The 223,874-nt window shown below is 65.4% G+C and carries 216 protein-coding genes and 3 tRNA genes (2 of these 219 running past the window's edge); 155 read left to right on the top strand and 64 right to left on the bottom strand.

Annotation, left to right across the window (positions count from 1 at the left end; translation table 11 throughout):
* Both ACLD0W_RS12810 and ACLD0W_RS12805 read right to left on the bottom strand, forming a co-directional pair.
* Positions 1-2,132, bottom strand: the 5' portion of a protein-coding gene (locus ACLD0W_RS12810; RefSeq protein WP_410307870.1) for a DNA methyltransferase. It extends 448 nt beyond the left edge of the window; 2,132 of the gene's 2,580 nt are visible here — the first part of the coding sequence; its start codon is at positions 2,130-2,132; the stop codon falls past the left edge of the window.
* Positions 2,129-3,937: a DNA cytosine methyltransferase gene (locus ACLD0W_RS12805; protein ID WP_410307869.1), complete on the bottom strand. Its 1,809-nt coding sequence runs from the start codon at positions 3,935-3,937 to the stop codon at positions 2,129-2,131. Before ACLD0W_RS12805 ends, ACLD0W_RS12810 begins: the two co-directional genes overlap by 4 nt.
* A 74-nt stretch (positions 3,938-4,011) precedes the next feature.
* On the opposite strand from ACLD0W_RS12805, the gene ACLD0W_RS12800 reads away from it, so the two are divergent.
* Complete coding sequence (locus ACLD0W_RS12800) at positions 4,012-4,695, top strand: hypothetical protein (RefSeq protein WP_410307868.1); 684 nt, start codon at positions 4,012-4,014, stop codon at positions 4,693-4,695.
* Positions 4,696-4,697: 2 nt separating this feature from the next.
* Here the strand turns inward: ACLD0W_RS12800 and ACLD0W_RS12795 are convergent, their stop codons facing one another.
* From ACLD0W_RS12795 to ACLD0W_RS12765, 7 genes are all read right to left on the bottom strand, one after another.
* The gene (locus tag ACLD0W_RS12795) at positions 4,698-5,624 is read right to left on the bottom strand and encodes a recombination-associated protein RdgC (protein ID WP_410307867.1); all 927 of its coding nucleotides are present in this window, start codon (positions 5,622-5,624) and stop codon (positions 4,698-4,700) included.
* Between the two features lie 9 nt (positions 5,625-5,633).
* Complete coding sequence (locus ACLD0W_RS12790) at positions 5,634-5,978, bottom strand: hypothetical protein (protein ID WP_410307866.1); 345 nt, start codon at positions 5,976-5,978, stop codon at positions 5,634-5,636.
* A gap of 61 nt (positions 5,979-6,039) precedes the next feature.
* Positions 6,040-6,195, bottom strand: coding sequence for a hypothetical protein (locus ACLD0W_RS12785; RefSeq protein ID WP_410307865.1), 156 nt, complete (start codon positions 6,193-6,195; stop codon positions 6,040-6,042).
* A 16-nt stretch (positions 6,196-6,211) separates the two neighbouring features.
* The gene (locus ACLD0W_RS12780) at positions 6,212-6,400 is read right to left on the bottom strand and encodes a hypothetical protein (RefSeq protein ID WP_410307864.1); all 189 of its coding nucleotides are present in this window, start codon (positions 6,398-6,400) and stop codon (positions 6,212-6,214) included.
* On the bottom strand, positions 6,397-6,696 hold the full coding sequence (locus ACLD0W_RS12775) for a hypothetical protein (RefSeq protein WP_410307863.1): 300 nt from the start codon (positions 6,694-6,696) through the stop codon (positions 6,397-6,399). The genes ACLD0W_RS12780 and ACLD0W_RS12775 overlap by 4 nt, the downstream gene beginning before the upstream one ends.
* A complete protein-coding gene (locus ACLD0W_RS12770; protein ID WP_410307862.1) occupies positions 6,693-6,959 on the bottom strand; it encodes a hypothetical protein in 267 nt (88 codons plus the stop codon). Before ACLD0W_RS12770 ends, ACLD0W_RS12775 begins: the two co-directional genes overlap by 4 nt.
* The gene (locus ACLD0W_RS12765; protein WP_410307861.1) at positions 6,956-7,339 is read right to left on the bottom strand and encodes a hypothetical protein; all 384 of its coding nucleotides are present in this window, start codon (positions 7,337-7,339) and stop codon (positions 6,956-6,958) included. Before ACLD0W_RS12765 ends, ACLD0W_RS12770 begins: the two co-directional genes overlap by 4 nt.
* A gap of 172 nt (positions 7,340-7,511) precedes the next feature.
* Between ACLD0W_RS12765 and ACLD0W_RS12760 the strand changes: the two genes are divergently transcribed.
* Positions 7,512-7,748, top strand: a complete 237-nt coding sequence (locus ACLD0W_RS12760; RefSeq protein WP_410307860.1) for a hypothetical protein — start codon at positions 7,512-7,514, stop codon at positions 7,746-7,748.
* Positions 7,749-7,904: 156 nt separating this feature from the next.
* Here ACLD0W_RS12760 and ACLD0W_RS12755 read toward each other — a convergent pair whose 3' ends face one another.
* The 3 genes from ACLD0W_RS12755 to ACLD0W_RS12745 form a co-directional block, all read right to left on the bottom strand.
* Positions 7,905-8,312, bottom strand: a complete 408-nt coding sequence (locus ACLD0W_RS12755; protein WP_410307859.1) for a hypothetical protein — start codon at positions 8,310-8,312, stop codon at positions 7,905-7,907.
* Complete coding sequence (locus ACLD0W_RS12750; RefSeq protein WP_410307858.1) at positions 8,299-9,192, bottom strand: DUF6731 family protein; 894 nt, start codon at positions 9,190-9,192, stop codon at positions 8,299-8,301. Before ACLD0W_RS12750 ends, ACLD0W_RS12755 begins: the two co-directional genes overlap by 14 nt.
* A gap of 100 nt (positions 9,193-9,292) precedes the next feature.
* Positions 9,293-10,027, bottom strand: a complete 735-nt coding sequence (locus tag ACLD0W_RS12745) for a LexA family transcriptional regulator (protein ID WP_410307857.1) — start codon at positions 10,025-10,027, stop codon at positions 9,293-9,295.
* Positions 10,028-10,137: 110 nt separating this feature from the next.
* On the opposite strand from ACLD0W_RS12745, the gene ACLD0W_RS12740 reads away from it, so the two are divergent.
* The gene (locus ACLD0W_RS12740; RefSeq protein ID WP_410307856.1) at positions 10,138-10,338 is read left to right on the top strand and encodes a hypothetical protein; all 201 of its coding nucleotides are present in this window, start codon (positions 10,138-10,140) and stop codon (positions 10,336-10,338) included.
* Positions 10,339-10,397: 59 nt separating this feature from the next.
* On the top strand, positions 10,398-10,964 hold the full coding sequence (locus ACLD0W_RS12735; RefSeq protein WP_410307855.1) for a hypothetical protein: 567 nt from the start codon (positions 10,398-10,400) through the stop codon (positions 10,962-10,964).
* 183 nt (positions 10,965-11,147) lie between these two features.
* On the opposite strand, the gene ACLD0W_RS12730 is transcribed toward ACLD0W_RS12735, so the two are convergent.
* Positions 11,148-11,633 carry a hypothetical protein gene (locus ACLD0W_RS12730; protein WP_410307854.1) on the bottom strand — a complete coding sequence of 162 codons (486 nt, stop codon included), beginning with the start codon at positions 11,631-11,633 and terminating at the stop codon, positions 11,148-11,150.
* A gap of 118 nt (positions 11,634-11,751) precedes the next feature.
* Between ACLD0W_RS12730 and ACLD0W_RS12725 the strand changes: the two genes are divergently transcribed.
* From ACLD0W_RS12725 to ACLD0W_RS12565, 33 genes are all read left to right on the top strand, one after another.
* Complete coding sequence (locus ACLD0W_RS12725; protein WP_410307853.1) at positions 11,752-12,534, top strand: DnaT-like ssDNA-binding domain-containing protein; 783 nt, start codon at positions 11,752-11,754, stop codon at positions 12,532-12,534.
* Entirely contained in the window at positions 12,422-13,096 is a 675-nt protein-coding gene (locus tag ACLD0W_RS12720; RefSeq protein WP_410307852.1) for a replication protein P, read from the top strand. Before ACLD0W_RS12725 ends, ACLD0W_RS12720 begins: the two co-directional genes overlap by 113 nt.
* Positions 13,096-13,890 (top strand): phosphoadenosine phosphosulfate reductase family protein, encoded by a 795-nt coding sequence (locus ACLD0W_RS12715; RefSeq protein WP_410307851.1) that lies wholly within the window; start codon positions 13,096-13,098, stop codon positions 13,888-13,890. The genes ACLD0W_RS12720 and ACLD0W_RS12715 overlap by 1 nt, the downstream gene beginning before the upstream one ends.
* Positions 13,880-14,089 carry a hypothetical protein gene (locus tag ACLD0W_RS12710; protein ID WP_410307850.1) on the top strand — a complete coding sequence of 70 codons (210 nt, stop codon included), beginning with the start codon at positions 13,880-13,882 and terminating at the stop codon, positions 14,087-14,089. The genes ACLD0W_RS12715 and ACLD0W_RS12710 overlap by 11 nt, the downstream gene beginning before the upstream one ends.
* Complete coding sequence (locus tag ACLD0W_RS12705; RefSeq protein ID WP_410307849.1) at positions 14,086-14,502, top strand: DUF1364 domain-containing protein; 417 nt, start codon at positions 14,086-14,088, stop codon at positions 14,500-14,502. The genes ACLD0W_RS12710 and ACLD0W_RS12705 overlap by 4 nt, the downstream gene beginning before the upstream one ends.
* Positions 14,492-14,878, top strand: coding sequence for a VRR-NUC domain-containing protein (locus ACLD0W_RS12700; RefSeq protein WP_410307848.1), 387 nt, complete (start codon positions 14,492-14,494; stop codon positions 14,876-14,878). The genes ACLD0W_RS12705 and ACLD0W_RS12700 overlap by 11 nt, the downstream gene beginning before the upstream one ends.
* Positions 14,853-15,080 carry a hypothetical protein gene (locus tag ACLD0W_RS12695; protein WP_410307847.1) on the top strand — a complete coding sequence of 76 codons (228 nt, stop codon included), beginning with the start codon at positions 14,853-14,855 and terminating at the stop codon, positions 15,078-15,080. The genes ACLD0W_RS12700 and ACLD0W_RS12695 overlap by 26 nt, the downstream gene beginning before the upstream one ends.
* Entirely contained in the window at positions 15,067-15,270 is a 204-nt protein-coding gene (locus ACLD0W_RS12690) for a hypothetical protein (RefSeq protein ID WP_410307846.1), read from the top strand. The genes ACLD0W_RS12695 and ACLD0W_RS12690 overlap by 14 nt, the downstream gene beginning before the upstream one ends.
* Positions 15,267-15,467, top strand: a complete 201-nt coding sequence (locus ACLD0W_RS12685; RefSeq protein WP_410307845.1) for a hypothetical protein — start codon at positions 15,267-15,269, stop codon at positions 15,465-15,467. The genes ACLD0W_RS12690 and ACLD0W_RS12685 overlap by 4 nt, the downstream gene beginning before the upstream one ends.
* 4 nt (positions 15,468-15,471) lie before the next feature.
* A complete protein-coding gene (locus ACLD0W_RS12680) occupies positions 15,472-16,029 on the top strand; it encodes a hypothetical protein (RefSeq protein WP_410307844.1) in 558 nt (185 codons plus the stop codon).
* 200 nt (positions 16,030-16,229) lie between these two features.
* On the top strand, positions 16,230-16,460 hold the full coding sequence (locus ACLD0W_RS12675; protein WP_410307843.1) for a holin: 231 nt from the start codon (positions 16,230-16,232) through the stop codon (positions 16,458-16,460).
* A complete protein-coding gene (locus ACLD0W_RS12670; protein WP_410307842.1) occupies positions 16,450-16,965 on the top strand; it encodes a lysozyme in 516 nt (171 codons plus the stop codon). Before ACLD0W_RS12675 ends, ACLD0W_RS12670 begins: the two co-directional genes overlap by 11 nt.
* Positions 16,965-17,453, top strand: a complete 489-nt coding sequence (locus ACLD0W_RS12665; protein ID WP_410307841.1) for a lysis protein — start codon at positions 16,965-16,967, stop codon at positions 17,451-17,453. Before ACLD0W_RS12670 ends, ACLD0W_RS12665 begins: the two co-directional genes overlap by 1 nt.
* A gap of 91 nt (positions 17,454-17,544) precedes the next feature.
* A complete protein-coding gene (locus ACLD0W_RS12660) occupies positions 17,545-17,835 on the top strand; it encodes a hypothetical protein (RefSeq protein ID WP_410307840.1) in 291 nt (96 codons plus the stop codon).
* A complete protein-coding gene (locus ACLD0W_RS12655; protein ID WP_410307839.1) occupies positions 17,835-18,215 on the top strand; it encodes an HNH endonuclease in 381 nt (126 codons plus the stop codon). Before ACLD0W_RS12660 ends, ACLD0W_RS12655 begins: the two co-directional genes overlap by 1 nt.
* 125 nt (positions 18,216-18,340) lie before the next feature.
* On the top strand, positions 18,341-18,757 hold the full coding sequence (locus ACLD0W_RS12650) for a hypothetical protein (RefSeq protein ID WP_410307838.1): 417 nt from the start codon (positions 18,341-18,343) through the stop codon (positions 18,755-18,757).
* Positions 18,750-20,486 (top strand): terminase large subunit, encoded by a 1,737-nt coding sequence (locus ACLD0W_RS12645; protein WP_410307837.1) that lies wholly within the window; start codon positions 18,750-18,752, stop codon positions 20,484-20,486. Before ACLD0W_RS12650 ends, ACLD0W_RS12645 begins: the two co-directional genes overlap by 8 nt.
* Complete coding sequence (locus tag ACLD0W_RS12640) at positions 20,480-20,656, top strand: hypothetical protein (RefSeq protein WP_410307836.1); 177 nt, start codon at positions 20,480-20,482, stop codon at positions 20,654-20,656. Before ACLD0W_RS12645 ends, ACLD0W_RS12640 begins: the two co-directional genes overlap by 7 nt.
* Positions 20,656-21,927 carry a phage portal protein gene (locus ACLD0W_RS12635; RefSeq protein ID WP_410307835.1) on the top strand — a complete coding sequence of 424 codons (1,272 nt, stop codon included), beginning with the start codon at positions 20,656-20,658 and terminating at the stop codon, positions 21,925-21,927. The genes ACLD0W_RS12640 and ACLD0W_RS12635 overlap by 1 nt, the downstream gene beginning before the upstream one ends.
* A complete protein-coding gene (locus ACLD0W_RS12630; protein ID WP_410307834.1) occupies positions 21,912-22,832 on the top strand; it encodes a S49 family peptidase in 921 nt (306 codons plus the stop codon). The genes ACLD0W_RS12635 and ACLD0W_RS12630 overlap by 16 nt, the downstream gene beginning before the upstream one ends.
* Positions 22,833-22,906: 74 nt before the next feature.
* Positions 22,907-24,202 carry a phage major capsid protein gene (locus ACLD0W_RS12625; RefSeq protein ID WP_410307833.1) on the top strand — a complete coding sequence of 432 codons (1,296 nt, stop codon included), beginning with the start codon at positions 22,907-22,909 and terminating at the stop codon, positions 24,200-24,202.
* A 51-nt stretch (positions 24,203-24,253) separates the two neighbouring features.
* The gene (locus ACLD0W_RS12620; protein ID WP_410307832.1) at positions 24,254-24,454 is read left to right on the top strand and encodes a hypothetical protein; all 201 of its coding nucleotides are present in this window, start codon (positions 24,254-24,256) and stop codon (positions 24,452-24,454) included.
* Positions 24,455-24,493: 39 nt separating this feature from the next.
* Entirely contained in the window at positions 24,494-25,027 is a 534-nt protein-coding gene (locus tag ACLD0W_RS12615; RefSeq protein ID WP_410307831.1) for a head-tail connector protein, read from the top strand.
* 30 nt (positions 25,028-25,057) lie between these two features.
* Positions 25,058-25,237 carry a hypothetical protein gene (locus ACLD0W_RS12610; RefSeq protein WP_410307830.1) on the top strand — a complete coding sequence of 60 codons (180 nt, stop codon included), beginning with the start codon at positions 25,058-25,060 and terminating at the stop codon, positions 25,235-25,237.
* Positions 25,238-25,576, top strand: coding sequence for a phage head closure protein (locus tag ACLD0W_RS12605; protein WP_410307829.1), 339 nt, complete (start codon positions 25,238-25,240; stop codon positions 25,574-25,576). It begins immediately after the preceding gene.
* Positions 25,569-26,072 (top strand): HK97-gp10 family putative phage morphogenesis protein, encoded by a 504-nt coding sequence (locus ACLD0W_RS12600; protein WP_410307828.1) that lies wholly within the window; start codon positions 25,569-25,571, stop codon positions 26,070-26,072. The genes ACLD0W_RS12605 and ACLD0W_RS12600 overlap by 8 nt, the downstream gene beginning before the upstream one ends.
* On the top strand, positions 26,069-26,515 hold the full coding sequence (locus ACLD0W_RS12595) for a DUF3168 domain-containing protein (RefSeq protein ID WP_410307827.1): 447 nt from the start codon (positions 26,069-26,071) through the stop codon (positions 26,513-26,515). The genes ACLD0W_RS12600 and ACLD0W_RS12595 overlap by 4 nt, the downstream gene beginning before the upstream one ends.
* Before the next feature lie 12 nt (positions 26,516-26,527).
* Complete coding sequence (locus ACLD0W_RS12590) at positions 26,528-26,950, top strand: phage tail tube protein (protein ID WP_410307826.1); 423 nt, start codon at positions 26,528-26,530, stop codon at positions 26,948-26,950.
* A gap of 11 nt (positions 26,951-26,961) precedes the next feature.
* On the top strand, positions 26,962-27,336 hold the full coding sequence (locus ACLD0W_RS12585; RefSeq protein WP_410307825.1) for a hypothetical protein: 375 nt from the start codon (positions 26,962-26,964) through the stop codon (positions 27,334-27,336).
* Positions 27,337-27,386: 50 nt separating this feature from the next.
* Positions 27,387-27,566 (top strand): hypothetical protein, encoded by a 180-nt coding sequence (locus ACLD0W_RS12580; protein ID WP_410307824.1) that lies wholly within the window; start codon positions 27,387-27,389, stop codon positions 27,564-27,566.
* Positions 27,553-29,838 (top strand): phage tail tape measure protein, encoded by a 2,286-nt coding sequence (locus ACLD0W_RS12575; RefSeq protein ID WP_410307823.1) that lies wholly within the window; start codon positions 27,553-27,555, stop codon positions 29,836-29,838. Before ACLD0W_RS12580 ends, ACLD0W_RS12575 begins: the two co-directional genes overlap by 14 nt.
* Positions 29,838-30,191 (top strand): hypothetical protein, encoded by a 354-nt coding sequence (locus ACLD0W_RS12570; RefSeq protein WP_410307822.1) that lies wholly within the window; start codon positions 29,838-29,840, stop codon positions 30,189-30,191. Before ACLD0W_RS12575 ends, ACLD0W_RS12570 begins: the two co-directional genes overlap by 1 nt.
* A gap of 19 nt (positions 30,192-30,210) precedes the next feature.
* Positions 30,211-30,585 (top strand): hypothetical protein, encoded by a 375-nt coding sequence (locus tag ACLD0W_RS12565; RefSeq protein WP_410307821.1) that lies wholly within the window; start codon positions 30,211-30,213, stop codon positions 30,583-30,585.
* A 21-nt stretch (positions 30,586-30,606) separates the two neighbouring features.
* Here ACLD0W_RS12565 and ACLD0W_RS12560 read toward each other — a convergent pair whose 3' ends face one another.
* A complete protein-coding gene (locus ACLD0W_RS12560; protein WP_410307820.1) occupies positions 30,607-31,047 on the bottom strand; it encodes an HIRAN domain-containing protein in 441 nt (146 codons plus the stop codon).
* 118 nt (positions 31,048-31,165) lie between these two features.
* On the opposite strand from ACLD0W_RS12560, the gene ACLD0W_RS12555 reads away from it, so the two are divergent.
* The 6 genes from ACLD0W_RS12555 to ACLD0W_RS12530 are packed head-to-tail and all read left to right on the top strand — an operon-like array spanning position 31,166 to position 39,483.
* Entirely contained in the window at positions 31,166-31,651 is a 486-nt protein-coding gene (locus ACLD0W_RS12555; protein ID WP_410307819.1) for a DUF1833 family protein, read from the top strand.
* Positions 31,648-32,061, top strand: a complete 414-nt coding sequence (locus tag ACLD0W_RS12550) for a C40 family peptidase (protein WP_410307818.1) — start codon at positions 31,648-31,650, stop codon at positions 32,059-32,061. Before ACLD0W_RS12555 ends, ACLD0W_RS12550 begins: the two co-directional genes overlap by 4 nt.
* A complete protein-coding gene (locus ACLD0W_RS12545) occupies positions 32,051-36,703 on the top strand; it encodes a host specificity factor TipJ family phage tail protein (RefSeq protein ID WP_410307817.1) in 4,653 nt (1,550 codons plus the stop codon). Before ACLD0W_RS12550 ends, ACLD0W_RS12545 begins: the two co-directional genes overlap by 11 nt.
* Positions 36,704-36,707: 4 nt before the next feature.
* Positions 36,708-37,343 carry a hypothetical protein gene (locus ACLD0W_RS12540; protein ID WP_410307816.1) on the top strand — a complete coding sequence of 212 codons (636 nt, stop codon included), beginning with the start codon at positions 36,708-36,710 and terminating at the stop codon, positions 37,341-37,343.
* On the top strand, positions 37,343-39,133 hold the full coding sequence (locus ACLD0W_RS12535) for a hypothetical protein (RefSeq protein WP_410307815.1): 1,791 nt from the start codon (positions 37,343-37,345) through the stop codon (positions 39,131-39,133). Before ACLD0W_RS12540 ends, ACLD0W_RS12535 begins: the two co-directional genes overlap by 1 nt.
* Entirely contained in the window at positions 39,130-39,483 is a 354-nt protein-coding gene (locus ACLD0W_RS12530) for a hypothetical protein (RefSeq protein WP_410307814.1), read from the top strand. The genes ACLD0W_RS12535 and ACLD0W_RS12530 overlap by 4 nt, the downstream gene beginning before the upstream one ends.
* An 11-nt stretch (positions 39,484-39,494) precedes the next feature.
* On the opposite strand, the gene ACLD0W_RS12525 is transcribed toward ACLD0W_RS12530, so the two are convergent.
* The 4 genes from ACLD0W_RS12525 to ACLD0W_RS12510 form a co-directional block, all read right to left on the bottom strand.
* Positions 39,495-39,788: a hypothetical protein gene (locus ACLD0W_RS12525; RefSeq protein WP_410307813.1), complete on the bottom strand. Its 294-nt coding sequence runs from the start codon at positions 39,786-39,788 to the stop codon at positions 39,495-39,497.
* A gap of 15 nt (positions 39,789-39,803) precedes the next feature.
* Positions 39,804-40,046 carry a hypothetical protein gene (locus tag ACLD0W_RS12520; RefSeq protein ID WP_410307812.1) on the bottom strand — a complete coding sequence of 81 codons (243 nt, stop codon included), beginning with the start codon at positions 40,044-40,046 and terminating at the stop codon, positions 39,804-39,806.
* A gap of 250 nt (positions 40,047-40,296) precedes the next feature.
* Entirely contained in the window at positions 40,297-40,860 is a 564-nt protein-coding gene (locus ACLD0W_RS12515; RefSeq protein WP_410307811.1) for an SOS response-associated peptidase, read from the bottom strand.
* A gap of 49 nt (positions 40,861-40,909) precedes the next feature.
* Positions 40,910-41,560 (bottom strand): SOS response-associated peptidase, encoded by a 651-nt coding sequence (locus tag ACLD0W_RS12510; RefSeq protein WP_410307810.1) that lies wholly within the window; start codon positions 41,558-41,560, stop codon positions 40,910-40,912.
* A gap of 573 nt (positions 41,561-42,133) precedes the next feature.
* On the opposite strand from ACLD0W_RS12510, the gene ACLD0W_RS12505 reads away from it, so the two are divergent.
* From ACLD0W_RS12505 to ACLD0W_RS12495, 3 genes are all read left to right on the top strand, one after another.
* Positions 42,134-43,138, top strand: coding sequence for a DUF5924 family protein (locus tag ACLD0W_RS12505; protein ID WP_410307809.1), 1,005 nt, complete (start codon positions 42,134-42,136; stop codon positions 43,136-43,138).
* Positions 43,139-43,269: 131 nt separating this feature from the next.
* Positions 43,270-44,085 (top strand): cytochrome c oxidase assembly protein, encoded by an 816-nt coding sequence (locus ACLD0W_RS12500; RefSeq protein ID WP_410308059.1) that lies wholly within the window; start codon positions 43,270-43,272, stop codon positions 44,083-44,085.
* A gap of 1 nt (position 44,086) precedes the next feature.
* Positions 44,087-44,680 (top strand): SCO family protein, encoded by a 594-nt coding sequence (locus ACLD0W_RS12495; protein ID WP_410307808.1) that lies wholly within the window; start codon positions 44,087-44,089, stop codon positions 44,678-44,680.
* A gap of 179 nt (positions 44,681-44,859) precedes the next feature.
* Here ACLD0W_RS12495 and metE read toward each other — a convergent pair whose 3' ends face one another.
* The gene (metE, locus tag ACLD0W_RS12490) at positions 44,860-47,145 is read right to left on the bottom strand and encodes a 5-methyltetrahydropteroyltriglutamate--homocysteine S-methyltransferase (protein WP_410307807.1); all 2,286 of its coding nucleotides are present in this window, start codon (positions 47,143-47,145) and stop codon (positions 44,860-44,862) included.
* A gap of 110 nt (positions 47,146-47,255) precedes the next feature.
* Here metE and ACLD0W_RS12485 point away from each other — a divergent pair, with 110 nt between their 5' ends.
* Positions 47,256-48,173, top strand: a complete 918-nt coding sequence (locus ACLD0W_RS12485; RefSeq protein ID WP_410308058.1) for a LysR substrate-binding domain-containing protein — start codon at positions 47,256-47,258, stop codon at positions 48,171-48,173.
* A 9-nt stretch (positions 48,174-48,182) separates the two neighbouring features.
* Here ACLD0W_RS12485 and ACLD0W_RS12480 read toward each other — a convergent pair whose 3' ends face one another.
* The 3 genes from ACLD0W_RS12480 to ACLD0W_RS12470 are packed head-to-tail and all read right to left on the bottom strand — an operon-like array spanning position 48,183 to position 49,488.
* Positions 48,183-48,362, bottom strand: coding sequence for a hypothetical protein (locus ACLD0W_RS12480; RefSeq protein ID WP_410307806.1), 180 nt, complete (start codon positions 48,360-48,362; stop codon positions 48,183-48,185).
* A 34-nt stretch (positions 48,363-48,396) separates the two neighbouring features.
* Positions 48,397-48,879 carry a CYTH domain-containing protein gene (locus ACLD0W_RS12475; protein WP_410307805.1) on the bottom strand — a complete coding sequence of 161 codons (483 nt, stop codon included), beginning with the start codon at positions 48,877-48,879 and terminating at the stop codon, positions 48,397-48,399.
* A 24-nt stretch (positions 48,880-48,903) separates the two neighbouring features.
* A complete protein-coding gene (locus tag ACLD0W_RS12470; RefSeq protein ID WP_410307804.1) occupies positions 48,904-49,488 on the bottom strand; it encodes a lipocalin family protein in 585 nt (194 codons plus the stop codon).
* A 262-nt stretch (positions 49,489-49,750) separates the two neighbouring features.
* On the opposite strand from ACLD0W_RS12470, the gene ccmA reads away from it, so the two are divergent.
* The 8 genes from ccmA to ACLD0W_RS12430 all read left to right on the top strand — a co-directional run bounded on the left by ccmA (position 49,751) and on the right by ACLD0W_RS12430 (position 55,902).
* The gene (ccmA, locus tag ACLD0W_RS12465; RefSeq protein ID WP_410308057.1) at positions 49,751-50,299 is read left to right on the top strand and encodes a cytochrome c biogenesis heme-transporting ATPase CcmA; all 549 of its coding nucleotides are present in this window, start codon (positions 49,751-49,753) and stop codon (positions 50,297-50,299) included.
* A complete protein-coding gene (ccmB, locus tag ACLD0W_RS12460; RefSeq protein ID WP_410307803.1) occupies positions 50,296-50,967 on the top strand; it encodes a heme exporter protein CcmB in 672 nt (223 codons plus the stop codon). Before ccmA ends, ccmB begins: the two co-directional genes overlap by 4 nt.
* A gap of 78 nt (positions 50,968-51,045) precedes the next feature.
* On the top strand, positions 51,046-51,795 hold the full coding sequence (gene ccmC, locus ACLD0W_RS12455) for a heme ABC transporter permease CcmC (protein ID WP_410307802.1): 750 nt from the start codon (positions 51,046-51,048) through the stop codon (positions 51,793-51,795).
* Between the two features lie 10 nt (positions 51,796-51,805).
* On the top strand, positions 51,806-52,021 hold the full coding sequence (gene ccmD, locus ACLD0W_RS12450) for a heme exporter protein CcmD (RefSeq protein ID WP_204429403.1): 216 nt from the start codon (positions 51,806-51,808) through the stop codon (positions 52,019-52,021).
* The gene (gene ccmE, locus ACLD0W_RS12445; protein ID WP_410307801.1) at positions 52,005-52,541 is read left to right on the top strand and encodes a cytochrome c maturation protein CcmE; all 537 of its coding nucleotides are present in this window, start codon (positions 52,005-52,007) and stop codon (positions 52,539-52,541) included. Before ccmD ends, ccmE begins: the two co-directional genes overlap by 17 nt.
* 111 nt (positions 52,542-52,652) lie before the next feature.
* Complete coding sequence (locus ACLD0W_RS12440; RefSeq protein WP_410307800.1) at positions 52,653-54,146, top strand: RimK family protein; 1,494 nt, start codon at positions 52,653-52,655, stop codon at positions 54,144-54,146.
* A gap of 23 nt (positions 54,147-54,169) precedes the next feature.
* Entirely contained in the window at positions 54,170-55,396 is a 1,227-nt protein-coding gene (locus ACLD0W_RS12435; protein WP_410307799.1) for a DUF2157 domain-containing protein, read from the top strand.
* Complete coding sequence (locus tag ACLD0W_RS12430; RefSeq protein ID WP_410307798.1) at positions 55,393-55,902, top strand: GDYXXLXY domain-containing protein; 510 nt, start codon at positions 55,393-55,395, stop codon at positions 55,900-55,902. Before ACLD0W_RS12435 ends, ACLD0W_RS12430 begins: the two co-directional genes overlap by 4 nt.
* A gap of 6 nt (positions 55,903-55,908) precedes the next feature.
* Here the strand turns inward: ACLD0W_RS12430 and ACLD0W_RS12425 are convergent, their stop codons facing one another.
* A complete protein-coding gene (locus ACLD0W_RS12425) occupies positions 55,909-56,562 on the bottom strand; it encodes a glutathione S-transferase family protein (protein ID WP_410307797.1) in 654 nt (217 codons plus the stop codon).
* 192 nt (positions 56,563-56,754) lie between these two features.
* On the opposite strand from ACLD0W_RS12425, the gene ACLD0W_RS12420 reads away from it, so the two are divergent.
* From ACLD0W_RS12420 to ACLD0W_RS12385, 8 genes are all read left to right on the top strand, one after another.
* Positions 56,755-56,830, top strand: a tRNA-Glu gene (locus tag ACLD0W_RS12420).
* 22 nt (positions 56,831-56,852) lie between these two features.
* A tRNA-Gly gene (locus ACLD0W_RS12415) sits at positions 56,853-56,928 on the top strand.
* Between the two features lie 473 nt (positions 56,929-57,401).
* Positions 57,402-57,935, top strand: a complete 534-nt coding sequence (locus ACLD0W_RS12410) for a TRAP transporter small permease subunit (RefSeq protein ID WP_410307796.1) — start codon at positions 57,402-57,404, stop codon at positions 57,933-57,935.
* Entirely contained in the window at positions 57,928-59,301 is a 1,374-nt protein-coding gene (locus ACLD0W_RS12405; protein WP_410307795.1) for a TRAP transporter large permease subunit, read from the top strand. Before ACLD0W_RS12410 ends, ACLD0W_RS12405 begins: the two co-directional genes overlap by 8 nt.
* Positions 59,302-59,381: 80 nt before the next feature.
* Entirely contained in the window at positions 59,382-60,464 is a 1,083-nt protein-coding gene (locus ACLD0W_RS12400; RefSeq protein ID WP_410307794.1) for a TRAP transporter substrate-binding protein, read from the top strand.
* 88 nt (positions 60,465-60,552) lie between these two features.
* On the top strand, positions 60,553-62,901 hold the full coding sequence (locus tag ACLD0W_RS12395; RefSeq protein ID WP_410307793.1) for a xanthine dehydrogenase family protein molybdopterin-binding subunit: 2,349 nt from the start codon (positions 60,553-60,555) through the stop codon (positions 62,899-62,901).
* Positions 62,898-63,728, top strand: a complete 831-nt coding sequence (locus ACLD0W_RS12390) for an FAD binding domain-containing protein (protein ID WP_410307792.1) — start codon at positions 62,898-62,900, stop codon at positions 63,726-63,728. Before ACLD0W_RS12395 ends, ACLD0W_RS12390 begins: the two co-directional genes overlap by 4 nt.
* Positions 63,725-64,888, top strand: a complete 1,164-nt coding sequence (locus ACLD0W_RS12385) for a 2Fe-2S iron-sulfur cluster-binding protein (protein WP_410307791.1) — start codon at positions 63,725-63,727, stop codon at positions 64,886-64,888. Before ACLD0W_RS12390 ends, ACLD0W_RS12385 begins: the two co-directional genes overlap by 4 nt.
* 17 nt (positions 64,889-64,905) lie before the next feature.
* Here the strand turns inward: ACLD0W_RS12385 and ACLD0W_RS12380 are convergent, their stop codons facing one another.
* Entirely contained in the window at positions 64,906-67,752 is a 2,847-nt protein-coding gene (locus ACLD0W_RS12380; protein WP_410307790.1) for an autotransporter domain-containing protein, read from the bottom strand.
* A gap of 77 nt (positions 67,753-67,829) precedes the next feature.
* Positions 67,830-68,210 carry a nucleoside diphosphate kinase regulator gene (gene rnk, locus ACLD0W_RS12375; RefSeq protein ID WP_410307789.1) on the bottom strand — a complete coding sequence of 127 codons (381 nt, stop codon included), beginning with the start codon at positions 68,208-68,210 and terminating at the stop codon, positions 67,830-67,832.
* A gap of 320 nt (positions 68,211-68,530) precedes the next feature.
* Between rnk and ACLD0W_RS12370 the strand changes: the two genes are divergently transcribed.
* The 4 genes from ACLD0W_RS12370 to queF all read left to right on the top strand — a co-directional run bounded on the left by ACLD0W_RS12370 (position 68,531) and on the right by queF (position 71,846).
* Positions 68,531-69,205, top strand: coding sequence for a histidine phosphatase family protein (locus ACLD0W_RS12370; protein ID WP_410307788.1), 675 nt, complete (start codon positions 68,531-68,533; stop codon positions 69,203-69,205).
* A 63-nt stretch (positions 69,206-69,268) separates the two neighbouring features.
* A complete protein-coding gene (locus ACLD0W_RS12365) occupies positions 69,269-70,216 on the top strand; it encodes an ABC transporter ATP-binding protein (protein ID WP_410307787.1) in 948 nt (315 codons plus the stop codon).
* A complete protein-coding gene (locus ACLD0W_RS12360) occupies positions 70,213-70,986 on the top strand; it encodes an ABC transporter permease (RefSeq protein WP_410307786.1) in 774 nt (257 codons plus the stop codon). The genes ACLD0W_RS12365 and ACLD0W_RS12360 overlap by 4 nt, the downstream gene beginning before the upstream one ends.
* Positions 70,987-71,006: 20 nt before the next feature.
* Positions 71,007-71,846 (top strand): NADPH-dependent 7-cyano-7-deazaguanine reductase QueF, encoded by an 840-nt coding sequence (queF, locus tag ACLD0W_RS12355; RefSeq protein WP_410307785.1) that lies wholly within the window; start codon positions 71,007-71,009, stop codon positions 71,844-71,846.
* 39 nt (positions 71,847-71,885) lie between these two features.
* Here queF and ACLD0W_RS12350 read toward each other — a convergent pair whose 3' ends face one another.
* Together ACLD0W_RS12350 and ACLD0W_RS12345 are read right to left on the bottom strand one after the other, a co-directional pair.
* Complete coding sequence (locus ACLD0W_RS12350; protein ID WP_410307784.1) at positions 71,886-73,364, bottom strand: AbgT family transporter; 1,479 nt, start codon at positions 73,362-73,364, stop codon at positions 71,886-71,888.
* A gap of 16 nt (positions 73,365-73,380) precedes the next feature.
* Positions 73,381-74,919, bottom strand: a complete 1,539-nt coding sequence (locus ACLD0W_RS12345; RefSeq protein ID WP_410307783.1) for an adenylate/guanylate cyclase domain-containing protein — start codon at positions 74,917-74,919, stop codon at positions 73,381-73,383.
* 153 nt (positions 74,920-75,072) lie between these two features.
* Here ACLD0W_RS12345 and ACLD0W_RS12340 point away from each other — a divergent pair, with 153 nt between their 5' ends.
* The 3 genes from ACLD0W_RS12340 to ACLD0W_RS12330 all read left to right on the top strand — a co-directional run bounded on the left by ACLD0W_RS12340 (position 75,073) and on the right by ACLD0W_RS12330 (position 76,320).
* Entirely contained in the window at positions 75,073-75,636 is a 564-nt protein-coding gene (locus ACLD0W_RS12340; protein ID WP_410307782.1) for a nitroreductase, read from the top strand.
* Positions 75,629-76,099: a YiiD C-terminal domain-containing protein gene (locus tag ACLD0W_RS12335; RefSeq protein WP_410307781.1), complete on the top strand. Its 471-nt coding sequence runs from the start codon at positions 75,629-75,631 to the stop codon at positions 76,097-76,099. Before ACLD0W_RS12340 ends, ACLD0W_RS12335 begins: the two co-directional genes overlap by 8 nt.
* A 133-nt stretch (positions 76,100-76,232) precedes the next feature.
* Positions 76,233-76,320, top strand: a tRNA-Ser gene (locus ACLD0W_RS12330).
* A gap of 95 nt (positions 76,321-76,415) precedes the next feature.
* Here ACLD0W_RS12330 and ACLD0W_RS12325 read toward each other — a convergent pair.
* The 6 genes from ACLD0W_RS12325 to ACLD0W_RS12300 form a co-directional block, all read right to left on the bottom strand.
* Entirely contained in the window at positions 76,416-76,766 is a 351-nt protein-coding gene (locus ACLD0W_RS12325; RefSeq protein ID WP_410307780.1) for a helix-turn-helix domain-containing protein, read from the bottom strand.
* Positions 76,744-77,010 carry a type II toxin-antitoxin system RelE family toxin gene (locus tag ACLD0W_RS12320; protein ID WP_410307779.1) on the bottom strand — a complete coding sequence of 89 codons (267 nt, stop codon included), beginning with the start codon at positions 77,008-77,010 and terminating at the stop codon, positions 76,744-76,746. Before ACLD0W_RS12320 ends, ACLD0W_RS12325 begins: the two co-directional genes overlap by 23 nt.
* A 153-nt stretch (positions 77,011-77,163) precedes the next feature.
* Positions 77,164-79,554, bottom strand: a complete 2,391-nt coding sequence (locus tag ACLD0W_RS12315) for a TonB-dependent receptor domain-containing protein (protein WP_410307778.1) — start codon at positions 79,552-79,554, stop codon at positions 77,164-77,166.
* Positions 79,555-79,656: 102 nt separating this feature from the next.
* The gene (locus ACLD0W_RS12310) at positions 79,657-80,592 is read right to left on the bottom strand and encodes a FecR family protein (RefSeq protein ID WP_410307777.1); all 936 of its coding nucleotides are present in this window, start codon (positions 80,590-80,592) and stop codon (positions 79,657-79,659) included.
* Between the two features lie 21 nt (positions 80,593-80,613).
* Positions 80,614-81,123: an RNA polymerase sigma factor gene (locus ACLD0W_RS12305; protein ID WP_410307776.1), complete on the bottom strand. Its 510-nt coding sequence runs from the start codon at positions 81,121-81,123 to the stop codon at positions 80,614-80,616.
* A 32-nt stretch (positions 81,124-81,155) separates the two neighbouring features.
* Complete coding sequence (locus tag ACLD0W_RS12300) at positions 81,156-82,136, bottom strand: formate/nitrite transporter family protein (RefSeq protein ID WP_410307775.1); 981 nt, start codon at positions 82,134-82,136, stop codon at positions 81,156-81,158.
* 241 nt (positions 82,137-82,377) lie between these two features.
* Between ACLD0W_RS12300 and ACLD0W_RS12295 the strand changes: the two genes are divergently transcribed.
* A complete protein-coding gene (locus tag ACLD0W_RS12295) occupies positions 82,378-83,349 on the top strand; it encodes an OmpA family protein (RefSeq protein ID WP_410307774.1) in 972 nt (323 codons plus the stop codon).
* A gap of 25 nt (positions 83,350-83,374) precedes the next feature.
* Here ACLD0W_RS12295 and ACLD0W_RS12290 read toward each other — a convergent pair whose 3' ends face one another.
* From ACLD0W_RS12290 to ACLD0W_RS12280, 3 genes are all read right to left on the bottom strand, one after another.
* Complete coding sequence (locus tag ACLD0W_RS12290; RefSeq protein WP_410307773.1) at positions 83,375-84,349, bottom strand: alpha/beta fold hydrolase; 975 nt, start codon at positions 84,347-84,349, stop codon at positions 83,375-83,377.
* Between the two features lie 18 nt (positions 84,350-84,367).
* On the bottom strand, positions 84,368-85,999 hold the full coding sequence (locus ACLD0W_RS12285; protein ID WP_410307772.1) for a long-chain fatty acid--CoA ligase: 1,632 nt from the start codon (positions 85,997-85,999) through the stop codon (positions 84,368-84,370).
* Between the two features lie 508 nt (positions 86,000-86,507).
* Positions 86,508-86,813 carry a hypothetical protein gene (locus ACLD0W_RS12280; RefSeq protein WP_410307771.1) on the bottom strand — a complete coding sequence of 102 codons (306 nt, stop codon included), beginning with the start codon at positions 86,811-86,813 and terminating at the stop codon, positions 86,508-86,510.
* On the opposite strand from ACLD0W_RS12280, the gene ACLD0W_RS12275 reads away from it, so the two are divergent.
* The 14 genes from ACLD0W_RS12275 (at position 86,812) to ACLD0W_RS12210 (ending at position 102,269) form a co-directional block, all read left to right on the top strand.
* Positions 86,812-88,032, top strand: coding sequence for a branched-chain amino acid ABC transporter substrate-binding protein (locus tag ACLD0W_RS12275; RefSeq protein WP_410307770.1), 1,221 nt, complete (start codon positions 86,812-86,814; stop codon positions 88,030-88,032). The two genes, ACLD0W_RS12280 and ACLD0W_RS12275, sit on opposite strands and share 2 nt — an antisense overlap.
* A gap of 72 nt (positions 88,033-88,104) precedes the next feature.
* Positions 88,105-89,046, top strand: a complete 942-nt coding sequence (locus ACLD0W_RS12270) for a branched-chain amino acid ABC transporter permease (RefSeq protein ID WP_204429456.1) — start codon at positions 88,105-88,107, stop codon at positions 89,044-89,046.
* On the top strand, positions 89,043-90,317 hold the full coding sequence (locus tag ACLD0W_RS12265) for a branched-chain amino acid ABC transporter permease (protein ID WP_410307769.1): 1,275 nt from the start codon (positions 89,043-89,045) through the stop codon (positions 90,315-90,317). The genes ACLD0W_RS12270 and ACLD0W_RS12265 overlap by 4 nt, the downstream gene beginning before the upstream one ends.
* Entirely contained in the window at positions 90,314-91,060 is a 747-nt protein-coding gene (locus ACLD0W_RS12260) for an ABC transporter ATP-binding protein (RefSeq protein WP_410307768.1), read from the top strand. The genes ACLD0W_RS12265 and ACLD0W_RS12260 overlap by 4 nt, the downstream gene beginning before the upstream one ends.
* The gene (locus ACLD0W_RS12255) at positions 91,060-91,755 is read left to right on the top strand and encodes an ABC transporter ATP-binding protein (RefSeq protein ID WP_410307767.1); all 696 of its coding nucleotides are present in this window, start codon (positions 91,060-91,062) and stop codon (positions 91,753-91,755) included. The genes ACLD0W_RS12260 and ACLD0W_RS12255 overlap by 1 nt, the downstream gene beginning before the upstream one ends.
* A gap of 159 nt (positions 91,756-91,914) precedes the next feature.
* The gene (locus ACLD0W_RS12250) at positions 91,915-93,138 is read left to right on the top strand and encodes a branched-chain amino acid ABC transporter substrate-binding protein (protein WP_410307766.1); all 1,224 of its coding nucleotides are present in this window, start codon (positions 91,915-91,917) and stop codon (positions 93,136-93,138) included.
* Positions 93,139-93,429: 291 nt separating this feature from the next.
* Positions 93,430-94,656 (top strand): branched-chain amino acid ABC transporter substrate-binding protein, encoded by a 1,227-nt coding sequence (locus tag ACLD0W_RS12245; RefSeq protein WP_410307765.1) that lies wholly within the window; start codon positions 93,430-93,432, stop codon positions 94,654-94,656.
* A 67-nt stretch (positions 94,657-94,723) separates the two neighbouring features.
* Positions 94,724-95,665: a branched-chain amino acid ABC transporter permease gene (locus ACLD0W_RS12240; RefSeq protein ID WP_410307764.1), complete on the top strand. Its 942-nt coding sequence runs from the start codon at positions 94,724-94,726 to the stop codon at positions 95,663-95,665.
* On the top strand, positions 95,662-96,903 hold the full coding sequence (locus ACLD0W_RS12235; protein ID WP_410307763.1) for a branched-chain amino acid ABC transporter permease: 1,242 nt from the start codon (positions 95,662-95,664) through the stop codon (positions 96,901-96,903). Before ACLD0W_RS12240 ends, ACLD0W_RS12235 begins: the two co-directional genes overlap by 4 nt.
* Entirely contained in the window at positions 96,900-97,649 is a 750-nt protein-coding gene (locus ACLD0W_RS12230) for an ABC transporter ATP-binding protein (protein ID WP_410307762.1), read from the top strand. The genes ACLD0W_RS12235 and ACLD0W_RS12230 overlap by 4 nt, the downstream gene beginning before the upstream one ends.
* On the top strand, positions 97,649-98,344 hold the full coding sequence (locus ACLD0W_RS12225; RefSeq protein WP_410307761.1) for an ABC transporter ATP-binding protein: 696 nt from the start codon (positions 97,649-97,651) through the stop codon (positions 98,342-98,344). Before ACLD0W_RS12230 ends, ACLD0W_RS12225 begins: the two co-directional genes overlap by 1 nt.
* Entirely contained in the window at positions 98,341-99,939 is a 1,599-nt protein-coding gene (locus ACLD0W_RS12220) for a carboxylesterase/lipase family protein (protein WP_410307760.1), read from the top strand. The genes ACLD0W_RS12225 and ACLD0W_RS12220 overlap by 4 nt, the downstream gene beginning before the upstream one ends.
* Positions 99,936-101,501, top strand: a complete 1,566-nt coding sequence (locus tag ACLD0W_RS12215) for an AMP-binding protein (RefSeq protein WP_410307759.1) — start codon at positions 99,936-99,938, stop codon at positions 101,499-101,501. The genes ACLD0W_RS12220 and ACLD0W_RS12215 overlap by 4 nt, the downstream gene beginning before the upstream one ends.
* Before the next feature lie 39 nt (positions 101,502-101,540).
* Positions 101,541-102,269, top strand: a complete 729-nt coding sequence (locus tag ACLD0W_RS12210; RefSeq protein WP_410307758.1) for a TetR/AcrR family transcriptional regulator — start codon at positions 101,541-101,543, stop codon at positions 102,267-102,269.
* Positions 102,270-102,439: 170 nt separating this feature from the next.
* On the opposite strand, the gene ACLD0W_RS12205 is transcribed toward ACLD0W_RS12210, so the two are convergent.
* The 5 genes from ACLD0W_RS12205 to ACLD0W_RS12185 all read right to left on the bottom strand — a co-directional run bounded on the left by ACLD0W_RS12205 (position 102,440) and on the right by ACLD0W_RS12185 (position 107,452).
* Positions 102,440-103,642, bottom strand: coding sequence for an acetyl-CoA C-acyltransferase (locus ACLD0W_RS12205; RefSeq protein ID WP_410307757.1), 1,203 nt, complete (start codon positions 103,640-103,642; stop codon positions 102,440-102,442).
* Between the two features lie 20 nt (positions 103,643-103,662).
* Entirely contained in the window at positions 103,663-104,583 is a 921-nt protein-coding gene (locus tag ACLD0W_RS12200) for an SDR family oxidoreductase (protein ID WP_410307756.1), read from the bottom strand.
* Between the two features lie 96 nt (positions 104,584-104,679).
* The gene (locus ACLD0W_RS12195) at positions 104,680-105,147 is read right to left on the bottom strand and encodes a MaoC family dehydratase (RefSeq protein ID WP_204429476.1); all 468 of its coding nucleotides are present in this window, start codon (positions 105,145-105,147) and stop codon (positions 104,680-104,682) included.
* A 24-nt stretch (positions 105,148-105,171) separates the two neighbouring features.
* Complete coding sequence (locus tag ACLD0W_RS12190; RefSeq protein WP_410307755.1) at positions 105,172-106,257, bottom strand: acyl-CoA dehydrogenase family protein; 1,086 nt, start codon at positions 106,255-106,257, stop codon at positions 105,172-105,174.
* A gap of 10 nt (positions 106,258-106,267) precedes the next feature.
* The gene (locus ACLD0W_RS12185) at positions 106,268-107,452 is read right to left on the bottom strand and encodes an acyl-CoA dehydrogenase family protein (RefSeq protein ID WP_410307754.1); all 1,185 of its coding nucleotides are present in this window, start codon (positions 107,450-107,452) and stop codon (positions 106,268-106,270) included.
* 260 nt (positions 107,453-107,712) lie between these two features.
* On the opposite strand from ACLD0W_RS12185, the gene ACLD0W_RS12180 reads away from it, so the two are divergent.
* Positions 107,713-108,339 carry a TetR/AcrR family transcriptional regulator gene (locus tag ACLD0W_RS12180; protein ID WP_410307753.1) on the top strand — a complete coding sequence of 209 codons (627 nt, stop codon included), beginning with the start codon at positions 107,713-107,715 and terminating at the stop codon, positions 108,337-108,339.
* A 30-nt stretch (positions 108,340-108,369) separates the two neighbouring features.
* Here the strand turns inward: ACLD0W_RS12180 and ACLD0W_RS12175 are convergent, their stop codons facing one another.
* Positions 108,370-109,149: an enoyl-CoA hydratase/isomerase family protein gene (locus ACLD0W_RS12175; RefSeq protein WP_410307752.1), complete on the bottom strand. Its 780-nt coding sequence runs from the start codon at positions 109,147-109,149 to the stop codon at positions 108,370-108,372.
* Between the two features lie 173 nt (positions 109,150-109,322).
* Between ACLD0W_RS12175 and ACLD0W_RS12170 the strand changes: the two genes are divergently transcribed.
* The 7 genes from ACLD0W_RS12170 to ACLD0W_RS12140 all read left to right on the top strand — a co-directional run bounded on the left by ACLD0W_RS12170 (position 109,323) and on the right by ACLD0W_RS12140 (position 115,812).
* Positions 109,323-110,000: a histidine phosphatase family protein gene (locus ACLD0W_RS12170; protein WP_410307751.1), complete on the top strand. Its 678-nt coding sequence runs from the start codon at positions 109,323-109,325 to the stop codon at positions 109,998-110,000.
* Positions 110,001-110,049: 49 nt separating this feature from the next.
* Positions 110,050-111,258 carry an acyl-CoA dehydrogenase family protein gene (locus ACLD0W_RS12165; protein ID WP_410307750.1) on the top strand — a complete coding sequence of 403 codons (1,209 nt, stop codon included), beginning with the start codon at positions 110,050-110,052 and terminating at the stop codon, positions 111,256-111,258.
* Between the two features lie 121 nt (positions 111,259-111,379).
* Positions 111,380-112,411, top strand: a complete 1,032-nt coding sequence (locus tag ACLD0W_RS12160; RefSeq protein WP_410307749.1) for a phosphotransferase — start codon at positions 111,380-111,382, stop codon at positions 112,409-112,411.
* A gap of 19 nt (positions 112,412-112,430) precedes the next feature.
* The gene (locus ACLD0W_RS12155; protein ID WP_410307748.1) at positions 112,431-113,198 is read left to right on the top strand and encodes an SDR family oxidoreductase; all 768 of its coding nucleotides are present in this window, start codon (positions 112,431-112,433) and stop codon (positions 113,196-113,198) included.
* Between the two features lie 22 nt (positions 113,199-113,220).
* Entirely contained in the window at positions 113,221-114,000 is a 780-nt protein-coding gene (locus tag ACLD0W_RS12150; RefSeq protein ID WP_410307747.1) for an SDR family NAD(P)-dependent oxidoreductase, read from the top strand.
* Between the two features lie 66 nt (positions 114,001-114,066).
* Positions 114,067-114,867, top strand: a complete 801-nt coding sequence (locus tag ACLD0W_RS12145; protein WP_410307746.1) for an SDR family NAD(P)-dependent oxidoreductase — start codon at positions 114,067-114,069, stop codon at positions 114,865-114,867.
* 24 nt (positions 114,868-114,891) lie between these two features.
* Entirely contained in the window at positions 114,892-115,812 is a 921-nt protein-coding gene (locus ACLD0W_RS12140; RefSeq protein WP_410307745.1) for an SMP-30/gluconolactonase/LRE family protein, read from the top strand.
* Positions 115,813-115,847: 35 nt separating this feature from the next.
* Here the strand turns inward: ACLD0W_RS12140 and ACLD0W_RS12135 are convergent, their stop codons facing one another.
* The gene (locus ACLD0W_RS12135; RefSeq protein WP_410307744.1) at positions 115,848-116,696 is read right to left on the bottom strand and encodes a crotonase/enoyl-CoA hydratase family protein; all 849 of its coding nucleotides are present in this window, start codon (positions 116,694-116,696) and stop codon (positions 115,848-115,850) included.
* Positions 116,697-116,708: 12 nt separating this feature from the next.
* Positions 116,709-118,136: an aldehyde dehydrogenase family protein gene (locus ACLD0W_RS12130; RefSeq protein ID WP_410307743.1), complete on the bottom strand. Its 1,428-nt coding sequence runs from the start codon at positions 118,134-118,136 to the stop codon at positions 116,709-116,711.
* Positions 118,137-118,302: 166 nt separating this feature from the next.
* Between ACLD0W_RS12130 and ACLD0W_RS12125 the strand changes: the two genes are divergently transcribed.
* The 4 genes from ACLD0W_RS12125 to ACLD0W_RS12110 all read left to right on the top strand — a co-directional run bounded on the left by ACLD0W_RS12125 (position 118,303) and on the right by ACLD0W_RS12110 (position 121,109).
* Positions 118,303-119,091 (top strand): SDR family NAD(P)-dependent oxidoreductase, encoded by a 789-nt coding sequence (locus ACLD0W_RS12125; protein ID WP_410307742.1) that lies wholly within the window; start codon positions 118,303-118,305, stop codon positions 119,089-119,091.
* Between the two features lie 175 nt (positions 119,092-119,266).
* Positions 119,267-120,073, top strand: coding sequence for an IclR family transcriptional regulator (locus tag ACLD0W_RS12120; protein WP_410307741.1), 807 nt, complete (start codon positions 119,267-119,269; stop codon positions 120,071-120,073).
* A 35-nt stretch (positions 120,074-120,108) separates the two neighbouring features.
* Positions 120,109-120,579: a PaaI family thioesterase gene (locus ACLD0W_RS12115; RefSeq protein ID WP_410307740.1), complete on the top strand. Its 471-nt coding sequence runs from the start codon at positions 120,109-120,111 to the stop codon at positions 120,577-120,579.
* Between the two features lie 101 nt (positions 120,580-120,680).
* The gene (locus tag ACLD0W_RS12110) at positions 120,681-121,109 is read left to right on the top strand and encodes a host attachment protein (protein ID WP_410307739.1); all 429 of its coding nucleotides are present in this window, start codon (positions 120,681-120,683) and stop codon (positions 121,107-121,109) included.
* Between the two features lie 3 nt (positions 121,110-121,112).
* Here the strand turns inward: ACLD0W_RS12110 and ACLD0W_RS12105 are convergent, their stop codons facing one another.
* From ACLD0W_RS12105 to ACLD0W_RS12090, 4 genes are all read right to left on the bottom strand, one after another.
* Entirely contained in the window at positions 121,113-123,206 is a 2,094-nt protein-coding gene (locus ACLD0W_RS12105; RefSeq protein WP_410307738.1) for a TonB-dependent receptor family protein, read from the bottom strand.
* A 78-nt stretch (positions 123,207-123,284) separates the two neighbouring features.
* Complete coding sequence (locus tag ACLD0W_RS12100; RefSeq protein ID WP_410307737.1) at positions 123,285-123,845, bottom strand: acyloxyacyl hydrolase; 561 nt, start codon at positions 123,843-123,845, stop codon at positions 123,285-123,287.
* Positions 123,846-124,075: 230 nt separating this feature from the next.
* Positions 124,076-127,225, bottom strand: a complete 3,150-nt coding sequence (locus ACLD0W_RS12095) for an efflux RND transporter permease subunit (protein ID WP_410307736.1) — start codon at positions 127,223-127,225, stop codon at positions 124,076-124,078.
* A 27-nt stretch (positions 127,226-127,252) separates the two neighbouring features.
* Positions 127,253-128,515 (bottom strand): efflux RND transporter periplasmic adaptor subunit, encoded by a 1,263-nt coding sequence (locus ACLD0W_RS12090; RefSeq protein ID WP_410307735.1) that lies wholly within the window; start codon positions 128,513-128,515, stop codon positions 127,253-127,255.
* Positions 128,516-128,701: 186 nt separating this feature from the next.
* On the opposite strand from ACLD0W_RS12090, the gene ACLD0W_RS12085 reads away from it, so the two are divergent.
* The 17 genes from ACLD0W_RS12085 (at position 128,702) to ACLD0W_RS12005 (ending at position 148,363) form a co-directional block, all read left to right on the top strand.
* Positions 128,702-129,355: a TetR family transcriptional regulator gene (locus ACLD0W_RS12085; RefSeq protein ID WP_410307734.1), complete on the top strand. Its 654-nt coding sequence runs from the start codon at positions 128,702-128,704 to the stop codon at positions 129,353-129,355.
* A gap of 138 nt (positions 129,356-129,493) precedes the next feature.
* Positions 129,494-130,696, top strand: coding sequence for an acyl-CoA dehydrogenase family protein (locus ACLD0W_RS12080; protein ID WP_410307733.1), 1,203 nt, complete (start codon positions 129,494-129,496; stop codon positions 130,694-130,696).
* 17 nt (positions 130,697-130,713) lie between these two features.
* Entirely contained in the window at positions 130,714-131,478 is a 765-nt protein-coding gene (locus tag ACLD0W_RS12075; protein WP_410307732.1) for an SDR family NAD(P)-dependent oxidoreductase, read from the top strand.
* The gene (locus ACLD0W_RS12070; protein WP_410307731.1) at positions 131,479-132,549 is read left to right on the top strand and encodes a phosphotransferase family protein; all 1,071 of its coding nucleotides are present in this window, start codon (positions 131,479-131,481) and stop codon (positions 132,547-132,549) included.
* A gap of 23 nt (positions 132,550-132,572) precedes the next feature.
* On the top strand, positions 132,573-133,373 hold the full coding sequence (gene surE / locus ACLD0W_RS12065) for a 5'/3'-nucleotidase SurE (RefSeq protein WP_410307730.1): 801 nt from the start codon (positions 132,573-132,575) through the stop codon (positions 133,371-133,373).
* A gap of 257 nt (positions 133,374-133,630) precedes the next feature.
* Positions 133,631-135,307, top strand: a complete 1,677-nt coding sequence (locus ACLD0W_RS12060) for a long-chain fatty acid--CoA ligase (RefSeq protein WP_410307729.1) — start codon at positions 133,631-133,633, stop codon at positions 135,305-135,307.
* A gap of 202 nt (positions 135,308-135,509) precedes the next feature.
* Positions 135,510-136,367 (top strand): branched-chain amino acid ABC transporter permease, encoded by an 858-nt coding sequence (locus ACLD0W_RS12055; RefSeq protein WP_410308056.1) that lies wholly within the window; start codon positions 135,510-135,512, stop codon positions 136,365-136,367.
* The gene (locus tag ACLD0W_RS12050; RefSeq protein WP_410307728.1) at positions 136,367-137,395 is read left to right on the top strand and encodes a branched-chain amino acid ABC transporter permease; all 1,029 of its coding nucleotides are present in this window, start codon (positions 136,367-136,369) and stop codon (positions 137,393-137,395) included. Before ACLD0W_RS12055 ends, ACLD0W_RS12050 begins: the two co-directional genes overlap by 1 nt.
* Entirely contained in the window at positions 137,388-138,170 is a 783-nt protein-coding gene (locus tag ACLD0W_RS12045) for an ABC transporter ATP-binding protein (protein ID WP_410307727.1), read from the top strand. The genes ACLD0W_RS12050 and ACLD0W_RS12045 overlap by 8 nt, the downstream gene beginning before the upstream one ends.
* Positions 138,157-138,864, top strand: coding sequence for an ABC transporter ATP-binding protein (locus ACLD0W_RS12040; RefSeq protein WP_410307726.1), 708 nt, complete (start codon positions 138,157-138,159; stop codon positions 138,862-138,864). The genes ACLD0W_RS12045 and ACLD0W_RS12040 overlap by 14 nt, the downstream gene beginning before the upstream one ends.
* 72 nt (positions 138,865-138,936) lie before the next feature.
* Positions 138,937-140,100: an ABC transporter substrate-binding protein gene (locus ACLD0W_RS12035; protein WP_410307725.1), complete on the top strand. Its 1,164-nt coding sequence runs from the start codon at positions 138,937-138,939 to the stop codon at positions 140,098-140,100.
* Positions 140,101-140,333: 233 nt separating this feature from the next.
* Positions 140,334-142,418, top strand: coding sequence for a 3-hydroxyacyl-CoA dehydrogenase NAD-binding domain-containing protein (locus tag ACLD0W_RS12030; RefSeq protein ID WP_410307724.1), 2,085 nt, complete (start codon positions 140,334-140,336; stop codon positions 142,416-142,418).
* Positions 142,419-142,440: 22 nt separating this feature from the next.
* Positions 142,441-143,640 (top strand): acyl-CoA dehydrogenase family protein, encoded by a 1,200-nt coding sequence (locus ACLD0W_RS12025; protein ID WP_410307723.1) that lies wholly within the window; start codon positions 142,441-142,443, stop codon positions 143,638-143,640.
* Positions 143,641-143,652: 12 nt separating this feature from the next.
* A complete protein-coding gene (locus ACLD0W_RS12020) occupies positions 143,653-144,804 on the top strand; it encodes an acyl-CoA dehydrogenase family protein (RefSeq protein ID WP_410307722.1) in 1,152 nt (383 codons plus the stop codon).
* 148 nt (positions 144,805-144,952) lie between these two features.
* A complete protein-coding gene (locus ACLD0W_RS12015; RefSeq protein WP_410307721.1) occupies positions 144,953-145,984 on the top strand; it encodes an NADP-dependent oxidoreductase in 1,032 nt (343 codons plus the stop codon).
* Positions 145,985-145,994: 10 nt separating this feature from the next.
* Positions 145,995-147,443 (top strand): MDR family MFS transporter, encoded by a 1,449-nt coding sequence (locus tag ACLD0W_RS12010; protein WP_410307720.1) that lies wholly within the window; start codon positions 145,995-145,997, stop codon positions 147,441-147,443.
* Positions 147,443-148,363 (top strand): ketopantoate reductase family protein, encoded by a 921-nt coding sequence (locus ACLD0W_RS12005; RefSeq protein WP_410307719.1) that lies wholly within the window; start codon positions 147,443-147,445, stop codon positions 148,361-148,363. The genes ACLD0W_RS12010 and ACLD0W_RS12005 overlap by 1 nt, the downstream gene beginning before the upstream one ends.
* Positions 148,364-148,422: 59 nt before the next feature.
* Here the strand turns inward: ACLD0W_RS12005 and ACLD0W_RS12000 are convergent, their stop codons facing one another.
* The gene (locus ACLD0W_RS12000) at positions 148,423-149,178 is read right to left on the bottom strand and encodes a class II aldolase/adducin family protein (protein ID WP_410307718.1); all 756 of its coding nucleotides are present in this window, start codon (positions 149,176-149,178) and stop codon (positions 148,423-148,425) included.
* A gap of 86 nt (positions 149,179-149,264) precedes the next feature.
* Positions 149,265-150,230, bottom strand: a complete 966-nt coding sequence (locus ACLD0W_RS11995; RefSeq protein ID WP_410307717.1) for a zinc-binding dehydrogenase — start codon at positions 150,228-150,230, stop codon at positions 149,265-149,267.
* A gap of 76 nt (positions 150,231-150,306) precedes the next feature.
* On the opposite strand from ACLD0W_RS11995, the gene ACLD0W_RS11990 reads away from it, so the two are divergent.
* Positions 150,307-151,332 carry an MBL fold metallo-hydrolase gene (locus tag ACLD0W_RS11990; protein ID WP_410307716.1) on the top strand — a complete coding sequence of 342 codons (1,026 nt, stop codon included), beginning with the start codon at positions 150,307-150,309 and terminating at the stop codon, positions 151,330-151,332.
* A 140-nt stretch (positions 151,333-151,472) separates the two neighbouring features.
* Here the strand turns inward: ACLD0W_RS11990 and ACLD0W_RS11985 are convergent, their stop codons facing one another.
* A complete protein-coding gene (locus ACLD0W_RS11985) occupies positions 151,473-152,624 on the bottom strand; it encodes an acyl-CoA dehydrogenase family protein (RefSeq protein WP_410307715.1) in 1,152 nt (383 codons plus the stop codon).
* A 203-nt stretch (positions 152,625-152,827) separates the two neighbouring features.
* On the opposite strand from ACLD0W_RS11985, the gene ACLD0W_RS11980 reads away from it, so the two are divergent.
* On the top strand, positions 152,828-154,033 hold the full coding sequence (locus ACLD0W_RS11980) for a 3-oxoadipyl-CoA thiolase (RefSeq protein ID WP_410307714.1): 1,206 nt from the start codon (positions 152,828-152,830) through the stop codon (positions 154,031-154,033).
* Here ACLD0W_RS11980 and ACLD0W_RS11975 read toward each other — a convergent pair.
* Positions 154,030-154,440: a GntR family transcriptional regulator gene (locus tag ACLD0W_RS11975; RefSeq protein ID WP_410307713.1), complete on the bottom strand. Its 411-nt coding sequence runs from the start codon at positions 154,438-154,440 to the stop codon at positions 154,030-154,032. The genes ACLD0W_RS11980 and ACLD0W_RS11975 overlap by 4 nt on opposite strands.
* The gene (locus ACLD0W_RS11970) at positions 154,427-154,585 is read right to left on the bottom strand and encodes a hypothetical protein (RefSeq protein ID WP_410307712.1); all 159 of its coding nucleotides are present in this window, start codon (positions 154,583-154,585) and stop codon (positions 154,427-154,429) included. Before ACLD0W_RS11970 ends, ACLD0W_RS11975 begins: the two co-directional genes overlap by 14 nt.
* A gap of 124 nt (positions 154,586-154,709) precedes the next feature.
* Between ACLD0W_RS11970 and ACLD0W_RS11965 the strand changes: the two genes are divergently transcribed.
* The 18 genes from ACLD0W_RS11965 (at position 154,710) to ACLD0W_RS11880 (ending at position 186,790) form a co-directional block, all read left to right on the top strand.
* The gene (locus tag ACLD0W_RS11965) at positions 154,710-155,495 is read left to right on the top strand and encodes an AraC family transcriptional regulator (protein ID WP_410307711.1); all 786 of its coding nucleotides are present in this window, start codon (positions 154,710-154,712) and stop codon (positions 155,493-155,495) included.
* A gap of 83 nt (positions 155,496-155,578) precedes the next feature.
* On the top strand, positions 155,579-156,034 hold the full coding sequence (locus ACLD0W_RS11960; RefSeq protein ID WP_410307710.1) for a MarR family winged helix-turn-helix transcriptional regulator: 456 nt from the start codon (positions 155,579-155,581) through the stop codon (positions 156,032-156,034).
* Between the two features lie 119 nt (positions 156,035-156,153).
* A complete protein-coding gene (locus ACLD0W_RS11955) occupies positions 156,154-156,582 on the top strand; it encodes an organic hydroperoxide resistance protein (protein ID WP_410307709.1) in 429 nt (142 codons plus the stop codon).
* A gap of 122 nt (positions 156,583-156,704) precedes the next feature.
* Complete coding sequence (gene cysZ / locus ACLD0W_RS11950; protein ID WP_410307708.1) at positions 156,705-157,481, top strand: sulfate transporter CysZ; 777 nt, start codon at positions 156,705-156,707, stop codon at positions 157,479-157,481.
* Between the two features lie 545 nt (positions 157,482-158,026).
* The gene (locus ACLD0W_RS11945) at positions 158,027-159,589 is read left to right on the top strand and encodes a ShlB/FhaC/HecB family hemolysin secretion/activation protein (RefSeq protein WP_410307707.1); all 1,563 of its coding nucleotides are present in this window, start codon (positions 158,027-158,029) and stop codon (positions 159,587-159,589) included.
* Positions 159,590-159,617: 28 nt separating this feature from the next.
* Positions 159,618-171,485, top strand: a complete 11,868-nt coding sequence (locus tag ACLD0W_RS11940) for a filamentous hemagglutinin N-terminal domain-containing protein (RefSeq protein ID WP_410307706.1) — start codon at positions 159,618-159,620, stop codon at positions 171,483-171,485.
* Positions 171,486-171,986: 501 nt separating this feature from the next.
* Complete coding sequence (locus ACLD0W_RS11935; RefSeq protein ID WP_410307705.1) at positions 171,987-172,484, top strand: Lrp/AsnC family transcriptional regulator; 498 nt, start codon at positions 171,987-171,989, stop codon at positions 172,482-172,484.
* A gap of 51 nt (positions 172,485-172,535) precedes the next feature.
* Positions 172,536-173,288 carry an enoyl-CoA hydratase/isomerase family protein gene (locus ACLD0W_RS11930; RefSeq protein WP_410307704.1) on the top strand — a complete coding sequence of 251 codons (753 nt, stop codon included), beginning with the start codon at positions 172,536-172,538 and terminating at the stop codon, positions 173,286-173,288.
* A 28-nt stretch (positions 173,289-173,316) separates the two neighbouring features.
* Positions 173,317-174,057: a creatininase family protein gene (locus ACLD0W_RS11925; protein WP_410307703.1), complete on the top strand. Its 741-nt coding sequence runs from the start codon at positions 173,317-173,319 to the stop codon at positions 174,055-174,057.
* Positions 174,058-174,291: 234 nt separating this feature from the next.
* Positions 174,292-175,413 carry an LLM class flavin-dependent oxidoreductase gene (locus tag ACLD0W_RS11920; protein ID WP_410307702.1) on the top strand — a complete coding sequence of 374 codons (1,122 nt, stop codon included), beginning with the start codon at positions 174,292-174,294 and terminating at the stop codon, positions 175,411-175,413.
* A 46-nt stretch (positions 175,414-175,459) separates the two neighbouring features.
* A complete protein-coding gene (locus ACLD0W_RS11915; RefSeq protein ID WP_410307701.1) occupies positions 175,460-176,248 on the top strand; it encodes an enoyl-CoA hydratase/isomerase family protein in 789 nt (262 codons plus the stop codon).
* A gap of 1 nt (position 176,249) precedes the next feature.
* A complete protein-coding gene (locus ACLD0W_RS11910) occupies positions 176,250-178,097 on the top strand; it encodes an AMP-dependent synthetase/ligase (protein ID WP_410307700.1) in 1,848 nt (615 codons plus the stop codon).
* 47 nt (positions 178,098-178,144) lie between these two features.
* Positions 178,145-179,257: a 3,4-dihydroxy-2-butanone-4-phosphate synthase gene (gene ribB / locus ACLD0W_RS11905; RefSeq protein ID WP_410307699.1), complete on the top strand. Its 1,113-nt coding sequence runs from the start codon at positions 178,145-178,147 to the stop codon at positions 179,255-179,257.
* 214 nt (positions 179,258-179,471) lie between these two features.
* On the top strand, positions 179,472-179,993 hold the full coding sequence (locus ACLD0W_RS11900) for a flavin reductase family protein (RefSeq protein WP_410307698.1): 522 nt from the start codon (positions 179,472-179,474) through the stop codon (positions 179,991-179,993).
* A gap of 180 nt (positions 179,994-180,173) precedes the next feature.
* Positions 180,174-181,487, top strand: a complete 1,314-nt coding sequence (locus ACLD0W_RS11895; RefSeq protein WP_410307697.1) for a spinster family MFS transporter — start codon at positions 180,174-180,176, stop codon at positions 181,485-181,487.
* Between the two features lie 249 nt (positions 181,488-181,736).
* A complete protein-coding gene (gene mdeB, locus ACLD0W_RS11890; RefSeq protein WP_410307696.1) occupies positions 181,737-184,436 on the top strand; it encodes an alpha-ketoglutarate dehydrogenase in 2,700 nt (899 codons plus the stop codon).
* The gene (aceF, locus tag ACLD0W_RS11885; RefSeq protein WP_410307695.1) at positions 184,387-185,766 is read left to right on the top strand and encodes a dihydrolipoyllysine-residue acetyltransferase; all 1,380 of its coding nucleotides are present in this window, start codon (positions 184,387-184,389) and stop codon (positions 185,764-185,766) included. The genes mdeB and aceF overlap by 50 nt, the downstream gene beginning before the upstream one ends.
* Positions 185,767-185,911: 145 nt before the next feature.
* Entirely contained in the window at positions 185,912-186,790 is an 879-nt protein-coding gene (locus ACLD0W_RS11880) for an AraC family transcriptional regulator (RefSeq protein WP_410307694.1), read from the top strand.
* Positions 186,791-186,801: 11 nt separating this feature from the next.
* Here the strand turns inward: ACLD0W_RS11880 and dbpA are convergent, their stop codons facing one another.
* Positions 186,802-188,181, bottom strand: a complete 1,380-nt coding sequence (gene dbpA, locus ACLD0W_RS11875; protein ID WP_410307693.1) for an ATP-dependent RNA helicase DbpA — start codon at positions 188,179-188,181, stop codon at positions 186,802-186,804.
* Positions 188,182-188,366: 185 nt separating this feature from the next.
* Here dbpA and ACLD0W_RS11870 point away from each other — a divergent pair, with 185 nt between their 5' ends.
* The 9 genes from ACLD0W_RS11870 (at position 188,367) to ACLD0W_RS11830 (ending at position 202,112) form a co-directional block, all read left to right on the top strand.
* The gene (locus ACLD0W_RS11870) at positions 188,367-188,798 is read left to right on the top strand and encodes a hypothetical protein (protein WP_410307692.1); all 432 of its coding nucleotides are present in this window, start codon (positions 188,367-188,369) and stop codon (positions 188,796-188,798) included.
* A gap of 203 nt (positions 188,799-189,001) precedes the next feature.
* A complete protein-coding gene (locus ACLD0W_RS11865; RefSeq protein WP_410307691.1) occupies positions 189,002-191,767 on the top strand; it encodes an RHS repeat-associated core domain-containing protein in 2,766 nt (921 codons plus the stop codon).
* An 8-nt stretch (positions 191,768-191,775) separates the two neighbouring features.
* Positions 191,776-192,102, top strand: a complete 327-nt coding sequence (locus ACLD0W_RS11860) for a hypothetical protein (protein WP_410307690.1) — start codon at positions 191,776-191,778, stop codon at positions 192,100-192,102.
* 1,558 nt (positions 192,103-193,660) lie between these two features.
* Entirely contained in the window at positions 193,661-197,155 is a 3,495-nt protein-coding gene (smc, locus tag ACLD0W_RS11855; RefSeq protein WP_410307689.1) for a chromosome segregation protein SMC, read from the top strand.
* A 67-nt stretch (positions 197,156-197,222) separates the two neighbouring features.
* A complete protein-coding gene (zipA, locus tag ACLD0W_RS11850) occupies positions 197,223-198,257 on the top strand; it encodes a cell division protein ZipA (protein WP_410307688.1) in 1,035 nt (344 codons plus the stop codon).
* A 125-nt stretch (positions 198,258-198,382) separates the two neighbouring features.
* Positions 198,383-200,710, top strand: a complete 2,328-nt coding sequence (gene ligA / locus ACLD0W_RS11845; protein WP_410307687.1) for an NAD-dependent DNA ligase LigA — start codon at positions 198,383-198,385, stop codon at positions 200,708-200,710.
* A gap of 69 nt (positions 200,711-200,779) precedes the next feature.
* Complete coding sequence (locus ACLD0W_RS11840) at positions 200,780-201,358, top strand: hypothetical protein (protein WP_410307686.1); 579 nt, start codon at positions 200,780-200,782, stop codon at positions 201,356-201,358.
* Positions 201,359-201,433: 75 nt separating this feature from the next.
* The gene (locus ACLD0W_RS11835) at positions 201,434-201,859 is read left to right on the top strand and encodes a hypothetical protein (protein WP_204430597.1); all 426 of its coding nucleotides are present in this window, start codon (positions 201,434-201,436) and stop codon (positions 201,857-201,859) included.
* A gap of 25 nt (positions 201,860-201,884) precedes the next feature.
* On the top strand, positions 201,885-202,112 hold the full coding sequence (locus ACLD0W_RS11830; RefSeq protein ID WP_410307685.1) for a YheU family protein: 228 nt from the start codon (positions 201,885-201,887) through the stop codon (positions 202,110-202,112).
* Here the strand turns inward: ACLD0W_RS11830 and ACLD0W_RS11825 are convergent.
* Together ACLD0W_RS11825 and mnmC are read right to left on the bottom strand one after the other, a co-directional pair.
* Positions 202,109-202,507, bottom strand: a complete 399-nt coding sequence (locus tag ACLD0W_RS11825) for an MAPEG family protein (RefSeq protein WP_410307684.1) — start codon at positions 202,505-202,507, stop codon at positions 202,109-202,111. The two genes, ACLD0W_RS11830 and ACLD0W_RS11825, sit on opposite strands and share 4 nt — an antisense overlap.
* 17 nt (positions 202,508-202,524) lie before the next feature.
* Positions 202,525-204,423 (bottom strand): bifunctional tRNA (5-methylaminomethyl-2-thiouridine)(34)-methyltransferase MnmD/FAD-dependent 5-carboxymethylaminomethyl-2-thiouridine(34) oxidoreductase MnmC, encoded by a 1,899-nt coding sequence (gene mnmC / locus ACLD0W_RS11820; protein ID WP_410307683.1) that lies wholly within the window; start codon positions 204,421-204,423, stop codon positions 202,525-202,527.
* Positions 204,424-204,502: 79 nt separating this feature from the next.
* Between mnmC and ACLD0W_RS11815 the strand changes: the two genes are divergently transcribed.
* Positions 204,503-205,381: an AEC family transporter gene (locus ACLD0W_RS11815; RefSeq protein ID WP_410307682.1), complete on the top strand. Its 879-nt coding sequence runs from the start codon at positions 204,503-204,505 to the stop codon at positions 205,379-205,381.
* Here ACLD0W_RS11815 and ACLD0W_RS11810 read toward each other — a convergent pair.
* Positions 205,288-206,001, bottom strand: a complete 714-nt coding sequence (locus tag ACLD0W_RS11810; RefSeq protein WP_410307681.1) for a hypothetical protein — start codon at positions 205,999-206,001, stop codon at positions 205,288-205,290. The genes ACLD0W_RS11815 and ACLD0W_RS11810 overlap by 94 nt on opposite strands.
* Before the next feature lie 114 nt (positions 206,002-206,115).
* Between ACLD0W_RS11810 and ACLD0W_RS11805 the strand changes: the two genes are divergently transcribed.
* Complete coding sequence (locus ACLD0W_RS11805) at positions 206,116-208,653, top strand: ATP-binding protein (RefSeq protein WP_410307680.1); 2,538 nt, start codon at positions 206,116-206,118, stop codon at positions 208,651-208,653.
* On the opposite strand, the gene ACLD0W_RS11800 is transcribed toward ACLD0W_RS11805, so the two are convergent.
* Positions 208,650-209,921: an NADH:flavin oxidoreductase/NADH oxidase family protein gene (locus tag ACLD0W_RS11800; protein WP_410307679.1), complete on the bottom strand. Its 1,272-nt coding sequence runs from the start codon at positions 209,919-209,921 to the stop codon at positions 208,650-208,652. The two genes, ACLD0W_RS11805 and ACLD0W_RS11800, sit on opposite strands and share 4 nt — an antisense overlap.
* A 153-nt stretch (positions 209,922-210,074) precedes the next feature.
* On the opposite strand from ACLD0W_RS11800, the gene cmoB reads away from it, so the two are divergent.
* Entirely contained in the window at positions 210,075-211,040 is a 966-nt protein-coding gene (gene cmoB / locus ACLD0W_RS11795) for a tRNA 5-methoxyuridine(34)/uridine 5-oxyacetic acid(34) synthase CmoB (RefSeq protein WP_410307678.1), read from the top strand.
* Positions 211,041-211,044: 4 nt separating this feature from the next.
* Here the strand turns inward: cmoB and ACLD0W_RS11790 are convergent, their stop codons facing one another.
* Entirely contained in the window at positions 211,045-211,827 is a 783-nt protein-coding gene (locus ACLD0W_RS11790) for a diguanylate cyclase domain-containing protein (RefSeq protein ID WP_410307677.1), read from the bottom strand.
* Positions 211,828-211,999: 172 nt separating this feature from the next.
* Here ACLD0W_RS11790 and ACLD0W_RS11785 point away from each other — a divergent pair, with 172 nt between their 5' ends.
* Complete coding sequence (locus tag ACLD0W_RS11785; protein WP_410307676.1) at positions 212,000-212,305, top strand: hypothetical protein; 306 nt, start codon at positions 212,000-212,002, stop codon at positions 212,303-212,305.
* Positions 212,306-212,310: 5 nt separating this feature from the next.
* Here the strand turns inward: ACLD0W_RS11785 and ACLD0W_RS11780 are convergent, their stop codons facing one another.
* Positions 212,311-213,060, bottom strand: coding sequence for an SCP2 sterol-binding domain-containing protein (locus ACLD0W_RS11780; protein ID WP_410307675.1), 750 nt, complete (start codon positions 213,058-213,060; stop codon positions 212,311-212,313).
* Between the two features lie 263 nt (positions 213,061-213,323).
* On the opposite strand from ACLD0W_RS11780, the gene ACLD0W_RS11775 reads away from it, so the two are divergent.
* From ACLD0W_RS11775 to ACLD0W_RS11765, 3 genes are all read left to right on the top strand, one after another.
* The gene (locus ACLD0W_RS11775; protein WP_410307674.1) at positions 213,324-214,544 is read left to right on the top strand and encodes a DUF445 domain-containing protein; all 1,221 of its coding nucleotides are present in this window, start codon (positions 213,324-213,326) and stop codon (positions 214,542-214,544) included.
* 2 nt (positions 214,545-214,546) lie between these two features.
* Entirely contained in the window at positions 214,547-214,837 is a 291-nt protein-coding gene (locus tag ACLD0W_RS11770; RefSeq protein WP_410307673.1) for a hypothetical protein, read from the top strand.
* 114 nt (positions 214,838-214,951) lie between these two features.
* Entirely contained in the window at positions 214,952-215,431 is a 480-nt protein-coding gene (locus tag ACLD0W_RS11765; protein ID WP_410307672.1) for a phasin family protein, read from the top strand.
* Between the two features lie 619 nt (positions 215,432-216,050).
* On the opposite strand, the gene bcp is transcribed toward ACLD0W_RS11765, so the two are convergent.
* Entirely contained in the window at positions 216,051-216,515 is a 465-nt protein-coding gene (bcp, locus tag ACLD0W_RS11760) for a thioredoxin-dependent thiol peroxidase (RefSeq protein ID WP_410307671.1), read from the bottom strand.
* Positions 216,516-216,655: 140 nt separating this feature from the next.
* Between bcp and dapA the strand changes: the two genes are divergently transcribed.
* The 5 genes from dapA (at position 216,656) to ACLD0W_RS11735 (ending at position 220,979) form a co-directional block, all read left to right on the top strand.
* Positions 216,656-217,537 (top strand): 4-hydroxy-tetrahydrodipicolinate synthase, encoded by an 882-nt coding sequence (dapA, locus tag ACLD0W_RS11755; RefSeq protein ID WP_410307670.1) that lies wholly within the window; start codon positions 216,656-216,658, stop codon positions 217,535-217,537.
* Positions 217,537-218,157, top strand: a complete 621-nt coding sequence (gene bamC / locus ACLD0W_RS11750) for an outer membrane protein assembly factor BamC (RefSeq protein WP_410307669.1) — start codon at positions 217,537-217,539, stop codon at positions 218,155-218,157. Before dapA ends, bamC begins: the two co-directional genes overlap by 1 nt.
* 26 nt (positions 218,158-218,183) lie before the next feature.
* A complete protein-coding gene (locus ACLD0W_RS11745) occupies positions 218,184-218,957 on the top strand; it encodes an MBL fold metallo-hydrolase (RefSeq protein WP_410307668.1) in 774 nt (257 codons plus the stop codon).
* A 28-nt stretch (positions 218,958-218,985) separates the two neighbouring features.
* Positions 218,986-219,702: a phosphoribosylaminoimidazolesuccinocarboxamide synthase gene (gene purC / locus ACLD0W_RS11740; RefSeq protein WP_204430668.1), complete on the top strand. Its 717-nt coding sequence runs from the start codon at positions 218,986-218,988 to the stop codon at positions 219,700-219,702.
* Positions 219,703-219,791: 89 nt separating this feature from the next.
* Positions 219,792-220,979 carry a 3-phosphoglycerate dehydrogenase family protein gene (locus ACLD0W_RS11735; RefSeq protein ID WP_410307667.1) on the top strand — a complete coding sequence of 396 codons (1,188 nt, stop codon included), beginning with the start codon at positions 219,792-219,794 and terminating at the stop codon, positions 220,977-220,979.
* 336 nt (positions 220,980-221,315) lie between these two features.
* Here ACLD0W_RS11735 and ACLD0W_RS11730 read toward each other — a convergent pair whose 3' ends face one another.
* The 3 genes in view from ACLD0W_RS11730 to ACLD0W_RS11720 are tightly spaced (at most 3 nt apart) and all read right to left on the bottom strand, a layout consistent with a single transcriptional unit that may run on beyond the window.
* Entirely contained in the window at positions 221,316-221,468 is a 153-nt protein-coding gene (locus ACLD0W_RS11730) for a DUF2474 domain-containing protein (RefSeq protein WP_410307666.1), read from the bottom strand.
* Positions 221,468-222,478 (bottom strand): cytochrome d ubiquinol oxidase subunit II, encoded by a 1,011-nt coding sequence (gene cydB / locus ACLD0W_RS11725; protein ID WP_410307665.1) that lies wholly within the window; start codon positions 222,476-222,478, stop codon positions 221,468-221,470. The genes ACLD0W_RS11730 and cydB overlap by 1 nt, the downstream gene beginning before the upstream one ends.
* A 3-nt stretch (positions 222,479-222,481) precedes the next feature.
* On the bottom strand, positions 222,482-223,874 hold the 3' portion of the coding sequence (locus ACLD0W_RS11720) for a cytochrome ubiquinol oxidase subunit I (RefSeq protein ID WP_410307664.1). Its footprint extends 35 nt past the window's final position; only the last 1,393 of its 1,428 coding nucleotides appear in the window; its start codon lies off the right edge, out of view; its stop codon occupies positions 222,482-222,484.

Here is a 223,874-nt window from a genome sequence, read left to right as displayed (position 1 = left end):
GTGAACACCCGGGAGAGCACGTCCGGCGGCAGCTGGGCCATTTCCTCGGCGGTCAGCAGCCGGTTGCCGCTGGAGCGCCACAGCGCGTGCGCGTCCACCTGCCACCGGGCCCGGGTGTAATCGGCTTTGTCCTTGACCACCGGCGTATCGGCGTAGCCGCGGGACCGATCGCTCTGCGGCTTGCGCACCAGAATCACGTATTCCGGGCTGCCCACGCCCATCTTGGTGCCGTCCTTGCACTGCTCGGTCCAGCCCAGGCGATAGGTCTGGTTGTTCTCCCGCACCACGTCGGTGACGACGGTGATCATGCCCATGTAGTCGAAGCCGTGGCGCAGGTAGTGGAAGATGGCCTCAGCATGGAAAGGGCTGACGGTCGGGGCGCCGGCACCGGTGACGCTGCCGAACAGGATCCGGTCTTTCACGTGGATGCAGGCCAGCCGGCCGGGCTTGAGCACCCGGAGCAATTCCGGCGTCAGATAGTTCATCTGCGCCCAGAAGTGGTCATTGCCGTCGGTGTGGCCGAAGTCGTTGTAGCTGGCGGTGTACTCGTAGTGGTTGCTGAACGGGATGCTGGTCACAATCAGGTCCACGCTGTCGGTGACCATGCGGCCGCATTCCGCGACGCAGTCGTTATTGGCCACCAGCCAGCCTTCGCCGCGCGCCTCGATCCGCTCCACGCCGATGGACCGGGCCAGGGTCTGGCCCATCTCGGCGTGGTTGAGGCCGTACTTCCGGATGATGTCGGTCATTTTCTTCACCGTGGCGTCGTGATCGCGCCATTTCCGCTCCAGCGTGCGCAGCACCTCGCGTTCGGTGTCGGCGTAGACCAGATGGATATGGCACTCACGGGTTTGCAGGAATCGGACGATCCGGTGGATCGCCTGGATGAAGTCGTTGAACTTGAATCCGATGCCGGCGAAGACGGCCCGGGCGCAGTGGCGCTGGAAATTGCACCCGCTGCCGGCGATCACCGGCTTGGCGGCGAGGTGCTGGATACGGCCGTTGGAGAAATCAACGATGGCCTGCTCGCGCTCCTCCAGATCCTGGGAGCCGTACACCGCCACCGCGCCGGGGATGGCCTTGTCGATGGCGTGGCGCTCGGCTTCTTGGTCGTGCCAGATCAGCCAGTGTTCGTCTGGCTCAGCAGCGACGATGCTGGCGGTCTCTCGGATCCGTGCGTCCAGGCTTTTCCGTTTCTCCCGGGCGGCACTCTGCAGGTCCATGGCGGCATCGCTGAACATGCCGACCTGGCCATCGCGGTCCACGGTCGGCCGCCACTCGGTGGCCACCTCGTGGTAGTGGATGTGCACCTTCGGCAGGTCGTACCCATCGTCAGGGAAGCCCAGATCGGACGGGCGCTGCAGGAAGAGTCCCCAGCTGGAGACCCAGAGCCAGAATTCATCCTCCTTGTGCGGGTGGAGGGTCAGGTTGTTGGCCTTGGACGGGTCGCGCTTGAACCAGCGGGTGAGCGCCTGCCCGGTGTCCATGATCCCAAGATAGCCGGCGTAATGGATCAGCTCCTTGTGCCGGTTGGGGGAGGGGGTGGCCGTGGCCACGAACCGGTAGGCGACCTGCTGGAACAGGTCCAGGAAGACCTGGTAGGTCTTGCTGCCGAAGCTGCGCAGCACGCTGGCCTCGTCCAGGCTGGTGGCGGTGAAGTCGGCGGGGTCGATCTTGCCGTCCCGCACGGTCTCGTAGTTGGTAATGTACAGCCCGGTTTCGTCGGCCTCATCGACACTGCGAATGAAGCGGATGCTCGGCGCCCGGGTCGGGTCCTTGGCGATCCAGGCGGCCAGCTGCTCGCGCTGTTCGTCGGTGATGTTAGGGTGATCACCGGTGGCCAGGGTATGGGCGTCCCGGGTGAACTCCTGCCGAACACCCAACGGCGCAACGATCAGGCCGCGCCCGCCGGCCCTGGACAGGATGAGGCGCAGCACCTCGATCTGCTGAATGGTCGTGCCCAGGCCGAAGGCCTCGAACAGCGCGCGGCGCCCACCGGCAACAGCCCATTTCACGGCGGCGGACTGGTGGCCGAGCAGCAGAGGATTGATCTCCAGCAGGGAGACCTCGAAGCCAGATCGGGGGGCCAGCTTTACCTTTTGGCGGAGGAATTGCTCGTAGGAGGTGGTCATGCTGCACCTCCAGGCAGTGACAGGGCGGCGGCCACCGGCCGCACCCACACGGGAGTGGCGCTGAGCACGAAGGTCTCGCCGGCCCAGGCCAGCAGCAGGGTCTCGCCCATCATGTCTGCGATGGCCTTGGCCGCCGGCGGCGGTACCGCGTTACCAATACGCTCCCGCCAGGCCCCGTCGCTCAGCCCGTCCAGCTCCAGCTGCTCCTCCGGATCCATCAGTCCCTGCAGGGCGGCGAGTTCCAGGGTGGTGAACGGTCGGTGCCAGGTGCCGTCCAGGGCCTGAATCATGGCCACCAGCCGGTCGGTGGCGGCCGGCAGGCAGTTACCCGGCGCGCCGCCGGCGAATCCTCGAGGGTCGGCCACGGACCAGTGCCCGTTGTCATGGCAGGCGCTGGCGGAGACGGCGCCGGTGCTGGCGGTCCAGGGCACCACGCCGTAGTGCCCGCCGGTCACGTAGTGGTCGCCCTTGGTGCGCTGCATCGACGGGCGAGGGTCGGCGACACTGAACCGACCATTGGAGGGAGACGATTTGCCGGCCACTGCGCCGGTGTGGGCGCGCCACTCCACGACGCCGCACTCGGCATCGAAGTGGCCACCCCGGGGATCAGCGACACACTGGCCGCTGCCGTGCGCGCCGGTGATCGCCCGGCTCTCGCCACCCCACCGGACGACACGGAAGCAGTTGTTGTGCTTCGGTGCGCCATGGTGGCGCGGATCGGCAACGCTGAACGCACCTTGGCCGGCGGCCTGCTGGCCGGTCACGGTACCGGTGGGGGAGTTCCACCGGCGGACGCCGTAGGCCTGCCCGTCCCGCCACTGGGTGCTGGCGGTGAATCGTGGGTCGGCCACCGAGAATGAGCCTGTCACAGGCCGCGCGTTGCCGGTGATGGTGCCGGTGGCCCCGGCCCAGTCCCGCACACCATAGGTGCCGGCGTGCATGTCCGGCACGATCAGGTAATCGCGCAGGTTTCCATCTTCCACCACCAGCCGGTTCAGACTGCGCCAGTCGCTGCCGGCCTCCACGAAGGCCAGCCGCACCCAGGTCTTCCACTGGAGCCGGGGCACCCGGTGCATCGGGCCGGCAGCCTCATCGCCGGGCAGCGGCATGCGCCCCAGGATGTCGCCCACCGCCGCGAGCGGCCGCTTCTGCGGCTCGTACAGGAACGCCGGCACCTTCTCCTGGTGGCGCGCCACCATCAGGAACCGCTTTCGGCTCTGAGCCATCCCGCCCAGCTCGCCACAGTCGTGGGTGGTTTCGGCCACGGCGTAGCCATAGGCCTCCAGCAGGGCGACGATCTGGTCCAGCAGGGCGCGGCCCCGGCTCGCGATGCGTGGCACGTTCTCGAAGATGATCAGCTCCGGCGGATCATCCCGCCAGGCCTCCAGCATCAGCCAGACGCCGCGCAAGGCGAGCCCGTTGAGGGCCTGGTACTTCGGGGTCGTGCTCCGCGCCTGAGACAGCAGGCCGGAGAACCCCTTGCAGGGCGCGCTCAGGAACACGATGTGGGGCCGCTCACCGCCGGCGCCGCGCTGAACGTCCACTGCGGTGGCCTCGCGCCAATCCGCTCCGGGCTCGCGGCCGTGGAATGTCTGGTATTGCTCCCGGCTGAACATGTCCAGGACGGTGCCCGGGACGCCGGCGGCGCGACCGAAGTCGGCGATGGCCGCCGGATCACTGTCGACGCCACCGATGCAGCGGAACTCGGCTTCCATGGCGCCGACCCGGGCGTGGCCGGCATTGAAGCCATGGGCACCGCCGCCAAGGCCGCAGAACAGATGAAAGTGACGAATCTCCTGCTTCATGCGGCCACCCCCTGGCTTGGCGCCCGCCGGGAGAATGCGGCATGCTCCCCTAAAACGATAAAGGGGGTTGATCGGTGGAATGGTATTTCTGTGGCCTTGATGGACAGTGCTGGCTGGGCTGGATGTCGTCTCCAACTACGGCATCCTGGGTTCAGGCTATCGGCACCCTGCTCGCTTTGATTGTCGCTATTGGCGTGGCCTTGCACGGCGAGAGAAGCCATAGAAAGCGAGATGCAGACGTGAGGCAGTCCATGACCATCGCAAATACTGCAAAGATTGCCGATTTTCAGGGCCTGGGGATTGGTTTCGTAGAGATTTTGCCGATTAAAGAGGATGCGGATGATCACTATGTGCCCTTCCCCAGGTTGTCGGCTACGCTCGGCCAGATCACCAGGACCACCTCGGTGCTTGATCAGCTCATCGTTCAAGAGTCTGCTCATGAGAAGGTCGCAACCGCCGCCGTAGGGTACCTGGTCGGTAATGAGCAGGTTTTGATGGTGCTGAAGCACTTGATCTCTGAAGCGAAGTGGGAGGTTTCGGAAGATGAACTGGTCTTCTGGAATATCGAAATTCCACCCAAAACAAGAGAGGCTCTGAGAGAACAGGTTCGCTTGATGGCGGCCGTATGCGATGCGACACACCGCTTTAGGGTGGAGTACACCAAAGACGCCGGTGCGAAGTTTCCCAGGCTCGATCTGCCCGAGTTTCTGGGCGTTGATGGCGAACGGGGCGATGATGATGAAGATGGGGAGAGTTGAATTCATGCCATCTCTCCCGGGGCGTCTGCCTCGCCGCCCAGCGCCGCGACCATCTGATCCAGGGCCTCGGTGAGCGTCGCCACCATGATGGTGTAGGTGGCCTCGGCCTCCTCGGCGGCATGCTCCACGTCGATGCCGCTGATCTTCTCCTGCACCAGGTCGAGCATCTGGACGCGCCGCAGGCTGAGGTCAGCGTCCAGGCAGAACGCCAGCTCCCCGTTGGCCACCTCGATCCGGCTGACGACGAAGCCCTGGTCCAGGTGCGCCAGCACTTCCTCGCAGTTGCAGTCCACGTTGGTGAACACCGCCCGGCAGTCGTCCGGGCCGACGAGGTGCAGCCGGTCGCCCAGTTCCAAGCCCGCCGGCGGGCCGGCCCGCAGCCACTCCGTGCCCACCACCTGCAGGCTGTTCTCCAGCGTGAGCGGCTGGACGGGCAGGGTGCCCAGGGCGCGCCGAAGGCAGCTTATGACCTGCTCGGCCCGCGCCGGGCTGGCTGTGTCCACCACCAGGTAGTCGCCCATCATCAGCAGCCGGGTGCGAGTGCGTTTGATGAAGGCCTGGGGCAGCAGCTCGAAGGTGATCTGGTCCTTGAGGTCGGCGCGCTCCTTGCGGCCCACGGGCCGGCCCTCGCGCTTCTGGATCTCGGCGCACCGCTCGTTCAATTTGTCGCGGATCACCGCCGGCGGCAGGATGCGGGCAGCCTCTTGGTGAACCATCACGACGCTGTACGTCGCCGTGGAGGGGCCCTCCGCCACCGGCAGAATCAGGCCGCCACCGACGCCAGGGTAGGGCGAGACCCACCCCTCCGCGCTCAGGGACTGGGCACCCGGGTCGCTGGCGGGGTGCTGCTCCAGCGCGGCGTGAATGTCGACGCCGGCCAGGGCGGCGATGTCCGTGATCCGGTAGATGCGTGCGTTTTTGAAGAACATGCGGGTCTCCTACCCGTTGAGCGCCACAGGCAGCCCGTGCAGATCGTAGAACTGCTGCTCGATGGCAAACTGTTGGTCGATGGAGAACAGGGGGTTGCAGCAGGGGCAGTGGCCAGCGATGCGTACCGCGACCGCTTCGATGGTGGTGCCGTCGTGGTGGCGCAGGCAGACCGGGCAGTCGGCGGCATTGACCCCGCAGGCGCCCAGGTCCTCCTCGCTGCAGTGCTCCTCGCCACATGAGCAGCCCAGGAAGCGCAGCACCGGCTTGGGCGCGCAGCATTCAAGCGCACCTTGCTCGCGCTCGAACTCCGCATCGCAGTCCCCGCATCGCCAAACTTTCTTTATCTGGCTCATTGCCTCGTTCCCCTGTTGCGTGAAGAAAGGCCCAGGGCCGGAGCCCCGGGAAACAACCGAATCAGCGCATCGGTCGAGTGAATGCCTGCCAGAACCGGTGAGCGCGGTTCGGGTGCCGGGCCCGCCGTGCGGCGGCGATGATGTGCAGCTCCCGGCGGATCTGGTGGTCCGCCAGCACCTGGCGGCCAACGGCGTTTTGCGGAACACGGGTAGCCATAGCCAAGACGTTCTCCTCAGTGCAATTCGGCGGCGTCCAGCTTTCGCTGCTGGACACGGTTGGCGATGCGCGGCTTGTCGGCGGCGCGTTGGTGAGGCTCGAACTGGCGGATCGGGCCGCCGGCCTCCAGATAGCGGGCGATGTCCGCCTGGAGCTTCTGTTGCTGGCGGCGCTTCGCGTACGGTGTGGTCGGTTTCGGGTTCATGCCGGCACCCCGCTTTTCAGGTGGTCCATCAGCGAATCGAACGTGTATTCGCCGGGCTGGTGGTCGGTGCGGTCGTCGATGCGACGAAGCACTTTGCAGAGCCCCCCAAACCGGTCCCCCTCAAGATCGCGCTCCAGGAATACAACAGCGCCCGGCTTCCATGAGTGCGGTCCATCGACAATCCAGGGGCCTGGGGGCGCAAAGGCAGGTAAGTCACAGACCGCCTCGACCCGATCCCCCACCCGAAGCGGCTTGCCGTTGCAGTCGTAGCCTAAAATCTCCCGGTCGTTGCTCATGCCGGCACCTCCCTCAGTCGTGCCTGGGTGATGTCCTGGTTGATGCGATCCAGCACGTCGGTGGCGTCCAGCAGTTCGGCGCTGGAAATCACCCCGCCGTCGTGCATGGCGCTGAGGTAGCCGGTCGCCCGGTTGGAGTAGCCTCGGCGCACCACGGCGAGGTGGTGCGGGTGGGTGGCTTCGAAGATGTAATCCGTCAGCGTCCGGGCGAATGCCGGGTTGGCTTTGTGCAGGCGTTTGAGGATCAGCTCGAGGTCTTTCATTGCGCGGGCACCTCTTCGGGACGGATCACCCGCCACACTGCGTCCGCCAGTTCCTTGTGCTCAGCTTCGAGGCGCCCACTCAGCCGGCAGGCGAACATGTGCGCCCGCTCCTGCTCGGTCCTGGCCACGCCCATGCCGCCGGTGGCGGCGCCCAGCAGGGCATCGCCCACCGACACCTTCGGGATCTGACGGAGGGTTTCCTGAGCGTCGTAGATCACGTTGATGGACCGCTCGCGCGCTTCGCGCTCGCCCTCGGTGAGGCCGATGCCATTGGCCAGGTCCTGATCCACGGTCTGCTCGAGCAGGTAGTTCAGCGCATCGACCAGGGCGGTGATGGTGCTGGCGGCGCTGTTGGCCGGCTTCTTGTTGGGATTGGTCATCTTCGCTCCCGCGATCTATTCGATAACGTATAGTGACTATACGAAAACGTTTAGCTGCGAGTCAATACGAAATCGTATAGTTTTTTGAGGCGTGGACGGGAGCCAGCCCGGAGAGGCGGGCGGAAGGTCTTAAGGGGTATGCTCACGGCTGGGCAGGAGCGGAGAACAAGCCATGGGTGTGCTGGAGCTGGTCCAGAAGGTGAGGGTAGGTGAGTCAGGGCGGATAAGCTGGGATGATCTCTACCCGCCAACCCATGACGCGATGCCGGACTTCGGCGCCTTCCAGTTGGACTTCCGAGAGCTGGAGCGGCTGGAGCAGCAGAGGATAATTCAGATCAAGCGTGTGGAACGGGAGGAGGCTTGGCCGGAGCGGCCAGTCGCCGCGGTGGCGTTTCGTCGTCTCATGTGAGCCGACGCCTGTCCTAGGACAAAGCGAAGCCCCAAGCGCCAGGACGGGGAAAGGGCGCGCACCGCGCTGGTGGTGGGATAGGGCTTCCTGGTATCGAGGTCAATCTGTATTGACCATGGCCCCCTTTAGAGCAGAGGTCACATGCTCTAATGCTTGCTACAAGCTGATTATTATATTTTTAAACCGCCTGCCCGCTTCCCAAAGATAGATAATTCCAAAGCAAATGAAGAAAAACAGACCCATTGCGGTGTAGCCAAGAACACACCCGTCCAGGAAGAGCGACACCAAGCCTAGAATCAGAGCAAATAATAGTGCGGCGCAAGTAATGAAGGTGTCCTGGATAAGCTGGTCGAAGTGACCAGTTTTCTTAAGGTTTCGTATCAGGGTGCGATCCATCAATGCTGCAACAATGGAAACGGCTGTAATGAGGAACCCAAGCATGGTACCAGAGGCACCAACCATAGCAGTTGCGACAGCATGGATTCTCTCATCAGGGAGGTCGCGCAATAGACAAAAGAATACAGCTGGAGCGCTGAGGGCCAGCAGGGCCCTAAACACGATCAACTGGAGCGTCCCCGAAGTATTGCTGGATAGGCCCATCGCATTCCTGTCTCGCGGCCACAATAAGGCCGTGCATCGCGTTTCGACTGGGATACTTGGCGTCGGTTTCAACTTCCTGATAACTCTGAACTCGGTCTGCTATAAGGTCAATATGCTCTTCGAAGCCACCTTCTTCGATCTTTGCTTTGGCTGTTCGTACGCCTATGCGCATAAAGTCACGCAAAGTGCTTTTCCATCCTTCAACTAACCCGCCCTGGGAGTCGCCGCGCCTGCCATCGACCGATAAGCTTATTCTCATACTATCCCCGCCTGAGCCATTCAACAGGCCCATTGTGTCCCTCGCGAAGTCCGTTCGTACGTAAACCTCTGGGTTTGTTGGACGTGCGACAGACAACGAGACGGATTTAAGAATGGTGCCGTTGTTCATTAGGCGCTCAAGAGCGTCAGAGGCAATTATTGGGTCAGCGGTGACTCTTGTCCCCCAGGATTCTTGCAGCACCTGTGCAAACTGCTTTGGTGAGCTTCCATGTCCATTCAGGTGCCAAGCCAATATGTTGTGCTGCTTATAGAAGATGAAGAAGTTTTTCTCTATAACGCCTTCGTTCTCTGCAAGCTCTAGGCTGCGCGCGTTAGCGCCGGCAGCTCCGACTTCAGGCAGGTCCTCGGTCCTAAACTTCCTAAATTGACCGAAAAAATGTCTGGTCCCCGGCTTAGAGTCATCCAGCTGCCAGAGCTCTCTGGTCAGGCCGTTGTGGGTTGCCTGATCAGGGAGAAGGCCCGCCTGGATTGCCTCCAGTCCTTCCCACGGATCTCTCACTGTGTCAGTCGGATGAATGTTAAGTTGGTAGAAGTCAATGCGGTAGCGCTTTGTCTTGGTAGCCATATTTCCCTTCCTGGGCATTTTCCAATTTGTATGGAATTAGTATGTAGGCAATGACGCCTCACGTTTGTTATTGGACTGGCAGCTATTAACCGTCTTCAAGCTATAAAAACTTAACCTTGGCTTCGCGAACGACGCCCACCATTCGGCAGTTCCCGTTGATCTTGATGGTTTCGTACGCCGGGTTCAAAGGCTTCAAGTACTTCTGCCCGGCATCGATCACCAGCTTCTTGAACGTCACCTCATCGGTTTCCGTGAGCTTGGCCACCACCAGGCTCCCGTTCTCCGCCTGCTGGTCTGGATCCACCAGGATCAGATGCCCCTCCGGGATGCTCATGCCTGTTGGCGCCGTCATGGAGTCCCCTACAACCCGCAGCCAGAACACGTTTGGCCCGGCGGTATCGGGCACTTCCTCGAAGCCTTCGCCGTCGCCAGGAGGGTAGGGGTCGGCTGCCTCGGCCCAGTCACCGGCCTGCACCCAGCTGATCACCGGCGCTGTACGGCGGTTCTTGGGCGCCCTGGCGGGTTCGACATTCTGCTGCGCTCCAGCATCATAGCCATGGCTGCTGTCGTGCTCTCTGAGCACCATCGGAGCATTCGCTGGGCCGGGGTATCTGTCTCCCTGGGCGCTGGCGGGCAGATCGGCATAGCGCAGGTCCTGCACGCTCACACCAAAAAAGTCGGCAAGCGGGCGCAAGGTTTTGTCCCGGGGGGTGAGTGACTCTCCCTCCAGGATCCGAAATATCGTTGGCTGTTTGACCCCCGTCTCCTTGGCCAGGCTGTGCGGGTTCATATGCGCGCGCGCCATCAAGAAGCTCAGGTTCGTTTGAACCGACATGTCGCGAAGTATGCAACTACGCATAACCCTTGCAATCACCTATACCGAAACGTATTGTCCGGCCTGATACGAAAGCGTATAGTTTTCGTATCGCACGGAGGATATACGGCATGACCGACCCCAAGATCCTGATCGAACAGCTGATGGCGGCCGGGGAAACCCAACTGAGCATTGAACGCGCGACCGGCATCTCTCAAGCCACGATCAGCCGGATCAAAAGCGGCATCTCTCAGGACCCCCGGAGCAGCACTGTGACGCGCCTGCGTGACTACGCTGACGAGGTACTGAAGGGGTCTGAGTCGGCGGCGTAGGTCCGCCGCCGCTCCCGGTCAGCGGCCGGGCGCCCTGTGAATCGCCAAGTAGTTGTTCCATGGGAGAGAAGGTAGTGGACGAGTTGAACAAAGTCCTGGGGCAGGTGCCCCCCATCGTCCGGGAGGACGGCAGTGCCCGGGAGAAGCTGGAAGCGCTCTGGCGCATCCTGGCGTATGGCCGGCGCGGCCTTCAGACCCGGGTGGCGGGTGATCTGGCCGAGCGGTGGGCGTCGCGCCATGAAAGCCCCCGGCTGCCGGTGGACGATCCGCGCCGAGCGGCAAAGCGCCTGGAACGGTGCCTCACCGGCGAGACCGCCTTGCCCCTCGACCTGGCCATGCTGTTCATAGAGTGCCTGCCGGAGCCGTTCCGCACGGCCGCCAAGGTGATGGTGTTCCCGCGCCGGCGGTCAGCCGCCTCCGATCTGATGGAGATGCTGAGCCTGGACCAGGCGCACGATGAGCGGACGGATCACCTGCGCTTCGCCCTGGCCACCGGCCAGCACCTCGCCATGAACGCCGAGCAGCTGGAGGCAGCAGCCTTGGAGTTTGAAGACGATAGCTGCAGCAGCAAGGGGGTGGCCCGGGCCCTGCGGGCGATGGCCGCCGAAAAGCGAGGTGCTGCATGACCTCGGACCTCCACGACCCCGATGCCTTTTCCGCGATTCCAGTCGCCGGGCTCCAGGCCTCCCTGTGGTTCGAGCCAGTTGGTGGGCACTTGGAACTGCGGTTGGCGGTGGACGCGCAGGACATGCCGCTGGTGGTGGCGGACCTGGCTGGTGGCCCGGTTCTCTTTGAGCCCATCGCCCGGGTCAGGGGCCGGTCAGTGTACCGAGCCATTGGATCGCATTGGGGCCATGCTCAATCCCCGCCTGCACAAGCCGTCTGGTTAACTCCTTCAGGCCTTCGCTCGACGCGTTGCGCAGCGCCTCTTTCAGGCGGGACTTCTCATGAGTAGACAGGTCAGATTGCTCAATCTTCATCTCCATGAGCTGGCGCACCGTGTCGGCCTCCAGGCGGACAGTCACAACACGCAGGATCGCCGTCAGGCCGCCGTCGTCGGCCAGGAAGTCCATGCCTTGCGCGGTGATCTTCGCGTTAAAGAGCGCCACGGGCTGGCTCAGCGATTTTGTGGTTTGTGCTTCTACAAGGCCATGTTCATGCAGATACGCCGCGTTGGCGGTCAGCTCCGCTCCGCTGTTCGCGATGCCCTGCAGGTCGTTCACGTGCAACTTGTTCGGGTAACGATCGGCAAGAGTGTTGAGCAGTCGTTTCTGGACATCCCTATCGATCTTCATGATTCCCCCTGTGCTGTCTGGTCGCTCGTTCAGCATACCGGGGATCGCGCCACCTGCGCAGTGGTGGGGCTGGCGGGCTACCGCCCCTTCATTTCTACGGCGTCATCCGGGAGACGACATGGCCGGTGACTGGATCAAATTTGAGATCGGCACCCCGGACAAGCCCGAGGTGTGGCAGATCGCTGCGGACCTGCATATCGACCCCGACGCGGTGGTGGGAAAACTGCTGCGGGTGTGGTCGTGGTTCGATCAGCACACCGAGAACGGTAACGCTCGCAGCGTTACCAAGATGTTGCTGGATCGGCTCGTTGGCGTTGCCGGTTTCTGCGATGCCGTGATCGCCTCCGGCTGGATGCGGGAAGTGGACGGCGAGCTGCTTTTGCCGAACTTCGACCGGCACAATGGGAAAACCGCGAAAAAACGGGCACTTACGGCAAAAAGAGTGGCGGACCACAAGAAAAAGAAACGCGAGAGTAACGACGAAGATAACGCTGAGGGTAACGTTCCGAGCGTTACCAGTGCGCTACCTAGAGAAGATAAGAGAGAAGATATATCAACACCGTCCCCTGCGCGCGACGCGCGCGAGAGGTTCCCGATGGGCTCCGCCTGGGAGCCATCCAGCGGCATGGCCGCCCGGCTGACCATGGCCGGCCTTCCCCCCGACTGCCTGGGCCCTGACGCCCTGGGCGAATTCAAATCCTACTGGCTCAACCGGGACGACCGGCTCACCCAGGGCGAGTGGGAGCACAAGCTGATCCAAAACCTTCAATCGCGACGGAGGACCCCGCATGCGCAAACTCCACAGGCCTCAGGAGCTGGCGGACCTGGGCACGACCACGATGGCGTCCGCAAAGCCCTCAGCGATGTCGAAGACCGCAGCTGGGCGGAAGGGCTCGGATGAGCTGGCCGACGCTGTGAGCCGCGTATTTGCGCTGTTCCAGGCCAACTGGCCGCGCCGGTGGCGGAGCATCTGGAGGACCGACGAGGAGGTGCGGTTGAGCAAGCGGAGCTGGTTCGTCGCGTTCCGGGACGCTGGCCTCACGCCGCGCCGGCTGGCTGCCGGCCTGGACGCGGTCCGGCACCTCAGCTGGCCGCCGGATAACCCCGGCGCGTTTCTGGAGCTGTGCCGGGTGCCGCCGGAGTCCGTCGGTGCGCCGGCGCTCGAACAGGCCTGGCGCGAGGCCACCAGCCGCCCGCCGCACAGCGACTGGGTGCCGTGGAGTCACCGCTGCGTGTATTGGGCGGCCGTGCGGACTGGTCGCACGGACCTGGCCGAGCGAGGCCAGATGATGCGCGCCACTTTCGAGCGCGAATACGACCGGACCGTTGAAGAGGCGGACGGGCTGCCCGAGCCCCCGAAGGGCCAGCTGCCGGCGCGCACGTCCGCCGAGCGGCGCCGTGAGCGCGAGCGGGCTGCTGCTGAGGCCCTGCCGCAGCTCAAGGCGATGGTGGCGGGATGGTGATGGGGTTGACGCAGATGCCGCCCGAGGTGCCGGTCCTGATCCAGGAAGGGGCGCTGTTCGTTGCGAACCACTCTGGCGGGAAGGACAGCCAAGCCCAGCTGATTGCGCTTCTGAACATCATCCCGGCCAGCCAGCTGCTGGTGGTGCATGCCTCCTTGGGCCGGCTGGAGTGGCCCGGTGCGCTCCAGCTGGCTCAGGATCAGGCCAGGGCGGCAGGTGTCCCATTCATCGTGGCCAGGGCCAGCAAGACGCTGCTGGAGATGGTAGCGCGCCGCCACGAGACCCGCCCTGAGGTCCCCAGCTGGCCATCCGCCAGCACCCGCCAGTGCACCAGCGATCTGAAGCGCGGCCCGATACAGCGAGAGGTCAGGCGCTACGCCAAGGCCAACGGCTTCAAAACCGTGGTGAATTGCCTGGGGCTGAGGGCGCAGGAATCACCTGGGCGGGCGAAACGCCAGCCGTTTAAGAAGATGTCCATCAGCAACAGCGTAACCACCTGGTATGAGTGGCTTCCGATTCACGACTGGTGGGTCGAGGAGGTGTTCGGCTGCATCAGCTCGGCAGGCCAGCGGCCGCACTACGCCTACTCGCTGGGCAATGAACGGCTGAGCTGCGTGTTCTGCATCATGAGCAGCCGCAACGACTTGAGGATCGGCGCTGCGCGGCATCCTGAGTTGCTGGCGGAGTACGCCGCGCTGGAGCGCAGGACCGGCTACACGATGCACATGAGCCGAATTCCGATTCGGCAGCTGACGGAAATTCAGGAGCCAGCGGAGGCGCTCGATGGCGAGTAACGCGAGACCGACGATCTTCACCGACCGCGAGGCGCTGGTGGAGGAGCTGCAGTTCCTGGTGGAGGAAACGGGCGAGGCGCATGCGGTGGTGTACGCCGGCAGCGGCGCGCCCGCCCGTTGGCATGCGGTCCCCGTCTCCCAACTGGGCCGCCGGATCGCCCTGGTGGTCTGCGAGCCGGTAGTGGAGGCGATCCATTGAAACGCACCCCGTTACAGCGAAAGACCCCGCTGGCGCAGCGCTCACCGCTCCGCGCCAGTGCGCGCGCCGGCACCGGCTCGCGGCCCAAGCGCTCGACCAAGGCGCAACCGCGCGCCAGCAAGATCCGGTCCAGCGCGAAGGGCCAGCCGTGCCAGGTCCGCCTGCCCGGCATCTGCAATCACGATCCCGCCACGGTGGTGGCGGCGCACTTGCGGATCGCCGGCACCTGCGGCGTGGGGCTCAAGCCCAGCGATCTACTGACTGTACGGGCCTGTGATGCCTGCCATGCCGTGATCGATGGCCGCGCCCGGGCTCCGGACCTGCCGGTGGACAAGCTCACGCTGTACGTCCATGAGGCCCACTGCCGGACGCTGGTGGAGTACGAGAAAGAGGGGCTTATCCATGCGAAATAGCCTGGCGGGGCCGACTGAACACCAGGAGCAGGCCGTGGTCGTCCGCTGGTTCGATATGCAGTACCCGGACATCACCGGGCGCCTCTTCGCGGTACCGAACGGCGGTGACCGGCACCGCGCCGTGGCAGGCAAGCTCAAGGCGGAAGGCGTGCGCCCGGGCGTCCCTGATCTCTGGCTGCCAGTACCGCGGCGTGGGTTCAGTGGACTGGTGATCGAAATGAAGCGGCGCAAGGGCGGAAAGCCCAGCCCGGAGCAACTGGACTGGCTGGCATGGCTGGCGGAACAGGGGTTCATGACGGTGATCTGCGCTGGCGCTGAAGCAGCAATCGAGAGCATCAGGGGGTATCTGGATGGCGACCAACAAGTACCAGCGTGAGATTCGGCCCGGGGTCTTCGTGGACGTTTACGACGTGCTCCGCGCCTGGAGCGTGACGAACCCGGCGTTGCAGCACCTGATCAAGAAGGCGCTGCAGCCTGGCGCCAGGGGACACAAGACCCTGCACCAGGACCTGGATGACATCGTGGTCAGCGCAGTGCGCGCGCGTGAACTTGAGAGTGGGCCGGATGACGCCGGATGAGGTGGAGGATTACCGCCGCATGCTCGAGGCGCGGCAATGGCTCCGCCTGGGCTACAACACCGCCGCCAGCATTGAAGGCCTGCGCAAGCGAATTGAGCACCAGCGCGGCGGCGCAGCTGCGGAGCGGCTGATCAACGAGATGCGCCAGCAGTACGCAATACGGGACCAGTGGATGGGGAGCCAATCATGAAGATTTACGCCGGTGATGTGCCTCAGGGTACCAAGATCTATGTGGATGGCGTGGAGATCTCGCGGGTGTTCTACGTCGACACCAAGAAGGGGCTGGTGCGCCGCTATCGCGATGGCCTGACGCTGGATCGCTGGCGCAAGCGTGTGCTGAGCGAAAGCTTGCGGGGTCGCATCATTATTGAGTTTCCGGAGGACTGAGCCGATGGCCGATGTGAAGCGAGAGATCCACGACGCCTATGCCATGTTTAAGCTCAAGCGGGATGGCGCTGGCGGCGATCCAGTTTCTGGCGGTCTCCACGCCATGGCGCGCCGGGTGTGGGCGGGCCGGCTCATGGCGGCGGTTGAGAAGCAGCGGGCGCCCCTCGGGGATCTGTTGCTGCTCTGTTACGCCCCGGAGTGGGAAGACCGGAATTTCACCACGGTGCATCGGTGCCTGTGGGGCGAGTTCCTGCACCGGCGGCGCGAAGACATCAAGCAGGACCGCACTCTACTCAAGGTCCGGGTGCTGGCGGAGGTCGCCGTCTTTGGTTATCAGGCGCAGGCCCGTGGCCGCCCGTTCTCCGTCGAGATGATCTGCGAGATGGCTCAGATCGACAGGAGCCACTGGTACAAGCCCAGCCGCATGTGGCGCCCATGGTACGATCAGATGGGCCGCATCCTTTGGCACTGGGAGCGCCAAGCCCTCTGTCGCCCTCGGGAGGTTTGCCAACAATTCGCGGCGCTACGGTCAATAGAAGGGTCTGAAATGGCCGCAGACTGAAATGGCCGCACTCAGATAGACTATTTCCTAGAGTCGGGAAATACCCTCTGGCCTTCGGGCATCTTTCCCAGTCCTCGCTCCCCGGCTCACCCCAGCCCGCTTCGGCGGGCTTTTTTTATGTCTGAAAGAACTGCGCCGCACGGGCGCCGAATTCCGGGGGGAGCCTTCAGGAGGTTCCTATGCAAAGCAGGAGTCGCGGGATGACACCCAAGACAGATGCGGTTGTGTCGGCAACGAGTTACACGGGCGCTGGCGCCTCGATTCTGGCCGGCATCACGCTGACCGACTGGGGCATCATCGTCGGCATCATCACGGCCCTTCTGACTCTGGCACTCAACCTGTTCTATCAGCACCGCAAGGACCGCCGCCAGCAGCGGCTGTTTGAGGCCCAGATGAAACAAATGAGCCAGGAGCCTGCCGATGGCCAGTAAACGTACCGCGATGGTCGCCGGCGGGCTCGCCCTGGCATCCGCCGCGCTCATGGCGTTTCTCGGGGTGTGGGAGGGTGAGGGCGAGTACACAGTTTACGCCGACTCTCTGGCTGGTGGCCTGCCGACGGTATGCAAGGGCATCACGCCGTACACGTCGAGCCGTCCGGTTGTGGTGGGCGAGACCTGGACCGCCGCAGAGTGCGAGGCCGAGGAGCAGCGTGTGGTGGAGCAGACCCAGCACGCCCTGGCGCGCTGTATTGAGCAGCCGGTGCCACAGCATGTGTTCGACGCCCTGACCTCTCACGCCCACAACCTCGGCTGGCCCGCGACCTGCGGCAGCCGCGCGGTCCGATTGATCAACGCCGGCCGCCTCGACGCCGGATGCCGGGCGCTGGCCTGGCATCCGGATGGCCGGCCCGCCTGGTCCTACGCCGGCGGCCGGTTTTACCAGGGTCTGCACAACCGCCGGCTTGCTGAGATGGCCATGTGCCTCGGTGGCCAGTGATGGTGTGGCTGCGGCTGCTGGCGGTGCTGGCCGTTGTCGGAGTGATATTCGGGCTCGGCTGGATGCTCGGTACGGCCCAGGTCGGCGAGGAGTTCGCCACTTTCAGGGCGGTGCAAGCCGGCCAGCTCGCGGATGCCGAAGCGGCTGCCCGCGCTGCTGAGCATCGGCTGGGCGAGGCCGTCGCTGCTGTCGATGCCCGATACACCCAGGAACTGAGCGATGCGCACGCTGAGATTGATCGTTTGCGAGATGATGTTGCTGCTGGGCGCCGCCGGCTGTCAGTCAATGCCCAGTGCCTGCCCGGCACCGCCGATGATTCCCGGGCCGCCGGCGTGGGTGATGCTGCCGGCCCCAGACTTACTGACTCCGCTCAACGGGATTATTGGCGTCTCCGATCTCGAATCGAAACCATCACCAGCCAGCTCGCCGCCTGCCAGGACTACGCCCGAGCGGTGACTGCAGGCTCGCCGCCAGAGGTATCGGAATGAGCGAAGGCAGCGCTGCCCCTAATGGCCCGGATCTGTGCCTCTGTGCCAATTGCGGGGCCGAGCCGGAAATCATTGAAGAGAACGAGACCCAGTGTTTCATCTCATGCCCCTCCTGCACGAATGGGAACTGGGTCCTGTTATCGGACGATCCCAGGCAGCAGGCAGTGTCGTCGTGGAACCGGCGGAACCGGCCGGCGCAGGCTGTGGAGTGATGGCACGCCGGCGTCTGGCAGTTCGTATCCAGGTTGTTCAAGCCTGGTGGCTGCCGGCATACATCCGGGGAGTGACCCTCATGGCGGTGGTGACCGGCCTCGAGCCCCACCCGGACAAAGTCGCCTGTTGGCTTGGCAAGGGCCTCAAGATCAAGGTGGTCAACAGCTGATGCCGACGCGCCCGGCTCGGCCTTGCCGAAAGATGGGGTGCCGCGGCACCACGCGCGAGCGTCATGGCTACTGCGAGCAGCACCAGCACCTGGCCAGCGGCTGGAATCAGCCTGGGCGTGCGACAGCGGCCGAGCGCGGATACGGGCACCGTTGGCGCGGCCTCCGTGCCATGGTGCTGCGCCGTGATCGGCATGTTTGCCAGCCCTGTCTGGCGGCCGGCCGGGCGACCCCAGCAACCGAGGTGGACCACCGGGTACCGAAAAGTCAGGGCGGCACCGACGATCCGGCGAACCTCCAGGCGATCTGCGGCGAGTGCCACGCGGCCAAGACCGAGGTAGATCGGAGGGCGGCGGCCTGTCCCGCCCATCGAAAAATCTGATGGGTTGGGGGAGGGGGGAGTCAATCTCTACAGCTTTTGCGCCTACAGCACCGACGCCCCAGTTAAATTTTTGCACCGTCAAAATTGAGATTTGAAAATCGAATTTGGTTTTTTGAGGTATCGAGATGACCAGAGGACGCAAGCCGACGGCATCGAACCTCAAGGTTTTGGCGGGCACGGACCGGCCGGATCGCGAGGCGCCGGACGCTCCCGAGTACGACCTGATCACCGAGTTCCCGGAGCCTCCGCAGCATCTCAACCCGGACGGCGCGCAGATGTGGGGTCAGCTGGGCCCCCAGCTGGTCGGTGCCAAGGTCCTGCAGGTGGTGGACCTCTACATGCTGGAACAGCTTTGCTTTGCATGGCAGCGGTTCCGGCAGAAGGCCAAAGCCGGCATCGACATCACCGCCGCAGAGGACACTGCACTCAAGGGGCTGTTCTCGGAGTTCGGGATGACGCCGGCCAGTCGCCGGAAGGTCTCCAGCGGCAGCAGTAAGGCTAAGGGGAACCGGTTCAGCAGCAACGGGAAGCACGGTGCGTGACTACGTAGCGATTGCTAAGGAGTACGCAACCGCTGCAACAAAGGACCGCAAAGGCAAGGAGCATGGCAGGCTCATCCGCCTGGCGGCGCGCCGGTTCCTCGATGACCTGAAGCGGGCTCGGAAGAAGCGGGCTCGGCCGTTCATCTTCGATGAGTGGCACGCCTGCGACGTGTGCGATTTCCTCGAAAAGTTGCCGCACGTCGAGGGGAAGTGGGACAGCCCGACCATCGAGCTACACCCCTCCCACATCTTCTTCCTGGTGCAGCTGTTCGGCTTCCGGCGGAACGAGCCGATCAGCATGCCGGGGTGGGGGGAGGACGGGAAGTTCCACCCGCGCCGGTTCACCTCAGCGCTGTTCGCGGTGGCCCGGAAGAACGCCAAGTCGACCCTGGCATCCGGGATCTTGCTGTACTGCGAGTGCTGCGAGCCAGAGGAGGGGGCGCAGATCATCAGCGCCGCTACCACCTTCCCGCAGGCGTCGATCATCTTCAACACCGCCAAACGCATGGTGGAGAAGACGCCGGACTTGCAGGAGGCGTTCGGGCTTGAAGTGTGGGCGAAAGCCGTCACGCGGTTCGAGACCGGCAGCACGCTGAAGCCTATCCATGCGAAGGCTTCGACGCAGGACGGGTTGAACCCCTCGCACACCGCGCTCGATGAGATCCATGCGCACAAGACGCCGGATCTGCTGAACGTCCTGACCTCGGCCGCCGGCGCCCGGGCCAACCCGCTGTGGCTGTACACGACCACCGAGGGCTACGTGAACGCCGGCCCTTGGGCCGACATCCGGCAGTTTGCCAGGAAGCTGCTGGAAGGGGTCTTCGGTCACGACGCCGACCACTTCCTGGCGGTGTTCTACGCCGTAGACCCTGACGACAAGGACTTCGATGAGGCGGTTTGGCGGAAGGCCAATCCGCTCATGGATGTGAACCCGCACCTCATGGCGGCCATCCGGAAGGAGGCGGTCGAGGCGCGGCAGATGCCGTCGAAACTCGCCGAGTTCCGGATCAAGCGGCTGAACCGGCAGGCGTCCACCGCCGACGGCTGGGTCAACCTGGGCAAATGGAAGAAATGCGCCGGCGCCGTCGATCTGGAATGGCTGGCCGATTACCCCTGCTGGGGCGGTCTCGATTTGGCATCCACCACAGACATCGGGGCGTTGAGGCTGGTCTGGCTGGTGGACGGGGTCGCGTATACCCACGGCTGGCGTTGGGCGCCGGAGGCGGCAGTGGCCTTCCGCACCGAGCGCGGCACGGTGCCTTACGCCTCTTGGGTTGAGGCCGGGCTGCTGAAACAGACCGACGGCGACGTGACCGACTACGCCGTGATCGAGCAAGACATCCTGGATCTCCGGGACCGCTTCAACATCCAGGAGATAGCCTACGACCCTTGGAACGCCTCGGACTTGGTCAACCGCCTGGTGGCCGAGGAGGTGCCGATGATCCAGTTCATCCAGGGGACCAAGTCCTACCATCCTGCGATGCAGGCCCTGGAGCGCGCCTACATCGGCAAGAAGCTGGTGCACGGCGGCGACCCGCTGCTGCTCTGGTGCGCCTCCAATCTGGTGGCGCGCAGGGACGTGAACCTGAATATGGCACCGGACAAGAAGCGGTCAGCGGACAAGATCGACGACATGGCAGCGCTGCTGATGGCCATCAGCCGGGCAACTGGCGGGGCGGAAGAAGAAGCCCCGGAATCCATCTACGACACCTCGGACGTGACATGCTGATCACCCTCATCGCTTTCATTGTCGGCCTGGTCGGCGCCGGCCTGGTGTCGTTCGGTGCCTGGCTGGTGGCCCCTGCTGCCGGCTATATCGTGGCCGGCTTGCTCTGCCTCGCCTGGTCCTACCTCGCCGCACGCGCCGCCAGCCGGGGCGCTCACCTGGGGGCTGGCTGATGTTTCTGCCGGGACTGTTCTCGACGGCCGCCACCGGCGCCGGCAAGCCCTCACAGGATTGGACCGGCTGGGTCAGTGCGATCACCGGTCGCCAGAGCTCGGCGGGCCCGTACATCAACACCGATACCGCGATGTCGGTCACGGCGCTGCGCGCCTGCGTCACGTTGCTGGCGGAGTCGGTGGCGCAGCTCCCTTGCGAGCTGTACCGGCGGACGCCGAACGGTGGCCGCGAGCGGGCGGTGGATCACCCGGTCTACGACCTGATCCATGTTCAGCCCAACCGCAAGGACACTTCGTTCGAATATTACGAGCAGGCCCAGGGCGTGCTGGGTCTGGAAGGCAATCACATCGCACTGATCGAGCGTGACGGCGCCGGGTACCCCACAGAGCTGATCCCGCTCAATCCGAAGAAGGTGCAGGTCCTCAAAGGGCGGGACGGGCTGCCCTACTACAACCTGCTGGATTACCAGCAGATCCTGGGTATGGACCAGATCCACCACGTGAAAGCTTTCTCGATGGACGGGTTCATTGGGGTCTCGCCGCTGGCGACGAACCCGAACGCCATCGGGCTGGCGCTGGCCACTGAGGAGCACGCGGCGGCCGTGTTCAAGCGCGGCGCCACGATGTCCGGGGTAATCGAACGGCCAGGTGGCGACGTGAAGCCCATCGAGAGCCAGGAGAAGGTAGACCGCCTGCTGGAGAAATTCACGGAGCGCCATAGCGGGTTGCGGAACGCCTTCTCGGTGGCCCTGCTGCAGGAGGGTATGACCTACAAGCAGCTGGCGATGGACAACGAGAAAGCGCAGCTGCTGGAGTCCCGAAACTTCAGCGTGGTGGACGTCTGTCGCCTGTACAAGATTCCGCCGCACATGATCCAGCAGCTGGACAAGGCCACGTTCAACAACATCGAGCACCTGGGTCTGCAGTTCGTGATCTACACCCTGCTGCCCTGGGTGAAGCGCTTCGAGTCCGCCATGCACCGGGACCTTCTGGTGCCCAGTGAGCGGCGGGACTTCTACATCGAGTTCAACGTTTCCGGGCTACTGCGCGGCGATCTGAAATCCCGCTACGAGGCCTACGCCGTCGGCCGCCAGTGGGGCTGGTTGTCGGTGAACGACATCCGCCGGCTCGAGAACATGCCGCCGGTTCAGGGCGGCGACCGCTATCTGGTGCCGCTGAACATGACCGACGCCCAGAAGACCGGCCAGGCGCTGAATGCGACGCCGGAACAGATGAAGGAAATCGAGGAGATCCTATGTCGCGCAGCATGATCAATTACCCGCATATCGCGTCGCTGGTCTTCGGCACGCCCCTGTACGCCACGCCGGATCTGGTGCGCGCCGTAAAGACCGCGCTCGAGCCCCGTATGCTGGGGCGCGCCCGGGATCTGCCGGACGAGCTCAGCATGGGCGACGATGAGAGCCGCGAGATGAAGCGGCTCCGCGTGGTGGGCCGGCTGGCCATCATCCCGGTGCACGGCATCCTGACCGCGCGGGCTGGCCAGATCGACGCCAACTGCCAGGAGATTCTTTCCTACGAGCGCCTGCGCTCCCAGCTGCAGGCTGCCCTGGACCATGAACTGGTGGAGGAGATTGTCCTGGACTTCCACACCGGTGGCGGCGCTGCCATGGGATGCAAGGAGCTGGGCGACTTCATCCGGGCCGCCACCGCGATCAAACCGATCACCGCGCTTGTCAACTTCGCGGCGTACTCCGCCGGATACTTCCTGGCCTCAGCCTGCTCGCGCATCGTTTGCAGTCCTACCGGTGGCGTGGGGTCCATCGGCGTGATCATCGAAACCTACGAGATGAGCCGGTGGGAGAACGAGATCGGGATCACCTTCAACACCTTCTATCGGGGCAGCCACAAGAACGATTGCTCTCCCCATGAGCCCATTACCGATGCGGCGGTCGCCGAGATCAACGTGCGGCTGGATGAGGCGTACAGCACCTTCACCACCTCGGTCGCCGAATACCGCGGCATCGAACTGGACGACGTAATCGGCACCGAGGCGCGCCTGTTCTCCCCGCAGGAGGCTCTGGGCCTGAAGCTCATCGACGAGATCGCGCCGGCGCAGGACGCCCTGAACACGATTGCCCAGCGGTACAGCTCCCCGCCGCCCGGCCGGCGGGTGGGCGCGCGTGCGCGCGCCATCGACCTGAATTGCCAGCTCTAGCCACGCGGCGGAGCAGCAACCCCGGGCGGCCACCAGGCCGCCTTTTTTGTACCTGACGAAAACCGGAGAATCCGATGATTGACGTCAATCAGCTCCGCCGCCAGCGCGCTGAGATCAACGAAAAGATCCAGCAGCTGGCCAAGGTGGAACAGGAAAGCGGCGAACTGTCCGCCGAGCAGATGGCCGAGTTCGATCAACTGGCGGCCGAGTTCGACGAGCTCTCCCAGAAGATCGAACGCGCCGAGCGCGTGGCGAAGATGCACGCGACCACCGCCGAGCCGGTCCAGGGCCCGCGCACCGGCGCGCCCGCGGTGCACGTCAAGCCGGAGCTCAAGCAGTACCCCGGCGCTAAAGCGGCCCGTATGGCGATGGCGGTGGCGGCAGCCGCGGGCGACCGGGCCGACGCGGTCAAGTTCGCCCGCGATGAGATCGGCGACCAGGACGTGGCCATGGCGGTGGAAACCTCCTCAGGTTCCGGCGGTGTGTTGATTCCGCAGAACCTGTACGACGAGGTGATCGAGTTGCTGCGGCCGAAGACCGTGGTTCGCGCCCTTGGCGCCCAGACGCTCCCCCTGCCCAACGGTAACCTGACCATCCCGCGCATGAGCACCGGGGCCACCTCCGGCTACGTGGGTGAAGGTGCGGATGTGCTGGCGTCGGAGGCTGCGCTGGACGATGTGCAGCTCAGCGCAAAGACCATGATCACGCTGGTGCCCATCTCCAACCAGCTGGTTGGTCGGGCCGACTTCCGCGCCGAGCAGATGTTCCTGAACGACATGCTCAACTCTATGTCGGTCCGTCAGGACAAAGCTTTCCTCCGCGACACCGGCGCCAACGATACGCCGACCGGCTTCGCCGCCGAGGCTGTGGCCGAGGGCCGCCTCAAACCCTGGTCTGGCACCGCCGACCTGGCAACCATCGACGCCTTCCTGGATTCCCTGATCTTGGCGCTGATGGAGAGCGATAGCCAGATGGTGTCCCCGGGCTGGGGCCTGTCGCCGCGCAGCTATATGAAGCTGTTCGGCCTGCGCGACGGCAACGGCAACAAGGTGTACCCGGAGATGGCCCAGGGCCTGCTGAAGGGCTACCCGGTGCGCAACACCACCACCATCCCGGTGAACCTGGATACCTCCTCAGCGGGGAACAACAACGAGACCGAAATCTACTTCGCGGACTGGAACGATGTTGTGATCGGCGAGGCCGACACCATGCGCATCGACTTCAGCCGCGAGGCGACCTACAAGGACGCCCAGGGCAATTTGGTCTCCGCGTTCGCCCGTAACCAGTCGCTCATTCGGGTTGTGGGCGAGCACGACGTGGCTTTCCGTCATCCGGAAGGCCTGATCCTCGGCACCGAGGTGACCTGGTAAACCCACCCCGCCCCGGACCGGTCGCCCCGGGGCTTCTGTCTGGAGGCCAACATGGCTGAGAAACGCACTGAGAAAAAGCTGGTCACCGTCCAGTTCAAACGCCCCTGGGGCCGGTACTCGCCCCGCGACCGGGCCGGGTTTGAGCCCGAGAAAGCCAAGGACCTGATCGACCGCAAGATCGCTGTCGAGCCGGGCAAGGAAGGTGCTGGCGGCTCCAAGCCTGCCGGCGGCTCGGGCCAGGACGGTAAGTAAAACCGGCGCGGCCTGGCCGCGCCTTCTTCGAGGCTCCGCATGATCAGTCTTCAGGCCGCCAAGGTCCAATGCCGCATTGAACAGGATGAGACCGCCGAGGACAGCTACCTCGAGGATATTGTCATCCCCGGGGCAATCCGGAATGCGGAGCAGATCACCCAGCATCGTTTCCAGGCGGCCGATGTCAGCCTGACGCTGGATGACCTTCCGGCCGGCGCCATTGAGCTGCCCTGGACTCCGACCCGGTCTGTCAGCGAGATCACCTATCTGGATCCTGACGGTATCGAACAGACATTGCCGGCGGAGGCGTACCGGCTGGATGCGAGGGGTGTTCTTCCGCGCCTTCGGCCCATCGGCGCTTGGCCGGCCACCGACCGTACCCCGCAGAACGTCACCATTACCGCCGCGGTGGGATACGAGGAGATCCCTCCGGACGCCAAGATCGGAATCCTGCTATTGGTCGGCCACCTCTACGAGAACCGTGAGGCGACCATCGCTGGCGTTTCCATCGCCGAGCTCCCGCTGGGCGTAATGGATTTCCTCAGCCCCTACATGCTGCGGCCGGTGGGGTAGACCGCGCGGCAATATCTCTCAGGAGGAACCATGAAACTCATCGCACAACGTCCCTTCCGGCTGGGTGGCGAGCCGATCAAACCCGACCAGCCCGTCAATGTTGAGCAAGCCTATGCGCAGAGCCTGATCGCGCGTGGGCTTGCCAAGAAGGCGCCGGATCAGGATGGCGCCGGGCCGGCGTCAGCCGCGCCGGCGAAGAAGGACAAGTAAATGCGCGCGGGCCGGCTCAACAAGCGCGTGCGCTTCGAGGCGCCGGCCAGCGTCACCGCTGACAAGCACGGCGGCCAGGTCATCACCTGGGAGCCGCTGGCGACCCAGTGGGCCGCCGTGGAGCCGCTGAACGGCCGGGAATTCTTCCAGGCCCAGGGCGAGAACAGCTCCGTGGAGGTGCGCATCCGGGTGCGCTACACCCAGGCCCTGGCGGCCCTGGCACCGAACTGCAGGGCCATCTACCGCGGCACCGCCTACAACATCGTATCGGTGATCGATCCGCAGGAGCAGCACTCCGAGTTGACCATCATGTGCGAAGCGGGTGAGCGCCTTGGCTAACAGCGGTCTCGAGATCAAAGGGCTCAAGGAAACCAACCGGGCCCTGAAGCAGCTCGATAAGAAAGTGGCCGGCCGCATTGCCCGGGGCGGGACGGCCAAGATGGCGCAGGTGCTTCGCAAGGAGATGCGCTCGCGCGCCCCCAGCCGGACCGGCGAGGGCAAAAAGAACATTCGCTACAAGATCAAAAAGCTGCCGGGCGGCGTAGGGTTTCGAGGGTGGGTCGGTCCCTTCTCAGAGGCCTTCTACTTCCGGTTCATCGAAAAGGGCGCGGCGCCGCACTTCATCCCGTACCAGGGCCGGGGCCGTAACCGGGGCAAGGCCCGCCAGCGCAAGCCCGTCGCCTTCGACGGCAAGGTTTTCACCCGGGTGGAGCATCCCGGTGTGCGGCCGCAGCCGTTTATCCGTCCCGCCTACGAGGCCAAGAAGCGCGAGGCGGTGCAGGAAGCGGAGAAGCGCATCCGGCTCATGATCGCGAAAGAGGCAAGGAAGAAATGATCAGTGGCGCCCCGTTGATCCGCGCGCTGCTCGCCATCCACGCGCCGGCGGCGGCGTTGCTGGCGGGTCGGGTATTCCAGGACGAAGCGCCCCAGGGAGTGGAGTTCCCCTGCGCCACGTTCACCTGCGTGTTCGACGATCCCCAGGATCACCTGCGTGGGCGCAGCTCATTGAAGCGCCAGCGCTGGCAGCTGGATGTCTGGACCACGACGCCGGCCGACGCGGACCAGGCCGCCACCGCCGTGCAGGCGGCGCTGGCCGTCCGTGACCCGGCCGCCGTGGCGGCCTGGCTGGAGGAGCCCAGCGTGGAGCTGGATTTCCTCGAGCAGGAATACCGCCGGCTGGCGCCGTACTCCGTGGTCATGAACGAAACCCGCCCGGGGCATGACCGGGACAGCGGCCTCAGCCGCTTCATGCTCGATTTCACCCTTTGGTTTTATTAACAGGAGGCCGCCATGGGCGCCATCAGTGCGAATGATTTCATCTTCCGGATCGACACCACCACCCCGGGCACCCCGGACACCGAGATCGAGGGGGCCATCGACTTCGACATCCAGGGCGGCGAGGTCACCCAGCAGGACTTTTCCACCCTCAAGGGCAAGCGTAAGAAGTCCCGGCCGGGCCAGCTGAGCCAGGGCACCTTCGTGCTGAACGTGCGGACGGACATGCTCGACGCCGGCCAGAACGCGGTGCGTGAGGCCGTCGCTACCCGCGCCACCAAGACCATGGAGGTGGAGGCCCCGACCGGTGAGACCTGGACCTTCAGCGGCTACTTCACCAACGAGCCCGGCGCCAACGGCAGCATTGACAACAGCGTCAACTCCACCTTCAACCTGCTGATCGACGGCGACGTGGCCTTCGACGACGGCACGCCGTAAGGAGCCCCACCATGAGCTACAAGGATCGACTCCTGCAGGCCGCCCGCGCGGCGGCCAAGGTCCAACAGGTCACCGTGCCGGATATGGATGAACCGGTGTATCTGCGCCGCATGACGGGCACGGAGCGGGACCGCTACGAGGCCGCCATGGCTGAGTTCCGGGACAAGACCGGCCGGGTCGACGCGATGGGCAACACCAACAAAATCACCGCCCGGCTGCTGGTGGTGGGGCTGGGCGACGAGGAGGGTAACCGCGTGTTCGATGACGAAGACGTGGACGTGATCCGCCAGACGTTCACCTGGGCCGCCATGGATTTCCTGTCCGGCGCCGTGCTCCGCTTCAACCGCCTGAACGCCGACGCCGCCCTCGACGCCGCAAAAAACTGATAGCCCAGCCCGAGCGACGGTTCTACTTCCATCTCGCTCGAGAGCTGGGCATGACGGTACAGACCCTGCTGGACACCATCTCGTCGGCGGAGCTGACCGAGTGGGTCGCCCACTTCAACTTCGACGCCCTGGAGAAGCGCATCCGACAGGAACAGATGTCGGACGATGAGCGCGTCCAGGCCGCCCGTGCCATGTTCGCCAAGGTGAGGAAAAAGCGTGTCTCTCGGTGACATCCAGGTCGATCTTCGCCTGATGACGGCGAAGTTCAGCCAGGGGATCAACAAGGCCAACAGCCAGCTGAACGACCTGAAGCGGTCCACGGATCTGGCGAAGAAGGCCGTGGGCGGCTTCATGGCGGCGCTGGCGGTGCGGGAGGTGGTGCAGTTCGTCGGCCGCACCGTCGAGGCCGGCGCCGCGGTGGCGCAGGTCTCCGAGCGCCTGGGCGTGGCGTCGGACTGGCTGACCCAGATGACCTATGCGGCGGGCCAGTTTGGCGTGCAGAATGACGCCCTGGTGGACGGCATCAAAGAGCTGTCGCTCCGGGCGGACGAATTCATTGCCACCGGCGCCGGCCCGGCGGAGGAAGCCTTCACGCGCCTGGGCCTCAAGCAGGCTGACCTGAACAAGGTGAGCGGGGACACCGCCGAGCTGTTCGAGCTGGTCTCGGCCCGCCTGCGCGAGGTGGAGAACGTGGCCGCCCGCCAGCGGCTGGTGGACGAGATCTTCGGCGGCACCGGCGGCGAGCAGATGGCGGATATGGCCTCGGCGTCCGCCGACCAGATCCAGCGCCTGCGCGAGGAAGCCGACGCCCTGGGCATCACCATGTCCAAGGTCGACGCTCGCCGGCTGCTGCAGGCGCAAGAATCCATCAACCGCGCCCGGGCCAGCTTCGAGGGCATGGCCCGCTCCTCGGTCTCCTACATCGCCCCCACTATCGTGGGGGTGCTGGACGAGGTGTCCAGTGAGTTCGCGGAGATTCAGGGCATCGTCTCCGACCCGGCGTTCGAGCAGAGCGCGGTGGCGCTGGCCGGCGCGGTGACCAGCGGATTCAAGACCGCGCTGGAGGTCATCAAGAACACAGGCCGGGAGCTGCGCGCGCTGGGCCTGATGGGGCCGGCGGAGCAACTGTCCGACCGGGTCGCCCAGATCAACGACGACCTGGAAACGCTGCGCGAGCAGGCGGACCTGAACATCTTTCAGCGCGACTTGGCCACCATGCCGGTGCTGGGCCCGGGTATCTGGTACACCGACGAGATCAAGGGCGCGATCCGGCAGCTGGAAGCCGAGAAGCAGCTGCTGCTCCAGAACTACAACATTCGCGCGGACATTGAGCAGGTGGAGCAGGGCATCATCAAGGAGCAGCAAAAACGCACCGGCGGCGGCGGTGGTGGCGGCGGCGGGCCCACGAAGCAAGAGATCGAGGCCATCCAGAAGAAGGTGGACGCCATGAAGCTGGAGGCGGCTACCCTGCGGATGACCACCACCGAGGCCAAGCTATACGAGCTGGCCCAGGCCGGCGCGCTGCCGTACCAGCTGGAAGCGGCCAAGGCGGCGCTGGACGCCAAGGACGCTTACGACAAAGAGAAGAAAGCACTCGAGGACAACGTCAAGTCGCGACGCATCGCCAACGAGATCATCAGCGACTACAACAAGGAGTGGAAGGAAGAGCAGGCCGCGAGCCTGGACCTTATCCTGCGCCACGGTACCGAGAGCCAGAAGGCGGAGGCCCAGCGGGTGGCTGAGAGCCGAGCGGTTCAGGAGCTGACCACCAAGCACCTGCCCATGCTGACCCGTGCCCTGGGCGACGAGGCGGCGGCCCGGGACCTGATCGAGCGCGCCGCCGAGGAGCAGACTGAGGCCGCCAAGACGGCAGCCAAGGCCGGCCAGGAGATGGGCTTCGCATTCAGCAGCGCCTTCGAGGACGCGATCATCGAGGGCAAGAAGCTGTCCGACGTGCTGGTGGCCCTGGGCGAGGACATCCAGCGGATCATTCTGCGCAACGCAGTGACTGCCCCGCTGGGCAACGCCCTGGGCAGCGTGGCCGCCAGCTTTGGAGCCGGCCTTTTCGGCGGTGGCGGCGGCGGGGCCAGCACGAACGTGGGCAACCTCAACGGGGTGTTCAACGCCAAGGGCAACGTATTTGAGCACGGCGACATTCGGGCCTTCGCCAACGGCGGGGTGGTGCACGCCGCCACCATGTTCCCCATGGCCACCGGCGTGGGGGTCATGGGCGAGGCCGGCCCGGAGGCGATCATGCCGCTCACCCGGGGTCCCGGCGGCAAGCTGGGCGTCCAGGCCAGCGGCGGCGGAGGCGGGGTGCTGATCCAGGTGTTTGACCAGCGGGCGCGTGGCCAGGCCGTGGAAACCCAGGAGACCCGCGGGCCTGATGGCCAGCGCATGGTGCGCATGTGGATCCGGGATGAGGTCAACGCCGGCCTCAGCGACGGCAGCTTCGACCGCTCCATGCGGGATTCATTCGGCGTACGCCGGAGGGGGTACTGATGCCAACGTGGCCCGAGTCTCTGCCGGAGGTGCGCCCTGGCGGCTACCAGGAGACGCCGCAGAACCAGGTGCTCCGCAGCGAGATGGAGACCGGCCCGGCGAAGACCCGCCGCCGGTTCACCGCCGGCACCCGGACCATCCCGGTGCAGTACCAGCTGACGGATGCAGAGCTGGCGGTGTTCGAGGCGTTCTTCGACGACGAGATCGCGGCCGGCGCGCTGTCGTTCAGCTGGCCCCACCCCCGCACCGGACAGACCGTCACCGCCAAGATCCTGCCCCCCGGGTACCAGATCGACCCGGTCGGCGGTGGCCTGTGGTGGATGCTCTCTCTTACAATCGAGGTCCAGCCTTAAAATGCCAATCGGAGGGCAGATGAGAAGCATTATTATAATTCTGTTGGGGGTGGTGCTGGCCGGGTGCGCCACTACAGCCAAGGATTTGCGCCAGGAAGACTCGGAGACCTGGGTGGCACAGGAGCCCATTGAGCAGGTGTTCCGCGAGTACAAGGAGTACATCGACAACGAGATTGCCTGGAGCGGCCTGCTGGGGCAGAACGTTGGACAGGAATCGCACTTCTATGGTGATTCAGCAGAGGTTGCCATCAAGATGACAGGCAACCCGATGGGCAGGAACACCTATCTGTATTTTGACCTCCGCGCCCAGGACGGCGCCACGAAAATCACGGCCTGGCCATATAATGGCGCCTGGCGCCGCAAGATCGCCGACTTCCGCGCGTTGTCGGACTAGGAGGGCTTTCAGCGGTGCGATTCAATCCTCGGCGGGCATGTCCAGTATTACGCCAAAGCTGGGCTTGTCCGGCTGGCCTCCTACCAGTCGGGCCCGAACGCCAAAGTGACTGTGGTCTCGGAGCAATCGGCCGCCAATTTTCTTTCGAAACTCTCTCGCGTTCTCGCGTGAGAGGTGGCCGACTTTCTCCCCGTCAATGTAGACCCCGCAGGCATTCCGGTCATGAGGGTTATCGTCCTCCGGGACGATAAATGCTTGCAGGCCTTCATCGTCCCAGCCGCGTCCCAAGCGAGCTTCTATGTCGATGAGGGCTTCCTGATAGAAGGATTCGCCCGCTACGTTGATGTCGAATCTACCTGTAGACCGTATATGCGCTTCGTAGGGGCTGCGGGTCTTTCGGTTTTTGCGGATGATTAATGCGACCGCAATAGCGATGATGGCGAGTAATAACAGATTGCCCATTAGCCTTCTCCATTTGTTCTTATAATCCGAAACCTGCTCGAATCTAGCACGATCCCACCCCTTAGAAGTAGTGAACTCGGCCCGCTGAAAGCGGGCTTTTTCGTTTCTGGAGCGACCAATGATTCGGCCAATTTCCGCTGCCGGCCTCCGCGAGCTGTTTGCCCGCGAGTCGGCCCATGTGCTGCTGGCTGCCGTGACGTTTGATCATGAGATGCTGGCGGAGCCGGTGCGCCTTGTGAACGACATGCAGGCCCTGCAGCACAACGGCCAAACCTACATGGCGCTGCCGTTCGAGCTGACCCTGCCCCCCGATAGCGAGGACGAGGTCCCCGCGCTGCAGTTGAAGATCGACAATGTGGATCGGTCCCTGGCAGCGATCCTGCGGTCCGTTACCGACCCACCCTCGGTGGATGTGGAAATCTTGCGAGTCGATGAGGCTGGCACGGTCACCTCGGAGATGGGGCCCCTCTCATTCTCCCTTCTGGATGCAAGCATCGGCGCCGCTGCGGTGACACTGAAAATCGGCTATCTGGTGGATGTGCTCAACGAGCCCGCCACCAAGGAAATCTTCAACCCCAGTCTGGCCCCGGGGCTATTCCGATGATCGACCTCTCCGACTTCATTGGCATCCCGTTCCGCGCCGGCGGCCGGGACCGATCCGGCTGCGATTGCTGGGGCCTGCTGCGCCTGATCTACCGTGAGCGCCTTGGCCTGGAGCTGCCGTCCTTTGACGGCTACCAGGAACCCGTGAGCGCCCAGTCCTCGGCGCTGATCCAGGCCAACCGAGGTGACTGGCAGCTGGTCGCCAGCCGTGCCGACTGGGATGTGGGCCGGGCGGTGCCGGGCGAGCTTGATGCTGTGCTGTTCACCGTCGGCGGGCGGCCCAACCACATAGGCGTGGTGGTCGCCCCTGGCCAGATGATCCATAGCGCCGCCGGCAAGGACTCTTGCCGGGAGGCCTTCACCAGCCCCACGTGGCGCTCCCGCATTGAGGGTTTCTACCGTGCCTGTTGAACTGGTCGCGAAGCCGCACCCGCTGCGTGCGGACACGTACACCTGCCAGCTGGATGAGGGCGCCACGCTGCTCGACCTGGTTGGCGAGCAGCCGCTGACCGTCCATGCCCAGGTCAACGGCACCCCCTGGCCGCGCGCCCGCTGGGCCGAGCCGTTGCCTGATGGGCTGGTGACCCTGTACACGGTACCGCAGGGGGATGACCTCGGCCGGATCGCGCTGATGATCGGCGTGGCCATCGCGGCGGCTTACACGGGCGGGCTCGCGGCCGGCGCCCTCGGCCTGACGGGGAATACGGCTATCGCGGTTCAGGCTGGCGTGAGCGCCATCGTCTCCGTCGCCGGCAGCCTGGCCGTCAACGCCCTGATCCCGCCAAAACAGCCCGACGTGCCCGCCAACTCCGGCGGCAGCACGATCCGCTCCAGTCTCACCGGCACCGCCAACCGCCCCAATCCTTACGGCGTGGTGCCGCGCGCCTACGGTAGCCCGCGGTGGTTCCCGCCGCTGGCGGCCAACCCGGTCACCGAGGTGGACAGCGATGAGCAGTATCTGCGCATGCTGCTGTGCCTGGGCTACGGCCCTCTGGCCGTGGGCGGCCAGGTGGTGGCGCCGGGCGCGCCGCTGACCCAGGAAAGCCAGATCGATCCCGGCCAGATCCGCATCGGCGAGACGCCCATCGAGGAGTTCGAGGATGTGGAGTGGGAGATCGGCTATCCGGACGACATCTCCCTGTTCAGCCAGTCCATCGATGAAGAGGCCCTGGGCATTTCGATGCCCATGGAGTTCGATGGGAAGGACCCCCAGAGGTCCTACAAGGTGGAGATCGTCGGCGACACCGGGGATATTCGGCAGTGGTTCGATTACGTCTACCGGGACACCGCCCAGGCCGTGCGCACCACGTCGCCGGCGACGCGGGAGTTTGTGGTGGATCTGGTGGCGCCCCAGGGCCTGTACCTGATCCAGGACGACGGCCTCAAGTACCACGCGAGAGTCCGGTTCCGCATTGAGTACCGGCCAACGGGAGGCGATGCCTGGACGCTGGCCGACGATTTCGAGATCCGAGGCGGCGGCGGGGCGGACGCCACCCTGCGCCGCACCTACCGGTACCCCGTGCCGCTGGGCCAGTATGATGTCCGCGTCACCCGGGTGGAAACCGCGTTGCGCGGGAAGGCGATGCAGACCATCGCCGACTTCACGTGGACCGCTCTCCGCTCCGTCCGGAGCCAGAGCCCGTACAATGGCGACCACGTGCTGATGGCGCTGCGCATCCGCGCCACCGACCAGCTGAACAATGTGGTGGACGAGCTGAGCCTGCGGACCACGGCTGTGCTGCGCATCCCGGACGGCGCCGGCGGCTTCACGGTGGAGCCGACCACTAACCCGGCATGGGCCTACCTGGACGCGCTCACAGGACCGCAGGTGAGCCGGCCGGTGGAGGACTCGCGCATCAACTGGGCGGCGCTGACCGACTGGGCGGCATGGTGCGAGGCCCAGGGCCTGAACTACCACCACGTGCACGACGCCTCGGAAACCCTGTTCGACCGCGCCCGGGCCATTGCCGCCGGCGGCCAGGCCTCGTTCTCGCTGCAGGATGGCCTGTTCGGCATGGTGCGTGACGATCCCGACGCACCGCTGGTGCAGATGATCAGCCCCCGGAACGCCCGGGGCTTCGAGTCCTCGCGCCAGTACAAGGCCCTCCCGCACGCGCTGCGCGTGAAATACGTGGACCCGGACAGCTGGACCGACGCGGAGCGGATCGTTTACCGCAGCGGCTACGACCAGTCCAACGCCACCGAGTTTGAGGATTTCCAGACCCAGGGCGTGGCTTCGGCGGAGGAAGCCTGGCACCACGGTAACTACTATTTCCGGCAGGCGGAGCTGCGGCCGGAGACTTACCAGGCCGAGATGGACTGGGAGAACCTGGCGTGCGTGCGGGGAAACCGGGTGCGGCTGGCCTACGACACCATCCTGGTGGGCCTGGGTGCCGGGGTCATCACCGACCTGGAGACCGACGGTACCGGCGCGGCCGTGCGGCTGGTCTTGGACGAGGAGGTGCCCGCCGGCGCCGACAGTGTGAGGATTCGCACCGGGGCCGGCGCGCAGCCGGTGGTGGGCTTCACGCTGGACGGTGACGAGCTGGTGCTGGCGGAGCCGGTACCCGGCGTGGGCGCCGGCGATCTGGTGCTGATGGGCGAGGCCGGCCGGGAGAGCATCGACTGCAAGATCACCAAGATTCAGCCTGGCCCGGACTTCACCGCCTCCCTGACCCTGGTCGACGCTGCCACCGACATCTACGATTTCTCTGCGGCCCCGGCCTTCGACCCGGGCATCACCGTGCCGCCGAGAACCGTGGCGCCACCGGCAGACCTGCAGGTGACCAGCGGCCTCGATCAGTACACCGTGCAGCCGGATGGAGCAATCCGGAGCCGCGCCCGGGTCAGCTGGGCGCCTGTGACCGGTGCTGCCGGCTACGAGCTGCTGTACCGCCGCACTGAGGCCGACGCCTGGACGCCGATCAACACCGGTCAGACCACCGCCTACATCGACCCGGTGTTCGACGGCGAGCACCTGACCGTGCGGGTGCGGGCCCGGGACACCTTCGGGCGCGAGTCCGACTGGGCCGATGCCGAGCACACCGTGGTCGCGGCGTCAGAGTTCGGAGACCCCGTGCGCTTGCCGGTGCCCAATGTCTCCGGTGTGGAGCTGTTCGAGCAGGGCAACGATCCGATCTTCGGCGGGCGGGATGCCAAAATCGTGTGGCGCGCCAGCACGGTGACGCAGTGGCGGGATCTGGGGTGGGAGATTAACGGCGCCGGTGACGGTGCCCTTGATCCGTACTTCCGGGACTACCAGGTCGAGGTCTGGGCGGACGTGGGCGGCACGCTGTCGCTGGTCCGCACCGAGCCGGTCACCGACCCTCAGTTCGTGTACACCTACGAGAAGAACGCCGAGGACCACGCTCGCGAGACCGGCACCGCCGGCGCATGGCGCGCATTCGAGGTCCGGGTGTACTGCCGGGGCCGGCAGAACCAGATCAGCGCCCAGGCTGCGGTGCTGGCGGTGGAGAACGTGGCGCCCGGGCTCCCGGAGGCCCTGATCGTCGCGGCCACCTTCCGGGCCATTGAGATCGACTTCGATGTGCCGGAGGACCTGGATTATCGAGAAACCCGGGTGTGGCTTTCCCAGACGCCCGGCTTCACGCCGGCACCGGCCAATCAGGTCGCGCAGACTTTCGGCGGCCCGATTCAGGTGGGGAACCTCGCGGACGACACGACTTTCTATCTTCGCCTTGCCACCTTTGACGCCTTCGGCCAGGGCACCATGAGCCAGCAGTTCACCGTGACCACCCCGCGGCTGTCGGTAGGCGATGTCGACGGCCTGGGGCCGTGGGCGTCGGTGACGGAGGCCGACCGGGATTTCATCGAGGAGCACCTGGCGGACGATTCCGTTGAAGGCACCAAGATCGTCAAACTCACCGCCTCCAAGATCGTCACCGGCACCCTGGCGGCCACCGAGAAAATCAGCGTGGAAGGGCAGGTGGAAAGCGTCGTGGGCGATGCTGTGGCCGCGCTGGGGCCAAAGGCTGTCGGCAACCGCACCGGGCTCATCACCTATTTCTACGCGGGCGATCCTCTGTTCGCGGTGCTTGATGATGGCTCCGTGGAGATGATCGGTAACCTGACCATCCCTGGTTCCGCCGGCGCTACGGCCAATCTGTCAGCCATCCCCACCACCGGGCTGAACGTCACTCCAGACCATCTGGGATATTACGACGGGGCCAACTGGACGGCCTACATTGATGACGGTGGCGATTTCTATTTCGGTGACGGTGACGAGCAGTATTTCAAGAAAGAAGGTGCCGAGCTTTCCATCGGGCGGGAGACGGTCTTCAACGGCGTGGACGCCTTCAACGCCAAGCTGCTCGCCGTCCATGACTTTTTCCGCAACCTCTACATCGACCCGTCTCTCCGCTCAACTACCGGGGCCGGCCAGATCCTCTGGGGCTCCAGAGCATTGCGTTTGATCTGCGACGGGGCTGGGTCGGCCGAGTTTCGGCACCTGGTCCCCGACATCCGGTCCATGGCGAAGAACCCGAACAACGTGACAAGGGCCCGATTTCGCATCGGCGTCGCGGTTGGTGACCTCGAGGAGAATCCGAACGCCTATTCCCCGTCCACCGAGAACAACGGCGAGGCGCGGCTGGAGCTTTTCCGTGGTGACCTGATCATCCGGTGGACCAGGGATTTCACCTACGACCGCGAGAGCACGGGATATGTTTATGTGGACGTGCTGCGGACCGTCACCATCGAATACCTCGGGGACGTTCGGACGGTTGAGACGGTTGTGGGATCCTGGGGCGGCCCGGGCTTCCGCTATCCTGCGATGATTCCCATCAATATCGTTGCGGCTGTCGATGCGGATGCCGGCACGCTTCGGGTGTCCAGTGACACTGGCTGGGACGAAACATTCACCTTCAGCGGGTCGGCGGTGCCCCTCACCTTCGGCGGGATCAGTGCCGACACCGGGGGCGGCAATGCCGCCGTGCTTCCTGATGTGCTTTTCCACACCAATCTGACCGTCCCCGGTGCGGGCAGCCCCAGAGTCTACATGTCCCCCAACGACATCTTCTTCGCAGAAGGGTAAGCAAATGGCTCAATACAGAACCGGCACCTCATCGGTGGTGCAGGACAGCGCCGTTGTGTCTGGAACAGGCACCCTGTGGCTGACGAACGCCCGGGCGGGCGACAGCTTCATCCTCGCCGCCACCGGCAGGGTCTACGACGTGGCCAGCGTGGACAGCGACACTCAGCTGACGCTCACGGCCCCGTACCGTGGCGCCACGCGCACCGGTCCCTACGCCATCCAGCGGGATTTCACCCCGGACGGCATCCCGGAGATGGCGCAGGGCGACATCGAGACGGCGGCGATTTTCACACGTGCGATGCGCAAGATCCAATCCCGGTTCGCGCTGGTCACCGGCGTGGCCGCCAGCGGCGCCACCACCTACCCGGACACGGCCGCCGGCCTGGCCGCCACCGGCGACACGGAGTTCTTCTGGGTGCCCGAGCCCGCCGGCCTGACCCTCTACATGAACGACAACGGCGCGGCCGTGGCCGACACCACCTACCCGAACAGCACCACCCTGCAGTCTGCCGTGGACGCGCTCACCGGCCTGGAGGGGCGCATCTTGTCGCTGATCGAGTCGTTGCACCCGGAGCTGATCGGCACCACCACCCGCCTGGATTTCCTCGCCCAGAGCTACATGATCACGGAGGCTGATTGATGAACCGACGCACCGGCCCCTTTACCGCCGCTGTCACGCTGACCCGGCCCGAGCCCGCCCCGTACATCGACCGCAACGGTGTGCAGCAGGAGGCCGCCGCCAACCAGCCCCGATTTAACTACGACGCCGGCCAGCCCGAGGGCCTGCTGCTGGACTCCCTGCTCACTGAACACGCTGCCCTGGTGCCTGACCCGGCGTTCAACGAGCTGGAGGGCACCTGGATGTTCACCGGCGCGCTGGAGAATGCCCGACCGCTGCCGGGCTCGGGATTCGATGAGCTGCTGACCGGCGAGGGAACCCTGGTGCTGGTCTACCAGGGCGGGGCAGGGCAGTGCTGGGCCGGCGGCCAGGTCCTCTACACCGTCGATCCGATCGCCCCGGCCATGGCCACCGCGATCACCGCTGGCGGCGATGCGCGCGCGGCACTCCACCAGTACCGGCCCTACGCGATCAGCGACACCGAGGCCGCTCAGCTCGCCGCCGGCGCGTTCGAGATCGTCACACCGCCTGCGCTGCTGGCGGACCTGGAGGAGCAGGAGTACGGCACCCGGGACGAGAGCGGGGCATTCCAGCGCAAACCGTACACCGGCGTGCTCGACCTCACCCGCCCCGGCCCCACGACGGTGTGGGACGCGCAGGGCAATCTTGTGACGGTGCCGAGCGGGGAACCGGCGTTCGATCACGATCCTGTTTCCGGCGCGCCGCTGGGGCAGCAGATCGTGGCGTTTCCGGTGACGAACTATTTCCGGTCATCCACAACCCTGACGTACTGGGATGAAACAAACGCAACAATCACCACCGCAGGCGAACCGGTGCCTTTCGTTGAGGGCGGGATGGCGGATGTGCTCACGGCGAACGCCGGTAATTTCGTTCACGGGATGCGCAGCACCGTCTACGTGAACCAAGGCAACCAAACCCGTTACACCTACATCGTTAAACCCTCAAATATTAAAAGGGTGGGCTGGGGCCGCTATGCAATTGACGGCGCTGAGCTGATTGTTTTCGACTTCGAGACAGTGTCTGTTGTGCAGGAGAGCGCTGCCGGCTTTGTAAATGGGAGCATTGTTGCTTTACGTGACGGCTGGTTTAAAATCACTTTTACCCTGTCCGCAGGTGTCTCAACAACTGCGTATCTCCCCCGGTTTTATTTTTTGCCGCCGACCGTGACGGGCAGTTATGACGGTACAAACGCCGCGTGGGAAATGCAGGGGAACGAGAGCCTTGCCTTCTTCTTCCTTCAAGCCACGGACGGTGATGTCGATCTTCCTTTGATCTACACCACTAATAGCCAGCAAACCCGCCCCGCTGACAATCCGCTACAATTGGCAACCGAGGGTGGAGTGCCCCCGGGATATAGTGGCTCGCGCCTGACCTTTTTCGCTGAGATTATTCCCGAGTACGACCCAGACTCCGGTCTCACACAAATCATTCTCAGCAGTCAATATGCGCTCACCGAGTATCTCAGGTTGCAGATTTCAACCACAAGTTCTAGGACCGGCGATCTTTATCTCCTATTGCGCGGTCCGAATGGAGTGCAAAAAGCGCTGGATGGTCCTGACACTCTAATCGTCCCCGGACAGCGGAATAAGGTCGCATTTCACATCAACGAAACAGGCGACATGATTGCGGCAGGCAACGGCGTCTCATTCAGCACTGAATACGATCAGTTGCCGAGGCCCGCCCCGTTTCGGCTTTTCTCTTCTAATGTCTCGGGGAATCTGGGCGCGTCGTGGTTTGATACTAAGCGAATCTACACCGCTGCCCAGCTTGAGGAGTTGACGACACTATGAGCGAGCAATGGATAAGTCTGTACCTGCGCGCCGCTGACGAGCCGGCGCTGACTGCCGCGCTCTCCGCCGCCCTGGGCACGTACACCGACGACGAGGGCGCCGAGCATACGGCGCTGCTGACGGGCACTCACCAGTGCGTTGTGCGCGGTCCGCTCTCGAAGCCCACAGGGGAGACCGACGACGATGGAATGCCGATCATGCAGCCCGTACCCGGCTACCACGCCGACCTGCTGGTGCACCCGGATCACATCGACGCGCTGGCCGAGGACCTGGGCCCGGTGGTGATCGACCCGCAGCCCAGCACGCCGCAATTCAAGTGGGCCCGGGATGAGCATGGCGCTTCTGGCTGAATGTTTAAAGGTCAGCGGCCCTGGTAGGGCTGATCCGTGTCGAACTCGACCAGGAGTATTGTCGCTCCAGCGCCCTGCGCTCGCCCAATTAATATGCTGAGCTGAGTCGAAACGAGCCCCGGATAATCCTCAAAATTGCCAAGCTCGCGGACGTCGATGGCATATTTGTTTAAGCTGAAGCTGGCCACAGGCAGTCGATGGTTATTGCTCATGATATGGCAGGATTCTAAATCGCTCTTTATCAGGTCCATGTCTTCAGGCGAAGCCACGTAGACAGTCTCAAGTTCAGGGATTTCAACCTTCATCATTCGATTCCTTTTCTATTGCTGTCTCGGCCCAATGCCGAGCATCCGGTACCCCGCCGCTTCCAGGGCCCGAAGGCAAGCCTCTTCTTGGAACCGAAACTCAGGTGGTGGCTTGATCGGCATTCCCAGCTGCATCCTCACCAAGCCGGCCGCGATCTCGTCGCTCGGCTTCCTCGGATATGCCACCACCACCGTGATTTCCTCGCCGCCGGGGTTCTTCAGCAGGACGGGCCAGTATTGGGTCAGGGTCGCATCCATGCGGTGTTTCCTCCTTTCAGGGCCGGAGTCGGGGTTCCGGCGCTTTCGAGGTTTGCACGTCGCCATGGGCGTGTCTGTAGGAAATCACTGCCGGAGCGTGTAGGAAAAAGATTACATCAGGCTGTGGTCGCGGACAGGCCGCCAGAGGATAGGCGCAGCAGCAAATGGTCCAATGAGCCTTCAATCCCCGCAGCCATGAGTGTGAAGGTAATGGAAAATCTGACACAGATCGTCGTCATCGGAGCCGCCATCAGGCGCGCTCAACTGAAACCGCTCCGTCTGGAAGTGGGCCGATTAGCGCCACAGCTTCATCCGGTGTCGATTCCACCCACCGTTGGGCGTGCGATGGCTGAACGAATACCGGCATACGATGGTGATATTCCGCGCATTCCCGGTTCGGGACGGTGGTGAGCGACACCATCGCCGGCTCCTCGCCCGGGTACCAGATCCCGGCCATGAGCATCGGCCCGCCGTCGGGCAGGGCGAACCGGTATTTCTGTTTCCGAGAGCCGCCCTCGTCGCGCCATTCATACCAGCAGTCGAGCGGGATGAGGCACCGGTGGTCGCGGAACGCGGCCGCGAATGTGCGTTTCTCGGCCACGGTCTCGCCCTGGGCGTTGATCAGGATCTTCTTAGCCCAGGCCGGCTGGATGCCCCAGCGCACGTCCACCTGCTCCAGGCCGCCGGCCAGCACCGGCACCACGTTGGTGGGCCTGATGTCCGGGTTATGGGTGATCACGAACGGCCGGCCGGACAGGTCCTGGACGAACCGCATTATCCGGTCGGGGTCGATGGCGCCGTAGCGTCCGCACATAGCTCTCTCCCTTTCCTCGATTTAGCATGCCACCGCCTGCTGGCGGCGACTACCACAGCGGCTTCCCTCGCCGGCGGCCAGGCACCCGCTGGATGAACCTGGGTGCGTTGTTCTCCGGGTCGTTGATGAGCGGGCTGATGGGGATGGCCTCCAGGCGGCCCCGGTGTACCGCGGCGCAGTGATCAAACTCCGGCCGCTCCAGCCAGGCCAGCGCGCCGGCGGCGTCCAGGATGACCGGCATCCGGTCGGTCAGCTGCGCCAGCATCTCGTTGGGCCGGGTGGTCACCGCCGCCGCCGTCCGGACGGGCCCGTGCGGGCTCTGCCACAGCTGCCAGACGCCGGCGATCAGGAACATGCCGGCGCCCTCGCGCAGCTGGAACAGGTAGGGCTGCCCATCCAGGCCGAACTCCCACTCATAGAACCCGGTCGCCGGGAACAGGCAGGGCTGGCGCAGGTGGCGCGCGGCCTCGCTGAACAGCGTCGCCGCCCGGATGGACCGGGCCTGGCGCCGGTTGTAGACCATGCCCCACCGGAACGGCGTGAGGGTGGCGCCGCCGGCGGCCCGGTAGATCACCGGCACCGTGGCGCCTGGGGCGATGTTGTGCAGCTGCTCGCCCACGAACGGCCCCGTCACACCCTCGGTGCGGAGGCTCAACTTGGGCAGCTGGCGGGGGTCGGCGGTGAGTTGGTAGCGGCGCATGGCGGGATGATATTACTGGACATAAGTACAGTATATGGTGGATCGCGACGCCGAGCGTGAAGCCGGCAGGGCGGCATCAAAAAAGCCGCTAAATCCCTGATGCTCCGTGGCCAAAATCGGCATCTTTTGATGCTGGCGGTGCCGTAAGCCTCTGAAAAATATCACCTGTGCATCTGGCTACGAACCAGGAGGTCGGGGGTTCGAATCCTCCCCGGTGCGCCACACATGAAAAGCCCACTCATTCGAGTGGGCTTTTTTTTGTGTGGCGCACCGGGGAGGTATTCAGAGAACCCCCCCGGGTTCGACAAGCCGGCCCCCCGGGCCGGCGCAGGACGCCGCCGCCACGCGGCGGCGCCCCGAAGGGGTGAGCCCGGGCCCAAAGGCCCGGGCGAATCAATCCTCCCCGGTGCCCCTCTACCCGGCACCACTCCCACCTCAACCCAAGACGCCCCCTCTACCCAACCCAGGCGAGCGAAGCAAAGCCTGGCGCCCCCGAATTTTACAAGCCGCCAAAGAAACCATCCGCTACCCTGTGCCCTCGAACCCAAAGCCCCACCACAGGACCGGACCACAATGCACCCCCAATGGCTCCCCCGCCTCAACGCGCTCCTCTACCGCCTGCGCCACCTCTGGGCGGTGGGCAGTTTCTCCCTGGGCCTGGCGAGCTATTTCCTGGTGGAACGCAAACCCTGGCTGGCGGCGGTGCTCACCGCCATCCTGGTCGGCACCTGGCTGGTGCTGCTCACGGAAAACTTCTGGCTGCGCCGGTTCCGGGGCACCGGCATGGAGCCTCTCGCCCAGGGCGCCCTCAAGCTGATGCTGCAGGGTGTGCACCAGGAGGCGTTTTTCTTCAGCCTGCCGTTCGTGATCCTGCAATGGTCCGGCGGCGCCGAATACTTTCTGTTCACCGGGCTGGTGGCCGCCGCCGCCCTGGTCAGCATTGTCGATCCGCTGTACTTCCGGCTGGCGGCGCACCGGGCGGTGTACTTCGGCTTCCACGCCTGGGCGCTGTTCGTGGCGCTGTTGGTGCTGTTGCCGCTGATCTTCAAATGGCCCACCAACTTCGCCCTCGACGGCGCCGCCTTGCTCACCGCCCTGTTCGCGTTGCCCAGCTTCTGGCGGGTGGGCGGTCCGCGCCCGGCCTACCGCTGGGCGATACTGGTGGGGGTGTCCGTGGCGATCGCCACGGTGCCGGTGTGGGGCGCCCGGCTGGTGCCGCCGCTGACCCTGTCCCTGGAAGAGCGCGCCATGGCGGTGAGCATCAACCGCAGCAGCCGCGAGCCGCTGGTCACCGGGCGCACCTTCCGGGCCTCGGAGCTGGGCGACGGGCTGTACGCCTACACCGCCATCCGCGCGCCCCTGGGGCTGGGTCAGGAAGTCCGCCATTACTGGTTCCACGACGGCCAGCTGGTGGACCGCATCGGCCTGCACCTCACCGGCGGCCGCCGGGAGGGTTACCGCACCTGGTCCCACAAGGCCCATCTGCCGGCGCCGGCGGTGGGCGACTGGCGGGTGGAGGTGCGCACCGACAAGAACCAGATCGTCGGCGTGCTGCGCTTCACGGTGGTGCCGGACTAGCGCCGCCTCCGGAGGGTGTGACAAATCGCCCCACCCCCGGGGTTGTGCCTTGACGGCGGCGGGGGGGCGGCGCAACCTTGGCGCCGCGATCCGGGCCGGCGCGGGCCGGCCGCTCCCGGAAAGGCTCCTTGATGCTGCACACCCTGTCCGGCGCGTTGACGCCCTACATTTTTTCGCCGATCACCGTACTGCTGTTTCTGTTGGCGGTGACCGCGTACCTGGTCGGCTGGCGCCGGCTGGCGGCCCGTGGCCGGTCGCCGTCCGCCTGGCGCACCCTGTCGTTTTTCCTGGGCGTGCTGCTGTGCTACACGGTGATGCACACCCAGTTCGACTATTACTCGCGTTACATGTTTTTCGTGCACCGGGGCCAGCACCTGGTGTTGCACCACCTGGGCGCCTTTCTGATCGCCCTGGCCAATCCACTGCCGGTGCTGGCCGCCTGCGCCGGCGACCGCCACTTTCCCCGGCTGGCGGCGGCGTTCCGGCCGGTGCGCCGGGTGCTGTTCGATCCGCTGGTGGCGACGGTGCTGTTCGTGGGGCTGATCTTTTTCTGGCTGAGTCCCTCGATTCATTTCGACGCCATGCTCAGCCTGCGACTCTACGAACTGATGAACTGGTCGATGCTGGTGGACGGGGTGATCTTCTGGCTGGTGATCCTGGATCCCCGCGATCCGGACCGGGCTGGCACGTCCCGCTTTGGCGTGCGTTTCCTGATGCTGGTGGCGGCGCTGTTCCCGCAGATTCTGCTGGGCGCCTACATCACCTTCGCCGACGCCGGTCTGTACGACGTGTACGCCATCTGCGGGCGGGCGTTCGCCATCGATCCGGCCACCGATCAGGTGTTGGGCGGGATTCTCACCTGGATCCCGGCGGCCATGATGACCATCATCGGCGCCCTGGTGGTGCTGCGTTTGTATCTGCGTTACGACAGTGAAAAAGGAGGCTGACATGGTCCGATATCTGAGCGCGGCGCTGCTGGCCGCCAGTCTTTTCTGGCTGGCCGGTTGCGGTTCCTCGGGGGTCTCGTTCAACGGCAAGGACATCACCGGCCTGATGCCGGATCTGGCGTTTTCGCTGAAAGGCGAGGGTGGGGAAACGGTGACCCAGGACCGTTACCAGGACGAGGCGGTGGTGCTGTTTTTCGGCTATACCCATTGTCCGGATTTCTGCCCGACCACGCTGACCGCGCTGGCCCAGGCGCTGAACAAGCTGTCCGATGAGGAGCGTGAGCGGCTGCGGGTGCTGTTCGTGAGCGTGGACCCGGAGCGGGACACGCCGGAGTTGCTGGCCAAGTACACCGCCTACTTCAGTCCCCGGGTGGACGGGCTGACCGGTGATCAGGAGGCGTTGCGGGAGTTGACCAAGCGATACCGCACCACTTACAGCTATGAGGAGCCGGACAAGAACGGCAATTATCTGGTGAACCACGGGCTGGCCATGTACGGGTTTGATCGGCACGGGAAGGTGCGGTTGTTCATGCGTAATGATCAGCCGGTGGAGGAGATTGCCGAGGATTTGCGGGCGTTGGTCTCGATTCAATGACGGGCAGGCTCTCCAGCCGGGGCGCGACTCCGCCTGGAGGCCCTTCCGGGAACGCTGTGAACCCGTCCCTGGGCGCTCCCTTTCGAACGTCCTGTTCTCAAGGGTCCCGGAAGGGCCTCCAGGCGGAGCCGCTCGGAGCGGGATTCCGCGCGGTGGGGGGGAGGCGGAGGGTAGGAAGGTTAGCCGGCGCGGAGGCGTTTGGCGGCTTGGACCATGTTGGCCAGGGCGCCTTCGGTTTCTTCCCATTTGCGGGTTTTCAGGCCGCAGTCCGGGTTCACCCAGAGCCGTTCCTTGGGCAGGCGGTGGGCGGCTTTTTCCATCAGGCGCACCATCCAGTCCACGTCCGGCTGGTTGGGGGAGTGGATGTCGTAGACCCCCGGGCCGATGTCGTTGGGGTATTGGAAGGTCTCGAAGGCTTCCAGCAGTTCCATGTTCGAGCGTGACGTTTCGATGGTGATCACATCCGCGTCCATGGCGGCGATCGCTTCGATGATGTCGTTGAACTCGGAATAGCACATGTGGGTGTGGATCTGGGTTTCGTCGGCCACGCCCACGGTAGCCAGGCGGAAGCAGTCCACCGCCCAATCCAGGTACGCCTGCCAGTCGCCGCGCCGCAGGGGCAAGCCTTCCCGGAAGGCCGGTTCGTCGATCTGGATCACGCCGATGCCGGCGGCTTCCAGGTCCTGGACTTCATCGCGCAGGGCCAGGGCGATTTGCCGGCAGGTGGTCTCGCGGGGCTGGTCGTCGCGCACGAAGGACCATTGCAGAATCGTCACCGGGCCGGTGAGCATGCCCTTCACCGGTTTGTCGGTGAGCGATTGGGCGAAGCGGGCCCATTCCACGGTCATTGCCCGCGGGCGGCTGACGTCACCGAAGATCACCGGCGGCTTCACGCAGCGTGAGCCGTAGCTCTGCACCCAGCCGAAGCGGGTAAAGGCGAAGCCCTCCAGCAGTTCACCGAAGTATTCCACCATGTCGTTGCGTTCCGCTTCGCCGTGCACCAGCACGTCCAGGTCCACCTGTTCCTGATAGCGGATGGCGCGGGTGATTTCCTGTTTCATCTCCGCCAGGTAACCGGCCTGGTCCAGTTTGCCCGCTTTCCAGTCGCGCCGGGCGGTGCGGATTTCCGGGGTCTGCGGGAAGGAGCCGATGGTGGTGGTGGGGAAGGCGGGCAGTTTCAGCGCCGCCTGTTGTTTGCCGATGCGGTCGGCGAACGGGCTGACACGGTCTCGGGAAAGATCGCCGGCGGCGGCCAGGCGCTCGCCCACGGCGTTGTTATGGATACGCGGGGAAGCGGCGCGGGCGACCAGCGCCTGGCGCCGGGCGGCGAGGGTGGCGCGGTCGGCGTTGCCGTCCAGGGCATCGCCGAGCAGCTTCAGCTCGTCGAGTTTCTGTTTGGCGAAGCTCAGCCAGCTTTTCAGTTCGGCGTCGAGCTTGTCTTCCTGGTCCAGATCCACCGGGCTGTGGAGCAGCGAGCAGGAGGGGGCCAGCCACAGTTGGTCGCCGAGTTGTTCCTTGAGCGGCTTGAGGGTTTCCAGCAGGGCGTCCAGGTCGGCACGCCAGATATTGCGGCCGTTGATCACGCCCAGGGACAGCACCTTGTCGCCCAAACGCGGCAGCACCCGGGCCAGGTCGTCGTTGCCGCGCACCCGGTCCAGGTGCAGGCCGGCCACCGGCAATGCCAGGGCGGTGAACAGGTTGTCGTCCAGGCTTTCGAAGTAGGTGGCGAGCAGCAGCTTCACGTCGGCGGCGCCGGCCAGCCGGTCGTAGACGCGCAGGTAGGCACGCTGCCAGGCGTCCGGCAGGTCCAGACACAGAATCGGTTCGTCGATCTGTACCCAGGTGACGCCCTGGTCGGCGAAGCGTTGCAGGATCTGCTTATAGACCGGAATCAGCTTGTCCAGCAGGTCGAGCTTGTTCAGGTCCCCGTTGGCCTCGAACGCCTCGCCCTTGGACAGCCACAGGTAAGTGAGCGGGCCGGGGATCACCGGCTTGGCGTCGTGACCCAGGGCGCGGGCTTCGTCGATCTGCTCGAACAGGGTGTCCCGGGCGACGCGGAAGGTCTGGTCCGCGCTCAGTTCCGGCACGATGTAGTGGTAGTTGGTATCGAACCACTTGGTCATCTCGCAGGCGGCCGCCGGCTGGCCGGTGGGCGCCCGGCCCCGGGCCATGCGGAACAGGGTGTCCAGGTCCACCGGCCGGTCGTCGGCCTGGCCGAAGCGGGCCGGCACCACGCCCAGCAGGCAGGAGAATTCCAGAATCTGGTCGTACCAGGCGAAGTCGCCCACCGGTACCGGCGACACGCCGGCCTCGGCCTGCAGGGCCCAGTGGCGTTCACGCAGGCTGCGGCCCACGTGTTCCAGTTCGCTTTGCTGCAGGGTGCCGGCCCAGTAAGCCTCCTGCGCCTGTTTCAATTCCCGGCGGGCGCCGATGCGGGGGAAGCCGAGATTGTGCAAGGTGGTCATGGTGTGTCCTTTCCGTCGCCGTGGCGTTCAGTGCAAAGAACGCTATTGTGGAGACGGACCAACATGAGACAAAATCAAATATCTAATTCTAAGTATGAGGGTTTCTCATGTTGCTGGAGCTGCGCCATCTCAACACCCTGCTGGCCATCGACGAGGCGGGCAGCCTGGTGGAGGCGGCGGAGCGGCTGCACGTGACCCAGTCGGCCCTGTCACACCAGCTCAAGGACCTGGAGCATCGGCTGGCGGTGTCGCTGATCGTGCGCCGCACCCGTCCGATCCGTTTCACGCCCGCCGGCGCCCGGCTGCTGGCGCTGGCCCGTGACATCCTGCCACGGGTGAAGCGCACGGAAACCGAGCTGCGCCGGCTGGCGGCGGGGCGCAGCGGCCGGCTGCACATCGCCATCGAGTGCCATTCCTGCTTTCAATGGCTGATGCCGGCGCTGGACCGGTTCCGGGAGGCCTGGCCGGAGGTGGAGCTGGATCTGTCGGCGGCGTTCAGCTTCACGCCGCAGAGCGCGCTGGTGCGCGGGGACCTGGACATGGTGATCACCTCCGACCCGGTGGATAACGAGGCGGTGCGTTATCTGCCGCTGTTCCGTTACGAGCTGGTGTTGGCGGTGGCGCGGGATTCGGCGCTGGCGAAGCGGCGTTTCGTGGCGGCGTCGGAGCTGGGCGACCAGAGGCTGATCGCCTATCCGGTGGAGCATGAACGGTTGGACGTGTTCACCGCCTTTCTCGATCCCGCCGGCGTGACGCCGGCGTCGGTGCGTACCGCCGAGCTGACGCCGATGATGGTGCAACTGGTGGCCGCCGGTCGCGGGGTGGCGGCCCTGCCCAACTGGGCGCTCACCGAATATCTGGATCTCAAGCTGGTGGACGCGGTGCGGCTGGGCGAGGCGGGAGTCTGGCGCACGCTTTACGCGGCGGTGCGCGATGGCGACGAGGCGGTGCCGTACGTCCAGGAGTTCATGGACACCGCCCGGGATCTTTGCTTCCAGAACCTGTCCGGGATCCGCCGGGCGGACTGAGCGCGCCGTTCAGAGCGGCGGCTCGCGGGGCTGCAGCGGCGCCACCCAGTAGTGCTGCTTGTGGCCACGTCGCTGGTAGCGCTGACACACCCGGTCGGCCTGCTGCCGCGAGTGGAAACGGTTCACCACGAACACATTGCCGTGGTCGTCCTGCCGCCACAGCACGTACTGGCTGTTACTTGCGGCCATGGTTACCAACGGCCATGGTGATCACCGTTCATCGTTACCACTGGCCAAAGGGCGTACGGCTGAGCGCGCTGTTGTAGAAGCGTGCGTCATCGGTGACTTCCTCGCCCAGCCAGTCCGGGCGGGGCACGCTCTGGTCCTCGTGGCGCAGCTCGATCTCCGCCACCACCAGGCCCTGGTTGTCGCCGTGGAAGACGTCCACCTCCCACTCCAGATCCGCGTCTTCCGCCGCGGACCCGGCCGGCAGCCGGTAGCGGGTTTTGTCGATCACGCCCTCGGCGCACATCTCCGCCAGTATGGCCCGGGCGTCGTCCACCGGAATCGGATACTCGAATTCGCTGCGGCGGGCGCCCCGGGTCTCGCCCTTGAGCGTGAGCCAGGCCCGTTGATCCTGGATGCGCACCCGCACCGTGGCCCGCCGGTCGTGGCTGAGATAACCCTGGGTCAGCCGCTCACCCTGCCGGCCTTCGAGAAAGCCGGTGTCGGTGACGCGGAATTTGCGCTCGATTTCCACTCCCATCAGGTTCGCTCCCGAGGTCCTTGATCAGCCTTCCGCCGGCGCCGGAGCATCCGGTACCAGATCGCGGTTGCGCCGCAGTTCATCCACCGGGAAACCCTTTTCGCGGGCCACGTCCACCAGGGCCTGGTACTGGTCTTCCGGCAGGCGCGGCTGGCGGGCCAGAATCCACAGATAGTCCCGGCTGGGGCCGCCCACCACCACGGTCTCGTAGTTGTCGTCCAGGGCCAGCACCCAGTAGTTGCCTTCGGCCAGCCAAGGCAGCAGGTTGGAGAACCAATTGTCGAAGCGCACTTTCAGCCTGGCGTCGCCGCTGCCCTCGATGGCGCGGGCGCTGCCGGTGGCTTCACTGGGGCCGTCCTCGCGCTGGCAGCGGTTGACCACGCCAAGGCGGTGCGGCGCTTCCACGGTGTAGGTGGCGGTGGAGTTGTAGCAGCCCCGCTGGAACCATTGCGGCAGACGGGCGATCTCGTACCAGGTGCCGCTGTAGCGCTCCAGATCGACCCGGTCCACGGTGGTCAGGGGCGGTTCTCCGACGCCGCTGGCGCAGCCGGTCAGGGCGGTGGCGGCGAGCAGGGGCAGGGCGGCGAGCTTGAGAGTCCGAAAGGGCATGTCGTTTCCTTGCGACGCTGGAAAAAGGGGACCCACAGTCTAGACCAATTGCACCGCCGCCGTCCGGTCCCGGCGCACCGGGCCGGCGTTCGGTACGGTCGTCCCCCGTCGTTTTCGCCGTGCTACAATGCCGCGCGAATTGAAGGGCCGCGCGAATTCAGGACCCCGGACCAAACCGGGGCCGCGCCGATTGCCGGAGGTTGGGATTATCACTGGGCCACGTCTCACAGTGCGCGGTTTGAGCTGCGAGCGCGACGACCGGATGCTGTTCCGGGAGCTGGCGCTGTCCGCCGGCGACGGCGAGATCTGGCAGATCACCGGCGCCAACGGCGCCGGCAAGACCACGCTGCTGCGCATTCTGGTGGGCCTGCACGGCTTCTTCGAGGGCGAGGTGCGCTGGCGTGAGCCGTTGGCCCCTTCGCTGCTCTATCTGGGCCATCAACCGGGCGTCCGTGAGGAACTCTCCGCCCGGGAGAACCTCCGATACAGTCAGGCGTTGTGCGGCCAGGGCGGTGACCCGGACGCGGCCCTGGACGCGGTGGGGCTGTACGGCTTCGAGGACGTGCCCGCCGGGCGCTTGTCCGCCGGCCAGAAACGGCGTATCGCCCTGGCCCGGCTGTGGCTGGACCCCAAGCCGGTGTGGGTGCTGGACGAACCCTTCACCGCCATCGACCAGGATGGCGTGGCGCGCCTGGACGCGCGCCTGCGCCAGGCCGCCGCCGCCGGCACCCTGGTGCTGTACACCTCCCACCATCGAGTCGGGGACGACGTGCGCCGGCTGCACCTGGGCGGCGCCGGAGGCACCCCGTGAGCGGCGTCTGGTGGGCGGCGCTGCGCCGCGAACTGACCCTGATCTGGCGGGCGCCGGCGGACATGGTGCAGCCGCTGTTTTTCTTCGTGGTGGTGGTCAGTCTGTTCCCGCTGGGGTTGTCGCCGAAGCCGGAATTGCTGGCCCTGGTGGCCCCCGGGGCGGTCTGGGTGGCGGCGCTGCTGGCGGTGATGCTGTCCCTGGATGGTCTGTTCCGCCGTGACCAGGAAAGTGGCGCCCTGGACCAGATGCTCACGGCCCCCGTGCTAACAGTGGTGCCGGTGTCCGCCAAACTGCTGGCCCACTGGCTGCTCACCGGCCTGCCGCTGGCCCTGGTGGCGCCGCTGCTGGGCTACATGATGCAGCTGCCGGTGGCGGTGCTGGGCACGCTGATGGTGAGCGTGCTGCTGGGCACTCCCACGCTCACCGTGGTGGGCGCCATCGGCGCCGCGCTCACGGTGGGGCTCAATCGCGGCGGTATTCTGTTGGCGGTGCTGGTGTTGCCGCTGTACATCCCGGTGCTGGTGTTCGGCGCCGGCGTGGTGCGCACCGCCCAGGATGGCCTGGCCACGGACGGCCTGCTGGCGGTGCTGGGCGCGATTCTGGCGCTGGCGCTGAGCCTCGGGCCGCTGGCGGTGGCCCTGGGCCTGCGCATCAGCGCCGGGGATTAGAAAAGTTGAAAGTGAAAAGTTGAAAGGGCGGGTTCCTTTTCACTTTGAACTTTCAACTTTGAACTTTGGGTCTGTTTTATGTGGAAAACAATTAAACGCTGGTACCACCAACTGGGCTCGCCGGTCTACTTCTACCGCTTCAGCAGCGCGGTGCTGCCGTGGCTGCTGCCGATTTCGCTGGTACTGCTGGCGGTGGGGCTGGCCTGGGGGCTGGCCTGGGCGCCGGTGGAGCGCTACCAGGGCGACAGCTACCGCATCATCTATATCCATGTGCCGGCCTCCAGCGGCGCCCTGATGGGCTACATCGCCATGGGCGTGGCCGGGCTGGTGGCATTGGTCTGGCGCATGAAGATGGCCGAGGTGATGCTCAAGGCCCTGGCGCCGTTCGGCGCGGTGCTGGCGGCGGTGTCACTGGTCACCGGCGCGCTCTGGGGCAAGCCCACCTGGGGCACCTACTGGCAGTGGGACGCGCGCATGACCTCGATGCTGATTCTGCTGTTTCTGTACCTGGGCATCATCGCCCTGCAAAGCGCCATCCGCGATCCCCGCCAGGCGGCCCGGGCCGCCTCCCTGCTGGCCATGGTGGGGGTGATCAACGTGGTGATCGTCAAGTATTCGGTGGAGTGGCTGCAGACCCTGCACCAGGGCTCCACCCTCAAGGTGATCGGCGAGTCGTCCATCGACGACGCCATGAAGTGGCCGCTGCTGATCAGCATGCTGGGGCTGTGGTTGCTGTACGCGGCCAATGTGCTGATGCGCGCCCGCACCGAGGTGCTTAGCCGCGAACGGCGCGCCGGCTGGGTGCGTAAACTCGTGAACCGGCCCTGAGGACGACCGCATGTACTTCGACAGCTTCGCCGACTTTCTGGCCATGGGCGACCACGGCTTTTTCGTCTGGAGCGCCTACGGCATCAGCGCGCTTCTGATTATCGGCAATATGTTGCTGGCCTGGCGCCAACAGGGACGGGTGCGCGCCGAACTGGCCCGGCGCGCGCGGCGCGAGGCCCGCGATGGGACCACCGTTTCTGGGAGCTCTGATGAATCCGGTTCGTAAACAACGTTTGATCCTGGTGCTGGCGATTCTGGCCGGTCTGGCCGTGGCCGTGGGCCTGGCGGTCTATGCCCTGCGCCAGAACATCAATCTTTTCTACACGCCTCAGCAGGTGGTCTCCGGGGAAGCGCCGGTGGACACCAAGATGCGGGTGGGCGGCCTGGTGGTGGACGGCTCGGTGCGCCGCAATCCGGAGACTCTGGACGTGACCTTCGCGGTCACCGACGGCAAGGGCACCTTCGACATCCATTACCAGGGCATCCTGCCGGATCTGTTCCGGGAGGGGCAGGGCATCGTGGCCAACGGCACCCTGATCAGCCGCGACCGGTTCGAGGCCGAGGAAGTGCTGGCCAAGCACGATGAAACCTACATGCCGCCGGAGGTGCAGGACGCGCTGGAGAAGGCCGGGCACCCGGGCGCCGCCGGCAAGACCGAGGCCGGCTCCGGTGATTCCGAAGGTTATTCCAAGGGCTACTCCAAGGGCTACTCCAAGGGCTATTCCGACCCCCGTCCGGCGGACTGAAGGCGGCTGGCCGCCGGGCCCCGCCGGCCCGGCGCGAAAAAGATTGTCCGCCGTGGCGGGGCTGGCATACAGTGCGCCGATAGCCATCCACTCTTGACCGTTCGGGGCCCCATGAGTCAGGTCATCATTCTCGTCGACGATCCGGCCGACTGGGCCGCCTACTATCCCACCCGCCATCTGCTGTCCGCCCGTGATTACCTGCAGGCGGCGTCACCGGTGTGCACCGACAAAAAGGTGCAGGTGATCAACCTGTGCCGGGCCTACAAGTATCTGTCGCCGGGCTATTACTGCTCGCTGCTGGCGGAGGCCCGCGGCCAGCGGGTGATGCCGTCGGTGCGCACGGTCAACGACCTCAGCCGCAAGGCCCTGTACGGCCTGCACTTCGGCAGCTTCGAGCAGGCCCTGGACCGGGCCATGAAGAAGCAGGGCGATGACGCCACCCGCCTGACCCTGACCCTGTATTTCGGCCACACCGAGCAGGAAGGTCTGGCGGAGCTGGGCCGGCAGATCTTCGACCAGCTGCCGTGCCCGATCCTGCGCGTGTCGTTCCGGCGCCGCGATGACGAGTGGACGCTGGAATCGATCCGCACCGTCAGTCTCAAGCAGCTCAAGAGCAGCGAAGAGGACCTGTTCGCCCGCGCCCTGGAGCAGTTCAACGCCCGGGTCTGGCGCAATCCGCGCCGCCGCCGTGGCGACCGCTACGAGCTGGCCATGCTGCTGGACGAGCAGGAGGCCCTGCCGCCCAGCAACCGCACCGCCCTGAAGCGCTTTATCAAGGCCGGCCGCGAGCTGGGCATCAAGGTGGACCCCATCGGCCGTGACGACTACGCCCGGCTGGGCGAATACGATGGCCTGTTCATCCGCGAAACCACCGGTATCGATCACCACACCTATCAGTTCGCCCGCAAGGCCGAACAGGAGGGCATGGTGGTGATCGACGATCCGGGCTCGATCCTGCGCTGCACCAACAAGATCTATCTGGCCGAACTGATGCAGGCCAATAAGGTGCCGGTGCCGCCCACCGCCTTCGTGTTCGACGATTCCGACGCCCAGGTCGACCGGCTGATCGAGGAGCTGGGCCTGCCCATGGTATTGAAGATTCCCGACGGCAGCTTCTCCCGGGGCATCAGCAAGGTGGCCGACCGGGACGGCCTGCGCGACGCCCTGCGGCAGCATCTCAAACAATCCTCGGTGGTGCTGGCCCAGGCGTTCATGTACACCGACTACGACTGGCGCATCGGCGTGCTCAACCACCGGCCGCTGTTCGCCTGCCAGTATTTCATGAGCAAGGGCCACTGGCAGATCTATCACCACAAGGCCGGCGGCAAGACCACCTCCGGGGGCTTCCGCAGCCTGGCGGTGCGCGACGTGCCGCCCAAGGTGCTGCGCACCGCCCTGAAGGCGGCGCGCCTGATGGGCAACGGCCTGTACGGCGTGGACCTGAAGCAGGCCGGCGACGAGGTGGTGGTGATCGAGGTCAACGACAACCCCAACGTGGACGCCGGCGTCGAGGACCTGTGGCTGGGCGAGGATCTGTACCGGCAGATCATGCTGGAGTTTCTGCGCCGGCTGGAAGCCAAACGACTGGGGCTGCCGCTGTTCTGACCCGGCCGTCATCGAGGGATGTGATGCGACGTTTTCTGCTCCGTCGGGCGATTCGCGCCTGGTTCGCCGACGGTGACATCGACCGGGCCACCGCCGAGCGGTTGCTGGCCCGCTACGGGGCCACCCTGGACGACCCGGCGCCCTCGGCGCTGGGGCTGGTGGTGGCGCTGGCCGGGCTGTTTCTGGGCCTGGCGCTGCTGCTGGTGGTGTCGGCCAACTGGCAGACCCTGCCCCGGGAGCTGCGGCTGGCCGGCCTGATGGCGCTCACCGCCACGCTCAATGGCGTCGGCGTGGCGCGCTACCTGCGCCGGGGGGCCGGCGCCTTCTGGTTGCTGCTGGGCGGCTTCGCCTATGGGGCCTCGATCATGCTGATCGGCCAGATGTATCACCTGGGCGAGCATTACGCCGGCGGCCTGCTGCTGTGGGCGCTGGGCCTGCTGGCGCCGGCGCTGCTTACCCGGGGCCGGCTGCTGGCGCTGTTGATGCTGGTGGTGGCCGGCTTCTGGATGGTCACCCACCACCGCTACGGCTGGCCGCTCTGGATGCCCCTGTTCCTGGCCGCCGCCTTCCTGGTGGCCCGCTACCGCGACAGCGCGGTGCTGACCCTGGCCGGCCTGGCCGCCACCGCCCTGTGGCTCAACCTGATGCTTACCTGGGTCTACGCCACGGACTTCGGCCCGGAGGCCGCCGAGGGGCTGCTCAGCTTCAATCTGGCGCTGCTGGTGCTGGCCCTGGCACTGGCGGGCCGGCCGGGCTGGTTCGGCGCCGCCGGGCACGGGCTGTCGGTGTGGGTGCCGCGGCTCACTCTGGCCATGCTGATGCCGTTCACCTTCGTGGATGTGTGGCGCCGTTATCTGGCGCTGGCCTGGACCTGGATGGACCCGGGTCTGTGGGCGGGCCTGGCGGTGCTGGTGGTGGCCGCCTTGATGGGGCGGCCGCTGCTGGCCACGGTCACCGCCGTGGCGCTGGTGGTGGTGCACACCGGCGGCCTGCTGGACCAGGCGTGGTTGTGGGCGGTGGCGCTGAACCTGCTGGTGTTGGTGCTGGCGCTGCGCTGGCTGCGGCTGGGCTTGCAGCAGGGTGAGGCGGGGCTGTTCTTCACCGGCCTGGGCGCCATTCTGTTGCTGGCCCTGCTGCGTTATCTGGACCTGATCGGCGGTTACCTGGGGGCCGCCGCCCTGTTCGCCGGTATGGCCTGCCTGTTGTTGCTGGCGGCGTTCTACTGGCGCCGGCGGGAGGTACGGCCATGAAGCGCGGGTTGAACCGGTCGTTGGTGAAAGGCGGTCTGATTCTGGCGGTGGTGGCGCAGCTGGCGGTGCTCGGTGGTCTGTTCGTGTACAGCCAGTACCCGCTGTGGGTGGGGCGCGAGGTGCGCGTGGCCACCTTGCCGGTGGACCCCCGGGACCTGTTCCGTGGGCAATACGTACGGCTGGATTACGGCTTCAGCCGGCTGCCGATTCCGGATATGGAGCTGCCCCGGGGCGGTGACGAGGTCTATGTGCCGCTGGAGCGCGACGGGGACTTGTGGCGGGCCGGGCGGGCGCAACTGCGGCCGCCGGCGCGGCCGCTGTTTCTGCGCGGTACCATCCTGCGGGTGGCCGGCGGCGAAATGGTGGTGCGCTACGGCATCGAGGCCTGGTTCGCGCCGCTGGACGACGCCCTGCGGTTGCAAACCGACCTGCGCGACGGCGGCGTGGCGCGCCTCAAGGTGACGGCGGACGGCCGCGCCGCGCTGGTGGCGGTGGAAACGCCCTGAGGGCGATCAGCCCAGCACCTTCTTCAGGAAGCCGCTTTCCTTCTCGATGGTCCGCGTGAACGGTTCCAGACCGTGGATGCGGTCGGTGTGGGCGCTCAGGTTCGGATGGCGCTCGGGGTCCGGGCGCTCGCCGCCGTGGGCGAAGTTGACCAGTTGGCTGGCCACCGCGATGTCGGCGATGGTGAGCCGGTCACCGACCAGGTAGTCCTTGCCGTCCAGTTCCCGCTCCAGGTAGTCGAGCAGCGGCGGGATGGTGGTGTCCAGGGCCTGCTGACATTCCTGCTCGTTGCAGGCCTGGCCGATCAGGCGCTTGACCACCCGGTTGCGGAACACCATGAAGGTGCACTGGGGCCCCATTTCGTAATCCGCGTATTTTTCGAACCAGAGGGCGCGGGCGTACTCGTAGGGGTCTTCCGGATACAGGGCGGGCTCCGGCTGGATACGCTCCAGATAGGCGCAGATCACGGCGGAGTCCGCCAGAAAGCGGCCGTCCACTTCCAGGGCGGGAATGCGGCCCAGGGGGCTGATCCGTTCGAAGCCTTCCGGTTTGTTGTTCGGGTCCACCATCACCGATTCGTAGTCCAGCCCCTTCAGGGCCAGCACCATGCGGGTTTTGCGGACATAGGGCGACAGAATGGCGCCGTACAGTTTCATGGTCATGCGCTGCTCTCTCTCCACAAAGGGTGCAACAGGGAGCCTCAGGGATATAGCACCGGCCCGGGTGGGTCAATGACCGGATCGGGCCGGGCAGGTCGGGATTGGCGAAAGATTGCGCGGACGCGCGCCGGGGGCGAATTTCCTCTTGACGATGGGGGCCCCGATTCCTATTCTACGCGCCGCTTGAGAGCACGGGTCCCCTTCGTCTAGTGGCCCAGGACACCGCCCTTTCACGGCGGTAACAGGGGTTCGACTCCCCTAGGGGACGCCACTCAGGCCGCTCCAGGCGTCAAGCGGGAATAGCTCAGCTGGTAGAGCACAACCTTGCCAAGGTTGGGGTCGCGAGTTCGAATCTCGTTTCCCGCTCCAATTTGTTAAGAAGAGAGGCCAACGGGGTCGCGAGCTGGAACGCCAGCCCGATCGAATCTCGTTTCCCGCTCCAATTCGAAAAGGGAGTCCATCCGGACTCCCTTTTTTTGTGCTTTTTTTCCCTCCGTTTCACCCTCTGAACCCTCGCGCGGAAAGTCTGTTGCAAAGGCCAGGCGATTCGTTTAGCGTTGATTATAGTCAGTGTACTGATAAAAAAATCATGGTACGGAATCTGGCGAATAAGAAGAAAACGCATTCAAAACAATGGTTTAAAAATTATGCAGCAGGATCGACCGCACCGGGAAAGCAGAAAAACAGGTGCTACCCATCCTAATTTGGCGCTCCAGCGAGCCAGTCCTATCGACGCCATCGAGTCACGGTGGACCAGGGAAACCGATCAACTCGTTCCGCCTTTCGGCGACGGGCTCAGTGACGGGTCCGGCCGGCCGGGCGTTGGGTAGGAGACAAGCAGTATGGAAAGGTTGGCGGATCTGATTGATCGCCTCAACGACGGCATCGGTGAAGTGCTCAAATGGGCGATGCCGGTGATCGCGCTGATCTGCGCGGTGGTGGCGGTGCTTCGCTATGGTTTCGGGGTCGGCTTCCCGTGGCTTTCGGAGAGCTACATCTGGCTCAACGGGGCCCTGTTCACCCTGGGCGCCGCCTATGTGCTGCGCCATGAAGGCCATGTGCGGGTGGATGTGTTCTACAACCTGCTGTCCGTGCGCGGCCGCGCCTGGATCAATCTGCTCGGCACTCTGGTGTTCCTCTATCCGATGCTCTACTTCCTGGCGGTCAAGGGCTGGCCGGGCATCCAGCGCTCCTGGGCGCGGCTGGAAACCTCACCCACCATCGGCGGCCTGCCGTTCATGTATCTGCTCAAGAGCTGCCTGCTGGGGTTCTGTGTGCTGCTGGCCCTGCAGGGGCTGAGTCTGATGATTCGCTCCGTGCAGGCGATCCGCGATCCATCCAATGCGCCGTCCGTTGAGGAGAAAGGTCGTGGCTGAGTGGTTTTTGCTGATTCTCCTCGTGGTTCTGATTCTGGCCCTGCTCAGCGGCTTCCCGGTGGCGTTCGCCATCGGTGGCGCCTCGATTCTGGTGGGCGTGGTGGCGTCCTGGTTCGGCGCCTTCGATATGCTGATGCTGGGCGCGCTGCCGGGGCGGGTGTTTTCCATCATGACCAACGAAACGCTGCTGGCGGTGCCGTTGTTCGTGTTCATGGGCGCCATCCTGGAGCGCTCGCGCATCGCCGAGAACCTGCTCACCACCATGGGGCAGTTGTTCGGTCGGGTGCCCGGCGGCCTGGGCGTGGCGGTGATCATCGTCGGTGCTCTGCTGGCCGCGTCCACCGGCGTGGTCGGCGCCACCGTGGTGGCGATGGGGCTGATCAGCCTGCCGGCCATGCGTCGGGCCGGCTACGACGAGCCCCTGGCCAGCGGTCTGATCTGCGCGGCCGGGTCCACCGCCCAGATCATTCCGCCGTCCACGGTGCTGATCCTGCTCGGCGTCATGCTGCAGGACGCCAACACCCAGGCGATGCTCAGCCAGGGCGGTTTCAACAGCCATCAGATCGGCGTCACCGATCTGTTCACCGCCGCCCTGGTGCCGGGGCTGCTGCTGGTGGTGTTCTACCTGCTGACCATGGCGGCGCGGGCCCTGTTCAACAGCGAGTCCTGCCCGCCGCTGGTGATGAGCGACGAGGAGCGCCGCACCCTGTCCAGACGGGTGCTGTTCACCATGCTGCCGCCGCTGGTGCTGATCATTCTGGTGCTCGGCTCGATTCTGTCCGGCATCGCCACCGCCACCGAATCGGCGGCGCTGGGCGGCGTGGGCGCCTGCATCCTGGCGGTGCTGGGTCGCCAGATGTCGTTCAAGGTGCTCAAGGACGCCAGCCGTTCGGCCATGTCCATGAGCCTGATGATCTACGCCATCCTGATCGGCGCCGCCATTCTGTCCCTGGTGTTCCGTGCCCTGGGCGGCGAGGAAGTGATCGCCGAGCTGCTCGATTCGGTGCCCGGCGGGCTCACCGGCGCGATCCTGTTCGTGTTGCTGATGATGTTCGTGCTCGGCTTCATTCTCGACACCTTCGAAATCATCTTTATCGTCATGCCGATCTTCGCGCCCCCTCTGATCATGATGGGCGCGGACCCGCTATGGCTCGGCGTGGCGTCCGCCATCGTGCTGCAAACCAGCTATCTCACACCGCCGTTCGGCTATGCCATTTTCTTCCTGAAAGGCGCGGTGGCCGATCTGAAACTGGTCACCGTGTACCGCGGCGTCATTCCGTTCGTGGTGCTGCAATTGCTCGGCGTGGCGGCGATCTGGGAGTGGCCGCAACTGGTGCTCTGGCTGCCCGGCGTGTTGGCCAACTGATTCCCGGAGGCGCCCGGCGGGGTCCGCGCCGCCGGTGTCGGCATTACCCCTTTCACCGCGGAGATCGAGGAGTAATTTTCATGAAAAGACGTGACTTTCTACTCAAAGCGGGCGTCGCCGGCACGGTCGGCGCCGCCGCCGCCGGTGTGGGCTTCCCGGCCATCGCCAAGGGCGCCGTGGAATGGCGCATGCAAAGCACCTGGCGCCGTAACTCACCGCTGCTGTCCACCGGTCCGGATCTGGTGGCGGACTATGTGAACAAGGCCTCCGGCGGCCGCATGAAACTCAAGGTCTACACCGCCGGTGAAGTGGTCGGCCCGCTGGAAGTGTTCGACGCGGTGGCCGACGGCACCTTGCACATGGGCCACGGTTACCCGGCGTTCTGGTCCGGCAAACATCCGGGCTTCCAGTTCCTGGCGCCGCTGCCCTTCGGCATGACCTCCCAGGAGCAGAATGCCTGGTTCGCCTACGGCGGCGGGCAGAAGCTGATCGACGAGCTGTACGGCCAGTTCGGCCTCAAGTTCTTCCCCAGCGGCAACACCTCGGTGCAGGGCATCTGGCTGAACAAGGACATCAACGCCGCCGCCGACTTCAAGGGCATGAAGATCCGTACCGGCGCGCTGGCCGGCAGCGTACTGCAGGAGTTCGGCGCGGTGCCGGTACAGCTGCCGCTGGGCGAAGTGACCCAGGCGCTGCAGAACGGCACCATCGACGGCGCCGACTACGTGGGCCCGTTCAACGACATGGCCTTCGGCCTGCCGCAGGTGGCGCGCAACTATTACTGGCCCGGTTGGATGGAGCCCAACGGCGTGCTCGATTGCTTCGTCAACCAATCCGCCTGGGACAAACTCGACAGCGATCTCAAGGAAGTGCTGGTGGGCGCCAACGCCCTGGCCAACCAAATGGTGCTCAGCGAGTTCGTGGCCAAGAACGCCCAGGCTCTGCAACAGATCAAGAAGGATTATCCGAAGGTCAACGTGACCACCTTCAACGCGGAAACGCTCAAGGACCTGAAGAAAGTGTCCAATGACGTGGTCGCCGGCGTTGCCAAGAAGGACGCCCTGGCCGGCAAGATCTACCAGTCCATGACCGATTTCATGGCGGTGGTGCGGCCGTACTCGGAAATCACTGAAATGGAATACATGAACGCGCGGGCCAACTGATCCGACGCGCAGGCAAGGGCGGGTGTCCCGATGGGGCATCCGCCCTCGCCGTTTGTTCTTTGACGATTGAAAGGGTGCGAGGTAAAGGATGAATAAGACCGGTATTGGTGCCCGTGTACGTCGGTTGGAAGACGACCGTCTTGTTCATGGCCGCAGCCGTTACGTGGGCGACATCAAAATGCCGGGGATGAGCGACGTGGCGTTTCTGCGCAGTCCCCTGGCCCATGCCCGGATCAAGGCGGTCAATAAACCGGAGGGCCTGGAAAGCCGGATTCTGTGTGCCGCCGACCTGGACGGCGTGCGACCCATCGTCGCCGAGTCCACCCTGCCCAGTTATCGAACGTCCGAGCATTGGCCGCTGGCCCGCGACAAGGTGCGTTTCGTGGGTGAGCCGGTGGCCATGGCCATCGGTCGCAACCGCGCCGAGGCCGAGGACCTGCTGGAAGAGATCGATCTGCAGCTGGAGGCGCTGCCGCCGGTGGTCAACGGCGCGGTGTCGATGGCCGACGACGCGCCCCGCCTGCACGAGGAATGGGACGACAACATGTTCCTCAAGCTGTCGGTGGGGCAGGACCCGGCGACCGCCCGGGACAAGGCGGAGGTGGTGGTTACCCGCCAGTTCCGCACCGCCCGCCAGGTGATGAATCCCATGGAAGGCAAGGGCGTGGTGGCCTGGTGGGATTACCGCGACGGCCAACTGGTGGTGACCACCTCCACCCAGGTGCCCCATGTGATCCGCAACGGCCTGTCCCGCTGCCTGGGCATCGACGAATCGCTGATCCGCGTGATCGCCCCGGAAGTGGGTGGCGGCTTCGGCTACAAATGCATTCTGCAACCGGAAGAGATCGCGGTGGCCTGGCTGGCCTGGACCCGGCGCAAGCCGTTCCGTTGGCTGGAGGATCGCCGCGAGCATCTGACCGCCGGCGCCAACACCCGCGAACACCAGTATTCCGTCACCGCCTACGCCGACCGGCGCGGGCGGCTGCTGGGCATGGACGCGGAAGTGACCGTGGACGTGGGCGCCTATTCGGTGTGGCCGTTCACCGCCGGGCTGGAAGCGGCCCAGGCCGGCGGCAACCTGCCCGGCCCCTACGACTTCCGCGAGTACCGCTGTCAGGTCAACGCGCCAGCCACCAACAAGCCGCCTTTCACCCCCTACCGGGGCGTGGCCCGGCCCGGCGTGTGTTTCGCCATGGAACTGACCATCGACGCCATTGCCCGGGAAGTGGGTCGTGAACCCTGGGAAGTGCGCATGGAGAACCTGGTGCCGGCGGACGCCATGCCCTATGTGAACGTGACCAACAAGCATTACGACACCGGCGACTACCCGGGCTCCCTGATGCGCGCCAAGGAAGCGATTCGCTTCGACGAGGTGCGCGAGCGGCAGAAGACGCCGGAAGCGGACGGCCGGTTGATCGGCGTCGGCTTCGCCACCTACACCGAACAGTCCGCCCACGGCAGTAAAGTCTTTGCCCAGTGGGGCCTGGCGCTGGTGCCCGGGTACGACGAAGCGCGCATGAAACTGACCCCGGACGGCGGCGTCGAGGTAAGGGTCGGCATCCAGAGCATCGGCCAGGGCCTGCAAACCACCCTGGCCCAGGTGGCCTCCGAAATTCTGTCCATTCCGGTGGACCGCATCCGCGTGCTGATGGGCGACACCGGCACCACCCCGTATTCCTACGGTGCGTTCGCTTCCCGGGGCATCGTCATGGCCGGCGGCGCCGTGTCGCGGGCCGCGGAAGCCCTGGCGGAACGCATCCAGGTGATGGCGGCCCGGGCGCTGGAGTGCATGCCGGAGCAGGTGCGGCTGGAGGACGACCGGGTGCACGGCCCCAACGGCAGCCTGAGCTTCGCCGAGGTGGGACGCATCTGGTACCTGCGCCCGGACGAACTGCCCGAGGGCGACCGCCATGGTGGCCTGGAAGTCACCGAAGCCTATCGGCCGAAAACCGATCACGGGGTGTTTTCCTACGCCTCCCACGCGGTGGTGGTGGCGGTGGACCCGCAGACCGGCAAGGTGGAACTGCTCGACTACGTGATCGTTGAGGACGCCGGCAAGGTGGTGAACCCGATGATCGTGGAAGGCCAGACCATCGGCGGCGCGGTGCAGGGCATCGGCACCGCCCTGTTCGAGGAAGTGACCTACGACGACCAGGGTCAGCCGCTCAGCTCCACCCTGGCGGACTACCACCTGCCCGGCGCGGCGGAAGCGCCGCACATCCGCATTCAGCACACCGAGAGCCCGTCGCCGCACACCGCCCACGGCATCAAGGGCGTGGGCGAGGGCGGCGCCATCGCCCCCGGCGGCGCCATCGTCAATGCCATCAACGATGCGCTGGCCGGCCTGGGCGTGGAAATCAACCAGATCCCCGCCACCCCGGAACGCATTCTGGGGGCGCTGTTGAACGCCGGTGCCGGCAAGGAGAACGCATCATGAAACCCGTGAAGTTTGATTACCTGCCGGCCCGGGACGGCGCCGAGGCGGTGCGGCTGCTCACCGAACACGGCGACGAGGCCAAGTGCATCGCCGGCGGCCAGTCCCTGGGGCCGATGCTCAACCTGCGTCTGGCGCGGCCGGCGGTGCTGGTGGACCTGCACCGCGCCGAGGACCTGACCGGCGTGGAGGAGAGCCGCGACGCCATCGTCTACGGCGGCGCCGTGCGGCACGCGGATTTCGAGGACGGCCGGGTGGCCGACGCCGCCCGGGGCATGCTGCCGTTCGTGGCCTCGCGCATCGCCTACCGGGCGGTGCGCAACCGGGGCACCCTGGGCGGCAGCCTGTCCCACGCCGACCCGGCCGCCGACTGGGTGTGCGTGATGACCGGGCTGGGCGCCACCTATCTGCTGCGCGGCAAGAAGGGCGTACGTGAGGTGGCGGCGGAAAACTTCATCCAGGCCGCGTTCATGACCGAACTGGCGCCCAATGAAATTCTGGCCGGCGTACGGGTGCCGAAGCTCAGCGACAGTGCCCGCTGGGGTTACTACAAATTCTGCAAGAAAGTGGGCGAATTCTCCCAGGCCACCGGCGTGGTGGTGGTGGACCCGGAGCGGGGTTACTGCCGGGTGCTGGTGGGGGCCCTGGACAGTCCGCCGGTGCCGTTGGAACCGGTGGCCGAGGCGCTCGCCGCCGACGGCCCGGACGGCGCCGTGGCGGTGCTGGACGCGGCGGTGGACACCGCCCTGGGCGATTATCCGCAGGTCAACCGCCAGCTCTACAAGGTCGCGGTGCGACGCGCGCTGGCACAGATTGGAGCGACTCGATGACCACCAAATTGTCTCTGTCCGAAGTGACGCTGAACGTGAACGGCGAGACCGTCAGCGGGCACGTGGAAGCGCGCACCAGCCTGGCGGATTTCCTGCGCGACGATCTGGATCTCACCGGCACCCACCTGGGCTGCGAGCACGGCGTGTGCGGCGCCTGCACGGTGGAAATGGACGGCCAGCCGGTGCGCGCCTGCATCACCCTGGCGCGGGCCTGTGAAGGACGCAGCGTGCGCACCATCGAAGGCGGCGACGACGACCCGCTGATGGGCGCGCTGCAAGAAGCCTTCATGGAGTTTCACGGCCTGCAGTGCGGCTTCTGCACGCCGGGCATGCTGGTCGCCTGCCGCGACATCATCCTGCGCCACCGTTCGTTGACCGACGAACAGATCCGCATCGCCCTGGGCGGCAATATCTGCCGCTGCACCGGCTATGTGGGCATCGTTAACGCGGTGCGCTCGGTGTTTGAACGCCGGGACGAACTGCTGACCGGCGACGAAACCCTGGTCACGCCGCCGACCCAGCCGGACTGGGGCAACGCCAAACTGGTGACCTTCAAGCGCACCGCCGGCCAGATGGAAGCGGTGGAAGCGACCCCGTCCGACGGCGCCGGCGGCGGCGACCAGACGCTGCGTGAAACCATCACCGTGGACAAGCCGGTGGACGAGGTGTGGGCCTTCCTCAGCGACGTGGAACGGGTGGTGCCCTGTGTGCCCGGCGCCCGGCTGCTGTCGGTGAACGGCAACGAACTGGAAGTGGAAATGGAAATTTCCCTGGGCGCGATCCGCGCGCGCTTCCGGGGCACCGGCCGTTATCAGTTCGACGACGACAGCCGCCAGGGCCGCATGGAAGGCGAGGGCCGGGACGCGCGCAGCGGCTCCAGCGCCGGCGGCGGCCTGGACTTCGCGGTGATCGGTGATGAGTCCGGCAAGCGCTGCCGCATCGAGTTCGTGGCGTCCTACAGCGTCACCGGGCCGCTCTCCCAGTTCAGCCGGGGCGGCCTGGTGAAGAGCTTTGTCGGCGCCATGGCCCGCATGTTCGCCGCCAACGTGCAAAGCGTGCTGTCCGGCGGCCAGGTCTCGGACAAGGGCAGCCGGCTCAGCGTGGTGCAGTTGACGCTCAATGTGGTCAAGTCCTGGTTCCGCGCCCTGTTCGGCAAGTAGCGGGCCCCGGCCGGCGCTCAGAAGCGCCAGTCGAAGCGGGCGTCGAGACCATGCTCCCGGCGCTCGTCGGACAGATCGCCCTGGTAGCTCAGGCCGACCCGGGCGGCGTCGCTGATCGCCAATGAAAGACCGGCCTCCAGCACCGCGCTGTCCTCGGTCACCGGCAGCCCGCTGACGGTAAACGCCTGCCCGCCGGCGAAGCGCTGGCGGACGCGGGGCTCGCTATCGCCGAACGCGTGGCGCCAGCCCAGGCCGCCGTGGGCCCGGGCCGGCAAACCCGCCAGCCGGGCGTCGGTGGCGAGACGCACCCCCAAGGTCGAGAAGCTGGTGTCGGCGTCCTCGCCGCCGCCGGCCAGGGCGGCGGCACCGCCGGCTTCCTGATGGTCTTCGTCGCTCAACCGCACCCGGGCCAGGCCGGCGAACGGCTCCACGGTGAGCGCCCCCAGGCGCACCGCGTAGCCGGCCTCGCCGAACAGCTGCAGGGTCCGGGCGTCGTATTCCCCGCGCAGTTCATCGTTGAAGCCCCCCAAGGCCACCCGCCGGGTGGTGTCGATCCGGTGCCAGCTGTGGCCGAGACCGGCGCTGAACCGCCAGGCGCCGTGGCCGCCACCGGCGAACACGGCCAGGTGATAGGCGTCGTCGCGGGCGTCGGCGGCCTGGTCCTGCTCATCCAGGGTCAGACGGCCATGGCCGGCCAGCGCGCCGGCCCGCCAGTCCGGGCCCACGGGCAGGTCGGCGCCGATAAACAGCCCGCGGCTGTCCCGGTCGGCGCCGCTCGCGCCGTGGGCGCCATCGATCTCGCCCCAGGCCCCGTAAGCGTGGGTCCAGACCACCGCGCCGCTGCGCGCGTTGCGGCCCAGCACCGTGCCGCCGTCGGCGGGCAGGGCGGAGGTCGTGTCGCGCAGACGCCGGTTCACCGCGTCACGCAGAAACCGGCTGTCCTCGATCAGGGCGGCGCGGGTGGAGGCGTGCAGGGCGCCGGCCAGCTGATCGAAGGCGGCGGGCACATCACCGCCGTCGGCGGCCAGCGGCAGCACCGCATCGTAGAGCGGGTCGCCGCCGCCCTGTTGCTCCACCGCGTCGGCGGTGGCGGCCTGGTTGGCGGTGCGTGCCAGATCGGAGAAGCGGATGTCATTGCGCACCAGCCGCAGGATGACGCTGTTGCTGTCGTAATCCAGCAGCGGTTGCAGGAACGCCAGGTTGGTGCTGACCTGATCAAAGCGGCCGGTGACACCCTGGTCCGCGTCGATCAGGGTGTAGCGGGTAAACGGCTGATAATCGCCGCCGGCGTCGATGTGCGCCACGCTGCCCCCCTTCAGGGTGGCGGTGCCGGTGACGTGGACCCGGTCGGCGTCGCCGTCGCCGGAGCCCTCCACCTGAAACACCGAGCCGGATTCGAACAGCAGATCGCCGTCCACGGTCAGGGTGCCGATGGAATGGCCCGGCGCCAGGGTGGCGCCGTCGGTGAGCCGTGCTCCGCCCAGGGTGCCGGTGCCGCCGAGCAGGGCGCCGTCGCCGACGGTTACGATGGACCCGGCCAGGGCGCCGTTGACGATCAGCGCGCCGTTGTCCACCCGGGAGGCGCCGGTGAAGCCGTTGTCGCCGTTCAGGGTCAGGGTACCGGCGCCGTCCTTGGTGAGGCCGCCGTCGCCGTCCAGGCCGGTGTTGATGGTCAGGTCGTGGCCGTTGCTGTCGATGATGGCGCCGCCGGCCTGGATCACCACGTCGCCGTCGTTGAAGTTCAGGAACAGGCGGTCCTGGTCGCTGGCGGCGAGCAAGCGGCCGCCGTTGAAATAAAAGGCGCCGGTGCCCGCGTCCCGGTCCACCCAGGGGGTCTCCAGGGTGCCGCCCTGGTCCAGCGTCAGCGAACCGTTGCCGGAGGCGTTCACCCCGATCACCACGCCGTTGGCGCGCACCGTGCCGCCGTCGGCGATGGTCACCTGGCCGGTGCCGTTGCTGCCCACCAGGATGGCGGCGTTGCTGATCCAGCGGGCATCATCGCCCCGCACCCGGACGATGCCCGAGGCGCCGGCCTCGGCGCCCAGGAAGGCGAACTCATTGGTCAGCAGTCCGCCGGCGTTGACGGTGATCTCGCCACTGCCGTAGCTGCCCACCACCAGGCTGGAGCCCATTTCCCAGCGGGCGCCGGGGCCGTCCAGGGTGACCCGGCCCTGGCCGCCGGCTTGGCTGCCGACAAAGCCGCCGCTGCTGATCACGGTGCCGCCGTCGGTAACGGTCAGCTCGCCGTCGCCGGCGCTGCCCACCACCAGATCGCCGCTGTTCTCCCAGCGGCCGCCCCGCACCTGGGCGCGGCCCTGGCTGCCCTGGAAGAAGCCCAGGTAGCCGATGCCGTTGGTGGCGGTGGTGCCGGCGTTCAGGGTCAGGGTGCCCGCGCCGTACTGGCCCACCGACAGGGTGTTGCCGCCCTCCAGGCGGCTGCCCGCGCCGCTGAGCGTCACCTGGCCCGGGCCCAGGTCGCTGCCGATATAGGTTTGCAGAGCCGTGACCCGGCCGCCGTCCTCGATGTTCAGGACACCCTCGCTGAGGTCGCCGACGAACAGAACACCGCTGTTGGCCCAGAGGGCGTCGGCGCCGGTAACGGTGGCGGAGCCGGTGGCCCCGTTGCTGAAGTCGGTGCCGAGGTAAGCGGTGTCATTTTCCACGGTGCCGCCGGCGCCCACGATCAGTTCGCCGCCAATCTGCAGAAAAGCGCCGGCCTGCCAGGGGCTGGGGCGGGTGCCGCCGGCGGCGGCCACGGTTTCCTGGTCCCCCACATTGATGCTGGCCGCCCACACCGGCGTGGCCAGCGGCGCCAGCAGCCCGGCCCCCACCAGCAGGCGCCGGGTCACGGAAGTCATTGTCATGTCGTTCGCTCCTGTTCAAGGAACGAATCGGACCACAGCGGGGGCGGGGGCAGCAGTCCCCTAAATAGGGGAAAGCGTCAGGCGGCGGACACCGCGATCAGGGTCAGGTGCAAGGTTTTGCCTTTGCTCGGCCATTCGATGGTGGCGCCCACGCTGAGCCCGAGCAGGGCGGCGCCCACCGGGCTGAGGATCGACAGGCGATCTTCGCCGGTTCCGGTGTCGGCGGGAGTGGACAGCACCAGCTCATAGGTCTTGCCGCTGTCTTCGTGCAGGAAGCGGGCGCGGCTGTTGAGGCGAACCACGTCATCGGGCATGGCGTCCGGTTCCAGGAAACGGGCCCGGTCCAGTTCGTCATAGAGGCGGTCCACCACCTCCGGATCGCCAGGGTGCTTTTCCAGCAGCGCGTAGAGGCGTTCACGGTCCAGGGTGGAAACGGTAATCGGGGGCAGGGCGGTCATGGCGCGCTCCGTTCGTTCTTCAAACAATCTTCAAGGAAAGCATCGGGGGATCCGGGTGTTCGGGTCGCCGGACCCCCGGGATGATTCTGAACGGGGTCCGGCGTCAGGCGAGGAAGGCGCGCGGGCGCGCACCGGCGCGCAGGGTGCGGGCCGGAACCGTAAGGCGGGCGAGGTCGCCGGGGCGGCGACACGTGAAGAGGGTGTCAAACATGCTCTCACCATAGCAGGCCGCGTGGCTTTTGCCAGCGCTTTCCGGCGCCCGGCGGTTGGCATTGGCGCCCCCGCTCCGTAAGATAACCGGGCACTCGAGAAGAGTAGACATGGCCCGATTACATCCCCGCCTTCACGACGCACTGCAATTGCTTCCGGCCGACCGGCCGGCCCATCTGCTGACCCGCCATTCGGTGCGCGAGCTGGCCAAGAACGGTTTCGCCGATTACCGCCTGCCACTGACGCCGGAAGGCATCACCATGGCGCGGGAGTGGGGGGCACGGCTGGAGCGACCGGTATCCGCGTTCTACTCCAGCCCGGTGGGCCGCTGCGTGGACACCGCCCGGGCCATGGCCGAGGGCGCCCGCGAGGCCGGGTTGATCGACCATCAGCCGGAGGTGATCACCGACGGCACCCTGGTGGAGCCGGGCTGTTACGTGGAAGACCTGAACCGGGTCGGCCCCACCTTTCTCAAGATGGGCGCGCTGCGTTTTCTCAATGCCCATCTGCGTGAGCCGTTCGACGGCATGCTGACCCCGGCGGCGGGCCGCGCCAAACTGGCCGGCTATCTGCGTGACCGGGAGCCGGCGCCGGGGGCGCTGGCGGTGCACGTCACCCACGACACCATTCTGGCGGTGCTGGTGGCGGAGCTGGAAGGCCGCGACGCCATCGACGAGGAGCACTGGCCCTGGATGATGGAGGGGCTGTGGCTGTGGTTCGATGAGCGGCATCTCAACTGGGTATGGCGCGGCGAACACGGCCGGCGCCCGTTCTCCGGGGCTTGAAAGCGGGCCCGGCGACCCCATCTGGGTCGTTTTCTTGACCTTTTTCCTACGGCGAGGTGACTTTTGTCCGCCCTGACCATTCGTAATCTGAAAAAAACCTACGGTAGCGGCGTGGAGGCCCTCAAGGGCATCGAGCTGACCGTCGAGAAGGGCGACTTCTTCGCCCTGCTGGGCCCCAACGGCGCCGGCAAGTCCACCACCATCGGCATCATCAGTTCCCTGGTCAACAAGAGCAGCGGGCAGGTGTCGATTCTCGGCCATGATCTGGACCGTGAACGGGCCCTGGCCAAGCAGAAGATCGGCGTGGTGCCCCAGGAGTTCAACTTCGGCCAGTTCGAGAAGGTGTTCGACATCGTCGTCACCCAGGCGGGCTTTTACGGCATCCCCGCCTCGCTGGCCCGGCAACGGGCGGAGAAATATCTGCGCCAGCTGGGGCTGTGGGACAAGCGGAGCAACCAGGCCCGCACCCTGTCCGGCGGCATGAAGCGGCGGCTGATGATCGCCCGGGCTCTGGTCCACGAGCCGGATCTGCTGATCCTGGACGAGCCCACCGCCGGGGTGGACATCGAGCTGCGCCGCTCCATGTGGGATTTCCTGATCGGCCTGAACGAAGAAGGCCGCACCATTATTCTCACCACCCACTACCTGGAAGAAGCGGAATCCCTGTGCCGCAACATCGCGATCATCGATCACGGCCAGATCGTCGAGAACACCGACATGAAATCGCTGCTCGAGAAACTTCAGGTGGAGACCTTCATTCTCGATCTGGCGCGACCGGTGTCGGCGGCGCCGTCGCTGTCCGGGTTCCAGGTGCGGCTGCGTGACGCCACCACCCTGGAGGTGGAGGTGCCCAAGACCGAGAACCTCAACCGGCTGTTCACGGAACTGGCCGAGCAGAATTTTCAGGTGATGAGCATGCGCAACAAGTCCAACCGTCTCGAGGAACTGTTCGTGCGGCTGGTGGAGCAGAATCTGCCCGGCCAGGCGCAGCCGGCGGAGGCCACCTCATGAGCGGGTATCAGCAATGGGTGGCGTTCTGCACCATCGTGATCAAGGAAATCCGCCGCTTCACGCGCATCTGGCCGCAAACCCTGCTGCCGCCGGCGATCACCATGACCCTGTATTTCGTGATCTTCGGCAACCTGGTGGGCCAGCGCATCGGCGACATGGGCGGTTTCGATTACATGCAGTACATCGTGCCCGGCCTGATCATGATGAGCGTGATCACCAACAGCTACGGCAACGTGGTCAGCTCGTTCTTCTCCACCAAATTCCAGCACTCCATCGAGGAGATGCTGGTCTCGCCGATGCCCAACTATGTGATCCTCACCGGCTTCGTGGTCGGCGGCATGGCCCGCGGCATGGCGGTGGGGCTGATCGTCAGCCTGCTCAGCCTGTTCTTCACTCACCTGAGCATGCAGCACCTGTGGATCACCGTGTCGGTGGTGGTGATGACCTCGGCGCTGTTTTCCCTGGGCGGCTTTCTCAATGCGCTGTTCGCCCGCAACTTCGATGACATCAGCATCATCCCCAACTTCGTGCTGACACCGCTGACCTATCTGGGCGGGGTGTTCTACTCCCTGGATCTGCTGCCGGACTTCTGGCGGGCGGTGACCCTGGTGAACCCCATCGTCTATATGGTCAACGCTTTCCGCTACGGCGTGCTGGGCGTCAGCGACGTCAATGTGTACGCCTCCCTGGGCGCGATTCTGGCGTTCGTGGTGGTGTTCTTCGCGCTGTCGCTGTGGTTGCTCAACCGCGGCACCGGTATCCGCAGCTGAGCCGAAAGGAGAGTCGCGCCATGAGTTATCTGAAGGACACACCGCTGGGCCGCAACAGCGCGTTCATCGACCAGTACACGCCGTCGCTGCTGTGCCCGGTGCCGCGCTGGGACGCCCGCGAATCGCTGGAGCTGGACGACACCGCGCTGCCGTTCCACGGCCAGGACATCTGGAATGCCTACGAGCTGTCCTGGCTCAACGAGAAGGGCAAGCCGGAGGTGGCGCTGGCGGAACTGGTGGTGCCTTGCACCTCGCCGAACATCATCGAGTCCAAGTCGCTGAAGCTGTATTTGAACAGCTTCGCCAACAGCCGCTTCCCCGGCCGCGACCGGGTGGTGGAAACCATCGCCCGGGATCTGGCACAGGTGGCCGGGGCGCCGGTGGACGTGCGGGTCATGACGCTGCGCGAAGCCCGTCAGCAGCCGCTGTGGGAAGAGCATGTCCGGGAAGAACAGGGCGAGCTGGTGGACACTCTGGACGTGTCCTTCGAGCATTTCGAATACCGCCCGGAGCTGCTGCTCGCCGACCAGGGGCCGGAGCGCACCGGCGTGCTGGTTTCCCACCTGTTGCGCAGCCACTGCCCGGTCACCAACCAGCCGGACTGGGGCACCGTACAGGTGCGTTACACTGGCCGGCCGATCAGCCCGGCCAGCTTTCTGCGCTATGTGGTGTCGCTGCGCAACCACCAGGGCTTTCATGAGCAGATCGTCGAGCAGATGTTCGTGGATCTGCGCCGCCACTGCGGCCCCCGCCAGCTGTCCGTGTACGGGCGCTTCACCCGCCGTGGCGGGCTCGACATCAACCCGTTCCGTTCCAACTACGAGGACGCGCCGCTCAACGCCCGCACCGTGCGCCAGTAGGCGCGGTCGTTCGACCGCGATCCAGGATGCGGGCCGCCATCACGCCCCCAGCGGCCAGCCGAAGCCGATCCACACCGCCAGCAGGATCGACCAGCCGATCAGCAGTGCCAGACTGTAGGGCAGCATCAGGGCGATCAGGGTGCCGATGCCGGTGTCCGCCCGATAGCGGCGCGCGAAACCCAGCACCAGCGCGAAGTAGGGCATCAGCGGGGTGATGATGTTGGTGCTGGAATCGCCCACCCGGTAGGCGGCCTGGGTGGCCTCCGGGGCGATGCCCACCAGCATCAGCATGGGGATGAACACCGGCGCCAGGATCGACCATTTGGCCGAGGCACTGCCGATCATCAGGTTGATGGAGGCGCTCAGCACCACGAACAGCAGCAGCAACAGCACCGTCGGCAGCTCCAGCCCGCCCAGCCAGGCGGCGCCCTTCACCGCCAGCACCAGACCCAGCTGGCTGTAGCCGAACCAGGCCACGAACTGGGCGGCGAAGAACATCAGCACCAGATAGCCGGACATGGACGCCATGGTGGTTTCCATCGCCTCGATGACGCCGGCGGCGGAGCGAAAGCCGCCGCTGAGCCGCCCGTAGACCACCCCGCAGGCCGCCGCCAGCAGCGCGATCAGCACCACCAGTGAACTCATGAACGGGGACTGCAGTACGGCGCCGTCGTCGCCGCGCAGGGGCGCGCCGGCCGGCACCACCAGGGCGGCGATGGCGAGCAGGCCCACCACCAGGGTCACCAGCGTCCAGCGGGCCGCCCGGCGGTCCAGGCGCGGCGCCTGATCCTCATCGGCGACGTCCTGGTCCGCCGGCGCCACCCGTCGTTCGGTGATCCGCAGCGTGATCAGCGACACCAGCGTGGTGACCAGCAAAGTGGAAACGATGATGAACCAGTAATTGCCCGCCGCCGATACGGTGCGCTCGGCGTCCACCAGCCGCGCCGCCTCGGTGGACAGGCCGGCCAGTACCGCGTCCACCGGCCCGAGCAGCAGATTGGCGCTGTAGCCGCCGGAGACGGCGGCGAAGGCGGTGGCGATGCCGGCCAGCGGCGAGCGCCCGGCCAGCTGAAACAGAAAGCCGGCCAGTGGGATCAGCACCACATAGCCGGCGTCGAAGGCGATGCTCGACATCACCCCGGCGAAAGCCACCGCCACCACCAGGGTGCGATGGGAGGCACGGCGCACCAGCGCCGCCAGGCTGGCGCCCAGCAGCCCGGAATGCTCGGCGATGCCCAGCCCCAGCATCGCCACCAGCACCACGCCCAGCGGCGCGAAGCCGGTGAAGTTGCCGACCATATGGGTGAACACATAGCGCAGCCCTTCGCCGTCCAGCAGCGAACGCACCACCACGGTCCGGTCTTCCAGGGGATGCTCGGCGGTCACGCCCAGCAAGGCCAGTACCGCGCTCAGCGGCAGCATCAGTGCACACAACCAGACGAACAGCAGGGTGGGGTGGGGAAGACGGTTGCCGGCGCGCTCCAGACGCCCCAGCCAGCCGGAAGACGTTTCGTTCATAAGGGTTCCTCGTCGATCACATCCGCACGCGGTCCTGAATCTGCCGCGCCGCCTGTCCCAGCATCTCCACCACCTTTTCCCGGTCGCGCTCACGCAGACGCTTGTCGTCCATATAGAGCGCGAACCCTTCGGTCTCGTATTCCACCGCCACTGGTTTGTCCTTCTTCAGTTCCGTGGCGCAGCGGGCCAGGGCCTTGAGGATCGCTTTCTTGTCGTAGTTGTGAATGCGCTCCAGGTCCACGTGCAGTCCCAGGCCGGGGCTGTCCAGGGTGACGAAGCGCCGCTTGCTGCCGGCATTGCGTTTCAGTTCGTGGGCTTCGTAGACGGTGATCGGCCGGTGGAAGCCCTTGACCTGGATCTCGCCCACGCTGCGGCAACGCACCCGGTCCTTGACCAGGCCATAGGTGCTTTCCGAGATCAGCACCTGGCCCGGCCGGCAGGCGGACTCCAGACGGCTGGCCAGGTTCACGTCGGTACCGAGGATGGTGTAGTCCATGCGGCTGTCGGTGCCGAAGTTACCCACCGTGACGAAGCCGGTGTTGATGCCGATGCGGATTTCCAGCTTCTGGTCGATGCCCTCGCGGCGCCAGCGCAGCCGCAGAAAACGCATGTATTCCTGCATCTCCACCGCCATCGCCACGCAGCGGAAGGCGTCTTCCTGGGCACCGGCGCTTTTCGGATCGCCGAAGAACACCATCACCGCGTCGCCGATGAACTTATCGATGGTACCGCCATAGCGCAGCGCGATGCGCGTCATCTCGCTCAGATAGGTGTTGAGCATCCGCGTCAGGGTGTCCAGGGGCAGCTCCTCGGACACGGTGCTGAAGCCGCGGATGTCCGAGAAAAAAATGGTCAGCCGTTTGCGGCGGGTCTCCAGCTTGGCGTCCCGCTGACCGGAAAACAGGGAGCCCCAGACCTGCGGCGGCAGGTACTTGGCCAGCTTGCGCGACAACTCCACCGCCTGGCGCTGCTGCTCGCGCACCCGCTCCTGGGTTTGCTGCAGAAAGCGGGTCTGCCGGTTGGCGAAGAAGGAACTCGCGCCCACATGCAGACCCAGGCCCACCAGGGACAGCACCGACAGCGACAGGGGCACCGTGGTGATCGGCAAGGGCACCGGCAACAGCCACAGCGCCAGGCCGGCGCCCACGGCGGTGCTCAGCAGGTTCAGCAGCCAGGCGCGCAGGCCGCCGCTGCTCACCGAATTGGCGTGCACGATGATCAGCAGCACCAGGCTGGGAATCACCGCGAAATGCAGCAGCGCGCAGGCGACGCCGATCACCGCCGCGTCCAGCTGCATCAGCACCGGGGCGGCCCGTTCGGTGCGCCGATCGCGGCGCTCGGCCACCACCAGCAGGGTCTGTACCAGCAGCGGGTAAGTCAGCAGCCCGGCCACGCCGAGCAGGTAGGGTTGCGGAAACAGGGACAGCCCGATGCCCGCCAGCAGAATGCCGGCCGCCACCGCGAAGGCGAGGAGGCGAATGGAATTGCTCAGCCGGCGGGCCCGTTCCCTGGGATCCAGGTAGGGGCGCCGGGGGCGGTGCTTGGTGGCGGTCATCAACGGCAATCTGGACGTGGCGTTCGAGGGAGCTTACCCAGTTGTGCGTTCAGAAAAAAGACTGATTCGACTTTCGTCGGCGGCGTGTCGGAGCCGGGGTTCGTCCGTGCTCGGGCAAGCGGTTACACTGGCGATCCCGAAACAGGAGCCACCATGGACACCCTTACCGCCCTGACCCAACGCGTTTCCGTGCCCCGCCTCACCGAACCCGGCCCCACGCCGGAGCAAGTGCGCCAGCTGCTGGCCGCGGCGATCCGCGCGCCGGACCACGGCATGCTGCGGCCCTGGCGGTTCATCGTGCTGGAAGGCGCGGATCGCGAACGGCTCGGCGACATCATGGAATGGCGCCTGCTGAAACGGCAGCCGGACGCCGACCGCAAGGCCCTCGACAAGCTGCGCGCCAAGGCCCTGCGCGCGCCCACCCTGATCGTGGCGGTGGCGGAGATCAACGAGCACCACAAGGTGCCGGCCTGGGAGCAGGTGCTGGCGGTGGGCGCGGCGGTGCAGAACATCATGGTGGCCGCCCACGCTCTCGGGCTGGGCGCCATGTGGCGCACCGGCGACCTGGCCAACGACCCCAGCGTCAAGGCCCGGCTGGGCTTCGCCGACAAGGACCAGGTGGTGGGCTTTATCTACCTGGGCACCCCGGCGGTGGAACCCAAGGCGCTGCCCGACGAAACCCCGGAACAGTTTCTCCGCGAGCTGCCCGATGACTGAGCTGGACGCTCTGGCCGAGCGGGTGCGCGCCGCCATCCCCCTGACCCGGCACCTGGCGTTCCGCTTCACCGGCTTCGACGGTGCTACCCTGACCCTGACGGCGCCGTTGGCCCCCAACCACAACGACAAGGGCACCTTCTTCGCCGGCAGCCAGGTGGCACTGCTGACCCTGGCCGGCTGGGCCTGCACCACGCTGCTGGCCGAAGCGCTGATCGCCGAAACCGCGGATATCGAAGGCCTGGTGGATGTGGTGGCGGTGGAAGGCAACCAGAACTACCGCCTGCCGCTGGACGATGACCTCACCCTGACCGCCACCGTCACCGACAACGACCGCCGACGTTTCCGAGAGCGCCTCGCCCGGCGCGGCAAGGCCACCCTGACCGTGGACGCCCGCGCCACCAACCCCGCCGGCGACACCGTCTGCGAGTACCAGGGCCTCTACCTGGCCCGCCTGGGCGGTTAATACCGCCGGTTGTACAAAGCGTGGCCACTCGACCCGCCCCCCGCTTGCCTCCGAAGCGACCCTCGGGTACCCTACGCGCCCTCTGCACCTGGTCTCAGCCGACCAACAAAAAGTGCCGAGCACAATCAGTTTTGGTGAGGTGTCCGAGTGGCTGAAGGAGCACGCCTGGAAAGTGTGTATACGGCAACGTATCGAGGGTTCGAATCCCTCCCTCACCGCCAAATAAAAAACCCCGCGCAAGCGGGGTTTTTTATTTGGCGGTGAGGGAGGCCTTGATAAGAACCCTCCGGTTCGACAAGCCGGCCAAAGGCCGCTCCTACTCCGTCAACTGCGCCACCTCACACTCAAGCACCCGCGCCCAGGCGCGCAGGGTCTCGATGTGCGGCTTGTTGCCGCGCTTCTCCGCCTGCGCCACGGCGCCCTGGGTGACGCCCAGCTGTTCCGCCAGGCGCGCCTGGGACAGGCCCCGGTACTTGCGCCACGCCGCCATCGGGCTCAGGTCTTTTTCGATCATCAGTGCCACCACGTCATGGGGAAGCGTGACGCGGCTATCGGCATCCAGCAGCGCCTGATACTCCTCGAACGGCACCACCGCATACAAAGGGTTGCCCTGGTCATCCCGAATAATCTGCGCGTTGTCGGCGTCAGCCTTGGTATGTCCGCTCATCTCGCTTTTTCACCTCTTGCACGGTGAGAATCCGCACACCGTCGTCCACATCGAACAGCACCCGATAGCGGCCCACCCGAAGCCGGTAGCCCGCCCGGTGCCCGCGCAGGGCCCTGACACTGGCGGCCCGGGTCGGGCAATGTGCCAGCGCCTTGACCGCGTCAAGAATCGCCGTCCGTTGTTTCGGAGGCTGAATCACGCGCATCTGCTTCACCGCTGTTTTCGTCCATTCGATATCGTACATACGCCTTCCGCTGGCGAATTACTAATGAATCCATCATTAATATTAGCTTTATAATATTTTTGCTAATAAAAAACAAGCAATGGCTGACGAGCGGAAAGCAAAGTGCCGCCCAGGGGGCGGCACCGGAGCAGACTCAGGCGAGCCGCCGTGGCATCAGAAATCCACCTCGTAGCCCAGGGTGTACACGCGCCCGCGACCGGTGAAGTAGAAGTCGTTGCTGGCCCGGCCGGCCTGGGAGTAATAGCTCACGTAGTCCTTGTCGAACAGGTTCTCCACGCCGGCCTTGAGGCGGCCCACCGGCAGACGCTGTACCAGGGAGGCGTCCACAAGCGTGTAGCCGTCGAAGTCCAGGTCGGGCTGGTCGAAGCTGCGATCAAAGTAGTGGTTGAGCTGCACCAGGGAGCGCAGACCGTCGTTCCAGCGCGCGCCCCAGCGGGCGCCGAGCCGGTTGGGGGCCAGGCTGATGCCGCTCAGGGTGGTGTCCACGGTGCCGTCGCCGTCGGTGTCGGATTTGCCCTTCTGATGGGTGTAGGTGAGCCCCAGTTGGTGGGCCTCGGTGGCGCGCCAGTCCAGGGAGGCCTCCACGCCCTTGATCTCCACCTTCTCACGGTTGACCACGTAGACGCCGTTCTCCTCGCTGAGCCGCTCGCCGTAATCGGAATCGGATTCGAAGTAGCTGATCTCGAAGCGGGCCCGTTCACCGTTGAAGCGCAGGCCGGCTTCGCGGTTGTCGGTGACCACCGGCTCCAGCGCCAGCAGGGTGTCCACGTCCTGGCCGGCGGTGTCGATGCCGCGCAGCACGCGGCCCACGTCCGGCATGCCGAAGCCCTCGGAATAGTTGGCGAACAGCTGCACGTCGTCGGCGACCTGATAGGTGGCGCCGATGTTGTAGAGGGTTTCCTCGAAGTCCGGGTCGCCGCCGTCCACCAGCACGGCGCCGTTGGCGGCCACGGTGCGGTAATCGTCCACGTTCAGTTTGGCGTATTCGTGGCGGGCGCCGCCGGAGAGGGCCAGCCGCTCGGTGGGGCGCAGGTCCAGCTGCAGGAAGCCGGCGTAGTTGCGGTACTCGGTTTCCGGCACATAGACCCGGTCGGTAAGCACCAGGCTTTGGCGGGTTTCGTCGCTGAGGGCGTCGAAGCCGGCGGCCAGATCCAGATGGTCATCGAACAGGCCGCGTCGCTTCAGGGTGAACTGGCTGCCCAGTTTCTCGGACTCGTTGCGGGTCTGGTCCAGCAGCGTGCCCGCCGGGGCCAGCGCCGGGTCCTGGAAGGAGCCGGAGCGCAGCGCGCCGAACTGGCCCTCGAAGTCCTGATGATAAATCTGGGCGTCGATCTGGTTACCCAGCCAGTTGCCGTGGCTGTAGCTGGCGCGCAGGGTGGTGACCTTGTTGAACATGGGGTCGCCCTCGGCGCCGCCCTTGGTGGCGGTGGTGGGGATGCCGGCGTCCCGGTCGCCGGGCACCGCCCGGTAGTCGTGGTTGCCTTCCAGCTCGAAGCGGTTGGCGCTGACGGTGATGTTCTGGTTGTCGTCCAGCCAGTAGCCGGCTTTCAGAAACAGGTCGTGGCTGGTGGAGTCCTGGATCTCGCCGGGGTAGGCGAAGCCGATGATGCGGTCGCGGCCGTCGTAGAACAGGCCCCGTTCCTGGCGGCTGGCGGCGGCGACGATGTCCCAGCGTTCGGTCTGGCCGGTGAAGCGGTAGTCCAGCTTATGGCCCAGGCCATTGCTCTGCACATCGTCGTCGGTGGTCAGGCTGACGCCCACATGCTGCTGGAAGCCGGGCTGTTCCGGCCGGCGGGTGACGAAGTTGATGATGCCGCCGGTGGCGCCCAGGCCGTACTCGGCGCTGGCGCCGTGGATCACCTCGATGCGCTCGACCATGCTCAGATCAATGGTGTAGCTGGCGCGGCCGCCGTTGCGCAGCGGGTTGGACTGCGGCACCCCGTCGATCAGAAATTGCGGCGTGCGCCCGCGGAAGGTCTCGCCGGTGTTGGACAGCTTCTGGCGGCTGGGCGAGTAGGAGGGAATCAGGTTGGCCAGCACCGCGCCCGGATCGTCGCTGATCGCCATCTGCTCCTCGATCTGCTGGCGGGAGATCATGGTGATCTTGCGCGGCGATTTGCCGGCCACGGTGTAGCTGCGGGCGGCGGACACCACCACGTCGTCCAGCTGATGGGGCTCGGCGTTGGCGGTGGGCGCGTTGGTCAGGCGCACCGTGAGGCGGCCGCCGTCGTGGCGCTCTGCCCGGTAGTCCAGGCCGCTGCCGGCCAGCAGCGCGCCCAGGCCGGCGCGTACCGAATAGCGCCCGCGCAGAGGCGGGCTCTGGCGGCCCTCCAGGTCGGCGTCACCGACGATCAGGTCGATGCCGGCCTGTTCGGCGAAGCCCAGCAGGGCGGTGCGCAGGGGCTGGGCGGGCAGGTCGTAGGCGCGCTCGGCGACACTGGCCGGCGGCGTGGCCGGGGTCGGGCTCTGGGCCTGCACGGCGGGAGAGACCAGCATCAGGGCAAGCCAGGCGCCGCCCAGACGACGCGAAAAGGTCAGGGACATAACCGTTCAATCCTTAGTCCGGGGAAGCGGACAATGAAAATGAGAAGCGTTGTGTTTGAGGGCTATGACGTCTGGGGTGGCAAAGCGAGTAATTTTTTTTCATCAGTACAGCAGCGTGAGACCGGGCACCTCCAGGGTGCGCAGGCCCAGGCCGTCGGCCAGCGCCGGCACGCCCCGGTCCAGGCTGTCCAGGTGCAGCACGGCGCGCACCGGCGCCTCGGCGCGGGCCCGGTCGAGCAGCACCACCGGCCGGTCGCGGAAGGTATTGATGCGGCTGAGTGCCTGGGCCAGCGGAGTGGCGTCGAACACCAGCACACCGCGGGCCCAGCCGGCGGCCCGGGCCGGGTCCAGGGTCAGCGGGCGGATCCCCGCCCGGTCGCTGAGGCGGGCGCTGTCGCCGCTGGCCAGCAGCCGCTCGCGGCCATCCGCCAGGCGCGCCAGCACCCGATGCTCCAGCACGCCCACGCGCAGCTCTTCCGCGCTCAGGCGCCGGACCCAGAATTGCGTGCCCCGGGCGGTCAGGCGGGCGCCGCCGGCGCGCACCGTGAACGGACGCGGCTCCGCCCCGGTCACCGGCGCGGGATGAAACAGCGCCTCGCCGCGCAGCAGGGTCACGGTGCGGGTGCGGTCGTCGTAGTCCAGACGCAGGGCCGAGTGGCCGGCCAGGGTGACCCGGCTGCCGTCGCTCAGGGTCAGCGTCTCCACCGCCGCGCCGGTGACCCGGTCCGCCCGCGCCTGCCACCACCAGTCCGGCCCGCGCCAGACCAGCACCGCCAACAGCACGCCGGCGGCGGCCAGCCAGGGAGCCACCCGCCGCCGCGCCGGGCGCGGCAGGGGCCGCCGCCGCGCCGGGCGGTGCGCCAGCTCGCCGGCCAGCGCCCATTGCATCTCCACCGCCGCCAGCGCCTCGCCGTGGGCCGGATCCCGGGTCAGCCAGCGTTCCAGGGCTTGCTCCTCGGCGTCACTCAGGGGCCCGTCCTGGCAACGCAGCCACCACTGCACGGCGTCGGCATGTCGGGAAGAGCGGGGCTGGGTCATGGGCGGCGTTCCGTGCGGGGTTCAGTCATCGTCGGTGTGGGTCTGGTCGAGAATATAGCGCATCGCCAGGGCCAGATGTTTTTGCACCGAGCTTACCGACAGGCGCAGTGCCCGGGCCGCCTCGGCATAGGTGTGGCCCTCCACCCGGCACAGCTGGAACACGCGCCGGGAGCGGGCCGGCAGCCGGGCCAGCGCGGCCTGAATGTCGTCCACCTTGCGCTGCGTTTCGTAGAGCGCGTCCGGGCCGGCGCGGTGGTCGAGCAGGCTGTCGATCTCTTCCGGGGCCAGGGTGCCGGTCCGCCAGGTCTCGTGGCGGCGGCGGTGGTCGGTGAGCAGGTGGCCGGCCAGGGTGTACAGATAGGGCAGGGGCCGCTCGATGGGCACGTCGCCGTCGCGGGCCAGCAGCCGGGTGAAGCACTCCTGGGTCAGGTCCGCCGCCAGCTCGGTGTCACCGGTGCGCAGCCAGAGATAGCGCTGGATTTTACGGGTGTACTCCGCGTACAGAGCCGGCGTCGGCGGTTGCGAGGTCATGGGCGGCCATGCGGGGAAACGAACCGCAATTGTTATTGATTCTTATTTTTATGTCCAGGTCCGTGCTGGCGGGCAAAGCCCCAGGCGCCGCGGCGGCCCTGGCGTTGGATGTCCATGTCGTTGCGGATCTGCGCGTGGCTGATCAGCGCGAAGATAAAGGTGCCGCCGGCGATGTTGCCGGCCAGGGTGGGCAGGCCGAAGCGCAGGAAGAAGTCCGCCCAGCTGGTCTCGCCGGCGAACACCAGGTACAGAATCTCGCTGGCGCCGACGATGATGTGGGGGAACTCACCGATGGCCACCGCGTAGGTCATGATCAGAATCACCCAGGCCTTGGCCTGGTCGGCGGAGGGCATCACCCACACCATGGTAGCGATCAGCCAGCCGGCGACGATGCCCTTGGAGAACATTTCGAAGGGTCCGTTCTCCATGACCTTGTGACCCAGGGAGACGAACGAGTCGGCCACCGCCGGGGAGAACATGGGCAGGTGCAGGAAGGTAAAGGCGGCCAGCCCGGCGCCGATGATGTTGCCGGCCAGCACCACGCCCCAAAGTCGCATCAGACACCAGAGGTTGGCCGCGCTGGGGTGGCTCATGAAGGGCAGCACCGCGGTCACCGTGTTTTCGGTGAACAGTTGCTGGCGGGCCAGGATCACGATCAGAAAGCCGAAGGTGTAGCCGATGCTGCCCACCAGAAAGCCGGCGTCGCTGTCCGGCAGGTGCGCGTCCAGCAGCCCGCGGGCCATGAACGAAGCGCTCATGGAAATGCCCGCGGCCACCGCCGACCACAGCAGCGCCATGGCGTCGCGCTCCAGTTCCTTTTCGCCGGACACGCGCAGCCGTTCGTGCACCGCCGCCGCCTTGGAGGGCAGGTAGCGTTCCTGCTTGTCCTCTTCCTTCTCTTCGTCGTGGCCGCCGTCCCGGGCCGCGTCCCGGCGCTCCCGTTCCACCGCGTCTTCCCAGGGGGTGCTTTCTTCGTCGTGCTGTTCAGGCTCTGATGGCTGGTCGCGATTCAAGCTGGCCTCCCGGGGGCAGTGGAGATCGGGCGGCGCCCGATTCTGACCTCCGACTATAAACCCCACGCCGGGGTACGATCATAAAAGGCAGGTAAAATCAGGCGCCGTGCGGCTTCGGGACCGGCCGGGACGTACAGCGGGTTTACACTTTTTCTACACGCCTTCTACACGCTTTCCACAGTCTCGCCCGTGGCCACTGGGCATTATGAACAGCAATTAATTTTATGGAGTGGGACGGGATATGCCCTCGGTAAAGTTCTGTTGTCTGGTGGGGGCCGCGATCGGGGCCGGGCTGGCGGTGTGGACCTCGCCGGTGGCCCACGCCGACGGCGAGCGGGCCGACCCGCGCGGCTGGAACGCGTCCGCCATGGGCGTGTATGTGTTCGAGGACCAGGATCGCAACGACGTGGACTATGGCACCGGGTTGCGCTTCGGCCTGGGCCGCCAGATCGGTGAGCACTGGGATCTGGAATGGCAGGGTTTCGGCAATTCCCTGGAGCGCGACCGGGCGTCCGGCCAGCATTGGCAGTACGGGTTGGGCGCCGATGCCCTGCGTTACCTGTACCGGGAGGGGCCCTCGCCCTATCTGCTGGTGGGCGGCGGCGGCGTCTACACCGATTCCAACCGGGGCACCGACACCAGCGCCTTTCTGAACGCCGGCGCCGGCCTGCATTTCCGGGATGTGTGGGGCAGCATGGGGCTGCGCATGGAGCTGCGCTATGTGCTCGACTTTTCCGACGATGGCAGCGGCAACGAACCCTTCAACGACGTGCGCGCCCTGGTGGGCCTGACCTTCCCGCTGTTCGGTGGCGGCGACTACGAAACGCGCATCATCGAGCGCGAGCGGGTGGTGGTGAAGCCGGTGCCGATGGCGCCGCCGGAAGTGCTGCACGGGGTCAACTTCGAATTCGATTCGGCCCGTCTGACGCCCAACGCCAAGACCGTACTGCGGGAAGTGGCCGAGCGGCTGCAGGCCTACCCGAACAGTGAAGTGGAGATCGGCGGCCACACCGATTCCACCGGTTCGGCGAGCTACAACCAGACCCTGTCGGAGCGGCGCGCCGCCTCGGTGCGTGATTTTCTGATCGACCAGGGCGTCGACCCGGGCCGCCTGACGGCGGTGGGCTACGGCGCCAGCCGTCCGGTGGACGATAATCGCACCGAACAGGGCCGGGAGCGCAACCGCCGCATCGAAATGCGGCGGATGAACTGACGCGAAGCCCCGCGACGGCGCCCGGTCAGCCGGCGTCGTCGACCTGGCGCAGAAAGCGCCCCAGGTGCTCGTTGACGGTGTCGGCGGCTTCCATCTGCACCCAATGGCCGATGTCGTCCAGCATCACCACGTCGGTGAGATCGTCCATCAGCTCCGGCATCCGCTTGAGCGCGCGGCCGGCGAACTGGATCACCGGGTCTTCCTTGCCGGCCAGAAAAAACGCCGGCGGGTGAATGCGCTCGCGGCCGTCCGCCCGCTGCTGTTCCCAGGACAGGTCCATGGCCCGGTACCAGTTGATCGGCCCGGTCATGCCGCTGCGTTCAAAGCTGTCCACGTAGACATCCAGATCCGCTTCCGTCATCCAGGACGGCTGCGCGCCCTGTGGCCGCTGCAGAATGTCGAGCATGCCGGTGGCGTTGCCGTGGGTGCGGTGTTTTTCCTTCATGCCCGGGCCGGACAGGGCGTGGTAAATGCGCCGCAGAAAGTCCCGCGGGTCCGCTTCCAGTTCCCGCTCCGGCACCTCCGGCTGCTGAAAGTAGAGCTGGTAGAAGAAGCGGTCACCGAAGGCGGCGCGCATCTGCTCGGTGGGCGCCTTGGGGCCGATGCCCGGGTAGGGCACCGACAGCCCCGCCACCGCCACCACCCGGTCCGGCGCCTGGCGCGCCACCTGCCAGGCCAGCGCGCAGCCCCAGTCGTGGCCGACCACCCGCGCCCGGGGCGCGCCGAAGGCATCGAGAATGCCCAGCACGTCGCTGACCAGCACGTCCTGACGATAGGCGTCCACTTCCTTGGGGGCGGCGCTGCGACCGTAGCCGCGCAGGTCCGGCGCCAGCACGTGGAAGCCCTGGTCGGCCAGATAGGGCATTTGATAACGCCAGGAATAGCCGCACTCGGGAAAGCCGTGCAGCAGAATCACCGGCGGCGCCGACCGGTCGCCGGCGCTGCGTACCAGAAAGTCCAGGCCGTTGGCCTGCACCCGTTGTTCCTTGATATCCAACATTGATCGTCCTTTTTTCACTTAGCCGGCGTCGGCCAGATGGGTGCCGAAGCGGTCCCGCAGATGGCGTTTGGAAACCTTGCCGGTGGCGGTGTGGGGCAGCTCGTCCACGAACAGCACGTCGTCGGGCAACTGCCATTTGGCGATTTCTCCGGCCATGTGATCAAGCAGCGCCTTTTTGTCGGGCTCACTGCCCGGGCGCGGCACCACGATCAACAGCGGTCGCTCGTCCCACTTCGGATGGGGCACGCCGATCACCGCGCACTCGGCCACGTCCGGGTGCGCGGCGGCCAGGTTCTCCAGGTCGATGGAGCTGATCCACTCGCCGCCGGATTTGATCAGGTCCTTGGCCCGGTCGACGATGTGCAGGGTGCCGTCCTCGGTGAGCGAGGCCATGTCGCCGGTGGCGAACCAGCCGTCCTTATCGAACGCCTTGGCGGTGGCTTCTTCATTGTTGAAGTAGGCGCTGATCACGGTGGGGCCTTTCACATACAGCTCGCCCACCGCCTGGCCGTCCTGGGGCACCTCGCGGCCATTGTCGTCGACCAGCTTCATGCGCACGCCGAACAGCCGGCGGCCGGCGCTGCTCTTGATGTCCAGCCGCTCTTCCAGGGGCAGCTGGTCCTCGCCTTCCACCAGGATGCCCATGCTGCCGGTGGGGTTCATTTCAGTCATGCCCCAGCCCTGCATGGCCTCGATGCCGTAGTCGTTCTCGAAGGCGCGCAGCATGCTGCGCGGCGGTGCCGACCCGCCGATCAGTACCTGGCGCAGGCGACCGGGTTTGCGGCCGCGCTGCTTCATCTCGGTGAGCAGGCCCATCCACACGGTGGGCACGCCCCAGGCGCCGGTCACGTCTTCCCGGTCCATCAGATCAAACAGGCTGGCGCCGTCCAGGGCGGCGCCCGGCATGATCAGCGAGCAGCCGGTGAGCGGCGCGGCATAGGGCAGCCCCCAGGCGTTGACGTGGAACATGGGCACCACCGGCAGAATCCGGTCGCCGACCCGGAACACGCCGTTGGAGCCGGCCAGGGCGAACAGCGCCTGCAGCAGGCAGGAGCGGTGCGAGTAGAGCGCGCCCTTGGGATTGCCGGTGGTGCCGGAGGTGTAGCACAGCGCGCAGGCGGTGTTTTCGTCCAGCGTGGGCCAGTCATAGTGCTGCGGCTGGCCGTCCAGCAGTTCTTCATAGCAGAGCAGGTCGTCGCCGTCCGGCATGTGGCCCCGGTCGGTCATGGCCACATAGCGGGTATGCGCCGGAAACTGGCCGCGCAGGCCGGTGATCAGCGGCGTAAAGGTGGTATCGAAGAAGATCAGGGTATCGTCGGCGTGATTGACGATGTAGGCCATCTGATCCGCCGGCAGCCGCGGGTTGATGGTATGGCAGACGGCGCCGATGCCGGCGATGGCGTAGTACAGCTCCAGGTGCCGGTAGGTGTTCCAGGCGATGGTGGCGACCCGGTCGCCGGGCTTCACGCCCTGGGCCACCAGGGCGTGGGCCAGTTGCGCCACGCGGCGGCGGGTCTGCCGATAGTTCTGACGGTGCACACCGCCTTCCACGGTGGCGGACACCACCTCCGCCTTGGGGTGCACCTGGGCGCCGTAATCGAGCACGTCCATCAGGGTCAGCGGTGCGTCCATCATCAGACCATTGAGCATGGTTCTCTCCCGAAATGAATCTGTTTGTTTTTTTAAACGTCTGTTTTGAAAATCATCGTGGAGCAATTCATACCGGCGCGCCTGAGAAGGGTCAAGGCGGTTCGGGAAAATTTCACACGCGGTGTTACCTGGGGTAACAGCGTGCGGGGATGACAACGAAACAGCATCGCCGTTAAGGCAACAAAGCGCCATTTTTTTTGCCCCGAAAACGCGCGCCGAACGGGCCCCGGGGCGCGCTCCGGAAAGACACCGCCGGGCGCGAAAGCCGATTTTTCGCGGCCGTCGGGCGGTCAAAGGGGCGGGACGGTGCGCTGGCGTGATTGTCCGGTTGCCCGTCGCAATCGAACATTGCCGTGCCGGGCCGGCGCGTTCATGCTGAAAGCAGCACCACGCTTGGGATAGCGGTGAATTTAAGGAGTACCGGCTTGACCTAAGTGGGGCTTTCCAGGGGCACTTTCCGACCGCGCCGGGAGGCGTCGGGAAAGACCGGAAATGTCACTGGACAGGATTATTTTCGTGCGCACATACTAAAAAGTATGTCGCAACCTCCGGCGCCGTCGCGAATATCGTCGGCCCGGTTTTTGATGACGACCCCTGTTTTTATGACGGAAGGGGTGCGCAAATAAAAACAAACCATGCGCATGCGGAAAAAATGAGAAAGCGGGCGCCGGGTCGAGCAAACCGGTTCCCGCGAAAACGGTAAACAAAACGCATCAAGGTGTGCCGCCCCCGGGCGACCGCCAAGGTGAAATGCCGGTCCGCTTCGTGACACTCGGGCGCCCGGCAGAACAACAACAATCGTGGAGAGCGTCATGTTGAAATCCTTTTTCACTCTTATCGCTGCCTCGTTGCTGCTGGTGCAAACCGCCGGCGCCGCCGAGACCGTGAAACTTGCCCTGATCGATCCGCTCACCGGCCCCATGGCCGGCGCCGGCCAGCCGGCCCTGGAGCACCTGAAGTTTGAAGCCAAACGCATCAACGCCAACGGCGGCATCGCCGGCAAACAGCTGGAAATCGTCGGCCTGGACAACAAGGTGAACCCGCAGGAAAGCCTGGTCCAGCTGCAGAAAGCCATCGACGACGGCATCCAGTACGTGACCCAGGGCAACGGCTCCTCCGTGGCCTCCGCCCTGATCGGCGCCGTTGAAAAGCACAACCAGCGCAATCCCGGCAAGGAAGTGCTGTATCTGAACTACGCGGCGGTGGACCCGTCCTTCACCAACGAGCGCTGCTCCTTCTGGCATTTCCGGTTCGACGCCAACGCGGACATGAAAATGAACGCGCTGACCAACTACATCGCGGAGAACAAGGACGTCAAGAAGGTGTACCTGATCAACCAGGACTACAGCTTCGGCCACGCGGTTTCCGAAGCGGCGCGCAAGATGCTGAAAGAGAAGCGCCCTGACATCGAAATCGTGGGTAACGACTTCCACCCGCTGGCCAAGGTCAAGGACTTCACTCCCTACATCTCCAAAATCCAGTCCTCCGGCGCCGACGCGGTGATCACCGGTAACTGGGGCCAGGACATCACCCTGCTGGTGAAAGCCGCCGCCGAGTTCGGTCTGGACGCACCGTTCTACACCTACTACGGCGCCAGCGCCGGCGTGGTCACCCAGCTGGGCGACAAGGGCGTGGACCGTATCTACCAGATCAACGAGTACTACGGTGACTTCGATGACGAGGAAATGGCCAAGCGTCAGGTGGACATGTACAAGGAAACCGGCTGGGACTTCTACTACCTGCGTCTGAGCACCATGCTCGACATGTTCAAGAAAGCCGCTGACAAGGCCGGCTCCACCGATCCGGTGGCGGTCGCCAAGGCGATGGAAGGGCTGAGCCTGGAAACCACCACCGGTGAAGTGGTCATGCGTGCCGAGGATCACCAGATCCAACTGCCGATGTTCATCTCCGTGATGCAGGACGACATGGAGTATGGCGCCGAAGGCACCGACTACAACTTCCACAAGGTGGCACGCATCGACCGTGATGACGTGACCCTGCCCACCACCTGTCGCATGCGCCGTCCCAAGTAACGACGGCCCCGCGACCCTCCGTGATCGTGCAGTAGGGGCAGCGGCGAAAGCCGCTGCTCCGGGAGCCTTGTCATGCTCGAACTTGTGATTTTTTCGACCCTGAACGGTGTTTTGTACGGCCTGTTGCTGTTCATGCTGTCCAGTGGTCTGACCCTGATCTTCTCGATGATGGGCGTGCTCAACTTTGCCCATGCCAGCTTCTACATGCTGGGTGCGTATTTCGCCTATACCCTGGGCATGTACACCGGCTTCTGGCCGGCCCTGATTCTCGCACCGCTGCTGGTGGGCGCGCTCGGTTCCCTGGTGGAGCGGTTCGGCCTGCGTCGCGTGCACGCCAATGGCCACGTGGCGGAGTTGCTGTTCACCTTCGGCCTGGCCTATGTCATCGACGAACTGGTGCAGATGGTGTGGGGCACGGTGGCGGTGGCCTACCGCGAACCGTCCTATATGCGCGAGCCGCTGTTCACGCTGTTCGGCACCGATTATTCGATTTTCCGTGGCGTGGTGATTCTGATCTCCATCCTGATGTTCATCGCGCTCTGGTACCTGCTCAAGAAAACCCGCGTCGGCATGATGATCCGCGCCGCCCTGACCCACGGTGAAATGGTCGGCCATCTGGGCCACAACGTGCCGCGGCTGTTCATGGGCGTGTTCGGCTTCGGCTGTGCGCTGGCGGCACTGGCCGGCGTGATCGGCGGGCCGCTGCTGGCCACCGAGCCGGGCATGGCCGCCACCCTTGGACCGATCGTGTTCGTGGTGGTGGTGGTCGGCGGCATGGGCTCGCTGCAGGGCGCCTTCTATGCGTCGCTGCTGATCGGCCTGCTGCAGACCTTCTTCGTCGCCATCGACGCCTCCCTGGCGGACGTGTTCAACGCTCTGGGCGCCAACCTGGATCCCTATGGCGAGGTGGGCCGCATTTCCCTGGCCACTCTGGCGCCCATGACGCCGTTCATCCTGCTGGTACTGATCCTGATCTTCCGGCCCCGCGGTCTGATGGGGGAACTTGAACCATGAGCCAGGACATTATCGCACCCATGCAACGTACAAAATCCCGCACCTCCCTGCGCGGTCTGGTGGCCTGGGTGGTATTCGCCGCGGTGTTGCTGCTGTTGCCGGTCTTCTTCCACGGCAACAGCACCGCCTTCACTCTGCTCAACGTGATCGGTATCAATATCGTGTTCGCGTTGTCCTACAACATGCTGCTTGGTCAGGGCGGCATGCTGTCCTTCGGCCATGCGGTGTTCTTCGGTCTCGGCAGCTACGCCGCCATGCACGCCATGATCGCCATCGACGAGGCGTCCTATGCCGGCGAGGGCTTCTGGGCCCATGTGCCGGTGGTGGGCATGCCGCTGGTGGGCATGATCGCCGGCGGCCTGGTGGCGCTGGTGCTGGGCTGGCCGTTCTGCCGCCGCGCCGGTACCGCCTTCGCCATGATCACCCTGGGGCTGGGTGAAATGGTGGCCGCCGCCGGTCAGATGTTCCCGTCCCTGTTCGGCGGCGAGGCCGGTATCTACGGCAACCGCATGGTCGGGCCGCAGTGGTTCGGTCTGGAGCTGGCGCAGTCCTCGGACGTGTACTGGTTCATCGCCTTCTGGACCTTCGTCGGTGTGTTCGCCATGTGGGCCTTTACCCGCACGCCGCTGGGACGCATGTCCAACGCGGTGCGCGATAACCCGGACCGTCTGCAGTTCATCGGCTACCCGCCGCGCAACGTGCGCTTCATGATCTTTATCGCCGCGGGGTCCTTCGGTGGCCTGGCCGGCGGCATGGCGGCGGTCAACTACGAGATCATCACCCCGGAAGCCCTGGGCCTGATCCCCTCCGGTCTGGCCCTGCTGATGGCCGCGGTGGGCGGGCTCGGCGTGTTCTACGGTCCCATCGTGGGCGCCGTGGTGGTGACCCTGATGAACTCCATGCTCAGCGACTACACCGACGCCTCGATCCTGTACGTGGGGCTGGTGTTCCTGGCCATCGTGATGTTCGCGCCGCGCGGTCTGGGCGGTGGTATCGAGCAGGTGCGGGTGGCCTGGCGGGACGGCGATCTGGGCCAGCGCCTGCCGGGCTGGTTGAGCGGCACCCTGGCGGTGGGTCTGATCATCGTCGGCCTGGTGGTGCTGATTGAACTGGCGTTCCAGGCCACCCATGGCAGTGACGAGTTCGCCCATGTGTTCGGCGTGGACTTCGACGCCGCGGGTCCCTGGGGCTGGCTCACCGTGGTGGTGCTGCTGGTGGCCGGCGGCCTGATCAAGCGGGCCACCAACAAGCTGCGGGAGGACCAGGCATGAGCGCATTGTCGATCAAGGGGCTGACCAAGAATTTCGGCCCGGCGGAAGTGATCTGCGGCGTCGACCTGGACGTGGCGGAGAACGAAGTACACGCGGTGATCGGCCCCAACGGGGCCGGCAAATCCACTTTCTTCAACCTGCTCTCCGGGGCGTTCGCGCCCACCAGCGGGGAAATCTACCTGCACGGCGAGAAGATCAACGGGCTGAGCCCGGACAAGATTCAGCAGCGCGGGCTGTCCCGGTCGTTCCAGGTCAGCAACGTGTTCGGCAATTTGTCGGTGTTCGAGAACCTGCGCTGCGCCTGCTTCAAGCGGGCCAACGCGGGCTATGTGTTCTGGCGGCCGGCGGGTCGGGTGCGCGAGGCCAATCGGCGCGCCGAGGAAGTGCTGGACATGATCGGCCTGCAGGCGCTGCGCGACGTGCCGGCCGGGGCCTTGCCCTACGCCAGCCAGCGCGCTCTGGAAATCGGCATGACCATTGCCTGCGACGCCAAGGTGGTGCTGCTCGACGAGCCCACCGCCGGCATGAGCAACACCGAAACCACCCAGGCGATCAATCTGATCCGTCAGGTGGCGGAGGGCCGCACGCTGATGATCGTGGAGCACGATATGGGCGTGGTGTTCGAGCTGGCCGACCGCATTTCGGTGCTGGTCTACGGCAAGATCATCGCCACCGGCACGCCGGAGGAAATCCGCAACGATCCGCGGGTGAAGGAAGCGTATCTCGGCGAGGAGGCGGCGTGATGCTGGAAGTCAACGATTTACACGCTTACTACGGGAAGAGCCACATCCTCAACGGGGTCAACTTTTCCATGAAGGAAGGCGAAGTGGTGGCGCTGCTGGGCCGCAACGGCGTGGGCCGCTCTACCACCGTCAAGGCGATCATGGGCGAAGTGCCGCCGCAGGGTTCGATCCGTTTTCGTGGTGAGGAGATCGCCGGTCTGCCCAACCATCGCATCGCCCGCAAGGGGCTGGGGTATGTGCCGGAAAACCGGGACATCTTTCCGACCCTGTCGGTGCGTCAGAACCTGGAGCTCGGCATCAAGAACACCCGCCGGCCGGGTAAGTGGAAGGTGGAACAGTTTCTGGAGATGTTCCCCAACCTGGCCCAGCGGGCGGATTCGCCGGCCGGTGTGCTGTCCGGCGGTGAGAAGCAGATGCTGACCATCAGCCGCACGCTGATGGGCGACCCGGAGCTGATCATGATCGACGAGCCCACCGAAGGGCTGGCGCCGTTGATCGTCAAGCAGATCGGCGAGCTGATTTCGGAGATCGCCCGGGCCGGGGTGTCGATCCTGCTGGTGGAACAGAAGCTGTCCATCGCCATGGACATTTCCCATCGCGTGCTGGTGATGGGCCATGGGCAGATCGTGTTCGAAGGGACGCCCCAGGAGTTGCGCGCGGATGAGGCGACCCGCAAGGAGTGGCTGGAGGTATAGAGAGGTTTTGGTTCCATCGTCAATGGGCTGGCCCGCTTCGGCGGGCCTTTTTTATGCCTCCGGCGGCCCCGGCCGGCGTCCTGTTCACGCTCAGGCGACGGCGGCGACGCCACCCTGGACATTGCAAAGAGTACTCAGAACAACAATCAGGAGAGCCCCATGTTGAAAGCGATTTTATCCACGCTCACCACCACCGTTTTGCTGGTCGGCACGGTCAGTGCGGACACCGTCCGTATTGCCCTGATCGATCCGCTCACCGGACCCATGGCCGCCGCCGGCCAGTCGGCGCTGGACCATCTCAATTTTCACGCCGAGACCATCAATGCCAATGGCGGCATCAATGGCGATAAGATCGAAATCGTCGGCATGGACAACAAGGTCAACCCCCAGGAAAGCCTGGTCCAGTTCCAGAAAGCCGTGGATGACGGCATTCGCTATGTGACCCAGGGCATGGGGTCGTCCGTGGGCTCCGCCTTGCTGACCGCGGTGAACAAACACAACGCCCGCAACCCGGGCAAGGAAGTGCTCTACCTGAACATGGCGGCGGTGGACCCGGCCTTCACCAACGAGCGCTGTTCGTTCTGGCATTTCCGTTTCGATGCCCATGTGGACATGAAAATGAACGCCATGACCAGCTGGATTCAGGGGCGTGACGACATCAAGAAGGTCTACCTGATCAACCAGGACTACAGCTTCGGGCGGGCGGTGGCCGAGGCCGCCACCAGAATGCTCAAGGAGAAGCGCCCGGACATTGAAATCGTCGGACAGGATTTCCATCCGTTGGCCAAGGTGAAGGACTTCACGCCCTATGTGTCCAAGATCCAGTCTTCCGGCGCCGACGCGGTGATCACCGGCAACTGGGGTCAGGACATCACCCTGCTGGTCAAGGCCGCCGCGGACTACGGCGTGGATTTGCCGTTCCTGACGTACTACGGCGCCATGGCCGGGGTGGTGACCCAGGTCGGCGAAGCCGGGGTGGACCGCATCTATCAGGTCAACGAGTACTACGGTGATTTTGACGACCCGGACATGGCCAGCCAGCAAGTGGCCATGTATGAGCAAACCGGTTGGGACTACTACTGGCTGCGTTTGTCCACCATGCTCGACATGCTGCAGAAAGCCGCCGGAAAAGCGGGCAGCACGGATCCGGTGAAGGTGGCGTTCGCCATGGAGGGGCTCGACGTGGAGACACCCACCGGTAAAGTGGTGATGCGCAAGGAAGACCATCAGATGCAGCTGCCTCTGTTCATCTCCGTGCTCAAGGACGATATGAAGTACGGCGCCGAAGGCACCGATTTCAATTTCCACGAGATCGCGGAAATCAGCCGCGACGAAGTGTCTTTGCCGACCACCTGCAAGATGCGCCGGCCGGACCAGGCCTGATCGCCGGGCACGGCGCCGCCGTCACCGACCCGGCGCCGGCCGGGTGTTACCAGAAGTAACCTTTGGCGGCGGCGGTGCCGGGTCGGTATGGGCCGGTGCCCCCTTCCGGGGCGCGCCGGACCTCCCCAGGGTATTGATTCCAAAGGGTTTATAGTGCCGCGCGGTGAACAGTGTGGACAGTCGCGTTCTCTGAATTTTATTATCTCACACGTGAGTGAATGAGTGACGAGGGCTTCACGGTCGTCCGATTCGCTCCGTCTGAGCGATAAAATAACAACCTTGGAGAGCACCATGCTGAAAGCCGTTTTCAAGCTGTTCGCCGTTTCCCTGTGTCTGCTGTCGGGCCTGGTCCGGGCGGCGGAGGCGGAGCCGGTTCGCTTCGCGCTGATCGATCCGCTCACCGGCCCCATGTCGGTGGTCGGGCAGCCGGCGCTGGCGCAGCTGCAGTTCACCGCCGAACGTCTTAACAAAGAAGGCGGTATGGACGGCCATCCGATCGAAATCGTCGGCTACGACAACAAGATCAATCCCCAGGAAAGCCTGGTGCAATTGCAGAAGGCGATTGACGACGGCATCCGTTACATCATCCAGGGCAACGGGTCCTCGGTGGGCTCGGCGCTGCTGAGCGCCATCAACAAGCACAACCAGCGCAACCCGGATGACCGGGTGCTGTACCTGAACTACGCGGCCATCGAGCCGTCGTTCACCAACGAGCGCTGCTCGTTCTGGCATTTCCGTTTCGATTCCCATGTGGACATGAAGATGAACATGCTCACCGACTGGATCGCGGAGAATCAGGACATCAAGAAAGTGTTCCTGATCAACCAGGATTACAGCTTCGGGCACACCGTTTCCGAGTCCGCCATGCGCATGCTCAAGGAGAAGCGTCCGGACATCGAGATCGTCGGCAACACCTTCCACCCGCTGGGCAAGGTGAAGGATTTCTCCCCTTATATCTCCAAGATCAAATCCTCCGACGCGGACGTGGTGATCACCGGTAACTGGGGCCAGGACATCAACCTGCTGATCAAATCCGCCGCCGAGTACGGCGTGGACGTCCCCTTCCTGACCTACTACGGCAGCACCCCGGGCACCATCACCCAGGTGGGCGACAAGGGCGTGGACCGGGTCTACCTGATCGCCGAGTACCACGGTGATTTCACCGATCCGAAGATCGCCGAGCGCCAGGTGGCTCTCTACAAGGAAAAAGGCTGGGATTACTACCCGCGCGTGGCCGCCATGCTGGAGATGATGAAAGCCGCCGGCGACAAGGCCGACAGCATCGAGCCGCTGGCCGTGGCGAAAACGCTGGAAGGGCTTGAGTACGATTCCGCCGGCGGCCACCTGACCATGCGGGCGGAAGACCACCAGCTGCAGATGCCGCTGTACCTGTCCGTGCTCAAGGACAATATGAAGTACGGCGCCGAAGGCACCGATTACAACTTCCATCAGGTCGCCCGCTTCGACGCCGACCAGGCAACCCTGCCCACCACCTGCCGCATGCGGCGTCCGGACTGACACCAAGACGAAACCGTTCCGAGGATAACTAGGGGCGGCGGCGATCCGCCGCCCCGGGAGTCGTTTGATGCTCGAAATAATCGTCTTTTCCACGCTTAACGGACTGCTGTACGGCTTGCTGCTGTTCATGCTGTCCAGTGGTCTGACGCTGATTTTCTCGATGATGGGCGTGCTCAACTTCGCCCACGCCAGTTTCTATATGCTCGGCGCCTACTTCGCCTACGCGCTGGGCCTGCACGTGGGCTTCTGGCCCGCCTTGCTGCTGTCGCCGTTGCTGGTGGCGGGCCTGGGCGCGGTGGTGGAACGGTTTGGCCTGCGGCGCGTGCACGAGCACGGCCATGTGGCGGAGCTGCTGTTCACCTTCGGCCTGGCCTATGTGATCGATGAGACGGTGCACCTGCTGTGGGGCTCGATCCCGGTGTCCTATACCGCCCCGGACTACATGCGCGCGCCGCTGTTCAGTCTGTTCGGCACCGATTATTCCATTTACCGGGGCGTGACCATGCTGATCGCGATACTGATGTTCGCGGCGCTCTGGTACCTGCTCAAAAAGACCCGGGTGGGCATGATGATCCGCGCCGCCCTGACCCATGGCGCCATGGTCGGCCATCTCGGTCATAACGTGCCGCGCCTGTTCATGGGCGTGTTCGCCTTCGGCTGTGCCCTGGCGGCGCTGGCCGGCGTGATCGGCGGGCCGCTGCTGAGCACCGAACCGGGCATGGCCCAGTCGCTCGGGCCGGTGGTGTTCGTGGTGGTGGTGGTCGGTGGCATGGGCTCGCTGCTCGGTGCCTTCTATGCCTCCCTGCTGATCGGTCTGGTGCAAACCTTCTTCGTCGCCCTGGATGTGTCCATCGGTGACTTGCTCAATGCAATCGGCTTCGGCGTTGATCCTTACGGTGAGGTGACCGGCATCACCCTGGCGTCGATCGCGCCGATGACGCCCTTCATCCTGCTGGTGCTGATTCTGATTTTTCGCCCGCGTGGCCTGATGGGAGAGCTGGAACCATGAGTCTTCACGTTTCCCCATGGCGCGCCCTGGCGCCCTGGCTGATCAGTCTGCTGGCGCTGTTGGTGATCCCGGTGCTGGTGAGCAGCAACGGCACTTTCAGCATCATCAATCTGGTCGCCATCAATATCGTGTTCGCGCTGTCCTACAACATGTTGCTCGGCCAGGGCGGGATGCTGTCCTTCGGCCACGCGGTGTTCTTCGGCTTGGGCGCCTACGGTGCCATTCACGTGATGAACCTGATCGGCGACGCCGGCTATGACGGCCAGGGGTTCTGGGCGCACTTCCCGGTATACCTGCTGCCGCTGGTGGGCTTCGCCACCGGCGCCCTGGCGGCGCTGCTGGTGGGCTGGCCGTTCTGCCGCCGCGCTGGCACCGCCTTCGCCATGATCACCCTGGGGCTGGGCGAGCTGGTGGCCGCCGGCTCGCAAATGTTTCCCACCGTGTTCGGCGGCGAGGCCGGGGTGTTCAGCAACCGCATGGTGGGCCCGGTGTGGTTTGGTCTGGAGCTGGCACAGCCCGCCGACGTGTACTGGTTCTCCGCGTTCTGGGTACTGCTGGCGGTGTTCGCCATGTGGGCGTTCACGCGCACGCCGCTGGGTCGTATGTCCAACGCCGTGCGCGATAACGCCGAGCGGCTCCAGTTCATCGGCTACCCACCCCGTAACCTGCGTTTTCTGGTGTTCATCGCCGCCGGTGGCTTCGCCGGGCTGGGCGGTGGCATGGCGGCGGTGAACTACGAGATCGTCACGCCGGAATCCCTGGGCCTGCTGACCTCCGGCCTGGCGCTGCTGATGGCGGCGGTGGGCGGTCTGGGCGTGTTCTACGGCCCGATCGTCGGCGCCATTCTGGTGACCGTGATGAACTCCCTGCTCAGCGACTACACCGACGCCTCTATCCTCTATGTGGGGCTGGTGTTCCTGGCGGTGGTGATGTTCGCCCCCGCCGGTCTGGGCGGTGGCATCGAGCAGGTGCGCCAGGCCTGGCGGCGCGGTGATCTGGCCGCCCATCTGCCCGGCTGGCTGGGCGGTGCCGTGGCGGTGCTGCTGATCGCGCTGGGGCTGGTGGGCACCATCGAGCTGGTGTACCAGCTCAGCCATGGCCGCGACAAACTGGCCCAGGTGCTGGGGCTGCAACCGGACCCCTCGTCCCCGCTGGTATGGCTGGGCGTGGCGGCGCTGTTCGCCGCCGGCGTCGGCGTGGCGCGGGCCAGCAAACACTATCGGGAGGCACGGGCATGAGTCACGCCTTGGTAATCGATGATCTGAAGAAAAACTTTGGCCCCGCCGAGGTGATTCGCGGCGTCAACCTGCGGGTGGAGAAGGGCGAAGTGCACGCGGTGATCGGCCCCAACGGCGCCGGCAAATCCACCTTCTTCAATCTGGTGTCCGGGGCCTTCGCGCCCACCAGCGGCGAGGTGCGGCTGCACGGGCAGCGCATCGACGGCCTGGCCCCGGAAAAGATCCAGCAGCGCGGCCTGGCCCGTTCGTTCCAGGTCAGTAATGTGTTCGGCAATCTGTCGGTGTTCGAGAACCTGCGCTGCGCCTGCTTCAAACAAAGCGCGTCGGGTTACACCTTCTGGCGGCCGGCGGGTTCGGTGAAGCGCGCCAACCGGCGTGCCGAGGAGGTGCTGGCGATGATCGGCCTGGCGGAGCTGCGCGACAGCCCCGCCGGCGCCTTGCCCTACGCCAGCCAGCGGGCCCTGGAAATCGGCATGACCATTGCCGGCGAGGCCGACGTGGTGTTGCTGGACGAACCCACCGCCGGCATGAGCAACACCGAAACCACCCAGGCCATCGAGCTGATCCGCCAGGTGGCCGAGGGCCGCACCCTGATGATCGTGGAGCACGACATGGGCGTGGTGTTCGAACTGGCGGACCGCATTTCCGTGCTGGTGTACGGAGAGATCATCGCCACCGGCAGCCCGGAGGCAATCCGCAACGACCCCCGCGTGAAAGAAGCCTATCTGGGCGAGGAGGCGGCGTGATGCTGGAAGTGCGCGATCTGCATGCCTATTACGGCAAGAGTCATATTCTCAACGGCGTCGATCTCTCCATCGGTGAGGGGGAGGTGGTGTCGCTGCTGGGCCGCAACGGCGTGGGCCGATCCACCACCGTCAAGGCGATCATGGGCGAGGTGCCGCCGCAGGGCTCGGTGCGCTTTCGCGGTGAGGAGATCGCCGGCCTGCCCAACCATCGCATTGCCCGCAAGGGGCTCGGCTATGTGCCGGAAAACCGGGACATCTTCCCGACCCTGTCAGTGCGCCAGAACCTGGAGCTGGGCATCAAGAACACCCGTTCGCCCGGCCCCTGGAAAGTGGAGCAGTTTCTCGACATGTTCCCCAATCTGGCGCGCCGCGCCGATGCGCCGGCGGGCGTGCTGTCCGGTGGCGAGAAGCAGATGCTGACCATCAGCCGTACCCTGATGGGCGACCCGAAACTGATCATGATCGACGAGCCCACCGAAGGGCTGGCACCGCTGATCGTCAAGCAGATCGGTGAGCTGATCTCGGAAATCGCCCGCGCCGGCGTGTCGATTCTGCTGGTGGAACAGAAGCTGTCCATCGCCATGGACATTTCCCACCGGGTGCTGGTGATGGGGCACGGTCGCATCGTCTTCGAAGGCACGCCGGCGGCCCTGCGCGACGACGAGGCGGTGCGCCGCGAATGGCTGGAGGTGTGAGAAACGGCCAAGGGCCGGGCGACGGCGAGGTGCGCGTCAACGCGCCCGCCGGCGCCCTGCGCGGTGCCCGGGAGAACGGGCTGAGGGTGTTCAAGGGTGTGCCCTACGCCCGGCCGCCGGTGGGCGAATACCGCTGGCGGCCGCCGGCGCCGATGCCGATCTGGGCCGGGGTGCGTGACGCCACCCGCTTCGGGCCGGCCTGCCCGCAGCCGCCGTCCCGGCCCGGCAGCCTGTACGCCCCGGCGCTGCCCGGCCAGAACGAGGATTGCCTGACCCTCAACATCTGGACGCCGGAGGAGGCCCGCCGGGCGCCGGTGTTGGTTTATCTGCACGGCGGCGCGCTGAACACCGGCGGCGCCGCCGAGCCAATGCTGGACGGGGCCGCCCTGGCCCGGCGCGGGCTGGTGGTGGTGACCCTCAATTACCGCCTGGCGGTGCTGGGCTATCTGGCGCATCCGGCGCTGAGCGCGGAATCGCCGGAGGGCGTGTCCGGTAACTATGGGCTGCTCGATCAGATCGCCGCGCTGCGCTGGGTGCGCGACAACATCAGTGCCTTCGGCGGCGACCCGGACTCGGTGACCGTGGCCGGCGAATCCGCCGGCGCCCTCAGCGTGCTGTATCTGATGGCGTCGCCCCGGGCCCGGGGGCTGTTTCACCGGGCGGTGGCGCAGAGCGCCTATCTGATTTCCCACCCGGCCCTGTCCCGCGCCGAATGCGGCGAGCCCCCCGCCGAGGAGATCGGCGAACGCCTGGTCCGGGCGCTGGGAGTGCGTGACCTGGATGCCCTGCGGGCGCTGGATGCGCACACCCTGACCCGGGCGGCGGCGGAGGCCGGCTACGCGCCCCTGGGCACCGTGGACGGTCGGGTGCTGCCACGCCAATTGCTGGACGTGTTCGAGCGCGGTGAGCAGGCGCCGGTGCCGGTGCTGGCCGGCTTCAACAGCGGCGAGGTGCGCTCGCTGCGCTTTCTGCTGCCGCCGGCGCCCGCCGACGCCGGTGCCTATGAAGCCGCGGTACGGCGCGGCTACGGCGATCTGGCGGCGGACTTCCTGCGGCTGTACCCGGCCGCCGACGGCGAGGAGAGCCGGCTGGCGGCGCTGCGCGACGCGCTCTACGGCTGGACCGCCGACCGGCTCGGGCGGGCCTGCGGCGCCGTCGGCCAGGACGCCTGGCTGTACCTGTTCGACCACGGCTACCCGGCGGCCAACGAACGGGGCCTGCACGGCTTCCACGCCGCCGAGATCCCCTATGTGTTCGGCACCGCCGCGCGCACCACGCCCCTGTGGCCGCCGATCCCCGACCGTGAGGAGGAACAGCGGCTGTCGCGGGCGCTGGGGGACTACTGGGCGGCGTTCGCCCGGGACGGTCGACCCGCCGCCGAAGGCCAGCCGCGCTGGCCGGCCTACGCGGAACACCCGCGCGGCCGCTGGCTGCGAGTGGCCGCCGCGCCGACCCCGGAGGTGGACCCGCTGCCCGGCCATTTCGCCTTGCACGACACCCTGGTGCGGCGCCGGCGACGGGCCGGCGACACCCCCTGGAACTGGAACATCGGCTGCGCGGCGCCGCCGCTGGCCGACCCTTCGGAGACACCATGAACGACGCCACCATGCAGCCCTACCGGCTGACCCTGGATAAATTTCTCGACCACGCCGCCAAGTGGCATGCCGACACCACCGTGGCCACCGCCACCGACCACGGCGGCGTGGAGCGAACCGACTATGCCACTCTGCACCGCCAGGCCCGGCGGGTGTCGGCCTGGCTGGCCGGCCTGGGCGTGGCCCCCGGCGAGCGGGTGGCGACCCTGGCCTGGAACAGCCGTGCCCATCTGGCCGCCTGGTACGGCATCATGGGCCTGGGGGCGGTCTGCCACACCCTGAACCCGCGCCTCACCGACACCCAGAGCGCCGACATGGTGACCCAATCCGGCGCCCGGGTGCTGATCGCCAGCGCCGATCTGGCGCCCCTGGCCCGGCGCATCGCCGCCGCCGCGCCGGTGCTCACCGAGCTGTTTCTGATCGATGGGGAAGGGGAGCTGCCGGCCCTGGAGCCGGCCCTGGAAGGGCTGGACGCGTCGGCCGTACGCTGGGGCGAGTTCGACGAGCACAGCCCCGCCGGGCTGTGTTTCACCTCCGGCACCACCGGCGCCCCCAAGGGCGTGCTCTACACCCACCGCTCGGGCCATCTGCACACGCTGCGGTCGCTGCAGGCCGACGTGCTGGGGCTGGGCGCCCACGATGTGGTGCTGACGGCGGTGCCCATGTTCCACGCCAATGCCTGGGGCCTGCCGTTCGCGGCCCCGGCGGTGGGTGCGCGGCTGGTGCTGCCGGGCCGCCATCTGGACGGCGCCAGCCTGGCCGCGTTGATCAACTGCGAAGGCGTGACCCTGGCCGCCGGCGTGCCCACCGTCTGGCTGGGGTTGCTCAACCACGTGGAGGCGGAAGGGTTGGAGCTGCCCACGCTGAAACGCATCATGGTGGGCGGTGCACCCATGTCGGCGGCGCTGATGGAGCGTCTGGAACAGCGCCTGGGCGTGGTGGTGCAGACCAGCTGGGGCATGACCGAGCTGTCGCCGCTGGGCACCATCATGCCCGCCGGTGAAGCCCGCCGCGACGCCGCCTCGGCGGGGCGGGTGTCGGTGGGCGTGGACCTGCTGCTCACCGACGAGCACGGCGCGCCCCTGCCGGAGCAGCGCAACGCCGAGGGCCACCTGCGGGTGCGCGGCCCGGCGGTGGTGGCCCGCTACCTGGATCAGAAGGACAGCGCGCTGGACCGGGACGGCTGGTTCGCCACCGGGGACCTGGCGCGGCTCGATGACCAGGGCCGCCTGTTCATCACCGGCCGCGCCAAGGACCTGATCAAATCCGGCGGCGAATGGATCAATCCGGCGGAACTGGAGGCCATCGTCGGCGCCCTGCCACGGGTGGCACAGGCGGCGGTGATCGCCCGGCCCGATGCGCGCTGGGGCGAGCGGCCGCTGCTGATCGTCGAAATCAAGGACGGTCAGGCCATCGAGGACGGGGAAATACTGGACGCCATGCGGGGGCGCGTGGCTTCATGGTGGCTGCCCGACGCGGTGGTGCGGGTGGACAGCATGCCGCTGGCGGCCACCGGAAAAATCGACAAGAAAAGCCTGCGCGCGGAATACGGCCAAGCCTGAACGGTCCGCGCCGGCGCCGACAACGAGTCCGTATCGACAATGACAGCCCGAGAAAAGCCGGCCGGCAAGCCGTCGGCGACGCCACGCCGCAAAGGCCTGAGCCGCGCCGAACGGCGCGCCGAGATGACCGAACGGATCATGGACGCGGCGGAGTATCTGTTCTCCAAGCACGGCCTGTATGGCGTGACGCTGAAGGACGTGGCCAAGCGCATCGACGTGCACCACACCCTGATCAACTACTACTTCGACGACAAGAAGCAGCTGTTCGACGCGGTGTTCGCGCGGCGCGCGGTGGAAACCAGCGGCCGCCGCATGACCGCGCTGGACGATTACGAGCGTGCCTGTGACGGCCGCCCCACGGTGGAGGGGGCGCTGCACGCCTACCTGGACACCGACCTGGACACCTACATCCAGGGCGGCGAAGGCTGGCGTAACTACGCGGCGTTCGCCGCCCAGGTGGCGAACACGCCGGAGTGGGGCGCGGAAATGATGGACCGGCATTTCGATCCGGTGGTGCTGCGGCTCATCGACCTGCTCAAGAAGGCCCTGCCGGAGGCGTCCGAGGAGGACGTGTTCTGGGGCTATCACTTCGTCACCGGGGCGCTGGTACTGACCCTGGCGCGCACCGGCCGCATCGATAAATTGTCCGGCGGGATTTGCCGGTCGGACGATTTCGAGGCGGTGAAAAAACGCATGGCACGCTTCATGGCCGCCGGCATGATCGAGATCTGCGAAGACCGCGCCCGCCAACGTTCATCCGCGCAATAAAAAGGCCGCGTCAGCGGCCCTCGTGCGGTGAAGATACTTGGGAAGGGGCGCCGGTTGGCGCGATCATCACCTCGATAATGGCCGGCGCATTTGGGGCACGCCGGCCTGCTGACGCGGCAAAGCGTTGCCGGACCCGAAAGGGGACGGGCCCGGCGATTCGGTGACGCCGCTCAGAAGACTTCGAACAGACCGGCGGCGCCGATGCCACCGCCCACGCACATGGTCACCACCACGTACTTGACGCCACGGCGCTTGCCTTCGATCAGCGCGTGGCCGGTCATGCGCGCACCGGACATGCCGTAGGGGTGACCGATGGAGATGGCGCCGCCGTTGACGTTGTACTTCTCCGGGTCGATGCCCAGCTTGTCACGGCTGTACAGGCACTGGCTGGCGAACGCTTCGTTCAGTTCCCACAGGCCGATGTCGTCCACGGTCAGGCCGAAGCGCTTGAGCAGTTTCGGTACCGCGAATACCGGGCCGATGCCCATTTCGTCCGGGTCGCAGCCGGCCACGGCCATGCCGCGATAGGCGCCCAGGGGCTGCAGGCCGAGACGCTCGGCTTCCTTGGCTTCCATCAGCACGCAGGCGCTGGCGCCGTCGGACAGCTGGGAAGCGTTGCCGGCGGTGATGAATTTGCCTTCCTGGATTTCCAGGCCGTCCTTGAACACCGGCTTCAGGCTTTGCAGGCCTTCCAGGGTGGTCTCCGGGCGGTTGCCTTCGTCCTTGGCCAGGGTCACTTCCTTATCGGAAATTTCCTTGGTCTCTTTGTTCATCACCTTCATGGTGGTGGTCAGCGGCACGATCTCGTCGTCGAACTTGCCTTCCTGCTGGGCCTTGGCGGTGCGCATCTGGGACTGGTAGGCGTACTCGTCCTGGGCATCGCGGGACACGTTGTAGCGGTCGGCGACCACTTCCGCGGTTTCCAGCATGCTCATGTAGATGTCCGGGCGGTTGGCCTTGAGCCAGGGGTCACGGGCGCGGAAGGTGTTCATCTTGTCGTTCTGCACCAGGGAGATCGACTCCAGGCCGCCGGCGACCGCCACGTCCATGTTGTCGACGATGATTTCCTTGGCGGCGGTGGCGATGGCCATCAGGCCGGAGGCGCACTGGCGGTCGATGGTCATGCCGGCCACGGAGGTGGGCAGGCCACCGCGCAGGGCGCACTGGCGGGCGGTGTTGCCGCTGGTGGAACCCTGCTGCAGGGCGGCGCCCATGATCACGTCCTGGATGCTTTCCGGGTCGATCTTGGCGCGTTCCACGGCATGCTTGATGACGTGACCACCCAGCTCCTGGGCCTGGGTGTCGTTAAAGGCACCGCGATAGGCCTTGCCGATCGGGGTACGGGCGGTGGAAACAATGACGGCTTCTCTCATGATGGCCTCGCTCTCTACGTTTAATTCAGCTTGATGCCCTTGGCGTGGGCGGCTTTGGTCAGAATCTTGGAGACATGGTCACCGCCGTTCTGCATTTCCTTGGCGTTACTCATGTCGCTGAGCTGGTCGAAGTGGGCGGCGATGGCGTCCGGCGTGCGTTCGCCTTCGTCCAGATAGATGCCGTCGCTTTCCATCAGCCGCACCATGGCGTAGCAGCCGGCGCCGGCCAGCACGATGCGACGGTTGGGGGCCTGATCACTGGCCAGGAACAGCACCGCCGGGGTGATTTCCGAGGGCTCCAGCAGCGCCAGCACTTCCTTGGGCATCAGGTCCTCGGTCATGCGGGTGGCGGCGGTGGGGGCGATGCAGTTGACCTTGATGTCGTACTTGCCGCCTTCCAGGCACAGGGTGTTCATCAGTCCGGCCACCGCCATCTTGGCGGCGCCGTAGTTGGCCTGGCCGAAGTTGCCGTACAGGCCGGAGGTGGAGGTGGTCATGACGATGCGGCCGTAGCCCTGATCGCGCATGATCGGCCACACGGCGCGGCTGCAGTTGGCGGAGCCGGTCAGGTGCACGGCCACCACCTTATCCCACTCGTCGTCGCTCATCTTAACGAAACTTTTGTCGCGCAGGATGCCGGCGTTATTGATGAGAACGTCGATCCGGCCCCACTTGTCCATCACCGCCTGGACCATGGCCTGGACCTGCTCGCGGTTGGACACGTCGGCGCCGTCGGCCATCGCTTCGCCGCCGGCGGCGGTGATTTCCGCCACCACCTTCTCGGCGGCCTCGCTGGAACCGCCGCTGCCGTCCCGGGCGCCGCCGAAGTCATTGACCACCACCTTGGCGCCCAGCCGTGCCAGTTCCAGGGCGTGGCATTTTCCCAGGCCATTACCGGCCCCGGTGACGATGGCCACGCGGCCCTCGAAATTGATGCTCATAAAAAATCTCCGTTGGAGAGCCACAAGCTACAGGCTTCAAGCCACAAGCAGGCATGGCGCCGCTTGCAGCTTGAAGCCTGAAACTTTTGGCTGGTTTCAGCCCAGCACCGTCAGGCCCAGCCACTCGCAGGCGATGGCCGGCTTTTCGACGCCGTCGATTTCCACGCTGACCGCGTAGCGGATCAGGTAGCGGTTGTCGCCGCGCGGTTCGATGCCGGCCAGTTTAAAGTGGCCGCGCACTTTCGAGCCGGAGCGTACCGGGTTGAGAAAGCGCACCTTGTCGAGGCCGTAGTTGATGCCCATCACCGCGCCTTCCAGGCGCGGCACCACGTCGATGGACATGGCGGACAGCAGGGACAGGCTCAGGAAACCGTGGGCGATGGTGCCGCCGAACGGGGTTTCCTTGGCGGCCCGCTCCGGGTCCACGTGGATCCACTGGGGATCCTCGGTGAGGTCGGCGAAGGCGTCGATGCGCGCCTGGTCCACCGGGAACCAGCGGGAGGTGCCCAGGTCTTCACCGACCTTGGCCTGAAGTTGTTCGAGGCTGAGCGTGTTGTTGGACATTGTGGTGCTCTCCGAATCCGTGAATCAATAACCGCGCAGGGCCGCGAAGCGGTCGGCGCAGTAGTTGGCGTCGCCCAGGGTTTCACCCCCGGCACGGGCGCGCTTGAGGAAGAAGCCGATGTCGAATTCATCGGTCATGCCGATGCCGCCGTGCATCTGCACCGCTTCCTGGCCGGCCAGCAGCGCCACCCGGGCGGCCTTGGCCTTGGCGGCCAGCACCTGCTGGTCGGCGTCGTCGGCGCCCTGGTCACAGGCGTTCAGGGCCTGCAACGCCAGGGCTTCGCTCATCGCCACTTCGCCGCTGAGCTGGGCGGCCCGGTGCTGCAGGGCCTGGAAGGTGCCGATCAGGCGCCCGAACTGCTTGCGCTCTTTCAGGTAGCCCAGGGTACGTTCGAACGCTTCCAGCGCCAGCCCGGACAGTTCCGCGGCCAGCACCGCGCGGCCGGCGCGCAGGGCGGCGGCCAGGGCAGCGGCGCCGTCGGCCATGGCTTCCGCCTGCACCGCGTCAAAGCGGATGCGCGCCGCGTTGCGGCTGTCCGCCATCACCGTGCGTTCGATGGTCACGCCGTCGGCCTTGGGGTCCACCAGGTAGAGGGCCGCCTGGTCGCCTTCACCGGCGGCCACCAGCAGCAGGTCGGCCACATGGCCGTCCAGTACCAGCCGTTTCTCGCCGCTCAGGGTGCCGCCTTCCACGCGGGCTTGCAGGCGTTCCGGGCGGTGCTTGGCGCCGTCGTCCACCGCCAGGGCGATGATCGCGGTGCCCTCGGCGATGGCCGGCAGCCATTTCGCTTTCTGCTCGTCGCTGCCGCCGGCGCTCAGGGCGGCGGCGCCCAGCACGGCGGTGGACAGGAACGGGGTCACCGACAGGTTACGGCCGATTTCCCGGGCCACCAGGCCGGCGCCCACCAGGCCGAAGCCGATGCCGCCGTGTTCCTCGGGCACCAGGATACCGGTCAGGCCGGCTTCCACCATGGCCTGCCACAGCGGCTCATCGTAACCCTTGTCGGACTGTTCGTCGCGCAATTGGCGCAGGTGGGACACCGGGCCCTTGTCGGCCATCAGCCGGGCCACGGAGTCCTGCAGCATCTGTTGTTCGTCGTTGAGCTTCATAGTCGACTCCTTATGCGTCCGGCAGGCCCAGCAGGCGTTTGGAAACGATGCCCAGCATCACCTCGGAGGTGCCGCCTTCGATGGAATTGCCCTTGGAACGCAGCCACTCGCGGGCGAACAGCCCGCCCAGGGTGCGCTCGCTGTCCCACTCCAGGCCTTCGCTGCCCAGGGCATCCATCATCAGTTCGTAGCGGCGCTTGTTCAGCTCGGTGCCGTAGTACTTGAGCACCGCGGACTGGGCGCCCACGCCCTGGCCGGCTTCCGCTTCGGCGCGAATCTTGCCCACCAGCGCCTGGAACGCCATATGGTCGATTTCCAGGCCGGCGATGTCGGCGCGCAGGCCGGCGTCGGCCAGCTTGCCGTGCTCGGTGCCCACGTATTCCGCGGCCAGCGGGCCCAGGGCGCGGCCCTTGAGGAAGCCCGGCGGCTCGCCGCCGATGTTGTTGCGCTCATGGGTGAGCAGATATTTGGCCACGTCCCAGCCACGGTTCAGCTCGCCCACCACCTGGTGCTTGTCCACCTTGACGTCGTCGAAGAAGGTCTCGCAGAACGGGGATTCGCCGGAAATCAGCTCGATGGGACGGGTGGAAACGCCTTCGTTCTCCATGTCGAACAGCACGAAGGAAATGCCATTGTGCTTGGTGGCTTGCGGGTCGGTGCGCACCAGACAGAAAATCCAGTCCGCCTTGTCCGCGTAGGAGGTCCAGATCTTCTGGCCGTTGACCAGGAAGTGGTCGCCCTTGTCCTCGGCGCGGGTCTGCAGGCTGGCCAGGTCGGAACCGGCGTTGGGTTCGGAATAGCCCTGGCACCAGCGGATCTCGCCGCGACAGATGGGCGGCAGGTGCTCGCGCTTGAGTTCCTCGCTGCCGAATTTGAGCAGCGCCGGGCCGAGCATCCAGAAGCCGAAATTGCTCACCGGCGTGCGCGCGTTGATGCGCTTCATTTCCTCGGCGAGGATCTCCGCTTCTTCCTGGCTCAGGCCGCCGCCGCCGTATTCCTTGGGCCACTGGGGCGCGGTCCAGCCCTTGTCCGCCATGCGTTCCATCCACACTTTCTGGGCTTCGGACTGGAACTGCCATTTGCGGCCGCCCCAGCAGTGGTCGGCCTGGCTTTTCAGGGGTTGGCGCATTTCCTCGGGGCAATTGGCTTCCAGCCAGGCCCGGGTTTCCGCGCGGAACGGTTCGAGATCCGACATCTTGGGTCCTCCCGAGCTGTTATGAAACAGCTTTTCATTTATTGGGCAAATCGGCCCCAAAGTATGTTGGCCCCATATCGGGGCGTCCAGTGTGAAAAGCGGCACTGATCGCGGCGGTAATGACATGATCGACCATGACGTGTGCAAAAGCGGCTCTTCACGGGCCACGCGGCCACATCGGCGACCGGCCCGTCCGTGCTACATTTGCGCCTCAACGACGATGCGCTCCGGACCGGCGCAAGGCAGAAAGAGGACTTGGCATGACATCCCCCCGGGCCGGGCTGGACACCAGCCCCCGCGATACCATTCTGGATGCGGCGGCGCGCGCCTTCATGGAGCGTGGTTTCAAGGCCACCAGCATCGATGACATCGCCCGCCGGCTGGGAGCCACCAAGGGCATGGTCTACCACTATTTCGATTCCAAAACCGACCTGTTCTTCGAGATCCATCAGCGTGGCATGGACGCTCTGTTCGAAGCCATCGAGCCGGAGCTCAAGCGCGACCTGCCCGCCGCCGAGCGGCTGCACGCCATGGCCCGCCGCCACGTGGCCACCCTGATCGACACCCAGCATTTTCAGCGCGCCGTGGCGGAGGGGGTGCAGATGCACCTGCGCCTGAGCACCACCGAGGCCCAGCGCCGCGAGCTGACCCGCCTGCAGAACCGGCGCCGCCGCTACGAGCAGGTGTTTCTGGAGGTGCTGTGCGAGGGTATCCGCCAGGGCGACCTGCACGCCGGCGAGCCGCGCCTGGCGATCAAGCCGGTGCTGGGCGCGCTCAACTCGGTAATCAATTGGTACCACCCGCGCTACGACACCGGCACCGGCGCCCTGGACGCCCTGATCGAGGAGGTCACCACGGTGGCCCTGCGGGGGCTGGTGGCGCGGTGAAGCGGCCATAGGCCGCTGCTTATTTCTTGTTCAGGACTTTTTCTTGTTCAAGAACTTATCGAAGATCGCCCGGGTCTCGTCGCTGAACATGCGCTCGCCGAACAACACCGATTCCTTCTTGATCTGCTCGCGGATGGCGTCGGCGCCGTGGCGGGTAAGCTGCTTGGTGTACCGCATCGCCTGGGGCGGTTTGGCGGCCAGTTTGCCGCCCAGTTCCAGGGCTTTCTCGCGCAGCTCATCGTCGCCGCAGCGGTAGGCCACCAGGCCCATGCGCAGGGCCTCGTCGGCGCTCAGGCTGTCGCCGGCCATCAGCAGCCGGTTGGCGTTCTGGCGACCCAGCAGGCCGGGCAGGATCAGGCTGGAGCCGGCTTCCGGCACCAGCCCCAGGTTGATGAAGGCGGTGTAGAAACGGGCGCTGTCGGCGGCGATCACCAGGTCGCAGTGCAGCAGCAGGGTGGTGCCGATGCCGGTGGCATTGCCGTGCACGGCGGCCATCACCGGCTTGTCCAGCTCCAGCAGCCGGTGCACCAGCTGCATGGCGGCGCTCAGCTCGCCGTTGCGGCGCGCTTCCGGGTCGGCGTTAAGAAAATCGCCGATGTCATTGCCGGCGGTGAAAGCCCGCCCATTGGCGTTGAACAGCAGGGCGTTGAGGTCGTCCCGGTCGCGGAAATGGTCCACCGCCCGGCCCAGATCCAGATACATTTCCGTGCTCAGGGCGTTCAGTTTGTCCGGCCGGTCCAGGGTCACCTCCAGCAGGGCGCCGTGTTCGGTGACGGCCACGAAGCCGCTTTTCAGGTCCAGGCTGCTCATTGTTATCTCCCAGTCTCGCCAACGATAAAGCCAAGAAAATATCGGAATAGGGTTTCGCAATAAAGCCTTTCTTCCCCATAAGCCAGACTTATTCTCCCGGATGCAAAATATCAATTTCACTAACTTAGGGGCCTGCTCTAGGCTGTCTTCATCACTGCGAGGGCACCTTATTCATGGCCGAGTTCTACCTGGTCCGACACGGGCAGGCCTCCTTCGGGGCCGATAACTACGACAAGCTGTCCCAGCTGGGCCACCAGCAGGCGCGCTGGCTGGGCGAGTACTACCGGGAGCGGGGGCTGGACTTCGATGCCCTGGTCACCGGCGATCTGGTCCGCCACGTGGAAACCGGCGAAGGCATTCTGGAAGGATTGGGCACGGGCCTGGCGGCGGACGTGCAGCCGGGGCTCAACGAATTCGATTTCCACAGCATCGTCGACGCCTATCTGAGCGCCCACCCGGATCAGGCGCCGCCGGAGGGCGCGCCGGTGGCCGCCTTCTACCGGGTGCTCAAGCGCGCCATGCAGCACTGGCAGGCGGACGGCCTGGAAGGCGCGCTGCCGGAAAGCTGGCTCGGGTTCCATGACCGGGTGGCCGGCGCCATGGCGCACATTCAACAACATTACGCCGACCGCCGGCGGGTGCTGGTGGTCAGCTCCGGCGGCGCCATCGCCATGTGGATGCGCCATATGCTGAACACCGCGGACGACACCGTGGTGGAGCTCAATCTGCAGATTCGGAACACCGGCGTCACCCAGGGCTTTTTCAACGACAAGGTGTTCCGCCTTTCGGTGTTCAACCAGGTGCCGCACCTGGACCGGCAAGACCGCAGCGATTCCATCACTTACAGCTGATCCCGATCATCCACAGCCGGGGGCCCGCGGGTTCCCAACGGAGACGACAATGGATTTTCAATATTCGGAAAAGACCCAGGACCTGATCAACCAGGTGCGTACCTTCATCAACAATGAAGTGCTGCCCGCCGAACACACCTTCCACGAGCAGCTGCAAAAGAGCCCCTGGGAAACCCCGGCGGTGGTCCACGAGCTCAAGGAAAAAGCCCGCGCCAAGGGCCTGTGGAACCTGTTCCTGCCCAAGGAGCACGGTGAGTGGAGCCCGGGCCTGAGCAACCTGGAATACGCGCCCCTGGCCGAGGAAATGGGCCGCAACCACTTCGCCGCCGAGGTGTTCAACTGCTCGGCGCCGGACACCGGCAACATGGAAGTGCTGGCCAAGTACGGCAACGACCAGCAGAAAGAGCAATGGCTCAAGCCGCTGCTGGAAGGCAAGATCCGCTCCGCCTTCGCCATGACCGAGCCGGAAGTGGCCTCCTCCGACGCCACCAACATCGAGACCTCGATCAAGCGCGACGGTGACGACTATGTGATCAACGGCCGCAAGTTCTATATCTCCGGCGCCATGCGCAAGAGCTGCGAGATCATGATCGTGATGGGCAAGACCGACCCGGACAACCCCAATCGCCATCAGCAGCAGTCGCAGATCCTGGTGCCGGTGAACACCCCCGGCGTCACCGTCAAGCGTCCGATGTACGTGCTCGGCTCCCCGGATGCCCCGGAAGGCCATGCGGAAGTCATTTTTGACAATGTACGGGTGCCCGCCGAAAACATTATTCTCGGTGAAGGTCGCGGCTTCGAGATCGCCCAGGGTCGCCTTGGCCCGGGCCGCATTCACCACTGCATGCGTCTGGTCGGTGCCGCCCAGCGTGCCCTGGAGCTGATGTGCGAGCGCGCCAACACCCGCGTGGCCTTCGGCCAGCCGCTGATCAAGCAGGGCTCCGTGCGCGAGGACATCGCCAAGAGCTACTGCGAGATCGAGCAGGCCCGTCTGATGACCCTGAAAGCCGCCGATCATATGGACCGCTACGGCAACAAGGAAGCCAGGGATCTGATCGCCATGATCAAGATCGTGGCGCCGAGCATGGCGTTCCGGGTGGTCGACCGAGCCATTCAGATCCACGGCGCCGTGGGCCTCAGCCAGGACACGCCGCTGGCCGGCTTCTTCGCCTACGCCCGGACCGTGCGTCTGGCGGACGGTCCGGACCAGGTGCACATGTCCCAGTTGGGCCGCAACCTGGCGAAGCGCTTCGAATAAACGCGGCGTTGACAAGAACACATCGTAGGAGCGGCTTCAGCCGCGAAGGCCGGGCGTCGATGATGGCGCCGGCGATTCGCGGCTGAAGCCGCTCCTACAGCCATTTTTAAGGAGGAGAGTCATGTCCCAGGTGGATACCCTGGATACCGACCGTCTCACGGCGTATCTGGAACAGCATGTGCCCGGATTCAAGGGGCCGATGAGCGCGGAAAAATTCGAGGGCGGCCAGTCCAACCCCACCTTCCGCATCAAGGCGGCCTCCGGGGAATACGTGCTGCGCCGGCAACCTCCCGGCAAGTTGCTCAAGTCCGCCCATGCGGTGGACCGGGAGTTCCGGGTCATGAACGCGCTGCGCGACAGCGACGTGCCGGTGCCGCGCATGTATCACCTGTGCGAGGACCCGGACGTGATCGGCTCCATGTTCTATGTGATGGAGTTCTGTCAGGGCCGGATCTTCTGGGACGCGGCGATTCCGGAAGTGGACAACGCCGCCCGCACCGCCATGTACACGGAAATGAACCGGGTGCTGGCGGCGCTGCACGACGTGGATCTGGACGCCGTGGGGCTCACCGATTACGGCAAGCCGGGCAGCTACTTCGAACGGCAGCTGGGCCGCTGGACCAAGCAATACCGGGCGTCCGAGATCAACCCGATCCAGGCGATGGAGGATCTGATGACCTGGCTGGAGCAAAACCAGCCCGCCGACGACGGCCAGGTGTCCCTGGTGCACGGCGACTATCGCCTGGACAACATGATGTGGCACCCCACCGAGCCGAAGGTGATCGCCGTGCTCGACTGGGAACTGTCCACGCTCGGCCATCCGCTGGCGGACCTGGCCTACCAGTGCATGCAGCTGCGCATGCCCCCGGAGGGCGGCAACCTGTCCGGCCTGCAGGGCAAGGACCGGCACGCACTGGGCATTCCCACCGAGCAGGAATACGTGGCCATGTATTGCGAGCGCCGTGGCATCGACCGCATCGACCACTGGGAATTCTATCTGGCGTTCAGCTTCTTCCGGCTGGCGGCCATCGCCCAGGGCGTGGCCAAGCGAGCCCAGGAAGGCAATGCCTCCAGCAAACGGGCCGGCTGGGCCGCCCAGGTGGTGGAACCGCTGGCGGCCATGGCCATGAAAATCGTCCGCGAGGGCGCATAAAAATTTTTGGGAGAGTTTTATGAGCACCAACCTGTTTGATCTGAACGGTAAGATCGCCCTGGTCACCGGCGCCAGCCGGGGCATCGGCGAGGAGATCGCCAAGCTGCTGGCGGAGCAGGGCGCCCACGTGATCGTTTCCAGCCGTAAAATCGACGGCTGCCAGGCGGTGGCGGACGCCATCAATAACGCCGGCGGCAGCGCCGAGGCGTTCGCCTGCCACATCGGCGAGATGGTGCAGATCGAAGCGATCTTCGAGCACATCAAGGGCGCCCATGGCGGCAAGCTGGACATCCTGGTCAACAACGCCGCCGCCAACCCCTACTTTGGCCATATCCTCGATACGCCGGTGGCGGCTTTCGACAAGACCGTGGACGTGAACCTGCGCGGCTATTTCTACATGTCCGTGGAGGGCGCCAAACTGATGAAGGAAAACGGTGGCGGCGCCATCGTCAACACCGCCTCCATCAACGGCCTGTCGCCGGGCAACATGCAGGGCATCTATTCGATCTCCAAGGCGGCGGTGATCAGCATGACCAAATCCTTCGCCCAGGAATGCGCTGAGTTCAACATCCGCGTCAACGCGCTGCTGCCCGGCCTGACCAAGACCAAGTTCGCCGGCGCTCTGTTCGAACAGGAAGCCATCTACAAAAGCGCCATCGCCCAGATCCCCATGCACCGCCACGCCGAGCCCCGCGAAATGGCCGGCACGGTGCTGTATCTGGTGTCCGATGCGTCCAGTTACGTGACGGGCGAGTGTGTGGTGGTGGACGGCGGCTTCACTATCTGAAAGCAGTTAAAGGTGAGCCTCTATGGATCCAATGCTGGATTTCACCGGTAAAGTAGCGCTGATCACCGGCGCCGCCAGTGGTTTCGGCGCCTTGTTGGCGCGGGAGCTGGGGCGGCGCGGGGCGCGGCTGGTGCTCGGTGATCTCAATGTGGACGCCCTGGATAAGCTGGTGGCGGACCTGGAAGGCGAGGGCGTGACCGCCCTGGCCCGGCGCTGTGACGTGTCCAGCGAGGCGGATTGCAAGGCGTTGGTGGACGTCGCTCTGGAGCACCACGGTCGCCTGGATCTGTCCGCCAACAATGCCGGTATCGCCCACGGCTTTCTGGGCATGGAAGAGCTGACCGGCGAGCTGCTCGATCAGCAGATCAACGTCAACGTGAAAGGCGTGATGTTCGGCATGAAGTATCAGATCCCCGCCCTGCGTCAGAGTGGTGGCGGCGCCATCCTCAATACCAGTTCCATGGCCGGCATCGGCGGCGGGCCCAAGATCGGCGCCTACGCCGCCGCCAAGCACGCGGTGATCGGTCTGACCCGCACCGCCGCCGTGGAGTGCGGCCGCAAGAACATTCGCGTCAACGCCATCTGCCCTTATTACACCCGTACGCCCATGCTGGAGGGCGATGGCCTGGCCAGCGGTGGCGACGCGGACAAAACCCTGGCGATGATGGCCGCCGGCAGCCCCATGAAGCGCATCGGCGAGCCCGAGGAAATCGTCGCCGTGATGCTGATGCTGCTGTCGCCGGCGAACACTTATATGAACGGCCAGGCCATCGCCGTGGACGGCGGCGTCTCGGCGTTTTAAGGCCCATCCCGTAGGAGCGGCTTCAGCCGCGCCTACAATTTGTCGCTTTTTATTCGGAGAACAACCATGACGAATCGTTTGGCGGACAAGATTACCGTGATCACCGGCGCCACCTCCGGCATCGGCGAGGCCACCGCGCGGCGCTTTATCGAAGAGGGTGCCACCGTGGTGCTGGCCGGCCGCTCCGAGGACAAGGGCGAGGCCCTGGCCAAGGAGCTGGGTGAGCGCGCCGTGTTCAAGCGCACCGACATCATGGATGAGAACGACATCGCCGCCCTGGTGGATTTCACCGTGGACCGGTTCGGGCGTCTGGACTGCCTGTTCAACAACGCCGGCGCCGGCGACCGCACCGGCGTGGACACCTTCGATGAAGCCGAATTCGCCCGCATCATGCGCCTGCTGGTCGGCGCGCCGGCGTTCGGCATCAAGCACGCCGCCCGGGTGATGAAGGAAAGCGGCGGCGGCAGCATCATCAACAACGCCAGCATCGCCGGCCACCGTCTCAACCAGGGCGGCTATCTGTATTCCGGCGCCAAGGCGGCGGTGGCTCATATGACCCGCCTGGCCGGCGCCGAATTGGGCGAGTTCAATATCCGCGTCAACGCCATCTCCCCCGGCGCCGTGGCCACGCCGATCTTCTGGGGCGGCTCCCAGCGCGCCCAAGGCCTCAGCGACGAGGAAAACCAGCGCAAGATGGAGAAGCTGCAGGCCAACCTGGCCAAGGCCACGCCGTTGCCGCGCTCCGGCCTGGCCGATGATATCGCCTTCGCGGCGGTGTTCCTGGCCAGCGACGAAGGCAGCTTCATCAACAGCCATGATCTGGTGGTGGACGGCGGTCGTATCGCCATGTTCAACGAGAAAGGCTGATCGCGGCCTTATAAGGAGAACAACATGGCCGACTACACCGTGATCACCGATGGGCTGCTCTTCCCCGAGGGGCCCATCGCCATGCCCGACGGCACCTTCATCGTGGTGGAGATCGCCGCCGGGCGGTTGACCCGGGTGCACCCGGATGGCCGCAAGGAGACCATCGCCGAGCCCGGTGGCGGGCCCAACGGGGCGGCCATCGGGCCGGACGGCGCCTGCTACGTGTGCAACAACGGTGGCATGCAGTTCCACGAGAAGGACGGGCTGCTGTTGCCCGGGGATATGCCCGAGGACTACTCCGGCGGGCGCATCGAGCGCATCGACCTGGACACCGGCAAGGTGGAGGTGCTGTACACGGAAGTGAACGGCGAGCCGCTCAAGGGCCCCAACGACATCGTGTTCGATAAACAGGGCGGCTTCTGGTTCACCGACCTGGGCAAGGGCCGGGGTCGCAGCCAGGATCGGGGCGGTTTGTACTATGCCCGCATCGACGGCTCCTTTATCCGTGAAGCGGTGTTTCCGATTCCCACCGCCAACGGGGTGGGGCTGTCACCGGACGAGAAGACCGTGTACGTGGCCGATACCCTGCCGGGCCGGCTGTGGGCCATGGACATTATCGGTGAAGGGGAGGTGGCGCGACCGCCGGGGCCGCGCCGGCCGGGCCGCCTGGTGGGGCAGCCTTCGGAGTTCTGCTACTTCGACTCCCTGGCGGTGGACGCCGACGGCAACATCTGCGTGGCCACCATCTACCACTCCGGCATCACCATCTTTTCACCGGACGGCGCCAGCATCCGCCACGTGCCCACCGACGATCTGGTGACCACCAACATCTGCTTCGGCGGCGCCGATCTGCGCACCGCCTACATCACCTTGTCCAGCGCCGGTAAGCTGGTGTCCATGCCCTGGGAGCGCCCCGGGCTGCCGCTGAACTTTCTGAACGTCTGAACGGGGGGCATCGCGGCGTCGGCCGCGATGCCCTGTCAGACGCCGCCTTTCACTTCACCGGCCAGCGGTGGCAGCGGCGTGAAGTCGCCTTCGCCACCTTGCTTGCCCGCTTCGATGGCGGCCTGGACTTCTTCCACATGCAGCATGCCGGCGTTCCAGGTCACCACGTAATCCAGGGCGTCGGCGGTGTTGTGGTCGCGGGCGTAGGTGATCATGCGCTTGCAACCGTGCACCGCCAGCGGTGATTTGCCGGCGATTTCCCGGGCCACCGCCAGCGCTTTTTCCAGGGTCGCCTCGCGGTCGTCCAGCACCGCGTTGAACAGACCCCGGCGCTCCGCTTCCGGGGCGCCCATGCGGCGGCCGGTGTAGGCCAGCTCGCGCACGATGCCCTCGGGCAGCAACTTGCACAGACGCGGAAAAGTGCCCACGTCGGCGGTCAGCCCCACATTGATTTCGTAGATGGTGAGAAAGGCGTCGGCGCTGGCATAGCGCAGGTCGCAGGCACTGATCAGATCCACGCCGCCGCCGATGCAGCCGCCGTGCAGGGCGGCGATCACCGGCACCCGGCATTCTTCCAGGGCGCTGAAGCTTTGCTGCATCAACGCCGTATGCTGGCGGAAGCGCGCCGCCTTTTGCACCCGGGCGGTGCGGTCCGCCGGGTCCGGCGGCGCGCCGAACATGCCCAGGTCGAGGCCGGCGGTGAAGTGCTTGCCGTTAGCGTTGATGACGATGGCGCGCACGCCACCGTCACCGTCCAGGGCACGCACCGCCGCCGGCAGTTCGTTCCAGAAGTCCGCGTTCATGGCGTTGAGCTGATCGGGACGATCCAGGGTGATCAGCGCCACCCGGTCGTCCACGGACACGCTCAGGGTTTCGTAGGTCATGGCGGCCCCCGCTCAGGGATGAAAGACGGACTTCACTTCCAGGAACTCTTCCAGCCCGTACACGCCCCATTCCCGGCCCACGCCGGAATGCTTGTAGCCGCCGAACGGCGCCGGCAGGTCCAGCTGCGCGCCGTTCAGGTGGACCATGCCGGTGCGCAGTCGCGCGGCCACCTTGGCGGCGTCCTCCACGGTGGCGCCGTAGACATAACCGGACAGGCCGTAGTCGGAGTCGTTGGCGATGGCCACCGCCTGGTCCACGTCGTCGTAGGGCATCATCACCAGCACCGGGCCGAAGATTTCCTCGCGGGCGATCAACATTTCGTTGTTCACCTCGCTGAACACCGTGGGCCGCGCATAAAAGCCCTTGTCCAGGCCCTCCGGTTTGCCCGGGCCGCCGCTCACCAGCTTGGCGCCTTCCTCGATGCCTTTTTCGATCAGGGATTGCACGCGCTTGAACTGGCGCTCGTTGGCGATCGGCCCGATCCGGGTGCTCTCGTCACGGGGATCGCCCACTTTCAGCTTTTCGCACACCTGGGCGGCGATCGCTTCCGCCTCGGCCAGCTTGTCCGCCGGCACCAGCATCCGCGAGGGTGCGTTACAGCTTTGCCCGGTGTTGCCCATCATCGATTGCACGCCGTGGCCCACCGCTTTCTGGAAGTCGGCGTCCGGCAGGATGATGTTGGCGGATTTGCCGCCCAGTTCCAGGGACACCCGCTTGAAAGTGTCGGCGGCTTCCTTGCTCACGGAGGCGCCGGCGCGGGTGGAGCCGGTCAGCGATACCATGTCCACGCGCGGGTCGGAGGACAGCATCGGGCCCACCTCGGCGCCGTCGCCGTAGATCATATTGAAGACCCCGGCGGGCAGGCCGGCTTCATCGATGATCTCGGCCAGCACCCGGGCGGACAGCGGCGCGAATTCGCTGGGCTTGAGCACCATGGTGCAGCCGGCGGCGATGGCCGGGGCCACCTTGCACAGCACCTGGTTCATGGGCCAGTTCCAGGGCGTGATCAGGGCCGCCACGCCGGCGGGCTCGCGGCGCACGGTGGCGCGGCCCAGGGTTTGCTCGAACTCGAAGTCGCGGGCGGCTTCCAGGGTGGCCTTGATGTGGCCCAGGCCCATGGGCGCCTGCACCTTGGCGGCCAGGCTGTGGCGCGGCGCGCCCATCTCCCGGCTGATGGCGTCCGCCATGTCGTCCAGGCGGGCCTGGTAGGCGGCCAGCAGCCGTTCCAGCATCGCCAGCCGGTCTTCCAGCGGCAGGGCGGCGAAGCCGTCAAAGGCGTCACGGGCGGCCTGGATGGCCGCGTCCACGTCACTCCGACCGGCCAGATACACGGTGCCTTCGCTGGCCTCGGTGGCCGGGTTGATCACTTCAAACGGTTTGGCGTCGGCGCCGGGAGCCACCCAGCCGCCATTGATATAGAACTGTTCCAGATGACTCATGAATACTCTCCCTGGGAAACGAGTAACACGTTGAAAGCGTTCCAACGTGCCACATCCTGACGAATCTGCCTAGGCCATTTTTGGAATGGTGTTCCGAAATCTTGACCGCCCCCCGCGCCCATGTCATCTTGCTGGAAAAATAGAATAGCGATTCGAGGAGAGCACCATGCAGCGTTTCCAGCAGCGTACCGTGTTGATCACCGGGGCGGCGAGCGGTATTGGTCGGGCGGCGGCCTGCCGGTTCGCGGAGGAGGGCGCCTTCCTGGTGCTGGTGGACCGCAACGAGGCCGGGTTGGCGGAAACCCGTGAGGCGCTGCCGGCGGGCAGCGAGGCCCTGCTGCGCACCGTGGACGTGTCCGATGAGCACGCCGTGGACGCCCTGGTGGCGGAGGTGATCGAAGCCCGGGGCCGCATTCATGCCCTGTGCAACAACGCCGGCATCGCCGGCGGCGACTACACCGGCATCACCGAGACCGACACCGACACCTGGCGCGCCATTCTCAACGTCAATCTGCTCGGGCCGGTGTTCTTCACCCGGGCGGTTGGCCGCCATATGCGCGAGCAGGGCGGCGGCGCCATCGTCAACACCGCCTCGGTGGCCGGCATCCGCTCCGGCGCTGGCGGCAACGCCTACAGTGCCTCCAAGGCGGCGGTGATCAACCTGACCAAGACCGCCGCCTGCGACCTGGGCCAGTACAACGTGCGCGTCAACGCCATCTGCCCGGGTCTGATCGAGACCGGCATGACCAAGCCGGTGTTCGACTACGCCCGCGAGCGCAACAAGGAAGAGAAACTCGGCAGCCGCTGCGAGCTGCGTCGCTACGGCCGTCCCCACGAGATCGCCGCGGCCATGGCCTTTCTGGCCAGCGACGATGCCAGCTACATCACCGGCCAGGCGCTGGCGGTGGACGGCGGCAACACCGCCTCGCTGAACCTGCCCGGGATGAAACACTGAGAATTCCAAGGGATGGACGTTTTCTGGCCGGGGGGCCGTCGGGCTCCTCGGTGAAACGGCTTTTTGATATATTTGCCCGCTTTATAAACAACCATAAACGCGACGAATAAAAAAACACACGCGAAACAAACGGGGCCCGACCCCGATCCCGAAGCCTGATTGAGGAAACAACACCATGCGACGAGCCGCTCTTGGCAAAGACGGAGCCGCGGAGAAGGACCGCAATTTTGTCACCGCCCTGGCCCGCGGTCTGGACATCCTGCGCTGTTTTGGCCCTTCCGACGAATACCTGGGCAACGCGGAACTGGCCAAACGCACCAATATTCCACGCCCCACGGTGTCGCGGATGACCGCCACCCTGACGCAGCTCGGTTACCTGCGTTACGCCGAGAATCTGGAGAAGTACCGGTTGGGGCCGGGGGTGCTGGATCTGGGCTACCGCTATCTGGCCAGTGAAGGGGTGCGCGACATCGCCCGGCCGTTCATGCAGGAGCTGGCCGACGCCACCGATTGCATGGTGGCCATCGCCGCGCCGGACGGCGCCTCGATGACCTATATCCAGGTTTGCCAGGGCTCCGGGCCGCTGGTGTTGCGGCTGTCCGTGGGCTCGCGGGTGGCCACCGGCACCTCGGCGGCCGGGCGCGCCCTGCTGGCGGCGCTGCCGGAAAACGAGCGTGAGCCCTATTACGAAGCGATCCGCGCCCAGAACCCGGACGCCTGGCCGGAAGTACAGCGCGGGCTGCAACGGGCGATCAAGGAATACCAGCAGTACGGCTTCGTCACCTCCGACGGAGAATGGAACCGGGACGTGAGCGCCGTGGGCGTGCCGCTGATCCTGGACAACGGCGGCCAGGTGGTGCCGTTCAATTGTGGCGGTTCGTCCCTGCGACTGAGCCGCCGGATTCTGATCGAGAACCTGGGCCCGCGCCTCAAGGAAGTGGTGGATCAGGTGCGCCAGATGGTGCAGGGCCGGGAAGTCTGAACCGATGACGGAACCGAACCCATGAGAGAGATGCAATGAGCCCGGACAGCGATTCCCCGGCGTCACTGCCCCTGGAAGCCGCCAACCGCAAGTTCAACCACGGTTTTCCGGCGCTGCTCGGCTTTGAGTTTCTGGAATGGCGGGAGGGCCGGGCGGTGCTCGGCATGCAGGTCACCGACCGCCACCTGAACCTGGCGGGGCTGATTCACGGCGGCGTGCTGGCCACGCTGCTGGATGTGGCCGGCGCCTGCGCCGGCACCTTTTGCCCGTACCCGGACCGGGTGCGCAAGGCGATCACCCTGTCCATGACCACCACCTTCACCGGTCAGAGCGGCAAGGGCTACATCCGCGCCATCGGCACCAAACGGGCCGGTGGCAGCCGCATATTCAATTCCACCGTGGACGTCTACGACGCCGAGGAGCGCCTGCTGATCATCGGCGAAGGCACCTTCCGGCTGCGCAGTGGCTCCGAGGACCCCCGTGGGCAGCCGGTGGACGAACGCTGATTTAAAGGCTTTTTACCGGTTCCGGGCGTTCATGGGTTGAAGCGCGGTCGGTTTGGCTCAAGGCTGGGTAACAGGAACACAGCCAATGGAAAGGAGCCAACATGACCACTTACATCATCGCCAGCAACGCCGCCCATGCCCGCGTGTTCGCCCATCAGGTGGGGCGGGTCCGCGAGATCGAGCAGCTCGATCATCCGGAAAGCCAGGCCCATGTGGGCGATCTGCGCACCGGCGAGGGCGGCAAGGAAGGCAGCGGCGCCATGCACGGCAACCCGCGCGCCACCGGTAATCAGCAGGCCACCTCCGACAAGCACTCCGCGATGTTCGCCAAGGAACTGGCGGAATACATGAAGGCGGCCCACGACAAGGGCGGCGTGGACGATTTTATCGTGATCGCCGAACCGCGCTTCCTCGGCGCCCTGCGCGATAAAATGGACGACCCCACCCGCCGCGCGGTGATCCGCGAAGTGGACAAGGACCTGACCAAGCAGAAGCTGGACGACATCAAGAAAGCCGCCGGCATTATGTAATCGCTACCAGCTGTAGGACGCGCCGGCGTACCAGTGCCGGCCCGGCGCCGGTTCGAAGTAGCCCCGATCCGCCGGATCGGGGCGGTCGCTGTTGGCGTTGATACGCAGATTACCGAAGTACTCTTCGTCAAAGAGGTTGTCCACGCCGGCATAGAGGGTGAAGGCGCTGGCCGGCAGCCGCCATTGCCGGCCCAGTCGCGCCCCCGCCACGGTGTAATCGTCCACCCGGGTGTCGTTGGTGTTCTCCGCGTACACCTGGCCGCCATAGCGACCGTCCAGCACCAGAAAGGCGCCGTTTTGCCAGCGCCAGGCGGCTTCCGCGAACAGATGATGGCGGGGCAGGCCGGGCAGCCGGTTGCCGCTCACGTCCTGGTTTTGCTGTTGGTCGTAGAAATCCTCGAATTCATAATCCGAATAGGTGTAGGCCAGGGTCAGGGTGAGCCGCTCGGTGGTCAGGTGCTCGAGCATCAGTTCCAGGCCGTCCCGGCGGGTGCGGGCGGCGTTGTCGTAGAAGGTGCGGCCGTTGAGCTCGTAGGGGGTGATCTCGTCGCGCACCCGCACGCTGAACAGGGCCAGGTCGTAGAACAGCCGGTCGCCGAGCTGGCCGCGCCCGCCGATTTCCCGGTTCAACGCTTTTTGCGGCTCCAGCTCCGGATTGAAACCGCCGGCGCCGGACGGGTTGGCCAGTTCCGTGAAGGTGGGGGTTTCGAAGGCGTTGCTGACCGTGACGTAGACGCTGTGGCGGGGATGCAGGTGCCAGGTCAGGCCGGCGCTGTAGCTGCCCTCGCGGAACGTCTGGTCGCCGCTCTGATCGCCGTCGCCGAGCAGATGGTCCTCGATATCCAGGCGCACCCGGTCGGCGCGCGCCCCCAGGGACAACACCAGAGCCTCGGTCAGATCGGTGTCGGTCTGCAGGAACAGACCGCTGGCGGTGGCGGTCTGGTCCTCGTCGCCGGTGCGGGCGGTGACGTTGCCGGCGGCGTCCACCGCCCGCCGGCCCCGGTCGTCCTGCTGCCGGTCCACGTCCAGGCCCACCAGATAACGATGGCTGAGCCCGAACAGACTGAGCCGGTCGGTGTATTCCAGGCGCGCGCCGTAGAACAGCCGCTGGTAATCGATCAGGCTGCTGCCGGGGAACGGCAGTTGCTGGCGGAAGTCCCGGCGGCTGATGAAGCCGCGCAGGCGCAGCTCGCCGCCCAGGTTACGGTCCCGGTAGAGCACCCCGAGCCGCTGCTGGGTCACTTCCTGGCCGGCGTCCAGCAGGCGGGAAAAGCGGGCCGCCTGCTGGCGATCCTCGCGCACCTGGGCACGGGTCAGACCGCCCGGGTCCTCGGCCACCGGCGTGTCCATGGCGGTGAAGAACAACTCCAGGTCGCGCTCGGCGGACAGCGCCCGGCCCACCCGGGTGGTGAGCAGGTACTTCTCCATCTCGCTCTGCGCCCGTTCACCGTCGTGGCGCACCCCGGTCAGGCTCAGGTAATGATGGTTGCCGCCCCCGGCGCCGCCCAGCTGCAGGTTGCTCTTGCGGTAGCCGTCGGCGCCGCCGGCCACGCTGAAGCGGTGCCCGTAGCGCAGGTCGCGGCCGGTGCGGGTAGTGATGTCGACCACGCCGCCGCTGGCGTTGCCGTACAGCACCGAGGCCGGGCCGCGCAGCACGGTGAGGGTGTCCAGGGTTTCCAGGTCGACGCTGTCCAGTTGTGATTGACCGTCGGGCAGGGTCTCCGGGAAGCCGTCCACGTTGATGCGCAGGCCACGCACACCGAACGGTGCCCGCGCGCCGAACCCGCGGCTGGACAGGCGCAGCCCCTGGGCGAAGTTGTAACGGTTCTGCAGGTAAAGACCGGGCACCCGGTTCAGGCTTTCGTCGAGCTGCAGGCCGGGTTGGCCGGCCTGTACCTGGTCGGCGTCCACCACCGTGGCGGCGCCGGGCAGGTCGGCCAGATCCCGTTCCAGCCGGGTGCCGGTGACGGTGACCGCGTCCAGGCGGTGTTCCGATTGCGGGCCGGGGTCGGCGTCGGTCTGGGCGAAAGCGGGCAGGGCGAGCGCGGCCCCGCCCAGGCAGGCGAAGCCCAGGCAGGCGAACAAGGGGCGATACATGACGGTCCTTCTTCCTGGAGGGCGGCGGAAGGTCCCTAAGCTAGAGAGAAAATCCGCCGGCCTCAAGGCAGCGCGGACTTAAAACCGGAACGAAACCGTCACCGAACCCAGATTCATGCCCGGGTTGGGTTTGTACAGACGCGAGTTGGAGGTGTGCTGGCCGCGCAACCCCACCGCCAGGCGCGGCGTCACCTCGAACACCAGGCCGGCGTGGCTGGTGAACTGCACATTGCCGCCCATGTCGTCGTCGTCGATATGGGCATGGCTCATATAGGACGGTTGCACGCCTAGCAACAGATAAAGCCGGTCGCTGGGCCAGTTGACCCGGGCTACCGGCCCGAAGATATAGACCTCCGTGGCGTTGTCGCGGCCGTCCCCATCAAAGCCTTCCCAGCGCTCCACGGAGGCGTCCCAGTAAGCCTGGATCAGATCGCCGTCGAGCCAGCGCTCCACCACCTGACGTTGCAGCCAGTGGGAGGGCCAGCGGGCGAACAGGCTGTAATAATCGAGTCCCTCACCGCCACCCACCCGGGCCCCCAGGCGCAGGTCATGGTCGGCGGCGCCGGCCTGGCCCTGCCAGAGCACGGCGGACAGCGCCAGCACAAAGCGGCCGGTCCAGCCGCGCATCACCATCAGCATATTGTGTTTTTCCTAACCAAACGAAAGACGCAAACCAAAGAAGTCGTGCAATGAACGCTGTATACCGGGTTGCTCTGCACTTTTCATTCCAAAAGTAAGAAGCAAGCGGTGGCGTTGATAAAAAAAGCCGTTAAGAACTCCATGCCGGGACGGCACGCCGCCGGGAGGGGCAGCGGCGTGTCGTGGTCAGCGGCGAGGTGCGTGGCGGCGGGGAGCCGCCACCTCGTCGATCAGGACTGGGCTTCCCGGTCTTCCAGGGCGGTGCTGCCGTCCTTCTTGCCGGTCATCGGCACGCCGGAGAGGCGACGCACCAGGGCGTAGAACAGCGGGATGAAGAAGATCGCCAGCACGGTGGCCGCCACCACGCCGCCGAATACCCCGGTGCCGATCGCGTTGCGCGCGCCGGAGCCGGCGCCGCTGCTGAGCATCAGCGGCGTGACGCCGAGCCCGAACGCCAGCGAGGTCATCAGAATCGGTCGCAGCCGCATGCGGGTGGCTTCCAGGGTGGCCTTGAGCAGCGAATAGCCCTCGTCCTCCAGGTCCTTGGCGAACTCGGCGATTAGAATCGCGTTCTTCGCCGACAGCCCCACGGTGGTCAGCAGGCCCACCTGGAAGAACACGTCGTTGTTGAGACCGCGCAGGGTGGCGGCCAGGACCGCGCCGATCACACCCAGCGGCACCACCAGCATCACCGCGAACGGAATCGACCAACTCTCATAGAGTGCCGCCAGACACAGGAACACCACCAGCAGCGACAGGGCATAGAGCGCCGGTGCCTGGGCGCCGGCCTGCTGCTCCTGGAACGACAGACCGGTCCACTCGAAGCCGAAGCCGTCGGGCAGATCCCGGGCCAGCCGCTCCATGGTGGCCATGGCTTCACCGGTGCTCACGCCGGGGGCCGCGTTGCCCTGGATGTTCATGGACGACACGCCGTTGTAGCGCTGCAGCTGCTGGGGCCCGTAGGTCCATTCCCCGTCGGAGAAGGTGTCGAACGGCACCATCTCGCCGACGCCGTTGCGCACGTACCAGTTGTTGATGTCCTCCGGCAGCATCCGGAACGGGGCCTCGCCCTGCACGTAGACGCGTTTGACCCGGCCCCGGTCGATGAAGTCGTTCACATAGCTGGAGCCCCAGGCCACCGACAGGGTGTTGTTGATGTCGGCCAGGGACACGCCCATGGCCTGGGCTTTCTGACGATCCACTTCCAGGTCGTAGGTGGGTGCGTCCGGCAGGCCGTTGAAGCGCACCTGGGACAGGCTGCCGGCCTGGTTGGCGGCCCCCAGCAGCTGGTCGCGGGCCTGGGTCAGGGCGTCATGGCCCTGGCCGCCCCGGTCCTGCAGCTGGAAGTTGAAGCCACCGGAGGTGCCCAGGGCGGGAATCGCCGGCGGGTTGAGGGCGAAGATGATCGCCTCGCGAATCTGCGAGAAATAGCCCATGGAGCGGCCGATGATTTGCTGTACGCCGTCGGTGCTCAGATCCCGTTCTTCCCAGTCCTTGAGCCGCACGAAGGCGATGCCCGAGTTCTGGCCGCGACCGGCGAAGCTGAACCCGCCCACGGTGAAGATGGAGGTGACCGCCGCTTCCTTGTTCAGGTAGTAGTCCTCCATCTTGCCGAGCACGTCCATGGTCTGGCCCAGCGGCGAGCCCACCGGCAGCTGCACCTGGCTGAGCATGATGCCCTGGTCCTCTTCCGGCAGGAAGGCGCTGGGCAGACGGCTGAAGGTAAAGCCGAGGGCCGCCACGATGGCCACGTAGATCAGCAGATAGCGGCCACGGTGGCCGATCATTTTTTCCACCCGGCCCTGGTAGCGATGGCTGGCGCGGTTGAAGTTGCGGTTGAACCAGCCGAAGAAGCCTTTCTTCTCCTGATGCTGGGCGGAGGAGGGCTTGAGCATGGTGGCGCACAGCGCCGGCGTCAGGATCAGCGCGACCAGCACCGACAGGGTCATGGCCGACACGATGGTGATCGAGAACTGTCGGTAGATGGCGCCGGTGGAGCCGGGGAAGAACGCCATCGGCACGAACACCGCGGACAGCACCAGGGCGATACCCACCAGCGCGCCGGTGATCTGGTCCATGGATTTGCGGGTGGCTTCCAGCGGCCCCAGGCCGTCTTCCTCCATTACCCGTTCCACGTTCTCCACCACCACGATGGCGTCGTCCACCAGCAAACCGATGGCCAGCACCATGCCGAACATGGTGAGGGTGTTGACGGTGAAGCCAAAGGCGAACAGCACCCCGAACGTGCCCAGCAGCACCACCGGCACGGCGATGGTGGGAATCAGGGTGGCGCGGAAATTCTGCAGGAACAGGAACATCACCAGGAACACCAGGAGGATGCCCTCGAACAGGGTCTTGACCACCTCCATGATGGAAATCTTCACGAACGGCGTGGTGTCGTAGGGGTACGAAATTTCCATGCCTTCCGGGAAGAACTGGCTCAGTTCGTCGAGCCGCGCGCGCACCCGGTCGGCGGTGTCCAGGGCATTGGCGCCGGACGCCAGATTGATGCCGAGACCGGAGGCCGGTTTGCCATTGAAGCGGGCGTCGAAGTTGTAGTTTTCCGAGCCGAGTTTGACCTCGGCCACGTCACGCAGCCGCACCCGCGAGCCGTCATTGTTCACCCGCAGCAGAATCTCGCCGAATTGCTCCGGCGTCTCCAGCAGCGTCTGGACGATGATCGAGGCGGACAGTTGCTGGTTCTTCACCGCCGGCTGACCGCCCAGCTGACCGCCGGTGACCTGATTGTTCTGCACCGTGATCGCCTGGATCACGTCGGTGGGGGTCAGGTCGTACTGATTCAGCTTGTTCGGATCCAGCCACACGCGCATGGCGTACTGGGCACCGAACAGCTGGGTGGTGCCCACCCCCTGCACCCGGCTGATCGGGTCCTGCACGTTGGCGCCCAGATAGTCCGACAGGTCGGTGCGGCTCATGCTGCCGTTGCTGGACGTGGCGGCGAGCACCATCAGGAAGGAATCGGAGGATTTGCTCACCTGCACGCCCTGCTGCTGCACCACCTGGGGCAGACGGGGCGTGGCCAGTTGCAGCTTGTTCTGCACCTGCACCTGGGCGATGTCCGGGTCGGTGCCGGCGGCGAACGTCAGGGCGATCTGGGCGGTGCCGGTGGAGTCACTGGTGGAATCGATGTACAGCAGGTTGTCGATGCCGTTCATTTGCTGCTCGATGACCTGGGTCACCGAGTCTTCCACCGCCTCCGCGGAGGCGCCCGGGTAGGTGGCGCGAATGCTCACCTCCGGCGGCGCCACCGTGGGATACTGCTCCACCGGCAGGTTGTAGATCGACAGCGCCCCGGCGAGCATCATGACGATGGCGATCACCCAGGCGAAGATGGGTCGGTCAATAAAGAATCTGGCCATGATTGTCCCTGTTGCGTGGGCGGTCGGTTAGTGCGCGTCTTGCTGCTGGGCGTCGTCGCCGGGCTGTTCCTGGCCGGCCTGCTCCGGGGCTTCTGGGCGCGGCGCATTGCCACTGGCGGAGCCGTCCTCGGTGGCCGGCGCGGCGCTGTCGCCCCGCGGGTCGACCTGCACCGGTTTCACCTTGGCGCCCGGGCGGATTTTCTGCAGCCCCTCGATGATCAGCCGGTCGCCGGCCTTCAGGCCGTCGCTGATCAGCCATTGGTTGCCCACCGCCCGTTCGGTGGTCACCTTGCGCTGTTCCACCTTGTCCTCGGCGCCGATCACCAGGGCGGTGGCGTTGCCGTTGGGGTCCCGGGTGACGCCTTTCTGCGGTACCAGGATGGCGTTGTCGCGCTCGCCCTGGGGCAGGCGGGCGCGCACGAACATGCCCGGCAGCAGGTCGCTGTCCGGGTTCGGGAACAGGGCGCGCAGGGTCACCGAGCCGGTGCTTTCCTCCACCGCGAATTCGGAAAACTGCAGGGCGCCTTCCCGGTCATAGGAACTGCCGTCTTCCAGCAGCAGGGTGACGCGGGCCTGACCCTCACCCACCTTCTGCAGGCGGCCGGCTTCCAGGGCGGCGCGCAGCTGGCGCAGTTCCCGGTTGGACTGGGTCAGGTCCACGTAGATCGGGTCCAGCTGGCGGATGGTGGCCAGGGCCTGGGCCTGGCTGGCGGTGACCAGGGCGCCGGCGGTCACCGAGGAGCGACCGATGCGGCCGCTGATCGGCGCTTCGATGGTGGTGTAATCCAGATTGATGCGGGCGCTGTCCACGGCGGCGCGGGCGGCGGCCACCTGGGCCTGATTCTCGCCGAGGGCGGCCTGGGCCTCATCGTACTCCTGCTGGCTCACCGCCTTCATTTCCAGCAGCCGCTCGAAGCGCTGGGCGCGCAGGCGGGTGGATTTGAGGGTGGCCTGGGCGCGGGCCAGGTCGGCCTTGGCGCTTTCCACCTGCGCCTGGTAAAGGCTGTCGTCGATGCGGTACAGGGCGTCGCCGGCGTTGACCTCCTGGCCTTCCTCGAACAGCCGCTCCTCGATCAGGCCGTTCACCTGGGGCCGGATTTCCGCCACCTGGTAGGGCGTGGTGCGCCCGGGCAGTTCGGTGGTCTGGGTGAAAGTCTGTGGTTCCACCGTGATAAACCCGGCTTCCGGCGGTCCGCCCGCCTGCTGCTGTTGCTGGTTGCCGTCATCACAGGCCGCCAGGACCAGCGAAAAAAGGGCGATAAAGGGGAGGGACACCGAACCTCTGCGCATGGAAACCTCGGTTCTAAATTATTCGCGTCGAAATGGATGCGTATCAAAGTATGAAGGCTCCGGAGTATACATACGTTCAAGAACGTATGTATAGTACGTGCCCGTGAACGGCACTGTTTATGCACATTTCATGCAAAAAGAAAGCGTGCGGAAACAGGCAAACCTGCGAATCACCCGGTACCGGTTATGGCCAGACGGACCAAAGCGGAAGCGCTGGAAACGCGCACACAGATCCTGGACGCCGCCGAGCGCGTTTTCCATCTCAAGGGCGTGGCGCGCACCTCGTTGAACGACATCGCTCAGGAAGCCGGTGTTACCCGGGGTGCCATCTATTGGCACTTCAAGAACAAGCACGACGTGTTCGAGGCCATGCTCAGCCGCCACCGCCTGCCCACCGAGGCCCTGTCGCAACGCGCCGAGGACCCCAACGAGAGCGACCCGCTGGGCCGCCTGCGCGATGTGCTGATCTATGTGCTTCAGCGTACCGTCCGCGATCCGGATCACCGCAGGGTATTCGAGATTCTGTTTTATAAATGTGAATTTACCAAGGAAACCGACCCGCTGATGGCTCGGGTACGGGACAGCTTCCTGGACGGCGGCGCCAAGGTGCGCCGCACCCTGGGCAACGCCATCGAACGCGGCCAACTGCCCGCCACCCTCAATATCGACCGCGCCATCACCCTGCTGCACGTGCAGATGACCGGTCTGCTCTATACCTGGCTGCTGCTGCCGGACAGCTTCGATCTGGACGCCGAGGCGGCGGATTTCGTGGACTGCTACCTGGCCAGTCTGCGCCAGTGCCCGACCCTGGCCGGGCAGCGCTCCGACGTCGATTCCTGAAATCGAAATGCCATTTCAATTTATTTGACGGCATCGCCGGGGCATGCCACATTCTCCCGACATACCAATAAGTATGTCCGCCGGGCGTTCCGTTCCGGCGGGCCTCAGAACCACGCCGGAAACACCCGAGGAGAGCCCATGCTGCCCCTTTCCGACCGGGCCCAGGCCCTGCACGACCAGCTCGTTGCCTTCATGGATCAGCACATCTACCCCAACGAAGCGCTCTACGCGGAGCAAATCAACACCGGGGAGAACCGCTGGGCGCCGCCGCCCATCGTCAAGGAACTCAAACAGAAGGCCAAGGCCGAGGGCCTGTGGAACCTGTTTCTGCCGGAAAGCGAACTGGGCGCCGGTCTGAACAACTACGACTACGCGCATCTGTGCGAAATCATGGGCCGCAGCGGCATGGCGCCGCAGGTGTTCAACTGCGCGGCGCCGGACACCGGCAATATGGAAGTGCTGGCCCGCTACGGCAGCCCGGAACAACAGGAACAATGGCTCAAGCCGCTGCTGGCCGGTGAGATCCGCTCCTGCTTCTCGATGACCGAGCCGGCAGTGGCGTCCTCCGACGCCACCAACATCTGCACCGAGATCAAGCGCGACGGTGACGAGTACGTCATCAATGGCCGCAAGTGGTGGTCCTCCGGTGCCATGTCCACGGACTGCAAGATCGCCATCGTGATGGGCAAGACCGACCCCGAGGCGCCGCGCCATCAGCAGCAATCCCAGATCCTGGTGCCCCTGGACACCCCCGGCGTGACCATCGAGCGCGCCCTGCACGTGTTCGGCTACGACCACGCCCCCAAGGGGCACGCGGAAATCGTCTACGACAACGTGCGGGTGCCGGTGGGCAACCTGATCCTCGGCGAGGGCCGTGGCTTCGAGATCGCCCAGGGCCGCCTGGGCCCGGGCCGCATCCACCACTGCATGCGCACCATCGGCCTGGCGGAGCGGGCTCTGGAAGCCATGTGCCAGCGGGTCGAGGCCCGCGAGGCCTTTGGCCGCAAGCTGTCCCAGTTCGATTCCATCCGCAAGGACATCGCCCGCTCGCGCCTGGAAATCGAACAGGCACGGCTGATGACCCTGAAAGCGGCGCACATGATGGACACCGTGGGCAACAAGGTGGCCCGTCAGGAAATCGCCATGATCAAGGTGATCGCCCCGGAGATGGCCCTTAAGGTGGTGGACCGCGCCATCCAGGTGCACGGTGCCCTGGGCGTGTGCCAGGACAGCTTCCTCGCTTCCGCCTGGGCCAACCTGCGCACCCTGCGCCTGGCCGACGGCCCGGACGAGGTGCACCTGGACACCATCGCCAAGCTCGAACTGGGCCGGTACCGGTAAAACCAAGGAGAACAACAATGAGCAAGCTCTTCGATCTGACCGGCAAGGTCGCCCTGATCACCGGGTCCACCCGGGGCATCGGTAAATCCATCGCCGAGGAAATGGCCCGCGCCGGCGCCAAGGTGGTGATCTCCAGCCGCAAGCCGGAGCCCTGCCACGAAGTGTGCGAGGCGATCAAGGCGGAAGGGGGCGAGGCCATCGCCGTGCCCTGCAACGTGGGCAAGAAAGACGACCTGATGAATCTGGTCGACGAAACCCTGGCCGCCTTCGGCAAAATCGATATTCTGGTGTGCAACGCCGCCACCAACCCGGTTTACGGTCCCACCGCCGAACTCACCGACGAGGCCTGGGACAAGATCATGGACACCAACGTCAAGGGCACCTTCTGGCTGTGCAACCGGGTGCTGCCGGAGATGGACAAGAACGGCGGTGGCAACGTGGTGATCATTTCCAGCATCGCCGGCCTGCGCGGCAATACCGTGATCGGCACCTACGGCGTGTCCAAGGCCGCCGAGGCCGCCCTGGCCCGCAACCTGGCGGTGGAGTGGGGCCCGCGCAACATCCGCGTCAACGCCATCGCCCCGGGCCTGGTGCGCACCGACTTCGCCAAGGCGCTCACCGAGGACCCGGAACGCCGCAAGCGCGCCGAGGAGCGTACCCCGGTGCGCCGCATCGGCGAACCGGTGGACATCGCCGGGGTGGCGCTGTTCCTGTCCAGCGCGGCCAGTGGCTATGTCACCGGCCAGACCATCGTGGCCGACGGCGGCGAAACGATCTGCTGATTGCGTGAGGTTCTTATGGAAGGTCAACCGGAGATCGTGCCGGTCCTGGACGCCCACCGCATCGACGAAAAGCGCCTGGCCGACTATCTTCAGCAACGGGACCTGCTCGACGGTCCCCTGACGGTGCGCCAGTTCCAGGGCGGCCAGTCCAACCCCACCTATCTGTTGGAAAGCGGTAGCCGTCGCTATGTACTGCGCAAGAAACCGCCGGGCAAGGTGTTGCCCTCCGCCCACCAGGTGGACCGGGAATACCGGGTAATGAAGGCGCTGGGCGAACACAGCCAGGTGCCGGTGCCGACCATGCACGTGCTGTGCGAGGACGACGAGGTGATCGGCACCAGCTTCTATGTGATGGATTTCGTGCCGGGCCGGGTTTACTCCCACCCGCAGCTGGAAAGCCTGGACAAGGACGATCGCACCCGGCTTTATCAGGATAAGATCGACACCCTGGCGCGCTTGCACAAGGTCGACTACCAGGCCGCCGGGCTGGGCGATTTCGGCCGGCCCCAGGGCTATGTGACCCGCCAGGTGAAGCGCTGGAGCGCCCAGTACGAGGCGTCCAAGACCGATGAGCTGCCGGCCATGGACAACCTGATGGCCTGGCTGGCGGACAACATCCCCGACGATGACAGCGCCGCCATCGCCCACGGCGACTTCCGCCTGGGCAATCTGCTGGTGGACAATCGGGAAGCGCGGGTGGTGGCGGTGCTGGACTGGGAACTGGCCACCATCGGCCACCCGCTGGCGGACCTGGCCTATTGTTGCCTGCCGTACCACATGCCCCATGGTGTCAACGGCGTGCGCGGGCTGGATGGCCTGGACCTGAGCGCCCGCGGCATCCCCGACGAGCGCACCCTGCTGGAGCGCTACTGCGAAGGGGCCGGCCGCGACGGTATCAACGACTGGCCGGTGTTCCTGGCGTTCGCCCTGTTCCGCTCGGCGGCGATTCTGCAGGGGGTGTACGCCCGCGCCCTGCAGGGCAACGCCAGCAACCGGGACGCCCTGGAGGTGGGCAAGCGCGCCGGCCTGATGGCCGAGCGCGGCTGGCAGATCGCCCGGGCGCATAAATAGCGAACCCCAACCGAGAGAGTCTCATGTCGAAAACATTCCGCCGTATTCTGGTCACCAACGACGACGGCATCGACGCCCCGGGCCTGCGGGTCGCCGAGGCGGTGGCCGCCGACCTGGCCGACGAAGTGTGGACGGTGGCGCCGGAGCACGACCAGAGCGGCGTGGGGCAGGGCATTTCCCTGCACTCGCCGCTGCGCGTCTACCACCACGGCGAGCGGCGCTTCGCGGTGTCCGGCACGCCGGCGGATTGCGTGATGTTCGCGATGGCCGAATGGTTCGCCGAGGACCCGCCGGATCTGGTGCTCTCCGGCGTCAATTGCGGCGCCAATCTGAGCGATTCGGTGATGTATTCGGGCACCGTGGGCGCGGTGCTGGCGGCGGCCCATCTGGGGCTGCCGGGCATCGCCCTGAGCCAGGCCTTCGTCGGCGACCGGGACGCCATCGATTACGCCCCCACCGAGCGTCACTCGGCGGCCCTGATCCGGGAACTGTGGCAGGCCGGCGCCGATCGGGACGGTTACCAGCGCGCCTGCTGGAACCTGAATTTCCCGGACCGGCCGGTGGCGGAACTGCGCGGCAGCCGGTTCACCCGGCAGATCGGTGGCGGCATCGCCGGGCCGCGCCTGGTGCACGGTACCGACGGGCGTGGCCTGACCTATCACTGGTTGTCCTTCGAGCGCCGCCCGGGCAGCATCGAGCATCCGCAATCCGATGTGGTGGCCCTGCGCGACGGTTTCGTATCGGTGATGCCCCTGCAGCCGACCCGCTGTGACGACGCCCTGGCGGACCGCTGCTGGGAGCAGGGGGAACGGCCGCTGCCCTGACCCTTCCAGGTGGTGTCCGTTTTGCGAAATCATATTCCAAAATAATATTGACGGTCCCGGGAGGCCATGTCAGATTGGCTGCCTGCCCGCGTTCCGGGCGTCGGTTTTTTCACGCTCGCCGGCCGGTATTACCATGCCGGCCGGCGGCGTATTTTGATAGCGTAATTCCACAGTTGATTTCTACAACTTAATTTCTACAAAAGGGCGCGGCTCGTCCGCGCCATGAAACGGTTCGACTTTTTAGGGAGAGTACAGGCATGTTCGATCGGCATTTTGCCGTCTGGCCGGATGGGGCCCCCCATCATCTGACCCTGCCGGAAACCAGCCTTTACGAGAATCTGGCGATTTCCGCCCTTCGCTACCCGAATGAGAACGCCATCATTTACTATGATCGGCCGATCACCTACCGGGCGCTGAAGGACGAGGTGGACGCGCTGGCCGGTCAGCTCGAGCACCTGGGCGTGGAAAAGGGTGATCGCGTGCTGCTGTTCATGCAGAACGCGCCCCAGTTCATCATTGGCTACTATGCGATTCTGCGCGCCAACGCCATCGTGGTGCCGATCAATCCGATGAACCGCACCGCCGAGCTGGAGCATTATCTGGAAGACACCCAGGCCTCGGTGTGTCTGTGCGGTCAGGAAGTGTTCGGGCAGATCGAATCGCTGATCGGCCATGAACGCCTGCGCCACGTGATCGTCGCCGCCTACGGCGACTACGCCGCCGCCGACACCGACCTGGAGCTGCCCGCGGAAGTGCGCGCGCCGGCCCAGCCGGTGAGCGGCGAGGGCGTGATCGGCTGGCGGGCGGCCCTGGACGCCGGCTACCGGCCCGGCGATTTGCTGGTGGGCGCCGACGACCTGGCGGTGTTCCCCTACAGTTCCGGCACCACCGGCGCGCCCAAGGGCTGCATGCACACCCACCGCTCGGTGATGGCCACCTGCGTGCACGGCGCCGCCTGGCGGCCCGGCGGCGGCCGCGAGGGCGTGACCCTGGCGACGCTGCCGTACTTCCATGTGACCGGCATGCAGGGCGCCATGAACAGCCCCATCTTCCAGGGTTCCTGCATCGTGCTGATGACCCGCTGGGACCGCCGCACCGCCGCCAAGCTGATCGAGCGCTACCGGGTCACCAGCTGGACCAACATCGTCACCATGGCCATCGACCTGCTGTCCGATCCGGACGTGGAATCGTTTGACCTGTCCAGCCTGCAGAACATCGGCGGCGGCGGCGCGGCCATGCCGGAAGCGGTGTCCGACAAGCTGTTCAATCTCACCGGCCTGCGCTACATCGAGGGGTACGGCCTGTCCGAGACCATCGCCGCCACCCACATCAACCCGGCGGACCACCCCAAGAAGCAGTGCCTGGGCATTCCGGTGTTCGACACCGACTCGCGCATCATCAACGAGGAAACCTGCGAAGAGCTGGGTGTCGGTGAAGTGGGCGAGATCGTGTCCAATGGCCCGCAGGTGTTCCAGGGTTACTGGAACCGTCCCGAGGAAACCAAAAAAGCCTTTATCGACCTGGACGGCAAACGCTTTTTCCGCACCGGTGACATGGGCTATTACGACGAGCAGGGTTATTTCTTCATCGTCGACCGGGTTAAACGGATGATCAACGCCTCCGGTTTTAAAGTTTGGCCGGCGGAGGTCGAAAGCCTTATGTACCGGCACCCGGCGATTCAGGAAAGCTGCGTGATTTCCGCGCCCCACGACCGCCGCGGCGAAACCGTCAAGGCCTGCGTGGTGCTGACCGCCGCCGAGAAAGGCAAGGTCAGCGAGGCGGACATCATCGACTGGTGCAAGGAACAGATGGCCGCCTACAAGGTGCCGCAGATCGTTGAATTCCGTGACGAATTGCCCCGTTCGCCCACCGGCAAGGTGATGTGGCGCGCGCTGCAGGAAGCGGAATGGGCGGCGCACCAGAAGCAGGCCTGACACCGGTCGCGTTTCCATAACGAAACAGTGTTCCGAAATATTGACGCTGGCGGCGCCCGCTGCTAGCGTCAACGGCGGCTCTTCACGGGCCGTTTTAATGACAAGAAAAACGAAATCGTATCAGCGCGCGGACCGGACGACGGGACTTCCGGAAGGGCCGTGCGCGGCGGTTTCATAACAACGAGGAGTTCAAGCCTTGGACGTGTTTTTGCAACAAGCACTCAACGGCCTGACGCTGGGCAGTATCTACGGGCTGGTGGCCCTGGGGCTGACCCTGGTCTACGGTATCCTGCACGTTCCCAACTTCGCCCATGGCGCGCTCTATATGGTGGGCGCCTACGTCAGTTATTTCATCATGGTCGAGCACGGCCTCAACTACTGGGTGGCCATGGCCGGCGCCGGGATAGTGGTGGCGGTGCTGTCGGTGCTCTGCGAACGGCTGGTGTTCCATCCGTTGCGCCACGCGCCGCCGATCCATGACAAGATCGCCGCCATCGGCATCCTGCTGTTCCTGGAAGCCGTGGTGCAGATGCACTGGGGCGCGGATTTCCGCCGCATGCCCACTCCCTACACCGAGATCTTCCACTTCGGTTCGCTGACCCTGCCGGCCCAGCGCCTGCTGATCATCGTCGGCGCCTTCTCGCTGATGGGCGCGCTGCACCTGTATCTGAAAAAGACCATGACCGGTTCCACCATCATCGCCATGGCGCAGAACCGGGAAGGCGCCTTCCTGGTCGGTATCGACGCCAACCGGGTGGCGATGATGACCTTCGCCATCGCCGGTTTCCTGGCGGCGGTGGGCGCCACCCTGTTCGCGCCGATCAACCTGGTGTACCCGGCCATGGGCCACCTGGTGATCATGAAAGCGTTCGTGATCATCATCCTGGGCGGCATGGGCAGCATCCCCGGCGCCATCGTCGGCGGCCTGATCATCGGCTTCGCCGAGGCGCTGGGCGGTTACTACCTGTCCGGCACCTACAAGGACCTGATCGCCTTCGTGCTGTTGGTGGCCATCCTGTCCATTAAACCCACCGGCCTGTTCACCAAGGGGGTGCGCTAATGGATCGCATCATGAATTTCCTCGCCAGCCCGGCCATGAAAATCGTGCTGATCGCGGCCGGCATCCTGTTCCCCCTGGTGGCCACCAGTGAATACCAGATCTATGTGATGGCGCTGGCCTTTATCTGGGCCATTGCCGTATACGGCCTGAACATCATCACCGGCTACTGCGGCCAGCTGAACCTTGCCCATGGCGGCTTCTTCGCCATCGGTGCCTATGCGGTGGGTCTGCTCACCGTGGACTACGGCTGGGCGTTCTGGCCGGCGTTCATCGCCGCCGGTGTGATCGGTGCCTTCCTGGGCTTCCTGGTGGGGGTGGTGTCGCTGCGCCTGAAGGAGCATTACTTCGCCATCTTCACCCTGTGCGTGGGCTTCATCATCTATCTGCTGATCGAGAAATGGGAAGAAGTCACCCACGGTACCCTGGGGGTGATCAGCATCGCCCCGCCGGAGGGGTTCGGTCTGGTGGACTTTACCGAAACCATTCCGTTCTATTACCTGGTGCTGTTCTTCCTGGTGCTGGCGATCTGGCTGATCAGCCGCATCTCCCGCTCCCTGGTGGGCCGCACCTTCCTGGCGATTCGCATCAGCGACGATCTGGCCCAGTCCCTGGGCATCAACCTGATGCGCAACAAGGTGCTGGCGTTCGTGCTGTCCACCACCTACGCCGGTCTGGCCGGCGCGCTGCTGGCCGGGGTGGTGCGGTTCATCGGCCCGGATCTGGCCGAGATCACTCACACCTTCGACGTCATCACCTATCTGCTGGTGGGCGGCATCGGCACCCTGATGGGGCCTTTGGTGGGCACCCTGCTGATTACCTGGATCACCCAGGCGGTGCAGTCCTTCGAGGAGTACCGGATGATCGTGTTCGGGCCGCTGCTGGTGGTGCTGGTAATCTTCATGCCGCGCGGCATCGTGGGCACCTTCCTGACCTGGCGTGGCCGCCGGCTGGCCAGCAAGGCACCGGCCAAACAGAGCGCGTCCCGCGTCGAGAACAAGAATTCCGAGGAGGCCGGCACCCATGGCTGATCACCCGCTGCTGAAAATCAGCAATCTGACCAAGCGTTTCGGCGGTCTGGCCGCGGTCAACGACGTGAGCGTCACCTTCGAGGCCGGCAAGATCAACGCCATCATCGGGCCCAACGGCGCCGGCAAGACCACCTTCTTCAACCTGGTGGCCGGCGCCATGCCGCCCAGTGACGGCACCATCGAGTTCCAGGGCATGGACGTGACCGGCATGTCGCCGGACCGCATTGCCCGGCTGGGCATCGCGCGCACCTTCCAGACCACCATGCTGTTCGAGCAGTCCACGGTGCTGGACAACCTGATCGTCGGCCACCGGCTGCGCACCCAGTCGCGGCTGTGGGACGTGATCATCAACTCCAAGCGCCTGCGCGACGAAGAGAAGAAGTGCCGCGCCCGCGCCGCCGAGGTGCTGGATTTCGTCGGCCTGTCCCATCTGGGCAACCGCTTTATCCTCGACATCAGTCAGGAGGAGCGTAAGCGGGTGGCGTTCGCCCTGGCCATGGCCACCGACCCGGAGCTGGTGCTGCTCGACGAACCCGCCGGCGGTATCAACCCGGAGGAAACCGAGAACCTGGCGTCGCTGATCCGCAAGATGGTGGAGCACGGCATCAGTGTGTGTCTGATCGAGCACAAGATGGACATGATCATGAGTCTGGCGGACAAGATCGTGGTGCTGGACCACGGCGAAAAGATCGCCCAAGGCACGCCGGAACAGATCAAGAACGATCCGGTGGTGATCGAAGCCTATCTGGGGAGTGACGAAGATGTTGAAGCTTGAGAACGTTGACGCCCGCTACGAAGGCTTCAAGGCCCTGGACGGCGTCTCCATGAACGTGGAGGCCGGCGAGCTGGTGGTGCTGCTGGGCGCCAACGGCGCCGGCAAGTCCACCCTGTTCAACACCATCAGCGGCCTGCTCAAGGCCAGTGCCGGGCGTATCAGCCTCAACGGCGAGGACGTGACCGGCAGGAAACCGTCGGCGCTGGTGCAGGCCGGCGTGGTGCAATGTCCGGAAGGCCGCAAGCTGTTTCCGGAAATGTCGGTGCTGAAAAACCTGATGCTGGGTGGCTACGTGCACCGCCGTGATCGCGCCGGTATGAAAAAAACATTGGGCCATGTCCTTGAAATGTTCCCGATTTTGAACGACAAAAAGGACGATGCGGCGGGCTCGCTCAGTGGCGGTCAGCAGCAGATGGTGGCGATCGGTCGCGCCCTGATGGGCCGTCCCAAGCTGCTGATGCTGGATGAACCTTCCCTGGGGCTGGCGCCGCTGGTGGTCAAGCAGGTGTTCGAGGCCGTGCAGGCCATCAACCGCGAGGGCACCACGGTGCTGCTGGCGGAACAGAATGCCTTCGCGGCGCTGAAAATCGCCACCCGCGCCTACGTGATCGAAAACGGTCGCCTGGTGATGGAAGGGGACCGCGAAGCCATGCTCGGCAATGAGGCGGTGCGCAAGGCGTACATCGGTGCCTGATCCGAATCAAAGAAAAAGCAGTTCATCAACACAACAATACCCCCACAAAAAACATTGGGAGAGAACAGCATCATGAAATTGACCCGAACCTTTCGACGCCTCGCGGTCGCCAGCGCCGTGGCGCTGGCCCTGGGCGGCGCGGCCCAGGCTGACGAAGTTACCATCGGCTTCACCGGTCCGCTCAGCGGCGGCGCCGCCCTGTACGGTGAAAACACCGTGGAAGGCCTGCGCATGGCCGCCAACGAAATCAACGAGGCCGGCGGTTTCGACGTGGACGGTGAGAACTACACCATCAAGATCGAAGCCCTGGACGACAAATACTCACCCAGCCAGGCAGCCGTGAACGGCAAGCGTCTGGTGCAGCAGTACAAGGCGCCGGTGATCTTTACGCCGCACTCCGGCGGTACCTTCGCCCTGCAGGCCTTCAACGAGCGTGACGGCTTCCTGGTGATGTCCTACACCTCGGTGCCGGCGGTGACCGCCAAGGGCAACAAGCTGACCGTGAAGATTCCGCCGAACTTTACCGACTACCTGGTGCCGTTCGCCAAGATCACCATGGATCGCTTCGGCAAGAACATGGCGGTGGCCAACGCCACCCACGACTACGCCAAGTACTGGACCAAGGAATTCGTGCCGGTATGGCGCAAAATGGGCGGTGAAGTGGTCGCCACCAACCCGATGGACTACAACAAGTCCGCGGATTACTACACCGGCGTGAGCAAGGTGCTGGCGGAGAAACCGGACGTGATGTTCGTGGGCGGCGCCTCCGAGCCCACCGGTCTGGTGGTGCGCCAGGCGCGCGAGCTGGGCTTCAAGGGCGGCTTCGTGATCATGGACCAGGCCAAGATCGATGAAGTAGCCAAGGTGTCCGGTGGCCTCGAGTCCCTGGAAGGCTCCGTGGGCGTGGTGCCGTTGGCCAACTACAATACCCCGGGCGCGGAGCGCTTCGTGAAGCTCTGGAAAGAGAAGCACGACGGTGTTGCCACCTCGGAAACCGCCTACCACTACTTCGCCATGTACCTGCTGATGCACGCCATGCAGGAAGCCGGTTCCGTGGACGACCCGGCCGCCATCCGCGCCGCCATCCCGGAAGCGCTGAAGGACGTGGACGCCAAGCACAATCCCTATGACGTGACCGCCATCACCGACGACGGCAACCTGGGCGCCGAGCCGCAGATCGCCGAAGTGAAGGACGGCAAGGTGGTGATCCGCGAAACCCGGGACTACAAGGAGTAAGTCGCTCCGTCCCGCGGAAACCAGGAGGGCACCCGGTCGGGTGCCCTTTTTGATTGGGCGGAACGGGCCGTGACTGGTCGTCCGCTAGACAAAACTAAATTTCAAATTATTGATAAAAGGCCCGTTTTTCCTATACTGGTGGGCCTGCACTTTAACCCTTTTCAAGGCCGCCGGAGACGCCGGAAACATGGCGAAAAAAGACATTTCCGGGGCCGTCCGCTGAAGGAGGCATCATGAGCGAGGTAGTCAGCTACCGTCTGGAAGGCGACATCGGCGTCATCAGTGTTAATTATCCGCCGGTGAATGCCCTGGGGCAGGGCGTGCGCCAGGGGCTGACCGAGTGTCTGCGCCAGGGGCTCCAGGACGACCAGGCCAAGGCCCTGGTGGTGATCGGCGAAGGCCGCACCTTCCCGGCCGGCGCCGACATCCGTGAATTCGGCAAACCGCCCCAGGGCCCGGCCCTGCCGGACGTGGTCGCCGAGTACGAAGTCAGCGACAAGCTGGTGGTCGCCGCCATCCACGGCACCGCCCTCGGCGGCGGGCTGGAAGTGGCGTTGGGCTGCGATTACCGCGTGGCGCTGGATTCCGCCAAGGTCGGCCTGCCGGAAGTGAAGCTGGGCATTCTGCCCGGTGCCGGTGGCACCCAGCGCCTGCCGCGTCTGATCGGCGCCCAGAAGGCCCTCGAGGTGATCGTCTCCGGCAACCCGGTGAAAGCCAAGGACGCCCTGGCCCTGGGCATCGTCGACGAGATCGTCAGCGGTGACCTGCTGGAAGGCGCCCTGGCCTATGCCCGCAAGCTGGCCGCCGACAACGCGCCGCTGCGTCGCATCCGCGATCTGCAGGCCAAGAAGGAAGATCCGGACCTGTTCAGCAACTTCGAGAAATCCATCGCCCGCAAGCAGCGCGGCTTCAAGGCGCCGTTCCACTGCATCAAGGCGGTGCAGGCGGCGGTGGAGCTGCCCTTCGACGAGGGCATGAAGCGCGAGCGTGAACTGTTCGCCGAGCTGCTGGTGAGCCCGGAATCCCGTGCCCAGCGCCATGTGTTCTTCGCCGAGCGGGAAGTGGCCAAGGTGCCCGGCCTGCCCAAGGACACCCCCAAGCGCGAGATCAACCAGGTGGCGGTGATCGGTGCCGGCACCATGGGCGGCGGCATCGCCATGAACTTCGCCAACGCCGGCATCCCGGTGAAAATCCTGGAGGTGAAGGAAGACGCGCTGGAGAAAGGCATCGCGGTGATCCGCAAGAACTACGAGAACACCGCCAAGAAGGGCCGCATCACCGAGCAGCAGGTGGAGCAGCGCATGGCGCTGATCCAGCCCACGCTCAGCTACGATGATCTGTCCGACGTGGACCTGGTGATCGAGGCGGTGTTCGAGAACATGGACGTGAAAAAAGCCGTGTTCAGCGAGCTGGATCGGGTCTGCAAGAAGGGCGCGATCCTGGCGACCAACACCTCCACCCTGGACGTGAACCGCATCGCCGCCTTCACCCAGCGTCCCGAGGACGTGATGGGCATGCACTTCTTCAGCCCGGCCAACGTGATGAAGCTGCTGGAGAACGTGCGCGGCGAGAAGACCTCCGATGACGTGATCGCCACCGTCATGGACCTGAGCCGCCGCATCGGCAAGGTCGGCGTGCTGGTGGGCGTGTGCCACGGCTTCGTCGGCAACCGCATGCTGCACAAGCGTCAGGCGGAAGCGGTGCAGCTGGTCAACGAAGGCGCCAGCCCCGCCCAGGTGGACAAGGTGCTGTTCGATCTGGGCTTCCCGATGGGCCCGTTCGCCATGTCCGACCTGGCCGGTATGGACGTGGGTTACCGCATTCGCGAAGAGCTGCGTAAGGAAGATCCCGACAACGCGCCGCCGCGTAACTGGACCGATGAACTGGTGGAGCAGGGCCGTCTGGGTCAAAAAACCCAGGCCGGTGTGTTCGACTACAAGGACGGTGACCGTACCCCGGTGCCCTCCGAGCAGGTCGATGCCCTGATCGCCAAATTCCGTGATGAAAACGGCATTCAGTCCCGTGAGGTCAGCGACCAGGAAATCCTGGAGCGCTGCATGTACGTGATGGTCAACGAAGGCGCCAAGATCCTGGAGGAGGGCATCGCCGCCCGCCCGCTGGACGTGGACGTGATCTGGATCTACGGCTACGGCTTCCCGGTGTACCGCGGCGGCGTGCTGTTCTGGGCCGACTCCGTGGGCCTGAAGACCATTCACGACAAGGTCAGCCAGTTCCACAAGGAAACCGGCAACGACGTATGGAAGCCGGCCGCGCTGCTCGAGAAGCTGGCCAACGAGGGCAAAGGCTTTTACGGCTGAGCCCTGCTAGAGAGAGGACACTATGGATATCAACTACACCCCGGAAGAGCGCGCCTTTCGCGACGAAGTGCGCGGCTTCCTGAACGACAAGCTGCCGGCGGATATTTCCCGCAAGGTGAAAGAACACAAACGCCTGGGCAAGGAAGACACGGTCCGCTGGCAGAAGATTCTCAACGAGCAGGGCTGGCTGGCCCTGCACTGGCCGAAGGAACACGGCGGCACCGGCTGGAGCCCGATCCAGAAGCACATCTTCGAGGAAGAGTGCGCGGAAGCCGGCGCCCCCACGGTACTGCCGTTCGGCGTCAACATGGTCGCCCCGGTGATCATCAAGTTCGGCACCCAGGAGCAGAAGGACCACTACCTGCCGCGCATCCTGCGCAGCGACGACTGGTGGTGCCAGGGCTACTCCGAGCCCGGCGCCGGCTCCGACCTGGCCGGCCTGAAGACCCGCGCGGTGCGCGAAGGCGATCACTACATCGTCAACGGTCAGAAGACCTGGACCACCCTGGGCCAGCACGCCAACATGATTTTCTGCCTGGTGCGCACCGACCCGGACGCCAAGAAACAGGAAGGCATTTCGTTCCTGCTCATCGACATGGAGAAGAGCGAAGGCATCACCGTGCGTCCGCTGATCACCCTGGACGGCGAGCACGAAGTGAACGAAGTGTTCTTCGATGACGTCAAGGTGCCGGTGGAGAATCTGGTCGGCGAGGAAAACAAAGGCTGGACCTGCGCCAAGTACCTGCTCACCTTCGAGCGTACCGGCATCGCCGGCGTGGGCAGTTCCAAGGCGGCCCTGGCGCACCTCAAGAAGGTGGCCCGCGAGCAGCAGGTCAACGGCAAGCCGCTGATCGAGGAACCCCACTTCCGCGCCCGTCTGGCCGACGTGGAGATGGAGCTGATGTCCCTGGAGATGACCAACCTGCGCACCGTGGCGGCCGCCGAGGCCGGTGGCGTGCCCGGCGCGGAAAGCTCCTTCCTGAAGATCATGGGCACCGAGCTGCGTCAGGAGATCACCGATCTGTTCCGCCGCGCCGCCGGACCCCATGCGCTGCCGTTCCTCCCCGAGGAACTGGCCGGTGATTTCGAGGGCCCCTATGTGGGACCGGAGTTCGCCGCCTCCGTGGCCAGCCGTTACTTCAACTTCCGCAAGCTCTCCATCTTCGGGGGCTCCAACGAAATTCAGAAGAACATCATCTCCAAGATGATTCTCGGTCTGTAAGGAGACGCGAACATGGATTTCAAACTCAACGACGAGCAGCGCATGCTCGAAGAGACCGTGGGTCGTCTGGTCCGTGACACCTATACCTTCGACGCGCGCAACAAGATCCTGGAGTCCGATCAGGGCTTCAGCACCGACATGTGGAACCAGTTCGCCGAGCTGGGTCTGCTGGGCGTGCCGTTCTCCGAGGAAGCCGGTGGCTTCAACGGCGGTGGCCCGGAACTGATGGTGGTGGCCGAAGGGTTCGGTCGCGGTCTGGTGGTGGAGCCCTACCTGGCCACCGTGGTTCTGGCCGGCACCCTGATCGACAAGCTCGGCAACGACGCCCAGAAAGAGCAGTGGGTGGCCGCCATCATCGGCGGTGAAACCCGCTTCGCCCTGGCCGCCTACGAGCCCCAGGGCCGCTACGACCACACCGTGGTCGGCACCAGCGCCAAGAAAGACGGCGACGCCTACGTGCTGAGCGGCGAGAAAGCCGTGGTACTGCACGGTGACAGCGCCGACCAGCTGGTGGTGATCGCCCGTACCGCCGGCAACGCCGGTGACCGGGACGGCCTGAGCGCCTTTATCGTGCCCGCCGACGCGGACGGTGTGACCCGCAAGGGCTACGCCACCATCGACGGCCTGCGCGCCGCCGAGATCACCCTGAGCAACGTCAAGGTGGACGGCGACGCCCTGCTGGGCGAGGAAGGCCAGGCCATCGACGCCCTGGAAGCGACCCTGGATCTGGCGCTGATCACCCTGTGCGCGGAAGCCGCCGGCGCCATGGAAGTGGCCTGCGACCAGACCCTGGACTACATCAAGGAACGCCAGCAGTTCGGCGTGCCGATCGGCAAGTTCCAGGCCCTGCAGCACCGCATGGTGGAAATGCGCATGGAGCTGGAAAAGGTCCGCTCCATCACCATGCTGGCGGCCTGCAGCCTGGACGCCCCGGCGGACCTGCGCAAGAAGCGCATCTCCGCGGCCAAGGCCCAGGTCGGCAAATCCGGCCGCAAGGTGGCCGAGGAAGCAATCCAGCTGTTCGGCGGCATGGGCATGATGGAAGAAACCCCGGTTTCCCATTACGCCAAGCGCATCGTGATGATCGACCACTGGTTCGGCGACCGGGAATACCATCTGGGTGTTCTGGAAACGCTGATCGACGTGGACGACCACGCGGCGTAACCAAAGAGGGCGGCCCGCGGGCCGCCCTTTTTAGTTGTCCTAATTCTCCGTAGGAGCGACTTCAGTCGCGATCAACCGCCTTGCCAATCGCGACTGAAGTCGCTCCTACGGTTTGTCACGAATAACAAATTTATCGGGAGAGAGCACCATGACCGTCAATCGCCAGATTATTCTCGCCAAACGCCCGGTCGGCATGCCCGACGACAGCAATCTGCAACTCCAGGAAGGCAGCGTCCCGGAAGTGGGCGAGGGCCAGGTGCTGGTCCGCACCATCTACCTGTCCCTGGACCCCTACATGCGCGGCCGCATGAGCGCCGCCAAGTCCTACGCCGCCAGCGTGGAAGAAGGCGCCGTGATGGAAGGCGCCACCGTGGGCCAGGTGGTGGAATCGCGCAGCGGCGATTTCAAGCAGGGCGACTATGTGCTGTGCCCGGGTGGCTGGCAGGAGTATTCCGTCAATAACCCGAAAATGATGCGCAAACTGGACCCGGCCCAGGCGCCGATCAGCACCGCCGTGGGTGTGCTCGGCATGCCCGGCTTCACCGCCTACGTGGGCCTGGCCGAGATCGGCAAGCCGCAGAAAGGCGAAACCGTGGTGGTGTCCGCCGCCGCCGGCGCGGTGGGCCAGGTGGTCGGTCAGATCGCCAAGATCCAGGGCTGCCGCGTGGTCGGTGTGGCCGGCGCCGAGGACAAGTGCAAGCACGTGGTGGACGCCTACGGCTTCGACGCCTGCGTCAACTACAAGGACGCGGACTTCCGCGATCAGTTGAAAAAAGCCTGCCCGGACGGCATCGACGTCTACTTCGAAAACGTGGGTGGCGACACCTTCGACGCGGTGATGGAACTGGTTAACGACTTCGCCCGGATTCCGGTGTGCGGCCGCATCGCCCACTACAACGACACCGAGCAGCCCCAGGGCCCGGACCGTCTGCCCGGTTTCATGGGCAAGGTGCTGGTCAAGCGTCTGCTGATCAAGGGCTTTATCCAGTTCGATTACGCCCACCGTGGTCCGGATTTCCAACGCGACATGAGCGCCTGGATCCGCGACGGCAAGGTCAAGTATCAGGAAGACGTGGTGGACGGCCTGGACAACGCGGTGAGCGCCTTCCAGGGCCTGCTGCAGGGCAAGAACCGGGGCAAGCTGCTGGTGCGCGTCGGCGACGACCCGACCCAGAACTGACGGTTTCCCGATGTCCGACAATCCGGCGGTGGCGCGTCTGTTCGAGCGCCACGGCCCCCGTTATCGATGGTTCGCCACCGTCACGGTGATGCTCGGCACCCTGTCCGTGGTGCTGGCCTCCACCATCATCAATGTGGCGGTGCCGTCGATCATGACCCAATACGCGTTGGAGCAGGACCAGGTCCACTGGCTCGCCACCGGCTTTCTGGCGGCGATGACCGTGGGCATGCTGCTCAACGCCTGGGCGGTGGCCCGGTTTGGCTCCCGTGGCGCTTTTTTGCTGGCCATGGGCGTGTTCGTGGCCGCTTCCCTGCTGGGCGGTTTCGCCAACGGTTTTCCGGTGCTGGTGCTGGCGCGGGTGATCCAGGGGGTGATGGCCGGCATGATCCAGCCGCTGGCCATGATCACCATCTTCCAGGTGTTCCCGCTGCACAAGCGCGGCCAGGCCATGGGCATCTATGGCATGGGCGTGATCCTGGGGCCGGCCATCGCGCCGGCCCTGGGCGGCCTGCTGGTGGACGCCTGGTCCTGGCGCGCCACCTTCTTCGTGGTGCTGCCGGCCTGCGCCGTGGCCATGGCCCTGGGGCGCGCCTTTCTGCCCAACCACCGGGAGCCGGAAGCGCCCCGTCTGGACTGGGCCGGCCTGGCCCTGCTCAGCCTGGGGCTCACCGCCACGCTGTGGGCGATGGCCTCCGGTCTGCGGCGCGGCTGGCTGGAGCCGTGGCTGTTCAGCGCCCTGGTGGGCGGCCCGCTGCTGCTGATCGCCTTCGTGCTCTGGCAACGGCGCGCCACCCATCCGCTGTTTGACCTGCGGGTGTTCGCCACCCCCGGTTTCGGCGGCGGCTTTCTGCTGTCCATGGCGATCGGCGCCGGGGTGTTCGCCTCCACCTATATGTTCCCGCTGTATTTTCAGCAGGTGTCCGGGTTCAGCGCCTCGGCCTCCGGGCTGATGCTGATGCCCGCCGGGCTGGCCATGGCGTTCATCTTCCCGTTCGTCGGCTACCTCACCGACCGTATGCCGCTCACCGGTCTGGTGGCCACCGGCCTGCTGTTCTTTATCGCCAGCATGGTGCTGATGCGCGCCGCCGACCCGACCACCGCCGGCGTCTGGCTGGTGACCTGGGCGGTGCTGGCGCGGCTGGCCATGGGCCTGATGATGCCGCCGGTGACCACCGGCAGCCTGATGATGTTGCCGCCGGCGCTGATTTCCCAGGGCTCCGGCATCATCAATTTCGGCCGCCAGATCGGTGGTGCCCTGGGCATCAACCTGTGCGCCATCTGCGTACAATTCTTTTCCGACCGGTACTGGCAGGCTTACCCGGAGGCCGGCCACCCCCGCGCCTTCGAGGTGGGCTTCGACGATGCCTATCTGATGCTGTTCATTGTTTTCGTTCTTGGCTTCTGGCCCCTGCGCGCGCTGCGCCGGGGCGAGCGACGTTTGCACGCGGAGAAATCCTGATGACCGATTCCCAACCCCATGCCCTGATCATCGGCGCCGGCGCCATCGGCAGCTTCTACGGCGCCATCCTCAAGCGCGCCGGCTGCACCGTGAGCGCCGTGGTGCGCTCCGAATACGACGCCATCAAGGCCAACGGCTTTCAGTTTGAAAGCCCGCTGGGGGACATTTCCTGGACGCCGGACCACCTGTACAAGGACGGCGATGCGCCGGACGCGGTGCCGGACTATGTGATCCTCGCCACCAAGGTGCTGCCCGGCAGCGACCGCGCCGCCCTGGTCAAACCCTGGGTGGGGGAGGGCACCCGCATCGTGCTGATCCAGAATGGCCTGGACATCGAGCGGGAACTGGCGGACGCCTACCCGGACAACCCGATCATCAGCTGTCTGGCGTTCGTGGCGGTGAGCCGCCAGGGGCCGGGTCGCATCAAGCATAACGCCTATGGCCGGCTGGTGATGGGGCGTTTTCCCAAGGGTGCCGACGCGCACTGTGAAGCGCTGCGGGATTTGTTCGTGGCCGGTGGCATCGACATCAAGCTGGCCGACGACGTGGTCCGAGAGCGCTGGCTCAAGTGCGTCTGGAACACGCCCTTCAACCCGCTCTCGGTGCTGGCCAACGGCGCCGACACCCTGACCATGCTGGACGCGCCGGGCGGCGAGAAACTGGTGCGTGAACTGATGGACGAGGTGATGGCCACCGCCGCCGCCGACGGCTACCCGCTGCCGCCGCAACTGCCGGACAGCAACATCGAAGGCACCCGCAAGATGCCGGCCTACAAGAACAGCATGGCGCTGGATTATCTGAACGACCGGCCCATCGAACTGGATGCCATTCTCGGCAACGTGGTGGCCATCGCCCAGAAGCACGATGTCGCCGTGCCGCGTTTGGAAACCATGCTGGCGGCGCTGCGCATGCGCGCCTGAGGAAGAGGGGAATCGCGACTGGGCGGCACTCCGCTTCAGTCGCGATCAACGGCCCCGGATCAGGTAGCGTAATCGCTGCCAATCCGCTCCAGCTTGCGCAGCAGCGCCGGCCAGGTCAGCTTGCTGGCCATGCCGAGCTGTTTGGATTGCTCGGAGGTGGTGTCGATGGCCTGCTGGGAGGGCAGGTAGGGTTCGCCCTGGCCCAGGGTGCGCACCTGGATCTCGGCGGCCTTCATCAGGAAATACATATAGGTGAAGGCCTCGCCCACGTCGCGGCCCACGGTCAGGGTGCCGTGGTTGCGCAGCAGCATCATGTTCTTGTCGCCCAGATCGTGGATCAACCGTTCCCGTTCGTCCAGGTTCAGCGCCACGCCTTCATAGTCGTGAAAGGCGATATGGTCCAGGCACAGCATGGCGGTCTGGCTGAGCGGCAGCAGGCCGTCCTTGTGAGCGCTCACCGCCACGCCGTCCGGGGCGTGCAGGTGCAGCACCGCGCCGGCTTCCTCGCGGGCCATGTGCACGGCGCTGTGGATGGTGAAGCCGGCCGGGTTGACCCGGTTGGTGGCGCCCGGATCGACGATCTCGCCGTCCCGGTCCACCTTCACCAGGGAGGAGGCGGTGATCTCGTCGAACAGCATGCCGTAGGGGTTGATCAGAAAGTGATGCTCCGGCCCCGGTACGCGGGCGGACAGATGGGTGAACACCAGGTCTTCCCAGTCGTACAGCGCCACCAGACGGTAGGCGGCGGCCAGGTCCTTACGAACCTCCCACTCTTCGTGACTCATGGTGCTCTGGCGAGCGGTTGCTTCGGTCATTGCGGCACCTCGTTTGTTGTGAAATAGTGTTTCATTAATATAACAACAGTGTTGAACTTATGGAAAATCCGGCTACAAGCCTCAGGCTAGCCGTTAACCAAAACCCGTTTGCCGCTGAAGCTGTCCTCGACCATGTGCGTGTGCGCCGCTTGCGCGTCGCTGAACGGGAAGCTCTTCAGGGGCAGGGGCTTGAGGCGGCCGTTGGCGAACAGCGGCGCCAGCCGGTCGTTGAACACCTCGGCGATGGCGATGCGTTTTTCCAGCGGCTGGCTGCGCATGGTCAGGGCCATCATGGTCGGGCGGCGGGCGATCAGCGCGCGCAGGTTCAGCTCGGTGGTGGCGCCGGCCAGGGCACTGAGCATCACCAGCTTGCCCTCGATGCGCAGACCCTTGAGCAGGTTCTTCCAGTCCGGGCCGACCATGTCCAGCATCACCGCCACGCCGTCACCGGTGATCTCCAGCAGCCGGTCGGGCAGGTTGTCGTCTTCCACCACCGCCTCCAGCAGACCCATGTCGCGGGCGGTGGCCAGGTTGTCCAGATCGCGGCTGGTACCGATGGGGCGCGCGCCCAGGGTACTGGCCAGTTGGGTGGCGGCCAGGCCCACGCCGGCGGTGGCCGGGCGGATCAGACACCATTGGCCGGGTTGCAGGCCGCCTTCCAGAAACAGGCCGCGGTAGGCGGTGAGAAACGCCTCCGGCAGGGTGGCGCCTTCGGCGAAACTCAGTTCGTCGGGCAGGGTCAGCGCTTCGCGCTCATGCACCACCACCTGGCCGGCGTAGGCGCCGCTGGGGATCAGGCCCATCACCCGGTCGCCCACCTTGCGCTTCATCACGCCGTCGCCCACGGCGTCGATGACGCCGGCGTATTCCAGGCCGGGCACGCTGTTGTCGAACCCCGGCGGCGCCGGGTACAGCCCTTGCACCTGCATGATATCGGCCCGGTTCACGCCGGCCGCCTCCACCTTCACGCGGACCTGCCCGACGCCGGGCTCCGGCGATTCGGTGTGGTCCAGTTTCAAAGTGTGGTCGTCTTGAATCCGCCACGCCTGCATCGTTATTCTCCCTGCCAAAAAACTACTGAATGGTGGGCGCGTTGCCGCGCCCGCTGCGGAATAAGAGTGTCCCGTTATGAGTTCTGTGCTTCAACATCCTTTCAATGAACCGCCGGCCCCGGCTACCCGCCGGGAAGTGGCGCCGGGCGTTCACTGGCTGTATTTTCCGCTGCCGTTCGCGCTCGATCACATCAATTTGTGGCTGATCGAGGACGGTGACGGCTGGACCCTGGTGGACACCGGTTTCGGGTCCGCGGGTACCCGCGACGTCTGGCGCGCGGCCTTCGACGACGCCCTGGAAGGCCGGCCGATCCGGCGCATCCTGGTCACCCACTATCACCCTGACCATGTCGGCCAGGCGGCCTGGTTGGCGGAAACCTTCCAGGCGCCGGTATGGATGACCGGCGGCGAGTGGGCGCTTACCCGCCGGCTGCACCAGGCCAGCGACGACGAAGTGGGTGAGGGCTTCCGCCAGTTGTTCGGTCGCCACGGCCTGCCCGCCGACGCCCTCGAGGCCCTGGCCGGGCGCGGCAATGTCTACCGGCGCGTGCTGGGTCCGCTGCCGTCGTCGCCCACCCTGATCGCCGGCGGCGACCGCCTGGAGATCGGCGGCGATGCCTGGCAGGTGCATATCGGTCGGGGTCATGCGCCGGAGCATGCCTGCCTGTACCGGGAACGGGACCGGCTGCTGATCAGCGGCGACCAGGTGCTGCCGCGCATCTCCAGCAACCTCACCGTGCGCGCCCATGAACCGGACGACGACCCGGTCACCGACTTCGTGGACTCCCTGCGCGCCTTGCGCGCCGCGCTGCCCGAAGACACCCTGGTGCTGCCCGCCCACGGCCTGCCGTTTCGCGGCCTGCACCCGCGCATCGATGACCTGTGCGCCCATCACGACGAGCAACTGGACGCCGCCCGCGCGGCCTGCGGCGAACGGCCCCTGACCGCCTTCGATCTGCTGCCGGTGCTGTTCAAACGTGAACTGGACAACCACCAGCTGATGTTCGCCATGGGCGAAAGCATCGCCCACCTTAATTGCCTGCACGCCACCGGCCGGGTACGCCGCGAGGAGCGCGATGGCGTTTTCTATCATACGGCCTAGCATACCGGTCGGTATGGGCGGGGCATTGTATAAATCGGCTGGGGGAGGGGGGGCGCGACTGAAGTCGCTCCTACTGGGAGTTTGTAGGAGCGACTTCAGTCGCGATGGAGGTCGGCTAAAAGCCGCGCGCTTGCAGCTTGCTATTGCGCGTCGCGTACCATGCCGCGAGCGATCACGATCTGCTGGATCTGGGTGGTGCCCTCGTAGATCCGGAACAGACGCACGTCGCGATAGAAGCGCTCCACCGCGTACTCGGCCATGTAGCCGGCGCCGCCGTGGATCTGCACCGCCCGGTCGGCCACCCGGCCCACCATTTCCGCGCAGAACAGCTTGCAGCAGGAGGCGTCGAGGCTGACGTTCCTGCCGGCGTCCTTGCTGCGCGCCGCTTCCAGTACCATGGAGCGGCCGGCGAAGGCTTCGGCGCGGGAGTCGGCCAGCATCGCCTGGATCAGCTGATGGTCGGCCAGGGGCTGACCGAACTGCTTGCGTTCCATGGCGTACTTCAGCGCGTCCTCGATCAGGCGCTCGGCCACGCCCACGCACACCGCGGAGATGTGCAGACGGCCCCGGTCGAGCACCTTCATGGCGGTCTTGAAGCCCTGGCCTTCCTTGCCGCCGATGATGTTCTCGGCGGGCACCCGGCAGTTGTCGAAGGTGATGTCGCAGACGTGGGCACCTTTCTGGCCCATCTTCACGTCCGGCTTGCCCCGGATCAGGCCCGGGGTGTCGCCTTCCACGATAAAGGCGGTGATGCCGCCGGCGCCCTTGTTGTCCGGATCGGTACGCGCCATCACCGTGTACAGGCCGGCTTCCGGGCCGTTGGTGATGTAGCGCTTGGTACCGTTCAGCACATAGTGGTCGCCGTCCTTGTCCGCCCGGGTTTTCAGGCTGGCGGCGTCGGAGCCCACATCGGGCTCGGTCAGACAGAAGGAGCCGATCACTTCGCCGGTGGCCAGCTTGGGCACGTACTTGCGCTTCTGTTCCTCGGTGCCGTCGATCAGGATGCCCTGGGCGCCGATGCCGTTGTTGGTGCCGAACAGGGAGCGGAACGCCGGCGAGGTGTGGCCGATCTCGAAGGCCACCAGGGCCTCCTCTTCCATGGTCAGGCCGAGGCCGCCGTACTCTTCCGGAATGGACAGACCGAACAGGCCCATTTCCTTCATTTCATTGGCGATCTCTTCGGGGATGGCATCGTTTTCCGCCACGGTCTGCTCCGCCGGAATCAGGCGGTCGCGCACGAAACGGCCGATGGTGTCGACGAGTTGATTGAGCACTTCCTGGTCGCGAATCATGGGGCTCTTCTGTCTTATTGGTTAATCTGGAGGTCGGTTCATCCGGAGGCATGACCGGTGGGTCGCCGGCGGCTTGCATCGCACTCTGTCACGACCTATTCTTTCCGTCAAGTTTCGGAATAACGTTCCGCTATGCGGACTATCACCCTTTTTTATGGCGGTCGCGCCGCGCGTCCGTCTTGCCCCGATTCGAGGACCTCTCCATGCTCGACGCCTATATTTATGACGGCCTGCGCACGCCGTTCGGTCGCCATGCCGGCGCCCTCGCGCCGGTGCGCCCCGACGACCTGCTGGCCGGTGTGATCCGTGCCCTGATCGCGCGCAACCCGTTCGCCCCGGAAGACTTCGAGGACCTGGTGGCCGGCAACACCAACCAGGCCGGTGAAGACGCCCGCAACCTGGCCCGCCATGCCGGTCTGCTCGCCGGTCTGCCGGAGTCGGTGGCCGGGCTCACCGTCAACCGGCTCTGTGGCAGCGGCCTGGCCGCCACCCTGGACGCGGCGCGCATGGTCACCGTGGACGAAGGCCAGCTGGTGATCGCCGCCGGCGCCGAGTCCATGAGCCGGGCGCCCTTCGTGATGGCCAAGGCGGAATCGCCCTACAGCCGCAACATGCCCATGTACGACAGCACCATCGGCGCCCGTTTCCCGAACCCGGCCATCGAGAAGCAGTTCGGCCGCGACACCATGCCGGAGACCGCCCAGAACGTGGCCGCCGAGCTCGGCATTACCCGCGAGCAGGCGGACGCCTACGCGGCCCAGTCCCAGCGCCGTTACGAAGCGGCCCGGGTGGACGGTTTCTTCCAGGGCGAAATCCAGGCGGTGGAAGTGCCCCAGGGCCGCAAGAAGCCGCCGCTGTCGGTGTCCGAGGACGAGCACCCGCGCCCGGGCACCGACCTGGAGAAGCTGGCCAAACTGCCGGCCATCGTGGAAGGTGGCGTGATCACCGCCGGTAACGCCTCCGGCGTCAACGATGGCGCCGGCGCCCTGATCATCGGCTCCCGCGCCGCCGGCGAAAAAGCCGGCATCGCCCCGCGCGCCCGTATCATCGCCGGCGGCGTGGCCGGCGTGCCGCCGCGCATCATGGGCCTGGGCCCGGTGGGCGCCTGCCGCAAGGTGCTGGACCGCGCCGGCCTGACCCTGGCCGACATGGACGTGATCGAAATCAACGAGGCGTTCGCCGCCCAGGTGCTGGGCTGCTGCAAACAGCTCGGCCTGGAAGGCGACGACGAGCGCCTCAACCCCAACGGTGGCGCCATCGCCGTGGGCCATCCCCTGGGCGCCTCCGGCACCCGCCTGGCGCTCACCGCCCTGCGCCAGCTGGAGCGCATCGACGGCCGCTACGCCCTGGTCAGCCTGTGCATCGGCGTGGGGCAGGGCGTCGCCATGCTGATCGAACGCCAGCGCTAACCGTCGTCGGCGCCGCCGAGGAAGGCCCGGGCCAGCCGGTCCGCTTCCTCGGTGGTGGCCACGATTCGCAGTGGCACCTTGAACAGGCCCGCCAGGGCCGCGCTTTGCGTTTGCATTATCATTCGTTTGCCGGTATCCGGCTCCACCGCCACCATGCCCCGGCAGCGGCGTGCCAGGGTGTCCCGGTTGCGCTTCATCCACAGGGAGCGCCGTTTACGGTCCTCATGGGCTTCCCGGTGTTCACCCCGGAGGGCGGCGACCACCATCACGAACGGCTCGGGTTGCCCGATCAAAGCCTCAAGCTCCGCTTCCCATTGCACCGCGTAGCCCTCCGGCAGCCCCTCGGGCATCAACCGCACCAGCGGAAAGTCGGCGATGTCGTGCACCTGAAAATCATTCGGATTCATGGCCCGCCTCCCGGTCGCTGTCGGTGGCCGGATCCAGCCGCGGGCGGGCATTGGCCAGCAAGGCCCCCTCGGACCCTTCGCGGATCACCGTGCCGTTCCGCTCCAGGCTGTTCTTTTGATCGGAAAGAATATCGTTGGCTTGCATTGTCGTTTCCTTCAGTCGGGGCCGGGAATCAGGGGGGTAATCCAGACTAGCCGCGAGCGCCTGACTGAAATACCGTATAAAAGCCATTCAATATCGGAAAAGCGCCAAGATGAGCTGGACAAAGATGTCCCCGACCGGAGGCAGCGGCACCTTCCCGTCCGTGCAGGGCCCTCTGCTGGCCCGGCTCTGGGATAAATCCCAGGCCAGCCGGGAGGCCCGCGCCGCCGGCGTGCATCAGCACCGGGAAGGGCAGCTCTGCGGCGCCACGGAGGGGCTGTTGACCGTGCACACCGGCGACATCCGGTGGGCGGTCCCCGCTCTGCACGCTATCTGGATTCCGCCAGGCCAGGAGCACGGCCTCGATCCCCACGGGCAGTTCGGCGGCTGGGCCATGCTGATCAACGAAGCGCTGTGCCAGGGGTTGCCGGCGGAACCCTGCATCCTGCGCGTCTCCGGCCTGCTCATGGAGGCGGTGAAGCGCGTGGCCGGTTGGGATGAACGGGCCTGGGCGCCGGAGCGGGATCCGCTGGTGGCGGTGATCGCCGCCGAAATCCGAGCTTTACCCGGCGCGCCCCTGGGGCTGGTCATGCCCCGGGACCCGAGGCTGGCGCGCATCGCCGACGCCCTGCTGCGCGACCCGGCGGACCGGCGTGGCCAGGCCGAGTGGGCCGGCCTGGCCGGCCTGTCGCCGCGCACCCTGTCGCGCCGGTTCCCCCGGGAAACCGGGCTGGGCTTTCAGGCCTGGCGTCAGCGCGCCCGCTTGCTGCGCGCCCTGGAACACCTGGCCATCGGTCTGCCGGTGACCACCGTGGCCCTGGAGTGCGGCTACCAGACCACCAGCGCCTTCATCGACGCGTTCGGCCAGGTCTTCGGTACGACGCCGGGTCGCTGGCAGGGGCGGGGCGGTTGAGCGGGGCGCGGGTGACGTCGCGCGCCACGGGCTCCGCAATACTTTCTTGCTATTGAATAGCGCGCTATGTAATCATGCTCGCCATGACTGACGACACCGACACCCCGGACTCCCTGCTGCGGCTCGATCTGCAGCTGTGCTTCGCGCTGTACTCCACCCAGCTGGCGATGACCAAGGTCTACCGCAAGCTGCTGCGCGAGCTGGGTCTGACCTATCCGCAATACCTGGTAATGATGGTGCTGTGGGAGCGGGACGGGCAGTCGGTGTCGGCCATCGGCGAGCGGCTGTTTCTGGATTCCGCCACCCTGACGCCTCTGCTGAAGCGCCTGGAGAGCGCCGGCCTGCTGCAACGCCGGCGCGCCGCCGAGGACGAGCGGCGGGTGGAGGTGCGGCTCACCGACGCCGGTCGGGCCCTGCGTGGCCGGGCCGAGGCGATTCCCGAGGCGGTGGCCTGTGCCAGCCACTGCGAACCGGACGAATTGCGCGCTCTGAAGGCGCAGCTGGAAGACTTGCGCGACAAGCTCACCGACGCTGATTAAAGCGACCGGGATCGGGGCGCGGCGATAGCACAACCTTTATCACGCCCATTTAAATAGCGCACGATAAAATAGCGCAATATTTCCATCGCAAACTTTCCATCGCAAACAAGGAGAGAACCATGACCATCGAAAAAACCCTGTATCAGGCGGAAGCCCGCGTCACCGGTGGCCGCGACGGCCGGGTCACCAGCAGCGACAAGCAACTGGATCTGCAGCTGGCCATGCCCAAGGCCCTGGGTGGCCCGGGCGGCGAGGGCACCAATCCCGAGCAGCTGTTCGCCGCCGGCTATTCCGCCTGCTTTCTCAGCGCCCTGAAGCTGGTGGCCGGCCAGGCCAAGGTGAAACTGTCCGACGAGACCCATATCAATGCCAAGGTGGCCATCGGCCCGGACGGGCAGGGCTTCGGTCTGGCGGTGACCCTGGCGGTGACGCTGCCCGGCCTGGACGAGGATGATGCCAAGGCCCTGGTGGACAAGGCCCACGAGGTGTGCCCGTACTCCAACGCCACCCGTGGCAACATCCCGGTGGAACTGGACGTCTACGTCTGACCGGTTCCCCTCGCGGCCCCGTCACTCGGCGGGGCCGGCCGTCGGGCACTGGTCTCGACCCGAGGCGATGCTAGAATCGGCGCGAATCCGCCCAATCCGCCCAAGCCAACAGCGAGGTCGCCGTGTCCCAGATCACCCGTGCGCTGGACTATCTCAAGCAAGCCCTGACCCTGGCCCGCAGCCCCGGGCTGCGCGGTTACGTGATCGTGCCGATGATCTTCAATGTGCTGGTGTTCGGCGGCCTCTACTATCTGTCCGGCCAGTGGATCGCCGGCTGGATCGGTGCCGCCACCGCGGGCTGGTCGTTCGATGGCGGGCTCAGTTTCCTGAATGGGGCGCTGGACTTTCTGGTCGGCGCGGCGGTGGTGCTGGTGTGGATCCTGCTGCTGGGCCTGATGGCCAGCGTCTTCACCCTGGGCGTACAGCTTCTCGCCGCCCCGTTCATGGGTTTCCTGGCGGAAAAAGTGGATGTACGCATGACGGGCCGGCCGATGCCGGAGGAATCCATCGCCGCCATGACCGTGCGGGTGTTCAAGCGGGAACTGCGCAAGACCTGGTACTGGCTGTGGCGGGCGGTGCTGATCCTGCTGGTGGTGCTGGTGATCTACTTCATTCCGGTGGTCAACGTGCTGGCCTCGGCGGTGTGGTTCCTGTGGTCCGGCTGGCTGCTGGGGATGCAATACATCGACTACGCCGCCGACAACCGCCAGGTGCCGTTCACGGTGATGCTGGAACGTTTGAAGACCAAACGCTGGCTGGTGCTGACCTTCGGTTCGGTGATTCTGGGCCTGACCATGCTGCCTCTGGTCAACCTGGTGATCATGCCGGTGGCGGTGATCGCGGGCACTTTGGTCTGGGTGCACGAACTGGCCGAGGAGCCGGCGCCACGGCGAGGCTAAACATCGAAAACGTCCGCCATCTGGGATTTCTTCGCGCTTATCTACAAATATTTTTCTAATGCCAACGGCTGAGCCCGTTCTCTCGTTTCCGAGCGGCCGCGTCGCCGCCGGACACCCCGATGTTGTTTCATCTTTATTTTCTCCCCGCCCTGGTCATGAAACAGCGCACCCCCGTGGCGAACGCCCGGGAATCCTGCCCCGTGGGACCTGTTATCCGAACTAATCTTTTAGGCTTAGAGTGCGCTAAGGGTGCGAAAATTTAGTGATCAAAGGGCTTTGTAAAAGGTTAACCATTGTAAAGAAATGCACGTTGACCGTTGTATTTCCGTGAAATAGATTGCCCGAATTGTGAACTCGTTCCTTGAATGAAAGAGTTTGCAGTCGGCCTTCGGGCCAGGGGGTGAGAACAACGATCGGAGCGATGAACTCCGGCCGGGGATAGCAAAAAAATACGGGGGGAGGGGACCTTAACCGCCACCCGGGGTGCGTCCGCACCTTGCTCTCCATCTCGATCCTTTTATCGACGGGTTTTTCGGGATGCAACAATGAGCAGTCAATCCGGTTTCTTGCGTATCGCACTTCTGGCCCTGGCGCTGGCCTTCCATATCGGCCCGGCGCGGGCGCAAAGCACGCCGCCCCAGGTGGTGGTCAACGGGGTTACCTTCCAGGGCAACTACACCTACACCGCCTCCGACCTGTCCGGGTTGATCGCCTCGGAAATCGGCAAACCCATGACGCTCAAGGACATCCAGGGCCTGGCCGCCAGGGTGGAGGCGTTCTACCACGACGCCGGCTTCCCGCTGGTCAAGGTGGTGGTGCCGCAGCAGACTTTCGCCGACGGCACGCCGGTGAAACTGGTGGTGCTGGAAGGCCAGCTGGGTGAGATCCGCATCGAAGGCAATCAGCGCTACGCCTCCCAGCGCATCCTGGACGCCCTGGCCGCCGCCGATGTGCACCGTGACGAACCGGTGCGGCTTGACCGGGTGGAACGGGCCCTGACCCGCCTCAACCGTCAGTCCGGCATCGAGGCCGCCGCCGCCCTCAAGCCCGGCGCCCGCCAGGGTTACACCGACCTGGTCATCAAGGTCGAGGAACAGCCCCGTGTGACCGGCGCGCTGGAATTCAACAACTACGGCAGCAAGGACACCGGTCGCTACCGGGTGGTGCCGTCCATCACCCTGCAGAACCTGACCGGCCGGGGCGACAACGCCAACCTGATCGGCATGCAGTCCATCGGCGACGGCGATGCCTGGTTCGCCTACGCGGATTACGTCACCCCGGTGAACGCCCGCGGCACCAGCGTTCAGGTGTACGGCTCCACCGGTAACGTCAACGTGGGCCGCGACTTCGAGGTGCTGGAAGTGGAAGGCGACAGCACCGGGCTGGGCGTGGGCGTGCTGCAGGACCAGATCCTGTCCGCGCGCAGCGTGCTGACCTACAGCGCCTGGCTGGAAGGCACCGACCTGGATCAGGACATGCTCGGCGTGCGCATCGCCGAGGACCGCATCCGCAAGCTGCGGGTGGGCGTGGCCCTGGACCGCACCGACCTGTCCGGGCGCAGCCTGGTGTCGGTGGACCTGCACCACGGCCTGGGCGAAAGCCTGGGCGGCATGGACGACAACTCCTCCCTGTCCAGCCGCGCCTTCGCCGGCGCCGACAACGACTTCACCAAGATCACCCTGGACCTGGCCCGCATCCAGCGCCTTAACGCCCGCACCCTGCTGATCCCGCGCCTGTACGGCCAGTACGCCTTCGACCCGCTGGTGTCCAGCGAGCAGTGGGCCATCGGTGGCGTCAATTCCGTGAAAGGTCATCCGCCGTCGATCTATTCCGGCGACAGCGGCGTTACCGCTTCCCTGGAGGCGCGCTACGACCTGTTCGCCGACGATTCCCGCTACCAGTTGATCGGCCAGCTCAGCCACGGCCGTCTGTACATCAAGGAACCGTTCTACGACCAGGACGATGAGCAGGATATCTCCGGCGTCAGCCTGGGCCTGCTGGCCCGGCCCTGGGACCCCATTGAGGTGCGCCTGGATTGGGGGCTGCCGTTGGGCACCGAAACCGGCGACAACAGTTATTTCTACGCTCAAGCACGCTACCGCTTCTGAGCGCCACCACTTTTACGGGTAACGAATCATGGCACGAAATAAAAAACGCAATGCTTCAGTGGCGGTCGCCGTTTCGGTTTCAGTGTTCGGCTTCAGCGGCGCGGTCCACGCCGGCCCCAGCGGCGGTCAGGTGGTGCAGGGTAACGCCTCGATCACGCCGGATGGCATGGAAACCATCATCAACCAGCTGTCCAGCAAGGCGGTGATCAACTGGAACGACTTCAGCATCGATCCCGGTGAGTTGGTCAAATTCATCCACCAGGCCAGCACCGACGTGACCCTCAACCGGGTCACCGGCGACACCGTGTCCCAGATCCGCGGCGCGCTGACCGCCAACGGCAACATCTTCCTGATCAACCCCAACGGCATCGTATTCGGCGCCAGCGCCGAGATCGACGTGGCCGGCCTGCTGGCCACCACCTTCGACATCGCCGATCAGGACTTCATGGACGGCAAGCTCAACTTCAGCGGCGAGCTGATGAACAACGCCGCCATCACCAACCAGGGCAAGATCGAGGTGGGCAACGGCGGCTTCGTCTACCTGATCGCCCCCAACGTGGAAAACACCGGCCACATCATCGCCAACGTGGGCCGCGTGACCCTGGCCAACGACGGCTCCTACGACATCGACCTGACCGGCAACGGCCTGGTCACCTTCTCGGTGACCGACGCGGACCTGACCGGCGCCACCGGCTCGGTCAAGAACGGCCCGGACGGCAAGATCGAAGCCGGCCATGTGCTGCTTTCCGGCAGCGAAACCAGCGCCGTCATGTCGTCGGTGGTCAACCAGGGCGAAATCACCGCCGCCACCGAACTGACCATGGCCGGTGACGACCTGGAACAATCCGGCACCATCGCCGCCGGCGACACCACCCTGGAGGCCACCAACGCCATCGTCTCCAACGGCGGCTCCATCAGTGGTGGTTCCGCCACCCTGAAAGCGGGCACCGGCATCGGCGCCACCAGCGCCGTGCACACCGACGTGGACGACCTGGCGGTGAGCAGCGAGAGCGGCGCCATCCGCGTCAGCGAAGCCAATCAGCTGGACAGCCTGAGCATCACCACCGGCGACAGCGCCGAGGTGAGCTTCAAGCAGGACGGCGTCGATCCCATCGGCGGCGGCCCGGTGCAGGACGACATCACCGTTCAGTTCAACGGCCAGAGCCTGAGCGCCAGCCGCGATACGGTGAAAACCGACCTCAGCTTCACCCACGGCGACGGCGGCGTGACCCTGTCCGGCGTCAACGTGGAGGGTGATCTGAGCGTCACCGCCGCCGGCAACATCGTCGGTAACGGCAACCTGGACACCGCCGCCAGCGGCAACCGCGTGACCCTGGCCACCACCGTGGACGGCGCCACCATCGGCGCCGAGAACAACGCCCTGCGCATTGACGCGGACACCCTGCGCGCCGAAGCGCAAAAAGGCCATGTGGTGATCACCGACACCGCCGGCGACCTGACCCTGGAGCGGGTCAGCACCGGCGACAACAGTGTGGACGCCGGCCTGCGTGCCCTGATCACCGCCGAGAAAGGCGACCTGCGCGGCAGCGACAACGGCGAGATCAACGTGGAAGCCTGGGCCACCAATCTGAAAGCGGACGGCGCCATCGGCAACGCCGGCCAGGCGGTCACCACCGCCGTGGACGTACTCTCCGCGTCCACCCAGGACGGCGGCATCTACGTGGACGACCAGGACGGTGAACTGGTGCTCGGCAAGATCAGCGCCGGCGAGCGCATCATCCAGGCCGGTCTGCCCGCCTCGTCCACCGGCATCAGCAACGCCGACGGCAGCATCACCCTGAGCAACGGCGCCACCGGCAGCCACGACGTGGTGATCGGCGCCGACGACAATATCGTCATCAGCGACACCGTGTCCGCCACCGACCAACTGATCATGCTGTCCCGCGGCGGCGGTCTCTATAACGGCGGCGACAGCGCCATGCTCACCGGGCGCTTCGTCTTTCTGCAAGCCGCGGACCGCATCGGTCAGAGCGGCAGCGCCCTGAAAACCCAGAGCAACTCGCTGAGCGCCGGCTCCGGCGGCAACGGCGTTTTCCTGACCGAGAACAACGGTCTCAACGTCAACACCATCCATGCCCAGGGCGAGAACGCCAGGGTGGAGCTGGAAGCCACCGTGGGCGACGTGGTGCTGGGCCTGGTGAACGTACAGGATGGCGACGCCTCGGTGATCAGCCAGGGCGGCAATATTCGTGGTAACGACGGCGTGCCGCTCAACGTGCGCGCCAATCACCTGACCCTGGACGCCGACGGCGCCATCGGCACCGCGGCCCAGGCGCTCACCACCGAAGTGGACCGCCTGACCACCACCACCGGCACCAGCCTGGCCGGCACCTATGTGGCCAACACCGGCCTGCTGTCGAGCCTGGATGCGACCACCCTGGGTGGCAATGTATCGGTCACCGACGACGACGGCGGCGTCAGCTTCAACCGCGCCAACGAACACCTGTCGGTGCAGCGCGGCGGTGGCGAAGGGCTGGACCTGACCTTCAACAACGGTGCCGGCAACCTGATCGTGGAAGGCGCCGATCTGAGCGGCCATCAGGTGGACCTGAGCGCCAGTGGCCGCATCGGCGACGGCGGCGGCGTGCTGGCCGCCGACGGCCTGGCACTGGCCGCCGGCGACGACATCGACCTGACCACCGACGCCAACCGCATCGATGCCACCACCCGCGACGGCGACATCGACCTGGACAACCAGGGCGAAGGCCCGCTGGCGCTGAACGCCGCCGCCGGCGGCGCCGGTCGTGGCGTGACCGTGAGCCATCAAGGTGACCTGAACCTGGGTCAGGTGTCCGCGGACGGCCTGATCCGTCTCACCGCCACCGGTGAGCTGAACGGCGATGGCGACAACACCGCCATTACCGGCAAGAACGTGGAACTGGACGCGGCCCGCATCGGCAGCGAAGCGCGCGCGCTGTCCACCGCCATCACCGGCAAGCTGTCCATGCTGTCCGAGGGCGACGTTTACGTCACCAACGTGGGCGCGCTGAGCATGCTCGACGCGGAAGCGGTTGGCGACATCGACTTCACCCAGGCCGGCAACACCGTGCTGGGCCGGCTGTCCAGTGGCGGCAGCGTCACCTTCAACGCCACCGGCCGTGTCAGCGACGGCAACGGCGACGCTGACAACATCGTCGCCAACGATCTGACCCTGGACGCCCTGCAGGTGGGCGCCGCCGACGGTACCGTGGACGCCCTGGAAATCCGCGTCGACGAACTGGTGGTCGACGCCCGCAACGGCGGCATCTATCTGCGCAACCGCGACAGCGGTCCGTTGAGCCTGATCCGCGCCCGCGCCGCCGGCGGTGACGTGAACATCGACACCGTCGGCACCATGAACCTGGGCACCGTGACCTCGTCCGGTGGCAACGTCACCCTGACCAGCGGCGGCGCCATCAACGACGCCCGCCCGGACGGGTCCAGCGACGCCAACGTGGTGGCCCGCAAGGTGGACCTGCGCGCCCAGCAGGGCGTCGGCAACACCGGCCCGCTGGTACTGGACGTGGACCAGATGTCGGTGAGCGGCGGCAACGGCGACGTCAACGCCGCCAGCCCCGGCGCCGTGGAAGTGGACGCGGACAGCCTGGTGGGCAAGGGCGCCGGTGGTGTCACCATCGTGGCCGCCTCGATCACCGTGCTCGACAACAACGGCGGCATCCTGGTGATGGACGGCGGCAAGCTGGTGCTCACCGCCACCAACGGCAACATCGTGTTCCTGAATCAGGACGACACCATCCGCCTGCCCGGTGGTGGCAGCATCACCCTGACCGCCCGCGCCGACGGCACCAACGAGGGCTACAACGGCAACATCATCACCGGCAACCTGGTCACCGAGGGCGGCGACATCACCCTGGACGCGGACCGCAATGTGACCCTGGGCATGCTGGACACCGGCGGCACCGGCGACGTCTATGTGATCGCCCGTGACGGTGTGATCCTGGACGGCAACGGCGCCGACCAGAACGTGCGTGGCGACCACGTCACCCTGATCGGCAACACCCCCAGCCAGCGTGACGCGGAAATCGCCCGCGACACCGCCATCGCCGACTACGCCGGCCGGGTGGCGGAACTGAACGCCAAGATCCTGCAGCTGCAGATCCTGCAGCAGCAACTGGAGGCCTACCTCGCCGCGCTCAACTCGGCGATCGTCAACAAGAACATTGCCCAGCAGAACCTGACCAGCGCCCAGCGCACCGCGGACCGTCTCGCCAGCCAGCTGAGCGCCGCCGGCACCGCCCTGGATAATCTCAATCGGGTGGTCTCCGTGGCCCAGGCGGCGGTGGATGCCGTGTCCCTGGCCGCCGGCGCGGCCCAGGCCATTCCGTTCAGCGGTGACGGCGGCTCCGACGCCGCCTTCCAGGGCCTGAGCCTGGCCCTGTCGATCGCGCAGATCGCGGTGGACGAATACGACCGCAACGTGGTCTCGCCCCTGGCGGACGAGGTCAATAACGCGCTCAACGACCTGGACGTGGCCAAGAGCTACTTCGGCGACGCGGTCACCAACGTGGATACCTGGACCCGGCTGCGCGACACCACCCGGGTGTCCCGCGACATGGCGGACCACTCCGTGTTCAAGGCCACCGCCGCCCGCGACGCCAGCCAGGCGCTGCGTCAGCAGTCCATCGCCGCCTACGACCAGGCCAGCGACATCGACATGTCCGCCGCCAAGCCGCTGGGCATCGAGGCCAATCGCCTGGACATGGGCACCAGCAGTGGCCGCGCGCTGAACACCGGCGTGTACCTGGACTCCACCGGTAATCTGGGCCTCGGCGACATCAACTCCGTGGGCGAGATCCGCGCCGAAAACGTGGCGGGCGATATCAGCGTGGTGGGGGACGTGGTCAGCCCGACGCTGATCTCCCTGCAGGCCGAGGGCGCGGTACGCGGCATCGGCGGCACTTGGGTGGACGGCGACTGGGTCGCGGACGTGGGCATGCTGCACGCGCCGGCCATCGCCGTGCGCGCCGAGCAGGGCGTCGCCGGCCGAGAGGACTCGCTGTACACCGACACCGATGAAATCGCCATCGACGCCGGCGACGGCGACGCCTTCGTGATCAACGACAACGGCGGCGACGAACTGGTGCTGGGCACCGTGGACGGCCTGAGCGGCATGACCGCCTCCGGCGACATGGGGCTCGCCAACCGGGGCGACCTGCGCCTGAAGACGCAGATCATCGACACCGATGTGACCGCCGACAGCGACACCTATCTGGTGGCCGAGGGCGGCGCCATCATTGACGACAATGGCGACACCCTGAACGTCACCGGCGGCGACCTGCACTTCGGCGCCGACGGCCAGGTGGAACTGGACACCCAGGTGGACCGCGTGGTCGACAGCGGCACCAGCGACGGCGACGTGCTGCTGCGCGAGCGCGACGACCTCGCGCTGATCGCCCTGGAAACCCTGAACGGCGACATCGACGTCACCGCCGGTGGCAACCTGACCGTCCACGAACTGGCGGCCGGTGGCGACAGCGCCACCATCCGCCTGAACGCGGACGGCCGCATCGACGACGACCAGGACAACAGCACCCTGATCGCCGGCAAGCGTCTGGAGCTGACCGCCGGCGGCGCCATCGGCGCCACCGGCAGCGTCACCCAGCGTGGCCTGGACACCGCCGTGGACGTGGTCACCGCCGACGCCAAGGGCGAGATCAATATCCACGACCAGGACGACCTGGACGTGGAGAAGGTCACCACCACCACCGGCAACATCACCCTCACCAGCGACGCCGGTGATTTGCATCTGGGCGAAGTGCGCACCAACGGCGAGGGCGGCAACATCACCCTGGTGGCCGACGGCGCCATCGACGCCCTCAACGACGCCGACCAGACCCCGGAACTGTACGCCGACCAGCTGGCCCTGCGTGCCGGCAACGGCATCGGCACCGCCGACCAGGCGCTGCTGATCGAAACCGGCGCCCTGGAAGCGGACGCCGGTGACGGCGGCCTCTACCTGTTCAACCAGAACCGCGACCTCACCGTGGGCGGCGTCACCCCGAACCTGGGCCTGCCCGGTCTCACCGGCCTGGACGCCAACGGCGACCTGCATCTGACCGTGGCCGACGGCGCCCTCACCGTGAACGAAGCGGTGACCCAGACCGGCGAAGGCGACACCCGCCTGAGCAGCGGCAAGGGCCAGCTGATCAACGCCAATCTGGATGCCGACGGCGACCTGGCGCTGACCGCCTCCACCGGGGACATCAGCGCCATCAACGGCGTGCAACTGACCAGCGGCGGCGACCTGTCCGCCACCGCCACCGAAGGCGGTGTCAGCCTGGTGCAGAACAGCCGCGCCCAGGCCGACGGCGACCTGACGCTGAAAGGCGGCACCACGGTGTCGCTCAATAACGCCAGCGCCGAGGCCGGCGGCGACCTGACCCTGACCGGTGAAAACGGCAACGTGACCCTGGTTCACAGCCAGGCCACCGGCGCCGAGGACGTCACCGTCAGCGCCGGCGACAACATCACCGTGTCCAGCCTGTCCACCCTCACCGCCACCAACGGGGCCCTGAAAGCCACCGCCACCGAGGGCAACCTGGAGTTCAATAGCGGCAGCAGCGCCTCCGCCACCACCACCCTGGGCCTGAAGGCGGGCAACCAGGTGGCGCTGATCAACGCCACCGCCCAGTCCGGCGGCGACATGAGCGTCACCGCCGAAGACGGCGACGTGCTGCTCACCAACAGCCGCGCGGGCACCGAAGGCGCGCAAACCGTCAGCGCCGGCGGCAGCGTGCGCCTCACTCAATCGCAGCTGAACACCGAAACCGACGGCGACATGAAGGTGACCGCCACCAACGGCGACATCAGCCTCAACAACAGCCAGATGCTGGCCGGCGGTGCCTTCGACGGCCAGGCCGGCGGTGACGCCGTGCTGATCAGCGGCCTGATCAGTGCCGGCGACTCCACCGACCCGGACGCGGAACCCGCTGACGGCACCCTGGACCTGGACGCCGGCGGCAACGTGCGCCTGACCCAGGGCAGCACCATTACCGGCACCGGCGACACCCAGGTGGGCGCCGAGAACGGTGAGCTGCTGGTGGTCGACAACGGTCAGATCCTGTCCGGCGCTGATCTGGACCTGAGCGCCGGCACCAACGTGACCCTGAACACCGGGCGCGCCACCGCCGAACAGGACCTGACCCTGACCGCCGGCGACCACGTGCGCCTGTCCGGCGGCGCCGCGCTGACCGCCACCCAGGGTGATCTGAGTGCCACCGCCGACGGCGGGGACCTGGAATTCACCCAGAACAGCGGTGCCACCGCTGGCGGCGAGCTGACGCTCACCGCCGAAGGGCAGATGCTGCTGACCAACGCCTTCGCCAACGCCGGCCTGGACCTGGCGCTGACCGCGCGCCAGGGCTCCCTGCGCATGACCGACAGCGACGCCACCGCCGGTGGTAAGCTGGACGCCAGCGCCGGCCAGGACCTGCAACTGTCCGCGGGCTCCACGCTGATCGCCAACGGCGGCACGTTCAATGCCACCGCCACCAACGGCACTCTCAACCTCAGCCAGAGCAGTCGCGCCGCCGGTACCGGCGACGTGGCCCTGCGCGCCGGCACCGATCTGTCTCTGAATAACGCCACCGCGGAATCCCTGGGCCAGAACCTGAGTCTCACCGCCGACACCGGCAGCGTGACCCTGGTCACCAGCCAGGCCACCGCCCGGGGTGACACCACCGTGACCGCCGGGGCGAACCTGGTGCTGTCCGCCGGTTCCGCGCTCACCGCCACCGACGGCGACCTGGACCTCACCGCCACCGACGGCAACCTGAGCGTCAGCCAGTCCTCCCGTCTGACCGCCGGCAACGACCTCACCGGCGACGCCGGCACGGATCTGGTGTTCACCACCGGCACCCAGGCCACCGCCGGCGGCGACCTGGATCTGGACGCCGGCCGTCACCTCACCGTGGAAGACAGCCAGGTGCGCGCCGACGGCGACGCCGCCCTGACCGCCACCGACGGCAATCTGTCGGTGACCCGCTCCACGGTCACCGCCGGCGGCTTCCTGGACGGCGACGCCGGCCAGGGCATCCTGCTGACCGCCGCCACCCTGAACAGCGGCTACCTGGCCGTGGTGCCGTTCGCGCCGCAGCCCGACACCAATGTGGACCTGACCCTGAACGCGGGCAGCGGTGACATCGCCCTGTCCCAGGGCAGCACCGTGGCGTCCGCCGGGGCGCTGGTGATGGACAGCGACGAAGGCAACGTCAGCCTCACCAACGGCAGCCGCGCCACCGCCGTCACTGACGCCACCGTGGCCGCCGGGTCCAGCGTCAGCCTGGCGGAAGGCTCGCGGCTGGAAGCCGGTGACGGCGACCTGGATATCAACGCCACCGACGGTGACCTGACCGCGAGCCAGTCCTCCAGCCTGACCGCAGGCAACGACCTCACCGGTAACGCCGGCACCGACGTGGCGTTCAGCACCGGCGCCACGGCCACCGCCGGCGGCGATCTGGACCTGGATGCCGGCCGCCACATCAGTGTGCAAGACGCCCAGGCCCGCGCCGATGGCGACGCCTCCCTGACCGCCGCCACGGGCAACCTGTCGGTGAGCCGCTCCACGGTCACCGCCGGGGGCTTCCTGGATGGCGACGCCGGTGGTGCCATCACCCTGACCAGCGCCACCCTGGCCAGCGGCCAGCCGGCGCCGCTGATGCCCTTCGCGTTCGCGCCGTTGGAAGCCGGTAGTGTCGACCTAACCCTGAACGCGGGCAGCGGCGACCTGACCTTCACCGACGGCAGCCGTGCCACCGCCGCCGGCGACCTGGTGCTGGGCAGCGAGGAAGGCAGCATCGTCCTCACCAACGGCAGCCGGGCGCAGGCGGCCACCGACGCCACCCTCACCGCGGGCAGCGACGTGCGCATCAACAACGGCTCGTCCGTGGAAGCCGGGGAGGGCGACCTGACCGTCACCGCCACCGACGGCGACCTGAGCGTCACCAGCGGCGGCGCGCTGACCGCCGGCAACGACCTGACCGGCACCGCCGGCCAGAACGTGACCCTGGATCAGGCCACCGCCCAGGCGGGCGGCGATCTGTCCCTGGAGGCGCAAGGCGCGGACCTGGCTGTGGCCAACAGCCAGGCCACCGCCGCGACCGATCTGGACCTCAAGGCCAAGGGCGACCTGACCGTGGACGCCTCCCTGGTACGCGCCACCGACGGTGACCTGAGCCTCACCGCCAGCGACGGTAACCTCACCGTGCGGCAGGGCAGCACCCTGTACGCCGGCGCCGATCTCTTCGCCGATGCCGGCAACGACCTGGCCTTTACCACCGGCACCGAGGCCCGGGCCGGCGGCGATCTGGACCTGGGCGCGGGCCATGACCTGACCGTCAGCGACGCCACGGTCCAGGCCGAAGGCACCCTGGATCTGGCGGCCACCGACGGCGACCTGGCCGTGACCCGCGCCGGCGTCACCGCCGGCGGCAAGCTCACCGGCTCAGCCGGTGGTCTGGGTACCCTGACCGCTGCCACCCTGACCAGCGGCGACGCCCCGGACGCCGACCCGGCGGACCTGAGCCTGACCGTGGGCGGCGACCTGACCGTCACCGACGGCACCCGCGTCACCGCCAGCGACTCGCTCACCCTGGGCAGCGATGACGGCGCCGTGCTGGTCAACAACGGCAGCGCCCTGAAAGGCGACCGGGACGTGACCGTTACCGCCGGCACCGATGTGGACTTCGATAACGCCAGCCTGAACGCGGTGGACGGCAACGCCCGCATCACCGCCACCGACGGCGATCTGACCCTGGCCCACAACGCCGGTCTGAGCGCCGGCGCCGACCTGGACGCCAGCGCCGGTGGCAAGCTCTCCATGGACGCCACCAGCGCCATGAACAGCGGCGCCGACCTGACCCTGGACGCCGGTGACGACGTGGCCCTGTCCACCCTGCGTGCCGGCGACGACGTGTCCGTGACCAGCCAGAAGGGCGGCATTCAGGCGGACCCGGCCATCGCCGAGCACATTCACGGCGACAACCTGTTCCTGTCCGCGGCCAAGAGCATCGGCTCCTCGCTCAGCGGCCTGAAAACCCGCGTGACCAACCTCTACGCCACCATCACCGGCAGCGGTGATCTGCACCTGCGGGATCTGGACAGCAACGGGCTGACCGTGAAAGACAGCAGCCTGGCGGACGGCGACGCCCACCTGCGCGCCGGCGGCGACCTGACCATCGACTCTCTGGCGGTGAACGGCGACGTGGTGCTGGACAGTGCCGGCCGCCTGTCCACCGGCGAAAACGGTGAACTGCGCGCCGCCGACCTGAACGCCACCGCGGTGGACGGCATCGACCTGCGCGGCGAGTTGGACAGTGCCACCCTGGCGGTGACCGGCACCGGCGCCATCGACCTGGACAACCAGGGCGACCTGCGTCTGGATCTGGCCGACACCGCCGACGGCGACATCACCGTGGGCACCGACGGTAACCTGGGCATTGGCCGGGTCGACGCCGACGCCCACGACGTGTCGCTGACCGCCACCGGCGCCATCGCCACCGACGGCGCCGGCGAGATCGACGGCCGTTACGTGGCGCTGCGCGCCGGCCAGGGCATCGGCGGCCTGCCGCAAAGCGAGAACCTGGACGACCTGCTGACCCTGCGGGCCGAGCGCATCGACGCGCTCAGCGACGCCGGCGACATCATCCTGCGGCAGCAGGGCCCGGTGTTCATTCGCCAGGCTCGCACCGGCGACGGCCGCGTCGGCGTGCTGGTGGAAGGCGGCGATGCCACCCTGGGTGATATCCATGCCGATGGTGACGTGGCCCTGGTGGCCAAGGACGGTGCCCTGCTGGACGACAACGACACCTCCACCCGCGTCAGCGGCGCCGAGGTGTCGCTGAGCGGCCGTGACGGCATCGGCACCGACACGGTGGCCATCGCCACCCGCGCGGAACGGCTGCGGGCGGAGGCGGACACCGGGATCATCAACGTGGAAGAGCAGGACGGCCTGGCCGGTCTGGACGCCACCATCAACAACGGTGACATTCGCGTACGCACGCTGACCGGCAACCTGACCGTCAACGAAGTGCAGGCCCTGGCCCCCGGCAATGCGGTGATGCTGTCCGCGGTGGCCGGCGCCATCCTGGACGGCAACGCGGAAGCCAACAACATCGTGGCCGCTCTGCTGGAACTGACCGCCGCCACCGGCATCGCCCGCGCCAGCGACCCGCTGGACGTGGACGTGCAAACCCTGGGCGCCACCGGCGGCAGCGGCGGTGTCTATATCAACAACCGCAACACCGGCCCGCTCACCGTCACCGGCCTTACCGGCCAGGGCGGCCTGGGGCTGACCACCGGCGGCGACCTGGATCTGGACGGCGACCTGAACGGCCGCCGCGTGGACCTGACCGCCGGCGGCGACCTGACCCAGCGTGGCCGCATCACCGGCACCGACGGCGTCAGCGTCAGTGGCAACGGCGACGTCACCATGGTCACCGGCGCGGAAACCCACAGCGGCGGCCCGGTGCACTACCGCGCCGGCCAGACCCTGGCGGTGGATCGCATCCACACCACCACCGGACTGGGCGGCGCCACCGTGACCCTGGAAGGCCGCAATCTGGTCAACAACGCCACCGCGCCGGGCTCCATCCGCGCCGGCCAGGTGAACGTGCGCGTCACCAACAATGCGGACAGCGACCGGGTCTACGAAATGGTCGACACCACCAACGGCAAGGCGCGGGTCTACCTCAACGACCGCACCCTGGGCGGCAAGGTGGTGGAGGACTCCCAGTACGTGGCCGACCTGACGCACCCGCAAAGCGTTAATACGCAGGGCCTGGTGTTCAACCCGTTCGAGGACTTCCACCCGCAAACCGCCAGCCGCGGCTTCCAGCCCGTCGCCGGCGAAGACGGCGAATGGCGCTACGAACCCTGACCCTTCGGGGTCCCTGCCCTTCGGGGTCGGACCGCCGTAACTGTTTGATTTAAATAAGTTACGGTGGTCTCAGGAGAGCGTTTTTGCGGTTAGAGTGGGGTTTTTAGTAGGGGAAAAGGGCGTTAAGCCCTTTTCCCTTTTTTATTGTTAGTCGAGCTTTTGGGCAGGGAAAACCGCGGCTTAGGCCTTCTATACGGCGGGGAAACAGCGCCTTTCCCTTAACTGTCAATAAGTTAGTGCGGTCCGACCCCGGGCGGTAGTAGTGCGGTCCGACCCCGGGCGGTAGTCAGCGGAGAATGGCAGTTTCTCGATAGAATTTGGCGTTTATCAGGATTCTTTCGAATTATCACATCCATGTAGTCTTGCCTGTAGGTGCTCTTCACGGTGGGCCGGTGAGTGCGGCCACCCGGGCCGAGCGCAAGCGACTAATCAGAAGAATTGTGGAAAACCGGACGTTCCGCGACGCAATTTATAGTCACTAACTACGCAGGTATTCCCATCATGAACATGCTGACGCTTGATGGAATAGATATAAAAATCCTCAATGAACTCCAGAACGACGCCAATCTGACCAATGTGCAGCTCTCCGAGCGCGTACACCTGTCGCCTTCGCCCTGTCTGGCACGAGTAAAAAACCTGGAAAAAAGCGGCATTATCGAAAAGCGAATCACACTGCTGAACCCGAAAGTGATGGGGCTGGAGATAAACGCCTACATTCAGGTGACACTGGACAAGCACATCCAGTCGGCGATTGAGAAATTTCGAGAGCTGGTTGATCTTTTTCCCGAGGTCATGGAATGCAACTGGATGACCGGGGACTGTGACTTTTTGCTGCGGGTGGTGGTCCAGGACATCGAGGAACTTGAGCGCCTGATCGCCGGCAAACTGGCCAAAATAGATTTTGTTGCCAACATCCGATCCAACCTCGTCCTCAAGCAAATCACACGCAAGACCGCGCTGCCGATCAATTCATCACGCACCCTTCGAATAAGAGCCTAGAGGCCTTCGGAAAGGCATGCCCGGCATCACCTCTTTTTATTAGGAATGATTATGATTTCGGTAGAAAGGGTCTCAAAAGAGATCGCTCTATTAACCATAAACAGGCCGCCGGCCAATGCTCTGAGCAGAGACTTGATCGTGGCGATCAAGGATTCGATCAGAGAGTTCGGCTCCGAACCGGAACCGCCCGCGTTAATCCTCTCCGGGGAGGGCGATAAGTTCTTCAGCGCCGGAGGCGATATTCGTGAAATAACGGAACAGCCGGATATGGCGATACCGCGTATGCGGGAATTCCATCGAATGCTGTGCGAGGTGGAGCACTATGCGGCGCCGTTGATTTGCGCCGTGAACGGCTATGCCGTCGGTGGTGCCTTGGAGATTGTACTGCATGCCGACTACGTGATTTGCAGCGATAATGCCAGCTTCGGTTTTCCGGAGATCAACCATGGCCTGCTCCCGGCGGCCAAGGGAATCCTCCAATGCGCGCACCGCCTCGGCAGGCGGACAGCGGAAAAATTGCTCTACAGCGGCGATCTCATCTCGGCGCAGCACGCCGTGAAAATAGGCCTGGTCAACAAGGTCGTTCCCATTGCGGGACTCGCGGAGACGGCGCTGCGGGAGGCACGAGCGCTGCGCGGAAAGGATCTTCATCTTTTCAGTGCCATAAAAGGAACGCTGAACAATACGGTGAGGATGATGGACCCGGAGCTGGAGGAGTACACCATTCGTGACATGGTCCGCTACCTTGAGAGGGAATCAACGGCGAACGCACGTCAGGGCTTCCTGAACCGGAAGGGGAGCTGAATCGGTGGCGTCTCAAGATAACCTGAAAATGGAATTCATGACCACGTCCGAGGTGAGCGCGGCGCTCCAGAGTGGCTTCCGTACCGTGCTGGTGCCCTGCGGTGCCATCGAGCAACACGGTGCCCACTTGCCTTTGAGCGTCGACTCGGATCACGCCGAGCATCTTGGGTTGACGCTGGCAAAGGCATTGGGAAAATCGCTGATCGCTCCCTCAATCCGGGTGGGCTGCTCGGTCCACCATCTGGATTTCCCGGGCACGATTTCACTTCGCGAGCCTACTTTTGAATCGATCTGCGCGGATTACTGCGCAAGCCTTTCAAGTCATGGCTTTGAAAACATCCTTTTTTTCTCTGGGCACGTGGGCAACTTTCCCGCCTTGCAGAGCATGCTGCCCCGCGTTCAGAGCCAGATGCCGGAGGGCTGCCGGGTGGATGCCTTCACGGACTCTGGATTATGGCTGAAAACATGGCGTGACGCGGTTGGCGATGCCGGGGGCGACGCTTGCCGTGTTGGCGGACACGCCGACATCGCCGAGACCTCGGTCATGCTGAGCATCCACCCGCGGCGGGTGCGAACCAACCTGTACGCGGCGGGAAAGCCCGGTCTGCCATCGAAGACGGATCTGCAGGCAATGTGGCTGGGGGGCATCCGCGCGGTCAGCAAGAACGGCATTCTCGGCGACCCGAATGGCTCGTCCACTGCGATCGGCGATCTGTGTATTGAACGTATCACCCGGATGCTCCTGGACTACTTCAGCTCGCCCCGATAACCCCATCCCGATCAAAATGGATCACGCCGCTGGTATCTCTTTCTGTGTCTATAAAAGAGGTGGCTGGCGGTCGTGAATCTGCTCTGAACCTGAAATCCCTCCTTTCTGAATTACCGCGAAACAAAATTTCGTAAAGCCGCCAGCACGACGGTTATTCGGCAGCATCTTCCGCGAAATCTACGGCACCATCTTTTCATCATCGGGTAACGCTATGAATCAATAAGGAGACTTTAGATGTCTATCAAGTTCGGGTTCTGGTCGGAGCAGGAAACCCAGGTCGGCCAAAGTTACTCGCGCCGTCTCTATGAGCTCGTGGATGAAGCCGTATTCGCGGAGAAAATGGGCTTCGACATCGTTGCCCTGTCGGAACAGCATCTTGCCCTGGGCGGCATTTCCAGCTCCGCGCCGGAAGTGGTCTACGGCCATCTTGCCGCCAAGACCAGTCGTATCGCGCTGCGCCCTTCGGTCATGCTGATGCCGAAGAATTTCAACCACGCGTTGCGTTCCGCCGAACGGGCGGCGGTGATCGATATTCTTTCCAACGGCCGGTTCGAGATGTACTGCGGGCGTGCGAACACCACCATCGCCATGCGCGCCTTCAATGTGGATCCGTCAGAGACCATGGCGCAAACGCAGGAGGCCATGGCGCTGATTCGTGAAGCCTTTACCAACGACGTCTTCACCTTCAAGGGCGAGCATTACGATATCCCGCCGCGCATGCTGGTTCCGAAGCCGCTGCAGAAGCCCTATCCGGTAATGGGCATGGCCGCGACTAGTGAACGCAGCCACAAGACCGCCGGCGAACAGGGCCTCGCGGTCATGTCCCACAGCCTTTACAAGGGCTGGGAAGTGCAGGCCGGGCTGATCGATATCTACAAATCCAGCTGGAAAAGAGACCCCAAAGGACCGCTCGAGAAGCCGCGCATCGGCATGCCGGTATTCATCGGCATCGCGGAAACCGACCAGAAGGCAAAGGACATCTACGCCGGGCCGCTGCAGCACTACGCCCGTATCTCGACCAGCGGGTACGCCAAGCTGGCCAGTGTGTCCAAGGACTACGCCTACATGGCCGAAGGCCAGGACGCCCTCGATAGTGCCGCCAGCGACTGGGATTTCCTGATCAATGAATCCGCCAGCGTGGTGTGCGGCAGCCCGGACACCGTTATCCGCCAGCTTGAGCGATTCGTGGATCTGGGCATCGATGAAGTGCTGTTCCACCTGGATTCCGTTCCCCACGCCGAGATCATGAAGGCCATCGATCTGATCGGCCGGCACGTCATCCCGTACTTCAAGGATCGCAACAACGTGGTTCGTTCCTACGACGACGTACTCGAACAGATCCGCTCCATGCGATAGCGACAAGCTTCGACTCACCCACGTTTACCAGAGAATGGACGTAGCCATGAAAAAGTATACCTACCGGGATCTGCTGGTCGATGTTCGCCCCAGCGGCGTTGCCGTGGTCACCCTGAATCGCCCGGAGGTCCTGAATGCGATCACCTGGTCCATGCATGCGGAGATCGAACAGGTGTTCGTCGACCTGGACAACGACCCGGAAGTAAAGGCCGTGGTATTGACCGGGGCGGGACGGGGATTTTGCTCCGGTGGCGATCAGAACGCGCTGGACAGCGACGTGCACACGATTTCACCGACCCGTTCCGGGCGCCACCTTATTCGTAACATGCTGGAGCTGGAGTCTCCGCTTATCGCCGCTGTTAATGGCGCGGCGGTGGGGCTGGGGGCCACGCTCGCACTGTTCTGCGACATTGTTTTCGCCCAGCCGAGCGCCCGGTTCGCCGACACCCACGTCACCGCCGGCGTGGTGGCGGGTGATGGCGGTGCGGTGATCTGGCCGATGTTACTTGGCCCGGTGAGAGCCAAGCACTACCTGATGACCGGTGATTTTATCTCGGCGGAAGCGGCGGCGGCGGCCGGCCTGATCAACAAGGTGGTGGAAGAAGGCGCCGTGCTTGAGCACGCCATCCAATACGCGGAAATGCTGGCCGCGGGCCCCCGGGACGCGATCATCTGGACCAAGTACGCGGTCAATAAACTGATCAAGGAGCAGGTGCATCTGAACCTGGACTCCGCCGGCGCCCTTGAGATGATCACGTTCAACAGCCCGGAGCGGGCTGAAGCGGTGGCCGCGTTTCGTGAAAAGCGCAAGCGCTTCGCGGAAAACGGAGGCTGACATGAGCGAGCTCAACCTCGATGATCTGGAGGGTGCGACGATACCGTCGTTACTCCGCCAACGCCTGGCGACAAGGCCGGACCAGGTGGGGTTCTCCGAAAAGCGCTCGGGTGCCTGGCGGGATCTCACCTGGGACGATTATGCCCGCCGTATCGCGGGTGTCTCGCAGTCGCTCGTTGATAACGGGCTGCAACCGGGCGACAGCGTGGCTCTTATGGGCGACGTGTCCCTGGAGTGGGTGATTGCCTACATGGCGGTGATCAACGCCGGCGGGGTGGCGGTCGGTATCTATTTCACCTCCTCGGTGGCGGAGCTTGATTACTTTCTGGACGATTCGGGCAGCACGTTCATCTTCGTGGGCTGCCAGAAGGAACTCGACACGGTGCTGCGCACCGAGTACGTGGACAAGCTGAAGAACATCGTGGTGCTGGACGCGGACACTCCCCCGGCCAATCAAGTGATCGGCCTGGCTTGCTTCGCCACGCCGGTGGAGGACCACGTGGGCCTGTTGCAGCGGCAGGCGGAGGCGGCCCGGCCGGATCAGATAGCCAGCATTGTGTACACATCCGGCACCACGGCACGCCCCAAGGGCGCGCTGCTCACGCACCGTTCTCTTATCGAGGGGGTGGGCACCTTGAGGGGCGTTTGCCCGGCGCTGTTCCGCGAGCGGCAACGTGTCGTGGTACACCTTCCTTTATCTCATGTGGTCGGTATGGGGCAAGGCATCGTCCTGCCTTTGGTCAGTGAGCTTCGTCCCTATTTCGGCGAAAGCAGCGCGGAGTTCGCCGAGACCATCCAGGAAGTCAAGCCGACCTATTGGATGGCCCCACCGCGATTCTATCAACGCTACGCGGCCCAGATAGCGGCGATCGTGGCCGGCGGCGACGCGCGGCAACGGGCCGCCTATCGTCTGGCCATGTCGGTGGCGCGAAAGGCGCTCAAGGACCGGGCGGGCAGCGGCGAGGGCAAACCGTTGCTACAGAGCCTTTTCAATACCTGTTACAAGGAGGTTTTTTTACCGTTGCTGGCGCGGTTCGGGCTTGATCAACTGAAATATCCTTACACCGCCTCGGCGCCGATGCCCGCTGACGTGATGCGGCTGTGGCAAACATGGGGGGTGAACCTGAAGGAATGCTACGGCCAGACCGAGCTGGTCGGCACCAATGCTTCACAGATGCGTGACTGGTCCAAGCCCGGCAGCATTGGTGAGCCCATCGGAGATCCCCGTTGGCAAACCCGCGTGGCGGAAGATGGTGAAATGCTGGTCAGCGGCCCGGGGCTGTTCGTTGGATACCTCAATAAGCCCGAGGAGACCCGGGAAGCACTCACGGACGGCTGGCTGCATACCGGGGATATGGTCAAGGTCAACGAAGACGGTTTGCTGGCCTTGATCGACAGGAAGAAGGAGATCATCAATACCTCGGGGGGCAAATCGATCAGCCCCGCCCAGATCGAGAATGAAATTCGCCAAAGCCCCTATATATCCGAAGCCGCGGTTTGCGGAGACGGCCGAAAATACCTCGTCGCGCTTATCGAAGTGGATTCCACCACCATGATGGCCTGGGCGAAGCAGCGCATCGAAGGGCTGACCCGCTACGCGGACCTCTGCGCCTGCGAATCGGTAATCCGGCTTATCGAAGGGGAGCTGGCCAAGGCTAACCAGAAGCTCGCGCAGGTGGAACAGATCAAGTGCTTCAAGATCCTGCACGAGGAGCTGTCGGTGGAGAATGGGGTGATGACACCGACCAGGAAAAAACGCCGTAAGAATATCGAGACGCGATACAAAAACCTTATCGACTCCATGTATGACGATGAGGAAGAACGTCTTATCCGTCAGGCGGAACGGTAGGCGCCGCCTGGACATGACCGTCCCCCCATTGAACCAAGGTGATCGCCATGAGTGAAACGTCCGTCAACGGGCACGGCCCCGTTATCTCAAGCGTGCCGGAAATCATCGATGAAGCAAGGAATGGCCGTATGTTCATCCTGGTCGATGATGAGGACCGGGAGAACGAGGGTGATCTGGTGATTCCCGCGCAGATGGCGACGCCGGAAAAGATCAACTTCATGGCCACCCATGGAAAGGGGCTGGTGTGTCTGGCGCTGAATGAAGAGCGGGTTCGGCAACTGGGTTTGAGCTTAATGAATCCCCAGGATAACAGCCGTTTCAAGACCGCCTTCACGGTCTCCATAGAAGCGCGGGACGGCGTATCCACGGGCATCTCGGTACAAGACAGGGCGCGCACCGTCGCGGTAGCGATCGATGCCGCCAAAGGTCCCAATGATATCGTGACGCCCGGGCATGTCTTTCCATTGATCGCGCGGCCAGGAGGAACGCTGGTGCGCGCGGGGCATACGGAGGCCGCCGTGGACATCGCCCGCCTGGCCGGCCTTAACCCGTCCGGGGTTATCTGCGAGATCATGAAGGTCGACGGCTCCATGGCGCGCATGGCTGACCTGGCGGAATTCGCCCGATGTCACGACCTGAAGATCGGCACCATTCGTGATCTGATTGCCTACAGAAGGGTCCACGATAACAACGTGGAATGTACTTCCCGCGCCAGGTTTGAAAGCCAATGGGGCAACGAATGGGAAGTTTTCACCTTCCGTATCCAGGGAACCGGCAACGAGGCAGTGGCCTTGGTAAAAGGCGATCTTGCGGGCGCCGGCACGCCGGTGGTACGGATGCATGCCCTGGACTTTTTTTCCGATGTTATCGGTCAGACCGGCGATCGAAGCAATCTGATCGCGCGTTCCATGAGGATCATCGCCAATGAAGGCTGTGGCGTGATCGTCATCTTCCAACGGGATGTGGATCTCTCTCAGCTGCTTCGGGTCAAGGCCGGCGCGCCGTTGGCGGACGTTAGCGGGCTGCGCGACTATGGTGTCGGCGCCCAGGTTCTGGCGGAGCTGGGCGTCAAGGACATGGCGCTGCTCAGCAACTCCAAGCACACGCCGGTCGCCTTGCAGGGATACGGCTTGAATATCGTCGAACACAGACCGCTCTGAAGCGAATTCTCCACCCAGCCCGCCGGCGCCATGACCCGCTTGCCGGAGGATTGTGTGGTGGCCGGGCCGCGCCGCCGTGAATTATGTCGTGCCGGTGGGATTACCGCCCCTGAATCGAAATCATATTCCGCGGGATTCATGAAAAACTGCCTTTTATCGATCTAAAGCCACGCTTTAGAACCACCCCATCGCCACGGCAATGAGGATTGAAAAAGTGCAGAAAGAGCTTCTCTCCTTGAGTAATACCAATACCGAAACGTTCCGCGATGCCTTGAGAAAAGTGGTCGGCATGGTGTCGATCGTGGCCACCGGCCAGGGCGCGTCCCGTCGGGGGCTGACGGTGACGGCCGCGAACTCCTTGACGGTGGAACCCCCCATGGTGGTGATGTGCATCAATCGCTCCGCCGACGCCCACGACACCATTCTTTCCACCGGTTCCTTTTCCTGGAACGTTCTTTCCATTGAGCATATTGAGCTTGCCCGGCGCTTCGCCGGCATGGACGGACGGAAGGGGGAAAGCAAGTTTTCCGCGAATGAATGGACTGAGCTGGTGACCCGGTCTCCGGTGCTGATTGACTCGCTGTGCAGCTTTGACTGCCACGTTGAAACGGCGAGCCAAACCGGCACCCATACCATCATCACCGGAGCCGTCGTCGCGCAGACCCTTTCACGGCACGTCGCCCCGCTGATATACGCCCAAGGCCGGTTCGGCACCATCGACTACAACGTCGAGTGACAGCCGGGCCCGGCCGATCTCGGCAATGAAAGATCGCGGTCATCCGAATAATAAGCAGCGCAGTGCGAATGAAAGAATTACTCAATAATAGTCAATCCGGAGGCGGGTATCACAATGAAAAGCGCAAATCAGAATGCTGGGGGGCTGTCGAGCCCTGTTTCAAGACATAAAGAGGGGCCGATGGGCGCGGACTATTCCGCGTCGTACAAGCGCTACGCACTGACGGTTCTTTTTCTGTTGTATACGCTTAACTTCCTTGATCGCCAGATCGTCAATATTGTCGCCGAGCCGATCAAGAAGGATATGGGTCTGTCCGACTGGCAGCTGGGCTCGCTGACCGGGCTGGCCTTCGCCTTGTTCTATGCGACGCTCGCCCTGCCCATTGCCCGGCTGGCGGAGCGGAAAAACCGGGTAAAGATCGTTGCATTCTCGGCCATCGTCTGGAGCGGTTTCACGGCGCTTTGCGGCCTCGGTCAGAGCTTTCTGCATCTTTTTCTGGCCCGGGTTGGCGTGGGCGTCGGCGAGGCGGGGTGCACGCCGGCCTCCCATTCGTTGATCACTGATTACTTCAGCAGAGAGAAGCGCGCCTCGGCCATGGCCACCTTTTCATTGGGCATACCCGCCGGTTCCCTGGTTGGCATGGCCATCGGTGGTTTGATCGCGGATAGCTTCGGCTGGCGCGCGGCGTTCATCGTCGTCGGTATTCCCGGCCTGTTACTCGGCCTGATCGCACTGGTCACGCTCAGAGAGCCACGTACCCACAACCCGGTGGCTTCGCACACCGATTCCCTGCCCGGTGTCTGGCAGGCATTGAAGGATCTGAAGGGCAACAGAACCTATGTGTGGCTGACCGCGGCCATGGCGGCCATGGCGTTCGTTACCTACGGCCATTTCGCGTTCCTCAGCTCGTTCTTCCTTCGCAATCATGCGGACAACATCACCGAATTGTCCCACGCCATCGAGGCCACCACCGGCATCGCGCTGGGCCCGATGGGATTTCTCGGTGTCAGCCTGGGGATCATCTTTGGCCTGTTTGGCGCGCTCGGTACCTGGCTTGGCGGCGTGCTGAGTGACCGTGGCGCCGCCAGGGACATGCGTGCCTACGCCCTCATTCCCGCGTTCTCGGCGCTGATTCTTCCACTCTCGCTGGTGGCCACCTATCTTGCTCCCGGGGCGGGCAGCGCGCTGTTGATGCTGTGCGTACCGATGCTGCTGCAATCCATCTACTACGGGCCCCTGTTCGCCAGCGTCCAGAGCCTGGTTGAGCCGAACAGCCGCGCCACGGCGGCGGCGATTCTGCTGTTCTTCGCCAATCTTATCGGCCTGGGGCTGGGGCCGCTCACGGTGGGAACCTTGAGCGATGTTATCGCCGTCTCCGCCGGGCCGGCGGACGGAATACGCTGGGCGTTGATCATCACCGGTTTCATCTATCTGGCGGCGGCCCTGGCATTCTTCAAAGCCAGCCGCACCATCAGGGACGCCATCGTCAGCTGATTCTCATTAAAACGATTCGCACGGCCCGCGGCAGGGTGTGTCTCAACGCCGCCGGGTCGGTGCTTTTTAAAGCATGACGCCACTTCCTATTTCCCACTCCTCGCTGATCGGTTTCCCGACCAGGAAAGCTCTGCTTCGAACCGCCGTAAAGACGGCAGAATCTGCGCCGGGCGATTTAAAACCGAGCCCATAATGGCAAAAAATGTGTCTGGCCCGCCTCTACAATAATTCGACCAAAGGGAGGCACCTATGTCCGAATACATTGAAATCCTGTCAAAGGCGGCGGCGTCCGACGCGGACGCTCAGGAACTGGCCGAATGGTGTGAGGCCCTGCAGGCCCTGGTGAGCCACGCCGGTCCCGAACGGGCGCGGCAGATCCTGGACGCGGTCACGTCGATTGCCCGGGATCCCGCCATTGGCTGGCAGCCGAGCTACGGCACGCCGTATGTGAACACCGTGCCCGCGGATCAGCAGCCGGCTTTTCCCGGCGACCTGGCGGTGGAAGAGCGCCTGGTATCCCTGATGCGCTGGAACGCTCTGGCCATGGTGGTTAGAGCGAATCAGGCCTATGGCGAGCTGGGGGGCCACATTGCCAGCTATGCCAGTGCCGCGGACCTGTTCGAAGTGGGCTTCAACCACTTCTTTCGAGGCGTGGATGACCCGGGCGGTGGCGATCTGGTGTTCTACCAGGCGCATTCCGCGCCGGGTATTTACGCGCGCGCGTTCATCGATGGGCGGCTGACCGAAGCGGACCTGATGCACTATCGCCAGGAGGTCACTGCCTCTCGTGGTGGTGTCCGGGGGCTGTCCAGTTATCCCCATCCCTGGTTGATGCCCGACTTCTGGCAGTTTCCCACCGGCTCCATGGGGATCGGCCCCGTCAATTCCATCTACCAGGCCCGCTTCATGCGTTATCTGCAGCACCGGGGTTTGCAGGACACCTCCGCGCGTAAGGTGTGGGGCGTGTTTGGCGACGGCGAAATGGATGAGCCTGAGAGCATGGCCGCGCTGTCCCTGGCGGCGCGGGAAGGGCTCGACAACCTGGTCTGGGTGGTCAATTGCAATCTTCAGCGTCTGGATGGTCCGGTGCGGGGTAATGGCCGGATTGTCGATGAACTGGAAGCGTCCTTCAGCGGCGCGGGCTGGAACGTGATCAAGCTGTTGTGGGGCTCGGACTGGGATGGGCTGTTCGCACGGGATCGAGAAGGGGCTCTCGTGCGAGCCTTCGCGGATACCGTGGACGGCCAACTGCAGACGTTCGCCGCCAATGACGGCGGCTATAACCGGCGGCACTTTTTCGGGCAGAACGACAGCCTTTCCCGGCTCGCCGAAGGGCTCACCGACGAGCAGATTGATCGCCTCAAGCGAGGCGGCCATGACCTGGTGAAGATCCACGCCGCTTATCATGCGGCCCTGGCGCACAGCGGCCGCCCCACGGTGATTCTGGCGCAGACCAAGAAAGGCTACGGCATGGGCGCGGCGGGGCAGGGCAAGATGGCCACCCACCAGCAGAAGAAGCTGGGCCGTGATGATCTGCTGGCGTTCAGGAATCAATTCCAGCTGCCGCTTTCCGACCAGCAGGCGGAATCACTCAGCTTTTACCGGCCGCCGGAGGACAGCGCCGAGATGCGCTACCTGCGCGAACGACGTGAAGCCTTGGGCGGCCACCTGCCCGCCCGCCGTACCGAGGTGGAGGCGGCGACGGTTCCGGCTCTGGAAAGCTACGCCCGGTTCGCCCTCGAGGCCGACGACAAGGAAATGTCCACCACCATGGCTTTCGTCCGCATGATGGCGGGCCTGATGAAAGACAAGGCCCTGGGCCCGCGGGTGGTACCGATCGTGGCGGATGAGGCGCGCACCTTTGGCATGGCCAATCTGTTCAAGCAGGTGGGTATCTATTCAAGCGTCGGCCAACGTTATGAGCCGGAGGACATCGGCTCCATTCTCAGTTACCGGGAGGCACTGGACGGCCAGATTCTGGAAGAGGGCATCAGTGAGGCGGGCGCGATCAGCTCCTGGGTGGCCGCCGCCACCAGTTACTCCACCCATGGCCTTTCCATGCTGCCGTTCTATATCTACTACTCCATGTTCGGCTTCCAGCGTATTGGCGATCTGATCTGGGCGGCGGCCGACCAGCGGGCGCGCGGCTTTCTCTTGGGCGCCACGTCCGGCAGGACGACCCTGGGCGGCGAAGGGCTGCAGCACCAGGACGGCCAGAGCCATCTGGTCGCGTCCACGATACCGAACTGCCGCGCCTACGATCCCGCCTTCGCCGGCGAACTGGCGGTGATCATGGACCACGGCATGCGTGCCATGCTCGAGCAGCAGCAGGACGTCTTCTACTACATCACGGTGATGAACGAGAACTACCCCCAGCCGACGCTGCCGGAGGGGGTGGCCGAAGACATCGTCAAGGGCCTCTACCGCTACGCCAGACAGGAAGCGGGAGAGGCTTCCCCCCGCGTACGACTGGTGGGGTCCGGCACCATCCTGTTGGAGGTGCTCGCCGCCGCGGAATGGCTGGCCAAGGACTGGAACATCGCCAGCGAAATCTGGAGCGCCACCAGCTACACCGAATTGGCCCGTGACGCGAGGGCGGTGGAACGCTGGAACCGTCTGCACCCGCTGGAAACGCCGCGAAGCAGCCATGTGGCGCAATGCCTCGGGCCGGATCTGCCGGTCATCGCCGCCACCGATTACGTGCGTGCCGTGCCCCAGCTCATCGCGTCCTATATCGACGCGCCCCTGGTGGTATTGGGCACCGACGGATTCGGGCGCAGCGATACCCGACCCATGCTTCGGGATTTCTTTGAAGTGGACCGCCGCCATATCGTCGTCGCCACCCTGGCGAAACTGGCGCAGCGCGGCGAGATCGACCGCCAGATCTGCGCCGACGCCATTGAGCGCTACCACATCGACCCGCGCATCGCCGCTTCTTGGGAGTATTGATATGTCTGAAATCCAGGAAGTTTTCGTTCCAGATATCGGTGGCGCCAGCGACGTTGAAGTGATTGAGCTGCTGGTGAGCGTCGGCGACGAGGTTCAGGCTGAGCAGTCCTTGATCACGGTTGAGACCGATAAAGCCGCCATGGAGATACCGTCTCCGGTGGCGGGTCGGCTGAGCGAGCTCAAAGTGGCGGAGGGTGACCGGGTCAGCGAAGGCACGCTTATTGCACTGTTCGCGGTGAGTGCCGGCGACGCGCCGGCGGAAGAGAATGAGCCGGATGATCGCCAGGCTCCGGCGGCCCCACCGCCGGCCGATGAGCCGGCGGAGGAAGGGGATGGCGATGACGCCGGTGGCGATGGCGGCAAGCCCGCCCACCAGACGGTGCCGGTCAATCGCCCTGGCTCGTCGCTGGAGGACCGGATACCCCCTTACTCGTCGCCCTCCATTCGACGTTTGGCGAGGGAGCTGGATGTCCACCTCCCGGACGTGACCGGTACCGGCGCCCGTGGGCGGATTACCCGTGACGACGTGATGCAGCATGTGCGCGAAATGGTGCGGGGCGTACGCGCCGGGGATGATGCCGCGCCGGCGACGGGCTTTGCGGGGCTTCCGCCCTGGCCCCGGGTCGACTTCGAAAAGTATGGCCCGGTGGAACGGTGCGAGCTGTCACGCATTCGCAGGATTGCCGGCGCCAATCTGCACCGCAACTGGGTCAGCATTCCCCACGTCACCAACCATGAGGATGCGGATATCACGGACCTGGAAGCTTTCCGGGTGGTGTTGAACGCGGAGAACGCCAAAGCGGGCATCAAGGTCACGTTGCTGTCCCTGTTAATCAAAGCCTGCGTGGCCGCGCTCAGGAAATTCCCCACCTTCAACGCCAGTCTGGACGGCGAGCAACTGGTGATGAAGGGGTATTACCACATCGGCTTCGCCGCGGACACGGCCAACGGCCTGGTGGTCCCGGTGGTCCGCGACGCCGACCGGAAAGGCGTTCTCGAGATTGCCGAGGAAGTGGGCGAGCTGGCCGCCAAGGCCAGGGAAGGTAAACTGACCATGGAGCAGATGAGCGGTGCCTGCTTCTCCATCTCGTCGTTGGGAGGCATCGGCGGGACTTACTTCACGCCGATCATCAACGCACCGGAGGTGGCGATACTGGGCGTATCGAAAGCGCGGCACCGGATGATCTGGAACGGCAGGGAGGCCGAACCCCGGCTGATCCTTCCCATGAGCTTGAGCTGGGATCACCGTGTGATCGATGGCGCGGAGGCGGGACGTTTCAATGCCTATCTGGCGAGTGTTCTTGCGGAAATGCGGAGAATTATTCTATAGGTAATCCGTAACCCTGAAAGGCGCCTGGGCGCCGGCGTCTCATGGGCGGGGTGACCGTCGTGGCGGCCCCATGGAAGGGGCGCGGCGGTCAGCGACGATGCTGTGTTCAGGGCCGACCACACCGGTGGTTGGGGAGAGGTGGCTGATGTCGGATATGGTCAGGCGGCGAGGTAAGGATCTCGAAGAGCTTCAAAACGGCACGGCGGATTTGAAGTCCTGGGATCTGTCGAATTTACGAGTGAGCTTCAGCACCATCGACCCGGACTGTCTTGGCCGGCCGGTGACGTCCTTCGTCGTGGAACGCCAGCAGGACGATGACAAACTGCCGCTGCACCAGCACCGCAAGGGGCAGCTGGTGTTGACCGCGAAGGGGTCGATCAGCTGTCATACACTGGATGGTCTGAGAATCGTGCCGTCCAACGGCGCCGTCTGGATTCCCGGAGAAACCCCCCATAGCATTTCCATTCCGGACAACGGCAAATCCTACTGTGTCTTTATCGATCCGGAAATCGCCCCGTTACCCAGGTCCTGCGCAACGATCTCGATCAGCCCGCTGCTGCAGGAAATTATTTATCATTTGGCGAAGCTGCCTCCGCTTTACCCACTGGACGGGCCCACCAGCCGTATCGTTCAGGTACTGATCGACGAGCTGGCTCAAATGAAGCACGAGCCGCTGCACTTTCCGGTCAGCACTCATCCCAAGATCCGGCACATGGCTTTCAAGCTGCTCGATTCCCCCGGCGATCGGCGGACGCTTTCCGAGTGGGCTTGCGAAGTGGCGACCAGCGAGCGCACCCTGGCGCGGTTGGTGTTGAAGCACACCGGCATGACGTTTGGCGCCTGGCGGCGCCAGCTGCATATCGTCATTGCCATACAGAAGCTGTCCGCCGGGTGCACCGTGCAGGCTGTCGCCAGCGACCTGGGCTATGACAGCGCCAGCGCGTTCACGGCGATGTTCAAACAACACATGGGCAAGCCGCCGCGCCGTTATCTCCAGGACTTACAGGAAGACTACCGGTTCTGAGATCCGCCGGCCTACAGGCGCCTTATCCGCAGGGACCGGCCTTTGATTTTGCCGTTGTTGAGGCGTTGCAGGGCCTTGTCGGCGACGGCGTGTTCCACCGCCACATAGGCCTGATTGTCGAACAGGGTGATTTTGCCCACCTTGTCGCCGGGAATGCCGGCGTCGCCGGTGAGCGCGCCGAGGATGTCGCCGGGGCGCAGCTTTTGCTTGCGACCGGCGCCGATGCACAGGGTGGTCATGGGCGCTTCCAGCGGGCTCCGGTCCGCATGCGGGCGCACCTCCTCCAGGGGCAGCCAGGGCAGGGCGCCCAGCCGGTCCTCCAGGGCCAGGGCGCGGCGCATTTCCCGGGGCGCCACCAGGCTCACCGCCAGACCCGCCTCGCCGGCCCGGCCGGTACGTCCGATACGGTGAGTATGGGTGTCCGGGTCGTGGGCCAGCTCCACATTGATCACCAGGTCCAGAGCGGCGATGTCCAGCCCCCGCGCGGCCACGTCCGTGGCCACCAGCACCGACAGGCTGCGATTGGCGAAGCGACCCAGCACCTGATCCCGGTCCCGCTGATCCAGGTCGCCGTTCAAGGCCATCGCCGACACGCCCTTGGCCACCAGATGATCGGCCACCTCCTGGCACTGTTGCTTGGTCACGCAAAACGCCACGCAGGAAACCGGCCGCAGGCTGTACAGCACCCGCGTCACCGCGTCCAATCGCTGTTCCGGCGCCACCTCGTAGAAACGTTGCTCAATGGCCGGGCGGTCGTCGGTGTCCTCCACCTCCACGGTGACCGGATCACGCAGGAAGCGGTCCGCCAGGGCGCGGATGCCCGCCGGCCAGGTGGCCGAAAACAGCAGGGTCTGACGCCGCGCCGGCGTCTGCCCGATGATCTCGCTGATGCTGTCTACGAAACCCATGTCCAGCATCCGGTCGGCCTCGTCCAGCACCAGGGTATTCAAACCGTCCAGGGACAGGGTGCCCTTGGCCAGGTGCTTCTGCACCCGCCCCGGCGTGCCCACGATCACCTGAGCGCCATGCTCCAGGGACCCCACCTGCGGCCCCATCGGTACCCCGCCGCACAGCGTCAGGACCTTGATATTGTCCGCCCCCCGCGCCAGCCGGCGCACTTCCTGCGCCACCTGATCCGCCAGCTCCCGGGTCGGGCAGAGCACCAGCGCCTGACAGCCGTAGTAACGCGGATTCAGCGGATGCAGCAATCCCAACCCGAACGCGGCGGTCTTCCCCGACCCGGTCCGCGCCTGGGCGATCACGTCCCGCCCCTGCAGGATCGGCGGCAAAGCGCGAGCCTGCACCGGCGTCATGGCGGTGAAGCCCAATGACGCCAGGTTCGCCAGGGTGGCGGCGTCCAGCGGCAGGGAAGCGAAATCGGTGGCGGTCATTGGCGGAACCTGACAACAAGAAAAGGGCGCGCATTCTAACACCTTCCCGGGCACCCCGGGGTCGGACCACGCTAACCACTTGATTTCACGTATTATGAGCATCTCAACGGACGGTTTCGGGCTGCTGAGAATCTGCTTCCCAGTTAAAGAGAGGTCTTTTCGGCGGAGCCCTTGGTTTGGCGTAGGTGTTAGCCATCCATTTTGTCGGCCAAAATGCTCGTTTAGCCCTAGATTTTGTGCCTTATGGAATGATAGTCATTGGTAAATCAAAAAGTTGGGATGGTCCGACCCGAGATTTTGGTGGGTTCGGTCTGCGGGCTATGAGGAGTGTGAAGTTGAATGGCTTTTGTGCGGTCTTGGTGGTCTTAATTATAATTGGTTGGCTTGTTGTCAATTTTATTAATATCGTTTATGTGGTGAGGCGGTCGCGCAGTGGGTTGAGGTTTTCTGAGGTTTATTGGTGTATCTGTTTGATGTCGCTGGGTGTTGAAAGTGAGTTTTACAAAAAAGCCCCTGAAGACGATCGTTTGTTAATATGTCGTTATTTTAATATATTTAAGGTATCAAGCCTTGCTGTGGTTGTTTTCCTGTTTTTTTTCGTTGGCGCACTTTCATGAGTGGTTGCACAGATAAGGTGGGGCAACGCCAAGCCAGTTTGAGGCCTATGAGGCGGTTTCTCGAGGTGTTTGAGCCCGACGACTGGCTCGTTAGGAGCCGCTTTTGAGAACAAAAAAAAGTCTTAAGCACTAATTGAACGCGATATTTTTCAATATTTTCATTGGTATCAGACAGTTAGCGCGGTCCGACCCCGGGGTGACAGTTGACCAAGGCGTTATTGCCGGGTGGCGTGGAGCTGGTGAACCAATACGATTTGCTCGGTCGTAAGGTGTTGTCCAGCGACCCCAATATCGGTACATGGCGATACGCCTACGATGGCTATGATCAGTTGGTCTTGCAGGAGAATGGCTCGGGTCGGCGCGTTTGCTTCAGCTATGACGTTCTTGGCCGTCAGGTGGCGCGCACCGACGACTATTTGTCGTCGTCGGATTGGGCGCAGTCGCTGACCTCGGCACTAAACGGCTGTCAGGGCCAGCTTGCCGATACCTCCTGGAGCTATGATGCTTTCGACAAGGGCTTAGGGCGCCTTGCGTCTGTTCAAAGCTCCGCCGGTTACACGCAGGAGCCTTTCTACGACAGTCTGGGCCGTGTAGTCCGCACCGAAACCCGCTATGCACAAACCGACTACGTAAGCACTCAGCAATACGACGCCGATACCGGCAAAGTTGCCTCCATGACGCCCACGCATCGCGACCAGGGTCCAAGCATCAGTGTGGAGTACCGGTATAACAATCTGGGTTTCCTGACGGAGCTTGGCAAAGCGGGATCCTCGGATTACTACTGGCGGATATTGGCTCAGAATGCGCGTGGCGACGTCACCCAGCGACGCTTCGCCAACGGAATGATCGAGAATCAGGCGGCCTACAACGAGGCCACCGGCATGGTCTCGCAGATTCGTTCCAAGATGGCGCTGGCGCCTTCCTGGAGCATTCAGGATGAGACCTACACTTACGATGCCAATGGCAACCTGCTGCAGCGGTCCCAGACAAATACCGCGCAAAATGTGGCCATTGAAGAAACCTTCGAGTACGACGACCTGGATCGACTGATCCGGGCCAGCGTCGATAATCCCACCAATCCGGACGTGTCCTTCGAGCAAACGGCTCAATACGACATCGCAGGCAACCTCACCGCTCGGAATGACGCGGGCAGCTATACCTACCAGGAGACTTGTGAGTACCAGGGTGAAATCTATACCCCGGGCCCGAATGCTGTAACGCAGGTAACCGGGGCACGGAACGAACAATACTGCTATGACGCCGGCGGCAATATGCTCACCGGCGGCAACAAAACCATTTCCTATACGTCGTTCAATAAGCCGGTTTCTATTAGCACGCCGGATGCCCAGGTGCAGTTTGTCTATGGGCCCTCGCGAGAAATCCTGCGTAAGGTGAGCACGGCGTCCAATCAGTCCATCAATAAAACCTCCATTGGATCGTACGAAACACTGACGATCTCCAAAGCCGCCGCCACGACTGTGAAGGAGCGCTGGTCCTTGCCCGGCGGGGTGGTTGTTTCACTGGAGAACGACGACACATCCACGCTTAAGGATGAATACCTGTTCTCGGATGCCCTGGGCTCCATCGTCGCGGTCGCCAACCAGCTCGGTGGCGTCAACGAGCGCTTCCAGTACGACCCTTGGGGCCGCCCGAGACAAGGTCTCGACTGGGCTAGCCTGTCAGATCTGGATTGGTTCGACCTGGAACGTGACGAAAACACCACGGGCAAAGGCTTCACCGGCCACGAGATGCTGGACCAGGTCGGTGTCATCCATATGGGTGGACGTATCTATGATCCCACTCTGGGTCGGTTTATGAGCGCGGACCCGGTGGTGAAAGGGCTGCAAAACACGGAAAGCTATAACCGTTACAGCTACGTCCTGAACAACCCGATGAGCTACACGGATCCCACCGGTTACTCATGGTGGAGTAAGAACGTCACGGATAAGTGGCGCAAGTTCCGCAAAAAGTATGAGAAAGAGCTGCTGAATTTTGCCACTGGGGGTGTGGAAGCTGCGTTTCGTTATGGTAGCAGGGAGCTGGCGCGTTTTGCTGCACGTAATAAGTACGCAGGAGAGGTGCTGAGTGTCGTTGTAGTTGTGGGATGCTCCTTTACGGGTCCAGCGGCGGCCGGCTGTACGGCGGCTGCCCAGGGCGCAATATCTTCCAGTATTACCTATGCTAATGGTGGGTCGATATCGGATGCGCTCAAGGCGGGAGCAAGATCCAGTGCATTGTCATACTCTAATGCCAAGGTGGCGGGATATATCGGGGATGTTAAGGCTGATTTTGTAGGTAAAGGCATGATGCATGGCGCTAGAGGAGCATTCTTTGCCGCGGTTAGTGGCGCTGATGTGCAGTCTGGTTTTGCCGGTGGCCTTGCCGAGGGGATGTTAGGGGGGTATATAGGAGAACATATAGCTCCAAACAGCAAGGCAGGCGGGACCGTTGCTGCGGCCTTCATTGGTGGTGCGGCTTCCGGACTAACCGGAGGAAAGTTCGCCGTTGGCGCAGCTGCTGGGGCTGTAGGGTATCTGTTCAACCGGGCGGCACATATGGATTATCCCGCCCCTCCGGGAGCTCCGCGAAGTTCTGCTGCACTGCAAGCATTCGGTTCCTACTATTCATCAGATGAAGTGTTGTCAATGATGGCGGCGGGGATTGAAGTGCCTAGTCCTTTCCAGGATTGGGTATTTATGCGGGGTATGAGCTCTTATATAGACGGAATTTTTAATGTTTCAATTAGTTTATATCCGGTTACCTCTATTCCTCTGCTGGGCCGCTTCTTGGGCCCTGCGGGCCCTGTTTTTGGGGATAGGGCCTTTGGTGCCGCCAGAAATGGCTATTTCAACCATGGGCCATATAGGATGGGGTTTGGTAAACACGGGGGAGGTGCGCAATTCAGAATTGGCATTAAGCAATTATATAAAAAGGATATTGGGCGTCCCCTCAAGGGTTATGGGAAATAGGGGGGGGTATGCGTGGGAAGTTTTTTAAGATCTTTAAAATGCTTGGGTTCGTAGAGATAATAAAAATCCCAGGCAAGAGTTTTGATGATCTTTCGCCTTACGAGATAGGCCTTATGATTGATGCATTTGTTTATGATGAGGATAAATATTTTGACCCCATGGCTTTGGGGGAGTTTTTAAATTATAAAATTAATAATGATAAAGTGCGAATAATAAGAGATGAAATTAAATCTGGAATTTATAGGTTTTCGGCTGATGCGGGGCGGACGCACTGGGATGAGAATTTCTTAAAGGAAATTTCGGAAAGCCTGAAAAGTAGAAGTGACGATTCTTAAACGATATATTTTTGGTTTTTGAATTTGCAAAATAAATGCCGCCGCATGACTTTTGCGGAGAATGCCTGGGGTGACTTGGCAGATCGGCTCCGGGAAGGGCAGACGATTGGTTTTGGGTTGTCTGGGTGAAGCGACAAGCTTTTGCGGCCCATAATTTTTTTTGGTCAGGGTGTATTTTAAGAAAATTATTGGGGTGCCAATACACCTGGGGTCGGACCACGCTAACCGATTGATTTACGGCCCCCTTGAGGTCGCAGCAGGCCAATGCGTAGGGCTATGAGCCGGTTTTCGTGGTGAAAATAGGGCTCTAAATAGAACCAGTTGAGGAGCATTGGTTCGCTAGCGGCCTTTTTTGAGGAGTCCAAAGGTGCCTTAAGCTCCATTTTTTGGGTTGCTTTATAGTGTTTTCATTGAAATCCGTCGACTGGTGTGGTTTGCCCTCGGCCGAGATCCCCTGTCTGTGTGAGGCGGCAAGCCTGTTCGGATGGCTATAAGTTTTTTGGGGGGTGGCTTAAGTAAATTATTTTAAAGGCGCGCCCTTGTTGGCTGGTTTATAGAGGGGAATAAGGGAGCCTTCGGTTGCAAATTGGATGTGGTGTTTGGTGGTGTTAATTGAGCTGGCTGCGTCGACGTATTTGAGCTTCATGGTGCTGTCGAATTATTTAAGGGGGAAAAAATGAGATATCTAAAAGTAAGGGCTTCATGCTGGGTTTTGATACCGCTTCTTGCTTTTGCATCTAACTGCTACGCAGAGAGAGGCTGGTTCATCAACAACGCCGAAATCGTTTCCGTAGGCACTTTCCATGACGGCACAAATTCCGTTCTGCAAGTGAAATTCAAGGCGTCTCCGTCGGACGTGGATGATTCGGCACTGACCTGTGCGCCGACGTGGAGTAGTGGACAAACCGGCCCCTCCGATGTGATGACGCTTTCCTGGTGGTCGGATGGTAATCCGGGCAGTACCGCACAGGCGAGGTATTCAACAGCGTTGTCCGCCCACGCTCAAAAATTGCCGGTGGATTTGTACTTGGACACATCAAGATGTTCGGCCACGTCGGCGAAACCTTACGGACACTATTGGCTGGGTATCCGTTTTTCGGAATAGCGCAGCGATATGTCTCTTTACCCCGTTGGATAGGTGTGCTCACACTCACACCCGGGGTCGGACCACGCTAACCGCTTGATTTCCGGTTCCCTTAAGGCCACCAAAAGCCAATACGGAGGGCCATGAGCCGGTTTTCGGGGTCAAAAGAGGGCTCTAAGCAGAACCGGATGAGGAGCATTGGCTCGCTAGCGGCCTCTTTTGGGGGCGCAAAAGGTACTCCAAGCATCCATTCGGATGCGATATTTTTCAATATTTTCATTGATATCAGTCGGTTAGCGTGGTCCGACCCCGGGGTGGGTTGGTTACGGCAAACACACGGAAAGTGGCGCCGCGCCGGGTGAATTCGGCCCCGCTTGTCGCTAGACTAGGCGGCTTAAGCTCTGCTTACGGTCCCGCAGCCAGGCGGGACCCCTGGCCCTGTTCTGGAGCGGTTGCGGCCGCGATACGCACGCTATGAGACTGAAAACCATCAAGCTGGCCGGCTTCAAGTCGTTCGTGGATCCCACCGCGGCGTTGTTTCCGGACAACCTGACCGCCGTGGTCGGGCCCAACGGCTGCGGCAAGTCCAACATCATCGACGCGGTGCGCTGGGTGATGGGGGAGTCCTCCGCCAAGCACCTGCGCGGCGAGTCCATGGCCGACGTGATCTTCAACGGCTCCAACGCCCGCAAGCCGGTGGCCCAGGCCTCCATCGAACTGGTGTTCGACAATTCCGACGCCACCGTCACCGGCGAGTACGGCAAGTTCAACGAGATCTCGGTGAAGCGCCAGGTGACCCGGGACGGCCAGTCCAACTACTTCCTGAACGGCACCAAGTGCCGCCGCAAGGACATCGCCGACATCTTCCTGGGCACCGGCCTGGGGCCGCGCAGCTACGCGATCATCGAGCAGGGCATGATCTCCCGGCTGATCGAGGCCAAGCCCGAGGAGCTGCGGGTCTACATCGAGGAAGCGGCGGGCATTTCCAAATACAAGGCGCGCCGCCGCGAGACCGAGAATCGCATGCGCCGCACCCGGGAGAACCTGGAGCGCCTCACCGACATTCGCGAGGAGCTGGAGCGCCAGCTGGAGCGCCTCAGCCGCCAGGCCGCCGCCGCCGAAAAGTACAAGCAATATAAGGAAGAGGAGCGCCAGAAGAGCGCCCAGCTCAAGGCGCTGCGCTGGCGCGGCCTGGATCAGCAGGTGCGCCAGCTCGATCAGATCATCGCCGAGCTGGAAGTGGCCCTGGAGGCGCGCATCGCCGAGCAGCGCCATGCCGACGCGGAGATCGAACATCTGCGCGAGAGCCACAACGACGTGCAGGAAAACTTCAATCAGGTGCAGCAGCGCTACTACGCCCTGGGCGCCGAGGTGGCGCGGCTGGAGCAGAGCATCCAGCATCAGCGCGAGCGCCGTCAGCAGTTGTACGAAGAGCTGGAGCAGGTCACCGCCAGCTGGAAAGAGGCCGACCAGCACCAGCGCACCGACGCGGACAAGCTGGCGGAGCTGGACGACAACCTGGCCGGCCTGGAGCCGGACCTGGATATGGCCCGCGAGCGTGAGGAAGCCGCCGCCGAGACCCTGGCCCTGGCCGAGGACGCCATGCAGGACTGGCAGCAGGCCTGGGAAGGGTTCAACAACAAGGCCGGCGAGTCACGCCGCCAGGCGGAGGTGGAGCAGTCGCGCATCCAGCACCTGGAGAAATCCATCGAGCGGCTGGGCGACCGTCTGGAGCGGCTGGCCAAGGAGCAGGAGTCCCTGGACGCCGGCCCGCTGGCCCAGGAGATGCGCCAGCTCGAGGAGCAGGTGGCGGAGTACCAGGAGCAGCGCGAAGAGAGCGAGCTGCGCGCGGAAAGCCTGCAGGACCGCATCAACCAGATGCGTCGGGAAAACGGCGAGCGCGGCCGCGAGCTGGATGAGGCCCGCGACCGGCTGCAGACCGACAAGAACCGCCACACCTCCCTGGAAGCGCTGCAGAAAGCGGCCATGGGCGACGACGGCGCGGTCAGCGACTGGCTGGAACGCCACGCCCTGGATCAGCGGCCGCGCCTGGCGGATCGGCTGCAGGTGGCGGAAGGCTGGGAGAAAGCCGTGGAAGCGGTGCTCGGCGACGCCCTGCAGGCGGTGGCCATCGACGGCCTGGAGCGGGTCGGCGACTGGCTGGACGACCTGACCCACGGTCGCGTCACCCTGGTGCAGGCCGGCGCCGACGCCGGCGCCGCGGACGGCAGCTTGCTGCGCGCCCAGGTGCGCGGTGAAGTCCCCGAGGGCCTCCTGGCCGGCGTGCACGCCGCCGAGGACCTGCCCGCCGCCCTGGCCCTGCGCGCGCGTCTGGCGCCGGGGGAATCCGTGGTCACCCGCGACGGCATCTGGCTGGGCGCCGACTGGCTGAAGGTGGTGCGCGAGCAGGACCAGGAAGCCGGCATTCTGGAGCGGCGCCGGGAGCTGGAAGCCCTGGCGGGCCGCATCGACACCGGCCAGGCCCGGGTGGACGAACTCAAGGCCGGCCTGGAAGAGGCACGCGAGCGCATCGCCGAGCTGGAGGAAGAGCGCGAGGAAGTGCAGCGCCAGGCCAGCCGCCTGAACCGGGAGCTGGGCGAGGTGAACGCCCAGGTCAGCGCCCGCCAGGTGCGCCTGGAGCAGATCACCATGCGCCGCGAGCGTCTCAATAAAGAGATGGACGAAGCCCGCGGCCAGCTCGACCAGGAGCAGAATCAGATCAAGGAGGCCCGCGCCGTGCTCCAGGAAGCCCTGGACGCCATGGAGCAGGACTCCGGCGAGCGCGAGGCGCTGCTGTCGCGCCGCGACGAAACCCGCGCGCGGCTGGACGACGCCCGCCAGCAGGCGCGCCAGCACCGCGACCGCAGCCACCAGCTGGCGATGGACGCCCAGGGCGCCCGCACCCAGGCGGAATCCCTGCGCCAGAACCTGGCGCGGCTGGAATCCCAGGTGGCCACCCTGAGCGAGCGCAAGGCGCAGCTGGAGCAGCAGGCCGGCGGCGACGAGGACCCGGCCCGCGAACTGCAGGAACAGCTGGAAGAAAAACTGGAGCAGCGTCTGGAGTCCGAGCAGCACCTGGCCGAGGCGCGCCGCCAGCTGGAGGACGTGGAACACAAGATGCGCGACCTGGAAGGCCGGCGCGGCCAGCACGAGCGCCAGGCCCAGGAAGTGCGCGACGCCATCAACAACAAGCGCATGCAGTGGCAGGACCTCACCACCCGCCGGCAGACCGTGGCCGAGCAGCTGGATGAGGGCCATTTCGATCTTGAGACGGTGCTGCGCAATCTGCCCGAGGAGGCCGAGGAGCGGCACTGGTCCGACGAGCTGGAACAGATCGGCCAGCGCATCGCGCGCCTGGGCCAGATCAACCTGGCCGCCATCGACGAATACCAGCAGCAGTCCGAGCGCAAACAGTATCTGGATCAGCAGAACGACGATCTGGAAGACGCGCTCAAGACCCTGGAAAACGCCATCCGCAAGATCGACCGGGAGACCCGCACCCGCTTCAAGGAATACTTCGACCGCATCAACAAGGGGCTCCAGGAGCTGTTCCCGAAGGTGTTCGGCGGCGGCCACGCCTACCTGGAACTGACCGGCGAGGACCTGCTGGACACCGGCGTGGCGATCATGGCGCGCCCGCCGGGCAAGCGCAACAGCACCATCCACCTGCTGTCCGGCGGTGAGAAGGCGCTCACGGCGCTGTCCCTGGTGTTCAGTATTTTCGAACTGAACCCGGCGCCGTTCTGTCTGTTGGATGAGGTGGACGCGCCTCTTGACGACGCCAACGTGGGACGGTTCTGTAATCTGGTGTCGGAAATGGCGGAGCGGGTACAGTTTATCTACATCACGCACAACAAGATCGCCATGGAAATGGCCCACACCCTGATGGGCGTGACCATGCACGAGCCGGGTGTATCCCGTCTGGTGTCCGTGGACGTGGACGAAGCCGCCGAAATGGCGGCCATGTGATCCGGGCGATCAATGAACCTGATCCAATGAATCTGGGCGACGCGAGCCAAGCTAAGGAAGAGGCAACATGGGCCTGAATCTGGAAACACTGATCGGCATTCTGGTTATCCTGATCCTGCTGATCCTTGCCGACGGCGTGCGGCGCATGATCCGCGAGCGGCACGGCCGCCTGCGCATGCGCATCGACCGCCGCTTCGGCAAGGAGCACGGCAAACACCGGGAACCGGACAACGAGGACGACTATCCCACCGATCTGGGCAAGCCCCGGGTGCGTCGCCGGGACGAACACCCGTCCGAGTTCGACCAGCCCGGCGGCTTCGACATGGGCCGGGTGGACGACGACGCCGTCGATCCGCCGATGATGATGGACCCGGACGACGCCCGGGACGCCGATGCGGACCCGGCCCGGGTCAGCGCCGCTCGCCGCGCCGAGCAGCAGAGCCTGTTCGGCGCCGACGAGGCAGACCCGGAACAGGAAGAGGCCCCGGCGCCCCGGGTACGCGAACCCCTGACACCGCCGCCCCGGGAAGAAAGCCTGCCGGAGCCGGAGCACGACGAACGGCCGCCGGCGCCGCCCCGCCCGGAACCGCCGCGCGCCGCGGAAGCGACCCACACCGCCGAACCGGCCCGTGCCAAAAAGCCCCGCGCCCCGGCCCAGGAAAGCGCGCCCCTGGAAGTGATCGTGTTCCACCTGATCGCGCGCCGCCCGGACCGCTTCGACGGCCAGGCCATGCTGCGCCTGCTGCTGGAGAGCGGCCTGCGCTACGGTGACATGCACATTTTCCACCGGCACCGGGAAACCGCCGGCCAGGAGCGCCTGGAGTTCTCCGTGGCCAACGCGGTGGAGCCGGGCACCTTCGACATCGACACCATGGAAGAAGAGCAATTCGCCGGCATCACCTTCTTTATGAAGCTGCCTGGCCCCGGTGAACCGCTGGGTGCCCTGGACCGCATGCTCAGCGTCGGCCGCCGCATGGCGGATGAGCTGAACGGCGACCTCAAGGATGAGCAGCACAGCGTGCTCACCCCGCAAACCATGGAACATTTGCGCCAGCGCGTGCAGGAATTCGAACGCCGCCAGCGCGTCTCTCACGGCGCCTGACGCGGCGCCGAATCGCCCGCGACAGGCGAAAAGCCGCAAGCAAGACGCCGTCGCCGGCCGATGTTTCGCTTGTGGCTTGTGGCCTGCAGCTTGAAGCCTTACCCCAGCAGCGGAATGCGAACACTGTGACCTCGAAAACCCCGGCCCCGGCCGACGAAATCCGCCAACTGCGCGCCACCCTCAATGACTGGTCCTACCGCTATTACACCCTGGACGACCCGGCGGTGCCGGACGCGGAATACGACCGTGCCTACCGGCGCCTGCAGGAACTGGAAGAGCAGCATCCGGAGCTGGTGACCGCCGACTCCCCCACCCAGCGGGTCGGTGACGCGCCCCTGGACGCTTTCGACGAAGTGCGCCACGCGGTGCCCATGCTCAGTCTCGGCAACGCCTTCAGCGATGAGGAGTTGCGCGACTTCGATCAGCGGGTGCGCGAGCGCCTGGATGTGAAAGGGCCCATCGACTACGTGGCCGAACCCAAGCTGGACGGCCTGGCGGTGTCGCTGGTCTACGAAAACGGCGAACTGGTGCGCGGCGCCACCCGGGGCGACGGCGAAACCGGCGAGGACATCACCGCCAATGTGCGCACCATCAAATCGGTGCCGCTGCGTCTGCGCGGCAACCATCCGCCGGCCCTGCTGGAAGTGCGCGGCGAGGTGGTGATGCCGCACTCCGGCTTTGAGCAGCTCAACCGCCGCCAGCAGGAAGCCGAGCAGAAAGTGTTCGCCAACCCGCGCAACGCCGCCGCCGGCAGCCTGCGGCAACTGGACCCGCGCATCACCCGCGACCGCCCCCTGGAGTTCTACGCCTATTCGGTGGCGCGGCTGGAAGGCGAGGACTGGCCGGACACCCATTCCGGCATGCTCGACCGTCTGCGCGATCTGAATCTGCGCGTCAATCGCGAGGTGAAACCGTGCCGGGGCCTGGAGGCGCTGCTGAGCTTCTACCACGCTATCCTTGAGCGCCGTGACCGGCTCGACTACGACATCGATGGCGTGGTCTACAAGGTGGACCGGCTCGACTGGCAGCGCGATCTGGGCTTTGTCAGCCGCGCGCCGCGCTGGGCCATCGCCCACAAGTTTCCCGCCCAGGAAGAGCTCACCGTGCTCAACGACGTGGACTGGCAGGTGGGCCGCACCGGCGCCCTGACGCCGGTGGCCAAGCTGGAGCCGGTGCAGGTGGGCGGGGTCACCGTCAGCAACGCCACCCTGCACAACATCGACGAGATCGGCCGGCTCGATATCCGCATTGGCGACACCGTGGTGGTGTACCGGGCCGGCGACGTGATTCCCAAGGTGGTGCGCGCCTTGCCCGAGCGGCGCCCCAAGAACGCCCGGGAAATCCATCTGCCCGGGGAATGCCCGGTGTGCGGCAGCGAAATCCTGCGCGCCGATGACGGCGTGGTGGCGCGCTGCACCGGCGGTCTGATCTGCGGCGCCCAGCGCCGTGAAGCCATCAAGCACTTCGCCTCGCGCCGGGCCATGGACATCGAGGGCCTCGGCGACAAGCTGGTGGATGCCCTGGTGGACCAGGGGCTGGTGGACAACGTGGCCGACCTTTACCGCCTCAAGGCCGAGGACGTGGCCGGCCTGGAACGGATGGGCGAAAAGTCCGCCGACAATCTGATGAAGGCCCTGGAAGGCTCCAAGCGCACCAGCCTCAACCGGGTGCTGTTCGCCCTGGGCATCCTGCAGATCGGCGAGGAGACCGCCAAGGCCCTGGCGGACTGCTTCGGCGATCTGGACAGCATCCGCCGGGCGCCGCTGCTGTTGTTCCTGCAGGTGCCGGATGTGGGGCGGGAGGTGGCCAAGGCGATCGCCGCCTTCTTCGCCGAGGACCACAACGAAAAGGTCATCGACGACCTGCTCGCCGCCGGCCTGGAACCGCAGTCCGCCGGCACCCCCTCCCGGCGCTTCGTGGACACGCTGACCCTGGGTGCTTTGCTGCGCGGCGCCAAGAGTCTGGGCATGCCGCTCAGCGGCCTGGGCGACAAAAGCCTGGACGCTCTGGGGCGCCATTACCGCACCCTGGACGCGCTGCTGGCGGCGGTGGAGCGCGGTGAGGACGACAGCGGCGCCCGCGCCGGCACCCTGGAAAAGCTGGCCGAGGGATTGAACGACGACCACTGGAGGGAGCGCCTGCGCGAGGCGGAGCAACAGGCCGCCGCCCTGGCGGCGCGGGCCCCCGCCAGTGGCGGCGATGAGCGTCCCCTGGACGGCCAGACCTGGGTGCTCACCGGCACCCTGAGCCGGCTGACCCGGGGCGAGGCCAAGGAACGCTTGGAAAGCCTGGGCGCCAAGGTGGCCGGCAGCGTCTCCAAGAACACCGCCCGGGTGGTGGCCGGGGAGGCCGCCGGCTCCAAGCTGGAAAAAGCGGAGAAGCTGGGCGTCGAGGTGATGGACGAGGACGCCTTCGTGCATTTCCTGGCCGGCCACGGCATTGCCTTGCCGTGACCGGCCAGGATGGCGGCCCGCCGCCGCGCCCGGTACCATGTCGCCAAGCCGGATTCTCGAGGTCCCTCCATGCGCGTGCTGATTGTGACGTTCACGCTGCTGCTGCTCGGCGGCTGCGCCACCACCCCCACCCACATCGATGACGTCTGCGCGGTGTTCGATCAGAAGGGCGGCTGGTTCAACAACTGGTACAAGGCCGCCAAACGCAGCGAGAAGGAATACGGCGTGCCGGTGGCGATTCTGATGGCCACCATCTACAAGGAATCCGGCTACCAGGCCCACGCCAAACCGCCGCGCACCAAACTGCTCGGCTTCATTCCCTGGAAGCGGCCCTCCAGTGCCTACGGCTACCCCCAGGCGCTGGACGGCACCTGGGCCTGGTACCAGCGTGAAACCGGTCACGGCGGTGCCAAGCGGGACGACTTCGGCGACGCCGTGGACTTTGTCGGCTGGTACCATTACCAGAGCCACGTGCGCAACGGCATCGCCCTCAACGACGCCTATCATCTCTATCTGGCCTACTACGCCGGCCACGGCGGCTACGCCCGCGGCGTCTGGAAAAGCCGCCCCTACATGCAGCGCTCGGCGCGCCGCGCCCAGGACATGGCCAGCCGTTATGCGGTGCAGATGGAACGTTGCGGTCGATGATTGAAACGGTCGCAAGCGGCAAGCTTAAAGCGGTCTTTGCTTGTAGCTTGTAGCTTGCCGCTGTCAGGAGCCAGTTTGGATAACGAGTCGATTGTCTACGGCTGCATCAAACACCTGCCGTTCGGCGACGAGCGGCAGCGCAAGGCCAGTTGTTTCCACAACCGCCGCGCGGTACGCGCGTTGCCGGAGGCGGACGAGTCGCCGTTTCTGGGCCAGGACATGTTCGCCTTTTCCGCCGATCCCGGCGGTGGCGGCTACCAGACCCAGGTGATCCACTTCGGCCAGTCCTACCGGGCGGTGGAATACGAATGGGCCCACTGGATCGCCAAGTTCGAGCGGCTGCTCAAGCAGATGTACTGGGTCAGCGCGGTGGTGCACCTGGACACGGAACTGGCCGGCACCCACACCTTTCACTGGGACTGCGCCGACGATTACCACGAACCCTCCGACGACCCGTTGCGGGTACGCTGCGAGTGGTCCCGCGAAGGCAACCTTGTTTAACCTCCGACGTGTTTAAGGGCAAACGATGATTGTTCCCTGGCAGGAGATTCCCGCCGACGCCCTCGATAATCTGATCGAGGAATTCGTGACCCGCGACGGCACCGACTACGGCGAACAGGAAATCGCCACCGCCACCAAGGTGGAACAGGTGCGCGCCCAGCTGAAACGGGGCGACGCGGCGGTGGTGTTCGACGACGCCACCGAAACCGTGTCCATTTTCAACCGCGAGCAGCTCCGCGAAGCCGGCCTTTAGCCGCGATACAGCCCCACGATCACCAGCAGATGCACGCTGGCCGCCAGCAGCACCGTCCAGGTGGCGATGATCCCCACCTTGCGGAAGCTGTTCACCTCGCTGCCCGGGCCGACCATGCCCCAGGCATGGGCCAGGCGCCCCAGCACCAGCAACAGCCCGTACAGATGCAGCGCCCAGGCGTTGCCGTTATTGCCTTCCAGCAGCCCGATCAGGATCAGCGCCAGCGGCACGTACTCCACCGCGTTGCCATGGGCGCGCACCGCCCGGTTGATGTGCACGTCGCCGCCGTCGCCCAGGGACACGCCCCGGCCAAAGCGATAGCGCACCACGTTAAAGGACAGGGCGAGAATCAACAGACCGCACAGAGCGGCGTAAAGGGCGGTGATCGGGAACATGCGGCAGCCTCTTGGGTTTAAGTTTTAACTTTCAACTTCTTCTTTTTCCTTCTCAAGAATCTTCCCGCATCCAGCGCGTCCAGCAATGGCCCGTCCGCCGGCGGCGGCGCGTCGCTGATGCGGTCGGCCAGGATCTCCGCGCACAGCGGCGTGCCGGTGAGGCCGCGGCTGCCGTGGGCGATGTTCAGCCACAGCCCGGGCAGGGCGGTGGAACCGTCCCCGTCCGGGTCCGGCAAGGGCCCGGTCAGGGGCAGAAAGTCGGTGCTCTGGCAGCGGAAGCCCACGCGCCGCTCGACCACCTCGATGGCCGCGCCGCCCAGTTCCTCCCAGCGGTCCGGCAGATACTGGCGCAGCTGGGCCAGGTTGGCCCGGTCGTCGTGGTCCCGGGGCGCCGGGTCCGCGTCGTGCAGATCAAAGGTGGCGCCCACGCAGTGCAGCCCGTCCAGGGCCGGCGTCAGGTAGCCGCCGTGGCAGCGGGCCCGGGTCCAGGCGGCGCTGGCGGCGGTGGCCAGGCAATAGCTGACCTGGCCACGAATCAGCTTGAGCGGCAGGTCGCCCAGCCCGCGATCCGCCACCGTCAGCTCGCGGGCGGCGCCGGCGGTGGCGATGACGATGGCATCGGCGGTCCGCTCACTGTGATCGTCGAGTTGCGCCACGGCGGGGGCACCGGGGCGCAGCTCGCGTAAGCCACGGTGTTCCACGGTAATGGCCGGGTGGTCGAGCAGGGCGGCGCACCAGGCCGGCGGGTGCAGATAGCCGCCGCCGCGCAGTTCGGCGCTGTGTTCGCCGGCCATCAGCAGGGCGTCCGGCCAGGCACCGCTGTCGGCGGCGGCGCGGATCTTGTCGCGCTGGCGGTCGTCCACGTAATGCTGGACCACACCGTTCAGCGCACCCTGGCCGTCGCCCGGGAAGCGGTGTCGGCGCAGCCAGCGCAGGGCGTGGCCGTAGCTCAGCTGATAGAAGCGGTTCTGGGCGGTGAGGTGCGGGCTGGGCGTGCTGTAGACCACGCCGGCGCGGTTGCCGGAGGCGCCCCGGGCGATGCCCGCCGGGTCCAGCACCGTCACCCGCCAGCCGCGCTCCGCCAGGGCCCGGGCGCTGGTGGCGCCGGCCAGCCCGGCCCCGGCCACCAGGGCGGTGCCCCGTCGCAACCGGGCGGGCCGCCAGGGCCGGTCGGCTGATTCGTCGGCCCGCTCGCCCACCACCATGTGCCGTTTATGGCCGAAGCCGTCGATCCGGCGCACCTGGAAGCCGGCCTCTTGCAGGCCCCGGCGCACGGCGCCGGCGGCGGTGAAGGTGGCGAGGGTGGCGCCGGGCCGGCTGTGCGCCGCCAGTTGCCGGAACAGGGCCGGCTGCCACATGTCGGCGTTGCGGGCCGGGGCGAAGCCGTCCAGAAACCAGGCGTCCACCCGGGCCGGGCACAGCCGCCACAGCGGCTCCGCCTCGCCCAGCATCAGGGTCAGGCTGACGTTGTCCGCCAGCCACAGCCGGTGGCAGCCCGGCGATGCCGGCGGGTATTGGTCGCGCAGGGCGTCGCACAGCGCGGTCCATCGGGATTCACCCTGGGGCGCCGGCCAGGCGGCCAGAGCCCGCGCCAGGTCGTCGGCGGTGAGCGGGTGTTTCTCCACCGAGAACAGGTCCAGCCGCGCCCCCGCCGGCGCCCGGGCCAGGAACAGGTCGGCGGCCAGCAGCATGTTCAGGCCGGTGCCGAAGCCGGTCTCGCCGATCACGAACAGGTCGCCGTCGGAGAGGGCCGCGAAGCGCTCCGGCAGCCGGTTGCCGTCGAGAAACACATAGTGGCTTTCGGCGCGGCCGTCCTGGCGGGAAAAGTAGGGGTCGTCGTAGTCGGTGGCCACCGGGGTACGGTCCTGCCAATGCAGGCGCGCGGGGCGGATCGGGGCGAAATCGCCGATGGACATGATGGGGCGGTCTCCTCACACTACGCCGCTCGATGGGGCGGGCCGGCGACGCCGGGCGCGCCGGGGCGGAGATAGTAGCATGCTGGTAAAAATCTGGGCGGTGATGGCGCCGGTGCTGGCCTGCGCCGGCATCGGCTTTTTCTGGGGCCGCAGCGGCCGGCCCTTCGACATGCGCATGGTCACCGCCCTGGTGACCACCGTGGCCACGCCCTGCCTGATCGTCGCCACCCTGGGCAAGAGCGATCTGGACCTGGCCGCGCTGGCGCGGGTCACCGGTCTTTTTCTGGCGGTGCTCACGGTCACCGGGCTGGTGGCCTGGCTGGCGCTGCGGCTGTCCGGTCGTCCCCTGCGCGTGTTCCTGCCGTCGATGATGTTCCCCAACACCGGCAATATGGGCCTGCCGCTGTCGATGCTGGCGTTCGGCGACCACGGCCTGGCCCTGGGGTTGGCCTGGATGATGCTGACCTCGGTGGTGCAGTTCTCGTTCGGGCTGGCGGTGGTCAGCGGCCAGGGCCTGTCCTGGAAGCTGTTCCGGCATCCGATTCTGGTGTCGGTGGTGATCGCCGTGGCCATGGTGCTGTTCCGCGTGCGCCTGCCGGAGTGGCTGTTCAACAGTGTGGCGCTGATCGGCGACCTGACCATCCCGCTGATGCTGATCACCTTGGGCGTGTCGCTTTCCCAGCTGCGGGTGCGCCATGCCGGGCCCGGCGCCGCCTTCTCGGTGCTGCGGCTGGTGCTGGGGTTCGCCGCCGCCTGGCTGGTCTGCGAACTGGCCGGGGTGGAGGGCGTGCTGCGCGGGGTGATTCTGATCCAGTCCACCATGCCGGTGGCGGTGTTCAACTATCTGCTGGCGCAGACCTACCGTCAGGGGCCCGAGGAAGTGGCCGCCATGGTGGTGTTCTCCACGCTGCTTTCCTTCGTGACGCTGCCCTTGCTGCTGGCGGTGGCCCTGCCCTGATAGGCGCGCAACTCCGCCAGCGCCCGTTTACTCAGCCGCAATAGCGCGGTGGTGTCCCGGTTCCGGGACGCCGCTTCCAGCCGGATGAAATGCCCCGGGCCGCTGGTCAGCAGCAGGGTTTCGTAGAGCGGCCGGCGGTCCGCCCGGTTGATCAGCCAGGCGCCGCTGGCGGTAACGTGCCCTTCCAGATCGAACAGGCGTTCGCCGACGAAGCGGATCGACTGGTCGGTACTGTTGTAGACCCGATTGACGCGTTGCTGGCGGAGCTGACCGTAATGGCCGCTGACGATGCGGGTGTCGCTGAGATCCTGCCAGCCGCCGGGCAAGCCATACAGCGTCACCCGCAGGCGGGTGTCGGCGTCGGCGAACCGCCACTGCCGCCAGCCGTCGTCGCCGGGCCGGCTGACGGTGCCGTCGCCGTCCAGCCCGGCCAGCGTGGCCGGTGCCCGGTAACCCTCCAGCCGTGCCGGTGGCGCGCTCACCGCCCGGGGCAGGGTGCCGCCGGCGCGCAGGTCGGGCAGGCCGCGCGGGGCCGGTGTCTGGCAGCCGGCCAGCAGCGCCGGCAGCAGCACCGCCATTAGCGACGGGATAACGGATTTCGGTCCGGCTTTCGGCAACATCACTCTCCCTGGCAACCCAAAAAACCGCGTATGCGGTTCAGGGACCCGGCCATGATAAAGTGCCGGAAAGGCCTTGGCACGCCCCGCCCGGCAGACGGACCCAGGGGGAGACACGTGGCGGAACGAAAAAAATACCCGGCCATCCTGTTGCTGGTGAGTCTGGTCACCTTGCCCTTTCTGGTGGTGGCGACGCTGGTGTTCCAGCATCGCTGGGATCAGCGCTCCCATTATCTGGCCATGGCCGAGGACATTCAGATGTTCCGCACCGGCATGGCGGCGATCGCGCCGCTGGAGCGGGTGCGCGACTTTTCCCCGGTGGTGGGGCGCTGGCCGCTGCCGCCCCTGCGGGAGCGTTGGCAGGGCGCCCGCGACCTCACCGACCTGCGCTTGAGCGCCTTTCTGGACGTGGTCAGCGCGCGGCCGGTGCCCGGCCTGCAGGATCAGGCCCGGGCGCTGCGTCGGGACTGGCGCGAGTGGCGGCCGCCGCTGGCGCTGGACGGCACCGGCGCCGCCTTCGACAGCGTCGAGCAGGTCAACGAGCGGCTTTACGACACCCTGGCGGCGGTGCTTTATATGGCCGACCTGGCCGCCCGCACCCGCCCGCGCCCCAATGAAGCCCTGTCGCTGACGCTCACCGGCGTGCACGAACTGCGCCGGGAACTGGGCGTGATCCGCGCCGTGGGACTGTACGCGGCGGTGGGCGACGGGATGGTCGGCGAGGAGGACCGCGACCGCCTGACGCGGGCGGTGGCGCGGCTGGGCGAACGGCTGCTGCTGGTGGAAGGGCAGGTGCAGACCCTGGCCGCGCGGGCCGGCGACGACGCCCTTCGCGAGCGCTGGCGGGGGCTGCGCGCGGAGCTGGCGGACTACCTGATGTGGGCCGACGCCAACCTGATCCGGCCGGTGCCGGTGGCGGTGTCCTGGCAGGACGTGGTGGCGGAAAGCGGCGCCCGCCACGCCGCGCTCAACGGCTTTGATGAAACCCTGGTGGATCTGGCCGCGCGGCTGGTGACCCGGGCCCGGGAAAACAGTGATACCGAGACCCTCTGGATGATGGGCGGCCTGCTGTTGCTGTATCTGGGCGTGCTCACCGCCAGCCTGATGTTCCTGCACGTGGCCGGCCGCGCCATTCGCGGGCGCGCGGAAGTGCGCGCCAAGAGCCAGTTTCTGGCGCGCATGAGCCACGAAATCCGTACCCCGCTCAACGGCGTGCTGGGGCTGGCGGAACTGCTGCGCGAAACCAACCCCTCGCCCCGCCAGCAGGATTACATCGGCCTGATCGAGAACGCCGGCCGCACCCTCAATACGCTGGTCAACGACGTGCTCGATTACTCCAAGCTGGAAGCCGGCAAACTGGAACTGGAAATCGACAGCTTCGACCCGGCGGCGGTGGTGATCGACTGCGCCCACATGTTCAGCCTGCCGGCCAGCGACAATGGCGACCTGGTGCTGGTGGACGTGGCGCCGGACCTGCCGGCGGCGGTGCGCGGCGACGCGCCACGGCTGCGTCAGATTCTCACCAATCTGATTTCCAACGCGGTCAAGTTCACCCGCCACGGTTGGGTGCGGGTCAGCGCCCGTTGCCAGCCCCTGGACGAGGGCCGGGCGATGCTCACCTTCGCCGTGGAGGACAGTGGCCTGGGCATGAGCAAGGAGGAGCAGCGTCGCCTGTTCCAGCATTTCAGCCAGGCGTCGGCGTCGGTGGCGCGGCGCTTCGGCGGCACCGGCCTGGGCCTGTCGATCAGTCAGGAACTGGTGCGGCTGATGGGCGGCGAGATCCAGCTGCGCAGCGCCCCGGGGCAGGGCGCCCGCTTTCAATTCAGCCTGGCGCTGCCGGTGGAGACTTCGCCGGTGCCGATGCCCGACGCCGGCCGCGAACCGGCGCTGGTGTGGGATCAGGTCGGCAATCTCAAGACGCTGCTGGCCGATGACGAGCGCTTCTCCCATGTCACCGTGGTCACCGGTCTGGCGGCGGTGCGCGAGGCGCTGGCGAACGCCCCGGTCAGCCATCTGCTGGTGCACGGTGTCACCGACGGGGTGCTGCTGGACCAGGGGCTGGCGCCGGCGCGCCGGCGCAGCGCCGGCTTCCGCCCGGTACTGCTGTGCGGCATGCGCGAAAGCGGTGAGGTGGTGATGCGCGACGACATCACCCTGGTGCGGCGGGCGGTGCTCACCGTGGCCGAACTGCAGCAACTGCTCAGCGACAGCGGCCCCGGGCGGGTGCCGTTGATCGCCCAGCGCGAGCCGGAGGCGGCGCGCAGCGGCCTGCGTGTGCTGGTGGCGGAGGACAACCCGGTGAACCAGATGGTGACGCGGGGCTATCTGGAGCGGCTCGGCGTGCCCGGCCCGGTGCTCGGCGACGACGGTCGTCAGGCGCTGGACCACTTCGCCGAGGGCGGCGGCGCCTACCGGCTGGTGCTGATGGATCTGGACATGCCGGTGATGGACGGTTTCGAAAGCGCCCGCCGGATGCGCGCCCTGGAGCGGGAACACGGCTGGCAACCGGCGGTGATCCTGGCGCTCAGCGCCCATGTCATGCCCGAGTACGCCCGCCGTATCAAGGAGGTGGGCATGGACGGGCAACTGATCAAGCCGCTGACCCTGAGCGCCATGCAGGCCGCTCTTCACCAATACCTGAGCGGCACGCCCTAGGCGCGCAGGCGGCCCATTCTGAGACGACGCCAGCCCAGGGTGCCGGCGATTTTCAGCAGCGAACTGAGGCCGCCGGCGTTCTCGAGCGGTGCCTTGCCCCGGGCGATGCGCGCCAGCTGCAAGGTGTACCAGGACACTTCCATCATGGCGGCGTTGTCCACCGCGCGGATGCCGGTGCGGATCGGCGCCACCGGGCTGGTCACGTCCTCGCCGGCCAGCAGCCGGGCGCTCCACGCCGGGTCCACCGCCAGCGGCCGGGCCAGGCCGATCAGATCGGTGGCGCCGTCCGCCAGGGCCCGCGCCATGCCGTCCCGGGACCGGAAGCCGCCGGTCACCATCAACGGCACGTCCACCCGCTGGCGCACCCGTTCCGCGTACTCCAGAAAGTACGCCTCGCGGCGACGGGTGGACTCGCGCACGCCCGCACCGGCCATGCGCGGCGCCTCATAGGTGCCGCCGGAAATCTCGATCAGATCGATGCCACGGGCGGCCAGGGCTTCCACCACCGCCATGGACTCCTCCTCGCTGAAACCGCCTTTCTGGAAGTCCGCCGAGTTCAGTTTGATGGACACGGGGAAATCGTCGCCCACCCGCGCGCGCATCTCGTCGTAGACTTCCAGCACGAAGCGCCGGCGCTTTTCCGCGCTGCCGCCGTAGCCGTCCTCGCGGCGGTTGTGGCGCGGCGACAGAAACTGACTGACCAGATAGCCGTGGGCGCCGTGGATCTGCACGCCGTCGAAGCCGGCTTCCTTCATGATCGCGGCGGTCTCGCCGAAGCGGCGCACGATGTCGCGGATCTGTTCTTCGCTGAGCGCTTCCGGCGTGTGGAAAAAGCGCTTCAGGCCCGGGTCCTCGAAGGGCAGAGCGGAGGGCGACACGGAGCGGCGGTTGAGCGCCGCCGGCGCCTGCTTGCCCGGGTGGTTGATCTGCACCCAGATGGCGGCGCCGGTTTCCTTGCCGGCCCGGGCCCAGTCACGCAGCCGGGGCAGGTCGCGGCGATCCTCCACCACCACGTTGCAGGGTTCGCCGATGGCGCGCTGGTCCACCATCACGTTGCCAGTGATCAGCAGACCGGTGCCGCCCCGGGCCCAGGTGCGGTACAGCCGGGGCAGGCGCGGCGTCACCCGGTTGCCGGGGGTGCCCAGGGTTTCGCTCATGGCCGATTTGGCCAGACGATTCTTGAGAGTGGCGCCGCAGGGCAGGGTCAGGGGCTGGTCGAGCGTAACGGGTTGGGCGAGAGTCACGGGCTGGTCCTGGGTCGCGGTCATGGCGGTCCTCATGGCGGTAGCGCGGATAAATGACGGTGGCACGAATAATGTGGCGATCATTGAAGTGGCGATAGTGTGCCCCGACTGGCGCGGTCCATGCGGGCCAATCGCGCCGTGTTGCGCGGCCCTTCCGGCGTGCGGATAATCGCGCCCATGCTGGAAACCTACCTGGACGATATGAACGCCGGCCTGGCGCCGCTGCTGGGCGAACAGGCCGCGCCGGTGATGGCGCTGAGCCGCGAACGGCTGCTGCACAAACCCCACGGCGACCTGCCGCGCTGGCACGCCGCCGTGGCGGCGTTGCCCGCCGGGCCGGCGCCCTGCGCCTTCGATCGGGACACGCTGACCGTGGGCGCCCCTGGCGGCGCCGACCGCGAGGCCCTGCGTGGCGCCCTGGAAGGACTGATGCCCTGGCGCAAGGGGCCGTTCGAGTTCTTCGGCCTGACCATCGACACGGAATGGCGCTCCGACTGGAAATGGCGGCGGGTGGCGCCGCATCTCTCCGACCTGCGTGGCCGCCGGGTGCTGGACGTGGGCTGCGGCAGCGGCTACCACGGCTGGCGCATGCTCGGCGCCGGCGCCGATACCGTCCTGGGTATCGATCCCACGCCCCTGTTCCTGATGCAGTATCTGGCGGTGCGCCGCTACGCGCCGGCGGCGCCGTTCTGGTTCGCGCCGCTGCGCATGGAAGAGCTGCCCCCGGAATCGCGGGCCTTCGACACGGTGTTTTCCATGGGCGTGCTCTACCACCGCCGTTCGCCCCTGGACCATCTGATGGAGCTGGCCGGCGCCCTGCGTCCCGGCGGCGAGCTGGTGCTGGAGACCCTGGTGGTGGAGGGCGATGCGCGCACCGTGCTGATGCCGGAGGGCCGTTACGCCGCCATGCGCAATGTGTTCTTTCTGCCCAGCGCCGGGCACCTGGCGGTGTGGCTGCGACGGTGCGGGTTCGAGGCGGTGCGCTGCGTGGACGAGGACGTGACCAGCACCGAGGAGCAGCGCGCCACGGACTGGATGCGGTTTCAGTCGCTGCCGGATTTTCTTGATCCGGACGATCCCACCCGCACCCGGGAGGGCCACCCGGCGCCGCGCCGGGCGGTGCTGATCGCTCGCAAACGCTAGCCCGCTAGCGGTCGGCGGTGGCCGTCGGTGCGCCGGGCAGCAGCGACGCCTCCAGCAAATGATCGATAAGGCGCAGGCGGGTGGGTTCATCCAGCCGCCGCAGGGCCGGCGACAGGGCGCGTACCAGAATACCCTCGCCGTGGCGGCTGAGCGTCTCCACCAACTGGCAGAACTGACCGGGCGGATCCTGTTTGTCGAGGGGGGCGGGACCGTCCCCTTTTTTCGGCCACGCGTCGACAGCGGTCCGTTGCGGAGCCGGCCGCCGCCGCAGCCGCAGGGCACGGCGTGACAGCACCGGGCCGGGACCGTCTTCCTCCGCGGCCAGCAGACACAGGGTGTCCATCACCAGTTCGCGGATCGGTTCGTGCTGGCCGGGTTCGGCGCTGTCGGTATCGGCCACGTGCACCGCCATGGCGGTGGACAGTTGCAGTACCCGGTCCGGCAGCGTGAAGCGGGTGCGTTCGAACCAGTCCCCCAGCCGGTGGGCCAGCCCCACCGCTCCTTCCACCGGGGTACCCGGCAAACACAGCACCAGATAGCCACGCTGCCAGGTCACCAGGGCGTCTTCCTGGCGCACCCGTTGTTCCATGGCGCGGGCCAGCTGCCGTTGCAGGGCGCGCAGCTGGTCGCCGCCCAGTTCCCGACCCAGGGCGGTCAGATCCTTGAGCTGAATCGCCAGCAGCGATAACGGTAATTGATAGCGCTGGCACAGGGACACCAACGGTGTCAGCGGGTTAAGACTTTGGTTTTGACTTTGTACGCGGGTGGTGTCCGTCCCGGAGGTCATACTGTGATCCCGTGTCGAAGTTATTATGCGCTCCTGCGTTGCACGGGCCATCCCTGGCAGTATGTGACACGCATCATAGTAAGTGTTTTGCTAAGCAATACTTCCCATCCGTACCAACGGTTACATTAATACCCGGTTCGGTTACGAATCGGTTATCGGGGGGCCGCCATTGATGACCACCGTACTGCTGACCGCCTTGTTGACCGCCGCCATCACGGTGACGGCGCTGGCCCTGTGGGCGCATTATTTTTTATTGCCGACCCTGCGTCGCCGGCTGCGCGCCGACCTGGAGGAAGAGGCCCGTAACGCGGCGGACCTGATCGCCGCGCGGGTGGAGGAGGCCGTCAAACGCGGCATCAATGACGGCGTGCGCAATCTGCCGACCCGGGAAATGATCGAGGAAACCAGCCGCAGTCTGGCGCGCACCAGCACCGAAATGGTGGGCGAGCGGCTGAGCAAGTTCTTCAGCAAGAAATAATCGCGTCAGCGCTGCCGGTGCAGCAGACGCCCGATGATCAGGGCCAGCCCGAAACTGATCATCGCCAGCGACGCGTAGTCATGGGCCAGGGCGCGCCAGGTGTCCTGCCATTGGCCCAGGGCGCGCAGCAGCGCCACCAGCATCAGGCCCAGCCCGGCCACCAGAAAGGCCAGATCCAGCCGCCGGGAATGGCGGATGTCCCGGCGCAGGGCACGCACCTCCTCGAGGATGTCCTCCTGCAGCAGCTGCTGGCGGGCCACCTGGGCCGCCAGTTCGCCCAGGTGATCGGGCAGGCCGGACAGCTTCTCCAGCCACACCGGGTCTTCCCGGCGCAGCACCGCCAGCAGTTCCTTGAGGCGCACGTGATCGTCGAGCCAGTTGCGCGCCAGCGGCCAGAGGCTGAATTCGCTGACCATGCGCTGCAGTTTTTCCAGGGTGTCGGCGGGGCCGGTGATGCGCAGGGATTCTTCCGCGTCGCCGCTGTTGGGCGCCAGCAGCCAGTGCAGCATGGCGCCCAACGGGCCCCGCACGCGCACGTCCACCGGGCCCTCGTAGTCGTCGTGCAGTTCCACGCCGTCTTCGTAGATCAGCACGTAGAGCACCCACATGGGCTGCTCGCCGCGCACCCGCACCGCCGTGCCGTGCAGGGCGGCAAGCTGCTCGCGGCCCCGGGGGTCGCCGGTGAGGGCCTGGTTGAGCAGGGTTTCCAGTGCCCCGTACATAAACAGCCCGGGCAGCGAGGACGGCGAGGTCATGGGTGGCGAAATCCTTCTGTGCGGTAAAGCGAATCCTACCCGGGAGTATGACGAAGGGGGCGCCGGTTGCCAAAAGTTACGCGCCGCCGCTTAAGAGGGTCAGGTTGACTATCTATACTGGGCCGTCACATAACATTGGCTGTTTTGACCGCCCCCCGTGCCCGTGGGAACTGTTCCCGCCGGCGTTTGCGGGCTAGGCTTGTCCAACCTCCGGGCCCGGCCCGGCGACCCGTGCGTCATCCTGGGAGGGGCTGTTCACCCACATGCTGGATTCGTTGTTTTCCCATCCGGACCTCTGGAAATACGTCAGTATGCCGTTCATCGCCGGCGCGGTGGGCTGGGCCACCAACTGGGCGGCGGTGCAGATGACGTTCTACCCGTTGGAGTTCGTCGGCATCCGACCGGTGTTCGGCTGGCAGGGCATCATCCCCTCCAAGGTGGAGAAAATGGCCGCCATCGTGGTGGACAAAACGCTGCAGAAACTGGGCAGCCTGGACGAGTTCTTCCGCGAAATGGAGCCGGAGAAGATCGCCGCCCACCTGACCAAGAGCGTGCAGGCGCGCATCGAGGAATACGTGGACGAGGTGATGACCGAGCGCAACGCGGTGCTCTGGGAAAACCTGCCCCTGGCGGTGCGACGCCGGGTCTACGCCCGCGCCCGCCGCGCCATCCCCGCGGTGATGGACAACGTGGTCGACGACATCAGCCGCAACCTGGAAAACCTGGTGGACATGAAGCACATGATCGTCGAGCGCATGCGCTCGGATAAGGCGCTCATGGTGCAGATGTTCCAGGAAGTGGGCGAGCCGGAATTCCGCTTCGTCACCAACTCCGGCTTCTATTTCGGTTTTCTGTTCGGGCTGATCCAGATTCCGGTGTTCATTCTGATGCCCAGCAACTGGATCCTGCCGCTGTTCGGTTTCATCGTCGGCATCGCCACCAACTGGCTGGCTCTGAATGTGATCTTCCGGCCGCTCAATCCGGTGCGGGTGGGGCCGTTCCGGGTGCAGGGCCTGTTCCTCAAGCGCCAGCGCGACGTGGCCGAATCCTTTGCCCGGCTCACCACCGAGGAACTGGTGACTCTGCGCAACATTATGTACCAGGTAATCAACGGCCCCCGTGGCGATCGCACCAAGGCGCTGATCAAACGTCACCTGAAGCCGCTGCTCAACGGCGGCTTCGTGCGCACCGCCGCCCAGCTCACCGTCGGACCCGGCGGCTACGCCGACCTCAAGCGCGCGGTGGAGGACAAGGCGGTGGATCTGGCGGTGGAGCCGTTCGAGGACGACCACTTCAACCGCGAGCGCAGCGCCATCATCGAGCGGCTGATGCGCGATCGCATGCAGGCGCTCAGTTCCGACGATTTCCAGGACCTGCTGCGCCCGGCCTTCCAGGAAGACGAATGGATCCTGATCCTGGTGGGCGGTTTTCTCGGCGCGCTGGCGGGCCTGGCGCAGTTGATCTTCGTATTCGGGGTGGCCTGAGCATGGCGTCCCCGACCCCCTCGGACCTGGCCTGGCTGCTGATCGGCTGCGCCCTGCTGTCGTCGCTGGTGACCCTGCTGGTGGTGGGCCTGGCGGTGAAGTTCTGGCTGGGCCCGAAACTGGAGCGCCACATCGACAGCCGCTTCGAAGCCGGCGCCGACCGGCTGACCGAACGCTTCGTGGCGGTACTCACCGGCAAATCCCGGGATCTGATCCGCGACCGGGCCCGGGATCTGGCCCGTCTGGTGGGCGGCCGCCGCGCCCGCGACGACGGCGAACCGCCGTTGGAATAACCCCTTCCTCGCCGGGGGAATTGTCCGACAGACGATTGGCGGGGCCCGTCATCTTTGGCCTATACTCGCCGCCTGCGTCGAGCGACGCCTGCGTTGAGCGAGGAGAACAGGACCATGTCCGATCGCGACGATCACGACGACGATGATATCCCCCGGGACGAGCGCGGCCGTCCCCTGCGCGCCCTCAGCGGCGCCACCCGTGACCTGCGCAAGTACACCCATCAGATCTGGCTGGCCGGTCTGGGCGCCTACGCCCGCGCCGAGGAAGAGGGCAGTGGTTTCTTCGATGCCCTGGTGGAAGCCGGCCGCGAGGTGGAGCGGCGGGCCAAGGAAAAGACCCCGCGGGTGGAAGACATCAAGGAACGGGTGCGCCACCACACCGGCGAGACCATCGACCGCATGGAAAAGGCCTTCGACGATCGGCTGGGCAAGGCCCTGTCGCGGCTGGGCATCCCCAACAAGCGCGAAGTGGATTCCCTGCGCCAGCGCGTGCAGGACCTGACCAACGCCCTGGATCAGATGGACCGGGCCCGCGCCGACCACGACGCGGATCCGGACCTGGATCCGGACGACGACCTGCCCGGCACCCGCTGAGGCAGGGGCCCGCGCGGCGCCCCGTCGAGGGGCGTCGACGGGTGAAAAGGCGGTTATCCGCCCCTTCCTGACATCCTGTCCACAATTTTATCCACAGATTGGCCCGCCACGGCCTGTTTTCGCTGCCTTGCGATGGGGCCGCTGTGGCCCCGTGGTTCGGCGTCTGAAACGGACCTTGCCCGATTTCGTGAAGGGGCCGTGACGCCTTTTCACTATTGACAAGCCCACGGCGGCCCGTATTTGTGCACAGCGTGCGCGCGGGTGGGAAAGAAGGTAACAATGAACCGCCGGGCGTCAATACCTGCCGACAAAAATTATATAACCTACTGTTTTATAATGATTTTCTTATTTTGGTCAAAAAAACGTCAAACTGGGGCGGGGGCCTGAATGTGGCCGCTCGGGCGACTTTTCCGCGTTTTTCCCACAAGGTTATCCACAGTATTTGTGGAAAACCCGGCGCGATCCGGAGCGACGATTTTCACGCGCCGGCGGGGCAATGGAAAAATGGGTTAAAAATACCGCAGAACGTGGCGAGCCCGATGGATGCCGCCACCGGCGCGGTCTTCCAGGGGTTATCCACAATGCTGCCCACAGCATCTGTGCATAACCCCCGGGCCGATCAGAGGGCGTGCACCGCGTCCAGCACTTCCTCGGCGTGGCCCTTCACCTTGACCTTGCGCCACACGTCGCGCACCACGCCCTGCTCATCGATCAGGAAGGTGCTGCGCTCGATGCCTTCGAATTCCTTGCCGTACATCTTTTTGAGTTTGATCACGTCGAACAGCTGGCAGACGGTTTCGTCCTCGTCGCTGATCAGCTCGAACGGGAAGTCCTGCTTGGCCTTGAAGTTCTCGTGGCGGCGCAGGGAGTCCTTGGACACCCCGTAGATCTCGCAGCCGGCTTCCTGGAAGTTCGGGTACAGGTCGCGGAAGTTCTGGCCCTCGGTGGTGCAGCCCGGGGTGCTGTCCTTGGGATAGAAATACAGCACCACCTTGCGGCCCTTCAGCGCGGACAGGGTAACGGTGGTGTCGCTGGTCGCCGGGGCGGTGAAATCCGGTGCCGGCTGGCCTTCTTTGATGCTCATGGACGATCCTTGGCTTGTATCGTGAATGGGCGGATTGCGAAGGGGGCAGCTTACCGACCCGGCGGATGCACCGGTAGAGGTTCCCTTGCCCCCGGCGCCGGTTGTACCATAGCGCCCTTTGCACGAAGAGAGATAACGGCATGATTCGCGGTAGCATCGTGGCCCTGGTCACCCCCATGCGCGAGGACGGTTCCGTCGATTGGGAACGTCTGCGCGACCTGGTGAACTGGCATGTGGAACAAGGCACCCATGGAATCGTGGCGGTGGGCACCACCGGTGAATCCGCCACCCTGGGTTTCGAGGAACACGACAGTGTCATTCGCGAAGTGGTGGCGGTGGCGGATAAACGCATTCCGGTGATCGCCGGCACCGGTGCCAACAGCACCGAGGAAGCGATCCGCCTGACCCGCGATGCCCAACGGGACGGCGCCGACGCCTGCCTGCTGGTCACGCCGTACTACAACAAGCCGCCCCAGGAAGGTCTGTACCAGCATTTCCTGAAGGTGGCCCGGGCGGTGGACATCCCGCAGATTCTCTACAACGTGCCCGGCCGCACCGCCTGCGACCTGCTGCCGGAGACCGTGGAGCGGCTCGCCAAGGTGCCGAACATCGTCGGCATCAAGGAAGCCACCGGCAATCTGGAGCGCGCCCGGGAAATCCGCGAGCGCTGTGGCGACGACTTCCTGATCTATTCCGGTGACGACGCCACCGCCCTGGAACTGATGCTGGGTGGCGGCGACGGCGACATCTCGGTGACCGCCAACGTGGCCCCGGCGAAGATGGCCGCCATGTGCCAGGCGGCCCTGGACGGCGACGCCGACCGCGCCCGTGAACTGAATGCGGAACTTGAGCCCCTGCATCGTGATCTGTTCATAGAACCCAGCCCCATTCCGACCAAATGGGCGCTCTATGAAATGGGCCTGATCGACAACGGTATCCGGCTGCCGCTGGTACCGCTGTCCAAGGCCGCCCAGCCGCGTCTGCGCGAGACGTTGCGCGGCTGTGGACTCCTGGAGGGATGATGCATCGCAGTATTGCAGTAACCGCCGCGGCGCTGGCTCTGGCCGGCTGCGGCCTGCTTCCGGACAACAGTCTTCATTATCGTGACGCCGAGGTCATCGAACCGATGACCGTGCCCGGCGACCTGGTGTTCATCGGTGAGGAGCCGTTGTACGCGGTGCCGCGGGTGGACGAGCGCCTCGTCGGCAAACGCGACGGCGAAAACGGCTTCAAGGCGCCGCGCCCGCCGCAACTGGTGGCCGCCGCGCCCGATGATGACGCCGATAACGACGACGCCACCGCGCCGGCGCCGCCGCCGGGCCAGCAGGGCCAGGCGATTCTCGGCAAGGATGGCAGCGGCTATCCGATCATCATGATGCCCACCAGCTTCGCCTGGGCCTGGGAGAAAGTGAGCCAGGCGCTCACCCAGACCGATCTGCGCGTCACCGACCGCAACCGCGACCAGGGCGTGTTCTTCCTGACCACGCCGGAGCGCTACCAACTGCAGCCGCCCCAGGCCCAGCTCAAGCTGAGCCATACCACCAACGGTATTCAGGTGGCGGTGCTCAACGGCGAGGGCACGGCGCTGGCCGGCAAGGCCCCGGGCCTGGCGATTCTGGAAAGCGTGCACCGCGAACTCTGATCGGCGACGGCGGGAGGGTAGGGCAGTTGCGACTGGCGTCCCTGGGCAGTGGCAGTAAAGGCAATGGCACCCTGGTGCGCGCCGGCGATACGCTGGTGCTGGTGGACTGTGGCTTTACCCTGCGCGAAACGGTGCGACGCCTGGCCCTGTTCGGCCTGGCTCCGGACGATCTGGCGGCGGTGCTGATCACCCACGAACACGGCGATCACGTGCGCGGTGCCGGCGCCCTGGCCCGCAAGTACGGCGTGCCGCTGTACTCCACCTTCGGCACCGCCCGGGCGGTGACTGGCAAGCCGGCGGGGTTCCAGAACACGCTTTGGCGGGAGGTGCGACCGGGCCGTGCCTTTACCGTGGCGGACCTGGCCGTGACCCCGGTGACCGTGCCCCACGACGCCCGCGAGCCCTGCCAGTACCGTTTCAGCTGGCGCGACCGGGAGCTGGGCGTGCTCACCGACCTGGGCTCGCTGACGCCCCACGTGGTCGACTGCTACCGGGAGTGCGATGCCCTGGTGCTGGAGTGCAACCACGACCCGGAGCTGCTCGCCTGCGGTCCCTATCCGTCTTCGTTGAAGCGCCGGGTGGGGGGCGACTACGGGCACCTCAGCAATCAGCAGGCGGCCACCTTGCTGGGCCACTGCAACGTGGACCGCTTGCAGCATCTCGTGCTTTCGCACCTGAGCGAGCAGAATAACACCCCGGAACACGCCCTGGCCCAGATCCACCGGGCGGTGGCCCATGGCCAGGAACGGATCCGGGTGGCCGGCCAGAACCACGGTTTTGACTGGCTCGACATTCACTGAACCCAGACCCATCAACGCAGGTTATTTCATGGAAAAGCGCGACGAACTCTATGCCGGCAAGGCCAAGTCCGTATTCACCACCGACGATCCGGACAAGCTGGTGATCGTCTTCCGCGACGACACCTCCGCCTTCGACGGCAAGAAGAAGCAGGCGCTGGACCGCAAGGGCGCGGTCAACAACCAGTTCAACGCCGCCATCATGGAAAAACTGCAGGCCGCCGGCGTGCCCACCCATTTCGAGAAGCTGCTCTCCAACAACGAGTGCCTGGTGAAGCGTCTGGAGATGATTCCGGTGGAATGCGTGGTGCGCAACGTGGCCGCCGGTTCCATCGTGCGCCGCCTGGGCGTGGAAGAGGGCAAGGAACTGAACCCGCCCACCTTCGAGATGTTCCTGAAGAGCGACGCCCTCGGCGATCCGATGATCAACGAGTACCACGTGCGCAGCTTCGGCTGGGCCACCGATGAGCAGATCGAGACCATGAAGGCGCTGACCTTCAAGGTGAACGACGTGCTCAAGAAGCTGTTCCTGGACGGCAACATGCTGCTGGTGGACTACAAGCTGGAGTTCGGTCTGTTCCACGGCGAGGTGGTGCTGGGCGACGAATTCTCCCCGGACGGCTGCCGCCTATGGGACAAGGACACCCGCGAAAAAATGGACAAGGACCGCTTCCGCCAGGACCTGGGCAACGTGATCGAAGCCTACGAGGAAGTGGGCCACCGCCTGGGCATGACGTTCCAGTACTGATCGTCCTTTCCTGACCCGGGGCTGGTCAGGACGGCGCTTTTCCGGGAGGCTTGGGGAAAACAACAACCCCGGCCGACCGGAGAGCCGCCATGTTCCGTATCCGCACCCACAACCAGATCGCCCTGCGCGGCCTGGAACGCTTCCCCCGCGACCGCTTCGAAATCGCCAGTGATCTGTCCGACCCGGACGCCATTCTGCTGCGCAGCCATCCGCTCGGCGCCGACGCCCTGCCGGCCACGGTGCGCGCGGTGGCCCGGGCCGGCGCCGGCGTCAACAACATCGATGTGGCCCACTGCAGCGAGCGCGGCATTCCGGTGTTCAATACCCCGGGCGCCAACGCCAACGCGGTGAAGGAGCTGGTGCTGGCGGGGCTGCTGCTGTCCGCCCGCCACCTGCGCGCCGGCCTGGACTGGGTGGACGCCCTGGAGGCGGCGGACGAAGCTGACCTGCACCGCCAGGTGGAGGCCGGCAAGAAGCAGTTCCAGGGCCGCGAGCTGAGCGGCCGCACCCTGGGCGTGATCGGGCTGGGCGCGATCGGCTCGCGGGTGGCGCGCATCGCCCTGCACCTGGGCATGCGGGTGATCGGCTACGACCCGGCGCTCAGCGTCGACGCCGCCTGGCGGCTGCCCAGCCAGGTGTCGCCCATGGCCAGCCTGGAAGCGCTGCTGGCGCGGGCCGACTTCGTCACCCTGCATCTGCCGCTGCTGGACGCCACCCGGGACCTGATCGGCGCCCAGCAACTGGCGGTGATGAAGCCGGACGCGGTGCTGCTCAACTTCGCCCGCCAGGGCATCGTCGACGACCGGGCGGTGGCGGCGGCCCTGGAGGCGGAGGCCCTGGGCGCCTTTATCACCGATTTCCCCAGCCTGGCCCTGGCCGGCACCCGCGGCGTGCTGACGCTGCCCCACCTGGGCGCGAGCACCGGAGAATCCGAGGAGAACTGCGCCATGATGGCCGCCGACGCCCTGGTGGACTTCCTGGAAAACGGCAATATCCGCCATTCGGTGAATTTCCCCGAGCTGGTGCTGGAGCCGGGCCCCGGCGCGCGGCTGGCGGTGACCAACCGCAACGTGCCGCGCATGCTGGGTCCGGTGCTGTCGGAACTGGCGGAAGCCAACCTGAACGTGCTCGATATGCTCAATAAAAGCCGCGACCAGCTGGCCTACAACCTGCTGGATCTGGCGGAGGCGCCGGACCCGGCGGTGCTGGCGCGCATCGGCCGTCTGGACGGGGTGATCAACGTACGCCTGGTGCACGGTCCCCGGGAACCGGGCTGAGGGCGTGGTAAGGCATCGTGACAGTGCAAAAATGTCTTGACGATGCGGAGTTTTGCACAGCGAACGGGCATCCGTGACCCCGCCGTGAACAAGTCAACGTAAGCGCTTGATTTTGCCGGGTCTGATTTGTAAGTGATTGATTTTTATCATATTTAATATAATGGATATTTTTTCGTCATTTTGGGGCCGGCGCCGCCGGAATGGGCCCCGGGCCGATTTCCTGACAGAAAGTTCACAGACTTATCCACAGATTCTGTGGGTAACTTCCCGGCCACCTTGCCCGGCCCGTTGTAGGCCATTGGCGACCATGGCTGTACGCCTTCGACCCGGAGTCACTCAGACCTGGAGGCCGAGCGCGTTCATCAGACCTCGCATCAGTGCCGCCACCCCCGCCAGCGTCACCACGCTGGCGCTCCAGATCAGCACCAGCCAGCCCAGGCGACGGAGCCAGGGCGGGCGGCGCGGGCCGGGTTGGTGATCGTCGTTCATCAGTGGTAACCGCTGTCGCCGGGGCGCACCTTGCCACGGAACACATAGTAGGCGAAGGCGGTGTAGGCGAGGATGACGGGAATAATGAACAGCGCCCCCACCAGGGCGAAGCCCAGGCTTTGTGGCGGCGCCGCCGCCTGCCACAGGTCGATGTCCGGCGGCAGGATATGCGGCCAGCCGCTGATCGCCAGACCGGTATAGCCCAGCCCCATCAGAAACAGGGTCAGCACGAACGGCGCCACCTGGCGGCCTTGGCGCAGGGCGCGCAGCAGCGCCGCCCAGCCGGCCGCCACCAGCAGCGGCACCGGCGAGAACCAGAGCAGGTTGGGGAAGCTGAACCAGCGCTCGGCGATGGCCGGATCGCGCAGCGGCGTCCACAGGCTGACCACGATGATGGCGGCCAGCAGCGCCCAGGCCAGCGGGCGGGTCGCGGCAACCATGCGTGCCTGCAGAGCGCCCTCGGTTTTCATGATCAGCCAGGTGCTGCCCAGCAGTGCGTAGGCGCACACCAGTGCCGCGCCGGTGAACAGCGGAAAGGGGGCGAACCAGTCCAGGGGGCCGCCGGTGTAGGCGCCGTCGCGCACCGGCAGGCCGCTGACATAGGCGCCCAGCACCACGCCCTGGAAAAAGGTGGCGGTGAAGGAGCCGCCGATAAACGCCTTGTCCCAGATATGACGCTCGCGCTCCCGCGCCTTGAAGCGAAACTCGAAGGCGATGCCGCGAAAGATCAGCCCCAGCAGCATCAACATCAGGGGGATATACAGGGCGGTCAGCACCACCGAATAGACCAGCGGAAACGCCGCCAGCAGACCGGCGCCGCCGAGCACCAGCCAGGTCTCATTACCGTCCCACACCGGCGCCACGGTATTCATGGCCACGTCGCGGTGATGCTTGTCGGGAATGAAGGGGTAGAGGATGCCGATGCCCAGGTCGAAACCGTCCATCAGCACATACATCATCACGCCGAAGCCGATGATCAGGGCCCACAGCAGGGGTAGATCGATGCCCATGGTTCAGACCCTCCCGTCATCGTCGAAGGTCTCGCGCACCGCCGACAGCGGGCGCATAGCGTGGCGCTGGTGGCCGGGGCCGCCGTCGCCTTCCTCGCGGCCCTCGTCGGTGACCGGGCCCTTGCGCACCAGCCGCAGCATGTAGGCCACGCCGGCGCCGAACACGAACAGGTAGACCACCACGAACAGCCCCAGGGACAGAGCCAGCGTGCCGGTGGCGTGGGGCGATACCGCCTCCGAGGTGCGCATCAGGCCGTACACCACCCAGGGCTGGCGGCCGATCTCGGTGGTGTACCAGCCGGCCAGGATCGCCACCAGGCCGGCGGGCCCCATGGCCAGCGCGAAGCGCAGCAACCCGCGCGACCGGTACAGGCGCCCGCGCCAGCGCTGCAGCAGGCTGAGCGCGCCGAGCAGGAGCATCAACAGGCCCAGGCCGACCATCACCCGGAACGACCAGAACACCACGGTGGCGTTGGGCCGGTCCTGGGCGGGGAATTCCTTGAGGCCGGGGATGGTGCCGTCCCAGCTGTGGGTCAGAATCAGGCTGCCCAGGCGCGGTACGCCCACCGCCAGGTGGGTGGTCTCCGCCGCCATGTCCGGCCAGCCGAACAGCAGCAGCGGCAGGCCCTCGCCCGAATCCGTCTCGCCGCCCCAATGCCCCTCCATGGCAGCCACCTTGGCGGGCTGGTGTTTCAGGGTATTGAGTCCGTGCAGGTCGCCGATCAGCACCTGCACCGGCGCTACCACCACCATCATCCACATGGCCATGGAGAACATGGTGCGGATGGCCGGCTCATCGCGGCCGCGCAGCAGATGCCAGGCCGCTGAGGCGCCCACGAACAGGGCGGTGGCCAGGAACGCCGCCACCGACATATGCGCCAGTCGATAGGGGAAAGAGGGATTGAAGATCACCGCCAGCCAGTCGGTGGGCACCACCCGACCGTCGATGATCTCGAAGCCCTGGGGCGTTTGCATCCAGCTGTTGGAGGCCAGGATCCAGAATGTGGAGATCAGGGTGCCCACCGCCACCACCACGGTGGAGAAGAAGTGCAGCCCCGGGCCCACCCGGTTCCAGCCGAACAGCATCACGCCGAGAAAGCCGGCCTCCAGAAAGAAGGCGGTGAGCACTTCATAGGCGAGCAGCGGCCCGGTGACGCCGCCGGCGAATTCGGAAAAGAAGCTCCAGTTGGTGCCGAACTGGTAGGCCATGACCAGGCCGGACACCACGCCCATGCCGAAATTGACCGCGAAGATCTTGGACCAGAAGTGGTAGAGGTCCCGGTAAAGGGTCCGGCGGGTGTACAGCCAGAGACCCTCCAGCACCACCAGATAGCTGGCCAGCCCGATGGTGATGGCCGGGAAAATGATGTGAAAGGAAATGGTGAACCCGAACTGG

The sequence above is a fragment of the Alloalcanivorax sp. C16-1 genome (assembly GCF_046507805.1).
Taxonomy (GTDB): Bacteria; Pseudomonadota; Gammaproteobacteria; order Pseudomonadales; family Alcanivoracaceae; genus Alloalcanivorax.
The sequence above is the reverse complement of the archived record's forward strand: the minus strand, read 5'-3'. Positions and strand labels throughout refer to the sequence as shown.

Coding starts and splice junctions, on each gene's coding strand:
- ACLD0W_RS11730 (WP_410307666.1), bottom strand. CDS start 221,468: ATGAACGACGATCACCAACCCGGCCCGCGCCGCCCGCCCTGGCTCCGT.
- ACLD0W_RS11775 (WP_410307674.1), top strand. CDS start 213,324: ATGCTGGATTCGTTGTTTTCCCATCCGGACCTCTGGAAATACGTCAGT.
- ACLD0W_RS12095 (WP_410307736.1), bottom strand. CDS start 127,225: ATGGCCAGATTCTTTATTGACCGACCCATCTTCGCCTGGGTGATCGCC.
- ACLD0W_RS12750 (WP_410307858.1), bottom strand. CDS start 9,192: ATGGCTACCAAGACAAAGCGCTACCGCATTGACTTCTACCAACTTAAC.
- ACLD0W_RS12080 (WP_410307733.1), top strand. CDS start 129,494: ATGCTGCCCCTTTCCGACCGGGCCCAGGCCCTGCACGACCAGCTCGTT.
- ACLD0W_RS12215 (WP_410307759.1), top strand. CDS start 99,936: ATGAACGACGCCACCATGCAGCCCTACCGGCTGACCCTGGATAAATTT.
- ribB (WP_410307699.1), top strand. CDS start 178,145: ATGAGTGAAACGTCCGTCAACGGGCACGGCCCCGTTATCTCAAGCGTG.
- ACLD0W_RS12665 (WP_410307841.1), top strand. CDS start 16,965: ATGGTGTGGCTGCGGCTGCTGGCGGTGCTGGCCGTTGTCGGAGTGATA.
- ccmA (WP_410308057.1), top strand. CDS start 49,751: ATGCTGTTCCGGGAGCTGGCGCTGTCCGCCGGCGACGGCGAGATCTGG.
- ACLD0W_RS12565 (WP_410307821.1), top strand. CDS start 30,211: ATGAGAAGCATTATTATAATTCTGTTGGGGGTGGTGCTGGCCGGGTGC.
- ACLD0W_RS12760 (WP_410307860.1), top strand. CDS start 7,512: ATGGGTGTGCTGGAGCTGGTCCAGAAGGTGAGGGTAGGTGAGTCAGGG.
- ACLD0W_RS11765 (WP_410307672.1), top strand. CDS start 214,952: ATGTCCGATCGCGACGATCACGACGACGATGATATCCCCCGGGACGAG.
- ACLD0W_RS12715 (WP_410307851.1), top strand. CDS start 13,096: ATGGGGTTGACGCAGATGCCGCCCGAGGTGCCGGTCCTGATCCAGGAA.
- ACLD0W_RS12515 (WP_410307811.1), bottom strand. CDS start 40,860: ATGTGCGGACGCTACGGCGCCATCGACCCCGACCGGATAATGCGGTTC.
- ACLD0W_RS12180 (WP_410307753.1), top strand. CDS start 107,713: ATGACATCCCCCCGGGCCGGGCTGGACACCAGCCCCCGCGATACCATT.
- ACLD0W_RS12440 (WP_410307800.1), top strand. CDS start 52,653: ATGAGTCAGGTCATCATTCTCGTCGACGATCCGGCCGACTGGGCCGCC.
- ACLD0W_RS12085 (WP_410307734.1), top strand. CDS start 128,702: ATGGCCAGACGGACCAAAGCGGAAGCGCTGGAAACGCGCACACAGATC.
- ACLD0W_RS12255 (WP_410307767.1), top strand. CDS start 91,060: ATGCTGGAAGTCAACGATTTACACGCTTACTACGGGAAGAGCCACATC.
- ACLD0W_RS12540 (WP_410307816.1), top strand. CDS start 36,708: ATGGCTCAATACAGAACCGGCACCTCATCGGTGGTGCAGGACAGCGCC.
- ACLD0W_RS11825 (WP_410307684.1), bottom strand. CDS start 202,507: ATGTTCCCGATCACCGCCCTTTACGCCGCTCTGTGCGGTCTGTTGATT.
- ACLD0W_RS11985 (WP_410307715.1), bottom strand. CDS start 152,624: ATGATTCGCGACCAGGAAGTGCTCAATCAACTCGTCGACACCATCGGC.
- ACLD0W_RS11785 (WP_410307676.1), top strand. CDS start 212,000: ATGACCACCGTACTGCTGACCGCCTTGTTGACCGCCGCCATCACGGTG.
- ACLD0W_RS12130 (WP_410307743.1), bottom strand. CDS start 118,136: ATGAGTCATCTGGAACAGTTCTATATCAATGGCGGCTGGGTGGCTCCC.
- ACLD0W_RS12630 (WP_410307834.1), top strand. CDS start 21,912: ATGTCGCGCAGCATGATCAATTACCCGCATATCGCGTCGCTGGTCTTC.
- ACLD0W_RS12305 (WP_410307776.1), bottom strand. CDS start 81,123: ATGACCTCGCAACCGCCGACGCCGGCTCTGTACGCGGAGTACACCCGT.
- cydB (WP_410307665.1), bottom strand. CDS start 222,478: ATGGGCATCGATCTACCCCTGCTGTGGGCCCTGATCATCGGCTTCGGC.
- ACLD0W_RS12230 (WP_410307762.1), top strand. CDS start 96,900: ATGAGTCACGCCTTGGTAATCGATGATCTGAAGAAAAACTTTGGCCCC.
- ACLD0W_RS12765 (WP_410307861.1), bottom strand. CDS start 7,339: ATGACCAATCCCAACAAGAAGCCGGCCAACAGCGCCGCCAGCACCATC.
- ACLD0W_RS12145 (WP_410307746.1), top strand. CDS start 114,067: ATGACGAATCGTTTGGCGGACAAGATTACCGTGATCACCGGCGCCACC.
- ACLD0W_RS12685 (WP_410307845.1), top strand. CDS start 15,267: ATGAAGATTTACGCCGGTGATGTGCCTCAGGGTACCAAGATCTATGTG.
- ACLD0W_RS12505 (WP_410307809.1), top strand. CDS start 42,134: ATGCACCCCCAATGGCTCCCCCGCCTCAACGCGCTCCTCTACCGCCTG.
- ACLD0W_RS12290 (WP_410307773.1), bottom strand. CDS start 84,349: ATGTTGGATATCAAGGAACAACGGGTGCAGGCCAACGGCCTGGACTTT.
- ACLD0W_RS12010 (WP_410307720.1), top strand. CDS start 145,995: ATGTCCGACAATCCGGCGGTGGCGCGTCTGTTCGAGCGCCACGGCCCC.
- ACLD0W_RS12615 (WP_410307831.1), top strand. CDS start 24,494: ATGATCAGTCTTCAGGCCGCCAAGGTCCAATGCCGCATTGAACAGGAT.
- ACLD0W_RS12135 (WP_410307744.1), bottom strand. CDS start 116,696: ATGACCTACGAAACCCTGAGCGTGTCCGTGGACGACCGGGTGGCGCTG.
- ACLD0W_RS11915 (WP_410307701.1), top strand. CDS start 175,460: ATGAAAAAGTATACCTACCGGGATCTGCTGGTCGATGTTCGCCCCAGC.
- ACLD0W_RS11840 (WP_410307686.1), top strand. CDS start 200,780: ATGCGCGTGCTGATTGTGACGTTCACGCTGCTGCTGCTCGGCGGCTGC.
- ACLD0W_RS12195 (WP_204429476.1), bottom strand. CDS start 105,147: ATGTCCAACAACACGCTCAGCCTCGAACAACTTCAGGCCAAGGTCGGT.
- ACLD0W_RS12635 (WP_410307835.1), top strand. CDS start 20,656: ATGTTTCTGCCGGGACTGTTCTCGACGGCCGCCACCGGCGCCGGCAAG.
- bcp (WP_410307671.1), bottom strand. CDS start 216,515: ATGAGCATCAAAGAAGGCCAGCCGGCACCGGATTTCACCGCCCCGGCG.
- ACLD0W_RS12740 (WP_410307856.1), top strand. CDS start 10,138: ATGACCGACCCCAAGATCCTGATCGAACAGCTGATGGCGGCCGGGGAA.
- ACLD0W_RS12795 (WP_410307867.1), bottom strand. CDS start 5,624: ATGTTCTTCAAAAACGCACGCATCTACCGGATCACGGACATCGCCGCC.
- ACLD0W_RS11830 (WP_410307685.1), top strand. CDS start 201,885: ATGATTGTTCCCTGGCAGGAGATTCCCGCCGACGCCCTCGATAATCTG.
- ACLD0W_RS12000 (WP_410307718.1), bottom strand. CDS start 149,178: ATGACCGAAGCAACCGCTCGCCAGAGCACCATGAGTCACGAAGAGTGG.
- ACLD0W_RS11980 (WP_410307714.1), top strand. CDS start 152,828: ATGCTCGACGCCTATATTTATGACGGCCTGCGCACGCCGTTCGGTCGC.
- ACLD0W_RS12430 (WP_410307798.1), top strand. CDS start 55,393: ATGAAGCGCGGGTTGAACCGGTCGTTGGTGAAAGGCGGTCTGATTCTG.
- ACLD0W_RS11910 (WP_410307700.1), top strand. CDS start 176,250: ATGAGCGAGCTCAACCTCGATGATCTGGAGGGTGCGACGATACCGTCG.
- ACLD0W_RS12280 (WP_410307771.1), bottom strand. CDS start 86,813: ATGACGCTCTCCACGATTGTTGTTGTTCTGCCGGGCGCCCGAGTGTCA.
- ACLD0W_RS12560 (WP_410307820.1), bottom strand. CDS start 31,047: ATGGGCAATCTGTTATTACTCGCCATCATCGCTATTGCGGTCGCATTA.
- ACLD0W_RS12385 (WP_410307791.1), top strand. CDS start 63,725: ATGACCACCAAATTGTCTCTGTCCGAAGTGACGCTGAACGTGAACGGC.
- ACLD0W_RS12410 (WP_410307796.1), top strand. CDS start 57,402: ATGGAAAGGTTGGCGGATCTGATTGATCGCCTCAACGACGGCATCGGT.
- ACLD0W_RS12525 (WP_410307813.1), bottom strand. CDS start 39,788: ATGAAGGTTGAAATCCCTGAACTTGAGACTGTCTACGTGGCTTCGCCT.
- ACLD0W_RS12680 (WP_410307844.1), top strand. CDS start 15,472: ATGGCCGATGTGAAGCGAGAGATCCACGACGCCTATGCCATGTTTAAG.
- ACLD0W_RS12320 (WP_410307779.1), bottom strand. CDS start 77,010: ATGTACGATATCGAATGGACGAAAACAGCGGTGAAGCAGATGCGCGTG.
- ACLD0W_RS11810 (WP_410307681.1), bottom strand. CDS start 206,001: ATGTTGCCGAAAGCCGGACCGAAATCCGTTATCCCGTCGCTAATGGCG.
- ACLD0W_RS11935 (WP_410307705.1), top strand. CDS start 171,987: ATGAACATGCTGACGCTTGATGGAATAGATATAAAAATCCTCAATGAA.
- ACLD0W_RS12775 (WP_410307863.1), bottom strand. CDS start 6,696: ATGAGCAACGACCGGGAGATTTTAGGCTACGACTGCAACGGCAAGCCG.
- ACLD0W_RS12190 (WP_410307755.1), bottom strand. CDS start 106,257: ATGAAGCTCAACGACGAACAACAGATGCTGCAGGACTCCGTGGCCCGG.
- ACLD0W_RS12275 (WP_410307770.1), top strand. CDS start 86,812: ATGTTGAAATCCTTTTTCACTCTTATCGCTGCCTCGTTGCTGCTGGTG.
- cmoB (WP_410307678.1), top strand. CDS start 210,075: ATGCTGGAAACCTACCTGGACGATATGAACGCCGGCCTGGCGCCGCTG.
- ACLD0W_RS12500 (WP_410308059.1), top strand. CDS start 43,270: ATGCTGCACACCCTGTCCGGCGCGTTGACGCCCTACATTTTTTCGCCG.
- ACLD0W_RS11970 (WP_410307712.1), bottom strand. CDS start 154,585: ATGCAAGCCAACGATATTCTTTCCGATCAAAAGAACAGCCTGGAGCGG.
- ACLD0W_RS11925 (WP_410307703.1), top strand. CDS start 173,317: ATGGAATTCATGACCACGTCCGAGGTGAGCGCGGCGCTCCAGAGTGGC.
- ACLD0W_RS11960 (WP_410307710.1), top strand. CDS start 155,579: ATGACTGACGACACCGACACCCCGGACTCCCTGCTGCGGCTCGATCTG.
- ACLD0W_RS12695 (WP_410307847.1), top strand. CDS start 14,853: ATGGCGACCAACAAGTACCAGCGTGAGATTCGGCCCGGGGTCTTCGTG.
- ACLD0W_RS11945 (WP_410307707.1), top strand. CDS start 158,027: ATGAGCAGTCAATCCGGTTTCTTGCGTATCGCACTTCTGGCCCTGGCG.
- ACLD0W_RS12105 (WP_410307738.1), bottom strand. CDS start 123,206: ATGTATCGCCCCTTGTTCGCCTGCCTGGGCTTCGCCTGCCTGGGCGGG.
- ACLD0W_RS12400 (WP_410307794.1), top strand. CDS start 59,382: ATGAAAAGACGTGACTTTCTACTCAAAGCGGGCGTCGCCGGCACGGTC.
- ACLD0W_RS12690 (WP_410307846.1), top strand. CDS start 15,067: ATGACGCCGGATGAGGTGGAGGATTACCGCCGCATGCTCGAGGCGCGG.
- ACLD0W_RS12390 (WP_410307792.1), top strand. CDS start 62,898: ATGAAACCCGTGAAGTTTGATTACCTGCCGGCCCGGGACGGCGCCGAG.
- ACLD0W_RS12035 (WP_410307725.1), top strand. CDS start 138,937: ATGAAATTGACCCGAACCTTTCGACGCCTCGCGGTCGCCAGCGCCGTG.
- ACLD0W_RS12620 (WP_410307832.1), top strand. CDS start 24,254: ATGGCTGAGAAACGCACTGAGAAAAAGCTGGTCACCGTCCAGTTCAAA.
- ACLD0W_RS11780 (WP_410307675.1), bottom strand. CDS start 213,060: ATGACCTCGCCGTCCTCGCTGCCCGGGCTGTTTATGTACGGGGCACTG.
- ACLD0W_RS12240 (WP_410307764.1), top strand. CDS start 94,724: ATGCTCGAAATAATCGTCTTTTCCACGCTTAACGGACTGCTGTACGGC.
- ACLD0W_RS12735 (WP_410307855.1), top strand. CDS start 10,398: ATGGGAGAGAAGGTAGTGGACGAGTTGAACAAAGTCCTGGGGCAGGTG.
- ACLD0W_RS12625 (WP_410307833.1), top strand. CDS start 22,907: ATGATTGACGTCAATCAGCTCCGCCGCCAGCGCGCTGAGATCAACGAA.
- ACLD0W_RS12495 (WP_410307808.1), top strand. CDS start 44,087: ATGGTCCGATATCTGAGCGCGGCGCTGCTGGCCGCCAGTCTTTTCTGG.
- ACLD0W_RS12325 (WP_410307780.1), bottom strand. CDS start 76,766: ATGAGCGGACATACCAAGGCTGACGCCGACAACGCGCAGATTATTCGG.
- ACLD0W_RS12155 (WP_410307748.1), top strand. CDS start 112,431: ATGAGCACCAACCTGTTTGATCTGAACGGTAAGATCGCCCTGGTCACC.
- rnk (WP_410307789.1), bottom strand. CDS start 68,210: ATGACCGCCCTGCCCCCGATTACCGTTTCCACCCTGGACCGTGAACGC.
- ACLD0W_RS11975 (WP_410307713.1), bottom strand. CDS start 154,440: ATGAATCCGAATGATTTTCAGGTGCACGACATCGCCGACTTTCCGCTG.
- ACLD0W_RS12595 (WP_410307827.1), top strand. CDS start 26,069: ATGATCAGTGGCGCCCCGTTGATCCGCGCGCTGCTCGCCATCCACGCG.
- ACLD0W_RS12510 (WP_410307810.1), bottom strand. CDS start 41,560: ATGCGCCGCTACCAACTCACCGCCGACCCCCGCCAGCTGCCCAAGTTG.
- ACLD0W_RS12725 (WP_410307853.1), top strand. CDS start 11,752: ATGGCCGGTGACTGGATCAAATTTGAGATCGGCACCCCGGACAAGCCC.
- ccmD (WP_204429403.1), top strand. CDS start 51,806: ATGTACTTCGACAGCTTCGCCGACTTTCTGGCCATGGGCGACCACGGC.
- ACLD0W_RS11895 (WP_410307697.1), top strand. CDS start 180,174: ATGGGCGCGGACTATTCCGCGTCGTACAAGCGCTACGCACTGACGGTT.
- dbpA (WP_410307693.1), bottom strand. CDS start 188,181: ATGACCGCCACCGATTTCGCTTCCCTGCCGCTGGACGCCGCCACCCTG.
- ACLD0W_RS11815 (WP_410307682.1), top strand. CDS start 204,503: ATGCTGGTAAAAATCTGGGCGGTGATGGCGCCGGTGCTGGCCTGCGCC.
- dapA (WP_410307670.1), top strand. CDS start 216,656: ATGATTCGCGGTAGCATCGTGGCCCTGGTCACCCCCATGCGCGAGGAC.
- ACLD0W_RS12295 (WP_410307774.1), top strand. CDS start 82,378: ATGCCCTCGGTAAAGTTCTGTTGTCTGGTGGGGGCCGCGATCGGGGCC.
- ccmE (WP_410307801.1), top strand. CDS start 52,005: ATGAATCCGGTTCGTAAACAACGTTTGATCCTGGTGCTGGCGATTCTG.
- ACLD0W_RS12785 (WP_410307865.1), bottom strand. CDS start 6,195: ATGGCTACCCGTGTTCCGCAAAACGCCGTTGGCCGCCAGGTGCTGGCG.
- ACLD0W_RS12710 (WP_410307850.1), top strand. CDS start 13,880: ATGGCGAGTAACGCGAGACCGACGATCTTCACCGACCGCGAGGCGCTG.
- ACLD0W_RS12020 (WP_410307722.1), top strand. CDS start 143,653: ATGGATTTCAAACTCAACGACGAGCAGCGCATGCTCGAAGAGACCGTG.
- smc (WP_410307689.1), top strand. CDS start 193,661: ATGAGACTGAAAACCATCAAGCTGGCCGGCTTCAAGTCGTTCGTGGAT.
- ACLD0W_RS12745 (WP_410307857.1), bottom strand. CDS start 10,027: ATGTCGGTTCAAACGAACCTGAGCTTCTTGATGGCGCGCGCGCATATG.
- purC (WP_204430668.1), top strand. CDS start 218,986: ATGGAAAAGCGCGACGAACTCTATGCCGGCAAGGCCAAGTCCGTATTC.
- ACLD0W_RS12345 (WP_410307783.1), bottom strand. CDS start 74,919: ATGACCGCCACCAAGCACCGCCCCCGGCGCCCCTACCTGGATCCCAGG.
- ACLD0W_RS11790 (WP_410307677.1), bottom strand. CDS start 211,827: ATGACCTCCGGGACGGACACCACCCGCGTACAAAGTCAAAACCAAAGT.
- ACLD0W_RS12210 (WP_410307758.1), top strand. CDS start 101,541: ATGACAGCCCGAGAAAAGCCGGCCGGCAAGCCGTCGGCGACGCCACGC.
- ACLD0W_RS12120 (WP_410307741.1), top strand. CDS start 119,267: ATGCGACGAGCCGCTCTTGGCAAAGACGGAGCCGCGGAGAAGGACCGC.
- ACLD0W_RS11770 (WP_410307673.1), top strand. CDS start 214,547: ATGGCGTCCCCGACCCCCTCGGACCTGGCCTGGCTGCTGATCGGCTGC.
- ACLD0W_RS12040 (WP_410307726.1), top strand. CDS start 138,157: ATGTTGAAGCTTGAGAACGTTGACGCCCGCTACGAAGGCTTCAAGGCC.
- ACLD0W_RS12090 (WP_410307735.1), bottom strand. CDS start 128,515: ATGCGCAGAGGTTCGGTGTCCCTCCCCTTTATCGCCCTTTTTTCGCTG.
- ACLD0W_RS12050 (WP_410307728.1), top strand. CDS start 136,367: ATGGATCGCATCATGAATTTCCTCGCCAGCCCGGCCATGAAAATCGTG.
- ACLD0W_RS12585 (WP_410307825.1), top strand. CDS start 26,962: ATGAGCTACAAGGATCGACTCCTGCAGGCCGCCCGCGCGGCGGCCAAG.
- ACLD0W_RS11990 (WP_410307716.1), top strand. CDS start 150,307: ATGAGTTCTGTGCTTCAACATCCTTTCAATGAACCGCCGGCCCCGGCT.
- ACLD0W_RS12235 (WP_410307763.1), top strand. CDS start 95,662: ATGAGTCTTCACGTTTCCCCATGGCGCGCCCTGGCGCCCTGGCTGATC.
- surE (WP_410307730.1), top strand. CDS start 132,573: ATGTCGAAAACATTCCGCCGTATTCTGGTCACCAACGACGACGGCATC.
- ACLD0W_RS12335 (WP_410307781.1), top strand. CDS start 75,629: ATGACTGAGCTGGACGCTCTGGCCGAGCGGGTGCGCGCCGCCATCCCC.
- ACLD0W_RS12315 (WP_410307778.1), bottom strand. CDS start 79,554: ATGTCCCTGACCTTTTCGCGTCGTCTGGGCGGCGCCTGGCTTGCCCTG.
- ACLD0W_RS11930 (WP_410307704.1), top strand. CDS start 172,536: ATGATTTCGGTAGAAAGGGTCTCAAAAGAGATCGCTCTATTAACCATA.
- ACLD0W_RS12700 (WP_410307848.1), top strand. CDS start 14,492: ATGCGAAATAGCCTGGCGGGGCCGACTGAACACCAGGAGCAGGCCGTG.
- ACLD0W_RS11965 (WP_410307711.1), top strand. CDS start 154,710: ATGTCCCCGACCGGAGGCAGCGGCACCTTCCCGTCCGTGCAGGGCCCT.
- queF (WP_410307785.1), top strand. CDS start 71,007: ATGAGTTATCTGAAGGACACACCGCTGGGCCGCAACAGCGCGTTCATC.
- ACLD0W_RS12610 (WP_410307830.1), top strand. CDS start 25,058: ATGAAACTCATCGCACAACGTCCCTTCCGGCTGGGTGGCGAGCCGATC.
- ACLD0W_RS12590 (WP_410307826.1), top strand. CDS start 26,528: ATGGGCGCCATCAGTGCGAATGATTTCATCTTCCGGATCGACACCACC.
- ACLD0W_RS11860 (WP_410307690.1), top strand. CDS start 191,776: ATGCGTGGGAAGTTTTTTAAGATCTTTAAAATGCTTGGGTTCGTAGAG.
- ACLD0W_RS12535 (WP_410307815.1), top strand. CDS start 37,343: ATGAACCGACGCACCGGCCCCTTTACCGCCGCTGTCACGCTGACCCGG.
- ACLD0W_RS11995 (WP_410307717.1), bottom strand. CDS start 150,230: ATGCAGGCGTGGCGGATTCAAGACGACCACACTTTGAAACTGGACCAC.
- ACLD0W_RS12030 (WP_410307724.1), top strand. CDS start 140,334: ATGAGCGAGGTAGTCAGCTACCGTCTGGAAGGCGACATCGGCGTCATC.
- ACLD0W_RS12310 (WP_410307777.1), bottom strand. CDS start 80,592: ATGACCCAGCCCCGCTCTTCCCGACATGCCGACGCCGTGCAGTGGTGG.
- ACLD0W_RS12140 (WP_410307745.1), top strand. CDS start 114,892: ATGGCCGACTACACCGTGATCACCGATGGGCTGCTCTTCCCCGAGGGG.
- ACLD0W_RS12570 (WP_410307822.1), top strand. CDS start 29,838: ATGCCAACGTGGCCCGAGTCTCTGCCGGAGGTGCGCCCTGGCGGCTAC.
- ACLD0W_RS12350 (WP_410307784.1), bottom strand. CDS start 73,364: ATGAACGAAACGTCTTCCGGCTGGCTGGGGCGTCTGGAGCGCGCCGGC.
- ACLD0W_RS12805 (WP_410307869.1), bottom strand. CDS start 3,937: ATGAAGCAGGAGATTCGTCACTTTCATCTGTTCTGCGGCCTTGGCGGC.
- ACLD0W_RS12060 (WP_410307729.1), top strand. CDS start 133,631: ATGTTCGATCGGCATTTTGCCGTCTGGCCGGATGGGGCCCCCCATCAT.
- ACLD0W_RS12530 (WP_410307814.1), top strand. CDS start 39,130: ATGAGCGAGCAATGGATAAGTCTGTACCTGCGCGCCGCTGACGAGCCG.
- ACLD0W_RS12770 (WP_410307862.1), bottom strand. CDS start 6,959: ATGAAAGACCTCGAGCTGATCCTCAAACGCCTGCACAAAGCCAACCCG.
- ACLD0W_RS12370 (WP_410307788.1), top strand. CDS start 68,531: ATGGCCCGATTACATCCCCGCCTTCACGACGCACTGCAATTGCTTCCG.
- mnmC (WP_410307683.1), bottom strand. CDS start 204,423: ATGTCCATCGGCGATTTCGCCCCGATCCGCCCCGCGCGCCTGCATTGG.
- ACLD0W_RS12200 (WP_410307756.1), bottom strand. CDS start 104,583: ATGAGCATCAATTTCGAGGGCCGCGTGGCCATCGTCACCGGGGCCGGT.
- ACLD0W_RS12730 (WP_410307854.1), bottom strand. CDS start 11,633: ATGAAGATCGATAGGGATGTCCAGAAACGACTGCTCAACACTCTTGCC.
- ACLD0W_RS12380 (WP_410307790.1), bottom strand. CDS start 67,752: ATGACAATGACTTCCGTGACCCGGCGCCTGCTGGTGGGGGCCGGGCTG.
- ACLD0W_RS12205 (WP_410307757.1), bottom strand. CDS start 103,642: ATGAGAGAAGCCGTCATTGTTTCCACCGCCCGTACCCCGATCGGCAAG.
- ACLD0W_RS12160 (WP_410307749.1), top strand. CDS start 111,380: ATGTCCCAGGTGGATACCCTGGATACCGACCGTCTCACGGCGTATCTG.
- ACLD0W_RS12025 (WP_410307723.1), top strand. CDS start 142,441: ATGGATATCAACTACACCCCGGAAGAGCGCGCCTTTCGCGACGAAGTG.
- ACLD0W_RS12550 (WP_410307818.1), top strand. CDS start 31,648: ATGATCGACCTCTCCGACTTCATTGGCATCCCGTTCCGCGCCGGCGGC.
- ACLD0W_RS11940 (WP_410307706.1), top strand. CDS start 159,618: ATGGCACGAAATAAAAAACGCAATGCTTCAGTGGCGGTCGCCGTTTCG.
- ACLD0W_RS12285 (WP_410307772.1), bottom strand. CDS start 85,999: ATGCTCAATGGTCTGATGATGGACGCACCGCTGACCCTGATGGACGTG.
- ACLD0W_RS12555 (WP_410307819.1), top strand. CDS start 31,166: ATGATTCGGCCAATTTCCGCTGCCGGCCTCCGCGAGCTGTTTGCCCGC.
- ACLD0W_RS11735 (WP_410307667.1), top strand. CDS start 219,792: ATGTTCCGTATCCGCACCCACAACCAGATCGCCCTGCGCGGCCTGGAA.
- ACLD0W_RS12675 (WP_410307843.1), top strand. CDS start 16,230: ATGACACCCAAGACAGATGCGGTTGTGTCGGCAACGAGTTACACGGGC.
- ACLD0W_RS12005 (WP_410307719.1), top strand. CDS start 147,443: ATGACCGATTCCCAACCCCATGCCCTGATCATCGGCGCCGGCGCCATC.
- ACLD0W_RS12170 (WP_410307751.1), top strand. CDS start 109,323: ATGGCCGAGTTCTACCTGGTCCGACACGGGCAGGCCTCCTTCGGGGCC.
- zipA (WP_410307688.1), top strand. CDS start 197,223: ATGGGCCTGAATCTGGAAACACTGATCGGCATTCTGGTTATCCTGATC.
- ACLD0W_RS11955 (WP_410307709.1), top strand. CDS start 156,154: ATGACCATCGAAAAAACCCTGTATCAGGCGGAAGCCCGCGTCACCGGT.
- ACLD0W_RS12670 (WP_410307842.1), top strand. CDS start 16,450: ATGGCCAGTAAACGTACCGCGATGGTCGCCGGCGGGCTCGCCCTGGCA.
- ACLD0W_RS12340 (WP_410307782.1), top strand. CDS start 75,073: ATGGACACCCTTACCGCCCTGACCCAACGCGTTTCCGTGCCCCGCCTC.
- ccmC (WP_410307802.1), top strand. CDS start 51,046: ATGTGGAAAACAATTAAACGCTGGTACCACCAACTGGGCTCGCCGGTC.
- ACLD0W_RS12075 (WP_410307732.1), top strand. CDS start 130,714: ATGAGCAAGCTCTTCGATCTGACCGGCAAGGTCGCCCTGATCACCGGG.
- ACLD0W_RS12480 (WP_410307806.1), bottom strand. CDS start 48,362: ATGGCCGCAAGTAACAGCCAGTACGTGCTGTGGCGGCAGGACGACCAC.
- ACLD0W_RS12265 (WP_410307769.1), top strand. CDS start 89,043: ATGAGCCAGGACATTATCGCACCCATGCAACGTACAAAATCCCGCACC.
- ACLD0W_RS11920 (WP_410307702.1), top strand. CDS start 174,292: ATGTCTATCAAGTTCGGGTTCTGGTCGGAGCAGGAAACCCAGGTCGGC.
- ACLD0W_RS12165 (WP_410307750.1), top strand. CDS start 110,050: ATGGATTTTCAATATTCGGAAAAGACCCAGGACCTGATCAACCAGGTG.
- ACLD0W_RS12225 (WP_410307761.1), top strand. CDS start 97,649: ATGCTGGAAGTGCGCGATCTGCATGCCTATTACGGCAAGAGTCATATT.
- ACLD0W_RS12470 (WP_410307804.1), bottom strand. CDS start 49,488: ATGCCCTTTCGGACTCTCAAGCTCGCCGCCCTGCCCCTGCTCGCCGCC.
- ACLD0W_RS12425 (WP_410307797.1), bottom strand. CDS start 56,562: ATGACCATGAAACTGTACGGCGCCATTCTGTCGCCCTATGTCCGCAAA.
- ACLD0W_RS12720 (WP_410307852.1), top strand. CDS start 12,422: ATGCGCAAACTCCACAGGCCTCAGGAGCTGGCGGACCTGGGCACGACC.
- ACLD0W_RS12270 (WP_204429456.1), top strand. CDS start 88,105: ATGCTCGAACTTGTGATTTTTTCGACCCTGAACGGTGTTTTGTACGGC.
- ACLD0W_RS12655 (WP_410307839.1), top strand. CDS start 17,835: ATGCCGACGCGCCCGGCTCGGCCTTGCCGAAAGATGGGGTGCCGCGGC.
- ACLD0W_RS12110 (WP_410307739.1), top strand. CDS start 120,681: ATGACCACTTACATCATCGCCAGCAACGCCGCCCATGCCCGCGTGTTC.
- ACLD0W_RS12580 (WP_410307824.1), top strand. CDS start 27,387: ATGACGGTACAGACCCTGCTGGACACCATCTCGTCGGCGGAGCTGACC.
- ACLD0W_RS12125 (WP_410307742.1), top strand. CDS start 118,303: ATGCAGCGTTTCCAGCAGCGTACCGTGTTGATCACCGGGGCGGCGAGC.
- ACLD0W_RS12605 (WP_410307829.1), top strand. CDS start 25,238: ATGCGCGCGGGCCGGCTCAACAAGCGCGTGCGCTTCGAGGCGCCGGCC.
- ACLD0W_RS12045 (WP_410307727.1), top strand. CDS start 137,388: ATGGCTGATCACCCGCTGCTGAAAATCAGCAATCTGACCAAGCGTTTC.
- ACLD0W_RS12115 (WP_410307740.1), top strand. CDS start 120,109: ATGAGCCCGGACAGCGATTCCCCGGCGTCACTGCCCCTGGAAGCCGCC.
- ACLD0W_RS12435 (WP_410307799.1), top strand. CDS start 54,170: ATGCGACGTTTTCTGCTCCGTCGGGCGATTCGCGCCTGGTTCGCCGAC.
- ACLD0W_RS11880 (WP_410307694.1), top strand. CDS start 185,912: ATGTCGGATATGGTCAGGCGGCGAGGTAAGGATCTCGAAGAGCTTCAA.
- ACLD0W_RS12250 (WP_410307766.1), top strand. CDS start 91,915: ATGTTGAAAGCGATTTTATCCACGCTCACCACCACCGTTTTGCTGGTC.
- metE (WP_410307807.1), bottom strand. CDS start 47,145: ATGACCACCTTGCACAATCTCGGCTTCCCCCGCATCGGCGCCCGCCGG.
- ACLD0W_RS12780 (WP_410307864.1), bottom strand. CDS start 6,400: ATGAACCCGAAACCGACCACACCGTACGCGAAGCGCCGCCAGCAACAG.
- ACLD0W_RS12185 (WP_410307754.1), bottom strand. CDS start 107,452: ATGTCGGATCTCGAACCGTTCCGCGCGGAAACCCGGGCCTGGCTGGAA.
- ACLD0W_RS12100 (WP_410307737.1), bottom strand. CDS start 123,845: ATGCTGATGGTGATGCGCGGCTGGACCGGCCGCTTTGTGCTGGCGCTG.
- ACLD0W_RS12245 (WP_410307765.1), top strand. CDS start 93,430: ATGCTGAAAGCCGTTTTCAAGCTGTTCGCCGTTTCCCTGTGTCTGCTG.
- bamC (WP_410307669.1), top strand. CDS start 217,537: ATGCATCGCAGTATTGCAGTAACCGCCGCGGCGCTGGCTCTGGCCGGC.
- ACLD0W_RS12360 (WP_410307786.1), top strand. CDS start 70,213: ATGAGCGGGTATCAGCAATGGGTGGCGTTCTGCACCATCGTGATCAAG.
- ACLD0W_RS12150 (WP_410307747.1), top strand. CDS start 113,221: ATGGATCCAATGCTGGATTTCACCGGTAAAGTAGCGCTGATCACCGGC.
- ACLD0W_RS12015 (WP_410307721.1), top strand. CDS start 144,953: ATGACCGTCAATCGCCAGATTATTCTCGCCAAACGCCCGGTCGGCATG.
- ACLD0W_RS12790 (WP_410307866.1), bottom strand. CDS start 5,978: ATGAGCCAGATAAAGAAAGTTTGGCGATGCGGGGACTGCGATGCGGAG.
- ACLD0W_RS12475 (WP_410307805.1), bottom strand. CDS start 48,879: ATGGGAGTGGAAATCGAGCGCAAATTCCGCGTCACCGACACCGGCTTT.
- ACLD0W_RS12640 (WP_410307836.1), top strand. CDS start 20,480: ATGCTGATCACCCTCATCGCTTTCATTGTCGGCCTGGTCGGCGCCGGC.
- ACLD0W_RS11800 (WP_410307679.1), bottom strand. CDS start 209,921: ATGACCGCGACCCAGGACCAGCCCGTGACTCTCGCCCAACCCGTTACG.
- ACLD0W_RS12650 (WP_410307838.1), top strand. CDS start 18,341: ATGACCAGAGGACGCAAGCCGACGGCATCGAACCTCAAGGTTTTGGCG.
- ACLD0W_RS12175 (WP_410307752.1), bottom strand. CDS start 109,149: ATGAGCAGCCTGGACCTGAAAAGCGGCTTCGTGGCCGTCACCGAACAC.
- mdeB (WP_410307696.1), top strand. CDS start 181,737: ATGTCCGAATACATTGAAATCCTGTCAAAGGCGGCGGCGTCCGACGCG.
- ACLD0W_RS12260 (WP_410307768.1), top strand. CDS start 90,314: ATGAGCGCATTGTCGATCAAGGGGCTGACCAAGAATTTCGGCCCGGCG.
- ACLD0W_RS12395 (WP_410307793.1), top strand. CDS start 60,553: ATGAATAAGACCGGTATTGGTGCCCGTGTACGTCGGTTGGAAGACGAC.
- ACLD0W_RS12520 (WP_410307812.1), bottom strand. CDS start 40,046: ATGGATGCGACCCTGACCCAATACTGGCCCGTCCTGCTGAAGAACCCC.